The organism is Enterobacter sp. JH25, from assembly GCF_021725435.1.
Lineage (GTDB): Bacteria > Pseudomonadota > Gammaproteobacteria > Enterobacterales > Enterobacteriaceae > Enterobacter > Enterobacter intestinihominis.
In genome coordinates this window covers 56,628-287,313 of sequence record NZ_CP091319.1, presented here as the reverse complement: position 1 = coordinate 287,313, position 230,686 = coordinate 56,628, and the positions used below count along the sequence as shown (strand labels likewise).

At 55.1% G+C, this 230,686-nt stretch carries 210 protein-coding genes, 11 tRNA genes, 3 rRNA genes and 1 riboswitch (2 of these 225 only partly in view); of the genes, 92 read left to right on the top strand and 132 right to left on the bottom strand.

Translation table 11 applies throughout. The features are described from left to right. Positions 1-197, top strand: the end of a protein-coding gene (gene panS / locus L2Y28_RS01395) for a ketopantoate/pantoate/pantothenate transporter PanS (RefSeq protein WP_022646726.1). It extends 748 nt beyond the left edge of the window; the window shows 197 of its 945 coding nt (coding positions 749-945); its start codon lies off the left edge, out of view; the stop codon is at positions 195-197. A 50-nt stretch (positions 198-247) separates the two neighbouring features. Beyond that, positions 248-520, top strand: a complete 273-nt coding sequence (locus L2Y28_RS01390; protein ID WP_017382612.1) for a DUF3811 domain-containing protein — start codon at positions 248-250, stop codon at positions 518-520. On the opposite strand, the gene rluF is transcribed toward L2Y28_RS01390, so the two are convergent. The 5 genes from rluF to metH all read right to left on the bottom strand — a co-directional run bounded on the left by rluF (position 521) and on the right by metH (position 7,441). Beyond that, positions 521-1,393, bottom strand: coding sequence for a 23S rRNA pseudouridine(2604) synthase RluF (gene rluF, locus L2Y28_RS01385; RefSeq protein ID WP_022646725.1), 873 nt, complete (start codon positions 1,391-1,393; stop codon positions 521-523). 54 nt (positions 1,394-1,447) lie between these two features. After that, a complete protein-coding gene (locus tag L2Y28_RS01380) occupies positions 1,448-1,621 on the bottom strand; it encodes a CcdB family protein (RefSeq protein WP_022646724.1) in 174 nt (57 codons plus the stop codon). Continuing rightward, positions 1,621-1,914 carry a type II toxin-antitoxin system CcdA family antitoxin gene (locus L2Y28_RS01375; RefSeq protein WP_022646723.1) on the bottom strand — a complete coding sequence of 98 codons (294 nt, stop codon included), beginning with the start codon at positions 1,912-1,914 and terminating at the stop codon, positions 1,621-1,623. Before L2Y28_RS01375 ends, L2Y28_RS01380 begins: the two co-directional genes overlap by 1 nt. Positions 1,915-2,009: 95 nt before the next feature. Continuing rightward, complete coding sequence (locus L2Y28_RS01370) at positions 2,010-3,641, bottom strand: Na/Pi cotransporter family protein (protein ID WP_022646722.1); 1,632 nt, start codon at positions 3,639-3,641, stop codon at positions 2,010-2,012. 116 nt (positions 3,642-3,757) lie between these two features. After that, complete coding sequence (metH, locus tag L2Y28_RS01365) at positions 3,758-7,441, bottom strand: methionine synthase (protein ID WP_022646721.1); 3,684 nt, start codon at positions 7,439-7,441, stop codon at positions 3,758-3,760. Between the two features lie 193 nt (positions 7,442-7,634). Between metH and iclR the strand changes: the two genes are divergently transcribed. Beyond that, positions 7,635-8,462 (top strand): glyoxylate bypass operon transcriptional repressor IclR, encoded by an 828-nt coding sequence (iclR, locus tag L2Y28_RS01360; RefSeq protein ID WP_022646720.1) that lies wholly within the window; start codon positions 7,635-7,637, stop codon positions 8,460-8,462. Between the two features lie 68 nt (positions 8,463-8,530). Here the strand turns inward: iclR and aceK are convergent, their stop codons facing one another. The 8 genes from aceK to L2Y28_RS01320 all read right to left on the bottom strand — a co-directional run bounded on the left by aceK (position 8,531) and on the right by L2Y28_RS01320 (position 19,651). Further along, positions 8,531-10,270, bottom strand: a complete 1,740-nt coding sequence (gene aceK / locus L2Y28_RS01355; RefSeq protein WP_022646719.1) for a bifunctional isocitrate dehydrogenase kinase/phosphatase — start codon at positions 10,268-10,270, stop codon at positions 8,531-8,533. A 49-nt stretch (positions 10,271-10,319) separates the two neighbouring features. Next, on the bottom strand, positions 10,320-11,624 hold the full coding sequence (gene aceA, locus L2Y28_RS01350; RefSeq protein WP_022646718.1) for an isocitrate lyase: 1,305 nt from the start codon (positions 11,622-11,624) through the stop codon (positions 10,320-10,322). A 31-nt stretch (positions 11,625-11,655) separates the two neighbouring features. Beyond that, on the bottom strand, positions 11,656-13,257 hold the full coding sequence (gene aceB / locus L2Y28_RS01345; RefSeq protein WP_022646717.1) for a malate synthase A: 1,602 nt from the start codon (positions 13,255-13,257) through the stop codon (positions 11,656-11,658). Between the two features lie 270 nt (positions 13,258-13,527). Beyond that, positions 13,528-14,457, bottom strand: a complete 930-nt coding sequence (gene metA / locus L2Y28_RS01340; RefSeq protein ID WP_022646716.1) for a homoserine O-succinyltransferase — start codon at positions 14,455-14,457, stop codon at positions 13,528-13,530. 218 nt (positions 14,458-14,675) lie between these two features. Then, a 5S ribosomal RNA gene (gene rrf, locus L2Y28_RS01335) occupies positions 14,676-14,791 on the bottom strand. A gap of 69 nt (positions 14,792-14,860) precedes the next feature. Then, a 23S ribosomal RNA gene (locus tag L2Y28_RS01330) occupies positions 14,861-17,766 on the bottom strand. Between the two features lie 183 nt (positions 17,767-17,949). Beyond that, positions 17,950-18,025, bottom strand: a tRNA-Glu gene (locus L2Y28_RS01325). Between the two features lie 84 nt (positions 18,026-18,109). Next, positions 18,110-19,651, bottom strand: a 16S ribosomal RNA gene (locus L2Y28_RS01320). The 16S, 23S and 5S rRNA genes sit together here with 1 tRNA gene alongside, the layout of an rRNA operon. A 563-nt stretch (positions 19,652-20,214) precedes the next feature. Between L2Y28_RS01320 and purH the strand changes: the two genes are divergently transcribed. Then, a complete protein-coding gene (purH, locus tag L2Y28_RS01315; protein WP_022646715.1) occupies positions 20,215-21,804 on the top strand; it encodes a bifunctional phosphoribosylaminoimidazolecarboxamide formyltransferase/IMP cyclohydrolase in 1,590 nt (529 codons plus the stop codon). Between the two features lie 15 nt (positions 21,805-21,819). Then, positions 21,820-23,112 carry a phosphoribosylamine--glycine ligase gene (purD, locus tag L2Y28_RS01310; protein WP_022646714.1) on the top strand — a complete coding sequence of 431 codons (1,293 nt, stop codon included), beginning with the start codon at positions 21,820-21,822 and terminating at the stop codon, positions 23,110-23,112. Positions 23,113-23,161: 49 nt separating this feature from the next. Here the strand turns inward: purD and L2Y28_RS01305 are convergent, their stop codons facing one another. The 6 genes from L2Y28_RS01305 to nudC all read right to left on the bottom strand — a co-directional run bounded on the left by L2Y28_RS01305 (position 23,162) and on the right by nudC (position 27,514). Next, on the bottom strand, positions 23,162-23,854 hold the full coding sequence (locus L2Y28_RS01305; RefSeq protein WP_022646713.1) for a DUF1481 domain-containing protein: 693 nt from the start codon (positions 23,852-23,854) through the stop codon (positions 23,162-23,164). An 11-nt stretch (positions 23,855-23,865) separates the two neighbouring features. After that, the gene (hupA, locus tag L2Y28_RS01300; protein WP_002445246.1) at positions 23,866-24,138 is read right to left on the bottom strand and encodes a nucleoid-associated protein HU-alpha; all 273 of its coding nucleotides are present in this window, start codon (positions 24,136-24,138) and stop codon (positions 23,866-23,868) included. 186 nt (positions 24,139-24,324) lie between these two features. Next, the gene (locus L2Y28_RS01295) at positions 24,325-24,915 is read right to left on the bottom strand and encodes a YjaG family protein (RefSeq protein WP_022646712.1); all 591 of its coding nucleotides are present in this window, start codon (positions 24,913-24,915) and stop codon (positions 24,325-24,327) included. A gap of 41 nt (positions 24,916-24,956) precedes the next feature. Then, positions 24,957-25,628 carry a deoxyribonuclease V gene (gene nfi, locus L2Y28_RS01290; RefSeq protein ID WP_003862312.1) on the bottom strand — a complete coding sequence of 224 codons (672 nt, stop codon included), beginning with the start codon at positions 25,626-25,628 and terminating at the stop codon, positions 24,957-24,959. A gap of 9 nt (positions 25,629-25,637) precedes the next feature. Continuing rightward, positions 25,638-26,702 (bottom strand): uroporphyrinogen decarboxylase, encoded by a 1,065-nt coding sequence (gene hemE, locus L2Y28_RS01285; RefSeq protein WP_022646711.1) that lies wholly within the window; start codon positions 26,700-26,702, stop codon positions 25,638-25,640. A 38-nt stretch (positions 26,703-26,740) separates the two neighbouring features. Then, the gene (gene nudC, locus L2Y28_RS01280) at positions 26,741-27,514 is read right to left on the bottom strand and encodes an NAD(+) diphosphatase (RefSeq protein WP_022646710.1); all 774 of its coding nucleotides are present in this window, start codon (positions 27,512-27,514) and stop codon (positions 26,741-26,743) included. Between the two features lie 95 nt (positions 27,515-27,609). On the opposite strand from nudC, the gene L2Y28_RS01275 reads away from it, so the two are divergent. The 10 genes from L2Y28_RS01275 (at position 27,610) to L2Y28_RS01230 (ending at position 36,395) form a co-directional block, all read left to right on the top strand. Beyond that, on the top strand, positions 27,610-28,107 hold the full coding sequence (locus L2Y28_RS01275; RefSeq protein ID WP_022646709.1) for an Rsd/AlgQ family anti-sigma factor: 498 nt from the start codon (positions 27,610-27,612) through the stop codon (positions 28,105-28,107). Positions 28,108-28,161: 54 nt separating this feature from the next. Further along, positions 28,162-28,271: riboswitch (TPP riboswitch) on the top strand. Positions 28,272-28,349: 78 nt separating this feature from the next. Further along, positions 28,350-30,245, top strand: a complete 1,896-nt coding sequence (gene thiC, locus L2Y28_RS01270) for a phosphomethylpyrimidine synthase ThiC (protein ID WP_022646708.1) — start codon at positions 28,350-28,352, stop codon at positions 30,243-30,245. Beyond that, on the top strand, positions 30,245-30,886 hold the full coding sequence (gene thiE / locus L2Y28_RS01265) for a thiamine phosphate synthase (RefSeq protein WP_022646707.1): 642 nt from the start codon (positions 30,245-30,247) through the stop codon (positions 30,884-30,886). Before thiC ends, thiE begins: the two co-directional genes overlap by 1 nt. Continuing rightward, positions 30,873-31,628, top strand: a complete 756-nt coding sequence (gene thiF / locus L2Y28_RS01260) for a thiazole biosynthesis adenylyltransferase ThiF (RefSeq protein WP_022646706.1) — start codon at positions 30,873-30,875, stop codon at positions 31,626-31,628. The genes thiE and thiF overlap by 14 nt, the downstream gene beginning before the upstream one ends. After that, the gene (gene thiS, locus L2Y28_RS01255) at positions 31,612-31,812 is read left to right on the top strand and encodes a sulfur carrier protein ThiS (protein ID WP_003862324.1); all 201 of its coding nucleotides are present in this window, start codon (positions 31,612-31,614) and stop codon (positions 31,810-31,812) included. Before thiF ends, thiS begins: the two co-directional genes overlap by 17 nt. Before the next feature lies 1 nt (position 31,813). Then, positions 31,814-32,581, top strand: coding sequence for a thiazole synthase (gene thiG, locus L2Y28_RS01250; protein ID WP_022646705.1), 768 nt, complete (start codon positions 31,814-31,816; stop codon positions 32,579-32,581). Beyond that, positions 32,581-33,714: a 2-iminoacetate synthase ThiH gene (gene thiH / locus L2Y28_RS01245; protein ID WP_022646704.1), complete on the top strand. Its 1,134-nt coding sequence runs from the start codon at positions 32,581-32,583 to the stop codon at positions 33,712-33,714. The genes thiG and thiH overlap by 1 nt, the downstream gene beginning before the upstream one ends. A gap of 333 nt (positions 33,715-34,047) precedes the next feature. Then, entirely contained in the window at positions 34,048-35,589 is a 1,542-nt protein-coding gene (locus L2Y28_RS01240) for a sensor domain-containing diguanylate cyclase (RefSeq protein ID WP_022646703.1), read from the top strand. A gap of 180 nt (positions 35,590-35,769) precedes the next feature. After that, positions 35,770-36,078 (top strand): PTS sugar transporter subunit IIB, encoded by a 309-nt coding sequence (locus L2Y28_RS01235; RefSeq protein WP_010425948.1) that lies wholly within the window; start codon positions 35,770-35,772, stop codon positions 36,076-36,078. Then, positions 36,078-36,395, top strand: a complete 318-nt coding sequence (locus L2Y28_RS01230) for a PTS lactose/cellobiose transporter subunit IIA (protein ID WP_003862327.1) — start codon at positions 36,078-36,080, stop codon at positions 36,393-36,395. Before L2Y28_RS01235 ends, L2Y28_RS01230 begins: the two co-directional genes overlap by 1 nt. Before the next feature lie 115 nt (positions 36,396-36,510). Here the strand turns inward: L2Y28_RS01230 and rpoC are convergent, their stop codons facing one another. The 13 genes from rpoC to L2Y28_RS01165 form a co-directional block, all read right to left on the bottom strand. Further along, a complete protein-coding gene (gene rpoC, locus L2Y28_RS01225) occupies positions 36,511-40,734 on the bottom strand; it encodes a DNA-directed RNA polymerase subunit beta' (protein WP_022646702.1) in 4,224 nt (1,407 codons plus the stop codon). A 76-nt stretch (positions 40,735-40,810) separates the two neighbouring features. After that, positions 40,811-44,839, bottom strand: coding sequence for a DNA-directed RNA polymerase subunit beta (gene rpoB / locus L2Y28_RS01220; protein WP_022646701.1), 4,029 nt, complete (start codon positions 44,837-44,839; stop codon positions 40,811-40,813). 319 nt (positions 44,840-45,158) lie between these two features. Continuing rightward, positions 45,159-45,524 carry a 50S ribosomal protein L7/L12 gene (rplL, locus tag L2Y28_RS01215; RefSeq protein WP_002445276.1) on the bottom strand — a complete coding sequence of 122 codons (366 nt, stop codon included), beginning with the start codon at positions 45,522-45,524 and terminating at the stop codon, positions 45,159-45,161. Positions 45,525-45,590: 66 nt separating this feature from the next. Further along, entirely contained in the window at positions 45,591-46,088 is a 498-nt protein-coding gene (gene rplJ / locus L2Y28_RS01210) for a 50S ribosomal protein L10 (RefSeq protein WP_003862338.1), read from the bottom strand. Between the two features lie 289 nt (positions 46,089-46,377). Next, a complete protein-coding gene (gene rplA, locus L2Y28_RS01205) occupies positions 46,378-47,082 on the bottom strand; it encodes a 50S ribosomal protein L1 (protein ID WP_006810530.1) in 705 nt (234 codons plus the stop codon). Positions 47,083-47,085: 3 nt separating this feature from the next. Next, positions 47,086-47,514 carry a 50S ribosomal protein L11 gene (rplK, locus tag L2Y28_RS01200; protein WP_003862340.1) on the bottom strand — a complete coding sequence of 143 codons (429 nt, stop codon included), beginning with the start codon at positions 47,512-47,514 and terminating at the stop codon, positions 47,086-47,088. Between the two features lie 156 nt (positions 47,515-47,670). Continuing rightward, positions 47,671-48,216: a transcription termination/antitermination protein NusG gene (gene nusG / locus L2Y28_RS01195; protein WP_003862341.1), complete on the bottom strand. Its 546-nt coding sequence runs from the start codon at positions 48,214-48,216 to the stop codon at positions 47,671-47,673. Between the two features lies 1 nt (position 48,217). Continuing rightward, positions 48,218-48,601 (bottom strand): preprotein translocase subunit SecE, encoded by a 384-nt coding sequence (secE, locus tag L2Y28_RS01190; RefSeq protein ID WP_003862342.1) that lies wholly within the window; start codon positions 48,599-48,601, stop codon positions 48,218-48,220. Positions 48,602-48,828: 227 nt separating this feature from the next. Continuing rightward, positions 48,829-50,013 (bottom strand): elongation factor Tu, encoded by a 1,185-nt coding sequence (tuf, locus tag L2Y28_RS01185; protein ID WP_022646700.1) that lies wholly within the window; start codon positions 50,011-50,013, stop codon positions 48,829-48,831. A gap of 118 nt (positions 50,014-50,131) precedes the next feature. Further along, positions 50,132-50,207, bottom strand: a tRNA-Thr gene (locus tag L2Y28_RS01180). Positions 50,208-50,213: 6 nt separating this feature from the next. Beyond that, a tRNA-Gly gene (locus L2Y28_RS01175) sits at positions 50,214-50,288 on the bottom strand. Positions 50,289-50,404: 116 nt separating this feature from the next. Then, positions 50,405-50,489, bottom strand: a tRNA-Tyr gene (locus L2Y28_RS01170). Between the two features lie 8 nt (positions 50,490-50,497). Further along, positions 50,498-50,573, bottom strand: a tRNA-Thr gene (locus L2Y28_RS01165). 317 nt (positions 50,574-50,890) lie between these two features. On the opposite strand from L2Y28_RS01165, the gene coaA reads away from it, so the two are divergent. After that, positions 50,891-51,841 carry a type I pantothenate kinase gene (coaA, locus tag L2Y28_RS01160; protein WP_032622068.1) on the top strand — a complete coding sequence of 317 codons (951 nt, stop codon included), beginning with the start codon at positions 50,891-50,893 and terminating at the stop codon, positions 51,839-51,841. A gap of 43 nt (positions 51,842-51,884) precedes the next feature. On the opposite strand, the gene dppF is transcribed toward coaA, so the two are convergent. The 9 genes from dppF to L2Y28_RS01115 form a co-directional block, all read right to left on the bottom strand. Further along, positions 51,885-52,883, bottom strand: a complete 999-nt coding sequence (gene dppF, locus L2Y28_RS01155) for a dipeptide ABC transporter ATP-binding subunit DppF (RefSeq protein WP_022646698.1) — start codon at positions 52,881-52,883, stop codon at positions 51,885-51,887. Then, complete coding sequence (dppD, locus tag L2Y28_RS01150; protein WP_010426220.1) at positions 52,880-53,863, bottom strand: dipeptide ABC transporter ATP-binding protein; 984 nt, start codon at positions 53,861-53,863, stop codon at positions 52,880-52,882. The genes dppF and dppD overlap by 4 nt, the downstream gene beginning before the upstream one ends. Positions 53,864-53,873: 10 nt before the next feature. Beyond that, on the bottom strand, positions 53,874-54,776 hold the full coding sequence (gene dppC, locus L2Y28_RS01145; protein ID WP_022646697.1) for a dipeptide ABC transporter permease DppC: 903 nt from the start codon (positions 54,774-54,776) through the stop codon (positions 53,874-53,876). 9 nt (positions 54,777-54,785) lie between these two features. Next, entirely contained in the window at positions 54,786-55,805 is a 1,020-nt protein-coding gene (gene dppB, locus L2Y28_RS01140) for a dipeptide ABC transporter permease DppB (protein ID WP_022646696.1), read from the bottom strand. Positions 55,806-55,966: 161 nt separating this feature from the next. Then, the gene (gene dppA, locus L2Y28_RS01135; protein WP_022646695.1) at positions 55,967-57,574 is read right to left on the bottom strand and encodes a dipeptide ABC transporter periplasmic-binding protein DppA; all 1,608 of its coding nucleotides are present in this window, start codon (positions 57,572-57,574) and stop codon (positions 55,967-55,969) included. 621 nt (positions 57,575-58,195) lie between these two features. Next, positions 58,196-58,272 (bottom strand) — tRNA-Pro (locus L2Y28_RS01130). A gap of 91 nt (positions 58,273-58,363) precedes the next feature. Beyond that, positions 58,364-60,058 carry a kdo(2)-lipid A phosphoethanolamine 7''-transferase gene (gene eptB / locus L2Y28_RS01125; RefSeq protein WP_022646694.1) on the bottom strand — a complete coding sequence of 565 codons (1,695 nt, stop codon included), beginning with the start codon at positions 60,056-60,058 and terminating at the stop codon, positions 58,364-58,366. A 239-nt stretch (positions 60,059-60,297) separates the two neighbouring features. Continuing rightward, on the bottom strand, positions 60,298-61,500 hold the full coding sequence (locus L2Y28_RS01120) for an MFS transporter (protein WP_022646693.1): 1,203 nt from the start codon (positions 61,498-61,500) through the stop codon (positions 60,298-60,300). A gap of 236 nt (positions 61,501-61,736) precedes the next feature. Next, on the bottom strand, positions 61,737-62,279 hold the full coding sequence (locus L2Y28_RS01115) for a lipase (RefSeq protein WP_022646692.1): 543 nt from the start codon (positions 62,277-62,279) through the stop codon (positions 61,737-61,739). A gap of 160 nt (positions 62,280-62,439) precedes the next feature. Between L2Y28_RS01115 and tag the strand changes: the two genes are divergently transcribed. Both tag and L2Y28_RS01105 read left to right on the top strand, forming a co-directional pair. After that, positions 62,440-63,021, top strand: coding sequence for a DNA-3-methyladenine glycosylase I (gene tag, locus L2Y28_RS01110; RefSeq protein ID WP_022646691.1), 582 nt, complete (start codon positions 62,440-62,442; stop codon positions 63,019-63,021). Further along, complete coding sequence (locus L2Y28_RS01105; protein WP_022646690.1) at positions 62,999-63,439, top strand: N-acetyltransferase; 441 nt, start codon at positions 62,999-63,001, stop codon at positions 63,437-63,439. The genes tag and L2Y28_RS01105 overlap by 23 nt, the downstream gene beginning before the upstream one ends. Here L2Y28_RS01105 and L2Y28_RS01100 read toward each other — a convergent pair. Further along, the gene (locus tag L2Y28_RS01100; protein WP_045261850.1) at positions 63,408-65,777 is read right to left on the bottom strand and encodes a molybdopterin guanine dinucleotide-containing S/N-oxide reductase; all 2,370 of its coding nucleotides are present in this window, start codon (positions 65,775-65,777) and stop codon (positions 63,408-63,410) included. The genes L2Y28_RS01105 and L2Y28_RS01100 overlap by 32 nt on opposite strands. A 122-nt stretch (positions 65,778-65,899) precedes the next feature. Between L2Y28_RS01100 and L2Y28_RS01095 the strand changes: the two genes are divergently transcribed. From L2Y28_RS01095 to ghrB, 6 genes are all read left to right on the top strand, one after another. Continuing rightward, positions 65,900-66,562 carry an OmpA family lipoprotein gene (locus tag L2Y28_RS01095; protein WP_022646688.1) on the top strand — a complete coding sequence of 221 codons (663 nt, stop codon included), beginning with the start codon at positions 65,900-65,902 and terminating at the stop codon, positions 66,560-66,562. A 157-nt stretch (positions 66,563-66,719) separates the two neighbouring features. Further along, positions 66,720-67,736, top strand: a complete 1,017-nt coding sequence (locus L2Y28_RS01090) for a LacI family DNA-binding transcriptional regulator (RefSeq protein WP_022646687.1) — start codon at positions 66,720-66,722, stop codon at positions 67,734-67,736. Between the two features lie 102 nt (positions 67,737-67,838). Further along, the gene (locus L2Y28_RS01085; RefSeq protein ID WP_032622065.1) at positions 67,839-68,588 is read left to right on the top strand and encodes a sugar phosphate isomerase/epimerase; all 750 of its coding nucleotides are present in this window, start codon (positions 67,839-67,841) and stop codon (positions 68,586-68,588) included. 3 nt (positions 68,589-68,591) lie between these two features. Then, positions 68,592-69,530: a sugar kinase gene (locus L2Y28_RS01080; RefSeq protein WP_022646685.1), complete on the top strand. Its 939-nt coding sequence runs from the start codon at positions 68,592-68,594 to the stop codon at positions 69,528-69,530. A gap of 117 nt (positions 69,531-69,647) precedes the next feature. Continuing rightward, positions 69,648-70,928, top strand: coding sequence for an MFS transporter (locus L2Y28_RS01075; RefSeq protein ID WP_001089079.1), 1,281 nt, complete (start codon positions 69,648-69,650; stop codon positions 70,926-70,928). A 26-nt stretch (positions 70,929-70,954) separates the two neighbouring features. After that, positions 70,955-71,929: a glyoxylate/hydroxypyruvate reductase GhrB gene (gene ghrB, locus L2Y28_RS01070; protein WP_022646684.1), complete on the top strand. Its 975-nt coding sequence runs from the start codon at positions 70,955-70,957 to the stop codon at positions 71,927-71,929. Between the two features lie 58 nt (positions 71,930-71,987). Here ghrB and cspA read toward each other — a convergent pair whose 3' ends face one another. After that, positions 71,988-72,200 carry an RNA chaperone/antiterminator CspA gene (gene cspA, locus L2Y28_RS01065; RefSeq protein WP_003860775.1) on the bottom strand — a complete coding sequence of 71 codons (213 nt, stop codon included), beginning with the start codon at positions 72,198-72,200 and terminating at the stop codon, positions 71,988-71,990. A gap of 243 nt (positions 72,201-72,443) precedes the next feature. Beyond that, the gene (locus L2Y28_RS01060; protein WP_022646683.1) at positions 72,444-73,154 is read right to left on the bottom strand and encodes a DUF3053 domain-containing protein; all 711 of its coding nucleotides are present in this window, start codon (positions 73,152-73,154) and stop codon (positions 72,444-72,446) included. 330 nt (positions 73,155-73,484) lie between these two features. Between L2Y28_RS01060 and L2Y28_RS01055 the strand changes: the two genes are divergently transcribed. Next, complete coding sequence (locus L2Y28_RS01055) at positions 73,485-73,772, top strand: HTH-type transcriptional regulator (RefSeq protein ID WP_003860776.1); 288 nt, start codon at positions 73,485-73,487, stop codon at positions 73,770-73,772. Between the two features lie 38 nt (positions 73,773-73,810). Here the strand turns inward: L2Y28_RS01055 and L2Y28_RS01050 are convergent, their stop codons facing one another. The 3 genes from L2Y28_RS01050 to ubiD form a co-directional block, all read right to left on the bottom strand. After that, a complete protein-coding gene (locus tag L2Y28_RS01050) occupies positions 73,811-75,430 on the bottom strand; it encodes an ABC-F family ATP-binding cassette domain-containing protein (protein ID WP_022646682.1) in 1,620 nt (539 codons plus the stop codon). A gap of 217 nt (positions 75,431-75,647) precedes the next feature. Beyond that, positions 75,648-76,349: an NAD(P)H-flavin reductase gene (gene fre, locus L2Y28_RS01045; RefSeq protein WP_003860778.1), complete on the bottom strand. Its 702-nt coding sequence runs from the start codon at positions 76,347-76,349 to the stop codon at positions 75,648-75,650. A 39-nt stretch (positions 76,350-76,388) separates the two neighbouring features. Then, on the bottom strand, positions 76,389-77,882 hold the full coding sequence (ubiD, locus tag L2Y28_RS01040) for a 4-hydroxy-3-polyprenylbenzoate decarboxylase (protein ID WP_087878245.1): 1,494 nt from the start codon (positions 77,880-77,882) through the stop codon (positions 76,389-76,391). Positions 77,883-78,054: 172 nt separating this feature from the next. Here ubiD and rfaH point away from each other — a divergent pair, with 172 nt between their 5' ends. Beyond that, positions 78,055-78,546, top strand: a complete 492-nt coding sequence (gene rfaH, locus L2Y28_RS01035; RefSeq protein WP_032622063.1) for a transcription/translation regulatory transformer protein RfaH — start codon at positions 78,055-78,057, stop codon at positions 78,544-78,546. Here the strand turns inward: rfaH and tatD are convergent. The 9 genes from tatD to udp all read right to left on the bottom strand — a co-directional run bounded on the left by tatD (position 78,543) and on the right by udp (position 86,453). Continuing rightward, complete coding sequence (tatD, locus tag L2Y28_RS01030) at positions 78,543-79,325, bottom strand: 3'-5' ssDNA/RNA exonuclease TatD (RefSeq protein ID WP_022646679.1); 783 nt, start codon at positions 79,323-79,325, stop codon at positions 78,543-78,545. The two genes, rfaH and tatD, sit on opposite strands and share 4 nt — an antisense overlap. 41 nt (positions 79,326-79,366) lie before the next feature. Then, positions 79,367-80,137 (bottom strand): Sec-independent protein translocase subunit TatC, encoded by a 771-nt coding sequence (gene tatC, locus L2Y28_RS01025; RefSeq protein WP_022646678.1) that lies wholly within the window; start codon positions 80,135-80,137, stop codon positions 79,367-79,369. Between the two features lie 2 nt (positions 80,138-80,139). Further along, a complete protein-coding gene (gene tatB / locus L2Y28_RS01020) occupies positions 80,140-80,682 on the bottom strand; it encodes a Sec-independent protein translocase protein TatB (RefSeq protein WP_022646677.1) in 543 nt (180 codons plus the stop codon). Positions 80,683-80,685: 3 nt separating this feature from the next. Beyond that, the gene (tatA, locus tag L2Y28_RS01015; RefSeq protein WP_022646676.1) at positions 80,686-80,940 is read right to left on the bottom strand and encodes a Sec-independent protein translocase subunit TatA; all 255 of its coding nucleotides are present in this window, start codon (positions 80,938-80,940) and stop codon (positions 80,686-80,688) included. A 76-nt stretch (positions 80,941-81,016) separates the two neighbouring features. After that, a complete protein-coding gene (gene ubiB, locus L2Y28_RS01010; RefSeq protein ID WP_022646675.1) occupies positions 81,017-82,657 on the bottom strand; it encodes a ubiquinone biosynthesis regulatory protein kinase UbiB in 1,641 nt (546 codons plus the stop codon). After that, complete coding sequence (gene ubiJ / locus L2Y28_RS01005; RefSeq protein ID WP_022646674.1) at positions 82,654-83,259, bottom strand: ubiquinone biosynthesis protein UbiJ; 606 nt, start codon at positions 83,257-83,259, stop codon at positions 82,654-82,656. The genes ubiB and ubiJ overlap by 4 nt, the downstream gene beginning before the upstream one ends. Positions 83,260-83,272: 13 nt before the next feature. Then, positions 83,273-84,028: a bifunctional demethylmenaquinone methyltransferase/2-methoxy-6-polyprenyl-1,4-benzoquinol methylase UbiE gene (gene ubiE / locus L2Y28_RS01000; protein ID WP_022646673.1), complete on the bottom strand. Its 756-nt coding sequence runs from the start codon at positions 84,026-84,028 to the stop codon at positions 83,273-83,275. A 66-nt stretch (positions 84,029-84,094) separates the two neighbouring features. After that, on the bottom strand, positions 84,095-85,552 hold the full coding sequence (rmuC, locus tag L2Y28_RS00995) for a DNA recombination protein RmuC (protein WP_022646672.1): 1,458 nt from the start codon (positions 85,550-85,552) through the stop codon (positions 84,095-84,097). A gap of 139 nt (positions 85,553-85,691) precedes the next feature. Then, on the bottom strand, positions 85,692-86,453 hold the full coding sequence (gene udp, locus L2Y28_RS00990) for a uridine phosphorylase (RefSeq protein ID WP_003860792.1): 762 nt from the start codon (positions 86,451-86,453) through the stop codon (positions 85,692-85,694). Between the two features lie 259 nt (positions 86,454-86,712). On the opposite strand from udp, the gene L2Y28_RS00985 reads away from it, so the two are divergent. Next, a complete protein-coding gene (locus L2Y28_RS00985) occupies positions 86,713-87,519 on the top strand; it encodes a dienelactone hydrolase family protein (protein WP_022646671.1) in 807 nt (268 codons plus the stop codon). A 47-nt stretch (positions 87,520-87,566) separates the two neighbouring features. On the opposite strand, the gene metE is transcribed toward L2Y28_RS00985, so the two are convergent. After that, positions 87,567-89,828 (bottom strand): 5-methyltetrahydropteroyltriglutamate--homocysteine S-methyltransferase, encoded by a 2,262-nt coding sequence (gene metE / locus L2Y28_RS00980; protein ID WP_022646670.1) that lies wholly within the window; start codon positions 89,826-89,828, stop codon positions 87,567-87,569. A gap of 115 nt (positions 89,829-89,943) precedes the next feature. Here metE and metR point away from each other — a divergent pair, with 115 nt between their 5' ends. Beyond that, the gene (gene metR, locus L2Y28_RS00975) at positions 89,944-90,897 is read left to right on the top strand and encodes an HTH-type transcriptional regulator MetR (RefSeq protein WP_015570000.1); all 954 of its coding nucleotides are present in this window, start codon (positions 89,944-89,946) and stop codon (positions 90,895-90,897) included. Here metR and L2Y28_RS00970 read toward each other — a convergent pair. From L2Y28_RS00970 to pldB, 3 genes are all read right to left on the bottom strand, one after another. Beyond that, entirely contained in the window at positions 90,785-91,684 is a 900-nt protein-coding gene (locus L2Y28_RS00970) for a carboxylate/amino acid/amine transporter (RefSeq protein WP_003860795.1), read from the bottom strand. The two genes, metR and L2Y28_RS00970, sit on opposite strands and share 113 nt — an antisense overlap. Before the next feature lie 82 nt (positions 91,685-91,766). After that, positions 91,767-92,567 (bottom strand): sugar/pyridoxal phosphate phosphatase YigL, encoded by an 801-nt coding sequence (gene yigL / locus L2Y28_RS00965; protein ID WP_022646669.1) that lies wholly within the window; start codon positions 92,565-92,567, stop codon positions 91,767-91,769. A 31-nt stretch (positions 92,568-92,598) separates the two neighbouring features. After that, a complete protein-coding gene (gene pldB, locus L2Y28_RS00960; protein ID WP_022646668.1) occupies positions 92,599-93,591 on the bottom strand; it encodes a lysophospholipase L2 in 993 nt (330 codons plus the stop codon). A gap of 111 nt (positions 93,592-93,702) precedes the next feature. Here pldB and rhtB point away from each other — a divergent pair, with 111 nt between their 5' ends. After that, on the top strand, positions 93,703-94,323 hold the full coding sequence (gene rhtB, locus L2Y28_RS00955) for a homoserine/homoserine lactone efflux protein (RefSeq protein WP_006812363.1): 621 nt from the start codon (positions 93,703-93,705) through the stop codon (positions 94,321-94,323). Here the strand turns inward: rhtB and rhtC are convergent. From rhtC to pldA, 3 genes are all read right to left on the bottom strand, one after another. Continuing rightward, positions 94,320-94,940, bottom strand: a complete 621-nt coding sequence (gene rhtC, locus L2Y28_RS00950; protein ID WP_006179256.1) for a threonine export protein RhtC — start codon at positions 94,938-94,940, stop codon at positions 94,320-94,322. The genes rhtB and rhtC overlap by 4 nt on opposite strands. A 61-nt stretch (positions 94,941-95,001) precedes the next feature. Continuing rightward, positions 95,002-96,831: an ATP-dependent DNA helicase RecQ gene (recQ, locus tag L2Y28_RS00945; protein ID WP_032622062.1), complete on the bottom strand. Its 1,830-nt coding sequence runs from the start codon at positions 96,829-96,831 to the stop codon at positions 95,002-95,004. A gap of 90 nt (positions 96,832-96,921) precedes the next feature. After that, positions 96,922-97,791 (bottom strand): phospholipase A, encoded by an 870-nt coding sequence (gene pldA, locus L2Y28_RS00940; protein ID WP_022646666.1) that lies wholly within the window; start codon positions 97,789-97,791, stop codon positions 96,922-96,924. A gap of 160 nt (positions 97,792-97,951) precedes the next feature. Between pldA and yigI the strand changes: the two genes are divergently transcribed. Both yigI and rarD read left to right on the top strand, forming a co-directional pair. Beyond that, entirely contained in the window at positions 97,952-98,419 is a 468-nt protein-coding gene (gene yigI, locus L2Y28_RS00935; RefSeq protein WP_006812366.1) for an acyl-CoA thioesterase YigI, read from the top strand. Positions 98,420-98,470: 51 nt separating this feature from the next. Continuing rightward, positions 98,471-99,367 carry an EamA family transporter RarD gene (gene rarD / locus L2Y28_RS00930; RefSeq protein ID WP_022646665.1) on the top strand — a complete coding sequence of 299 codons (897 nt, stop codon included), beginning with the start codon at positions 98,471-98,473 and terminating at the stop codon, positions 99,365-99,367. Between the two features lie 43 nt (positions 99,368-99,410). On the opposite strand, the gene corA is transcribed toward rarD, so the two are convergent. The 8 genes from corA to L2Y28_RS00890 all read right to left on the bottom strand — a co-directional run bounded on the left by corA (position 99,411) and on the right by L2Y28_RS00890 (position 106,342). After that, positions 99,411-100,361: a magnesium/cobalt transporter CorA gene (gene corA / locus L2Y28_RS00925; protein ID WP_003860807.1), complete on the bottom strand. Its 951-nt coding sequence runs from the start codon at positions 100,359-100,361 to the stop codon at positions 99,411-99,413. Between the two features lie 150 nt (positions 100,362-100,511). Next, positions 100,512-100,568 carry a YsgD/CorL family protein gene (ysgD, locus tag L2Y28_RS00920; RefSeq protein ID WP_212743980.1) on the bottom strand — a complete coding sequence of 19 codons (57 nt, stop codon included), beginning with the start codon at positions 100,566-100,568 and terminating at the stop codon, positions 100,512-100,514. Between the two features lie 149 nt (positions 100,569-100,717). After that, positions 100,718-102,880 (bottom strand): DNA helicase II, encoded by a 2,163-nt coding sequence (gene uvrD / locus L2Y28_RS00915; RefSeq protein ID WP_017383586.1) that lies wholly within the window; start codon positions 102,878-102,880, stop codon positions 100,718-100,720. A 79-nt stretch (positions 102,881-102,959) separates the two neighbouring features. Further along, positions 102,960-103,676 (bottom strand): 5-amino-6-(5-phospho-D-ribitylamino)uracil phosphatase YigB, encoded by a 717-nt coding sequence (gene yigB, locus L2Y28_RS00910; RefSeq protein ID WP_022646664.1) that lies wholly within the window; start codon positions 103,674-103,676, stop codon positions 102,960-102,962. After that, the gene (xerC, locus tag L2Y28_RS00905) at positions 103,676-104,578 is read right to left on the bottom strand and encodes a tyrosine recombinase XerC (protein ID WP_022646663.1); all 903 of its coding nucleotides are present in this window, start codon (positions 104,576-104,578) and stop codon (positions 103,676-103,678) included. Before xerC ends, yigB begins: the two co-directional genes overlap by 1 nt. Next, complete coding sequence (locus L2Y28_RS00900) at positions 104,575-105,282, bottom strand: DUF484 domain-containing protein (RefSeq protein ID WP_022646662.1); 708 nt, start codon at positions 105,280-105,282, stop codon at positions 104,575-104,577. The genes xerC and L2Y28_RS00900 overlap by 4 nt, the downstream gene beginning before the upstream one ends. Further along, on the bottom strand, positions 105,279-106,103 hold the full coding sequence (gene dapF / locus L2Y28_RS00895) for a diaminopimelate epimerase (RefSeq protein WP_022646661.1): 825 nt from the start codon (positions 106,101-106,103) through the stop codon (positions 105,279-105,281). The genes L2Y28_RS00900 and dapF overlap by 4 nt, the downstream gene beginning before the upstream one ends. 35 nt (positions 106,104-106,138) lie before the next feature. Further along, positions 106,139-106,342 carry a lipoprotein gene (locus tag L2Y28_RS00890; RefSeq protein WP_003860815.1) on the bottom strand — a complete coding sequence of 68 codons (204 nt, stop codon included), beginning with the start codon at positions 106,340-106,342 and terminating at the stop codon, positions 106,139-106,141. 135 nt (positions 106,343-106,477) lie between these two features. Here L2Y28_RS00890 and cyaY point away from each other — a divergent pair, with 135 nt between their 5' ends. Further along, entirely contained in the window at positions 106,478-106,798 is a 321-nt protein-coding gene (cyaY, locus tag L2Y28_RS00885) for an iron donor protein CyaY (RefSeq protein WP_006812374.1), read from the top strand. A 465-nt stretch (positions 106,799-107,263) separates the two neighbouring features. On the opposite strand, the gene cyaA is transcribed toward cyaY, so the two are convergent. Beyond that, positions 107,264-109,807 carry a class I adenylate cyclase gene (gene cyaA, locus L2Y28_RS00880; RefSeq protein ID WP_022646660.1) on the bottom strand — a complete coding sequence of 848 codons (2,544 nt, stop codon included), beginning with the start codon at positions 109,805-109,807 and terminating at the stop codon, positions 107,264-107,266. A 349-nt stretch (positions 109,808-110,156) separates the two neighbouring features. On the opposite strand from cyaA, the gene hemC reads away from it, so the two are divergent. The 5 genes from hemC to L2Y28_RS00855 all read left to right on the top strand — a co-directional run bounded on the left by hemC (position 110,157) and on the right by L2Y28_RS00855 (position 115,630). Beyond that, a complete protein-coding gene (gene hemC / locus L2Y28_RS00875) occupies positions 110,157-111,098 on the top strand; it encodes a hydroxymethylbilane synthase (protein WP_032622059.1) in 942 nt (313 codons plus the stop codon). Then, positions 111,095-111,835: a uroporphyrinogen-III synthase gene (hemD, locus tag L2Y28_RS00870; RefSeq protein WP_022646658.1), complete on the top strand. Its 741-nt coding sequence runs from the start codon at positions 111,095-111,097 to the stop codon at positions 111,833-111,835. The genes hemC and hemD overlap by 4 nt, the downstream gene beginning before the upstream one ends. A gap of 20 nt (positions 111,836-111,855) precedes the next feature. Then, the gene (hemX, locus tag L2Y28_RS00865) at positions 111,856-113,049 is read left to right on the top strand and encodes a uroporphyrinogen-III C-methyltransferase (protein WP_022646657.1); all 1,194 of its coding nucleotides are present in this window, start codon (positions 111,856-111,858) and stop codon (positions 113,047-113,049) included. Positions 113,050-113,051: 2 nt separating this feature from the next. Then, positions 113,052-114,251 carry a protoheme IX biogenesis protein HemY gene (gene hemY, locus L2Y28_RS00860; RefSeq protein ID WP_032622057.1) on the top strand — a complete coding sequence of 400 codons (1,200 nt, stop codon included), beginning with the start codon at positions 113,052-113,054 and terminating at the stop codon, positions 114,249-114,251. A gap of 167 nt (positions 114,252-114,418) precedes the next feature. Then, complete coding sequence (locus L2Y28_RS00855; RefSeq protein WP_022646655.1) at positions 114,419-115,630, top strand: hypothetical protein; 1,212 nt, start codon at positions 114,419-114,421, stop codon at positions 115,628-115,630. A gap of 505 nt (positions 115,631-116,135) precedes the next feature. Here the strand turns inward: L2Y28_RS00855 and L2Y28_RS00850 are convergent. The 17 genes from L2Y28_RS00850 to trxA form a co-directional block, all read right to left on the bottom strand. Further along, positions 116,136-116,212: transfer RNA gene (locus L2Y28_RS00850), tRNA-Pro, on the bottom strand. 44 nt (positions 116,213-116,256) lie between these two features. Next, positions 116,257-116,343, bottom strand: a tRNA-Leu gene (locus tag L2Y28_RS00845). Positions 116,344-116,364: 21 nt separating this feature from the next. After that, positions 116,365-116,440: transfer RNA gene (locus L2Y28_RS00840), tRNA-His, on the bottom strand. A gap of 67 nt (positions 116,441-116,507) precedes the next feature. Continuing rightward, positions 116,508-116,584 (bottom strand) — tRNA-Arg (locus L2Y28_RS00835). Positions 116,585-116,686: 102 nt separating this feature from the next. Continuing rightward, the gene (locus L2Y28_RS00830) at positions 116,687-118,072 is read right to left on the bottom strand and encodes an amino acid permease (protein WP_022646654.1); all 1,386 of its coding nucleotides are present in this window, start codon (positions 118,070-118,072) and stop codon (positions 116,687-116,689) included. Between the two features lie 197 nt (positions 118,073-118,269). Beyond that, the gene (gene wecG, locus L2Y28_RS00825) at positions 118,270-119,010 is read right to left on the bottom strand and encodes a lipopolysaccharide N-acetylmannosaminouronosyltransferase (protein WP_022646653.1); all 741 of its coding nucleotides are present in this window, start codon (positions 119,008-119,010) and stop codon (positions 118,270-118,272) included. Between the two features lie 12 nt (positions 119,011-119,022). After that, the gene (gene wzyE / locus L2Y28_RS00820) at positions 119,023-120,375 is read right to left on the bottom strand and encodes an ECA oligosaccharide polymerase (RefSeq protein ID WP_017693948.1); all 1,353 of its coding nucleotides are present in this window, start codon (positions 120,373-120,375) and stop codon (positions 119,023-119,025) included. Further along, positions 120,372-121,451 (bottom strand): TDP-N-acetylfucosamine:lipid II N-acetylfucosaminyltransferase, encoded by a 1,080-nt coding sequence (locus L2Y28_RS00815; RefSeq protein WP_022646652.1) that lies wholly within the window; start codon positions 121,449-121,451, stop codon positions 120,372-120,374. Before L2Y28_RS00815 ends, wzyE begins: the two co-directional genes overlap by 4 nt. Further along, positions 121,448-122,698, bottom strand: a complete 1,251-nt coding sequence (gene wzxE, locus L2Y28_RS00810) for a lipid III flippase WzxE (protein ID WP_022646651.1) — start codon at positions 122,696-122,698, stop codon at positions 121,448-121,450. Before wzxE ends, L2Y28_RS00815 begins: the two co-directional genes overlap by 4 nt. Position 122,699: 1 nt before the next feature. Further along, positions 122,700-123,830, bottom strand: coding sequence for a dTDP-4-amino-4,6-dideoxygalactose transaminase (gene rffA, locus L2Y28_RS00805; RefSeq protein ID WP_022646650.1), 1,131 nt, complete (start codon positions 123,828-123,830; stop codon positions 122,700-122,702). Positions 123,831-123,834: 4 nt separating this feature from the next. Next, a complete protein-coding gene (gene rffC / locus L2Y28_RS00800; protein ID WP_022646649.1) occupies positions 123,835-124,512 on the bottom strand; it encodes a dTDP-4-amino-4,6-dideoxy-D-galactose acyltransferase in 678 nt (225 codons plus the stop codon). Continuing rightward, positions 124,509-125,771: a UDP-N-acetyl-D-mannosamine dehydrogenase gene (gene wecC / locus L2Y28_RS00795; RefSeq protein WP_022646648.1), complete on the bottom strand. Its 1,263-nt coding sequence runs from the start codon at positions 125,769-125,771 to the stop codon at positions 124,509-124,511. Before wecC ends, rffC begins: the two co-directional genes overlap by 4 nt. Further along, positions 125,768-126,898 (bottom strand): non-hydrolyzing UDP-N-acetylglucosamine 2-epimerase, encoded by a 1,131-nt coding sequence (gene wecB / locus L2Y28_RS00790; protein ID WP_032622055.1) that lies wholly within the window; start codon positions 126,896-126,898, stop codon positions 125,768-125,770. Before wecB ends, wecC begins: the two co-directional genes overlap by 4 nt. Before the next feature lie 56 nt (positions 126,899-126,954). Continuing rightward, a complete protein-coding gene (gene wzzE / locus L2Y28_RS00785; RefSeq protein ID WP_022646646.1) occupies positions 126,955-128,001 on the bottom strand; it encodes an ECA polysaccharide chain length modulation protein in 1,047 nt (348 codons plus the stop codon). Between the two features lie 13 nt (positions 128,002-128,014). Beyond that, positions 128,015-129,136, bottom strand: coding sequence for a UDP-N-acetylglucosamine--undecaprenyl-phosphate N-acetylglucosaminephosphotransferase (gene wecA / locus L2Y28_RS00780; RefSeq protein WP_047359830.1), 1,122 nt, complete (start codon positions 129,134-129,136; stop codon positions 128,015-128,017). Positions 129,137-129,358: 222 nt separating this feature from the next. Further along, entirely contained in the window at positions 129,359-130,618 is a 1,260-nt protein-coding gene (gene rho, locus L2Y28_RS00775; protein WP_001054528.1) for a transcription termination factor Rho, read from the bottom strand. Between the two features lie 341 nt (positions 130,619-130,959). Continuing rightward, on the bottom strand, positions 130,960-131,289 hold the full coding sequence (gene trxA / locus L2Y28_RS00770; RefSeq protein ID WP_006812392.1) for a thioredoxin TrxA: 330 nt from the start codon (positions 131,287-131,289) through the stop codon (positions 130,960-130,962). A 144-nt stretch (positions 131,290-131,433) separates the two neighbouring features. Here trxA and rhlB point away from each other — a divergent pair, with 144 nt between their 5' ends. Together rhlB and gppA are read left to right on the top strand one after the other, a co-directional pair. Next, complete coding sequence (gene rhlB / locus L2Y28_RS00765; protein WP_022646644.1) at positions 131,434-132,702, top strand: ATP-dependent RNA helicase RhlB; 1,269 nt, start codon at positions 131,434-131,436, stop codon at positions 132,700-132,702. A 6-nt stretch (positions 132,703-132,708) separates the two neighbouring features. Further along, entirely contained in the window at positions 132,709-134,193 is a 1,485-nt protein-coding gene (gene gppA / locus L2Y28_RS00760; protein ID WP_032622109.1) for a guanosine-5'-triphosphate,3'-diphosphate diphosphatase, read from the top strand. Positions 134,194-134,245: 52 nt separating this feature from the next. Here gppA and rep read toward each other — a convergent pair whose 3' ends face one another. Further along, positions 134,246-136,270: a DNA helicase Rep gene (gene rep / locus L2Y28_RS00755; RefSeq protein ID WP_022646642.1), complete on the bottom strand. Its 2,025-nt coding sequence runs from the start codon at positions 136,268-136,270 to the stop codon at positions 134,246-134,248. Between the two features lie 85 nt (positions 136,271-136,355). On the opposite strand from rep, the gene ppiC reads away from it, so the two are divergent. Beyond that, on the top strand, positions 136,356-136,637 hold the full coding sequence (gene ppiC, locus L2Y28_RS00750) for a peptidylprolyl isomerase PpiC (RefSeq protein ID WP_006812396.1): 282 nt from the start codon (positions 136,356-136,358) through the stop codon (positions 136,635-136,637). A 54-nt stretch (positions 136,638-136,691) separates the two neighbouring features. On the opposite strand, the gene cysE is transcribed toward ppiC, so the two are convergent. The 5 genes from cysE to L2Y28_RS00725 form a co-directional block, all read right to left on the bottom strand. Then, complete coding sequence (gene cysE, locus L2Y28_RS00745; RefSeq protein ID WP_022646641.1) at positions 136,692-137,513, bottom strand: serine O-acetyltransferase; 822 nt, start codon at positions 137,511-137,513, stop codon at positions 136,692-136,694. A gap of 75 nt (positions 137,514-137,588) precedes the next feature. After that, entirely contained in the window at positions 137,589-138,608 is a 1,020-nt protein-coding gene (gene gpsA, locus L2Y28_RS00740) for an NAD(P)H-dependent glycerol-3-phosphate dehydrogenase (protein ID WP_006812398.1), read from the bottom strand. Then, positions 138,608-139,075 (bottom strand): protein-export chaperone SecB, encoded by a 468-nt coding sequence (gene secB / locus L2Y28_RS00735; RefSeq protein WP_003860835.1) that lies wholly within the window; start codon positions 139,073-139,075, stop codon positions 138,608-138,610. Before secB ends, gpsA begins: the two co-directional genes overlap by 1 nt. Positions 139,076-139,106: 31 nt before the next feature. Continuing rightward, positions 139,107-139,358: a glutaredoxin 3 gene (grxC, locus tag L2Y28_RS00730; protein ID WP_003860837.1), complete on the bottom strand. Its 252-nt coding sequence runs from the start codon at positions 139,356-139,358 to the stop codon at positions 139,107-139,109. Positions 139,359-139,369: 11 nt separating this feature from the next. After that, the gene (locus L2Y28_RS00725) at positions 139,370-139,801 is read right to left on the bottom strand and encodes a rhodanese-like domain-containing protein (protein WP_003860840.1); all 432 of its coding nucleotides are present in this window, start codon (positions 139,799-139,801) and stop codon (positions 139,370-139,372) included. A gap of 248 nt (positions 139,802-140,049) precedes the next feature. On the opposite strand from L2Y28_RS00725, the gene gpmM reads away from it, so the two are divergent. Genes gpmM through L2Y28_RS00710 form a run of 3 tightly spaced genes read left to right on the top strand, consistent with a single transcriptional unit; the run spans position 140,050 to position 143,823 of the window. After that, on the top strand, positions 140,050-141,594 hold the full coding sequence (gene gpmM, locus L2Y28_RS00720) for a 2,3-bisphosphoglycerate-independent phosphoglycerate mutase (RefSeq protein ID WP_022646640.1): 1,545 nt from the start codon (positions 140,050-140,052) through the stop codon (positions 141,592-141,594). 33 nt (positions 141,595-141,627) lie between these two features. Further along, on the top strand, positions 141,628-142,887 hold the full coding sequence (gene envC, locus L2Y28_RS00715) for a murein hydrolase activator EnvC (protein WP_230259580.1): 1,260 nt from the start codon (positions 141,628-141,630) through the stop codon (positions 142,885-142,887). Positions 142,888-142,890: 3 nt separating this feature from the next. Then, positions 142,891-143,823 carry a divergent polysaccharide deacetylase family protein gene (locus tag L2Y28_RS00710; RefSeq protein ID WP_032622054.1) on the top strand — a complete coding sequence of 311 codons (933 nt, stop codon included), beginning with the start codon at positions 142,891-142,893 and terminating at the stop codon, positions 143,821-143,823. A gap of 11 nt (positions 143,824-143,834) precedes the next feature. Here L2Y28_RS00710 and L2Y28_RS00705 read toward each other — a convergent pair whose 3' ends face one another. Continuing rightward, positions 143,835-144,635 carry a glycosyltransferase family 2 protein gene (locus L2Y28_RS00705; protein ID WP_022646637.1) on the bottom strand — a complete coding sequence of 267 codons (801 nt, stop codon included), beginning with the start codon at positions 144,633-144,635 and terminating at the stop codon, positions 143,835-143,837. A 206-nt stretch (positions 144,636-144,841) separates the two neighbouring features. Between L2Y28_RS00705 and L2Y28_RS00700 the strand changes: the two genes are divergently transcribed. Beyond that, the gene (locus L2Y28_RS00700) at positions 144,842-146,047 is read left to right on the top strand and encodes a glycosyltransferase (RefSeq protein WP_022646636.1); all 1,206 of its coding nucleotides are present in this window, start codon (positions 144,842-144,844) and stop codon (positions 146,045-146,047) included. Positions 146,048-146,062: 15 nt separating this feature from the next. Further along, positions 146,063-146,977, top strand: coding sequence for a hypothetical protein (locus tag L2Y28_RS00695; protein WP_022646635.1), 915 nt, complete (start codon positions 146,063-146,065; stop codon positions 146,975-146,977). A 26-nt stretch (positions 146,978-147,003) separates the two neighbouring features. Here L2Y28_RS00695 and tdh read toward each other — a convergent pair whose 3' ends face one another. Further along, the gene (tdh, locus tag L2Y28_RS00690) at positions 147,004-148,032 is read right to left on the bottom strand and encodes an L-threonine 3-dehydrogenase (protein ID WP_017383610.1); all 1,029 of its coding nucleotides are present in this window, start codon (positions 148,030-148,032) and stop codon (positions 147,004-147,006) included. A gap of 9 nt (positions 148,033-148,041) precedes the next feature. After that, a complete protein-coding gene (gene kbl / locus L2Y28_RS00685; RefSeq protein WP_015570030.1) occupies positions 148,042-149,238 on the bottom strand; it encodes a glycine C-acetyltransferase in 1,197 nt (398 codons plus the stop codon). A gap of 215 nt (positions 149,239-149,453) precedes the next feature. On the opposite strand from kbl, the gene rfaD reads away from it, so the two are divergent. From rfaD to L2Y28_RS00655, 6 genes are all read left to right on the top strand, one after another. Continuing rightward, positions 149,454-150,434, top strand: coding sequence for an ADP-glyceromanno-heptose 6-epimerase (rfaD, locus tag L2Y28_RS00680; protein WP_022646634.1), 981 nt, complete (start codon positions 149,454-149,456; stop codon positions 150,432-150,434). A 79-nt stretch (positions 150,435-150,513) separates the two neighbouring features. Further along, on the top strand, positions 150,514-151,560 hold the full coding sequence (rfaF, locus tag L2Y28_RS00675; protein ID WP_022646633.1) for an ADP-heptose--LPS heptosyltransferase RfaF: 1,047 nt from the start codon (positions 150,514-150,516) through the stop codon (positions 151,558-151,560). Positions 151,561-151,563: 3 nt separating this feature from the next. Next, positions 151,564-152,547 (top strand): lipopolysaccharide heptosyltransferase RfaC, encoded by a 984-nt coding sequence (gene rfaC, locus L2Y28_RS00670; RefSeq protein ID WP_022646632.1) that lies wholly within the window; start codon positions 151,564-151,566, stop codon positions 152,545-152,547. A 3-nt stretch (positions 152,548-152,550) separates the two neighbouring features. Next, complete coding sequence (locus tag L2Y28_RS00665) at positions 152,551-153,660, top strand: glycosyltransferase family 9 protein (protein WP_022646631.1); 1,110 nt, start codon at positions 152,551-152,553, stop codon at positions 153,658-153,660. Between the two features lie 5 nt (positions 153,661-153,665). Next, the gene (locus tag L2Y28_RS00660; protein ID WP_022646630.1) at positions 153,666-154,565 is read left to right on the top strand and encodes a glycosyltransferase family 2 protein; all 900 of its coding nucleotides are present in this window, start codon (positions 153,666-153,668) and stop codon (positions 154,563-154,565) included. Next, positions 154,553-155,764: an O-antigen ligase gene (locus tag L2Y28_RS00655; protein ID WP_022646629.1), complete on the top strand. Its 1,212-nt coding sequence runs from the start codon at positions 154,553-154,555 to the stop codon at positions 155,762-155,764. The genes L2Y28_RS00660 and L2Y28_RS00655 overlap by 13 nt, the downstream gene beginning before the upstream one ends. Before the next feature lie 26 nt (positions 155,765-155,790). Here L2Y28_RS00655 and L2Y28_RS00650 read toward each other — a convergent pair whose 3' ends face one another. Further along, entirely contained in the window at positions 155,791-156,744 is a 954-nt protein-coding gene (locus L2Y28_RS00650; protein WP_022646628.1) for a polysaccharide deacetylase family protein, read from the bottom strand. A 150-nt stretch (positions 156,745-156,894) separates the two neighbouring features. Here L2Y28_RS00650 and rfaQ point away from each other — a divergent pair, with 150 nt between their 5' ends. The 7 genes from rfaQ (at position 156,895) to coaD (ending at position 163,787) form a co-directional block, all read left to right on the top strand. Then, complete coding sequence (gene rfaQ / locus L2Y28_RS00645) at positions 156,895-157,965, top strand: putative lipopolysaccharide heptosyltransferase III (protein ID WP_022646627.1); 1,071 nt, start codon at positions 156,895-156,897, stop codon at positions 157,963-157,965. Beyond that, a complete protein-coding gene (locus tag L2Y28_RS00640) occupies positions 157,962-159,089 on the top strand; it encodes a glycosyltransferase family 4 protein (RefSeq protein WP_022646626.1) in 1,128 nt (375 codons plus the stop codon). Before rfaQ ends, L2Y28_RS00640 begins: the two co-directional genes overlap by 4 nt. 2 nt (positions 159,090-159,091) lie before the next feature. After that, positions 159,092-160,192 (top strand): glycosyltransferase, encoded by a 1,101-nt coding sequence (locus tag L2Y28_RS00635; protein ID WP_022646625.1) that lies wholly within the window; start codon positions 159,092-159,094, stop codon positions 160,190-160,192. Between the two features lie 11 nt (positions 160,193-160,203). After that, complete coding sequence (locus tag L2Y28_RS00630) at positions 160,204-161,193, top strand: glycosyltransferase (protein ID WP_022646624.1); 990 nt, start codon at positions 160,204-160,206, stop codon at positions 161,191-161,193. 66 nt (positions 161,194-161,259) lie between these two features. Beyond that, positions 161,260-162,534 (top strand): lipid IV(A) 3-deoxy-D-manno-octulosonic acid transferase, encoded by a 1,275-nt coding sequence (gene waaA, locus L2Y28_RS00625; RefSeq protein WP_003860874.1) that lies wholly within the window; start codon positions 161,260-161,262, stop codon positions 162,532-162,534. Beyond that, positions 162,534-163,304, top strand: a complete 771-nt coding sequence (locus L2Y28_RS00620) for a glycosyltransferase family 2 protein (protein ID WP_022646623.1) — start codon at positions 162,534-162,536, stop codon at positions 163,302-163,304. Before waaA ends, L2Y28_RS00620 begins: the two co-directional genes overlap by 1 nt. Positions 163,305-163,307: 3 nt before the next feature. Next, complete coding sequence (gene coaD / locus L2Y28_RS00615; protein ID WP_022646622.1) at positions 163,308-163,787, top strand: pantetheine-phosphate adenylyltransferase; 480 nt, start codon at positions 163,308-163,310, stop codon at positions 163,785-163,787. A 2-nt stretch (positions 163,788-163,789) separates the two neighbouring features. Here coaD and mutM read toward each other — a convergent pair whose 3' ends face one another. From mutM to radC, 4 genes are all read right to left on the bottom strand, one after another. Beyond that, positions 163,790-164,599 (bottom strand): bifunctional DNA-formamidopyrimidine glycosylase/DNA-(apurinic or apyrimidinic site) lyase, encoded by an 810-nt coding sequence (mutM, locus tag L2Y28_RS00610; protein ID WP_003860879.1) that lies wholly within the window; start codon positions 164,597-164,599, stop codon positions 163,790-163,792. Between the two features lie 72 nt (positions 164,600-164,671). Further along, positions 164,672-164,839, bottom strand: a complete 168-nt coding sequence (rpmG, locus tag L2Y28_RS00605) for a 50S ribosomal protein L33 (RefSeq protein ID WP_003024094.1) — start codon at positions 164,837-164,839, stop codon at positions 164,672-164,674. 22 nt (positions 164,840-164,861) lie between these two features. Further along, on the bottom strand, positions 164,862-165,098 hold the full coding sequence (rpmB, locus tag L2Y28_RS00600) for a 50S ribosomal protein L28 (RefSeq protein WP_002436699.1): 237 nt from the start codon (positions 165,096-165,098) through the stop codon (positions 164,862-164,864). A gap of 217 nt (positions 165,099-165,315) precedes the next feature. Next, entirely contained in the window at positions 165,316-165,981 is a 666-nt protein-coding gene (radC, locus tag L2Y28_RS00595; RefSeq protein WP_022646621.1) for a DNA repair protein RadC, read from the bottom strand. A gap of 173 nt (positions 165,982-166,154) precedes the next feature. Between radC and coaBC the strand changes: the two genes are divergently transcribed. The 3 genes from coaBC (at position 166,155) to slmA (ending at position 168,520) form a co-directional block, all read left to right on the top strand. Continuing rightward, positions 166,155-167,366, top strand: coding sequence for a bifunctional phosphopantothenoylcysteine decarboxylase/phosphopantothenate--cysteine ligase CoaBC (gene coaBC, locus L2Y28_RS00590; RefSeq protein ID WP_087878399.1), 1,212 nt, complete (start codon positions 166,155-166,157; stop codon positions 167,364-167,366). Continuing rightward, on the top strand, positions 167,344-167,802 hold the full coding sequence (gene dut, locus L2Y28_RS00585) for a dUTP diphosphatase (protein WP_015570042.1): 459 nt from the start codon (positions 167,344-167,346) through the stop codon (positions 167,800-167,802). The genes coaBC and dut overlap by 23 nt, the downstream gene beginning before the upstream one ends. 121 nt (positions 167,803-167,923) lie before the next feature. Further along, positions 167,924-168,520: a nucleoid occlusion factor SlmA gene (gene slmA / locus L2Y28_RS00580; RefSeq protein ID WP_003860901.1), complete on the top strand. Its 597-nt coding sequence runs from the start codon at positions 167,924-167,926 to the stop codon at positions 168,518-168,520. Between the two features lie 82 nt (positions 168,521-168,602). On the opposite strand, the gene pyrE is transcribed toward slmA, so the two are convergent. Both pyrE and rph read right to left on the bottom strand, forming a co-directional pair. Continuing rightward, entirely contained in the window at positions 168,603-169,244 is a 642-nt protein-coding gene (gene pyrE / locus L2Y28_RS00575; RefSeq protein WP_022646619.1) for an orotate phosphoribosyltransferase, read from the bottom strand. 66 nt (positions 169,245-169,310) lie between these two features. Next, the gene (gene rph, locus L2Y28_RS00570; protein ID WP_015570044.1) at positions 169,311-170,027 is read right to left on the bottom strand and encodes a ribonuclease PH; all 717 of its coding nucleotides are present in this window, start codon (positions 170,025-170,027) and stop codon (positions 169,311-169,313) included. A gap of 125 nt (positions 170,028-170,152) precedes the next feature. On the opposite strand from rph, the gene L2Y28_RS00565 reads away from it, so the two are divergent. Both L2Y28_RS00565 and L2Y28_RS00560 read left to right on the top strand, forming a co-directional pair. Beyond that, complete coding sequence (locus L2Y28_RS00565; protein ID WP_003860907.1) at positions 170,153-171,016, top strand: YicC/YloC family endoribonuclease; 864 nt, start codon at positions 170,153-170,155, stop codon at positions 171,014-171,016. Between the two features lie 205 nt (positions 171,017-171,221). Then, a complete protein-coding gene (locus L2Y28_RS00560; protein WP_022646618.1) occupies positions 171,222-171,839 on the top strand; it encodes a trimeric intracellular cation channel family protein in 618 nt (205 codons plus the stop codon). A 2-nt stretch (positions 171,840-171,841) separates the two neighbouring features. On the opposite strand, the gene ligB is transcribed toward L2Y28_RS00560, so the two are convergent. Then, the gene (gene ligB / locus L2Y28_RS00555; protein WP_022646617.1) at positions 171,842-173,512 is read right to left on the bottom strand and encodes an NAD-dependent DNA ligase LigB; all 1,671 of its coding nucleotides are present in this window, start codon (positions 173,510-173,512) and stop codon (positions 171,842-171,844) included. 251 nt (positions 173,513-173,763) lie between these two features. On the opposite strand from ligB, the gene gmk reads away from it, so the two are divergent. The 5 genes from gmk to recG are packed head-to-tail and all read left to right on the top strand — an operon-like array spanning position 173,764 to position 179,630. Then, positions 173,764-174,387, top strand: a complete 624-nt coding sequence (gene gmk / locus L2Y28_RS00550; protein WP_006177710.1) for a guanylate kinase — start codon at positions 173,764-173,766, stop codon at positions 174,385-174,387. 54 nt (positions 174,388-174,441) lie between these two features. Further along, positions 174,442-174,717 (top strand): DNA-directed RNA polymerase subunit omega, encoded by a 276-nt coding sequence (gene rpoZ / locus L2Y28_RS00545; protein WP_000135058.1) that lies wholly within the window; start codon positions 174,442-174,444, stop codon positions 174,715-174,717. Between the two features lie 19 nt (positions 174,718-174,736). Further along, positions 174,737-176,851: a bifunctional GTP diphosphokinase/guanosine-3',5'-bis pyrophosphate 3'-pyrophosphohydrolase gene (gene spoT / locus L2Y28_RS00540; RefSeq protein WP_022646616.1), complete on the top strand. Its 2,115-nt coding sequence runs from the start codon at positions 174,737-174,739 to the stop codon at positions 176,849-176,851. Positions 176,852-176,855: 4 nt separating this feature from the next. Continuing rightward, entirely contained in the window at positions 176,856-177,545 is a 690-nt protein-coding gene (gene trmH / locus L2Y28_RS00535) for a tRNA (guanosine(18)-2'-O)-methyltransferase TrmH (protein ID WP_032622047.1), read from the top strand. 3 nt (positions 177,546-177,548) lie between these two features. Further along, positions 177,549-179,630 (top strand): ATP-dependent DNA helicase RecG, encoded by a 2,082-nt coding sequence (recG, locus tag L2Y28_RS00530; RefSeq protein ID WP_022646614.1) that lies wholly within the window; start codon positions 177,549-177,551, stop codon positions 179,628-179,630. Between the two features lie 3 nt (positions 179,631-179,633). Here recG and gltS read toward each other — a convergent pair whose 3' ends face one another. Continuing rightward, complete coding sequence (gene gltS, locus L2Y28_RS00525) at positions 179,634-180,836, bottom strand: sodium/glutamate symporter (RefSeq protein ID WP_022646613.1); 1,203 nt, start codon at positions 180,834-180,836, stop codon at positions 179,634-179,636. A 225-nt stretch (positions 180,837-181,061) separates the two neighbouring features. Here gltS and xanP point away from each other — a divergent pair, with 225 nt between their 5' ends. Then, positions 181,062-182,453, top strand: a complete 1,392-nt coding sequence (gene xanP / locus L2Y28_RS00520) for a xanthine/proton symporter XanP (RefSeq protein ID WP_015570053.1) — start codon at positions 181,062-181,064, stop codon at positions 182,451-182,453. Positions 182,454-182,571: 118 nt separating this feature from the next. Further along, a complete protein-coding gene (locus L2Y28_RS00515; RefSeq protein WP_022646612.1) occupies positions 182,572-184,266 on the top strand; it encodes an AsmA family protein in 1,695 nt (564 codons plus the stop codon). Between the two features lie 129 nt (positions 184,267-184,395). Here the strand turns inward: L2Y28_RS00515 and yicI are convergent, their stop codons facing one another. Further along, the gene (yicI, locus tag L2Y28_RS00510; protein ID WP_023330106.1) at positions 184,396-186,714 is read right to left on the bottom strand and encodes an alpha-xylosidase; all 2,319 of its coding nucleotides are present in this window, start codon (positions 186,712-186,714) and stop codon (positions 184,396-184,398) included. A gap of 12 nt (positions 186,715-186,726) precedes the next feature. After that, positions 186,727-188,118 carry a glycoside-pentoside-hexuronide family transporter gene (locus L2Y28_RS00505; RefSeq protein ID WP_015570055.1) on the bottom strand — a complete coding sequence of 464 codons (1,392 nt, stop codon included), beginning with the start codon at positions 188,116-188,118 and terminating at the stop codon, positions 186,727-186,729. A 288-nt stretch (positions 188,119-188,406) separates the two neighbouring features. Between L2Y28_RS00505 and L2Y28_RS00500 the strand changes: the two genes are divergently transcribed. Both L2Y28_RS00500 and L2Y28_RS00495 read left to right on the top strand, forming a co-directional pair. After that, positions 188,407-188,501, top strand: a tRNA-Sec gene (locus L2Y28_RS00500). 35 nt (positions 188,502-188,536) lie between these two features. After that, positions 188,537-189,376 carry a DUF2971 domain-containing protein gene (locus L2Y28_RS00495; RefSeq protein WP_022646610.1) on the top strand — a complete coding sequence of 280 codons (840 nt, stop codon included), beginning with the start codon at positions 188,537-188,539 and terminating at the stop codon, positions 189,374-189,376. Here the strand turns inward: L2Y28_RS00495 and L2Y28_RS00490 are convergent, their stop codons facing one another. Then, positions 189,377-189,556: a toxin-antitoxin system HicB family antitoxin gene (locus tag L2Y28_RS00490; protein ID WP_071785192.1), complete on the bottom strand. Its 180-nt coding sequence runs from the start codon at positions 189,554-189,556 to the stop codon at positions 189,377-189,379. It lies immediately after the preceding gene. A gap of 136 nt (positions 189,557-189,692) precedes the next feature. Here L2Y28_RS00490 and L2Y28_RS00485 point away from each other — a divergent pair, with 136 nt between their 5' ends. Both L2Y28_RS00485 and L2Y28_RS00480 read left to right on the top strand, forming a co-directional pair. After that, positions 189,693-190,034, top strand: coding sequence for a SymE family type I addiction module toxin (locus tag L2Y28_RS00485; protein WP_022646609.1), 342 nt, complete (start codon positions 189,693-189,695; stop codon positions 190,032-190,034). 123 nt (positions 190,035-190,157) lie between these two features. Further along, positions 190,158-190,457 carry a helix-turn-helix domain-containing protein gene (locus tag L2Y28_RS00480; RefSeq protein ID WP_022646608.1) on the top strand — a complete coding sequence of 100 codons (300 nt, stop codon included), beginning with the start codon at positions 190,158-190,160 and terminating at the stop codon, positions 190,455-190,457. Between the two features lie 64 nt (positions 190,458-190,521). Here the strand turns inward: L2Y28_RS00480 and L2Y28_RS00475 are convergent, their stop codons facing one another. From L2Y28_RS00475 to L2Y28_RS00465, 3 genes are all read right to left on the bottom strand, one after another. After that, positions 190,522-191,403 carry a GlxA family transcriptional regulator gene (locus tag L2Y28_RS00475; RefSeq protein ID WP_032622044.1) on the bottom strand — a complete coding sequence of 294 codons (882 nt, stop codon included), beginning with the start codon at positions 191,401-191,403 and terminating at the stop codon, positions 190,522-190,524. A 242-nt stretch (positions 191,404-191,645) separates the two neighbouring features. Next, complete coding sequence (locus L2Y28_RS00470; protein ID WP_022646606.1) at positions 191,646-192,125, bottom strand: hypothetical protein; 480 nt, start codon at positions 192,123-192,125, stop codon at positions 191,646-191,648. Between the two features lies 1 nt (position 192,126). Then, positions 192,127-192,915, bottom strand: coding sequence for a winged helix-turn-helix domain-containing protein (locus tag L2Y28_RS00465; protein WP_022646605.1), 789 nt, complete (start codon positions 192,913-192,915; stop codon positions 192,127-192,129). 834 nt (positions 192,916-193,749) lie between these two features. Here L2Y28_RS00465 and L2Y28_RS00460 point away from each other — a divergent pair. Genes L2Y28_RS00460 through L2Y28_RS00435 form a run of 6 tightly spaced genes read left to right on the top strand, consistent with a single transcriptional unit; the run spans position 193,750 to position 199,785 of the window. Then, positions 193,750-194,352: a helix-turn-helix transcriptional regulator gene (locus tag L2Y28_RS00460; protein ID WP_022646604.1), complete on the top strand. Its 603-nt coding sequence runs from the start codon at positions 193,750-193,752 to the stop codon at positions 194,350-194,352. Between the two features lie 52 nt (positions 194,353-194,404). After that, positions 194,405-194,989 carry a fimbrial protein gene (locus L2Y28_RS00455; RefSeq protein WP_022646603.1) on the top strand — a complete coding sequence of 195 codons (585 nt, stop codon included), beginning with the start codon at positions 194,405-194,407 and terminating at the stop codon, positions 194,987-194,989. Positions 194,990-195,042: 53 nt separating this feature from the next. Then, the gene (locus L2Y28_RS00450; protein ID WP_022646602.1) at positions 195,043-195,720 is read left to right on the top strand and encodes a molecular chaperone; all 678 of its coding nucleotides are present in this window, start codon (positions 195,043-195,045) and stop codon (positions 195,718-195,720) included. 23 nt (positions 195,721-195,743) lie between these two features. Further along, positions 195,744-198,269, top strand: a complete 2,526-nt coding sequence (locus tag L2Y28_RS00445; RefSeq protein ID WP_022646601.1) for a fimbria/pilus outer membrane usher protein — start codon at positions 195,744-195,746, stop codon at positions 198,267-198,269. Then, a complete protein-coding gene (locus tag L2Y28_RS00440) occupies positions 198,260-198,778 on the top strand; it encodes a fimbrial protein (protein ID WP_022646600.1) in 519 nt (172 codons plus the stop codon). Before L2Y28_RS00445 ends, L2Y28_RS00440 begins: the two co-directional genes overlap by 10 nt. Next, positions 198,778-199,785 (top strand): fimbrial protein, encoded by a 1,008-nt coding sequence (locus L2Y28_RS00435; RefSeq protein ID WP_022646599.1) that lies wholly within the window; start codon positions 198,778-198,780, stop codon positions 199,783-199,785. Before L2Y28_RS00440 ends, L2Y28_RS00435 begins: the two co-directional genes overlap by 1 nt. 1 nt (position 199,786) lies before the next feature. Here the strand turns inward: L2Y28_RS00435 and L2Y28_RS00430 are convergent, their stop codons facing one another. Next, on the bottom strand, positions 199,787-200,311 hold the full coding sequence (locus L2Y28_RS00430) for a lipocalin family protein (RefSeq protein WP_022646598.1): 525 nt from the start codon (positions 200,309-200,311) through the stop codon (positions 199,787-199,789). Between the two features lie 117 nt (positions 200,312-200,428). Between L2Y28_RS00430 and L2Y28_RS00425 the strand changes: the two genes are divergently transcribed. The 5 genes from L2Y28_RS00425 (at position 200,429) to L2Y28_RS00405 (ending at position 204,939) form a co-directional block, all read left to right on the top strand. Beyond that, positions 200,429-201,154 carry a MerR family transcriptional regulator gene (locus L2Y28_RS00425; protein ID WP_022646597.1) on the top strand — a complete coding sequence of 242 codons (726 nt, stop codon included), beginning with the start codon at positions 200,429-200,431 and terminating at the stop codon, positions 201,152-201,154. Between the two features lie 99 nt (positions 201,155-201,253). Further along, positions 201,254-201,664 carry a hydroxyisourate hydrolase gene (gene uraH, locus L2Y28_RS00420; protein ID WP_017383647.1) on the top strand — a complete coding sequence of 137 codons (411 nt, stop codon included), beginning with the start codon at positions 201,254-201,256 and terminating at the stop codon, positions 201,662-201,664. A gap of 102 nt (positions 201,665-201,766) precedes the next feature. Further along, positions 201,767-202,726, top strand: coding sequence for a DUF523 and DUF1722 domain-containing protein (locus L2Y28_RS00415; protein ID WP_022646596.1), 960 nt, complete (start codon positions 201,767-201,769; stop codon positions 202,724-202,726). 145 nt (positions 202,727-202,871) lie between these two features. Continuing rightward, positions 202,872-203,960: an AAA family ATPase gene (locus tag L2Y28_RS00410; RefSeq protein ID WP_022646595.1), complete on the top strand. Its 1,089-nt coding sequence runs from the start codon at positions 202,872-202,874 to the stop codon at positions 203,958-203,960. Positions 203,961-204,135: 175 nt separating this feature from the next. Then, positions 204,136-204,939, top strand: a complete 804-nt coding sequence (locus L2Y28_RS00405) for a DUF4225 domain-containing protein (RefSeq protein WP_022646593.1) — start codon at positions 204,136-204,138, stop codon at positions 204,937-204,939. Here the strand turns inward: L2Y28_RS00405 and L2Y28_RS00400 are convergent. From L2Y28_RS00400 to L2Y28_RS00330, 15 genes are all read right to left on the bottom strand, one after another. Beyond that, positions 204,917-205,246, bottom strand: a complete 330-nt coding sequence (locus tag L2Y28_RS00400; protein ID WP_022646592.1) for a hypothetical protein — start codon at positions 205,244-205,246, stop codon at positions 204,917-204,919. The two genes, L2Y28_RS00405 and L2Y28_RS00400, sit on opposite strands and share 23 nt — an antisense overlap. A 123-nt stretch (positions 205,247-205,369) precedes the next feature. Next, positions 205,370-206,356: a GlxA family transcriptional regulator gene (locus tag L2Y28_RS00395; RefSeq protein WP_022646591.1), complete on the bottom strand. Its 987-nt coding sequence runs from the start codon at positions 206,354-206,356 to the stop codon at positions 205,370-205,372. A gap of 25 nt (positions 206,357-206,381) precedes the next feature. Beyond that, positions 206,382-207,161 (bottom strand): MBL fold metallo-hydrolase, encoded by a 780-nt coding sequence (locus tag L2Y28_RS00390; RefSeq protein ID WP_022646590.1) that lies wholly within the window; start codon positions 207,159-207,161, stop codon positions 206,382-206,384. Between the two features lie 89 nt (positions 207,162-207,250). Next, positions 207,251-208,501: an HlyD family secretion protein gene (locus L2Y28_RS00385; protein WP_022646589.1), complete on the bottom strand. Its 1,251-nt coding sequence runs from the start codon at positions 208,499-208,501 to the stop codon at positions 207,251-207,253. A gap of 6 nt (positions 208,502-208,507) precedes the next feature. Beyond that, a complete protein-coding gene (locus L2Y28_RS00380) occupies positions 208,508-209,257 on the bottom strand; it encodes a hypothetical protein (RefSeq protein WP_022646588.1) in 750 nt (249 codons plus the stop codon). Beyond that, positions 209,254-211,350 (bottom strand): peptidase domain-containing ABC transporter, encoded by a 2,097-nt coding sequence (locus L2Y28_RS00375; protein WP_022646587.1) that lies wholly within the window; start codon positions 211,348-211,350, stop codon positions 209,254-209,256. Before L2Y28_RS00375 ends, L2Y28_RS00380 begins: the two co-directional genes overlap by 4 nt. A 67-nt stretch (positions 211,351-211,417) precedes the next feature. Beyond that, positions 211,418-211,603, bottom strand: a complete 186-nt coding sequence (locus tag L2Y28_RS00370; protein WP_001196016.1) for a hypothetical protein — start codon at positions 211,601-211,603, stop codon at positions 211,418-211,420. Positions 211,604-211,626: 23 nt separating this feature from the next. Then, on the bottom strand, positions 211,627-211,821 hold the full coding sequence (locus tag L2Y28_RS00365; RefSeq protein WP_022646586.1) for a hypothetical protein: 195 nt from the start codon (positions 211,819-211,821) through the stop codon (positions 211,627-211,629). Between the two features lie 73 nt (positions 211,822-211,894). Beyond that, positions 211,895-212,548, bottom strand: a complete 654-nt coding sequence (locus tag L2Y28_RS00360) for a hypothetical protein (protein WP_022646585.1) — start codon at positions 212,546-212,548, stop codon at positions 211,895-211,897. A gap of 6 nt (positions 212,549-212,554) precedes the next feature. Next, positions 212,555-214,153 carry a hypothetical protein gene (locus L2Y28_RS00355; protein ID WP_022646584.1) on the bottom strand — a complete coding sequence of 533 codons (1,599 nt, stop codon included), beginning with the start codon at positions 214,151-214,153 and terminating at the stop codon, positions 212,555-212,557. Then, entirely contained in the window at positions 214,131-216,725 is a 2,595-nt protein-coding gene (locus tag L2Y28_RS00350) for a CS1-pili formation C-terminal domain-containing protein (RefSeq protein ID WP_032622041.1), read from the bottom strand. Before L2Y28_RS00350 ends, L2Y28_RS00355 begins: the two co-directional genes overlap by 23 nt. 6 nt (positions 216,726-216,731) lie before the next feature. Next, complete coding sequence (locus L2Y28_RS00345; RefSeq protein ID WP_022646582.1) at positions 216,732-217,409, bottom strand: fimbria/pilus periplasmic chaperone; 678 nt, start codon at positions 217,407-217,409, stop codon at positions 216,732-216,734. Positions 217,410-217,454: 45 nt separating this feature from the next. Further along, the gene (locus L2Y28_RS00340) at positions 217,455-218,078 is read right to left on the bottom strand and encodes a common pilus major fimbrillin subunit EcpA (RefSeq protein WP_003860995.1); all 624 of its coding nucleotides are present in this window, start codon (positions 218,076-218,078) and stop codon (positions 217,455-217,457) included. 227 nt (positions 218,079-218,305) lie between these two features. Next, the gene (locus L2Y28_RS00335; protein ID WP_022646581.1) at positions 218,306-218,776 is read right to left on the bottom strand and encodes a hypothetical protein; all 471 of its coding nucleotides are present in this window, start codon (positions 218,774-218,776) and stop codon (positions 218,306-218,308) included. A gap of 18 nt (positions 218,777-218,794) precedes the next feature. Next, on the bottom strand, positions 218,795-219,607 hold the full coding sequence (locus tag L2Y28_RS00330; RefSeq protein ID WP_022646580.1) for a winged helix-turn-helix domain-containing protein: 813 nt from the start codon (positions 219,605-219,607) through the stop codon (positions 218,795-218,797). A 374-nt stretch (positions 219,608-219,981) separates the two neighbouring features. On the opposite strand from L2Y28_RS00330, the gene L2Y28_RS00325 reads away from it, so the two are divergent. Genes L2Y28_RS00325 through L2Y28_RS00310 form a run of 4 tightly spaced genes read left to right on the top strand, consistent with a single transcriptional unit; the run spans position 219,982 to position 224,899 of the window. Further along, the gene (locus L2Y28_RS00325) at positions 219,982-220,566 is read left to right on the top strand and encodes a fimbrial protein (RefSeq protein WP_022646579.1); all 585 of its coding nucleotides are present in this window, start codon (positions 219,982-219,984) and stop codon (positions 220,564-220,566) included. 52 nt (positions 220,567-220,618) lie between these two features. After that, the gene (locus tag L2Y28_RS00320; RefSeq protein ID WP_001223973.1) at positions 220,619-221,311 is read left to right on the top strand and encodes a molecular chaperone; all 693 of its coding nucleotides are present in this window, start codon (positions 220,619-220,621) and stop codon (positions 221,309-221,311) included. 15 nt (positions 221,312-221,326) lie between these two features. Further along, positions 221,327-223,819: a fimbria/pilus outer membrane usher protein gene (locus L2Y28_RS00315; RefSeq protein WP_022646578.1), complete on the top strand. Its 2,493-nt coding sequence runs from the start codon at positions 221,327-221,329 to the stop codon at positions 223,817-223,819. 15 nt (positions 223,820-223,834) lie between these two features. After that, positions 223,835-224,899 (top strand): fimbrial protein, encoded by a 1,065-nt coding sequence (locus L2Y28_RS00310; RefSeq protein WP_236919569.1) that lies wholly within the window; start codon positions 223,835-223,837, stop codon positions 224,897-224,899. A 6-nt stretch (positions 224,900-224,905) separates the two neighbouring features. Here L2Y28_RS00310 and L2Y28_RS00305 read toward each other — a convergent pair whose 3' ends face one another. Then, entirely contained in the window at positions 224,906-225,541 is a 636-nt protein-coding gene (locus L2Y28_RS00305; protein WP_032622107.1) for a LuxR C-terminal-related transcriptional regulator, read from the bottom strand. Between the two features lie 569 nt (positions 225,542-226,110). Here L2Y28_RS00305 and L2Y28_RS00300 point away from each other — a divergent pair. Together L2Y28_RS00300 and L2Y28_RS00295 are read left to right on the top strand one after the other, a co-directional pair. Continuing rightward, positions 226,111-226,731 (top strand): LuxR C-terminal-related transcriptional regulator, encoded by a 621-nt coding sequence (locus L2Y28_RS00300; protein WP_015570093.1) that lies wholly within the window; start codon positions 226,111-226,113, stop codon positions 226,729-226,731. Positions 226,732-226,807: 76 nt separating this feature from the next. Next, complete coding sequence (locus tag L2Y28_RS00295) at positions 226,808-227,488, top strand: EAL domain-containing protein (protein WP_022646575.1); 681 nt, start codon at positions 226,808-226,810, stop codon at positions 227,486-227,488. A gap of 18 nt (positions 227,489-227,506) precedes the next feature. Here L2Y28_RS00295 and nlpA read toward each other — a convergent pair whose 3' ends face one another. Together nlpA and L2Y28_RS00285 are read right to left on the bottom strand one after the other, a co-directional pair. Next, complete coding sequence (nlpA, locus tag L2Y28_RS00290) at positions 227,507-228,307, bottom strand: lipoprotein NlpA (RefSeq protein WP_022646574.1); 801 nt, start codon at positions 228,305-228,307, stop codon at positions 227,507-227,509. A gap of 229 nt (positions 228,308-228,536) precedes the next feature. After that, the gene (locus L2Y28_RS00285) at positions 228,537-230,036 is read right to left on the bottom strand and encodes an MDR family MFS transporter (RefSeq protein WP_032622040.1); all 1,500 of its coding nucleotides are present in this window, start codon (positions 230,034-230,036) and stop codon (positions 228,537-228,539) included. A gap of 78 nt (positions 230,037-230,114) precedes the next feature. Here L2Y28_RS00285 and L2Y28_RS00280 point away from each other — a divergent pair, with 78 nt between their 5' ends. Continuing rightward, positions 230,115-230,686: the 5' portion of a TetR/AcrR family transcriptional regulator gene (locus L2Y28_RS00280; protein WP_032622106.1), read on the top strand. It continues 76 nt past the right edge of the window; only the first 572 of its 648 coding nucleotides appear in the window; its start codon is at positions 230,115-230,117; the stop codon falls past the right edge of the window.

The window sequence follows — 230,686 nt, the reverse complement described above, 5'->3', positions numbered from 1 at the left end:
CGCTGGCGATCGAAGTGGGGATGCAGAACTCTGGCCTGGCGGCGGCGCTGGGTAAAATTTACTTCTCACCGCTGGCGGCGCTACCGGGAGCGCTGTTCTCCGTCTGGCACAACCTGTCCGGTTCGCTGTTAGCAGGATACTGGTCCGGTAAGCCGATTGATGACCAACCGAAAAAAGATGCGGTGAAACAGGGTTAATTGACCCGGCTTGCTTTACACTGAAGCCTCCCCATCAGGAGGCTTCAGCAATGGCTACACCACGTTTGACCCAGAAAGACATGACCGAAGCCGAGCAGCGCGAACTGAAAACGCTTCTCGACCGCGCCCGCATCGCGCATGGCCGCACGCTGACGAACGCCGAAACCAATCAGGTTAAAAAAGAGTACATCGATAAACTGATGGCGCAACGTGATGCCGCGGCGAAAAAAGCCCGCAAGCTGAAAAAAGAGCAGGCTTATAAACCCGATGCAGAGGCGACTTTTTCCTGGTCCGCCAGCACATCAACCCGTGGAAGGCGCTAATCAGCGCCCTTTCTTTTTGCGCCCCGGCTGGGTAAAGCGTTTTCCGTTGCCCGGCTTGCCTCGCCCTTTCTCTTCCGCCTGCGGTGCCTTCACCACCGGACGCTTAATCGCCTGCGTTTTCGGTTTGGCTTTAGCTTTCGGCTTCGCTTCGGACGAGGAGTTCTCGATAAGTTTGAACAGCTCGATCAGCTCGTCATCCGTTAAGTCACGCCACTCGCCCAGCGGGATGCCAGACAGGCTGACGTTCATGATGCGCGTGCGTTCCAGCTTCGTCACTTCATAACCGAAGTACTCGCACATGCGGCGGATCTGGCGGTTCAGGCCCTGAACCAGCGTGATGCGGAACGCGAACGGTGCTTCTTTTTTGACTTTACACTTCTTCGTCACGGTGCCCAGAATCGGCACGCCAGCGCCCATTCCGCGGATAAACTCGTCCGTCACCGGCTTGTTCACCGTCACGATGTACTCTTTCTCGTGGTCGTTACCGGCACGCAGAATTTTGTTGACCAGATCGCCGTGGTTGGTGAGGAAAATCAGCCCCTGAGAGTCTTTATCCAGACGGCCAATCGGGAAAATGCGGCTGCTGTGGTTCACGAAATCAACAATGTTGTCCCGCTCGCCATCTTCCGTGGTGCTGACAATCCCAACCGGTTTGTTCAACGCGATAAACACCAGGTCTTCGGCATCACGCGGTTCGATGACCTGACCATTCACTTTCACCACATCGCCAGGTACCACCTGATCGCCAATGGTGGCGCGTTTGCCGTTAAGAAACACGTTACCCTGTTCAATGTAACGGTCAGCCTCGCGACGTGAGCAGATCCCGCTCTCGCTAATGTATTTGTTTAATCGGGTTGATTGAGTTGGCAGCATAGTTTCTCCTGTGAAGGGCGAAATATACCTTACCTTGCGCCTGACAAAAAAGTCCTAGTAACCGCTGATCAGAAAATCGAGTGCATCCCGCAATGAAGCACTGCTGTTAGTAAGATCGGCAACGCGTTCACCTAACTCTTTTAGCGATATGCCTGCCATCATATGCATCATCACCACGCAGGGTTTTCCCGCGACCTCAACGGCGGGAGCGACCAGTACATGCTTCATCAGAACGACCTCTGAAAGTCACTAAAGGAGCCGTTTTCATCAACCCACTGGTTAATGGCGTCAATAGAAGCTTTATTTTCTTCAAGCCACTCTGCGTGCCGATGTTCACGAAATTGCTCCTGCAAAGCCGCCGTTAGCACGGCAGAAAGGTTAAGTTTAAGCCTTCGCGCCTCTTCAAGAATGACCGGCGACAGGGAAACATTCACTGATTTTTTAATGCTATTAGCACCGCGCATGAGAACCCCCATTGGAATGCGCATGAACTGGCGAAGTGTAGCGTAATAATTGAGCACCTCCTATTCCCTTAAAAATGTAAGGGTTGAAGAATAAATTGCTCTTTATGGGGAGTCACGCCTCACAAAACCGTTTTGCGAGGCGCTTTCAGAGATTAATACTCATCCCGCTCATCGTCTTCATCCGGCTGCTCCATCACGCTGTATGCCACCGCACAGAACAACGAGTTAAGACGCTTCATATCGCCCAGCAGCCCCAGGTGGAGCGAGCTGGTTTCGATACTCTGCACGTTCTGCTGGTGCAGACGCTCAACGTGGGCGTGCGAGTAGCGCCGGTTGAGGATGCGGAAACGGTGCTTGTTGCGGCGCAGGCGGCGCGCGCTCGGCACGTCGCTGGAGAAGAAGACCGACATCGCCAGCTTCAGGTTGCTGACCAGCTGTTCGTGCAGCGCTTCCAGCTCCTTCAGCCCTTCGACAGAAAACGCCCGACGTGCGGCCAGGGATTTGTCTGCGATTTCACTGCCCATACGCTCGACAATATCCGAAGCCTGCTCCAGGTTAAGCGACATCTCAATGATTTCCGCCCAGCGGCGCGACTCCTCTTCCGCCAGCTCGTCCTGGGGGATCCGTGCCAGATAGAGCTTGATGGCGGTATACAGCACGTTGATATCGTCCGCCAGCCTGCGCAGCTCTTTTTCTTCGCGCGGCTCGCCGTGCATCACCTTTTGCAACCCTTCCAGCATGGTTTCCATCGCGTCACCCATGCGCAGCGTTTCGCGGGCGGCATTGGCGATAGCCAGCGCGGGCGTGTCCAGCACCGAGGTGTCCAGATGCTTCGGTTTAAGGCGCGCGTCCAGCTCCGGTTCATCACGAATTAGCCGCTCGCAGAAGCGGGCCATCGGCGCGGCAAACGGCACCATCGCCAGACAGCGTACCAGGTTGTAGAAGACGTGGAAGTAGATCACCAGCTCCGCTTTCGGCAGAGAGAGGTTGTCCATCAGGTTCGCCAGCGGGTGCACAAACGGCAGAATGATCAGGCTACCCACCAGCTTGAAGAGCAAACTCCCCAGCGCCACCCGTCGGGCGGCAGCATTGGCTGCACTGTTGTTAAGCATCGCCAGCAGGCCAGAGCCAAGATTCGCACCGATGACCAGGCATAGCGCCACCGGGAAAGAGATCGCGCCCGCAGCGGTTAGCGTGGCCGTCAGTAACACGGCCGCCAGGCTGGAGTAGCTGACAATGGCAAACACCGCGCCGATCAGCGCATCCAGCATAATATCGCCGGTTAACGAGGCGAAAATGACCTGCACACCGTTGGCCTGGGTAATCGGCGTAACTGCCTGCACAATCAGCTCCAGCGCCAGCAGGATCAGCCCGAGGCCAATACCGACGCGGCCAAGCTGCCCGGCACGGCTTTGCTTACGGCCGAGGAAGAAAATGACGCCGATAAAAATCAGCAGCGGCGACAGCCAGGAGAGATCGAAGGTCAGGATACGTGCCATCAGCGCGGTACCGACGTCGGCGCCAAGGACAATCACCAGCGCCGGGGCGAGCGCCACCAGATCCTGCGCCACGAACGAGGTGACGAGCATAGTGGTGGCGTTGCTGCTTTGCACCAGCGCCGTGACGCCAATACCCGCACAGAAGGCGAGCGGCTTCTTCTCAACACTGCCGCTGAGAACGGTACGTAAACGTGCGCCAAACACGCGCATCACGCCGGTACGAACGATATGGGTGCCCCATACCAGCAGTGCGACTGCGGAGAGCAGGTGTAACAACGTCAACACAGTGGGTTTTCCTCCTTATCGTTATTCATTTTCCTTAGGTTCAGTATAAGGGTTTAAACGTAAGAAAGAGACAAGGCACCATAGCGGTGCCCTGTTTGTTGTAAGGAAAAGTGACGTTAGTCTGCGTCGTAGCCTAAATTCGGCGCCAGCCAGCGTTCCACCTCAGACACGCTCATGCCTTTTCGCAGGGCGTAGTCTTCAATCTGATCCCGCTGAAGCTGTGCCACGGCGAAATACTTGCTGTCCGGGTGGCTGAAATACCAGCCGGAAACGGACGCGCCCGGCCACATGGCGAACGACTCGGTAAGTTTCATGCCGGTATGCGCTTCCACGTCGAGCAGTTTCCAGATAGTGCCCTTCTCGGTGTGTTCCGGGCAGGCCGGATAGCCGGGTGCCGGACGAATGCCCTGGTAGTTTTCGCGGATCAGCTCCTCGTTGCTGAGATTCTCATTCGCGGCGTAGCCCCAGTGCACCTTACGTACGCGCTCGTGCAGATACTCGGCAAAGGCTTCCGCCAGGCGATCGGCGATCGCTTTCACCATGATTTTGTTGTAATCATCGTGCTGTGCGTCGTACGCGTCCGCCAGCGCGTCTTCTTCCAGACCGCCGGTCACCGCAAAGGCGCCGATATAGTCGGCTTTACCGGAGAGTTTCGGTGCGACGAAATCCGCCAGGCAGTAGTTGGCAAAGCCCACTTTCTCGGTTTGCTGGCGCAGATGGTGGCTCACGGCCAGCACATGGGTGCGGGTTTCATCGCGGTAGATTTCTATGTCGTCGCCCACGCGGTTCGCCGGGAACAGCCCCACCACGCCGCGCGGGTTGAGGGCTTTCTCTGCGCTCAGTCTGTCGAGCATATCGTTGGCATCTTTAAACAGGCGTTTCGCCTCTTCGCCTACTACCTCATCTTCAAGAATGCGCGGATATTTGCCCGCCAGCGACCAGGTCATGAAGAATGGCGTCCAGTCGATGTAGTTACGCAGCGTTTCGATGCTGGCCGTCACGTCCTGCACGCCCAGACGGTGCGCGACCGGCGGCGTATAGCTGGACCAGTCGAACGCCAGATCGTTATCGCGCGCCGCCTGAAGCGAAACCGGCGGCGTGCGCGGTTTCTTACGTCCATGCTGAATGCGGACGGTTTCATACTCTTTGCGGGTGCGGGCGACAAAGTCATCGCGCTGGGTGTCAGACAGCAGCGCGGAGACCACGCCCACGGTGCGCGAGGCGTTTTGGACATACACCGTCGGCCCACTGTAGTTCTGCTCGATTTTCACTGCGGTGTGGGCTTTCGAGGTGGTTGCCCCGCCAATCAGCAGCGGAATAGTGAAGCCCTGGCGCTCCATCTCTTTTGCCACGTTGACCATTTCGTCCAGCGACGGCGTAATCAGCCCGGAAAGACCAATCAGATCCGCATTCACTTCGCGAGCGGTCCTGAGGATTTTATCCGCCGGGACCATCACGCCAAGATCGATAATTTCGTAGTTATTGCATTGCAGTACCACGCCGACAATGTTTTTGCCGATGTCGTGTACGTCGCCCTTCACGGTGGCAATGACCATCTTACCGTTACTGGAGCCCTTCTCTTTGCTGGCTTCGATAAACGGCTCAAGATAAGCCACGGCCTGCTTCATGACGCGGGCGGATTTCACCACCTGCGGCAGGAACATTTTGCCCTCGCCGAACAGATCGCCGACCACGTTCATGCCGTCCATCAGCGGCCCTTCGATCACTTCAATCGGACGGGCTGCCTGCTGACGCGCTTCCTCGGTATCCTGCTCAATGAACTCAGTAATGCCTTTTACCAGCGAGTATTCCAGACGCTTTCTCACATCCCAGGAACGCCATTCGGCCTGCTGAACGTTGGCTGATTCGTCAGCTTTACTGCCGCGGTATTTTTCCGCCAGATCCAGCATGCGTTCAGTGGCGTCGTCACGACGGTTGAGGATCACATCTTCTACTGCGTCGCGTAGTTCTGCGGGCAGGTCGTCGTAAATCGCCAGCTGTCCGGCGTTAACGATCCCCATGTCCATCCCGTTGCGGATGGCATAGTAGAGGAACACGGCGTGGATGGCCTCACGCACCGGGTCGTTGCCGCGGAACGAGAACGAGACGTTCGACACGCCGCCGGAAATTAGCGCATGCGGTAGCTCGCGTTTGATGTCTTCACACGCGCCGATAAAGTCCTGGGCGTAGTTGTTGTGCTCTTCAATGCCGGTTGCGACAGCAAAGATGTTCGGGTCGAAAATAATGTCTTCCGGCGGGAAGCCCACCTCTTCGGTCAAAATTTTGTACGCCCGGCGGCAAATCTCAATTTTGCGCTCGCGGGTATCGGCCTGGCCCACTTCATCGAAGGCCATCACCACCACGGCGGCCCCGTAGCGACGCACCAGCTTCGCGTGGTGGATAAAGGTATCGACGCCCTCTTTCATTGAGATGGAGTTAACGATGCCTTTGCCCTGAATGCACTTCAGCCCCTTTTCGATGACGTCCCATTTGGAGGAGTCAATCATGATCGGCACGCGGGCGATATCCGGCTCACCGGCAATCAGGTTGAGGAAACGCACCATCGCCGCTTCGGCGTCGAGCATCCCCTCGTCCATGTTGATATCGATGATCTGCGCCCCGCTTTCTACCTGCTGGCGAGCTACATCCAGCGCTTCGCTGTACTTCTCTTCTTTGATCAGGCGCTTGAACTTCGCAGAACCGGTAACGTTAGTACGTTCACCCACGTTCACAAACAGGCTGTCGTCGCCGATGGTCAACGGCTCAAGGCCGGACAGACGGCAGGCTACCGGAAGCTCGGGTAACTTGCGCGGTGCAAGCCCGGCGACGGCGCGGCTCATGGCGGCGATATGCTCCGGCGTGGTGCCGCAGCAGCCGCCGACGATGTTGAGGAAGCCAGATTCGGCCCACTCGCGGATTTGCGCCGCCATGGTGTCGGCATCCAGATCGTACTCACCGAATGCATTCGGCAGACCGGCGTTCGGGTGGGCGGTGACGTAGCACTCTGCGATGCGCGAAAGCTCCTGCACGTACTGGCGCAGCTCGTCCGGCCCCAGCGCGCAGTTCAGGCCGAAGGAGAGCGCTTCGGCATGGCGCAGAGAGTTATAAAACGCTTCGGTTGTCTGGCCGGAAAGCGTGCGCCCCGAGGCATCGGTGATGGTGCCGGAAATCATGATCGGCAGGTCAACACCCAGCGCCTCAAATTCCTCTTTCACCGCGTAAATTGCAGCTTTGGCGTTGAGGGTGTCGAATACGGTTTCAATCAGGATCAGGTCGGAACCGCCTTCCACCAGCGCTTTAGTGGACTCACGATACGCGGCCACCAGTTGGTCAAAGGTGATATTGCGGAAGGCTGGATCGTTCACGTCCGGAGAAATCGACGCGGTGCGGTTGGTCGGGCCCAGCACCCCGGCAACATAGCGCGGTTTGTCCGGCGTGCGGGCCGTCCACTCGTCGGCGCAGGCGCGCGCCAGTTTCGCCGCTTCAAAGTTGATCTCCGCCGACAGGGATTCCATCTGGTAATCCGCCATGGCGATGGTTGTCGAGTTGAAGGTGTTGGTTTCTACAATATCCGCACCCGCTTCGAAGTAGGCGTTGTGGATATCCCTGATGACAGAGGGTTTGCTCAACACCAGCAGGTCATTGTTTCCTTTCAGGTCACAAGGCCAGTCGGCAAAGCGCTCTCCACGGAAATCGTCTTCACTCAGACGATAGCCCTGGATCATGGTGCCCATGCCGCCGTCCAGCACCAGAATTCGTTCATTTAACTGCGCACGCAGTTGCTCTACTTTGCTGCTCACACTTGCTCCCGACAACGTTCAACATGGCCAAAAGGCTGCGTTCCATACTGGCATAATCTCTAAGGGTCGAAAAGTCACACAGCGGTAACATGAGACATGTTCACTATCACTCCTCCGATCAGTCAGGAAAGCGGTTGCAAAACCACCAAATAAAACGAAAATGATTTCCACGATACAGAAAAAGGAGTTCGTCATGGTTACGACCGTTCCCGCTAAACGCGGCAGAAAACCTGCTGCAACCACCGCTGCACAACCTGGCGGACAGGTTCAATCCCTGACGCGCGGCCTGAAGCTGCTGGAATGGATAGCCGAATCGCATGGTAGCGTGGCCCTGACAGAGCTGGCGCAGCAGGCTGGCCTGCCGAACTCCACCACGCACCGTCTGCTGACCACCATGCAGCAGCTGGGCTTCGTGCGTCAGGTGGGCGAGCTGGGACACTGGGCGGTGGGCGCACATGCGTTTATTGTCGGCAGCAGCTTCCTGCAAAGCCGCAACCTGCTGGCGATTGTCCACCCGATTCTGCGCAAGCTGATGGAGGAGTCCGGCGAGACGGTAAATCTCGCGGTGCTGGACCAGAGCGACCATCAGGCGATTATCATCGACCAGGTGCAGTGTACGCAGCTGATGCGCATGTCCGCACCGATTGGCGGCAAGCTGCCGATGCATGCCTCTGGCGCAGGGAAAGCGTTTCTCTCGCAACTTAGCGAAGAGCAGGTGACGGGTCTGCTGCACCGTAAAGGTCTGCACGCCTACACCCACGCCACCCTGGTGTCGCCGGTGCATCTGAAAGAAGATCTGGCTCTGACCCGCAAGCGCGGCTATTCGTTTGATGACGAAGAACATGCCCTCGGGCTGCGCTGCCTCGCGTCCTGTATTTTCGACGAACACCGCGAGCCGTTTGCCGCCATCTCCATCTCCGGGCCGATTTCACGTATGACCGACGACCGCGTCACCGAGCTGGGTGCGCTGGTGATTAAGGCCGCAAAAGAGGTGACGCTGGCGTATGGTGGGATTCGTTAGGATTGAGGGCGGTCTGGTGCCCTCACCCCGGCCCTCTCCCACAGGGAGAGGGAGAAAAGCGGATGCCCTTACCCTGCGGGAGAGGGAGAAAAGCGGATGCAAAACCGCTGCTTGCGGCGGTAAGCGTAGACATCTTCCACGTGCCCGTTTTTGATCCGCGCTTGCAGCCCGCGCCAGTAGCTGGCGCGGAACAGATCGGCATGCATCTCTTCAAATAACGGCCCGATGCGTGGGTCCGCACACAGCCAGTGGCGAAACTCCTCCGGAAACACATCGCCCGGCGAGACGCTGTACCACGGCTCGCTGGACAGTTCATCTTCCGGGTAGCGCGGCGGCGGGATATCGCGGAAGTTCACCTCGGTCATGTAGCAAATTTCATCGTAATCGTAGAACACCACCCGCCCGTGACGGGTGACGCCGAAGTTTTTAAACAGCATATCGCCGGGGAAAATATTGGCAGCGGCGAGCTGGCGGATGGCGTTGCCGTACTCTTCGATGGCATCACGTAAAGCCTGGCCCTCTGACTGTTCCAGCCAGATATTTAGCGGCACCATACGGCGCTCAATGTAGAGATGACTGATCGCAATCTTATCGCCAAGATCGGTAATTTTTGTCGGCGCTTCCTGCATGAGCAGCGTCATTAGCGCCGGATCGATCTGCTGCTTATCCAGCACAAAGTTTTCAAACTCCTGGGTATCGGCCATTCGCCCGACGCGATCGTGCTCTTTTACCAGCTGATAGCAGGCACGGACGTGGGCTGCGGTCATCTCTTTCTGCGGGGCGAATTTATCCTTAATCACCTTAAACACCCGATCAAAGCCCGGCAGCGTGAAGACCAGCATCACCATGCCGCGGATACCCGGCGCTTCGATAAACTGCTCATCAGCCGTGGTGACATAACGCAGGTATTCCCGATAACTCTCCGTTTTGGCATGCTTCTGACAGCCAATCGCCATATACAGCTCGGCGGTGGTTTTGCCCGGCAGGATCTCGCGCAGCCACTCCACCAGGGCGGCGGGCAGCGGGGCGTAGACCATGAAATAGGAGCGGGCGAAGCCAAATACGATACTCGCCTCAGCGCTGGTAGTCAGGCAGGTATCGACAAACAGTTCGCCGTCGTCGGTACGGTGAATGGGCAGCAGAAACGGCACGATGGCTGTCGGCGTAACCAGTTTGCCCACCAGCCAGGCGGCCTTATTGCGGTAGAAAAGCTCGTTGGCAACCTGCAAATGGCTGCGGCTGAGCACCGCCTCACCGAAGGTTTCACTGAGATACGCGTGGATATAGCCGATATCCCGGGGTTTATTCTGCCACGGCAGGCGCAGCGGCAAATCTGTTAAGACGCGGTGCAGGAGCTTTTCCCAGCCGCGATCGGGAAAGAAATCTTTCGCCAGCGGACGCGGAATGGTACGGAAGCGTCGCTCGGGCTGGGAGCTGAAGATAAATAACCGCTCAGGAGATAATGAGCGGTGGTCAAATAACCGGCAATAGACGGAGTTGAAAAAGCTCTCCGCAATCTCGAAGCGCGGGTAGTCGGGTAACAGATGGGTGTAATGCTCTTTCACGCGCAGTAAAAATTCCGCATCCGGGCTTTTACCGTCGGTGATACAGCGCAGTTGTTCTACCACCAGACCTACGTGGTGATCATAGAGATGGATACGCTGCTTCATGGCCTGCTGAACCGCGTGCCAGTCGGCGTGCTCAAAACGCTGTTGCGCGCCGGATGTGACTTCCAGAAAGCGGCCATACTGGGCATCGAAGCCCTGCAAAATAGTTTGGGCTATCAGTAATTCCAGACCACGCGACATATATTCCCCTCACCCCAACCCTCTCCCCGAGGGGGGAGAGGGGGAAAGATCAGAACTGTGCTTCTTCCGTTGAACCCGTTAATGCCGTGACGGAGGAAGTCCCGCCCTGAATAATTGTGGTCACATTATCGAAGTAGCCGGTTCCCACCTCCTGCTGGTGCGAAACGAAGGTATATCCCTCTTTACCCGCCGCAAATTCTGGCTGCTGTACCTTCTCAACATAGTGCTTCATGCCTTCGCCCTGTGCGTAGGCATGCGCCAGGTCGAACATGTTGAACCACATGCTGTGGATACCCGCCAGGGTGATGAACTGGTACTTGTAGCCCATATCCGACAGCTGCTGCTGGAAGCTGGCGATGGTCGTGTCGTCCAGATTTTTTTGCCAGTTGAAGGACGGCGAACAGTTATAGGCCAGCAGCTTGCCCGGATATTTCGCATGAATCGCATCGGCAAAGCGCTTCGCCAGCGCCAGATCCGGCGTGGAGGTTTCACACCAGACCAGGTCGGCGTAAGGGGCATACGCCAGGCCGCGGCTGATCGCCTGTTCAATACCGGCATGCGTGCGATAGAACCCTTCGCTGGTGCGTTCGCCGGTGATGAATTCTCTGTCGTACGGGTCGCAGTCAGAGGTGATCAGGTCCGCTGCGTCCGCATCGGTACGGGCAATGACCAGCGTCGGCACGCCGAGCACGTCAGCAGCCAGACGCGCGGCAACCAGCTTCTGGATCGCTTCCTGAGTTGGCACCAGCACTTTCCCGCCCATATGCCCACACTTCTTCACCGACGCCAGCTGATCTTCAAAGTGTACGGCCGCTGCACCGGCCTCAATCATGGATTTCATCAGCTCAAAGGCGTTCAGCACGCCGCCGAAACCGGCTTCCGCATCGGCGACGATCGGCAGGAAATAATCAGTAAAGCGCGGATCGTGGGGCTCGATGCCCGCCGCCCACTGGATCTGATCCGCACGGCGGAAGGTATTGTTGATCCGATCTACCACTGACGGCACCGAGTTCGCCGGATAAAGAGATTGATCCGGATACATGCTGGAGGCCAGGTTAGCATCCGCCGCGACCTGCCAGCCGGAAAGATAGATAGCTTCAATGCCGGCCTTCGCCTGCTGCAATGCCTGACCGCCAGTCAGTGCGCCGAGGCTGTTGATATAACCTTTTTTAGACCCCCCGTGCAGCAGATCCCACATTTTCGCCGCGCCGTTCTGCGCCAGCGTACACTCCGGGTTAACCGAGCCGCGTAACTTCACCACTTCCTCTGCGCTGTACGGACGGCGAATGCCTTCCCAGCGCGGTTGGGTCCACTCTTTTTGTAACTCTTCGATCTGTTGGGTACGGGTTTTCATGTGCAGATGCTCCATATTGTTATGTGGTGAATTACGCCAGGAAGCGGTAGCCCGGCAGGGTCAGGAAGTCGATTAAGTCATCAGAGGTGGTGATTTGCTCCATCAGGCGCGCAGCGTCATTAAAACGCCCGCTGCTGAAGCGGTGCTCGCCCAGTTCGTCCTGGATGACCCGCATCTCTTCGGCCAGCATCTGACGGAACAGGGCTTTGGTGACCGGTTTGCCGTTGCTGAGCGTTTTTTGATGATGGATCCACTGCCAGATGGAGGTACGTGAAATTTCCGCCGTGGCGGCATCTTCCATCAGGCCGTAGATCGGCACGCAGCCGTTGCCGGAGATCCATGCCTCGATGTACTGCACGGCGACGCGAATATTGGCGCGCATGCCCTCTTCCGTACGCTCGCCCGCACACGGCGCAAGCAACTGTTCTTCTGCGATTGGCGCATCGTCTTCACGGGTGACAAACAGCTGGTTTTTGTTGTCGCCGAGTACGCGGTTGAAGACCTCCATCGCCGTGTCGGCCAGACCGGGGTGGGCAATCCACGTCCCGTCGTGGCCGTTACGGGCTTCCAGCTCTTTATCGGCTTTCACCTTGTTGAGCACCTGATTGTTACGCTCTGCGTCTTTGCTCGGGATAAACGCCGCCATGCCGCCCATCGCAAAGGCGCCGCGTTTGTGGCAGGTCTTAATCAGCAGGCGCGAGTAGGCGCTGAGGAACGGTTTATCCATGGTCACAACCTGACGATCCGGCAATACCCGGTCGGCATGGTTTTTCAGGGTTTTGATGTAGCTGAAGATGTAATCCCAGCGGCCGCAGTTCAGGCCCACAATATGGTCACGCAGCGCATGGAGGATCTCATGCATCTGGAATACGGCTGGCAGGGTTTCAATCAGCAGCGTAGCCTTAATGGTGCCGCGCGGCAGGCTGAAACGGTCTTCTGCGTAGCTGAAGACTTCACTCCACCACGCCGCTTCCTGCCAGGACTGGGTTTTCGGCAGATAGAAATAGGGGCCGCTGCCTTTCGCCAGCAGGTTCTTATGGTTGTGGAAGAAGTACAGCGCAAAGTCGAACAGGCTGCCCGGAATGGCTTCTCCGCGCCAGGTGACGTGTTTTTCAGGCAAATGCAGACCGCGTACGCGGCAGATCAGCACCGCCGGATTCGGTTTGAGCTGGTAAATTTTACCGGCTTCGTTGGTATAGCTGATGGTGCCGTTGACGGCGTCGCGCAGGTTGATTTGCCCGTCGATAACTTTCTGCCAGTCCGGCGCGAGGGAATCTTCGAAGTCCGCCATAAATACTTTGACGTTGGCATTCATGGCGTTAATCACCATTTTGCGCTCTACCGGGCCGGTGATCTCTACGCGACGATCCTGTAAATCTTCAGGGATTCCGCTAATTTTCCATTCACCATGACGAATGGAAGCGGTTTCCGAAATAAACCCTGGCAACTTGCCGTTATCGATCTCCTGCTGTTGATGAATGCGTGCCGCCAGCAGTTTATTACGCTGTGGCGTAAAGCGAGTCACCAGTTCAGTCAGAAACTCTACCGCTTCTGCCGTCAAAACTTGCTGTTCTTGCTCGCCATTCGGCTGGGTAAAGGTCAGTCCATCGACCGTTGTTGCCTGTTGAGTCATCGTTCTGCTCCTCATCAAAGATCCAAAATCACGCCCCCGATGCGAGCGAAAGATCGTTGTTTAGTTTTCGCTCAGCAGAATTAAGACTATCTATAATTTTTCCAAAATCAAAAACAATTTCCATTTTAATTCATATCCAATCACAACTGTATGATTAATATGGGATTAAAGTTTTTCACGATGTTGAGTTGGTTTTCGGAAATAAAAAAGGCACCCTAAGGTGCCTGATCTGAATAGCTGAAACGCTTTAGGATCGTTTAATGCAGACGATTACTCCAGCGTCGGATTCATGTGGCGCAGATCGTACGGCGTAATCTGGTAGACGTAATAGTTGAGCCAGTTAGTGAACAGCAGATTTCCGTGACTACGCCAGGTTGCCCGAGGCGTGTTTTGCGGATCGTTTTTCGGGAAATAATTGTACGGGACATCCGGATTCAGACCCGCTTCAACGTCACGAAAATACTCTGACGCGAGGGTATGCGGATCGTACTCAGGATGGCCGGTAACGAACGCGATGCGTTTGTCTTTACTGGCGAACAGGTAGGCATCGCCGTCTTCCGTTTCGGCCAGGATTTCCAGGTCGGTATAATCGCGGATCAGCTGTGCCGGAAAATCGGCGTAGCGAGAATGCGGAGCCAGGAAAGTGTCATCGAAACCACGCGTCAGCAGCGCATGCGGGTGAAGAATGTGGTGTTCGTATACGCCAGAAAGTTTGTCGCTGCGGGTTTGCTTGGGAATGCCATAGAGGATATTCAGCGCGGCCTGTACCGCCCAACAGACAAATAAGGTGGACGTGACGTGATCTTTTGCCCACTCCAGCACCTGCCTGATTTGTGGCCAGTAGGCAACGTCATTAAATTCCACCAGACCCAGCGGTGCGCCGGTGACGATCAGTCCATCGAAATTCTCATCGCGAATATCTTCAAAATTACAGTAGAAGTTATTCAGATGCTCAGCAGGCGTGTTGCGTGACTCACGGGCGTCAATGCGCAGCAGCTGGATATCAACCTGAAGCGGAGAGTTGGAGAGCAAACGCAGGAACTGGTTCTCCGTTTCGATCTTTTTTGGCATCAGATTGAGAATAAGCACCTTCAGCGGGCGAATTTCCTGACCTGTCGCACGCGAAGCCGTCATGACGAAGACATTCTCTTCACGCAAGAAATTGACGGCTGGTAGCTCGTCCTGCACCCGAATCGGCATAACCTTAAATCCTCACAGCATACGTATAAACGTTTAGACATCCAGACAGCTAACGATACCCAGAAACGGGCTTAATGTCGAGTCTGCAAGCGAAAGGTGAGAAAGTTTCAAGGAGGGAAAGCATGTAGGGCGGGTAAGGTGGGGCCACCACCCGACTTTTCAGAACGCACAAAGCAAAAAACCCCGCACCTTCCGGTACGGGGTTCTTTCTGTTTGATGCCTGGCAGTTCCCTACTCTCACATGGGGAGACCCCACACTACCATCGGCGCTACGGCGTTTCACTTCTGAGTTCGGCATGGGGTCAGGTGGGACCACCGCGCTAAAGCCGCCAGGCAAATTCTGTTAATCTGTATCAGGCTGAAAATCGTGTCTGTCTCTTCGCCGAAACAGCTTCGGCGTTGTAAGGTTAAGCCTCACGGTTCATTAGTATCGGTTAGCTCAACGCATCGCTGCGCTTACACACCCGACCTATCAACGTCGTCGTCTTCAACGTTCCTTCAGGAGACTTAAAGTCTCAGGGAGAACTCATCTCGGGGCAAGTTTCGTGCTTAGATGCTTTCAGCACTTATCTCTTCCGCATTTAGCTACCGGGCAGTGCCATTGGCATGACAACCCGAACACCAGTGATGCGTCCACTCCGGTCCTCTCGTACTAGGAGCAGCCCCCCTCAATTCTCCAGCGCCCACGGCAGATAGGGACCGAACTGTCTCACGACGTTCTAAACCCAGCTCGCGTACCACTTTAAATGGCGAACAGCCATACCCTTGGGACCTACTTCAGCCCCAGGATGTGATGAGCCGACATCGAGGTGCCAAACACCGCCGTCGATATGAACTCTTGGGCGGTATCAGCCTGTTATCCCCGGAGTACCTTTTATCCGTTGAGCGATGGCCCTTCCATTCAGAACCACCGGATCACTATGACCTGCTTTCGCACCTGCTCGCGCCGTCACGCTCGCAGTCAAGCTGGCTTATGCCATTGCACTAACCTCCTGATGTCCGACCAGGATTAGCCAACCTTCGTGCTCCTCCGTTACTCTTTGGGAGGAGACCGCCCCAGTCAAACTACCCACCAGACACTGTCCGCAACCCGGATTACGGGTCTACGTTAGAACACCAGCCATTAAAGGGTGGTATTTCAAGGTTGGCTCCACGCAGACTGGCGTCCACGCTTCAAAGCCTCCCACCTATCCTACACATCAAGGACCAGTGTTCAGTGTCAAGCTATAGTAAAGGTTCACGGGGTCTTTCCGTCTTGCCGCGGGTACACTGCATCTTCACAGCGAGTTCAATTTCACTGAGTCTCGGGTGGAGACAGCCTGGCCATCATTACGCCATTCGTGCAGGTCGGAACTTACCCGACAAGGAATTTCGCTACCTTAGGACCGTTATAGTTACGGCCGCCGTTTACCGGGGCTTCGATCAAGAGCTTCGCGTTGCCGCTAACCCCATCAATTAACCTTCCGGCACCGGGCAGGCGTCACACCGTATACGTCCACTTTCGTGTTTGCACAGTGCTGTGTTTTTAATAAACAGTTGCAGCCAGCTGGTATCTTCGACTGATTTCAGCTCCGTCCGCAGGGACTTCACCTACATATCAGCGTGCCTTCTCCCGAAGTTACGGCACCATTTTGCCTAGTTCCTTCACCCGAGTTCTCTCAAGCGCCTTGGTATTCTCTACCTGACCACCTGTGTCGGTTTGGGGTACGATTTCGTGTTACCTGATGCTTAGAGGCTTTTCCTGGAAGCAGGGCATTTATCACTTCAGCACCGTAGTGCCTCGTCATCACACCTCAGCGTTAATAAGGTACCGGATTTACCTGGAACCTCCGCCTACATGCTTAAACCGGGACAACCGTCGCCCGGCTGACATAGCCTTCTCCGTCCCCCCTTCGCAGTAACACCAAGTACAGGAATATTAACCTGTTTCCCATCGACTACGCCTTTCGGCCTCGCCTTAGGGGTCGACTCACCCTGCCCCGATTAACGTTGGACAGGAACCCTTGGTCTTCCGGCGAGCGGGCTTTTCACCCGCTTTATCGTTACTTATGTCAGCATTCGCACTTCTGATACCTCCAGCATGCCTCACAGCACACCTTCAACGGCTTACAGAACGCTCCCCTACCCAACAACGCCTAAGCGTCGCTGCCGCAGCTTCGGTGCATGGTTTAGCCCCGTTACATCTTCCGCGCAGGCCGACTCGACCAGTGAGCTATTACGCTTTCTTTAAATGATGGCTGCTTCTAAGCCAACATCCTGGCTGTCTGTGCCTTCCCACATCGTTTCCCACTTAACCATGACTTTGGGACCTTAGCTGGCGGTCTGGGTTGTTTCCCTCTTCACGACGGACGTTAGCACCCGCCGTGTGTCTCCCGTGATAACATTCTTCGGTATTCGTAGTTTGCATCGGGTTGGTAAGCCGGGATGGCCCCCTAGCCGAAACAGTGCTCTACCCCCGAAGATGAGTTCACGAGGCGCTACCTAAATAGCTTTCGGGGAGAACCAGCTATCTCCCGGTTTGATTGGCCTTTCACCCCCAGCCACAGGTCATCCGCTAATTTTTCAACATTAGTCGGTTCGGTCCTCCAGTTAGTGTTACCCAACCTTCAACCTGCCCATGGCTAGATCACCGGGTTTCGGGTCTATACCCTGCAACTTAACGCCCAGTTAAGACTCGGTTTCCCTTCGGCTCCCCTATACGGTTAACCTTGCTACAGAATATAAGTCGCTGACCCATTATACAAAAGGTACGCAGTCACCCCATAAAGAGGCTCCCACTGCTTGTACGTACACGGTTTCAGGTTCTTTTTCACTCCCCTCGCCGGGGTTCTTTTCGCCTTTCCCTCACGGTACTGGTTCACTATCGGTCAGTCAGGAGTATTTAGCCTTGGAGGATGGTCCCCCCATATTCAGACAGGATACCACGTGTCCCGCCCTACTCTTCGAGTTCACAGCAAGTGTGCTTTCGTGTACGGGACTATCACCCTGTACCGTCGGACTTTCCAGACCGTTCCACTAACACACAAGCTGATTCAGACTCCGGGCTGCTCCCCGTTCGCTCGCCGCTACTGGGGGAATCTCGGTTGATTTCTTTTCCTCGGGGTACTTAGATGTTTCAGTTCCCCCGGTTCGCCTCGTTAACCTATGTATTCAGTTAACGATAGTGCAACGGATTGCACTGGGTTTCCCCATTCGGACATCGCCGGGTCAAAGGTTCATATCACCTCGCCGGCGCTTTTCGCAGATTAGCACGTCCTTCATCGCCTCTGACTGCCAGGGCATCCACCGTGTACGCTTAGTCGCTTAACCTCACAACCCGAAGATGTTTCACTTCCGATTGCGAAAATTTGAGAGACTCGAACACACCATTAAAGATGTGTCGTTTCAATTTTCAGCTTGATCCAGATTTTTAAAGAGCAAATATCTCAAACATGACTCGCAAGTCAGTTTTGAGATATGACGGCAGGTGACTTTCACTCACGAACCAGCAAGTGGCGTCCCCTAGGGGATTCGAACCCCTGTTACCGCCGTGAAAGGGCGGTGTCCTGGGCCTCTAGACGAAGGGGACGTACAGTCTCAATCGCAAGACGCCTTGCTATTTACTTTTCATCAGACAATCTGTGTGAGCACTGCAAAGGCAGGTTCTTTAAGGTAAGGAGGTGATCCAACCGCAGGTTCCCCTACGGTTACCTTGTTACGACTTCACCCCAGTCATGAATCACAAAGTGGTAAGCGCCCTCCCGAAGGTTAAGCTACCTACTTCTTTTGCAACCCACTCCCATGGTGTGACGGGCGGTGTGTACAAGGCCCGGGAACGTATTCACCGTGGCATTCTGATCCACGATTACTAGCGATTCCGACTTCATGGAGTCGAGTTGCAGACTCCAATCCGGACTACGACGCACTTTATGAGGTCCGCTTGCTCTCGCGAGGTCGCTTCTCTTTGTATGCGCCATTGTAGCACGTGTGTAGCCCTACTCGTAAGGGCCATGATGACTTGACGTCATCCCCACCTTCCTCCAGTTTATCACTGGCAGTCTCCTTTGAGTTCCCGGCCTAACCGCTGGCAACAAAGGATAAGGGTTGCGCTCGTTGCGGGACTTAACCCAACATTTCACAACACGAGCTGACGACAGCCATGCAGCACCTGTCTCAGAGTTCCCGAAGGCACCAAAGCATCTCTGCTAAGTTCTCTGGATGTCAAGAGTAGGTAAGGTTCTTCGCGTTGCATCGAATTAAACCACATGCTCCACCGCTTGTGCGGGCCCCCGTCAATTCATTTGAGTTTTAACCTTGCGGCCGTACTCCCCAGGCGGTCGACTTAACGCGTTAGCTCCGGAAGCCACGCCTCAAGGGCACAACCTCCAAGTCGACATCGTTTACGGCGTGGACTACCAGGGTATCTAATCCTGTTTGCTCCCCACGCTTTCGCACCTGAGCGTCAGTCTTTGTCCAGGGGGCCGCCTTCGCCACCGGTATTCCTCCAGATCTCTACGCATTTCACCGCTACACCTGGAATTCTACCCCCCTCTACAAGACTCTAGCCTGCCAGTTTCGAATGCAGTTCCCAGGTTGAGCCCGGGGATTTCACATCCGACTTGACAGACCGCCTGCGTGCGCTTTACGCCCAGTAATTCCGATTAACGCTTGCACCCTCCGTATTACCGCGGCTGCTGGCACGGAGTTAGCCGGTGCTTCTTCTGCGGGTAACGTCAATCGACAGGGTTATTAACCCTGTCGCCTTCCTCCCCGCTGAAAGTACTTTACAACCCGAAGGCCTTCTTCATACACGCGGCATGGCTGCATCAGGCTTGCGCCCATTGTGCAATATTCCCCACTGCTGCCTCCCGTAGGAGTCTGGACCGTGTCTCAGTTCCAGTGTGGCTGGTCATCCTCTCAGACCAGCTAGGGATCGTCGCCTAGGTGAGCCGTTACCCCACCTACTAGCTAATCCCATCTGGGCACATCCGATGGCAAGAGGCCCGAAGGTCCCCCTCTTTGGTCTTGCGACGTTATGCGGTATTAGCTACCGTTTCCAGTAGTTATCCCCCTCCATCAGGCAGTTTCCCAGACATTACTCACCCGTCCGCCACTCGTCAGCAAAGCAGCAAGCTGCTTCCTGTTACCGTTCGACTTGCATGTGTTAGGCCTGCCGCCAGCGTTCAATCTGAGCCATGATCAAACTCTTCAATTTAAAAGTTTGATGCTCAATGAATTAAACTTCGTAATGAATTACGTGTTCACTCGTTGAGACTTGGTATTCATTTAGTGTCCGAAGACATTAAGAATCCATGTCACTTTGAGTGCCCACACAGATTGTCTGATAAATTGTTAAAGAGCAGTTGCGACGCGCTTCAGCGCTCTGTCGCGAGGTGGCGTATATTACGCTTTCCTCTTTCAGAGTCAACCCGTTATTTCAGGATTTTTTCTCTTCAACCGACCGGGTTGTCTGTGAAGTGATTCACATCCGCCGTGTCGATGGAGGCGCATTATAGGGAGTTCTCCGCAGGCCGCAACCGCTAAATGACAGAAAAATGACTGACTGCTGCATTCCCCAGCAAAACCCCGCCTTATACCCTTTTACGCACAGAGTTATCCACAGCGCTTCGAAAAAGTGAAAATATGCGAGCGTTGCGCAAACGTTTTCGTTAAAATGCTCGCGCTTAACAAGGAGGCCTCGTCAGGTGTGTTAGATGAGTTTTTCGCTGGAAAATTCATCTAACGCTCTCTGTAATCGTGAAATCCAGGGGATTTACCATGCAACAACGTCGTCCAGTCCGCCGCGCTCTGCTCAGTGTTTCTGATAAAGCCGGTATCATCGAATTCGCTCAGGCACTTTCCGCACGCGGTGTGGAGCTGCTTTCTACAGGCGGTACCGCTCGCCTGTTAGCAGAGAAAGGTCTGCCGGTAACCGAAGTGTCCGACTACACCGGTTTCCCGGAAATGATGGATGGACGCGTCAAAACCCTGCACCCGAAAGTGCACGGCGGCATTCTGGGTCGTCGCGGTCAGGACGACGGCATTATGGAGCAGCACAATATTGCCCCCATCGACATGGTTGTCGTTAACCTCTATCCCTTCGCCCAGACCGTCGCCCGCGAAGGCTGTTCTCTGGAAGATGCCGTAGAGAACATTGATATTGGCGGCCCCACCATGGTGCGCTCCGCAGCCAAGAACCATAAAGATGTGGCCATCGTGGTGAAGAGCAGCGACTACAGCGCCATTATTAATGAGATGGACGCCAACGAAGGGTCCCTGACGCTTGATACGCGTTTCGACCTCGCCATCAAAGCCTTCGAACACACCGCCGCGTACGACAGCATGATCGCCAACTACTTCGGTAGCCTGGTTCCTGCCTACCACGGTGAAAGCAAAGATCCATCTGGTCGCTTCCCGCGCACCCTGAACCTGAACTTCATTAAGAAGCAGGATATGCGCTACGGCGAGAACAGCCACCAGCAGGCAGCCTTCTATATAGAAGAAGAGGTGAAAGAAGCCTCTGTTGCGACTGCTCAGCAGGTACAGGGCAAAGCCCTCTCTTATAACAACATTGCTGATACCGACGCCGCGCTGGAATGCGTGAAAGAGTTCAGCGAGCCGGCCTGCGTTATCGTCAAGCACGCCAACCCATGCGGCGTCGCAGTAAGCACCTCCATTATGGATGCCTACGATCGCGCCTACAAAACCGACCCGACCTCCGCGTTCGGCGGCATTATCGCCTTCAACCGCGAGCTGGATGCGGAAACCGCGCAGGCCATCATCTCCCGTCAGTTTGTCGAAGTGATCATCGCGCCATCCGCATCCGAAGAAGCGCTGAAAATCACCGCGGCGAAACAGAACGTGCGCGTGCTGGTTTGCGGTCAGTGGGCGGAACGCGTGCCGGGCCTGGACTTCAAGCGCGTGAACGGCGGTCTGCTGGTTCAGGATCGCGATTTGGGTATGGTGACAGAAGCCGACCTGCGCGTGGTGACCAAACGTCAGCCGACCGAACAGGAGCTGCGCGACGCGCTGTTCTGCTGGAAAGTGGCGAAGTTCGTGAAGTCTAACGCCATTGTTTACGCCAAAGAGAACATGACCATCGGGATAGGCGCAGGCCAGATGAGCCGCGTTTACTCTGCGAAAATCGCGGGTATTAAAGCAGGTGACGAAGGTCTGGAAGTCAAAGGTTCCGCCATGGCCTCTGACGCCTTCTTCCCGTTCCGCGACGGTATCGATGCGGCCGCTGCTGTGGGCATCACCTGTGTGATCCAGCCTGGCGGTTCAATCCGTGATGACGAAGTGATTGCCGCTGCCGACGAACACGGCATCGCAATGATCTTTACCGACATGCGCCACTTCCGCCATTAATTTCCGGAGCAGAAAATGAAAGTATTAGTGATTGGTAATGGCGGGCGCGAGCACGCTTTGGCGTGGAAAGCAGCGCAGTCTCCGCAGGTTGAAACCGTCTTTGTGGCACCGGGTAACGCCGGTACCGCACTGGAGCCCGCGCTACAGAACGTCGCCATCGGCGTAACCGATATCCCGGCGCTGCTGAGCTTTGCCCGGAACGAGAATATCGATCTGACGATTGTGGGCCCGGAAGCGCCGCTGGTGATCGGCGTTGTAGATGCCTTCCGCGCCGCGGGCCTGAAAATTTTCGGCCCAACGGAAGGTGCCGCACAGCTGGAAGGTTCAAAAGCCTTCACCAAAGATTTCCTCGCGCGTCATAACATCCCGACGGCGGAATATCAGAACTTCACCGAGGTAGAGCCTGCTCTGGCTTACCTGCGTGAAAAAGGCGCGCCGATTGTGATTAAAGCCGACGGTCTGGCTGCCGGGAAAGGCGTTATCGTGGCGATGACCCTTGAAGAAGCGGAAGCCGCTGTGCAGGATATGCTGGCGGGTAACGCCTTTGGCGATGCGGGCCACCGCATCGTGATTGAAGAGTTCCTCGACGGCGAAGAAGCGAGCTTTATCGTGATGGTTGACGGCGAGCACGTCCTGCCGATGGCCACCAGCCAGGATCACAAGCGCGTAGGCAATGCCGACACGGGTCCAAACACCGGCGGGATGGGTGCTTACTCCCCTGCTCCAGTGGTCACTGACGAAGTACACCAGCGCACCATGGACCGCATCATCTGGCCAACCGTAAAAGGGATGGCGGCGGAAGGCAATACCTACACCGGTTTCCTCTACGCAGGCCTGATGATCGACAAGCAGGGTAACCCGAAGGTGATTGAATTCAACTGCCGCTTCGGCGATCCGGAAACTCAGCCGATCATGCTGCGCATGAAGTCCGATCTGGTTGATCTGTGTCTGGCGGCGTGCGAAGGCAAGCTGAATGAGAAAACTTCCGAGTGGGACGAGCGTGCCTCTTTAGGTGTGGTGATTGCTGCGGGTGGCTATCCGGGTAGCTACAATACCGGGGATGAGATCCACGGCCTGCCGCTGGAAGAGATTGACGGTGCGAAGGTGTTCCACGCCGGTACAAAGCTCTCTGACGATGACCGCGTGCTCACTAATGGTGGACGCGTGCTGTGTGCGACCGCGCTGGGTCATACCGTGGCAGAGGCGCAGAAGCGCGCCTATGCGTTGATGGCGGATATTCACTGGAACGGCAGCTTCAGCCGCCAGGATATCGGCTATCGTGCCATTGCGCGGGAGCAGGGAGAGTAATTTCACACCCTCACCCTAACCCTCTCCCTCAAGGGAGAGGGGACTTAAATCAAAAACTCTTTTCTGTCGGCTGCCAGGTGCAGAAATCTTCGTTCGCCACCAGCAACAGCTGAGAGCCTTCCGGCGCTTCCAGCCATGCCACACTCACCTCCACAGATGAATGCCGCTGACGACGCTGAATGTGTTCGGTTGCCCAGGATTCAAGCTCAGGCTTCACTGTCTGCCCTTCGCAGGTGGTCACCGTGCCGTCGGCATGCCAGCGCCCCTGGCGCAGCACCACGCGGCCCTGACGCAGCGCATCGCTGGTCTGGCGAAGTTGTTCAGCACGGTAGCGGTAGAGGGCGACCTGATCGCTGGAAAGCTGCTGTTTCAGTCCACTGACCTCATGCTGCATAAAGCTCAGCTCGCCGTGGTCGTCAAAACGCACCTTCACGTGTTCGGGAGTCTTACTGTAGATATTCAGTTCAATGAGCGACAGCGCATCGCCCTGCCAGCGGTATTCTGCGGTCGAGGTATTGCCGTTATGCCACGGACTGAACGCGGTAAGCATATGCACTTCATCGCTGGAATCTTTGCGCCAGATCCTGACCGCACCCTGGTTGTCAGCGTAGCCGCTGGCGGTAAACGGGGGGAGTGAGGAATCATGACTACAGGCAGACAGCAACAGTACGCCTGCCAGCGCGAGCGGTCCACGCCAGAATGACAAAAGGGGCGTTGCCGCCCCTTCGTTAAAACTGTTCACTGCCACGCGTCTTACTTAACTGCGTCTTTCAGTGCTTTACCAGAAACAAATGCCGGCACGTTAGCTGCGGCGATTTTGATTTCTTTACCGGTCTGCGGGTTGCGGCCAGTACGCTCAGCGCGGTGGTTCACTTTGAAGGTACCGAAACCAACCAGTTGTACAGCATCGCCTTCTTTCAGAGACTCAGTAATAGCAGCCAGGGTAGATTCCAGAGCAGCTTTAGCCTGCACTTTAGACAGATCAGCCTTGTCCGCAATTACATCAATCAGTTGAGTCTTGTTCATAAGTTATCCTTTCAATGTGTTTATCGCTTGCTAAGCATCGAGTGCGACGAAAATGCCAAAAAAGCACTCTCCTGCATACACGCACCGATAGCCACTTTTTTTCGCCCCCCAAATGTAGACCAGACGGGGGGCGAAAGGGAAGAGTCGAGGAGTGACAAAACAGGCGTTAAATCACGTTTTGTTGTCTCATTGGTTAAAAATTATACCAATATTGCTCTCGCCGGCCTCGCGCAGGTCCGCGCGAAGCCCTTTGATCAGCTCAATATCACGTTCTTCACACTCCGCCAGCAGACGGAAAATTTCCCACTGAATATCCCATTCCTGTTCAACCGCCGGGTTAGCACGCAGCTCTTCGTCGGTCATTTCACGGCCTTCCTGGGTCATTTCCAGCATCGCGACGGTGGTGATGGATGCCTTACTGACTTCAATGGCGTGCTCCAGGGTTTCACCGCTCAGACGGGAGTGGATCAGCTCGCTCAACGCCACACAGGCATCGATAGCCGGGTAGACGCCATACAGGTCGTAATCGTCCGCCGCAGGAATTGCCTCTTCCAGCTTTTCAAGCTGAGAGTCGAAGTTTACCTTTGCGTCTTTGACCGTCAGCGTCTCCCAGATCAAATCCAGGATACGTCGATAAATCTGGCCTTCGCCAAACTCCGTTTGCTTACAGAACGCGGCATAGTTGGGGTACATGCGCTCGCACAGGCAAGCCATAAACGTCACGTGCTGCCAGCTTTCCAGCTTCTCAAGGCGCAGATGAATCGGGTTTTGTAACATGATGATGTCTCGAATCGAAAATTAGCCGCAGTTTACCTGAATCACGGCTGAATTTCCTGCCAACGAATGAATGCCGGACGTGAAGAGGCAACGGCGTCAGCCCAGCGGGTAGGCTCAGGTAAGCGGTAGCCCTTCATACAGCGTTGCACCCACGCCAGGGCGCTGTCCATGCTGACCCGATGCCCGGTTGCGATAAACAGCGGATTGCAGCGCGCTTTACTGCGCCAGACCCACGCCAGCTGCTCGCCTTTATGGATAAGCGGCGCCAGCGCGCCCGGTTCGGCAGAGAGCGGCTCAAACGCGCCGCACAGGCGTTTTTTCGCCACGCCGATGGTCGGCACGTCTACCAGCAGACCAAAGTGGCTGGCAACGCCCAGGCGACGCGGATGGGAGATGCCGTGCCCATCCACAAACAGCAGATCGGGTTTTTGCGAGAGTTGCTCCCACGCGGCCAGCAGCGCGGGATATTCGCGGAAGGAGAGAAAGCCGGGGATATAGGGCATGGTGGTGGCGATACGCGCCACCTTGTACTCCACCAGCTCCAGCGACGGGTATTTCAGCACCACCATCGCCGCTCGCGTTACTTCACCGCCTTGCTCAAACCCGACATCCGCCCCGCCAATGTATCGCGGAGGGTCCGTATCCAGACGATCCTCGCGGATCACCGATGAAGCCAGTTCGATTTGCTGAGCGCGTAGCGACGCGAGATCCATAACCACTCCTTACTTGTGATACTGGGCAGAAAGCCGATGCACCGCCTCCACAAATACGCCAGCGTGTTCTGGCGGTACATCCTGATGAATACCGTGACCGAGGTTGAAGACGTGGCCTTCGCCCTGGCCGAAACCAGACAGTATAGTCGACACTTCTTCTTCGATACGGGCAGGCTGCGCATAGAGCATGGAAGGGTCCATGTTGCCCTGGAGCGCCACTTTATCCCCCACGCGACGACGCGCATCGGCAATATCAGTGGTCCAGTCGAGGCCCAGCGCATCACAGCCGGTGGCCGCCATCGCTTCAAGCCACTGACCGCCGCCTTTCGTAAACAGCGTTACCGGCACGCGACGGCCTTCGTTTTCACGCAGCAGACCATCGACAATTTTGTGCATGTAGTACAGGGAGAACTGCTGATAATCACGCCCGGTCAGCACGCCGCCCCAGGTGTCGAAAATCATCACCGACTGCGCGCCCGCTTTAATCTGCGCGTTGAGATAGAGCGTGACGCTCTTCGCCAGCTTGTCGAGCAGGGCATGCAGGGCCTGCGGCTCTGCGTACATCATCTTTTTGATGACGGTAAAGGCTTTGCTGCTGCCACCTTCCACCATGTAGGTTGCCAGCGTCCACGGACTACCGGAGAAGCCAATCAGCGGCACGTCGCCTTTGAGCTCGCGGCGGATGGTGCGCACGGCGTTCATCACATAGCCCAGCTCGCCTTCCGGATCGGGGATCGGCAGCTTATCAACGTCGGCTTTGTTTTTGATCGGTGAGGTAAAACGCGGCCCCTCGCCGGTTTCGAAATAGAGCCCAAGGCCCATCGCGTCCGGAATGGTAAGAATGTCCGAAAAAAGAATGGCGGCATCGAGCGGGAAGCGGCGCAGCGGCTGGAGCGTCACCTCACAGGCCAGCTCGGCGTTTTTGCACAGCGACATAAAATCGCCCGCCTGCGCACGCGTGGCTTTGTACTCAGGCAGATAGCGTCCCGCCTGGCGCATCATCCACACCGGGGTGACATCAACGGGCTGGCGCAGCAGCGCACGCAGATAACGATCGTTCTTCAGTTCGGTCATTTTGCAGTTCCTTATTGCGTCAGTCCGTCAGTGTAACACTACTCATACTCGGCCCGACACATTGCCACGGTATCTTCTATCAGGCGACGCGCCACCGTTCCCGGCGGGGGCAGCAGCGGTAAATCGTCGTAGCGATACCAGTTCGCCTCCAGCAGCTCTTTCTGATCGATAACAATCTCGCCGCTGTCGTATTCCGCCATAAACGCGGTCATCAGGGACATCGGGAACGGCCACGGCTGCGACGTCACATAGCGCAGGTTTTTCACCTTAATGCCGCTCTCCTCCATCACCTCGCGCGCCACCGCCTGTTCCAGCGTTTCGCCGACTTCCACGAACCCGGCGAGGACGGTGTGAATGCCGTTGCGATGGCGGGTATGCTGCGCCAGCAGGATGGAATCATCACGGCGGATGGCGACAATGATGCACGGTGCGATTTGCGGGTAGTAACGTTCACGGCAGTGGCCGCAGAGCAGCGCCCATTCGGTTTTGCTCGGGTGCATGGTGTGGCCGCAGTAACCGCAGTATTTGTGCGAGCGGTAAAACTCCGCCAGCTGTACGCCGCGCCCCGCCAGCTGGAACAGGCCGACGTCCAGATCCAGCACCTGACGTACGGATCCCATATCCTGACGGCGCGCCTGTTGGATCAACCACACGGGATCGCCCTGCCACTCGCCGATCTTCAGCGCGGACTGGCCCACCAGATCGAACGTTTCCGCGGCACCGTAGGGCAACTCTCCTGAGGGTAGCCATAATTTTTGTTCGTGGCTGACGATCCACCAACCCAGATCTGATTTTTCAATAATACGATCCATATCTATTGCACTACCTTCGCTTCACTGACATGTTGTTAGCATTGTGGTTACATTTTGGATAAGCAGATCCCATTTTAAACCTTATGGAGTCGACCATGTTAAACCAGCTGGAAAGCCTGACTGAGCGCGTTGGAGGAAGTAACACCCTGGTGGATCGCTGGCTACATGTGCGCAAGCATCTCCTTGTGGCGTATTACAATCTGGTTGGTCTTAAGCCTGGCAAAGAATCCTTTATGCGACTCAATGAAAAAGCGCTGGACGACTTTTGTCAGAGCCTGGTCGACTACCTCTCCGACGGCCATTTCAACCTTTATGAACGCATTATCCGCGAAATGGAAGGGACAACGCCGTATTTAGCGGCCAGTAAACTCTGTCCGTTGCTTGAAGCCAACACCCAGCAGATCATGGACTACTACGATTCCACGCTGGAGAACGCTATCGATCACGATAACTATCTTGAGTTTCAGCAGGCGCTTTCCGACCTTGGCGAAGCACTGGAAGAGCGATTCACGCTGGAAGACAAGCTCATCGCCCTCGTGCTGGACAACAACCTGACTATCAGCTCCAGCGATAACGTTGCGCGCCCTGCTTGAGTTCTTAATCGTTAACGAGTAATTTACAACCATTCGCCCCTCTGCGGAGGGGGATTTTTCTTGTCGGAGTGCCCAGTGTGAAAGCACGGGCTGAGACCGTTAATTCGGGATCCGCGGAACCTGATCAGGTTAATACCTGCGAAGGGAACAAGAGTCACACTGCTGTTGTATCGCCTTCGGGCGATCTTCTCTTGCTTCATCCGTCGTCTGACAAGCCATGTCCTTCACATCTGGAATGAGCTATGTCTACAACAAAACTGACCCGCCGCGAACAGCGCGAACACGCACAACGCTTCATCGACACCCTGGAAGGCACCGCTTTCCCGAACTCAACGCGCATCTACATCACCGGTTCACAGGCCGATATCCGCGTGCCGATGCGCGAAATCCAGCTCAGCCCGACGCATATCGGCGGCAGCAAAGAGCACCCGCAGTTTGAAGACAACGAAGCCGTGCCGGTGTATGACACCTCCGGCCCGTACGGCGATCCTGATGTTGCTATCAACGTGCAGCAGGGTCTGGCAAAGCTTCGCCAGCCGTGGATTGATGCCCGTAACGACTGCGAAGAACTGAGCGTGCGCAGCTCGGCGTACACCAACGCGCGCCTGGCCGACGACGGTCTGGATGAGCTGCGCTTTACTGGCCTGCTGACGCCAAAACGCGCTAAAGCGGGCAAATGCGTAACCCAGTTGCACTACGCGCGACAGGGTATCGTCACGCCGGAGATGGAGTTCATCGCCATCCGCGAAAACATGGGCCGCGAGCGCATTCGCAGCGAAGTGCTGCGCCACCAGCATCCGGGTGAAGGGTTTGGCGCTCGCCTGCCGGAGAACATCACGCCGGAATTCGTGCGTGATGAAGTAGCCGCCGGGCGCGCGATTATTCCCGCCAACATCAACCACCCGGAATCCGAGCCGATGATTATCGGCCGCAACTTCCTGGTGAAGGTCAACGCCAACATCGGCAACTCTGCCGTCACCTCTTCCATCGAAGAAGAGGTGGAAAAGCTGGTCTGGTCAACGCGCTGGGGCGCGGACACGGTGATGGACCTCTCCACCGGCCGTTACATTCACGAAACCCGCGAATGGATCCTGCGTAACAGCCCGGTGCCGATTGGCACCGTCCCGATTTATCAGGCGCTGGAGAAGGTAAACGGTATCGCCGAAAACCTCACCTGGGAAGCGTTCCGCGACACGCTGCTGGAGCAGGCGGAACAGGGCGTGGACTACTTCACCATTCACGCGGGCGTGCTGCTGCGCTACGTGCCGATGACGGCGAAACGTCTGACCGGTATCGTCTCACGCGGCGGTTCGATTATGGCGAAATGGTGCCTTTCCCATCATCAGGAAAACTTCCTCTACGAGCACTTCCGCGAAATCTGCGAGATCTGCGCCGCTTATGACGTTTCTCTGTCGCTGGGCGACGGCCTGCGTCCTGGCTCCATCCGTGACGCGAACGACGAGGCGCAGTTTGCCGAGCTGCACACGCTGGGCGAGCTGACCAAAATCGCCTGGGAGTACGATGTGCAGGTGATGATTGAAGGCCCGGGCCATGTACCGATGCAGATGATCCGCCGCAACATGACCGAGGAGCTGGAGCACTGCCACGAAGCACCGTTCTACACCCTGGGGCCGTTGACCACCGATATTGCGCCGGGCTATGACCACTTCACTTCCGGGATCGGCGCGGCGATGATCGGCTGGTTCGGCTGCGCCATGCTCTGCTACGTGACGCCGAAAGAGCACCTCGGGCTGCCAAACAAAGAGGACGTGAAGCAGGGGCTGATCACCTACAAGATTGCCGCCCACGCGGCGGATCTGGCGAAAGGCCATCCGGGCGCGCAAATTCGCGACAACGCCATGTCCAAAGCGCGCTTTGAATTCCGCTGGGAAGACCAGTTCAACCTGGCGCTGGATCCGTTCACCGCCCGCGCCTACCACGACGAAACCCTGCCGCAGGAATCGGGCAAAGTCGCGCACTTCTGCTCCATGTGTGGGCCGAAGTTCTGCTCGATGAAAATCAGCCAGGAGGTGCGCGACTACGCCGCCGCGCAGACCATTGAAGTCGGCATGGCAGACATGTCCGAAACCTTCCGCGCCAAAGGCGGCGAAATCTACCTCAAAAAGGAGGAGGCGTAATGTACCAGCCCGATTTCCCACCTGTCCCCTTCCGCTTAGGGCTTTACCCGGTGGTGGACAGCGTGGCGTGGATAGAGCGCTTGCTGGAGGCAGGCGTTCGCACCCTCCAGCTGCGCATCAAGGATAAACGCGACGAAGAGGTGGAGGCCGACGTGGCCGCCGCTATCGCGCTGGGACGTCGCTACCACGCCCGCCTGTTTATCAACGACTACTGGCGGCTGGCGGTTAAACACCAGGCGTACGGCGTGCATCTGGGACAGGAAGATCTGGAAACGACCGATCTCAACGCAATCCGTGACGCCGGTCTGCGGCTGGGCGTTTCCACCCACGATGATATGGAGATCGACGTGGCGCTGGCGGCCCGCCCCTCCTACATCGCCCTCGGCCACGTTTTCCCGACGCAAACCAAACAGATGCCGTCTGCCCCACAGGGTTTGGCTCAGCTGGCAGCCCACGTTAAGCGCCTTGCCGATTACCCCACCGTCGCCATCGGCGGGATCAGCCTTGAACGTGCGCCCGCCGTGCTGGAAACCGGCGTCGGCAGTATCGCCGTCGTCAGCGCTATCACCCAGGCCGCAGACTGGCAGGCCGCCACCGCACGGCTTTTACAACTGGCAGGAGCAGGCGATGAAAGATCGTGATTTTATGCGCTACAGCCGCCAGATCCTGCTGGAGGATATCGCCATTGACGGGCAGCAAAAGCTGCTCGCCAGCCGGGTACTGATTGTCGGTTTGGGTGGCTTGGGCGCGCCCGCCGCGCTGTATCTGGCCGGCGCGGGAGTGGGAACGCTGGTACTGGCCGATGACGATGAGGTACACCTCAGCAACCTGCAACGGCAAATCCTCTTCACGACAGAAGATGTTAACCAGCCTAAAGCACAGGTTACGCGCAAGCGGCTGAACCAGCTTAACCCCGATATTGAACTGGTGGCGCTCCAGACGCGGCTGAGCGGAGAAGATCTGCAACGCGAAGTTGCCCTTGCCGACGTGGTGCTGGACTGCACGGACAATATGGCGACGCGTCAGGCCATTAATGCGGCCTGTGTTGCACAGAACACGCCGCTGATCACCGCCAGCGCGGTCGGTTTCGGCGGGCAGATAATGGTGCTTACGCCGCCGTGGGCGCAGGGCTGCTACCGCTGCCTGTGGCCGGACGAGGCTGAACCGGAGCGTAACTGCCGCACGGCTGGCATTCTTGGGCCGGTAGTGGGCGTGATGGGTACCCTTCAGGCGCTGGAAGCCATCAAGTTGCTCAGCGGCATGGAAACAGAGCACAACACGCTCCGGCTGTTCGACGCCCGTTCCAGCGGCTGGCGCCATCTGGCGTTAAACCGCGCCAACCGCTGCCCGGTATGCGGAGGCCGCGATGCGCATTCTGTTTAACGATGAGCCGATGACGTGCGACGACGATCTCACCGTTGCCGCCCTGCTCGACACGCTGCGCCAGCTGAAGCCGGGAACGGCGCTGGCGCTCAATCAACAAATCCTGCCGCGCGAGCGGTGGGAACATCAGCAGGTCAATGAAGGCGACCAGATCCTGCTGTTTCAGGTTATCGCAGGGGGCTGAGATGTTACGTATTGCCGACAAAGTCTTTGATTCACATCTGTTTACCGGAACCGGAAAATTCGCCTCCCCGCAGCTAATGGTGGATGCTATTCGTGAAAGCGGCAGCCAGCTGGTGACGCTGGCGATGAAGCGCGTGGATCTGCGTCAGCACAACGATGCCATACTTGCGCCGTTACTGGAGGCAGGCGTGACGCTCTTACCCAATACCTCCGGTGCGAAAACGGCCGAGGAAGCAATTTTCGCTGCGCATCTGGCCCGGGAAGCGCTCGGCACCTGCTGGCTGAAGCTGGAAATTCATCCGGACGCCCGCTGGCTGTTGCCCGATCCGATCGAAACCCTGAAAGCGGCAGAGACGCTGGTGCAGCAGGGATTCACCGTTCTACCCTACTGTGGTGCCGATCCCGTGCTGTGTAAGCGTCTGGAAGAGGCCGGCTGCGCGGCCGTGATGCCGTTAGGGGCGCCCATTGGCTCCAACCAGGGACTGGAGACCCGCGCGATGCTGGAGATCATCATCGAGCAGGCGACCGTGCCCGTGGTGGTGGATGCGGGCATCGGCGTACCCAGTCATGCCGCGCAGGCGCTGGAGATGGGGGCCGATGCGGTGCTGGTCAATACCGCGATTGCGGTGGCCGACGACCCGGTGATGATGGCGCGTGCGTTCCGCCTTGCCGTGGAGTCCGGTCTGCTGGCACGACAGTCCGGCCCCGGCTCGCGCAGCTTTCAGGCGCAGGCCACCAGCCCGCTGACCGGTTTTCTGGAGGCACTCTGATGGCTACCTTTACCGATCGCTGGCGTCAGCTTAACTGGGACGATATTGCCTTACGCATCAACAGTAAAACCTCTGCGGACGTAGAGCGGGCATTAACAGCCCGGCATGTGACCCGCGAGGATTTGATGGCCCTGCTTTCTCCGGCAGCCAGCGCATACCTTGAACCGATGGCGCAGCGCGCGCAACGCCTTACCCGCCAGCGCTTTGGCAACACGGTGAGCTTTTACGTGCCGCTTTATCTCTCTAATCTGTGCGCCAACGACTGCACCTACTGTGGCTTCTCAATGAGCAACCGCATTAAGCGTAAAACGCTGGATGAGCATGAGATCGCCCGCGAGTGTGCGGCTATTCGTGAGATGGGTTTTGAACATCTCTTACTGGTGACGGGTGAACATCAGGGCAAAGTGGGGATGGACTATTTTCGCCAGCATCTTCCGGCCATCCGCCGCGAATTTGCCTCATTGCAAATGGAAGTGCAGCCTCTGTCGCAAGAGGAATATGCGGAACTGAAAACCCTTGGGCTGGACGGCGTCATGGTCTATCAGGAAACCTACCACGAGGCGACCTATGCCCGGCATCACCTGAAAGGGAAGAAGCAGGATTTCATCTTCCGGCTGGAAACGCCGGACAGGCTGGGGCGCGCCGGTATCGATAAAATTGGGCTGGGCGCGCTTATCGGTCTGTCCGACAGCTGGCGGGTTGACTGCTATATGGTGGCAGAGCATCTGCTGTGGCTACAGCAGTACTACTGGCAAAGCCGCTATTCCATCTCATTCCCACGGCTGCGTCCGTGTACGGGAGGCATTGAACCCGCCTCGCTGATGGATGAGCGCCAGCTGGTGCAAACCCTGTGCGCATTTCGCCTGTTCGCGCCGGAAGTGGAATTGTCGCTCTCCACGCGTGAATCCCCCGCGTTTCGCGACCGCGCGATCCCTCTGGCGATCAACAACGTCAGCGCCTTTTCCAAAACGCAGCCGGGCGGTTACGCGGACGATCGCCCGGAACTGGAACAGTTTGCACCGCACGACGGACGACGGCCCGACGCGGTGGCGGAAGCCCTGACTGCACAGGGGCTACAGCCCGTGTGGAAAGACTGGGACAGCTGGCTGGGAAGAGCTTCGCATTTGCGCTGAAACCGCCTGCAACAATGCGGAAAGGTTACGAGACGGCTCGTAAGATCAACGCCGGGCGATTGAGGAGATCTGCCCGGTTTTATTAGGATTAACCACGTCAGCAACGGACGCTGACCAGGGTGAAAATGCTTCTTCCTCGTTTCGCCCTGCCCTCCGCCCCTTAAACAAAATTTCAATTGATAAAATAAATACGTCGTTTCTTATCTACTCTTAAGATAAATCAACCCGTCGGAAATCGCTTTCTGTATAATTTACTACCAGCAATCTGACAGCGACTATGCTGAGGATATCGACAGACGCAACGCGTCTACCATCTGGATTGATGCACAACTCATGGCACTCCACAGTAAAAAGCTCTCTTTCACCCGACCAATTATGGTCAGCTTCGCGGGGATTCTGTTCAGTTTCGCGATAATCGCGATTCTGGTCATCCTTTCACAACGGAAGGATTTTATTGAGGATTATCATAAAATTAATGGTAACTTCACCCATAATCTGGCGGTGAACTATACCGAATCCATTCTGCGAGAAAACGACTATATTCTTGGTCGCGCTGCGATGTACTACGCCCGTGACGACAGAGTGAATCAGACGATAAATATCGATCCAGCACAGGGTTTGCAGATGTTAATGCATTTGCAGAACCTGATGCCGACGGTGTCGTCTATCTCTCTGGCGGACACCGAAGGGCACCATCTGCGCGCGCCGGAAGTACTGCCAACGGAGAAGAGTAGGTCGTTCGACGCACGAACACGCCCATGGTTTATCGGGCAAGCGGAAGCCAGCAACTTTCCTCACTACACCCGCCCCTATCTGGACTATTTCACCCAACATCCTACGGTCACCCTCTATAAACCGGTCATTTCACCGGAAGGCCGTCTGAAGGGCACGCTCGCTTTCCATCTTGATTTAACCTCCATGGGGTATACCCTGCGCCAGATGGTGGCACCGGTTCAGGGTGAGTTTTTTGTCGTGGAACGTGACGGCGCCGTTGTGCTGCATCCGGACACGGGGGCGCTCTTTAAGCAGTACGTAAGCGAAGCGCTGATGGACAAAATGACCAGCGGCGAAGGGCATCTTTTCGACCCCAAAAGTAAAACCTGGTATTACTACTACTCTTTCACCAATCCGGACTGGTTTGTGATTTATCGGGTCTCCGATGCCACGCTTTCCGTCATCACCCGGCATGAAACCACCGTCGTCGGCTGGGGATTTGCGCTGGCGGCAATCATCATCATTCTGTTTGGGCTCTACCTGCGCCATGCCTCGCGTTCTGTGCTGATGAACATTATCAACGCCATCAAAACCGGAGACGTCAATCAGGCGCCACGTCTTGAGGCGATGCTCAGCCATACCATTCGAACCAATAAGGAACGTGAGATGGCCTATGTCCGTCAGGCCACCCATGATGCGCTGACAGGCTGCAAGAACCGCCGTGCTTTCGACAACGATGTGGATGAGCTGCTGACCGCTCATCAACCCTTCGTTCTGGCGCTGGTCGATATCGATAACTTCAAATCTATTAACGACACCTGGGGCCACCTGAGCGGGGATATTGTTCTGCGCAGCGTGGCGCGCGAAGGTATTCAGATCATGCAGCCGCACCACGTTTCCGTTTACCGCTACGGTGGGGAAGAGTTCGGGGTGATCTTCCCGGCCGAGCTGATGAACTCCGCGCACGCGCTACTGGAAGCCTGGCGCACCGCCGTGGAAAAACGGACCTGGCGGGAAGAGAACCTGCGAGTAACCTTCAGCGCGGGGGTGGGAGAGTGGCACTTCGAACCGCTGGAACAATTTATCGGCAGCGTAGATGAAGCGCTGTATACCGCTAAACAACAGGGTAAAAACCGCATCGTAAGCACGGCCAGCCGATAATACCCTTCCTGAAATTCCGCCCGTTAAGACGGGCAGAATGCTTTCATGTATAAAATTGTAACCGGTTTCAGAAAAATGCCGATTTCTTTGTGATGCCTGACACACAATCGCGGTAAAGCGGTTGTTGAAGCGGTCTGCGCGGGATAATTATCAATAAACACATGTAGATCGAGGCTGACTATGAAGAACATCGTTTTATGCTGTGCAGCGGGAATGTCAACCAGCATGCTGGTTCAACGTATGAAAGATGCCGCGCAGAAAAAAGGAGTCGAAGTAACCATTAAAGCCGTTCCGGTCGCGGAGTTTAAAGATAACATCGCGACGGCTGATATCGTATTACTGGGGCCACAGGTTAAATACGAACAGGCAAAACTCCAGGCGCAGGCCGATCCGCTCGGAAAAAAGGTCGCGGTTATCGACATGATGGATTACGGCATGATGAAAGGTGATGCCGTACTGGAAAAAGCGCTCAAGCTGCTGGAGTCATAATGGAAGACTTAGAAACCACAATCATGGAGCTACTGGTCAATGCAGGTGCGGCGCGCAGTGCGGCCCTGACAGCGTTGCAGATGGCGCGAAAAGGTGACTTTGACGAAGCCGAGAAAGCGATGGAAGAGTCGCGTGAATATGTGAAACATGCGCATACGATCCAGACGCAGCTCATCGGTCTTGATGAAGGGACAGGTAAACTTCCGGTTAACCTGATCACCGTTCACTCACAGGATCACCTGATGAACGCGATGGTCATTCAGGATCTGGCGGGCGATATGATTGAGCTTTATCGACGCATCCCGTTAGTGAATTGAAGACATACAGACGTAAAAAAACCCGCCGAGGCGGGTTTTTTATTGTCGGGTGGCGCTGCGCTTACCCGACCTGTGATTCATATGCCCGGTAATTTTACCTACCGGGCATCAACGATTACTCGTTGTCGGAACCGCCCAGACCTGCGTTCAGCAGTTCTGCAAGGCTCGCGGATGCATCTTCGGCAGTCACCTGCGGTGCAGCTGGCAGTTCACCCGCTGCACGACGACGCATACGATCCTGGTGGTACGCATAACCGGTACCGGCCGGGATCAGACGACCCACGATAACGTTCTCTTTCAGACCGCGCAGTTCATCACGTTTACCTGCAACAGCCGCTTCGGTCAGGACACGAGTGGTTTCCTGGAACGATGCAGCAGAGATGAAGGACTCGGTTGCCAGAGACGCTTTGGTGATACCCAGCAGATCGCGTGCAAAGGTCGCACCGATTTTGCCGTTCGCTTCCAGATCGCGGTTAGCGATCTTAACGCGTGAGTATTCAACCTGCTCGCCTTCCAGGAAGTCGGAGCTGCCCGCGTTTTCGATGGTTGCTTTACGCAGCATCTGACGAACGATAACTTCGATGTGCTTATCGTTAATCTTAACGCCCTGCAGACGGTATACGTCCTGTACTTCGTTAACAATGTAACGAGTAACAGCATGCACACCACGCAGACGCAGGATGTCGTGCGGCGCTTCTGGACCATCGGAGACCACGTCACCACGTTCCACGCGTTCACCTTCGAACACGTTGAGCTGACGCCACTTAGGAATCATCTCTTCGTACGGCTCGCTGCCATCTACTGGCGTGATAACCAGACGGCGCTTACCTTTGGTCTCTTTACCGAAGGAGATGATACCGCTGATTTCAGCCAGGATAGCAGGCTCTTTCGGACGACGTGCTTCGAACAGGTCCGCAACGCGTGGCAGACCACCGGTGATGTCCTTGGTACCGCCGGATTCCTGAGGAATACGCGCCAGGGTGTCACCAGAGCTGATCTGTACGCCATCTTCCAGCTGTACAATCGCTTTACCCGGCAGGAAGTACTGCGCAGGCATATCGGTGCCAGGTATCAGAACGTCGTTACCCTGAGCATCAACGATTTTCAGTGCAGGACGCAGATCTTTACCACCGGTAGTACGTTCAGCAGAATCCAGAACCACCAGAGAAGACAGACCGGTCAGCTCGTCGGTCTGACGAGTAATGGTCTGGCCGTCGATCATGTCAGTGAAGCGGATGAAACCACTTACTTCGGTGATAACCGGCATGGTGTGTGGATCCCAGTTTGCTACGGTTTCGCCGCCGGCAACCTGCTCGCCATCACCTTTCGCCATAACCGCACCGTAAGGCACTTTATAGCTCTCTTTGGTACGACCGAATTCGTCGATCAGCTTCAGCTCGGTGTTACGAGAAGTCACAACCAGCTTGCCTGCGGAGTTAACAACAGACTTCGCGTTGCTGAGCTTGATGCTACCTTTGTTTTTCACCTGGATGCTGGATTCAGCAGCCGCACGAGATGCCGCACCACCGATGTGGAACGTACGCATCGTCAGCTGTGTACCCGGCTCACCGATGGACTGTGCTGCGATAACGCCGATAGCCTCACCTTTGTTGATGATGTGGCCACGCGCCAGGTCACGACCGTAGCAGTGCGCACACACACCAAAGTCGGTGTCACAGGATACAACGGAACGCACTTTCACAGAGTCAACAGAGTTCGCTTCCAGCAGGTCACACCACTGTTCGTGCAGCAGAGTGTTGCGTGGAACCAGAATGTCTGCGGTGCCCGGCTTCAGGATGTCTTCCGCGGTCACACGACCCAGTACGCGATCGCGCAGCGGCTCTTTAACATCACCACCCTCGATAACCGGGGTCATGGTGATACCTTCGAGGGTGCCACAATCGTCTTCGGTGACGACCAGATCCTGCGCAACGTCAACCAGACGACGCGTCAGATAACCGGAGTTCGCCGTTTTCAGTGCGGTATCCGCCAGACCTTTACGCGCACCGTGCGTGGAGATGAAGTACTGGAGTACGTTCAGACCTTCACGGAAGTTCGCGGTGATTGGCGTTTCGATGATGGAGCCATCTGGCTTCGCCATCAGACCACGCATACCTGCCAGCTGACGAATCTGTGCCGCAGAACCACGCGCACCGGAGTCGGCCATCATGTAGATGCTGTTGAAGGAGACCTGCTGCTCTTCTACGCCGTCACGGTTAATCACGGTTTCGGTTTGCAGGTTATCCATCATCGCTTTGGATACACGATCGTTCGCCGCAGCCCAGATATCGATAACTTTGTTGTAACGTTCGCCTGCGGTTACCAGACCAGACTGGAACTGCTCCTGGATCTCAGCAACTTCAGCTTCCGCTTCAGAGATGATCTCGTGTTTCTTCTCTGGGATGACCATGTCATCGATACCAACAGATGCACCTGAACGCGCTGCATAAGCAAAGCCGGTATACATTGTCTGGTCAGCGAAGATAACGGTCGGCTTCAGGCCCAGAATGCGGTAACAGGTGTTCAGCATTTTGGAGATCGCTTTCTTGCCCAGCGCCTGGTTGACGATGGAGAAAGGCAGACCTTTCGGTACGATCATCCACAGAATCGCACGGCCAACGGTCGTGTCTTTCAGGCTGGTTTTCGCCACGAATTCGCCGTTTTCATCTTTTTCGTATTCGGTGATACGCACTTTAACGCGCGCATGCAGAGAGGCCAGGCCAGCGCGATAAATACGCTCAGCTTCTTTCGGGCCAGTCAGCACCATGCCTTCGCCTTTGGCGTTAACACAGTCACGGGTCATATAGTACAGACCCAATACAACGTCCTGAGAAGGAACGATGATAGGTTCACCGTTCGCTGGAGACAGGATGTTGTTGGTAGACATCATCAGCGCACGCGCTTCGAGCTGGGCTTCCAGCGTCAGCGGTACGTGAACAGCCATCTGGTCACCATCGAAGTCGGCGTTATAGGCCGCACAAACCAGCGGGTGCAGCTGGATCGCTTTACCTTCGATCAGGACTGGCTCAAATGCCTGGATACCCAAACGGTGCAGAGTTGGTGCACGGTTCAGCAGTACCGGGTGTTCGCGGATCACTTCGTCCAGGATATCCCAAACGACAGCTTCTTCACGCTCAACCATTTTCTTAGCGGCTTTGATGGTGGTGGCCAGGCCACGCAGTTCCAGCTTGCCGTAGATGAACGGTTTGAACAGCTCCAGAGCCATTTTCTTCGGCAGACCGCACTGATGCAGACGCAGGTATGGACCTACGGTGATTACAGAACGACCGGAGTAGTCAACACGCTTACCGAGCAGGTTCTGACGGAAACGACCCTGCTTACCTTTGATCATGTCGGCCAAAGATTTCAGAGGACGTTTGTTAGAACCGGTGATCGCACGACCGCGACGACCGTTATCCAGCAGGGCATCTACCGCTTCCTGCAGCATACGTTTTTCGTTGCGTACGATGATGTCCGGCGCAGCCAGATCCAGCAGACGTTTCAGACGGTTGTTACGGTTGATCACGCGACGGTACAGATCGTTCAGATCCGACGTTGCGAAACGACCACCATCCAGCGGAACCAGCGGACGCAGATCTGGCGGCAGAACCGGCAGAACGGTCAGGATCATCCACTCTGGTTTGTTACCAGACTGAACGAACGCTTCCAGCAGTTTGATACGCTTGGTCAGCTTTTTACGCTTGGTTTCGGAGTTGGTTTCGTTCAGCTCTTCGCGCAGAGTTTCACACTCTTGCTCCAGATCCATGCTCTTCAGCAGGGCCTGGATAGCTTCCGCACCCATCTTCGCGTCGAATTCGTCACCAAACTCTTCCAGCGCGTCCAGATACTGTTCTTCGGTCAGAATCTGGTTACGTTCCAGATTCGTCATCCCGCCTTCGATAACCACATAAGATTCGAAGTACAGAACACGTTCGATATCGCGCAGCGGCATATCCAGCAGCAGGCCGATACGGGACGGCAGAGATTTCAGGAACCAGATGTGAGCAGTTGGAGACGCCAGCTCAATGTGGCCCATACGCTCACGGCGTACTTTGGTCTGGGTCACTTCAACGCCGCACTTCTCACAGATCACACCACGGTGTTTCAGGCGCTTGTACTTACCGCACAGGCACTCGTAGTCTTTTACTGGCCCGAAAATACGCGCACAGAAAAGGCCGTCACGCTCAGGTTTGAACGTACGGTAGTTGATGGTTTCCGGCTTTTTAACTTCACCAAAAGACCATGAACGGATCATGTCTGGCGAAGCCAGAGCAATTTTGATCGCATCAAACTCTTCGGTTTTAGTCTGCGCTTTCAGAAACTTTAATAAATCTTTCACGGATTTGCTCCCGTCGGAGTTAGCACAATCTGGTATCGGGGGTTAACCCGACACCAGTGACCTGTTTGAGCGAGAATTACTCGTCTTCCAGTTCGATGTTGATACCCAGCGAACGAATCTCTTTCAACAGTACGTTGAAGGATTCTGGCATGCCCGGTTCCATCTGATGGTTGCCGTCTACGATGTTCTTATACATCTTAGTACGACCATTCACGTCATCAGACTTAACGGTGAGCATTTCCTGCAGGGTGTATGCTGCGCCGTATGCTTCCAGCGCCCACACTTCCATCTCCCCGAAGCGCTGACCACCGAACTGAGCCTTACCACCCAGCGGCTGCTGAGTAACCAGGCTGTAAGAACCGGTAGAACGAGCGTGCATCTTGTCGTCGACCAGGTGGTTCAGTTTCAGCATGTACATGTAACCTACGGTTACCGGACGCTCGAACTGTTCACCGGTACGGCCGTCAAACAGCGTAATCTGACCAGACGTTGGCAGACCACCCAGTTGCAGCAGCTCTTTAATTTCAGCTTCTTTTGCACCGTCGAATACCGGCGTTGCAATTGGCATACCCTTACGCAGGTTTTCCGCCAGACGCAGAACTTCATCATCGCTGAAGGTGTTCAGGTCGACTTTCTGACGCACGTCGGTACCCAGATCGTAGGCACGCTGGATGAACTCGCGCAGTTTCGCGACTTCTTCCTGCTGCTTCAGCATGGCGTTAATCTTGTCGCCGATACCTTTCGCAGCCATACCCAGGTGGGTTTCCAGGATCTGACCGATGTTCATACGAGACGGTACACCCAGTGGGTTCAGTACGATATCTACCGGCGTACCGTTAGCATCGTGCGGCATATCTTCGATCGGGTTGATCTTAGAGATAACACCCTTGTTACCGTGACGACCTGCCATCTTGTCACCAGGCTGGATCTGACGTTTAACAGCCAAATACACCTTAACAATCTTCAGCACGCCTGGTGCCAGATCGTCGCCCTGAGTGATTTTGCGGCGTTTCGCTTCGAGTTTCTTCTCGAACTCGTGTTTCAGTTCGTCATACTGCTCAGCCAGCTGTTCCAGCTGATTCTGTTTCTCTTCGTCGGTCAGGCCCAGCTCCAGCCAGCGATCGCGTGGCAGTTTGTCGAGCTTCTCAGCTTCAACGCCACCGGCAACCAGCACCGCATAGATACGGCTGAACAGACCTGCTTCGAGGATCTGCAGTTCTTCAGACAGGTCTTTCTTAGCCTGTTTGAGCTGCATCTCTTCGATTTCCAGCGCACGCTTATCTTTCTCAACGCCGTCACGAGTGAAGACCTGAACGTCGATAACCGTACCGGAAACACCGTTTGGTACGCGCAGAGAAGAGTCTTTAACGTCAGACGCTTTCTCACCGAAGATAGCACGCAGCAGTTTCTCTTCTGGCGTCAGCTGGGTTTCGCCTTTCGGTGTAACCTTACCAACCAGAATGTCGCCGCCGGTCACTTCCGCACCGATGTAAACAATACCGGATTCATCCAGTTTGGAGAGCGCAGCTTCACCCACGTTAGGGATGTCGGCAGTGATCTCTTCTGGCCCCAGCTTGGTGTCACGGGACACACAGGCCAGTTCCTGAATGTGGATGGTGGTGAAACGATCTTCCTGAACCACACGCTCGGAGACGAGGATGGAGTCTTCGAAGTTGTAACCGTTCCACGGCATGAACGCTACGCGCATGTTCTGACCGAGCGCCAGTTCACCGAGGTCGGTGGACGGACCGTCTGCCAGCACGTCGCCGCGCTCAACTGGCTCACCCAGAGATACGCAAGGCATCTGGTTGATACAGGTGTTCTGGTTAGAACGGGTGTATTTGGTCAGGTTGTAGATGTCGATACCCGCTTCGCCCGGATACATCTCGTCTTCGTTAACTTTGATAACGATACGGGATGCGTCAACGTACTGAACGGTACCGCCACGCTTAGCAACTGCTGTAACACCGGAGTCAACGGCAACAGCACGTTCCATACCGGTACCAACCAGCGGCTTATCAGCACGCAGAGTTGGAACGGCCTGACGTTGCATGTTCGCACCCATCAATGCACGGTTGGCGTCATCGTGTTCCAGGAACGGGATCAGGGACGCACCGACGGATACCACCTGTTGGGTGGATACGTCCATGTAGTCAACCTGGTCGCGGCTGAACAGGCTGGATTCGCCTTTGCTACGGCAGGTAACCAGATCTTCTACAAAGTGGCCTTCGTCATCCAGGTTGGAGTTCGCCTGAGCGATAACGTAGTTGCCTTCTTCGATAGCAGACAGGTAATGAATTTCGTCGGTAACCACACCGTCGGTCACTTTACGATACGGGGTCTCAAGGAAACCGTATTCGTTTGTCTGTGCGTACACGGACAGGGAGTTGATCAGACCGATGTTTGGACCTTCAGGCGTTTCGATTGGACATACGCGACCGTAGTGAGTCGGGTGTACGTCTCGAACTTCAAAGCCTGCACGTTCACGGGTCAGACCGCCTGGGCCGAGTGCAGAGATACGGCGTTTGTGCGTGATCTCAGACAGCGGGTTGTTCTGGTCCATGAACTGAGACAGCTGGCTGGAACCGAAGAACTCTTTCACTGCCGCAGAAATCGGCTTGGCGTTGATCATATCCTGAGGCATCAGGGTATCCAGATCGCCCAGAGACAGACGCTCTTTCACCGCACGCTCTACACGAACCAGGCCCACGCGGAACTGGTTTTCCGCCATTTCGCCTACGGAACGGATACGACGGTTGCCGAGGTGGTCGATATCGTCCACTTCGCCTTTACCGTTACGGATATCGATGAGCTTCTTCATCACTTCAATGATGTCGTCTTTGCTCAGGATACCGGAACCTTCGATTTCGTCGCGCAGCAGAGAACGGTTGAACTTCATACGACCTACCGCGGACAGATCGTAGCGGTCTTCGGAGAAGAACAGGTTCTCGAACAGGCTTTCAGCCGCTTCGCGAGTTGGTGGCTCACCAGGACGCATCATGCGGTAGATTTCAACCAGCGCGCTCAGACGATCGTTGGTTGGGTCGACGCGTACAGTCTCAGAGATGTACGGACCGTGGTCCAGATCGTTGGTGAACAGCGTTTCGATACGTTTGTGGCCAGACTGGCTCAGCTTAGCCAGCAGATCCAGGCTCAGCTCCATGTTCGCCGGGCAGATCAGCTCGCCAGTTGATTCATCAACGTAATCTTTCGCGGCTACTTTTCCTGCAATGTATTCAACCGGAACTTCGATGTGTTTGATATCATCTTTTTCCAGCTGGCGGATGTGGCGCGCGGTGATACGGCGACCTTTTTCCACATACACTTTGCCGTCGGCTTCGATGTCGAACGACGCGGTCTCACCACGCAGACGTTCCGGCACCAACTCCATCTGCAACTTGTTGTCGCGGATTTCAAAGATCACTTTCTCAAAGAACAGGTCCAGGATCTGCTCAGTGGTATAGCTCAGTGCACGCAGAATGATGGTTGCAGGCAGCTTACGACGACGGTCGATACGGACAAACAGGTTGTCTTTTGGATCGAATTCGAAGTCCAGCCATGAACCACGGTAAGGAATGATGCGTGCGTTATACAGTACTTTACCGGAAGAGTGCGTTTTACCTTTATCGCTGTCGAAGAAGACGCCCGGGCTACGGTGCAGCTGGGAAACGATAACACGCTCAGTACCGTTGATAACGAAAGTACCGTTGTCCGTCATGAGTGGAATTTCACCCATGTAGACTTCTTGTTCTTTAATGTCTTTTACGGTGCCTTCCGGCGCTTCGCGCTCGTAGATCACCAGACGCAGTTTTACGCGCAGCGGTGCGGAATAGGTCACGCCACGGATCTGACATTCCTGAACGTCAAACACCGGTTCGCCAAGGCGGTAGCTGACGTACTGCAGCTCGGAATTACCGCTGTAGCTCTGAATCGGGAACACGGAACGGAAGGCTGCTTCCAGGCCGTACTGCCCTTCAGGATCTTGCTCGATAAACTTCTGGAACGAGTCAAGCTGGATAGAAAGGAGATATGGAATGTCCAGAACTTGTGGACGTTTACCAAAATCCTTACGAATACGTTTTTTCTCGGTATAGGAGTAAACCATAGGGTTCCTCAGCTCGCTGACAAGTCGACCCATCTGTCCGACGAAGGGACAGTTTGTGCAACACCATTTTGTGGACCGGAAAATTGAATACTTTCCGCAATACCTGTTGCTATCACGCTTAAACCATTTCATTGCGATTTACACAGAGCGAGCACCCTGTCGCAGTATATTAAGTCGTCGATAGAAACAAGCATTGTCAGGACAACCAGCAGTCAAACAGTGTGAAATGCTGCTGATGCCTTACAGCGCAAAAAGGCTGGTGACTAAAAAGTCACCAGCCATCAGCCTAATTACTTAGGCTGCAACCAGAAAAGTTGGCTTATTTAACTTCAACTTCAGCGCCAGCTTCTTCCAGAGATTTTTTCAGTGCTTCTGCGTCGTCTTTGCTCACGCCTTCTTTCAGCGCAGCTGGAGCAGATTCTACCAGGTCTTTAGCTTCTTTCAGACCCAGGCCAGTTGCGCCACGTACTGCTTTGATTACAGCAACTTTGTTCGCGCCAGCAGCTTTCAGAATTACGTCGAATTCAGTTTTTTCTTCAGCAGCTTCAGCCGGGCCCGCAGCTACAGCTACAGCAGCAGCAGCAGAAACACCGAATTTTTCTTCCATTGCAGAAACCAGCTCTACAACGTCCATTACGGACATAGCTGCTACTGCTTCAATGATTTGATCTTTAGTGATAGACATTTAAATTGTTCCTGAAAATCAGAATAAGTTTATACGTAAGCAAATGCTTTATAAAGATAACTGCGATTAAGCAGCTTCTTTCGCATCGCGTACAGCAGCCAGAGTGCGAACCAGTTTGCCAGCCGCAGCTTCTTTCATGGTTGCCATCAGGCGTGCAATTGCTTCTTCGTAGGTCGGCAGGGTGGCCAGGCGATCGATTTGCGATGCCGGGATCAACTCACCTTCAAAGGCTGCAGCTTTGACCTCAAATTTTGCATTCGCTTTCGCGAACTCTTTGAACAGACGAGCAGCAGCGCCCGGGTGTTCCATAGAGTATGCAATCAGGGTCGGACCAACAAACGTGTCTTTCAGGCACTCGAACTGAGTACCTTCAACTACGCGACGCAGCAGGGTGTTACGAACAACACGCATGTATACGCCAGCTTCACGACCTGCTTTACGCAGTTCAGTCATTTTGTCTACAGTAACGCCACGGGAATCCGCAACTACTGCAGACAGCGCGCCTTTGGCTACTTCGCTGACTTCAGCAACAATCGCTTGTTTGTCTTGAAGATTTAAAGCCATTAGCTTTGCTCCTGGATGTTTGCCGGAACTCATGTTCCGGAACTCACTTCACTCGACCCAACGGGAAGAGCGTCTTAATACGGTGAGCAGAAACAAGCCAGAGTATTTAAAATAATCTTAGCGTTCTGTCACCGTCTACGCAGGGGATTAAGTTTCTTGCGAAACACCTGCGGTCTTCGACGGAGGCCTGGATAGGCCAGGCTCCAACGAACAATTCTTTTAGCCGCTAACTTTTGTTAGCAAACGTGGGGGTAAGATTGTAGACAAAATCACCGCCCACGTAAAGGCATTAGTTTGCAGCAGCGCTCAGGCCAGCCTGGTCAACTGCAACACCTGCACCCATGGTGGTGGAGATGCTAACTTTCTTGATGTACACGCCTTTCGCCTGAGTTGGTTTAGCTTTTTTCAGCGCAACCAGCAGAGCTTCCAGGTTTTCTTTCAGTTTGTCAGCGTCAAAGTCCACTTTACCGATGGTGGTGTGGATGATGCCGTTTTTGTCGTTACGGTAACGAACCTGACCTGCTTTAGCGTTCTTAACCGCTTCAGCAACGTTAGGAGTTACAGTACCCACTTTCGGGTTTGGCATCAGGCCGCGTGGACCCAGAACCTGGCCCAGCTGGCCAACAACGCGCATTGCATCTGGAGAAGCAATAACAACGTCAAAGTTCATTTCGCCTTTCTTGATCTGATCAGCCAGATCTTCCATACCTACCAGTTCAGCGCCGGCAGCTTTAGCCGCTTCAGCGTTTGCACCCTGAGCAAATACAGCTACGCGTACGGAACGGCCAGTACCGTGTGGCAGTACAGTTGCGCCACGAACGTTCTGATCGGATTTACGAGCGTCGATGCCCAGGTTAACGGCAACGTCAACGCTTTCAACGAACTTAGCAGTTGCCAGTTCTTTCAGCAGAGCGATAGCTTCGTTGATGTCGTACTGTTTGGTCGCATCAACTTTGTCACGGATCACGGACATGCGCTTGGTCAGTTTAGCCATTTCTTAGTCCTCCACTACCAGGCCCATGGAACGTGCAGTACCTTCAATGGAGCGAGTCATCGCTTCAATGTCGGAACCAGTCATGTCGGCAGCTTTGGTCTGCGCGATTTCCTGCAGCTGAGCGCGGGAAATTTTACCCACTTTGTCTTTGTTCGGCTTACCGGAACCAGACTTGATGCCCGCTGCTTTCTTCAGCAGAACTGCTGCTGGAGGGGTTTTGGTAACGAAAGTGAAAGAACGGTCAGCGTAAACAGTGATTACAACTGGGATTGGCAGACCTTTTTCCATGGATTCAGTTTTGGCGTTGAACGCTTTACAGAATTCCATGATGTTCACACCCTGCTGACCCAGAGCTGGACCAACTGGTGGACTTGGGTTCGCCATACCTGCTGCAACCTGCAGCTTGACGTAGGCTTGTACTTTCTTAGCCATTCTAAAATCCTCTGATTGGGTAATAACGCCTCGGAGAGGCTCCCCGTGAATAAAATTCGTTTTACGGGTCGGAACCCATAAAAACAAAAGGCGCGAAATTGTATTCCAATCTCGCGCCCTGTGCAACGATTAAATCGTCGCTTTTTTGATCGCTGCTTAGGCTTTTTCTACCTGAGCAAAGTCCAGCTCTACCGGGGTCGCACGACCAAAGATAGAAACGGAAACTTTCAGGCGGGACTTCTCGTAGTCCACTTCTTCGACGACGCCATTAAAGTCAGCAAACGGACCGTCGTTAACACGAACCATCTCACCCGGTTCAAACAGCGTTTTCGGACGCGGTTTATCACCCACCTGCTGGAGGCGGTTCATAATCGCATCAACTTCTTTGTCGCTGATTGGCGCCGGACGGTCAGATGTGCCGCCGATAAAGCCCATCACGCGTGGTACGCTGCGCACCAGGTGCCAGCTCGCGTCGTTCATCACCATCTGAACCAGCACGTAACCCGGGAAGAATTTACGCTCGCTTTTGCGACGTTGGCCACCACGGATCTCAACCACTTCTTCGGTCGGAACCATAACTTCGCCAAATAACTCTTCCATATTGTGTAATTTGATATGCTCACGCAGCGACGTAGCTACGCGGCCTTCAAAACCGGAAAACGCCTGAACGACGTACCAGCGCTTTTTAGGGGCTTCAGACATCTCAGAACCTCAGGCCAGTGATAAAGGATACCAGGCGAACCAGAATACCATCCAGTCCCCACAGGATCAGTGACATTACAGCGGTTACCGCCGCTACAATCAGCGTGGTGTGCAATGTTTCCTGGCGAGTCGGCCAAATGACCTTGCGGACTTCGGTACGCGCTTCGCGGGCAAACGCAACGGTCGCTTTGCCTTTCGTCGTCAACAGCGCGACACCACCCGCCGCAGCAATCAGAATTACCACTGCAAGCGCGCGTAGCGGCAGCATCATGTCACGATAAAGATAGTTGCCGACAATCGCCACAATCAGCAGCACGGCTACAACTACCCATTTCATCGCTTCCAGGCCGCGCCCGCTCCCTTGAGCTTCGGTATTCGCACTCATAAACCAACCTGTCAGAAGTATTCTACAAACATTTTCACCCCGCGAGTGCGAGGCAAACCAATCGAAATGCTATTCGCTTTTCGTATTATACGCTCTCCGCAGAGCCTGTCTCAGCAATGATTATGACAAAATTAATCACTGATGAGCCAGGTTCTGATGTGAAAGCGTGCAAAAAGGGCATCAAATGATGCCCTTTTATTGCGCATTGCGTCAAATGTTATCAGCGATTAGCCGAGAACTTTAGCAACAACGCCCGCGCCAACGGTACGGCCACCTTCACGGATTGCGAAACGCAGACCGTCGTCCATCGCGATTGGGTGGATCAGAGTCACAACCATCTTGATGTTGTCGCCTGGCATTACCATCTCTACGCCTTCTGGCAGTTCGATGGTACCGGTCACGTCAGTTGTACGGAAGTAGAACTGTGGACGGTAGCCTTTGAAGAACGGAGTATGACGGCCGCCTTCGTCTTTGGACAGAATGTACACTTCAGATTCGAACTTGGTGTGTGGCTTGATTGAGCCTGGCTTCGCCAGAACCTGACCACGTTCGATTTCTTCACGCTTGATACCACGCAGCAGAACACCAACGTTCTCACCAGCACGGCCTTCGTCCAGCAGTTTGCGGAACATTTCAACGCCAGTACAGGTAGACTTCGCAGTCTCTTTGATACCAACGATTTCAACTTCTTCACCAACTTTGATGATACCGCGCTCTACACGACCGGTAACAACGGTACCACGACCGGAGATGGAGAATACGTCTTCGATTGGCAGCAGGAATGGCTTGTCAATCGCACGCTCTGGTTCTGGGATGTAAGAATCCAGGAAGCCAGCCAGTTCGATGATTTTCGCTTCCCACTCTGCGTCGCCTTCCAGCGCTTTCAGCGCGGAACCACGAACGATTGGAGTGTCGTCGCCTGGGAAATCGTACTGAGACAGCAGTTCACGAACTTCCATCTCTACCAGTTCCAGCAGCTCTTCGTCATCAACCATGTCGCATTTGTTCAGGAACACGATGATGAAAGGAACGCCTACCTGACGACCCAGCAGGATGTGCTCACGAGTCTGAGGCATAGGGCCGTCAGTCGCAGCAACAACCAGGATCGCGCCGTCCATCTGCGCAGCACCGGTGATCATGTTTTTAACATAGTCGGCGTGGCCTGGGCAGTCTACGTGTGCGTAGTGGCGAGTCGGGGTGTCATACTCAACGTGAGAGGTGTTGATGGTGATACCACGAGCTTTTTCTTCTGGTGCGTTATCGATCTGATCGAAAGCACGAGCAGCACCGCCGTAGGTTTTAGCCAGTACGGTAGTGATTGCAGCGGTCAGCGTTGTTTTACCATGGTCAACGTGGCCGATAGTACCGACGTTAACGTGCGGTTTTGTACGTTCAAACTTTTCTTTAGACATCGATTGTCCCTCTAAGACACGGATAAATCGGTGATATCACCACATCAACCAGGCGAAAATGCCTGAACTGTTGAATACATTTACATTGAAACAGAGAGAAAGGGAGGGAGAAGTGAAGTGGTGCTGATACCCAGAGTCGAACTGGGGACCTCACCCTTACCAAGGGTGCGCTCTACCAACTGAGCCATATCAGCACGTATTGGAGCGGGCAGCGGGAATCGAACCCGCATCATCAGCTTGGAAGGCTGAGGTAATAGCCATTATACGATGCCCGCATCCTGAAACTCGGCTACCCAGTTCTTTCTGTAACAAAAAAAGAGATTTCTCTCTTTTCTGTTCGAGCTGGTCAATTTTTCCAACCAGCTCCGGCGGCGTTGACGCTGCCAGAAAGTGGTGGTGGGGGAAGGATTCGAACCTTCGAAGTCTGTGACGGCAGATTTACAGTCTGCTCCCTTTGGCCGCTCGGGAACCCCACCGGACTTGATGGTGCCGACTACCGGAATCGAACTGGTGACCTACTGATTACAAGTCAGTTGCTCTACCTACTGAGCTAAGTCGGCATCAAGTAGCGCGCATTCTATGGAGACCTGCGCAGTCATGCAACTAAAAAATTGCATAAAACGTTCTTTCGCTCACATTTTATTCGAAACCAGGGCTAACCGCTGTAAATTCATCCGCTCGCGATTAAAAATCCAACATGAACGCCTGATTTCGGCACGCTATAGCCCCGGGTGATGCCTGCCCGGTTAAGCATCGCTTTCCCATATTTTTTCTTATTATTCCTCTCATCTGGTGTTAACCTCCTGCCCATTGTCCAAAATTAACTATGTGATGAGCCCGCACCCGCCGTTTCGTGATGGTTCACAGAAGCATGCTTATGAGCAAAAAAGAGCAAACGTTAATGACGCCCTATCTTCAGTTTAACCGTAGCCAGTGGGCAGCCCTGCGTGACTCCGTCCCTATGACACTGACGGAAGGTGAAATCGCACGGCTAAAAGGGATAAACGAAGATCTCTCCCTGGAAGAGGTGGCAGAAATCTATCTCCCCCTCTCTCGCTTGCTTAACTTTTACATCAGCTCCAACTTGCGTCGTCAGGCCGTACTGGAACAGTTCCTCGGCACGAACGGTCAACGTATTCCTTATATCATCAGTATTGCGGGCAGCGTGGCAGTGGGTAAAAGTACCACCGCGCGCGTGCTACAGGCGCTGCTTAGCCGCTGGCCGGAACACCGCAGCGTGGAGCTGATCACCACCGACGGCTTCCTGCATCCCAATGAGGTGTTGAAAGAACGCGGCCTGATGAAGAAGAAGGGCTTCCCGCTCTCTTATGATATGCACCGCCTGGTAAAGTTTGTCTCTGATTTAAAATCGGGCGTGCCGAACGTTACCGCACCGGTCTACTCGCATCTGATCTACGACCGCATCCCGGATGGTGACAAAACGGTGGTGCAGCCCGACATCCTGATTCTGGAGGGCTTAAACGTACTGCAAAGCGGGATGGATTACCCTCACGATCCGCATCACGTGTTTGTCTCTGACTTCGTCGATTTCTCAATTTATGTGGATGCGCCTGAAGATCTGTTGCAACGCTGGTATATCAACCGCTTCCTGAAGTTCCGTGAAGGGGCGTTCACCGACCCGGATTCTTACTTCCACAACTACGCTCAGCTCTCTGAAGAAGAGGCTATCAACGTGGCGACCGGGCTGTGGAATGAGATCAACTACGTCAACCTCAAAGAGAACATCCTGCCGACGCGCGAACGTGCAAGCCTGATCCTCACCAAGAGTGAGAAACACGCCGTTGACCAGATTCGTTTACGGAAGTAGATCTCAGACGTAAAAAAAACCGGCTAATCGCCGGTTTTTTCCTTTATGCATGCGGCTTTTCGCCGTTTTCATCCTGATCGACCGCGAAGCAGGCCACCAGCTGTCCACCATAATCTTTCAGTTGTGGCTGCAACTGCGTACACGGACCGAAGCGCCGACGGCAGCGGGCGTTGAACGCACATCCCGGCGGCGGGTTAAGCGGGCTTGGTAACTCGCCGGTCAGCTTAATGCGCTCACGACGGTCATCCGGGTTCAGTCGCGGCGTCGCAGACAGTAGTGCCTGAGTATATGGATGACGCGGGTTATTAAAGATCTGATCTTTCGTCCCCTTCTCTACGCAGCGTCCCAGATACATCACCATCACCTCATCGGCAATGTGCTCAACCACAGACAGGTCATGGGAGATGAAAACGTACGACAGCCCAAGATCCTGCTGTAAATCCATCATCAGATTCAGCACCTGCGCACGCACGGATACGTCGAGCGCCGAAACCGGTTCATCGGCAATCACCACGTCCGGGTCGAGCATCAGACCACGGGCGATGGCGATACGCTGACGTTGACCGCCAGAGAACATATGCGGATAGCGATCGTAATGCTCGGTTTTCAGGCCCACCTTCGCCATCATCGCCAGCGCTTTTTCACGACGCTGCTCTTTGCTCAGGTTGCTGTTGATCAGCAGCGGCTCTTCCAGAATCTGCCCCACTTTTTTTCGCGGGTTCAGCGAACCATACGGATTCTGGAACACAATCTGGATTTTCTGACGTCGCAGTTTCTGCGCCTGCGGATCGTGCTTGAGCAGATCCTGGCCCTGATAGTAAAGCTCGCCGCCAGTCGGAACTTCAATCATCGTTAACAGACGGCCCAGCGTGGACTTCCCACAGCCAGATTCCCCTACCACCGCCAGCGTTTTTCCGCGTTCGAGAGTAAAGGAGACACCATCCAGCGCTTTTACCAGGCGCTCAGGAGCAAAGAGGCCCTTCTTCACCGGGTAATGTTTTTTCAGGTCGATGGCCTGCAACAGCATTTGTTGCGTACTCATAGTGTTGGCCTCCCGGCATCATCGAGTGGGTAGTGGCATTTCGACTGACGTCCGTCAGCTAACAGGTTCAGCTCCGGCTCGTCGACGCGGCATTTATCCGTCGCATACGGGCAGCGCGGGTTAAGCAGACAGCCCTGAGGACGGTCATATTTACCCGGTACCACCCCCGGCAGCGAGGCCAGACGCGCTTTATCCTGCGCGAACTCCGGCAGCGCGCGCAGCAGCGCCTGCGTATAGGGATGACGCGGGGCCCGGAAGATATCGTGTGAACTCCCGGTCTCCACCACCTGGCCTGCATACATCACAATGATTTTGTGTGCCGCTTCAGCCACCAGCGCCAGATCGTGCGTAATCAGCACCAGCGCCATATTCTCTTTCTGCTGCAACTCCAGCAGTAGCTCAATAATTTGCGCCTGAATGGTCACGTCCAGCGCGGTTGTCGGTTCATCGGCAATCAGCAGTTTTGGTCGACAGGCAATGGCCATCGCGATCATTACACGCTGACTCATCCCACCGGACAACTGGTGCGGATAAACGTCCAGACGCGATGCCGGATCGGGTATACCCACCTGCGTCAGCAGGTCAATAGCGCGCTGGCGACGGGTTTGCTTGTTACCGCCCTGGTGCACCTTAATGGCTTCCATAATCTGGAAACCCACGGTGTAACACGGGTTCAGACTTGTCATCGGGTCCTGGAAGATCATCGCCACTTCCGCTCCCACCAGTTGGCGGCGCTGTTTTTCGGAAATGCGCTGCAGATCCTGACCATTGAACTCCAGGCTTTCCGCCATTACGCGGCCGGGATAATCAATCAGCCCCATGATTGCCAGTGAACTCACTGACTTACCGGAACCGGACTCCCCAACGATACCAACCACTTCGCCCTGATTTACGCTATAGCTGATGCGGTCCACAGCACGAAACGGTGTGCCTTCATCGCCGAAGTGCACCGATAATTTATCTACATTTAATAACGCCATCTCGTGCCTCTTACTGCTTCAGTTTGGGATCAAGTGCATCACGCAGACCATCACCCATCAGGTTAAATGCCAGCACCGTCAGCAGAATCGCCAGACCCGGGAAGGTGACGACCCACCAGGCGCTTTGCGCGAACTGCAACACGTCGGAGAGCATGGTGCCCCATTCCGGTGTTGGCGGCTGCGCACCCATGCCAAGGAAGCCAAGAGCGGCCATATCGAGAATGGCGTTAGAAAAACCGAGCGACGCCTGAACAATCAGCGGTGCAAGGCAGTTAGGAAGAATATTGACGAACATCTGGCGCATCGCCCCCGCACCCGCCACTCGAGATGCTGTCACATAATCGCGGTTCACCTCGACCAGCACGGCCGCACGGGTTAATCGGACATAGTGAGGAAGCGCAACGAACGTTAGCGCGAGCGCGGCATTGCCTATCGAAGGACCAAAGACCGCGACCAGCACCAGGGCCAGCAGAAGGCTTGGCAATGCCAGCATGATATCGACGATACGCATGATGACGTTATCAACGATGCCGCCGAAGTAGCCCGCCACCAGACCAAGCACAACGCCCATGATCAGCGACAACACCACCACGAGACAGCCAACCAGCAGAGAGAGGCGCGCACCGTACATCAGACGAGACAGCACATCACGGCCAACGTCATCGGTACCGAGCAGGTGCGTCAGGCTACCACCTTCCTGCCAGGCCGGTGGCGCGAGCAGCGCATCACGGAACTGGTCCGCGGGGTTATACGGCGCAAGGAAGTTCGCAAACACCGCAATCAGGATCATGATGGAAACATACACCAGCCCGACGACCGCGCCTTTGTTGCGCTTGAAGTAGTGCCAGAATTCCTGCATCGGCGTCATTGGCACCGGTGCGGTAACCGCTTTATTTTGAGTAACTTGTGACATGATGGCCCCTTACTTCTTATGACGAATACGCGGGTTCACCACGCCGTACAGCAAATCGACCAGCAGGTTGACGAGGATAATCATCGTCGCGACCAGCAATACACCGCCCTGCACAACCGGATAATCACGGCGTTGCAGCGCATCAATCAACCAGCGTCCAAGGCCTGGCCAGGAGAAGATGGTTTCGGTCAGGATCGCCCCGGCCAGCAGCGTACCGACCTGCAAACCGATAACGGTCACCACCGGCAGCATGGCGTTACGCAGGGCATGAATGATGATGACGCGCATACGGGTCAGACCTTTAGCGCGGGCAGTACGAATATAATCTTCGCCCAGCACTTCCAGCATGGAGGAACGAGTCATACGCACGATCACCGCAAGTGGGATGGTGCCCAGCACCATTGCAGGCAGGATCATGTGCGCAACCGCATCAATGAAGTTGCCCTCTTCGCCCCAGATCGCCGTATCAATCAGCATAAAGCCGGTTAACGGGTTGGTGTCGTCAAGGAAAACCATATCGCTGACACGTCCGGAGACCGGCGTCAGGTTCCACTGCACCGAGACCAGCATGATCAGCATCATGCCCCACCAGAAGATAGGCATGGAGTAGCCGGTCAGTGCCAGGCCAACGGCGGTGTGGTCGAAAATAGAGCCACGCTTAACGGCAGCCAGCACGCCGACGGGAATCCCCACCGCGGTCGCGAAGATCATGGCGCAGATGCCGAGTTCCAGCGTCGCCTGGAAACGCGGCACGAACTCGTCCCACACCGGAAGACGGCTTTTCAGTGAAATCCCTAAATCGCCGTGTAATACGCCCCAGATGTAGTGGAGGTACTGCTGCCACATCGGCTTATCAAGGCCGAGTTCAGCCAGCAGTTGCGCATGACGTTCAGGGGAGATACCACGCTCGCCCGCCATAATCATCACCGGATCACCCGGGATCATATGGACGAAGGCAAAAGTGAGAAGGGTGATACCGATAAACGTCGGGATAACCAGTCCCAGACGTCGGAGGATGAACTGCAACATAACCCGGATTCTCTCTGATGACGCACGCTCAGTAGCGTGACGTCTGTATTGCTCACAAATGTAAATTCCCTCTCCCTTCGGGAGAGGGTTAGGGTGAGGGGATGCATGCACGCCCCTCACCCCTGCCCTCTCCCACAGGGAGAGGGAGAACACCCTACTTATTATTCAACAGACACGTTTTCGAAGTGGTGTTTGCCCAGTGGATCGACCACGTAGCCCTTCACTTCTTTACGCACTGGCTCGTACACGGTGGAGTGAGCAACAATCAGCGCCGGAGCCTGATCGTGCATGACAACCTGCGCTTGCTTGTACAGTTCGATACGTTTGTTGTGATCATCGGTCGCACGCGCCGGCTGGATCAGGTCTTCAAACGGCTTGTAGCACCAGCGAGAGTAGTTGGAACCGTCTTTCGCTGCCGCACAGCTGAACAGGGTCGCGAAGAAGTTGTCCGGATCCCCGTTGTCGCCGGTCCAGCCCATCATGACCGCCTGGTGTTCGCCCGCTTTGGCGCGTTTCAGGTACTCGCCCCACTCGTAGGTCACAATTTTGGCCTGTACGCCAATCTTCGCCCAGTCAGCCTGAACCATTTCCGCCATACGACGTGCGTTCGGGTTGTAAGGACGCTGTACCGGCATCGCCCACAGCTCAACGGTGAAACCTTTATCCTGGCCCGCTTCTTTCAGCAGCGCTTTCGCTTTCTCAGGATCGTAGGTGTAGTCCTTAATGTCGTCGTTATAGCCCCACATGGTTGGTGGGATCAGGTTCTTGGCCGCAACGCCAGCGCCCTGGTAAACGGCTTTGATGATCGCTTCTTTGTTCACCGCGTAGGTCAGCGCCTGACGCACTTTCACGTCATCGAACGGTTTCTTCTCGGTGTTGAAGGAGAGATACCCCACGTTCAGGCCCGCCTGCTCCATCAGGTTGATATTTTTGTCCTGCTTCATGCGCGCGATGTCAGCCGGGTTTGGATACGGCATCACCTGACATTCGTTTTTCTGCAATTTTGCGTAACGCACGGATGCGTCAGGCGTGATGGAGAAGACCAGACGGTCGATCTGCGGCTTGGTGCCCCAGTAGCCCGGGAAGGCTTTATACAGAATACGGGAATCTTTCTGGTACTGAAGCAGCTGGAACGGGCCGGTACCGATTGGGTTCAGGTCCACTTTTTCCGGCGTGCCGGCTTTCAGCATGTTGTCCGCGTACTCTTTAGAGAGAATAGAGGCGAAGTCCATCGCCAGGTCAGCGAGGAATGGCGCTTCCGGACGCGTCAGCACAAACTGAACGGTTTTATCGTCCACTTTTTTCACTTCAGCAATCAGGTCTGGCAGACCCATCCCTTCGAAGTATTCATAGCTGCCGCCAGACACTTTATGGTACGGGTTCTGGGCATTTTTTTGACGGTCGAAGGAGAACACTACGTCGTCGGCGTTAAAGTCGCGCGTAGGTTTGAATTCTTTGCTGTCCTGCCACTTCACGCCCTGACGCAGGTGGAAGGTATAGGTTTTACCGTCTTCGCTGATATCCCACTTTTCAGCCAGGCCAGGAATCACTTCCGTGGTGCCGGTTTTAAATTCAACCAGACGGTTATAGATCGGTACAGAGCTTGCGTCGTAAGTCGTACCAGAGGTAAAGAGCTGTGGGTTAAAGCCTTCCGGAGAGCCTTCAGAACAGTAAACCAGGGTTTTTGCCTGTACGCTTGCTGCGACGGTCATGGCCACCAGGCTCAGACCAAGCTTCAGCATCCCTGACTTCTTCAAGGAAATACTCATTATTGTGCTCCAATGTGATGTTTTGCTTTGTTGTGTTACGCCGCCTGACCTTTATTTATTTTTTACCCGGTCCGGTCGGTGATGCCCGAGGGCGTTAAAAGGGATAGAGAATCCTTTCAGAAGAGCGTTTGAGTTGCAGCGCAGATCCTCCCTGAAATGCCCCTCGTGCCCTACAATCTGTCAACAGAATGTGAAAACGTCAATACAGGTGGCGGGGATTTACGTGGAGTGTGAGAAACCGCAAACAAAGATTAAAAAAACTCTGAATGCCAGTTTTCAGCAGAGAAATTTATGCTACTCGCCATGTTGCAGCACAAACCCCTCCCTATTTCGCAACACCCAGTGATTAAGTTTTATTCAGAATGGGTAAATTTTCTTACAGAATGGTGATTATCTGAGCACTAAATACCGCGAACGTTAAAACGCACAGCGAAAAATGCTGAGGTTATCCATAAGCAACGCGAAAAAAGATCAAACTATATATAAAAAAATACAATGGATTATGTCACAAAACCGCAAGCAGGCAGGGGGAAGCAGGGCTAAGGGGTTTTTTGAGGACTCGTGTGGGGTAACGCGTTAATGCAAAAAGGGCTAACCTTGCGGTTAGCCCTTTTTAGAATGTGGTCGGCGAGAGAGGATTCGAACCTCCGACCCACTGGTCCCAAACCAGTTGCGCTACCAAGCTGCGCTACTCGCCGAATGCGGAGCGCATCTTACTGCTGAGGTGCGCCCTCGTCAATCCCTTATTTTCAAAAAGCCATTCAACTGGCGATATTCTCGCCAGACCAGCTACTGCGCGGCTTTTGTGGTGTTATCAGGGAGTTTACACCAGTTGTTGTTTTCGTTAATCCCACCGTTCGGTGAGGTATAGCCGAGACAGCCCATAATAGTGTCGTACAGCTCAACGTGACGGCGCGGTACCTTAATCTCTGCCTGCTGTTTCAGGTGGGCAAACATTTTGGCTTTGTCCGGGTTTTCCAGATACTTGTCCGACATCCACATGATCATCGGCACGCGGAACTGCTCTGGTGGCGCCAGCTTACGCGGCGTACCGTGTAAATGCTCTTTCTCGTTGATGGACTCGCCGTGGTCGGCCGCGTAGATCACAATCGCTTTCTTATCGCGAAGCTGGTCAATCACCCGGCTGAGGAAGGTATCCACATACAGAATCGAGTTATCATAGGCATTGATCAACTCCTGCTTGCTACAGTTCTTGTTAATGCCGACGCACTCAGGCGTCCATTTGGCGAAATCGCGCGTGTAACGCTGATAGTAGCTGTAGTGTGACCCTTTGGTATGCAGAACAATAAGGTGCTTACCCTGCGGATGGTTTTTCAGCGACTGTTCCATCTCAGAGAGCAGCAGCATGTCATCAACGTTCTTTCCGCGGTTACGCGGCTCGGCGCCAATCTGCTCGCGGTAGGCGATGTTATCCGCCATGGTGTTGGTGTAGAACCACATCTCACTTTGCATGGCGAACAGATCGGAGCTAAATCCAAGCTGCTTCAGAACAGCAAATACGTTTTGCTCTTTGAGAGTGCGCTGAGGGTTATCACTCGCACCGCCCTCGCGAACAAACATACAGCGCAACGAGAGCTTCGTGGCGGTATCGCAGGAGTAGCCGCGGTATGCCACCAGATTCTTTTCCTGCGCCAGTTTCGGGGTGGTATCGCGGTCATAACCGAGAATACCCATATGATCCCAGCGCGTCGTTTCGCCGATAACGAAGACCACGTAAGTATCATCCAGCCCGTCAGCCGGAGCCTGGTAGGTGAACTTTTTGGTCGGGTTAATCAGCGATTTCACATCGCTGGATTCGTCCGCCTGAGCCCAGGCATAAAGACCTAACGCCGACAGCCAGTTAGACGGCAGGTACGAGTTAGCCACCACGCCGCCGTAGCTTGGCATATCCACGCCTGTCGCTTTTTCGATCCGTTTTTGCTGCTTTTCCATCAGGCGAATAGGCGCCCATACCAGCAGACCCGCCAGAAGAACGACGGCGACGTTGCGGATGCGCTGTCCCCGGGTACGCAGCTGGCGTAACAGGGTGTAGCGACAGGTGTTACTCCAGATAAAGAAGAGCGGGATCAGGCAGGTCAGAATCGTCCACAGGATGAACCCTTGACCCACCACCTCTTTCGAGAGGTCGATGTCCGTGGTCATCACCGAGGCCACAATACCGTAGCCAATGACCACGTTCATGAATGTCATGTAATAGCTTGCGGCGGCTGAGATAATCACCACCAGCGAGGCCAGAATTTGCCATGTACGACGGCCAAAGAGAGAGAGCAGGCGTAACAGGAAGAAGGTCGCCAGAATTGAGCCAAACACTTCAATCGCGGCAAAAATTCCATTTCTTACAGTGAGGTGTTCGAAATAACCTTCCACTCGTCTGAACAGCACCGCGCCATTCAGAAACAAACCGATATAGACAGCCAGCATCAGACACAATCTTTGCTGGGTAAGAGACCTAATATATTTCATGCAAACAACCCTGGGGGAAGGGGTATAAAAACCCGCCGAATCTCAGTGAGAAAGCTGACAGAGTAAGTAGATGCGAGAGAAACCGTTATCAGAAACGTCTACAAGCGCGATAAGTAGACCACAGCAGGGAAGAAAAGTGGCAGCAGAGAATGTGAATCGATGAAGATTTTTACAAAATAGCAAGTCCGGAAGCGATTTAGAAATAAATAAAAGAGGCCCTGCGGCCTCTTTTCATCGCATCATACATGCGCTTCTTTATACAGTTCGCGCTGCGGCTGACGGATCGTGGTGGACAGCGCCAGCGAAATAATCAGCAAAGCGAATATCACGCAGAAGGTCACGTAGAAGCCGCCAAAAAGCGAGGCAATCAGTGAACCGCAAATACTGCCGATACCGAAGCCGAGATAAATGACGCCGTAGTTTTTCGCCAGGTTGTTCAGGCCGAAGAACTCGCTCACCAGTGACGGGAAGACGGTAATAGTGCCGCCAAAGTTAAAGGCTACGCAGGCAATTGCTGCAAAGAATGTCGCCTCGTTCAGCGGAGCGAACAGCAGTGCTGCCATACCCACCAGGGAGATGACCTGCCCCAGCGTAATCACACGGATACGGGCGATTTTGTCAGACAGGATACCCAGTACCAGACGACCCGAGAGGTTAGCGATGGAGATGACCGTTACCGCGTTCGCCGCCGTCGCCGCGTCCAGTTTTACCATCCCCTGCGCGATATCTTTCGCCACACCGATGACATACAGACCGCTCATGCAGGCCGTCAGGAACATCACCGCCAGCATCCAGTACTGCGGCTTACGCATGGACTGAGCGAGGGTGAAATCGTTCTCCACCACGCCGTTAACGGTTTTCACTTCCTGCTGTGGCGCATCTTTCATCAGCGTGGCGCCGAAGAGGATCATTACCAGCACAATCACGCCCCAGATCATAAAGGTTTTCTCAAGCCCCACCGAGGCCAGCAGATGGGAGTCAATGAATTTGAACCCCAGGCTGCCCAGGCCATATGAACCAATGGCAAACGCGGAGATAAGCCCTTTACGCTCCGGGAACCACTTCACGCAGTTAGACAGCGTCAGCAGATAACCTGCGCCGTCCGCCAGACCCACCAGCACCCCGGCGCTTAACCACAGCATCATCAGGTTGTTTGAATATGCCGTCAGGAAGAAGCCCACGCCCAGCAGGATCCCGGAGGCCATGGTTACGCGCTTCACGCCGAAGCGCTCCTGAAGTTTGCCCGCCACGGAAGAGGAAATCGCTAATCCAAGGCTCAGCAAGCCGAAGGAGAATGCCACCTGGCTTATCGGTGCGCCGAGCTTATCGGACAGGGCGCTGTTAAACAGGCTCCAGGTATAGACCGAGCCCAGTGCGAACTGGGTAACGATGGTGCCGAAAAGCGTCAGCCAACGCGTGCGGTTATAAGTTGATGTGTTCATGGCAGTGTCCTGCAAGAGAAATTAAGGAAGTTCGCTGAGGACACGATAAACAAAACCCCAAAACGCCAGGGGTAAAACGGCATGAAATGCAGGAGATACGGAATGAAATGCCTGGAAGCGGGAATGAATGACCTTGCCGGAAAAGAAAACGCTTAAAGGTGAGTGACCACTATCACCACAGCCCGCGCCGTTATTGTATTAAATATGTTACCGCAGCGTTTAAAAAAGTAACAACCCTAAAATTTGGCGCTTAAGCCCAGGGTGTACAAATATTCTTCCTCCGACTGCTGGTTGTAGCTGATCTTCGCCCAGGGATGTAAATCACCATACTGCGTATCAACGCGCCACCCCAACGAGTTCACGCTGGCATGCCAGAGGGGATCGGTAAGCGGCTGCGTGGTAGTTGCCTCACCAAATGCATTCACCGTTGCAGGGAGAGCGCCATCAGTGCGCCACGCCATGACGGGGCCGGTGGTAAAATGTCCCGCCACGGGAAAATTCCAGCCAACGCTCAGAACGGTTTCCGCATCTGAACCGGATGGGTCGTTCAGGGCAAAGCCCGCAGCATTCTGCGAATGGTTGATACGCTCCGCGAGAATATCTTCATAACGAGGTTGGTGATCGGCGTCCCATGTATAGCGTTCCGTCGTATTACTTTGTGCATCTGAAACGATATATTCCTGTTGCCACGCAAAAGCGGTGTTACATATAAGCAGGCAGGCTGAGACACCCACCAGGCCAGAAGCAGCATGGCGACCACTGATTTTTTTTAACATCATCAAAGCGACTCCAGAAAGAGCCGAGTTCGGCGATATATGTCATTGTTCGAAGAGGTATTAGGGCGTATAGCCCTGTATTAACTATTGTCTCTTTAGCAAACACGTCAAGCCGGGCAGATTGAAATTTTTGCGTTTACCGTATCAGGAAGGGAGATGACCTATGCAACGTTGCGGCTGGGTAAGCCAGGATCAGCTTTATATCGATTATCACGACAAGGAATGGGGCGTGCCGGAAACCGACGGTAAAAAACTGTTTGAAATGATTTGCCTTGAAGGCCAGCAGGCCGGGCTGTCGTGGATCACCGTTCTGAAAAAGCGTGAGAACTATCGCAAGGCCTTCCACCATTTCGATCCGGTTGCGGTGGCCGCCATGACCGACGAAGACGTGGAAAGGCTGGTTCTGGATACCGGTATCATCCGCCATCGCGGTAAAATTCAGGCCATTATTGGTAACGCGCGTGCTTATCTGGCGATGGAGCAAAACGGCGAACCCTTCTCAGCTTTTGTCTGGTCGTTTGTGGATAACGAGCCGAAGGTGACGCAGGCCGCCACGCTTGCAGAGATCCCAACGTCTACCCCCGCCTCAGATGCCCTGTCAAAAGCGCTGAAAAAACGCGGCTTTAAGTTTGTGGGCACCACCATCTGTTACTCCTTTATGCAGGCCTGCGGGCTGGTCAATGACCACATTAAGGGCTGCTTCTGCCACCCGGAGGGCCACCATGATCCGCAAATGGCAAAGTGAGGATACCGCTCCGCTTTTGAGTCTGTGGCTGGAGAGCACCACCGAGGCGCATCCGTTTATCGACGCAAGTTACTGGCAAGCGAATGAAGCGGTAGTGCGGGATGATTACCTTCCCGCCGCCGAGACCTGGGTCTGGGAAGAAAACGGTACCCTGTGCGGTTTTATCAGCGTCATGCAGTTCCAGTTCGTGGGGGCGTTGTTTGTCGCCCCGGCGTTCATCGGAAGGGGGATCGGGCGTGCGCTGCTGAACTATGTTCAGCAGCACTACCCGTATTTAACCCTGGAGGTGTATCAGAAAAACGTGCGGGCGGTGAATTTCTATCATGCTCAGGGTTTTCGCATCGAAGACAGCGCCTGGCAGGATGATACCCAACACCCGACGTGGATCATGAGCTGGCAGGCGGATCAAATGCCGTAAGGGGAAGCGCCGGCCCCTCATATTTCTCCACCCATGCCAGCGCCGTATTCCCCGCACAGCCGTTCCCCAGCTTCGAGCTGGGGAGATCTTTGGTCAGCACGTTTACGGCGCCGTTCTTACAAATACCGCCCTCGTCCAGCGCCAGATCCGGCCATGCTCCCTGATGAATGCAGAACACGCCTGGGCGGATCCCTTCACTCACCACGGCGCCAGCCAGCACCTGCCCGCGTGCGTTCCAGACGCGAACGAGATCGCCGTCGTTAATCCCCCGCGCCTTTGCATCGTCGCTATTCAGCGCGATCGGCTCACGACCCGCCACCGCATACTGCTCGCGCAGAGCCGAATAGTTGAGCTGGCTGTGCAGACGATGGGCAGGATGGGCAGACAGCAGCTGAAGCTGCCCCGGCTGCGCATTGCCATGCCATTCGTCCGGCTCCAGCCACGCCGGGTGCGGCGGGCAGTCCGCGTAGCCAAAGCTGGCGATGCGCTCGCTGTGGATCACAATCTTCCCGCTTTCGGTTTTTAACGGGTTATTCTCCGGATCGCGACGGAAGTCAGCAAAGCGCACAAACCGCGCGTTCTGCTCGCTTTCCGGCATTTCGAAGAGTTGATTCGCCTCCCAGAATTCAGCAAATGGCGGCAGCGTCACGCCCTGCGCAGCCCCGCGCTGGCTTGCAATCTGGTAAAACGTTTCCAGCCATTGCAGATCCGTTTTGCCCTCGGTGAAACGCTCCCGTCCGCCCGCTTCCCATAATTCACTCAGGTCAGCAAAGACGTCATAATCATCCCGCGCTTCATCCCGGGGAGCCACGACGCGCTTCATCGGTACCATATGCTGGTTGCTGTAATCCCCCGTCATGGTGAGATCGTTACGCTCGAACGAGGTCGTGGCGGGCAAAACGATATCGGCATGTTTCGCTGACGCGGTCCAGAAGCACTCCGAGATCACCACCAGCTCCGGTTTCTGCCAGGCGCGGATCAGGCGGTTGGTATCCTGGTGATGGGTGAAGTTGGCCCCACCCGCCCACCAGACAAACTTAATATCCGGGAAATGGCGATCCTGACCGTTGTGCTGATAAAACCCGCCGGGGTTCTCCAGAGCTTCAACAATGCGTGCCACCGGAATTTTATCCACAGCGTCCACGCCACCCTGCACCGAGCCCTGCATGGACGCCAGCACCGCCGCTTTACGCGTCGGGTTGCCGCCGTTGGCAAAGTGATAGGAAAGGCCAAAACCGCCGCCGGGTGTGCCAATCTGCCCAAGCATCGCGGCGAGCGTCACCAGCATCCAGTGCTTCTGCTCGCCAAACTGCTGGCGCTGCATCCCCCATCCGGACATGAGCATCGTGACATTGCTATGGAATAACGCTGCCAGTTCGCGGATTTTAGCGGCATCAACGCCGCAAATCGCCGCAGCCCACTCTGCGGTTTTGGCGATACCATCGGTTTTGCCCGTCAGATAGTCGGCAAATTTATCGAAGCCCGTGGTGCAGCGCGTCAGAAATTCCGTGTCGTGCCAGCCGTTCTCCACCAGGGTGTGGGCGATACCCAGCATCATCGCCACGTCGGTGCCCATATGCGGCGCGATCCACTCGGCGCTGTCGCCGAAGAAATCAAGCGTTTCAGAACGCATCGGATCGATACAGATGATGCGCTTGCCGCTTTTGCGCAGCGCATCGAAGTAGGAAACGCCCTGCTCGTCGGACGCATTCCAGGCAATTTTAAGGGTATTGAGCGGGTTGGCGCTCCACAGCACCACCACCTCTGTATGCTCCAGCACCAGCGGCCAGCTGGTCTGCTGCTGATAAACCTCATTCCCGCCCACGACATACGGCATGATCGCCTGCGCCGCGCCGGTCGAGTAATCACCCAGATGGCCGGTATATCCTCCGGCCAGGCTCATATAGCGTTGCAGCAGGGTTGCGGCCTTATGCAGCACGCCGTTTGAGCGCCAGCCATAGGAGCCGGCAAAAATGGACGACGGGCCATAGCTGTCGCGGATGCGTTTATGCTGCGTATGGATCAGCGCCAGGGCATCGTCCCAGCTCACGCGCACGAACTCATCCTGCCCGCGAATACCTTGCGGTTTATCCGGTGACGCCAGAAAGCCTTTACGCACCATCGGCCAGCGTACGCGAGTTTTGCTATGTACCTGATCGCGAACGACGGTCTGTAAAGAGTTGAGATGGCGCGAAGGCAAAGCCCCGCGAGACGACAGCACGGTGTCGCCATCGGTTTCGACCAGCATCGGCCCCCAGTGGGCGGCGGTCAGAATGGTTTTTGTTGAGGTGCTCAAAGCGTGCGCTCCTGGTTGCGTGCAGGTATGACGGCCTTTCATTGAGGCAGTTTATCGTTTGTGACAAATTTCAGAGTTATACACTGAATTTTCTCCGTATTCGGACGTCATAATCCACTGCCACGTCCGTCGTGGCAAAGAATAAAAAGGATTAAGGAAATAAGATGAAAAAACGCGTACTCGTTATTGCCGCTCTGGTGAGCGGTGCTCTGGCTGTTTCAGGCTGCACAACCAACCCTTACACCGGCGAACGCGAAGCGGGTAAATCCGGCATTGGCGCGGGTATTGGTTCCCTGGTGGGCGCTGGCGTTGGCGCACTCTCCTCCTCCAAGAAAGATCGCGGTAAAGGTGCACTGATTGGCGCAGCGGCAGGCGCAGCCCTGGGCGGCGGCGTGGGTTATTACATGGATGTGCAGGAAGCAAAACTCCGTGACAAAATGAAAGGTACAGGCGTGAGCGTGACGCGCAGCGGTGACAACATCATCCTGAACATGCCAAACAACGTGACCTTTGACAGCAGCAGCGCGACGCTGAAACCCGCAGGCGCGAACACCCTGACCGGCGTGGCCGCGGTGCTGAAAGAGTACAACAAAACTGCCGTGAACGTGATTGGCTACACCGACAGTACCGGCAGCCAGGATCTGAACATGCGTCTGTCGCAGCAGCGTGCCGATTCCGTGGCCAGCTCGCTGATCACCCAGGGCGTAGAAGCGAACCGCATCCGCACCAGCGGCATGGGTCCGGCTAACCCGATCGCCAGCAACAGCACGGCGGAAGGCAAAGCGCAGAACCGCCGCGTTGAGATTACGTTGAGCCCTGTGCAGTAGGTAAAAGCAAAACGGCAACCCTGTTGCCGTTTTAGTGTTTGCGCCCTCTCCCGTGGGAGAGGGTTGGGGTGAGGGCATCAGACCGCCACCCGGCAAATTGCTTGATTCGTCAGATTTTCCCGCTAAGGTATTCTCACTAATTTCAGGGAAATCAGCGATGAGCAAACCAACCCGGGCCACCATCAGCGACGTGGCGAAAGCCGCCAAAACCGGTAAAACCAGCATTTCACGCTACCTCAACGGCGAGAAACACCTGCTTTCCGATGCACTGCTGGCGCGAATTGAACAGGCCATTGCCGATCTCAACTACCGTCCCAGCCTGATGGCGCGCGGCCTCAAGCGGGGTCGTACCCGTCTGATTGGCCTCATCATCGCCGATATCACCAACCCTTACTCCGTTAACGTCCTCAGCGGCATTGAGGCGGCGTGCCGTGAGAAAGGCTTTACCCCGCTGGTCTGTAACACCAATAACGAAGTTGATCAGGAGTTGCACTACCTCGATCTGCTGCGCAGCTATCAGGTGGAAGGGATCGTGGTCAATGCCGTCGGGATGCGCGAAGAGGGACTAAATCGCCTGCAACAATCGTCGCTGCCGATGGTGCTTATTGACCGCAAAATCCCGGAATTTGCCTGCGATGTGGTCGGGCTGGATAACACCCAGGCGGCCACCACTGCCACCGAACATCTGATTGAACAGGGTTTCGAAGCCATTTTGTTCCTGAGCGAACCGCTGGGTATGGTTAACACCCGCCGCGACCGCCTGGCTGCATTTCGTGCCACGCTGGCGCGTTATCCCGGGGTGATCGCCGAAAATGCCGAAATCTCCCTCCATGAAGCCGATCAGCTGGATAATACCCTGCGCCAGTTCCATACCCGCCATCGGGGTATGCGCAAAGCGGTGATCTCCGCGAACGGGGCGCTGACGCTTCAGGTTGCCCGCTCGCTTAAACGCATTGGCCTGCACTGGGGCAGCGACATCGGCTTACTCGGCTTTGATGAACTGGAGTGGGCTGAACTTGCTGGCGTAGGCATTACCACCCTCAAACAACCCACCTGGCAGATCGGCTATGCCGCGGTTGAACAAGTGGTTCGCCGCATTGAAGGCACCCGCGACGCCGTACGCGAGCAGGTTTTTTCTGGCGAGCTGGTCGTTCGCGGCTCTACTGCCCGTTAATTTCCCCTTCGTGACAGCGATCATAAATTCAGCATCCCGATCTTTTCTTTGGAACCGGTTCCATCTAGCGTAATACTATCGATTACGCCCTGGAGTCAGGAAATGAGCAGGAAAATTATGGTGGTCACCGCCGCGTATGGCGCGGATCAGGTGCGACAAGCAGGCGGTCAACGGGCGATGCTTCCCGTTATTGCCGGCGCAGGGGCTGATGGCGTTGAAATCCGCCGCGAGCTCTTCAGCAGCGACGATTTAATGGCCCTGCCTGCGCTCGGCGAGTCCATTGAACTGCTGGGGTTACTGGCGTGCTACTCCGCCCCGGCCCCCCTGTTTATGCCCGATGGAACCCTCAACCCGGATCTTCCGCGCTACCTTAGCGAAGCCAGCACCCTGAACGCCCTGTGGCTTAAAGTCTCGCTGGGCCATTTCAGCGACAAACAACCGCTTGAAGCCCTGCGCGTACTGCTGGATGAAAGCGGCATGACGCTGGTGGTGGAAAACGACCAGACCGACTGCGGTCAGCTCGCTCCGATGCAGCGCTTCAAAGCCGCCTGCCGGGTAATGGCGCTGCCGGTCACGCTGACGTTCGATATGGGCAACTGGCTGTGGGTTGGCGACTCCCCGGAAGAGGCTGCACGTCAGTTGGCTCCCGCCGTGAGCTACATTCATGTGAAGGCCGCGGTCCCGCATAAGGCGCAATTCCGCGCCGTCGCGCCGGATCAGACCGATTCTCGCTGGCGGGATCTGCTTAATCAACTGCCTGCCGATGCGCCACGCGGTATCGAATTTCCGCTGGAAGGGACTGATCTCACCGCCGTCACCCGCCATTACGTCAACCTGCTGCGCGAGGAGTAAACCATGCACAAGACGCTGGATGTCATCACCATCGGCGAGGCCATGGCGATGTTTGTCGCCACCGAAACAGGCGAGCTGAACGCAGTGGAGCACTTTATCAAACGCGTTGCAGGTGCTGAGCTGAATGTTGCTACCGGCCTTGCGCGGCTGGGGCTGAATGTTGGCTGGGTAAGCCGCGTGGGAAATGACAGCTTTGGCCATTTCGTACTCGACTCGCTGAAAAAAGAGGGCATTGATGCCGCAGGCGTGACTCTCGACGGACGCTTCCCGACGGGCTTTCAGCTGAAATCTAAAGTTGAAAATGGAACCGATCCCATCGTGGAGTATTTCCGTAAAGGCTCAGCGGCAAGCCATCTCTCCGTGGATGATTATCACGCCGCGTATTTCTCCTCTGCGCGCCACCTGCACCTGAGCGGCGTGGCGGCGGCGCTCTCGGCCAGTTCGTACGATTTACTCGATCATGCCGCTTCGGCAATGAAAGCGCAGGGCAAAACGATCTCCTTTGATCCAAACCTGCGTCCGGTGCTGTGGAAAAGCGAAGCGGAGATGGTTGAGAAACTCAACCGACTGGCGTTTCAGGCGGACTGGGTACTGCCGGGGGTAAAAGAGGGAATGATCCTCACTGGCGAGAGCACGCCGGAAGGCATTGCTGATTTTTACCTCAACAAAGGAGTAAAAGCCGTGGTGCTGAAAACCGGTGCTGACGGTGCATGGTTCAAAACTGCCGACGGCGAGCAAGGCGCCGTCGCTGCGGTAAAAGTCGATAACGTGGTCGATACCGTGGGTGCGGGCGATGGGTTTGCCGTCGGGGTCATCAGCGCCCTGCTGGAGGGCAAACCGCTGTCGCAGGCCGTGGCGCGAGGCAACAAAATTGGTTCGCTGGCGATTCAGGTGCAGGGCGACAGCGAAGGATTACCAACACGAGCAGAGCTCGGAGTCTGAATTCTCTCTCCCACAGGGAGAGGGACAGGGTGAGGGCAGCAATCCGCACCAGATAATTAAGCCACCGTGTACCCTACAGACAACGGCGGCAACAACCTCAACAACAGAGGCAAGCCTATGAACAGTTCGACCAATGCAGTAAAACGCTGGTGGTACATCATGCCAATCGTATTTATCACGTACAGCCTGGCGTACCTGGATCGTGCCAACTTCAGTTTTGCATCCGCCGCCGGGATCAACGAAGACCTCGGGATCACCAAAGGGGTCTCCTCCCTGCTGGGCGCCCTCTTCTTCCTGGGTTATTTCTTCTTCCAGATCCCCGGCGCGATTTACGCTGAACGCCGCAGCGTGCGAAAGCTCATTTTCATCTGCCTGATCTTATGGGGTGCCTGTGCATCGCTGACTGGCGTGGTGAATAACATTCCTGCTCTGGCGGCTATTCGCTTTATTCTTGGCGTGGTTGAGGCGGCCGTCATGCCAGCAATGCTGATTTACATCAGCAACTGGTTCACAAAATCTGAGCGTTCACGTGCCAATACGTTCCTGATACTCGGTAACCCGGTCACCGTGCTGTGGATGTCGGTGGTTTCCGGCTATCTGATCCAGTCCTTCGGCTGGCGCGAGATGTTCATTATCGAAGGGGTTCCCGCGATTATCTGGGCCTTCTGCTGGTGGGTGCTGGTGAAAGATAAGCCAGCCCAGGCAAAATGGCTTTCTGAAGACGAAAAAGCCGCACTCCAGGCGCAGCTGGATAAAGAGCAGCAGGGGCTGAAAGCGGTGCGTAACTACGGCGAAGCCTTCCGCTCCCGGAACGTTATTCTGCTATGCGCACAGTATTTTACCTGGAGTATTGGCGTGTACGGCTTTGTTCTGTGGCTGCCGTCGATTATCCGCAGCGGCGGTGAAAACCTTGGCATGGTGGAAGTGGGCTGGCTGTCATCAGTGCCTTACCTGGCTGCAACCATCGCGATGATTATCGTCTCCTGGGCATCGGACAAGCTGCAAAACCGTAAGCTGTTCGTCTGGCCACTCCTGCTGATCGCTGCTTTTGCCTTCATTGGTTCCTGGGCCGTAGGCGCGAACCACTTCTGGGCCTCGTATACGCTGCTGGTGATTGCGGGTGCGGCCATGTATGCCCCGTATGGTCCGTTCTTTGCCATCATCCCGGAAATGCTGCCGCGTAACGTCGCAGGGGGCGCGATGGCGCTGATCAACAGTATGGGTGCGCTGGGTTCGTTCTTTGGCTCGTGGTTTGTGGGCTATCTGAACGGCGCCACCGGCAGCCCTTCAGCTTCTTACATCTTTATGGGGGTGGCGCTTTTTGCCTCGGTATGGCTTACTCTGATCGTTAAGCCTGCTAATAATCAACAGCTACCCGTCGGCGCACGCCACGCCTGAATCCTTTTAAATCAACGGAGATTAGCATGAAGCCGTCCGTCATTTTGTACAAAGCACTGCCTGAAGATCTGCAAAAACGCCTGGAGGAACACTTTACCGTTACCCGGGTAAAGAACCTCAGCCCGCAAACCGTGGCACAGCACGCCGACGCGTTTGCCTGCGCCGAGGGCCTGCTGGGTTCAAGCGAAAAGGTGGATGCAGCGCTGCTGGAGAAAATGCCGAAGCTTCGTGCAACCTCAACCGTTTCTGTGGGCTACGACAATTTCGACGTGGATGCGCTAAACGCACGCAACATCCTGCTGATGCACACGCCGCATGCCCTGACGGAAACCGTCGCCGACACGCTGATGGCGCTGGTGCTCAGCACTGCTCGTCGCGTGGTGGAAGTTGCTGAGCGCGTGAAAGCGGGCGAATGGACAAAAAGCATTGGCCCGGACTGGTTCGGCGTGGACGTACATGGCAAAACGCTGGGGATTGTTGGGATGGGCCGTATCGGTCTGGCGCTGGCACAGCGCGCCCATTTCGGCTTCAACATGCCCATTCTGTATAATGCCCGCCGTCATCACGCTGAAGCTGAAGAACGTTTCAACGCCCGTTACTGCGAGCTTGATACGTTGTTGCAGGAAGCCGACTTTGTCTGCCTGATCCTGCCGCTGACGGATGAAACGCGTCATCTCATCGGCAGGGCGGCGTTTGAAAAGATGAAGAAATCGGCCATTTTCATCAACGCGGGTCGTGGTCCGGTGGTCGATGAGAAGGCGCTGATTGAGGCACTGCAAAACGGTGAGATCCACGCCGCCGGTCTGGACGTGTTTGAACAGGAGCCACTGCCGGTGGATTCTCCGCTACTGAACATGCCAAACGTCGTCGCCCTGCCCCACATCGGCTCTGCAACTCATGAAACACGCTACAACATGGCGGCGACCGCCGTGGATAATCTGATTGCCGCGCTCGGCGGTAAAGTGGATAAGAACTGCGTTAACCCGCAGATACAACAGTAGAAACGAAAAAACCCGCCAGAAGGCGGGTTTTTGAATTTTGTGCTACTGGGTTGGAAGCTTACAGGCTTACAACGTTACCAGCTGCTGGGCCTTTAGCGCCGCTTTCGATGGTGAAGGAAACTTTCTGACCTTCATCCAGAGATTTGTAGCCATCGTTCTGGATAGCAGAGAAGTGTACGAACACGTCTTTAGAGCCATCGTCAGGAGTGATGAAGCCGAAACCTTTATCAGCGTTGAACCATTTTACCAGACCAGTCATTTTAGCAGACATAGAAATTACCTTATTAACAAATATATTGTGCCTTCCGGCTTGATGGATTGCGTTACAGATTTTTAAGCGATGAAGGAAGGGTCACTACGAAGGGTATCTATGGATAACAATCTGGACTGCTTTACTAAACTGCTTTAGGTCTGTGTAACAAACCGACGAAGATAGTTATACCGATATGGTAGAAGAATGACAAGCGTTATTTTCATCATGCATAAAAAAACCCCGCCGAAGCGGGGGTTTTTCTTATTCCGTTGCAGCGACCGCTGCGCTCCAGGCCTGGCTAAAGGCCTGATGCTGGGACGCCAGCGGCCCAATCAGCGTATTGTACTGACTCGCCTGCTGGGAGGTCGGGAACTGGATACCGTTAGAGACGAAGCTCACCTGCGTACCCTGCTCATTAATAAAGTCACCCACCTGAACCAGCTGCTGAGTAAAGACTTGCGCCGCCGAGATCAGTGGTTGCAAGGCGTTTGACGGCTTGGTCACGACTTTCTCATACACCTGGTCATAAACCGGCTTGAGATCCTCGTCCTGCTTCAACGCGGAGCGCGACGCATCAGCCTGCATTTTGGCATTTTGCAACTGCTGGCTCAGCACCCCAAGGGCGCCGTTGGACTGGCGCAGCGGTTCGCGCTGGGTCATATAATCCTGTGGAACGCGAATGGCATTGACGCTATCCACGACCGGGCGAATACCCGAATCCATCGCCTGGCTTACCTGCTGTGAATAGCCATACAGAATGGCGTAATCCGACACGAATGGACCAAACTGTTTTTTCTGATCCGCAGTCAGCGTTGGTAAACGCTCGCCGCTACGCATCACTGTATTCTGTAAAAAATCGATAAACGCTTTGCGCTGATCGCCTTCTTTATCGAAACACCCACTCAGGCTAACAACCATCAACAACGCCGCAATAGGCGCAAACCAGCGAGAGCAGGACTTTCCTGTCGCCATTTTATTACTCCTTTCACCCAAAAAGCGCACACCGGCACACGCGTGCCCAACGCTGACAAGGATAGTCCAGGTCAGCCTTGCAAGATAGAGTTTTCATGCAAAACGGGTATTGCCGTTTTTGTACTGACTATTTACAAAAAAATACCTGTGCATCCCTACATATGATTAATCAGGTAATTAGCATAACTATCCATATAGCTGAAACGGGTAAAGCGATCGTTATCGCACAATTAATCACAACCGTGACGATCCTGTGTTTGGTTTAGGGACTATTCTTAACATGCTCTCTGATGTTCATGATCCCGATGTGTGATTTATGAGGAGTTCTCAATGGAATTAAAAGATCCTGAGTTTGAGCTGCTGAGCAGCCTGGAACAGATTATTTTTAAAGATGTACCGCCGACGGTTACCCTGAATCAAAAGTCCAATCCTTTTAGTGAATTTGAGCGTTTACGCAAAGGGTCGGGCCTGAAAACAGATGAATTCGCAAGAGCGATGGGTGTCAGCGTAGCGATGGTGCTGGAGTGGGAGTCAAAGCGTGAAAAACCTACCCCAGCCGAGCTAAAGCTGATGCGCCTGATCCAGGCAAACCCTGACCTTCGCAAGCAGTTAGCCTGATAAAGTTTGTTTGCCCCCGCCCTTGCGGGGGCTTGTGTTTAGAGGCTTTCACATCGCCATCCCGACTCTTCCCACACCAGCTCATGCGTCAGCTTTAATCCTGCTAAAAACGCTTCATCGTGCGACACCACCAGCAGCGCGCCGGGATAATCGGCCAGGGCCGCTTCAATGGCCTGAACGGAAGCCAGATCGAGGTGGTTGGTCGGCTCATCCAGAAGCAACAGCTGCGTTGCCGCTTCACGCCACAATACGCAGGCCAGCGCGGCCTTCAGGCGCTCGCCGCCGCTTAGATCGGCCAGTGGAAGTGTCACTTTCTCCGCGCCCAGCTGAAGCTGCGCTAAACGGGTACGCAGCGCCCCCTCTTCGAGCGGTGTATTGCCCAGGCTAAGGTGTGTCATCACCGACTGCGACAGATCCAGCCGGGAAAGATGCTGATCGAGATAAGCACATCTGACGGAGACCTTACAGGTTCCCGTAACAGGGGCGGTTTCGCCCAACATCACTTTCAACAGCGTGGATTTCCCACAGCCGTTCGGCCCGCGTAGCGCCACGCGCATCGGGCCATCCATTCGCCAGTTTATCGGGGAGACAGGCACGTGCGGAAGCACCAGTTCTTCCAGCACCAGCACCTGTTTTCCTTCCGGGATTTCACTGCCCGGCAGGGTAAACATCACCGCGTTATCTTCTTCAACCCGCTCGCGTGCCTGGTTAACCGCAGCGTTCAGGGCATGATTTTGATCGCTATGCTGTTTTTTCCAGGAACCAATCCGCTCTTTCGCCGCCCCTTTGTATTTGACCCGTTCAAACGAGGCGATGTTAAGGCTGTCGACCGTGCGAAGCGTTTTGGCCGAACGCCGCTGGCTGTCGTCATGCTCTTTATGCATACGGGCGCGGGTACGCTTGCGTTCGGTGGCAGCATGCTCCAGCGCGGCGCGGGCAGCCAGTTGCTCAGCATCACGCTGGGTTCGATAGTCAGCATAATTCCCGCCGTAGCTGCGCAAGCCCAACGCGCTCAGTTCAAGGATACGCGGTACCTGGGCCAGCAACTCACGGTCGTGAGAGGCCACCAGCACCCCGCCCTGATACCGGGAAAGCTGCTCGTAGAACCACACGCGGCCTTGCCTGTCGAGGTGGTTGGTCGGTTCGTCCAGCAGCAGGTAATCAGCATCCGCGGTGAATGCGCCGCACAGCAAGGCACGAATGCGCTCGCCGCCGCTTAGCTCTGCCGCGCGTTTGTTCGGCTCAAAAGAGGGAAGTTTTGCAGCGATAAAAGCCTGGCTTAGCCGTTCAGCCAGATCCCAGTAACCATCGAGCGTGTCGAGATCGTCGGGTTCATAATGACCGCCGTCGATGCGCGTGCGCGCCGCAAAGATCGCGTCGTAACCAAGCAGTCCGGCAAGAGTCGTATCCGCAGAAATATCCTGCTGCTGCGCCACATAGACGTGTGAACCAAAGCGCTCAACGTGACCGCTGGCGGGTTCATCAACCCCTGCCAGCAGACGCAGAAGGCGTGTTTTACCGCTGCCGTTGCGGCCAACCAGCGCACACACTGACGCATCCAGAGAAAGATTCAGTGGACCAAAAAGGATATCGCCCGTCGCAAACTGACAGGTGACCTGATGCAAAATAAAAGAGGGGGATTGCGCAAAATGAGCCATAAGCACTCCTGAATGAAATCAAAACATCCCCTGCCGACGCGATGCGTTGAGCAAGGATCGAAATTCATCAGTCGTGTTTGTTCATTTTTGGGGGGCGCTCCTGAGGGCGAAATTTAACGGGAACAAGAATAACGGCAATGCGCCGCCCATTTCAAGGTTAAATTTTCACCAGCGCTATTGCCCGAGCGTAAAAAACCCGCCGAAGCGGGTCTCACAATCAGATAAACGCAAACGCATCGCCAAACAGACGATCTTCCCGCGCGTCACGCTCGTTGCAGAACAGGTCGCGGGCAATTTTCGCCATTTCAAAGCGACCGGCAATGTAGATATCGTGCCCGGCCAGCGTTCCGTGATCCTGCAATACCGCAGTCAGCACCGTACCGCTGCGCCCGCGCCAGCCCTCTTCCGGCTGCTCGACAACCGGCTCAATGCGCAGGTTTGGATGATTGACGCTCAGCGCTTCCAGCTCAGACAGATCGTAAAGGTGCTTCTCTTCACGGCCGCCCCAGTAGATGGTGATATCGCGATTTGGATTACGCGCCAGCGCCGTCAACAGAATAGAGCGGACATAGGAGAAGCCTGTACCACCGGCAATCAGGATCAGCGGACGGTCTTCGTCTTCACGCAGCCAGGCCTCGCCATGAGGAATATCGACCACGATTTCACGCTCTTTCAGGATGCGATCCATCACGGCCATCGCGTACAGGTTAAGCTCAGACGCACCAATATGCAGCTCAATAAATTCCTTCTCTGCTGGCGTTGAGGCCATAGAGAAAGGACGCTTATCACGCTCGTCCATCACGACCATCAGGTACTGACCGGCACGGAATGAGAATGCCGCTTCAGGAACCAAACGGACGCGATATACGGTGTCGGTAATAGCATCTACCGACGTCACTTTACAGCTTAAGGTTGTCATTCGCTCTCTCTGTCGGGAAGTCTATAGGGCTAAACGGTCTTATTCTGCCTTACCGTTATTCATTATGGCCAGCTCGTCCCAGATCGCGTCAATTCGCGCGGTCACGGCAGGATCTTTTTCGATCGGGCGACCCCATTCACGGTCGGTTTCGCCAGGCCATTTGTTCGTGGCATCCAGTCCCATTTTTGAACCAAGGCCGGAAACCGGCGAGGCAAAGTCCAGATAATCAATCGGCGTGTTTTCCACTAACACCGTATCACGCGCCGGATCCATACGCGTGGTGATGGCCCAGATGACGTCATTCCAGTCGCGGGCATTGACGTCATCATCGCAGACAATCACAAACTTGGTATACATAAACTGGCGCAGGAAAGACCATACGCCCATCATCACGCGCTTAGCGTGACCGGCATACTGCTTCTTCATCGTCACCACCGCCAGGCGATACGAACACCCTTCCGGCGGCAGATAAAAATCAACAATTTCCGGGAACTGCTTTTGCAGGATCGGCACGAACACTTCGTTCAGCGCCACGCCAAGTACCGCCGGTTCATCCGGTGGGCGGCCAGTGTAAGTTGAATGATAAATGGCATCTTCACGCTGGGTAATGTGCGTGACGGTGAATACCGGGAAGTTATCCACTTCGTTGTAATAGCCGGTGTGGTCGCCGTACGGTCCTTCGGGTGCCAGCTCGCCCTGTTCAATGTAACCTTCCAGCACGATCTCTGCGCTGGCTGGCACTTCCAGGTCATTGGAGATGCACTTCACCACTTCGGTTTTGGTGCCGCGCAGCAGCCCTGCAAAGGCATATTCAGACAGCGTATCAGGAACAGGCGTCACCGCGCCCAGAATGGTTGCCGGATCGGCACCCAGCGCGACGGAAACCGGGAAGCGTTCGCCCGGATGGGCCGCGCACCACTCCTGGAAATCCAGCGCGCCACCGCGGTGGGACAACCAGCGCATGATGAGCTTGTTCTTGCCAATCAGCTGCTGGCGATAAATGCCGAGGTTTTGACGCTCTTTATGCGGCCCACGCGTCACGGTGAGGCCCCAGGTAATCAGCGGTGCGGCATCTTCAGGCCAGCACTGCATAATGGGAATTTTGGTCAGATCAACTGCATCGCCTTCCAGCACTTTTTGCTGGCATGGCGCGCCGCGCAGGCGTTTGGTGGGCATATTCAACACCTGCTTAAACTGCGGCAGCTTGTCGAACAGGTCGCGGAACCCTTTTGGCGGCTCCGGCTCTTTCAGAAAGGCCAGCAGTTTGCCCACTTCACGCAGCGCCGTAACATCTTCCTGCCCCATGCCCATCGCCACGCGGCGAGGTGTGCCAAACAGGTTGCACAGTACCGGCATAGCGTAGTCTTTTGGGTTTTCAAACAGCAACGCCGGGCCGCCCGCGCGCAGGGTGCGGTCAGCGATTTCTGTCATTTCCAGATACGGATCAACAGGAAGCGTAATGCGTTTGAGTTCGCCCTGCTTTTCCAGCAGCGCCAGGAAGTCGCGTAGATCGTGGTATTTCATGCAGTTAATCATGGCCTCTCTGTAAGCGCTTCATTATACGGCGTAAGACCGCGTGATGCTGTAATTTTGTTAAATTAGCGTGAACTTCCACGACTTACTCTCTTTTTCGCCATTATAATCACCTTAGCGATCCCGCCAGGGTTTTGGTATGCTTGCGCCCCGAACAATGGGAAGAGTGATTATGCAGGCCTGGTATTTACTGTATTGCAAACGCGGGCAACTTCAGCGCGCACAGGAACATCTTGAACGTCAGTCTGTTAACTGCCTGACGCCCGTGATCACGCTTGAAAAAATGCAGCGTGGAAAACGCATGACCGTCAGTGAGCCTCTGTTCCCGAACTATCTGTTCGTTGAGTTCGACCCCGAAGTGATCCACACCACGACGATCAGCGCCACGCGCGGCGTCAGCCATTTTGTGCGTTTTGGCGCCCATCCGGCAAGAGTACCGTCATCGGTTATTCATCAGCTCTCTGTCTACCAGCAGCCTGAAGATATTACCGATCCGGAAACCCCTTATGCCGGGGACAGCGTGGTGATCACCGAAGGCGCTTTTGAAGGGTTACAGGCCATCTTCGCTGAACCAGACGGTGAAGCGCGTTCTATGCTGCTGCTCAACCTGCTGAACAAAGAGGTGTTGCAGAGCGTTAAAAACACCGATTTCCGCAAAGTTTAGAACTGCACGCCGAACAGACGACGCACGTTGTCATCGGTTTGGGCTGCCAGCCACTGCGCATCTTCCCCGCGCCAGTACGCCACTCGCTCAGCAATGTGTCCCAGATAAGCCGGTTCGTTACGTCGTGATGCCGGTTTGGGCTGCATATCCCGGGGCAACAGATACGGCGCATCCGTTTCCAGCAACAAACGCTCGGCCGGGATTACGGATAACAGCTCGCGCAGCTCCAGCCCACGACGCTCATCGCACACCCAGCCCGTGATACCCAAATAAAGCCCTCGGTTCAGGCAATCCAGCGCTTCCTGACGGGAGCCCGTAAAGCAGTGCAACACCGCGCCTGGCAGTTTCTCCAGCCAGGGGTCCAGTAGCGCCAGAAAACGTTCATGCGCATCGCGACAGTGCATAAACACCGGCATCCCCAGCTCTGCAGCCAGCGCGAGCTGGGCGGTAAATGCCTTCTCCTGCTCTTCAGGCGTCGAGAAATTACGGTTGAAATCAAGCCCGCATTCGCCAATGGCAACCACTTCTGGCGTAGCCGCCAGACGATGAAGCGCCTCAGCGCTTTCCTGCGTCCACTGGCTGCTGTCATGAGGATGCACGCCTGCGGTGGACCAGCAGTGTTGATAGCGTTGCGCCAGCTGCCGTGCCTGCTCACTCTCATGCAGATTTGTTCCCGTCAGTAACAGCCCGTTCACGCCGGCGGCAAAGGCGCGCGCCACCACCTCATCGCGGTCTTTCGCAAACTGGGCGCTGGTCAGGTTAAGCCCGATATCAAACATACGTATCCCCATATGACAACCGCCCTGACGGGCGGTTGGTTTTATTCTTTAGTGGTCTCTTCAGACGGCTCGTCTTCTTCGTCCCGGGTACGCCCCTTTCCGACGTAGAAACGAGCGAAGAATACGCCGACTTCAAACAGGCAGTACATGGGTATGGCCAGTAAGGTTTGCGAGAAGACGTCCGGTGGCGTTAACAGCATACCTACGACAAATGCCCCTACCAGGATGTACGGGCGCTTCTTACGCAGATCGTCAGGCGTGGTCACCCCCACCCAGCAGAGCAGGACTATCGCGACGGGCACCTCGAAGGCGACACCAAAGGCCATAAACAGCGCCATAACGAAGCTGAGGTAGCTGGCGATGTCCGTCGACACCTGTACCCCTTCCGGCGCGGTATGCGTCAGGAAGCCGAAGGCCAGCGGGAAGACAACGAAGTAGGCGAACGCCATACCGATATAAAACAGCAGCGAACTGGACACCAGCAGCGGAATAACTAGCTTGCGTTCATGCCTGTACAGCGCGGGTGCCACAAATGCCCAGACCTGATACAAAATGACCGGCGCAGAGGCAATCAACGACACCCAGAAGGTCAGCTTGATCGGGGTAAAGAACGGCGAAGCAACGTCCGTTGCAATCATCGTTGCGCCCAGCGGCATCTGCTTAATCAGCGGTGCGGAAACCACCTGATAGATATCGTTGGCAAAATAGACCAGACATAAAAAAATGAGGAAAACCGCAATAATGCAGTTTAACAGACGCTTACGCAGCTCAATGAGGTGCGTAATCAGCGGTTGAGTATCATCTACTGCCATGTTTACGCTTTATCACTCGACGAGGGGGATGATTCGGAAACGGGCGCGGCGGGTTTTACCTCAGCCGTTTTGACCACGGGCTCTTCCGGCGGCACCTGCTTTTTCACTTCGGGCTCCTGCGGCGATTGCTCTGGCGAAGCAGCCTGATGTTCCGCGCTGGAAGGCGTCACACCCTCGCGCTGCTCTTCGCTGCCCTTCACCACCGGATTATGGATGGTGTTTGCTTCATCACTCGCCTTCTCAGGATCGTTAACGCTGTATGAGCGCTTCATGGATTCAGCCGCTTCGCGCAACTCATCCATGGATGCTTTCAGCTCCGGCGTCAGGTTGTCCATGCTCGCCTTTTCAACCTTTTTCAGGCTGTCCTGAAATTCCTGAAGCTTCAGCTCCTGCGCCAGCTCGTTCTGCACGGTCGTTGCCAGCGAACGGAGCGCACGCACCCAGCCCACGACAGTTTTTACCGCAACGGGTAAACGCTGCGGCCCCAGCACAATCAAACCAATCACAAAGACCAGCAGTAACTCACCAAAACCAATGTCGAACACGAATTACACCTGCTCTTTATCGTGACGTTTGGCCTCTTCCTTTTTGGCTTCGTCCTGCTTATCGGCGATAGATTTAGCGGTAAAATCAGCGTCCTGACCGCTTTTTTCCTGCTTATTCTCATCATCGCTCATGGCTTTCTTGAAGCCTTTGATTGACGCGCCCAGGTCGGAACCAATTGATCCGAGTTTTTTCGTGCCGAACAGCAGCACAACGATGACGGCAATGATCACTAACTGCCAGATACTGATACCACCCATGCGTGTTCCCCAGTGATAGATGATTAATTAGTCAGATCGCATTATACGTATGCAATCCCTCGATAGCGACGCTAATTCAGCGTGTTTTTTGCCAGCCAGCAAGCCAGACAACCACACCGGCAGCCATAATCCAGGCTGGCATCATTTCCCAGTCCGGACGATTGATCAACAGCAACGTGCCGCTTATCAGCAGCGTCGCGCCAATTCCGAAGAGATAGCGGGACTGCCCCTGACGTACGCGACTGGATTGAAGCTCGTGCGCGATTTTATCCATGCTGTGCTGAAGGTTCTTGCTCTGACGCAAACTGTCGTAAACCAGTTCAGGAATTTCTGGCATTTTTTCAATCCAGAACGGGCCTTTCTCTTTAAGCGAGCGAACCAGGGCTGGAATACCGACCTGATCCTTAATCCAGGATTCGAGGAACGGTTTCGCGGTTTTCCACAAGTCTAACTGAGGATAGAGCTGGCGGCCTACGCCCTCAACGTAAAGTAATGTTTTCTGAAGTAAAACTAATTGTGGCTGCACTTCCATATTAAAACGGCGGGCGGTGTTGAACAGGTTGAGCAGAACATGCCCGAAAGAGATCTCTGAGAGCGGCTTTTCAAAAATTGGCTCACAGACGGTACGGATCGCAAATTCAAACTCTTCCACGTTGGTATCTGGCGGAACCCAGCCTGAATCCACGTGCAGTTCGGCCACCTTACGGTAGTCGCGATTGAAGAAAGCGATAAAGTTCTCGGCGAGATAACGCTTATCCTCTTTATTCAGCGAGCCGACAATACCGCAGTCGATGCCTATGTACTTCGGGTCTTCCGGGTGCTCATAGCTGACGAAAATGTTGCCCGGATGCATGTCAGCATGGAAGAAGCTGTCGCGGAAAACCTGAGTAAAGAAGACCTGCACGCCGCGCTCGGCTAGCAGCTTCATGTTGGTGCCCTGTTTTTCCAGCGCTACCACGTCCGAGACCGGGATGCCGTAGATACGTTCCATCACCATCATGTTCTGACTGCAATAGTCAGAATAGACTTCCGGAACATACAGCATCGGACTGTCTTCAAAGTTTCGACGCAGCTGAATGGCGTTCGCCGATTCACGCAGCAGGTTAAGTTCATCGATGAGCGTTTTTTCGTATTCCCGTACCACTTCCAGCGGACGCAGACGGCGGCCATCCGGCAACAGACGCGGCACCCAGCGAGCCAGGCGATAGATCAGCTTCATGTCCGCTCTGATAACCGGCAGGATATCCGGGCGAATCACCTTAATGACCACCTCTTTGCCATTCTCCTTCAGGCGCGCGGTGTGAACCTGCGCAATAGAGGCAGAGGCCAGAGGCTGAATGTCGAAATCATCAAACCAGGTCTCGATGGGGATATTGCCCATCGCTTCTTCGATTTGTTTCTTCGCTCTCTCTCCGTCAAACGGAGCGACGCGGTCCTGCAATAGCGCGAGCTGATCGGCAATCTGCGGCGGGAAAAGGTCGCGACGCGTTGAGAGCATCTGCCCAAACTTGATCCAGACCGGTCCCAGCTCCTGCAACGCAAGACGCAGGCGTGCGCCCAGCTCCTGATCCTTATGGCGATTCGGCATCCAGAACAGCGTGCGACGCCAAAGCCGAAGCGGCAGGGTGATACGCATTCTGGGGATAAGCTCGTCGAGCCCGTAGCTCAAAAAGGTGCGAACGATAAAATAGAGGCGCCGAATTTCACCAGGCGTCATTTGCCCTCCAGTTTTTCCAGCCGTTTGGTTAACGCATCAACTGCGCGCTCAACTGCCGCGGTCTCTTCTGCAAACCAGGCGACTTCTAAAGGCCCAGGCGCCATACGCCACTCTTCGGTCAGCACCTCGGCAGCATAGCGCTGTTGACGGAGCAGGCCTTTACGCAGGAAAGTGGAACCCGTGCGCAGCGTTTTGCTTATCCCTTCAGCCGCGATGTCGCCGATATAGGGCGCCAGCAGTTCCGCGGGGTCAAATTCAGCCTGATCGCTGAGTGCAACGAAGTTCTGTACCACCTGAATATCGCCCTCGACCTCCAGCTCACCGCTGCGAATAAGCGCCGTCATCTGCTGACGGTCACGCAGTTTTGGCAATACGCTCATGTGCGTAATCACCGAGCAGTCAGCCTCGCCTTCCCACTCCCCCAGAACGTCAAGCTGGCGTTCGCTGAAGACCAGCACAAGCGGCGTCGAGAACTCTTTTAAAACGATACGCAGCACCTTTCCGTTAAGCCGCTGACGTGCGGTTTTCAGCGCCGGGGCGCGATACAGAAAGGCATTCAGTACATTCTCGATGCCTGCGGTGACTAAGGGTTTAATGGGCACGGGAAACCTCCACTCAGAACTTGTAACCACGATGCAGCGCGACGACACCCGCCGTCATATTGAAGTATTCCACGTTTTCAAACTCCGCATCCTGCATCATCGCTTTCAGCGTGTCCTGATCCGGGTGCATTCGGATGGATTCGGCCAGATAACGGTAACTTTCTGCATCGTTTGCCACCAGCTCGCCGATGCGCGGCAGAACGTGGAAGGAATAGGCATCGTAAGCTTTGCTCAGCGGGTCGATAATTGGTTTAGAAAACTCGAGTACCAGCAGTCGGCCGCCCGGCTTCAGCACGCGGTACATAGAGCGCAGCGCTTTATCTTTATCGGTCACGTTACGCAGGCCGAAGGAGATGGTGATGCAGTCGAACGTATTGTCCGGGAACGGCAGCGCTTCGGCGTTGGCCTGAACATATTCAACGTTGCCTACCACGCCGATGTTACGCAGCTTTTCGCGTCCCATTTTCAGCATGGAGTCGTTGATATCTGCCAGCACCACGCGACCGGTTTCGCCAACCAGACGGGAGAATTTAGCGGTCAGATCCCCTGTGCCGCCGGCTAAATCCAGCACCTTTTGTCCACGGCGCACGCCGCTGCAATCAATAGTGAAGCGCTTCCACAAGCGATGAATGCCAAACGACATCAAATCATTCATCACATCGTACTTCGCCGCCACGGAATGAAATACGTGGGCCACCATGTCAGCTTTCTGCGCTTTGGCGACAGTCTGAAAGCCAAAGTGCGTTGTGTCTTGTGAATCGTCAACCATCTCAGAGCCTGCTAATCAGTCAAATGTTCGTGAAGTGTAACAGATTGGGCGCATTTGCCCTACGTTTCAACCACCGCGAAAGAAACGCGCCGACTGCGCTTCGGGGGATAAACTCGCCGCTAACCCATTGTCTTCATTGCGGCTATTTTGCTCACCATCGCCTTCACGCAAACGAAACTCCTCGTCCTGAGCCGTAGCCTGCTCCACCAGTTCCGGATTAATCTCGCGTTTAACTTCCACCCCCAGGCTGCGAAACGCCTCCGCCTGCGCCAGCAAATTGCCGCGCCCGGAGGAGAGTTTTTTCATCGCCTGGCGGTAGTTATCCTGCGCGCGATCCAGGCTTTGCCCCACCGAGGACATATCATCCACAAACAGCCGCATTTTGTCGTACAGCTTGCTGGCGCGATCGGCAATCTGCTGCGCGTTACGGCTTTGGTGCTCATAACGCCACAGGTTGGCAATGGTACGTAACGCCACCAGCAGCGTGGTGGGGCTGACCAGCATAATGTTATTTTTCAGCGCTTCGGTGATCAGTTCGGGCTGTCTGTCGAGCGCCAGCAGGAAGGCTGGCTCAACCGGAATGAACATCAGCACATAATCCAGCGATCGCAGCCCCGGCAACTGTTGATAATCTTTTCTGCCCAGCAGACGGATATGGTTACGCACGGAGGCGATATGCTCCTGCAACGCTGTCTCGCGGGTATAGTCATCTTCCGCGTTGAAGTAGCGCTCATAGGCCACCAGCGTCATTTTGGCGTCGATAACCACATCTTTGCCCTGCGGCAGACGAACAATGACATCCGGCTGCATCCGCGAGCGCGCATCGTTTTCAATGCTGACCTGCGTTTCGTATTCGTATCCTTCACGCAGGCCAGAGGCCTCCAGCACGCGCGTCATGACCACTTCGCCCCAGTTTCCCTGCGCTTTGTTATCACCTTTCAGTGCGCGCGTCAGGTTAACCGCCTCCTGAGCCATCTGCGCATTCAGCTGCTGGAGATTACGGATCTCATGCGCCAGCGTGTGGCGCTCGCGAGCCTCCTGACCAAAGCTGTCCTGCACCTGACGGCGAAAGCCGTCCAGCTGTTCACGCAGCGGCGTCAGCAGGCTGTTCAGGCTCTGGCGGTTCTGCTCATCCACGCGGCGATTGCTGTGCTCAAAAATGCGGTTCGCAAGGTTCTCAAACTGCTCGCTAAGACGCTGCTCGCTGTTGATCATCTGACGGATTTTGTCTTCGGCGTGCAGTTGGGTGGATTCAAGGCGGGTGGTCACTTCCCGGAGATCGGCCTCCAGCGAGGTGTTAATGTCGCGAAGATTGCGCAGTTCGTTATTGAGCAGTTCACACTCATCGCGCCAGTGGTCACTCAGCGCAAGCTGTTGTTTCGTCGCGCTGAGTTCGGCGACGATCTCTTCGCGCTCTGCCAGCTGATCGGCTTTCTGCTGAGCATGTTGGTAGCCGCAAATGAGCCAGCCAATCCCCACGCTCACCAGCGCAACTACCGCATAAACCAGGATTGAGATATCCACAATGCCCCCTGCATCCACGTGTAACCCGCACAAAATAGAATTGTGCTGTATGAACGTCCAGTTTGAAAGGGTTTTCCTGCGAGGAGTTACGCAAAAAAGAAAGGCCGAGCATGTCGGCCTTTTAGCACTGAAGAGAGAATTAGATCAGACGGCGCGCCGCTTCAACCACGATTTTCACCGCATGGCTTTCAGTCTGCTTCATGGTTTCAGCGTTCGGGATCTCCTGCTGGGTACGGTTGACGATAACGCCCGCCACCATACCGGCACGCAGACCCTGGCTTGCGCACATGGTCAGCAGCGTCGCAGATTCCATTTCGTAGTTCATGACGCCCATCGACTGCCACTCTTCCATGGAGCCTTTGAAACGGCTCACCACGCGACCAGAGAAGGTGTCGTAACGCTCCTGGCCCGGGTAGAAGGTATCGGATGATGCCGTGACGCCCACATGGGTGGTGGCGCCCACGGACTTCGCGGCTTCAACCAGTGCGGTGGTGCATTCGAAATCAGCCACTGCCGGGAATTCCATCGGTGCAAAGTGCAGGCTTGCCCCGTCCAGACGCACGGATGCGGTGGTAACCAGCACGTCGCCCACGTTGATGTGCGGCTGAATGGCGCCTGTGGTGCCAATGCGCAGGAAAGTACGAATGCCCAGCTGTGCCAGCTCTTCAACGGCGATAGAGGTAGACGGGCCACCGATACCGGTAGAGCACACGATCACCGCTTTACCGTCCAGCTCTGCGCGCCAGGTGGTGAATTCGCGATGCGCTGCCAGCTTAACCGGCTTATCCATCAGCGCGGCGATCTTTTCCACACGCTCAGGATCGCCAGGGACGATAGCAAGCGTAGCCCCTTGTAAATCGTTTTTAGTGAGGCCGAGATGAAAAACATCAGACTTAGACATAGGTGACTCCTCTGTGGGTCGGTTTGTCAGAAGAAGTAAAACGGTACTTTACAGAAGCAATGTGCATTATTTCGTGACACACCTCACCATGAATGAAAATGATTGCAGTTAATTTCCATAAAATGGTGATTCACATCACATTAACAAGTTATATCGCCGGGTGCTGCACAAAAGATAGACGCTATAAGGCACTGTGGGTTGTTAACCTGGTGTCTATATTTATCTTTGCGCTAATCCATTCATTGGTACGGAGAATGCCATGACTGAAAAAACCGGTTTTGCACCTGCTGCGGCCCCGCATGCTTCAACCATCGTCTCAACCCCTGAAGAGGCCATTACCGCAGGCGAGACCTCCATTCCCTCCCAGGGAGAGAACATGCCAGCGTACCACGCGCGGCCAAAATCTGCCGATGGCCCGCTGCCCATCGTGATCGTGGTGCAGGAAATATTTGGCGTTCATGAACATATTCGCGACCTCTGCCGCCGTCTGGCGCTGGAAGGTTACCTGGCCGTTGCGCCGGAACTCTATTTCCGTCAGGGCGATCCGAATGATTACAGCGACATCCCGACGCTGTTCAGCAACCTGGTCAGCAAAGTGCCGGACGCGCAGGTGCTGGCCGATCTCGACCACGTTGCCAGCTGGGCAGCGCGCAACGGTGGCGACCCGCACCGTCTGATGGTGACTGGCTTCTGTTGGGGCGGACGCATTAGCTGGTTGTACGCCGCGCATAACCCGCAGCTAAAAGCGGCTGTGGCCTGGTACGGCAAGCTGGTGGGTGAAAAAACGCTGAATTCACCGAAGCAACCTGTTGATATTGCCACGGATTTAAATGCGCCTGTGTTGGGGCTCTATGGCGGTCAGGATACCGGGATCCCGCTTGATACGGTCGAGACCATGCGCCATGCGTTGCGCGCAGCAAACGCGAAGGCGGAAATTGTGGTGTATCCGGAAGCCGGGCACGCCTTTAATGCCGATTATCGTCCGAGCTATCATGCGGAATCGGCGAAAGATGGCTGGCAGCGGATGCTGACATGGTTTAGCCAGTACGGCGGGAAAAAAGCGTAAAAGCAAAAAGCCCGGTGGCGGCTACGCCTGACCGGGCCTACATTTCATCAAGCCTGACGCAAATTCTGCGCCGCCTGCACCATGTTCGCCAGCGCCGCGCGGGTTTCAGGCCAGCCACGGGTTTTCAGGCCGCAGTCCGGGTTTACCCAAAGACGTTCCGCCGGGATGCGCTGGGCCGCTTTTTGCAGCAGCGATTCAATCCACTCCACGCTTGGCACATTCGGGGAGTGAATGTCGTACACGCCCGGCCCGATTTCGTTCGGGTAGTCGAACTCTTCGAACGACTCCAGCAGTTCCATGTCTGAACGCGAGGTCTCGATGGTGATCACATCGGCGTCGAGCGCGGCAATGGAGTCCATGATGTCGTTAAATTCGCAGTAACACATGTGGGTGTGGATCTGCGTATCGTCCTTCGCGACAGCCGCGTTGAGGCGGAACGCCTCCACGCCCCACTGTAAGTAAGCATCCCAGTCGCTGCGACGCAGCGGCAAACCTTCACGCAGCGCAGGTTCGTCGATCTGAATGATGCCAATCCCGGCCGCTTCCAGATCCGCAACTTCATCGCGCAGCGCCAGGGCGATCTGTTTGGCGATGGTTTCCCGGGTTACGTCTTCACGCGGGAACGACCAGCAGAGAATGGTCACCGGACCCGTCAGCATGCCTTTTACCGGTTTGTCGGTCAGAGACTGGGCATACTTCGCCCACTCCACGGTAATCGCTTCCGGGCGGCTGACGTCGCCGATTACCACCGGCGGCTTCACGCAGCGGGAGCCGTAGCTCTGCACCCAACCGTTCTGGGTAAAGACAAACCCGTCCAGGTGCTCACCGAAGTATTCCACCATGTCGTTACGCTCGGCTTCACCGTGCACCAGCACGTCCAGACCTAAACGTTCCTGCTCGATAATCGCCTGTTTGATGTGTTCCGCAATACCGGTGCGGTAGTGATTCGCATCCAGATTGCCCTTTTTGAAGTCCAGGCGCAGGCTGCGGATCTCGGTAGTCTGCGGGAAGGAGCCGATTGTCGTGGTCGGCCACGCGGGCAGGTTAAAGCGCGCACGCTGGGCTTCGGCGCGCACTTCATACGGGCTCTGGCGCTGGCTGTCCCGGGCGGTGATGGCCGCCAGACGTTTTTCCACTGCCGGGTTATGCACGCGCGTCGAGTGACGGCGCGCCTGGATCGGAGCGCTCCAGTCGCTAATCGCTGCCGTGTCGCCGCTGTTCAACGCGTCGCGCAGCAGAGCCAGTTCCTCACACTTTTGCAGGGCGAAGGCAAACCAGCTTTTCACCTCAGGGTCGAGTCGGGTCTCCACGCTCAGGTCAATCGGGCTATGCAGCAGGGAACAGGAAGAGGCCACCCACAATTCACGTTTACCGACTATGTCTTTAATTTGTGCATATTTCTCGGTGAGATCGGCACGCCAGACGTTACGACCATTCACCAGACCGGCAGAGAGCAGCCAGCCCACTGGCAGACGCTTGTGCAACTCTGCTACATCGTCTTTGCCGTGAACGAGGTCAACGTGCAGACCCTGAATCGGCAGCGCGGTAATGGTTTTCAGGTTCGGCGTTACGCCTTCGAAGTAGGTGGTCAGCAGCAGCTTCACCTGCCCGGTGAGCGCGTTATACGCCGGTTTGAAGGCGTCCAGCCACGCCTGCGGCAGCTCAAGCACCAGCGCCGGTTCATCGATTTGCACCCACTGAATGCCGCGTTTGCCCAGCTCAATCAGCACCTGCTTATAAACCGGCAGAATGTCGTTCAGCAGGCTGAGGCGGTCGAACTGTTCGCCTTTCACTTTGCCCAGCCACAGGTAGGTTATCGGCCCCAGCAGCACGGGTTTCACCTGGTGACCCAGCGCCAGCGCTTCGTCCACTTCATCCAGAAGCTGGGTCCAGGTCAGTTTGAACTGCTGGCCTTTAACGAACTCCGGCACCATATAGTGATAGTTGGTGTTGAACCACTTGGTCATTTCCGCCGCCGCCGCTGGCTCACCCGTTGGCGCGCGGCCACGGCCGATGCGGAACAGGGTATCGATATCCACCGATCCATCGTTGTTCTGATGACGAGCCGGCACGTTGCCAAGCAGCAGGCTGGTGGTCAGAACATGGTCGTACCAGGCGAAATCGCCCACCGGCAGCAGGTCAATGCCCGCCTGTTTTTGCTGATCCCAGTGACGCGCGCGCAGCTCACGTCCCACCGCCAGCAGTTCTTCACGGGTGGCGTTACCTGCCCAGTAGCTTTCTTGCGCTTTTTTTAGCTCGCGACGCAGGCCAACGCGAGGGAAACCGAGAGTGTGAATGCGGATTGTCATGGTATGCCCCTTGTGAAATTCGTTATTTAGACGTCCAGATGTTTACACATCTATAATTGGCAGGTACTGTATATTCCTCAAGCGCAAAATGTTCATGGCGAAGTGAAGGACTTTCATGATCGAGATAAAACACCTGAAAACGCTACAAGCGTTGCGGAACTGCGGTTCTCTTGCGGCGGCAGCGGCCACGCTGCACCAGACTCAGTCTGCCCTTTCTCACCAGTTCAGCGATCTGGAACAACGCCTCGGCTTTCGTCTTTTTGTGCGTAAGAGCCAGCCTTTGCGCTTTACGCCGCAGGGCGAAATTTTGCTTCAGCTGGCGAACCAGGTGCTGCCGCAGATTGCCAGCGCGTTGCAGTCCTGCAACGAGCCGCAGCAGACCACCCTGCGCATCGCCATTGAGTGTCACAGCTGTATTCAGTGGCTGACCCCCGCGCTTGAGAACTTCCGCCAGAAGTGGCCGCAGGTGGAGATGGACTTCAAGTCCGGCGTCACGTTTGATCCGCAGCCGTCGCTTCAGCAGGGTGAGCTGGATCTGGTGATGACCTCAGATATTCTGCCGCGCAGCGGTCTGCACTATTCGCCAATGTTTGATTTTGAGGTGCGTCTGGTGCTGGCCCCGGACCATCCGCTGGCCGCCAAAACGCGTATCACGCCGGAAGATCTGGCAACGGAGACGCTGCTGATTTACCCGGTACAGCGCAGTCGTCTGGATATCTGGCGCCATTTCCTGCAACCCGCGGGCATCAGCCCACAGCTGAAAAGCGTGGATAACACGCTGCTGTTAATTCAGATGGTGGCGGCCAGAATGGGAATTGCGGCGCTGCCGCACTGGGTGGTCGAGACGGTTGAACGCCAGGGTCTGGTGGTTACCAAAACCCTGGGTGAAGGACTGTGGAGCCGGCTGTACGCCGCCGTGCGCGACGGCGAGCAGCGTCAGCCGATTACGGAAGCGTTTATTCGCTCAGCGCGGAACCACGCGTGCGACCATCTTCCGTTTGTGCGGAGCGCGGAGCGACCCAGCGGCGATGTACCCACAGCGAAGCCAGGATCACCGTTCCCCCAATAAGGAAACTCGGCCAGTGCGGCTGTTCCTGCCAGATGGCGAGGTTCACCAGTAGCCCCGCCGGCACGTGCACGTTGTTCATGATCCCCAGCGTTCCGGCGTCTACCTGCGTCGCGCCGTAGTTCCACATAAAGTAGCCCAGCCCCGAGGCCACCACGCCCAGCCAGACCAGAACGCTCCACTGCACGGGGGTGGTCGGCAGCTTTTGCGGGTTGCCGAGCATAAACCATGCCGCAATCGCGACAATCGCTGCGCCCATATAGAACCACGCAAACGCGTTATGCTGCGGCATCGGGCGGGTCTCCATGAGGCGTTTGTAGCCCACCATCCCGATGGCGAAGCTGATATTGGCGAGCTGGACGAACATCAGCCCGGTCCAGAAGTGATCGCTCACCTTGTCATAGCGAATTATCGCCGCGCCAATGACTGCCAGCGCCGCGCTCAGCAGATATCCCCAGCGCAGGCGGCGCCTGCTGAGCAGGTCGTAAATCAGCGTGATATAGAGCGGCGTGAGCACGGTAAAGAGCAGAAATTCCGATACGGAGAGGTAGACGTAAGCCCGGAAGCTGAACAGGTACATGATGCCGAGCTGCATTGCGCCTACCAGCATGTACAGCAGAATGGTTTTCAGCGATTGCCCGCGGGTACGCAGGAACGGCAGGAACACCAGCGCCGCCAGCCCCACACGCATCAGCACCGAAAAGTAGCTGTCGACCGATCCGGCAAGGTATTCGCCAATCAGGCTAAAGGAGAAGGCCCACAGGATAGTGGTGATAATGAGTAGCGCCACAATGCTTGTCTCTCAGAAAGAAGGAGAGGCATTGTAGCGAACTCTTTAGTTGACATCTGAACAATAAATAATCAAATGAAGATTATTCAAGGAACAGTTTGCGCAAATACTTAGGTACCGCGTTGTCTGCGTTGGTGCCAATCACTTCCAGCTCCGGGTGCAGATCTTTCAGGCGCTGGTGCGCGTTCTGCATGATGCAGCCTTTGCCCGCCATGGAGAGCATCTCGGCATCGTTCATGCCATCGCCGAACGCGATGCAGTCTTTCAGATCAAAGCCCAGACGCTTCGCGACCGCTTCCAGCGCGTGACCTTTGGACACCCCGCCCGCCATCACTTCCAGACAAGTCAGCGTGGAGAAGCTCACGTTCACGCGGTCTCCCCAGCGGGCGTTGATCGCCTGCTCCAGCGGAAGCAGCGCTTCGTGACTTTCGCAGGTAAAGAACACCTTGCTGATCCCTTCAGGATCCAGCAAACCCGGTTCATACAGGGAGTAGTTGAAGACGGCTTCCTTGAAGAAACGCATTTCGTCCGGGCGATGACGGTTCATAAACCACTCGTCGTCGCGGTAAACGTTAGTGACGATATCCGGGTTGTTATGCACAATGCCGAACAAATCAGTGGCGATGTCGCGATCGAGATTGTGGGTAAAAATCAGGTTGCCGTCCGTGTCGTGTACGCGCGCACCGTTGGAGGTGATCATGTACGACTTGATCTCCAGGTTATCGCGGATCTGCCCCACGTCCACGTGGTGGCGGCCGGTGGCGAACACAAAGTTCACGCCACGGGCAGTCAGGAGTTTTAAGGTCTCTTTCGCATAAGGCGACAGTGTGTGGTCGGGGGAAAGCAGCGTGCCATCTAAATCAGATACAACAACCTGGTACATAGGGATTTCAACCTCTGGTGGAAAACAATAATCAGTTATGCCTGTTGAAAAATTCAACAATGGCGTTGAGCGCGACTGAGCGCATAGCGTCCTTTTCAAAAAGGATCTCATGGTACGCACCGTTGATGACCAGCGGTTTACCCCCTTCACAGGGATGGCCCGCCGCGGCGCGAAGTTCACAATAGCGGTCATGCATGCGGTTATCCACCACACGCTCTTCTTCCGCCTGGATCAGGAGCGTCGGCGTGTCATCATCGCCTACGCCCGCCAGCACCTGCTCACCGGCATGAATACCTTCCCGCACCCAGTGCCAGGTGGGGCCGCCGACCCGCAGACGCGGTTCATCGGCATAAAAACGCAGGTTGCGGCGATAACGCTGCCGACTGTGGGTTAACACGTTGATGGCAAACGGCAACGCCCGCCAGCGTCCTGTTCCGATAGCATAGCCTTCACGAATGCGCTGATGGCCCTCAGCCCAGTCGAGAAGATGGCGCACCATCCAGTCAGGAAAACGTATCACAATGCCGTACATCGGCGCGGTCAGCGCAATGGCGTCGCACTGGTGCTTATGGCGCTGCAAAAACAACGTCGAGATCGCGCCCCCCATGGAGTGGGCAAGAATATAACGCTTGCGCCACGGTCCGGGCTGCACTTCCTGCTGCCAGAACGCGGCCAGATCGTCGACGTAATCGCTGAAGTTATCCACGTGGCCGCGATGGGTATCCGGCAGCATCCGGCCGGAAAGCCCCTGCCCGCGATGGTCGATAATTAACACATCAAAGCCCAGATGGAACAGGTCATACGCCAGCTCGGCATATTTGATATAGCTTTCGATGCGCCCGGGGCAAACCACAATCACCCGGTCATTTTTTTCATCATGGAAACGAACGAAGCGTACCGGGATATCCCCGACGCCCATAAACTCATCTTCCTCACGCTGGCGCCAGAAATCGGTCAGCGGCCCCATGGAGAAAGCAGCAAATGCGTTTTCTCGTGTTTCCCAGTCCTTTTTCTGCTGAAACATTGGGTTTCCACCCCCCGTAATTCAGGGAATATCGTTTTTTTCGTCACCGGTCACAAAATGACTCAACAATAGCGTATTGTGGCATAAAAACAGACGATCCGGGAGTTTCAAATGACCTTCGAGTGGTGGTTCGCTTACCTGCTGACATCCATCATCCTCAGCCTTTCACCTGGCTCGGGCGCAATCAACACCATGACCACCTCCATTAATCACGGCTATCGCGGCGCGGCGGCGTCAATTGCCGGTTTACAGACAGGGCTTGGCATTCACATTGTGCTGGTGGGGATTGGTCTGGGCACGCTGTTCTCCCGTTCGGTGCTGGCCTTCGAAGTGCTGAAATGGGCTGGCGCAGCGTATCTTATCTGGCTGGGCATTCAGCAGTGGCGCGCCGCAGGCTCGATTGATCTGCATACGCTCTCCCGGACGCAAACACGCGGCCACCTGTTTAAGCGCGCGGTATTCGTTAACCTGACCAACCCGAAAAGCATTGTGTTCCTCGCCGCCCTGTTCCCGCAGTTTATCGTGCCGCATCAGCCCCAGGTGATGCAGTACGTGGTGCTGGGCGCGACCACCATTATTGTCGATATCATTGTGATGATTGGTTACGCGACGCTGGCGCAGCGAATTGCGGCGTGGATCAAAGGGCCTAAGCAGATGAAGGCCCTGAACAAAGTCTTTGGTTCGCTGTTTATGCTGGTTGGCGCGCTGCTTGCGTCAGCGCGTCATGCTTAGCGAGAAATGATGAGATGAATGCCGAAGCCGGCGAACAGTGCGCCGGCAAAGCCGTCGATCCACTTCGCGATGCGCTGGTAGCCGCGACGCATCGCCGGTAAAGCAAACAGGCTTGCCACAACGGTAAACCAGGCGAACGTCTCAACAACGATTAGCAGGAAGATCCCCCAGCGCGCGCCCGCACCGACGTTATCCCCCACAAACAGCGAGAACACAGAGCCGAAGTAAATAATCGCTTTCGGGTTCGCCAGGTTAGTCAGCAGCCCTTTCACAAAGCTACGGCCGCCCGTTGCCAGCTCAACCTTTGGCTCTTCCGGCTTTTTCTCTTCTTTCTTCAGCGCCCCGCGCAGCATCTGGTAGCCCATCCAGCACAGGTACAGACCGCCGCCAACCATGATGATGTTATGCAGCCACGCCATTTTCGCCAGGATCAGGTTCAGACCAAGCAGCGCAACCGCCGCCCAGACCATAACGCCCATGGTGATACCGAGCACACCCATCATCGCCTCTTTGCGGGAGCGGCTGACGGCCGTTTGTGACACGAAGAAGAAGTCAGGGCCAGGGCTCATCAGCGCAACGATGTGCACTAACGCCACGGTGAGAAATAGCATTAACATAATTAGCTCGCGGGGAAATAATGTAGTGAGTCATCATCCTGGCACTTTTTCGCCCGGCTGACTACTCCTCATCCTCACCATCAGCGTGGGAACGGATAAGCGCCATAAACTCTTTACCAAAGCGCTCCAGTTTGCGCGTGCCGACGCCGTTGACGCTGAGCATCTCGCTGGCGCTGAGTGGCATTTGCTCGGCCATCTCGATCAGCGTCGCGTCATTGAACACCACGTATGGCGGGATGTTCTCTTCATCGGCAATGGCTTTACGCAGCTTGCGCAGCTTGGCGAACAGCTTGCGATCGTAGTTGCCGCCGTAGGATTTCTGCATCACGCGCGGCTTCAGGGCGACGACGCGCGGAACGGCGAGCTTCAGTTCAACCTCACCGCGCAGGACCGGTCGCGCCGCTTCGGTAAGCTGAAGCGCAGAGTGCTGGGCAATATTTTGCGTGGCAAAGCCGAGATGGATCAGCTGGCGGATGATGCTTACCCAGTGCTCGTGGCTCTGGTCTTTCCCGATGCCGTAAACCGGCAGCTTGTCGTGACCCATATCGCGGATACGCTGGTTGTTAGCCCCGCGCAGCACTTCAACGACGTAGCCCATCCCAAAGCGCTGGTTAACGCGTCCGATAGTCGAGAGCGCTTTGCGCGCGTCCATCAGACCGTCGTACTGCTTCGGCGGGTCGAGGCAGATATCGCAGTTGCCGCACGGCGCCTGTCGCCCTTCACCAAAGTAGTTGAGCAGTACCAGACGGCGGCAGGTTTGCGCTTCGGCGAAGGCACCCATCGCGTTAAGCTTGTGGCGTTCGATATCCTGCAACTGCCCCTGCGGTTTCTCCTCGAGACAGCGGCGCAGCCACGCCATATCCGCCGGATCGTAAAACAGCATCGCTTCCGCAGGCAGGCCATCACGCCCGGCGCGGCCGGTTTCCTGATAATAGGATTCGATATTGCGCGGGATATCAAAGTGCACCACAAAGCGCACGTTGGGCTTGTTGATCCCCATCCCGAACGCCACCGTTGCGACCACGATTTGCAGGTCGTCGCGCTGGAATTTTTCCTGTACGTCGGCGCGGATGTGGTTTTCTAACCCGGCATGGTATGCCGCCGCGCTAAAGCCGCGATTTTGCAGACGCGCAGCGGTGTCTTCCACCTTCGCGCGGCTGTTGCAGTAGATGATGCCGGACTTGCCGCGCTGCTCCTGCACGTAGCGCAGGAGCTGATCCAGCGGCTTGAATTTTTCCATCAGCATATAGCGGATGTTCGGCCGGTCGAAGCTGCTGACCTGAATATAGGGGTCTTTCAGCCCCAGCAGGCGAACGATATCCAGACGCGTGGTGTCATCCGCCGTGGCGGTAAGCGCCATAAACGGCAGCTCAGGGAAGCGCTGACGCAGCTGGCCGAGGGCGGCATATTCCGGGCGGAAATCGTGCCCCCACTGGGAGATACAGTGCGCTTCATCCACCGCCAGCAGCACCGGGTTCCAGTGCGCCAGGTGATCGAGGAAGTTGTCCAGCATCAGACGCTCTGGCGCGATATACAGCAGGCGGATCTGCCCGGTGCGGCACCCGGCCATCACCTCTTGCTGCTGCTCGCGGGTTTGCGTCGAGTTAAGACAGGCCGCCGCCACGCCGTTGGCAAGCAGCTGGTCGACCTGGTCTTTCATCAGGGAAATAAGGGGGGAGACCACAACCGTCAGGCCATTAAGTACCAGCGCGGGCACCTGATAGCAGAGCGATTTTCCGCCGCCGGTCGGCATGACCACCAGGCAATCGCGGCCTTCCAGCACGGTTTCAATGATGGTTTCCTGGCCAGGACGGAACTGCTGGTAGCCAAAGGTTTCATGCAAAACCTGTTTAGCCAGCGATTCCTGATTCAATACTTCCGCCTGCGCCACGTTAACCCCATATGCCAGAAATGAAACAGGCGCTATTTTCAGCGCCTGAGAGAGAAACTTCAACGTTTAACGCAAAAACATTCGAGCAGCTTAGAAAATATCGTTCAGCATGACGCCCACACCAACGCGGGTCTGGTTGAAGTTATAGTCAATCAGCGATTCGCCATAACCGCTATACACCTGGGTATAGAGACGAACGTGCTTCGTCACCGGATAGCTCAGGCCCAGCTCTGCGCCGCCGTAGCCGGTATTCCAGTTGTACTGCCCTTTGGCGCTCAGCACCGCGTCACCCAGCTGATAGCCCACTTTAAGCTGATAATAGCCCATGTATTTGGTGATATCCGGGTTGTCATCGGTGCTGCCCACCACGTACCACGGCTTCACTTCCACCATGAAATTGCCGTTCTGCGCCATCAGACGCGTATAGACGCGATTCCAGCTGCGTGAGGTTGGGTCGGAACGACCGTTGGAATCGTGGTTATAGCCCACCTCCACGTCGCGCAGCGTCCAGCCTGCAAACTCATAATCAGTGGCGAAACCGAGGAACAGCTGCGGTTCATAGTTGGTTTCGCGGAACGGTGAAGATTCCCCGCTGTTGGAGAGCTGCCACCATGACTTCTGCGTGTAAGATGCACCAAGCACCGAGTTCGGCCCCAGGATGCCGCGCCATAACGGGAAGGCCAGGCTGAGCTGGAACTTCACCTCATCTTTACGCGCATTGTCAGACCAGTTATAGGAGCTTATCGCCTCTTTGTTGAGATCGCTGGTCTGGGTATAGATCACGTAGTTTGTGTCATAGGGGTAGAGCGTGAACGGATTGTCATGCTCCTGAAGCATATTGGCGATGATGCTGCCCTGAACGGCAGGTTTATCATGCACTTCTTTGATCGTCGCTTCCTGCGCATATGCTGTGAGGGGCAGCGCAACCGCCGCCAGTAACCAACCCAGATACGTCCGCATCGGTGGTGTTCTCCTGAAATTGTGACATTTAATGAATAGTTTTGTCCGGGCATTCTACAGACTTCTGCGATAACTTCCGCTTCCTCGTTTCTTAAAGTGGCATTCCTTTATCCTGAAGCATAAAATCAACATTTTGTTAACAACAAGGATGCCACGTCAGATGTCAGCCACACTCACCGCCGAAGAAACCTTAAAGCTCGTGGGCGAGATTTTTGTGTATCACATGCCATTCAACCGTGCACTGGGTCTTGAGCTGGAGCGATACGAAAAAGACTTCGCTCAGCTGAGTTTCAATAATCAGCCAATGATGGTCGGTAACTGGGCGCAAAGCATTTTGCACGGCGGGGTGATTGCCTCTGCGCTGGACGTGGCGGCCGGTCTGGTGTGCGTGGGCAGCACGCTGACGCGCCATGACACCATCAACGAAGATGAATTACGCCAGCGCCTGTCGCGCATGGGCACCATCGATTTACGCGTCGACTATCTGCGACCGGGACGCGGAAACCGCTTCACCTGCACCAGCAGCCTGCTGCGCGCCGGGAATAAAGTTGCCGTCGCCCGCGTTGAGCTGCATAACGAGGAGCAGGTTTATATCGCCAGCGCAACCGCCACTTATATGGTGGGTTGAGGCGGCAAATTCGGGTAAAATTACTTCACTTTTTTGTAACGGATTTTCCCGATGGATGCTAAACAGACGCGGCAGGGCGTTTTACTCGCCCTTGCCGCTTATTCTATTTGGGGTATCGCGCCGGCGTACTTCAAGCTTATCGCCTATGTCCCGGCGGACGAGATCCTCACTCACCGCGTCATCTGGTCGTTTTTCTTTATGATCGCGCTGATGAGCATCAGCCGTCAGTGGTCAGGCGTCAAAACGCTACTGAAAACCCCGAAGAAGGTCTTCCTGCTTGCCCTCTCTGCGGTGCTGATTGGCGGAAACTGGCTGCTGTTTATCTGGGCGGTGAATAACCATCACATGCTCGAAGCGAGCCTGGGGTACTTCATTAACCCGCTGGTGAACATCGTGCTGGGGATGATTTTCCTCGGCGAACGTTTCCGCCGGATGCAGTGGGTGGCAGTGATTCTGGCCTTCTGCGGCGTGCTGGTACAGCTGTGGACCTTCGGCTCACTGCCGGTTATCGCCCTGGGGCTGGCGTTCAGCTTTGCCTTCTACGGCCTGGTGCGTAAAAAAATCGCCGTGGAAGCGCAGACGGGAATGCTGTTTGAAACCCTGTGGCTGCTGCCTGTCGCCGCGATCTACCTGTTCGGTATTGCCGACAGCGCCACCAGCCACATGGGCAGCAACCCATGGTCGCTGAACCTGATGCTGATGGCGGCAGGCGTGGTCACGACGATTCCCCTGCTGTGCTTCACCGGCGCGGCAACGCGTCTGCGTCTCTCGACGCTTGGCTTCTTCCAGTACATCGGCCCGACGCTGATGTTCCTGCTGGCGGTGGTGTTTTACGGCGAGGTGCCGGGTGCGGATAAGATGGTGACGTTTGCCTTTATCTGGGTGGCGCTGGCGATTTTCGTTGCGGATGCAATTTATACCCAGCGCAGGACTCGCAGAGGAATTTAGGTGCTTTGTAGGGCGGGTAAGCGCACCGCCACCCGCCTGATTTTTACAACCAGTTCTTCCGCTTGAAGTACAGGTACGGCGCCAGCCCGGCGAGGATCATAAAGATAATCGCCCCCGGGTAGCCAAAGCTCCACTTCAGCTCCGGCATAAACTCAAAGTTCATCCCGTAGCTGGATGCCACCAGCGTCGGCGGCAGGAACACCACGGAAACCACCGAGAAGATCTTGATGATGCGGTTCTGCTCGATGTTGATAAAGCCCATTGCCGCCTGCATCAGGAAGTTGACCTTCTGGAACAGGGATTCGTTGTGCGGTAGCAGGGATTCAATATCGCGTAAGATCTCACGCGCCTGCTCCAGCTGACCGCCCGGCAGACGCGCCTTGCGCACCAGGAAGTTCAGCGCGCGCTGGGTATCCATCAGACACAAACGCACCTTCCAGCCGATATCTTCCAGCTCTGCCAGCGTGGACAACGCTTCGTCGTACTCATCGCCCTGATGGCCTTCCATGATCACGCGGCTCAGCTTTTCCAGGTCGCTGTAGATGTTTTCGATTTCATCCGCCAGCTGTTCGATTTTGGTTTCGAACAGATCCAGCAGCAGCTCATAGGCGTTACCGTCCATCATCGCCTGGCTGCGGGCGCGCATGCGGTAGAGACGAAACGCAGGCAGTTCGCGCTCGCGCAGGGTGAACAGGCGGCCATCGCGGATGGTAAACGCCACGGTGGAGTTCCCCGCGTGGTCTTCGGCATCTTCGAAGAAGAAGAAGGAGTGAATGTGCAGGCCGTCTTCGTCTTCAAAAAAACGGGCGGATGCTTCGATGTCTTCCAGTTCCGGGCGTGTCGCCAGGCTTTGCCCCAGTTCAGATTGTACGCGAAGGCGCTCATCGTCGTCCGGCTCGACCAGATCCACCCATACGGCATCAATGAGGGGCTGTGACTCTTCGGCTTCAAGCCGAGTCAGTCGGTTATTTTCGAGTTGAAATGCGCTCAACATGACCGGGACTCCCAATGCAAAAAATATCGGACAGTTCGGTGGGCACACAGAAACAAATTGGGTTTCAGACCATTAAACAGCCTGACTCAGCGCGACGGGAATGATGCAGTCGCTGACAACCACTAAGGCCATCAGCAAGAGGAGATAGCCTTAGGAGTTGTTCCTGGATGACAGGGAATTGAGCCAGTATCTACTGGGTGTGTCCAAGGCGAATGTCCTCTTAGCGTAATCGTGCGCGCATGTTACGCCAGCAATAACTGTGGCGTCAACACGCAACGGAACGCTGAAGGGCATTAATTGACCTTCAACGTATAAGGCTAGCAGATTATTACAAAATAGTGATATTTTTCTGAAAGTTACACACTTTCCAGCTTGGCATAGGCTGCCACCAGCCATTTGATCCCCTGCCCCTGGAACGCTACCTGCAAACGGCTGTGCTCGCCGCTGCCTTCCAGATTGACGATGGTGCCTTCGCCAAACTTCGAGTGGCGCACGCGCTGGCCCAGCTTGTATCCGGTATCGGTTTCCGAGATTGGCGAGCCCATACGCTGATGACTGACCGGACGGCTGATGCTTGCGCGCAGGCGCACCTCTTCCACACACTCTTCCGGCAGTTCGCCGATAAAGCGCGACGGACGGTGATACACCTCTTTCCCGTACAGGCGGCGGGTTTCCGCGTAGGTCAGGGTCAGTTTCTGCATCGCACGGGTCACGCCCACGTAGGCCAGACGACGCTCCTCTTCCAGACGCCCGCCTTCATCCAGCGACATCTGGCTCGGGAACATCCCCTCTTCCATCCCGACGATGAACACCTGCGGGAACTCCAGACCTTTCGCGGAGTGCAGGGTCATCAGCTGAACCGCATCCTGCCAGGTATCGGCCTGCCCTTCACCCGCCTCCAGCGCGGCGTGAGAGAGGAATGCCTGCAACGGCATCAGGTCTTCGTCTTCTTCGTTGTAGCTGAACTGGCGCGTTGCCGTCACCAGCTCCTCTAAGTTCTCAATACGAGTCTGGCCCTTCTCGCCTTTTTCCTGCTCGTACATGGTGCGCAGGCCGGAATCTTTGATTACCCGGTCGGTCTGGACGTGCAGCGGCATGTCGGCCGTTTCCTGCGCCAGCGCGTCGATTAACTCCAGGAAGCGCTGCAATGCGCTGGCGGCGCGCCCGGCGAGTGCTTTTTCCTGTAACAGCTCGCGGCATGCCTGCCATAGCGTGAGCTGACGATCGCGCGAGGCCTGACGCACCACGTCCAGCGTACGATCGCCGATGCCACGCGTCGGCGTGTTCACCACGCGCTCAAACGCCGCATCGTCGTTACGGTTGGCAATCAGACGCAAATACGAGAGCGCATCTTTGATCTCCTGACGTTCGAAGAAGCGCATACCGCCATAAATGCGGTACGGCATGCTCACCTGTAACAGCGCCTCTTCCAGCACGCGCGACTGGGCGTTGCTGCGATAGAGAATGGCACACTGCTCCAGCGCACCGCCGTTCTCCTGCCAGGTTTTAATGCGGTTCACCACGAAGCGGGCTTCGTCGAGCTCGTTGAAGGCGCAGTAAATCGAAATCGGTTCGCCGTCGACGCCATCGGTCCACAGCTTTTTACCCAGGCGCCCGTTGTTGTTCTCAATCAGGGCGTTGGCCGCGCTCAGTATGTTGCTGGTAGAACGGTAGTTCTGCTCCAGACGGATGGTTTGCGCGCCGGGGAAATCGTTGAGAAAGCGCTGGATGTTCTCCACCTGCGCGCCGCGCCAGCCGTAGATAGACTGGTCGTCATCGCCCACGATCATCACCTTGCCGGTATCCCCGGCCAGCAGGCGGATCCACGCGTACTGAATGTTGTTGGTATCCTGGAATTCGTCCACCAGAATGTTGGTGAAGCGTTCACGGTAGTGTTGCAGGATATGTGGTTTGTTCAGCCACAGCTCGTGGGCGCGAAGCAGCAGTTCGGCGAAATCCACCAGACCAGCGCGATCGCACGCTTCCTGATAGGCCTTGTAGACGTTCTGCCAGGTCTGCTCAACCGGGTTACCGAAGCTTTGAATGTGGTGCGGACGCAGCCCTTCGTCTTTCTGACCGTTGATGTACCACATCGCCTGACGCGGCGGCCACTGCTTCTCGTCGAGGTTCATCGCCTTGATCAGACGTTTCAGTAAGCGCAGCTGGTCTTCGCTGTCGAGGATCTGGAAATCCTGCGGCAGGTTAGCGTCCATATGGTGCGCGCGCAGCAGACGATGCGCCAGGCCGTGGAAGGTGCCAACCCACATGCCGCCCTGGCTGGTGCCCATTAGCTGTGCGATACGGTGGCGCATCTCCGCCGCCGCCTTGTTGGTGAACGTCACGGCCATAATCGAGTACGGCGAGCAGTTCTCCACGCTCTGTAGCCAGGCGATACGGTGAACCAGTACGCGCGTCTTACCACTGCCCGCTCCAGCCAGTACCAGCAGGTTTGTACGCGAGGCGGCAACCGCGTCACGCTGTTTGTCATTAAGGCTGTCGAGCAGGTAAGAAACGTCCATTGGCACCGTCACGTCATGTCGGGCGGGCAAATGTTTCCATTCGCCAAAACCCTGTTAATTTATACAGAACAATTGATGATTATATCAGCGTCGTGAGGGATGCCAACCGTGAAATTTCCACGTGCGGCAGAAGACGACTATCCGGGGTAGTCATCAGATCGGCATTTTCCGGCTTGATCCAGCAGGCCTGCATGCCGCAGCGGATCGCCCCGGCGACGTCCGTGGTCAGGTCGTCGCCCACGTGCAGGATCTCACCGAGCGGCAAATCCAGTTTTTCCGCTGCCAGATGATACATATCGTTGAACGGCTTCGAGCGTCCGTGCGGGCCCGCGCGCAGCACGAACTGAAAATAGTTCCCCAGACCAAACAGTTCAGGCTGAGCGTTGCCGTTGGTAATGGCGACCAGCGGCCACTTTTCGGCGAGCTTCGCCAGCGTGTCGTGGGTCTCCTGCGGCACGTCGATTCGGCTGCGCCATTTGGCGAAGTTTTCCATGGCCGCTTCAGCACCCATGGCCGCGTCCTGCGCGCTCAGGCCGGCATTGAGCATCGCCTGCTCAACCGCACGGCGGCGCCATTCGGTCACGTCATGATAAATTTCCGGCTCGGTTTCCCGCAGGGACTGACGCAGCTTCTGGAACTCTTTGTTCTGGATCGCTTTCAGCGCAGGATGGTAGTTTTGCACAAACGCCAGCGACTCCTGCTCGGTACGCAGGATCACTGGGCGGTTGTCGTAAAGGGTGTCATCAAGATCAAACGTCAGGGCTGAGATCTGACCGAGTGGGCGGTAAAAACGCATTATTTCCCCCGTTTGGCGCGTGGATGCGCCGCGTCATACACCGAGGCAAGGTGTTGGAAGTCTAAGTGGGTATAGATTTGGGTGGTCGACAGATTCGCGTGACCAAGCAGCTCCTGTACGCCGCGCAGGTCGCCGCTTGATTCCAGCATGTGCGTCGCAAAAGAGTGGCGCAGCTTATGCGGGTGAACGTGGCTGTTCAGCCCCTGCTTAATGCCCCACTCCGCAAAGCGCTTCTGCACGTTACGCGCCGAGATCCGCTTGCCGAGCTTCGACAGGAACAGCGCATCCTCTTCCGCGCCAAACAGACCGCGCAGATCCAGCCAGTGCTCAATCCAGGAGACCGCATTGCGGCCGATCGGCAGGCGGCGCTCTTTGCTGCCCTTGCCCATCACCCACACTTCGCCAGATTCCAGATCGAGGTGCTTTAAGTCGAGGTTCACCAGCTCAGAGAGACGCAGGCCCGCGCCGTACATCACCTCCAGCATCGCGCGGTCGCGCACGGCCAGCGGATCGTTAAGATCGATATCCAGCAGGCGGTTTACGTCGTCGACGTCGATATTTTTCGGCAGATGACGCGGGGCCTTTGGCGTGGCGATCCCTTTTGCCGGGTTGGCTTTCAGACCGCCCTGACTGACCAGCCAGTCGAAGAAACTGCGCAGGGCAGAGAGCCGGAGCGCCAGGCTCGCCGGGCTTAAGTTTTTTTTACGGCTACGCACAACGAAGCCGCGAACCGTGGCGGCGTCACATTGTTGCCAGCTTTTAAGACCGATTTCATCGGCAATCTGCATGATGGCATCAAGCTGACGCTGATAGTTGAGCAGCGTAATAGGGCTAAGCTGGCGTTCTACGCCAAGATAGCGCAGAAAACGGGTGACGTCAGTGGCGAGCAGTCCGTCCGTCATACGCGCTCAATCCAGCGCTCCAGCAGCTCAGGCAGCATCAGGGCGATCTCCTGCAACAGTTGCGTACCCTGCCCCTGTTCATAATGATGCGCGTCGCGGCTGGTAAATAACATCACGCCCAGGTCACCATCGCGCCCCATCAGCGACATCGCCACCGAGCCGATAGCTTTGGCTTCCGGCAGCACCACCAGCAGTTCTGGCCCGTTAAGCGGCCCCAGATAGTGGTGCTCATGGCCCAGACGCTGAATGCGCAGCGGTTCAAACGCCTGACGGCTCAGCGCCAGATGGGTAAACCCGGACGGCGCGCCAATGCGCCAGCGGTCAGGGAAGAGACGGATCGTCGCGCCTGCCAGCCCCAGCTCGCGCGCCCAGCGATGGAAGCGGTTGAGGAACTCTTCGAGACTGTGCGCGGAAGCCAGACGCGCCTGAAGGTGCAGAAGACGATAGAACAGGCTTTCGTTAGTGCTGGCCTGCTCCATCAGCAGCGTCATGTTCTCTTCGAGCTGATTGATGTGGTTGCGCGAGCGCGCCATGTGCCATTCAACCAGCGACACGGTCTCGCGAACCGGATGCGGCACGCGCATCCTTTCGACGACGCGTGCATTGCGGATAAAAAACTCAGGATTGTGCAGCAGGTAATCCACAACAGCGCTGTCGTCCAGCTCCGTTACAGGTTCCCGCAGTTCTTCCCCTGGTTGCTTCATAGATGGATAAACCCGTCATAAACATGTGTCGCCGGGCCAGTCATGTACAGTGGATGACCCGCTCCTTTCCAGGCGATATCAAGACGCCCGCCCGGTAATTCCACGCGAACCTCTTCCGCCAGTAACCCCTGTGAGATACCGACGGCCACCGCCGCACAGGCACCGCTTCCGCAGGCCTGGGTTTCGCCCGCGCCGCGCTCGTAAACCCGCAGGCGAATGTGTTCACGCTTCACCACCTGCATGAAACCGATGTTCGCCCGCTCCGGGAAGCGCTCGTGGCTTTCCAGCACCGGGCCGAGCGTTTCAACCGCCGCGGTTTGCACATCATCTACCTGAATCACGCAGTGCGGGTTACCCATCGAGACGACGCCGCACAATACTGTCTGCTCGGCGGCACGCATAATATAGGTCTTTTCCGCTTTGTTGGCGCGAAACGGCACGGCAGAGGGTTCGAAGTTCGGCTCGCCCATGTTCACGCGCACCAGTTCGTCGTCGGTGACGCTGAGCACCATCCGGCCGTTGGCGGTGCTGACGCGGATATCGCGCTTGTTGGTCAGCCCTTTCAGCCGAACAAAGCGGGCAAAACAGCGCGCGCCGTTGCCGCACTGGGAAACTTCGCTGCCGTCGGCGTTAAAAATGCGATAGTGGAAGTCCAGGTCAGGATCGTAAGGCGGCTCCACCACCAGCAGCTGGTCAAACCCCACGCCCACGTGTCGATCCGCCAGGCGACGGATCAGTTCCGGGGAGAAAAAGACATTCTGCGTTACCGCGTCGACGACCATAAAGTCGTTGCCAAGGCCATGCATTTTAGAGAACTGCATCATTTGCTCCATTGCGCGGGTACAGAACGTAATCGTCAGAGATTGACCTGAGTCGGGCCGCCGTTATTGCCGCGATCGTTGGTATCCGGCGTAGATGACTCGATACCACTTTGCACTGGTTTTGTCGGCGGTGGTGCGTTTTTATCCTCTGGCGGGAAGTACAATGGTCCCTTCAGTCCACAGCCGGTCAGGCTAAACAGAGTGACAAGAACGACAAGCGTTCGGAAGACGTTTTTCATGTAGAGGTTGCCCGTAAGTTCAAATCTGTTTCTATCATCGCAGGAGAAGACACAAAAGCAAGAGTTTGCCGCTTTCCTGCAACGGGAATTATTTAGCGTTATACTGCCGCCATCACGAAAAACAGGAATAAAACCATGAACGACAGTGAATTTCATCGCCTTGCCGATACCCTGTGGATGACCATCGAAGAGCGTATCGACGACTGGGACGGCGACAGCGATATCGATTGTGAAATCAACGGCGGGATCCTGACCTTAAGCTTCGAAAACGGCAGCAAGATTATTATTAACCGTCAGGAGCCGCTTCACCAGGTGTGGCTGGCGGCGAAACAGGGCGGCTATCACTTTGATCTGAAAGGTGACGAGTGGGTCTGCGACCGCAGCGGCGAAACGTTCTGGGATCTGCTGGAGCAGGCGGCGACGGCGCAGGCGGGTGAGGCAGTGAGTTTCAGGTAGTTTTGTTGCCCGGTGGCGGCTACGCCTTACCGGGCCTACAACGGCTCGAATCGTAGGCCGGGTAAGCGTGAGCGCCAACCGGCAACAGCGGCTCGGACCGTAGGCCGGGTAAGCGTTAGCGCCACCCGGCAAAAGCAGCTCGGACCGTAGGCCGGGTAAGCGTTAGCGCCAACCGCAACAGCAGCTCGGACCGTAGGCCGGGTAAGCGTTAGCGCCACCCGGCAACAGCTTCTCGGACCGTAGGCCGGGTAAGCGTTAGCGCCACCCGGCAACAGCGGCTCGGACCGTAGGCCGGGTAAGCGTGAGCGCCAACCGCAACAGCAGCTCGGACCGTAGGCCGGGTAAGCGTTAGCGCCACCCGGCAACAGCAGCTCAGACCGTAGGCCGGGTAAGCGTTAGCGCCACCCGGCAACAGCGGCTCGGACCGTAGGCAGGGTAAGCGTTAGCGCCACCCGGCGAAAAGGTTCAGGAGAAATACTGCTGCAACAGCGGCGCAGTTTCCTGGTTAGCGGGCACCGCAGGGGTAATCGCCTGCGTACGGAACGGGATCACCTGCGCTCGTCCATCCACATTCACAATCTGGTAGAACTGCGGCAGGTTGAAGTTGATAAAGCTTGAGCCGTAGGTAAAGCGATCGTGCGAGGATGAATAGAACCGGCTGACGTCGCGCACCAGCTCCTCTTTGCTGCCTTCACAGTGGTGATACACCTCGGCACGGTTGGTTTCATCCAGAATGTAGATATTAAACCCGGCGTTATCGCCCGACTCCTCGAAGAAGAACTGAATAATCCCTTCACTCGCAAAGCCATCCACCACCTGCGGCAGCTTAACGTGGTTGGTTTCCACCTGAACCGACAGGCCATGCAGTTTGTTGTGTGAAATCGCGCCGTAGAATTCAATGGCGTTCTCCAGCTTCTGCACCGACACGTTCAGGCGCTCAAAGAACAGCCCCCAGGTCTGGCCGGAGACGCGCAGCGCTTTAAAGCGTCCGGTTTCATTCCGGGTGCTGGAAAGACGCAATTCGATGCACTCAGACACCAGCTGCTGCACGCGGGTACGAATCAGGCCGCGAAGGTGCTGGCTGTAGCAGAACACCTCCACGCTGTCCGGCGGCGCGGCGTCCTGGTGCATCTTGCCGAGGATCGTTTTCAGCGCCTCGATCATCGCCTGCTCGCCGTTAAAGTGCAGGGTACGCACTTCGTTCCACGAGTTGCGGTACAGCAGATCCACGCTGCCCACCAGGCAGTTTTGCTGCTCACCGAAGCTAAAGACGTCCAGTTTACGGAAGTCAAAGTGAACCACCTGATTGCGGAAGGCCGCCGTCGGGTCGTATTCCAGGTTGACGATGATCGCCAGATGGCGAATCTCACACGGGCTGTAGAGCGCTTTTGGCGTCGGCGCAGGCAGACGCAGTGGGAAGTGGTGCGAGACATCAGCCACCATCTCCTGCAACTTGGCTAAATCGACCACCTCGTTGCCCTTGATAAACAACCGGGTGCGTGAGGTGAGAAGGCCGTTAAACCAGGCCCAGGCCACCAGCTTGTTAAGGTAGCGGTTATACTCCAGCGGCTGATGGCTGATGATCGAATCCATGCTTGGCGCACGGTTGTACAGATACCACCCGGTGCGGTTTGCGCGGCCCGGCGGCACGTAGATAAAGGTCAGATTCGGTTCAGACAGGTCAGGCGAAATCTGTGGGTTCACCAGCGTTACCTTGCCCGGCAACGCTTCAAACGCGGCGTACAGTTTACGGGTCAGCACCCCGATATCCTGTGGGCTGGCAGAAACGCTAAGGTTGTTACGGCGGGCAAAGCGGATCAGGTTGCGGTAGCTCTGCATCATCGCATCAAGCAGCTCGTTGTGCGCCTCGCGCACCTGATCGATTTTCCAGTTGGCGCGGTTGTCAAGCATGGCGAGACGCGCTTCGTCCCATCCCCACTCTTTGACTAACTGGCTGACCACTTCACGGCGCCAGCCAACGCAGGCGCGCTCGCGGCTCAGTTTTTCACAGACTTTGAGATAGAAACATCGACGCACCAGGTCAAGACGCGTAGCGTCATCAATGGCCGTCAGGTATTCGGTGACGCGTTCCAGCATCATGCAGTAGGCATCAAGCCCGTAGGAGACGATCTCCCCGTCGTGCAGACGCTGCTTAATATCTTTCGCCAGCAGACGCGGGGTGGGGTATTCCCAGGAGTAGGCTTCCAGCAGCAGGGTTTTCAGCACCGCTTTGTACGGTGAATCAATGCTCTTATAGAGCTGCCAGAGGCTTGCACCAAAGTACTCTTCGGCGGACAGGGAGCTCAGACCGCCCAGATCCAGCCACTCGTTTGGCGTCAGTACGCCCTGCGAGTAAAGCGACATGACGTAGTCGTCATAATTCTCTTCTTCATCGCACGGCACCATATTCCACAGAATACGTTTTCCGGCCAGGCGAACCGCAGTACGGTAAAACTCATCCAGCAACAGAATGTGCTGAGTCGAGCCGCAGTCTTCACCACCCAGACTGCCGCTTTCGTTATGGCGGAAACGGTTTTCATCAATCAGGAAGAAGCTCACTTCCACGCCGAGCGACGCCGCCCAGCTCTCCAGCAGACTGCATTTACGCTGCAACAGCTGGCGCTCTTCATTGTCGAGCCAGGACTGATGGCAGACCCAGATATCCAGGTCAGAAGAACAACTTTGCCCAACCGATGACGTGCTGCCCATGGAGTAAACCCCGGTAATCGGCAGCTCGCCTTTCGGCGAAACCTGCGGCGGCATACCACGGTAAAGCTCAAGTTCAGTCAGATAGTGCTGTTGGGTTTCATCAGGCGTGAAGAGGCAAATGCCCTGGGGAACGTTACCATCGAGGTAACCCGGCATTAGCGGATGGTGATAGTGCAACAATGTCGGCAGTAGACTGTATACCTGCTGGAAAGCAGGGCCCATGGCAGCAAGCGCGCGATCCACACGCAATTGATTGATGGCATCCAGTCTCTGTTTCAGAGTCTCAATATAGAGGTACAAGACGTATCGCCTGATGTTTCCGGGTGTCGCACGCCAGTCAAAACAGAACAAGCAGCGGACCCGCAGTATTTCAAAAAATAACCGTTACCCTTTTTCGCCTTGTTCTTTTCTGGTGGTACAGACGAAAAAATGGTCTAAAACGTGATCAATTTAACACCTTGCCGGTTGACCGTAAAGAAAGATGCGCTACATACAAGTGTAGCACCGTTCTGTACGTGTAAATTCCTGAATACGGCGGTGGCTGACGCGAACGCCGCCCTGTCCCTCTCACTCTTCATCAACCGTAAAACTGCCATCCGAGTGTCAACAATGTTAGGATGGTTAGCGATTGATAATGACGGTAACAAGCATGTTAGACAATGTTTTGAGAATTGCCACACGCCAAAGTCCTCTTGCGCTCTGGCAGGCACATTATGTTAAGCAGCGCCTGGAAGCCTGCCACACCGGATTACGCGTTGAGCTGGTGCCAATGGTCACGCGTGGCGATGTCATTCTTGATACGCCGCTGGCCAAAGTGGGCGGAAAGGGTCTGTTTGTCAAAGAGCTGGAACTGGCATTGCTTGAGAACCGCGCCGATATCGCCGTGCATTCGATGAAGGATGTGCCCGTTGAGTTCCCGGAAGGGCTGGGGCTGGTGACCATCTGCGAGCGCGAGGATCCGCGCGATGCGTTTGTCTCTAATCGCTATGACTCGCTTGATGCGTTGCCGGCAGGCAGCGTGGTCGGCACGTCAAGTTTACGCCGCCAGTGTCAGCTGGCTGAACGTCGCCCGGATCTGGTGATTCGCTCGCTGCGCGGGAACGTCGGCACACGCCTTGGCAAGCTGGATAACGGCGACTACGATGCCATTATTCTTGCGGTTGCGGGCCTGAAACGCCTGGGGCTGGAAGAACGTATTCGCGTGGCGTTGCCGCCGGAGCTGTCGCTCCCCGCCGTCGGCCAGGGTGCCGTCGGCATTGAGTGTCGTCTGGATGATGCGCGTACTCAGGCACTGCTCGCGCCGCTGAATCATGACGATACCGCCGTTCGCGTAAAAGCCGAGCGCGCGATGAATACTCGCCTCGAAGGAGGCTGTCAGGTGCCAATTGGCAGCTATGCTGAATTAACTGACGGTGAGCTGTGGCTGCGTGCGCTGGTTGGCGCGCCGGACGGCTCGCAGATGGTTCGCGGTGAACGTCGCGGCAAGCCGCGGGATGCCGAGGCGCTTGGCGTATCGCTGGCGGAAGAGCTGCTGAATAACGGCGCGCGTGAAATTCTGGCTGAGGTCTATAACGGAGAGCCCCCTGCATGAGCATACTTGTCACCCGCCCTTCTCCCGCAGGAGAGCAGTTAGTGAGCCGTCTGCGCGCACTGGGGCAGGTGGCCTGGAGTTTTCCGTTGATTGAATTCTCCCCCGGTCGCGAGCTGGCTACGCTCGCTGACCAGATGCGTGCCTTGCAGGAAGGTGATCTGCTCTTTGCGCTATCGCAGCATGCCGTGGAATTTGCCCATGCGCAGCTACAACAGCAGGGCGTTAACTGGCCCCACGCACCCCGCTATTTCGCCATCGGGCGCACCACGGCGCTGGCCTTACATACCGCGAGCGGAATCGATGTTCGTTACCCGTTAGATCGGGAAATCAGCGAAGTCTTGCTACAATTACCTGAATTACAAACTATTGCCGGAAAGCGTGCGCTCATTTTGCGCGGCAACGGTGGCCGCGAACTGCTGGGCGAGACGCTGCGCGAACGCGGCGCAGACGTGACGTTTGTGGAGTGCTATCAGCGCTGTGCGAAACACTATGATGGCGCGGAAGAAGCCATGCGCTGGCACGCGCGCGGCATTAATACGCTGGTGGTTACCAGCGGTGAAATGTTACAACAGCTTTGGTCGCTGATTCCGCTTTGGTATCGCGAAAACTGGTTACTCCGCTGTCGGCTTCTGGTCGTCAGCGAGCGTCTGGCGAACCACGCCCGGGAACTGGGCTGGCAGGATATTCGGATCGCTGATAACGCCGACAACGATGCGCTGCTGCGCGCATTACAATAACTCTCAAATGGGAAGCCATAATGACGGAACACGAAAAATCCTCCGCCGTGGTTGAAGAGACCAGGGAGACTGTGGACACCACGTCACAGCCAGAGACGACAGACAAAACCGTTGAGAAGAAAAACGGCAGCAATAAAACCAGCCTCACGCTGAGCGTGATTGCCATCGCGATTGCGCTGGCCGCAGGCGTGGGTCTCTACGGACTGGTGAAGAAACAAGGCACCAACCAGACGGCCACCAGCGACGCGCTGGTTAACCAAATCACCGCCCTACAGAAAGCGCAGGAGACGCAAAAAGCTGAGCTGGAAGGCGTAATCAAACAGCAGGCTGCCGCCCTCGCCGACGCGAACAGCAAACGTGAAGAGTTGACCAAACAGCTGAGCGAAGTGCAGGAGAAAGTCGCCACGATTTCGGGAACCGATGCCAAAACCTGGCTGCTCTCACAGGCCGATTTTCTGGTGAAGCTGGCCGGGCGCAAGCTCTGGAGCGATCAGGATGTCACCACCGCCGCCGCGCTGCTGAAAAGCGCCGACGCAAGCCTGGCCGATATGAACGATCCGAGCCTCATCAACGCACGCCGCGCTATTACGGAAGATATCGCCAGCCTGTCTGCGGTTTCTCAGGTCGACTACGACGGTATCATCCTTAAGGTAAATCAGCTCTCAAACCAGATTGATAACCTTCAGCTGGCCGATAACAACGATGATGACTCCCCGATGGATTCTGACGGCACCGAGCTTTCCAGCTCCCTGAGCGAATGGCGTATCAACCTGCAAAAGAGCTGGCAGAACTTTATGGACAGCTTTATTACCATTCGCCGCCGCGATGAAACCGCCGTGCCGCTGCTGGCACCGAACCAGGATGTCTATCTGCGCGAAAACATTCGTTCCCGCCTGCTGGTGGCTGCTCAGGCCGTACCGCGTCACCAGGAAGAGACCTACAAACAGGCGCTGGATAACGTTTCAACGTGGGTACGTGCTTACTACGATACCAATGACGCAACCACGACCGCGTTCCTGGAGGATATCGACAAGCTGAGCCAGCAAAACATCACCATGAACGTGCCGGACAAGCTGGAAAGCCAGCCGATTCTGGAGAAGATCATGCAGACGCGCGTGCGTAACCTGCTGGCCCAGCCGGGCGTTCCGGCAGAGCGCCCGGCTGAAGCACCTGCCGCCGCGCCAGCGCCTGAAAGCGCGCCGCAAGGAGAGTGATGATGCTAAAAGTCTTCTTACTCTTCATCCTGCTGATCGCCGGAATTGTACTGGGACCGATGCTCGCGGGTCACCAGGGTTACGTATTGATCCAGACCGATAACTACAACGTCGAAACCAGCGTGACAGGGCTGGTGATCATCCTGATCCTGGGTGTGGTCGTCCTGCTGGCAGTGGAATGGATCCTGCGTCGGATTTTCCGTACCGGGGTTCACACGCGCGGCTGGTTCGTTGGCCGTAAGCGCCGTCGCGCCCGTAAGCAGACCGAGCAAGCGTTGCTGAAGCTGGCCGAAGGCGACTATCAGCAGGTTGAAAAGCTGATGTCGAAAAATGCCGACCATGCAGAACAGCCGGTTGTTAACTATCTGCTGGCCGCTGAGGCGGCGCAACAGCGAGGCGATGAGGCCCGCGCCAATCAGCATCTCGAACGCGCGTCTGAGCTCTCAACTAAGGATCCGATTCCGGTTGAGATCACCCGCGTTCGTCTGCAACTGGCGCGCAATGAAAACCATGCCGCACGTCACGGCGTTGACCGTCTGCTGGAAATTACCCCTCGTCATCCGGAAGTGCTGCGTCTTGCGGAGCAGGCATACATTCGGACAGGTGCCTGGGGTTCACTGCTGGACATTATCCCTTCCATGGCGAAAGCCGACGTGGGCGATGATGAACATCGTGATGAACTTCAGCGTCTGGCCTGGATTGGCCTGATGGATCAGGCGCGCGCCGATCTTGGCAGCGACGGCCTGAAAACCTGGTGGAAAAACCAGAGCCGCAAAACGCGCCAGCAGGTTCCCCTTCAGGTGGCGATGGCAGAACATCTGATTGAGTGTGACGACCATGACACCGCGCAGGAGATCCTTCTCGACGGTCTCAAGCGACAGTATGATGACCGCCTGGTGATGGTCATCCCGCGTCTGAAAACCAACAATCCGGAACAAATAGAAAAAGCATTGCGCCAGCAGATCAAAACCGTGGGCGATCGCCCGCTGCTGTGGAGTACGCTGGGCCAGTCTTTGATGAAGCACGGCGAGTGGCAGGAGGCGAGTCTCGCCTTCCGCGCAGCGCTGAAGCAACGCCCGGACGCATTTGATTACGCCTGGCTTGCTGATTCGCTGGACAAGCAGCACAAGCCGGAAGAGGCCGCAGCCATGCGGCGTGATGGGCTTCTGCTTACGCTACACAATAACGGAACGCAGCAGTAATTATCCAGGAGGCCAGATGGCCTCCTTTTTTTATCTCATTTCTCCTGCTACATTCTTTTAACGCTCACCTGCAAACGAACCCGCCAATGTAACGATGTCTTTTCCTTAACCTTTTTTGCGCACGCGCTTACCCGCGTGGACTAAACTGTTTCTGAAAGGATATCGTCATGAACTCGCTTTTATATGCGCTTTTCGAAGCGCTGCGGTGCCATCGCTGGCTCCGCCTGCTGGCCTGCGCCTTTATCTTTAGCTCCCTGGGTAATGGCTTAACTCAGGTTGTTGTTTTCGGATTATTGTTACAGTGGTCAGCCCCGTCAGCGCTGTTAACCCTCGCCTTCCTTTTTGCTACGGTGCCCGGTTTTATCGGCAGCCTGATTGGTGAAAAGCTGTGCCAGCGGTTTTCACCTCTCTATCTGCTGATGCTGACCGAATGGCTGGGCTTGCTCGCCCTGCTCTTTCCCCTTTCAGGCGCACATTACCACAGCATACCGGCGCTGCTTGCGGTGCAATCCACAGAAGCATTGCTGAGCGGGATGAGCTGGCCTGCGTTAACGCTGCTGTTTAAACGCGGACTGCACGAGACAGAACTGCCTGCGGCAACGTGTCTGGAAAATGTGATTTTTGCCTCCCAGGTTTTGTTAGGCACCGGGCTGGGTGTGGTGTTGTTCCAGCGCATCCCGGTCTTCGCCTTACTGGTCATCGACGCCGCCAGTTTTATGGGATCGCTGGTCATGCTGTTTCTCGCTGAACGCCAGTATGTAGCGCGTCCAGCACCGTTGCCTCTCGGGGATCCTCAACCTGTGGCATTGCGCTGGCAAACCCTGAACCTTCGACAAAAACGCAGTTTGCTGATTTTGCCTGCCCTTGCCGCTGTAGGCTCGCCTGCAATGGCGTTGCTGCCAGCACTGGCGCAGCAGATCAACCCCGATAATGCCGCCGGGCTTGCGCTGCCCTTGCTTTTTGCCAGAAGCCTGGGGCAGCTTTGTGGTCCCTTGCTGCTCAGAAAAGAGAGTCTGACGCGCTTTGCAGTAAGAACGCCTTTGCTACTTAGCTGTCTTGCCCTTTTTCTGGCAGCCTATGGTTTGCTTCCGTTTTTATCCGCATGGGTGGTGCTTGCGCTGGGGATGATCTTTATCGCGCATCTGGCGTCGAATATCGTTTTTGCGGCGGGTACGTTTGGGGTACTGAGTAATTTTCAGGCTATACAGATATCCGCTGCCAGCGGTAAGGCCTGGCGCTGGCAAACGTTGAGCGCTTCGCTTTTTACGGGCCTCGCCGCAATGACGGCGACGATAATGGGAGCGGCTCAGACGCTATATGCTGTCTCTGCTATCGCTCTGCTGTTAGTGGCGCTGGTACTGGCTCGTTATCGTGAATAAGACATAAAAAAACGCCTGCTATAAAAGCAGGCGTTAAAACAGGTCTGTAAGACAACATATTTGGTGCTTCACTCAACGTTATGTCCATGGTGTTTGATGAGGCCGAAGCGACATCTGTCAGTGGACGATAAGCACCGTAAACGGCTCTGCGTCATTCCTGAGTTTATGAGGCCGTAGGGCGAACATAAGAGATGGAATGAGCATCTACACGCATATTATTGCATGTAATGTGCCAGGTTTACACGCATAACTTTTACATCGCGCAACATTTTAAGATAAAAGGAAATTATGTTGTTAAGAGCCGCCTTACGCCATACAAACTCGCGCTAAGGGCAGCAATCTGTCGTCACCAGGAGACAGGTTAAGAGAGAAAATAATAAATTCTTTATTATTAAAGGCTTATATGTCGCTGAATCGCGACAAGGATATAGAGTGTTGTCGGGGAATGGCTACAGGATGAAAAAGCGCAGAAAACAAAAAACCCCGCCGAAGCGGGGTTCAAAATTGGTCGGCGAGAGAGGATTCGAACCTCCGACCCACTGGTCCCAAACCAGTTGCGCTACCAAGCTGCGCTACTCGCCGATGTACTGCTTTTTTGAATTTTTAGTTCAACTCATTAAAAGTCGTGGTGCGAGGGGGGGGACTTGAACCCCCACGTCCGTAAGAACACTAACACCTGAAGCTAGCGCGTCTACCAATTCCGCCACCTTCGCAATTCACAACTCTTTCAATAATGGGGTGGCTAATGGGATTCGAACCCACGACAACTGGAATCACAATCCAGGGCTCTACCAACTGAGCTATAGCCACCACTGTATTCTTTCACGCGGTTCTGACTACTTCTCAGACCACCGCAGCTCTAGCGCCGGGACTAAAATGGCGCGCCCGACAGGATTCGAACCTGAGACCTCTGCCTCCGGAGGGCAGCGCTCTATCCAGCTGAGCTACGGGCGCTTAGCGCCGTTGCGGGGCTGGATATTACGTACCTCCGACCCCGCTGTCTAGTGCTTTTTTGAAAAAAATGCGCGTTTGGTTATGGTTTGCACATTTTGCCGCTTATTCCTCCACTTTATGGGCGGAGCCACGGCGACCCAGGCCAAAAAGTTTATATGCAGCTGTGACGGCAGCCAGGAAGATCATCCCGACAAACAGCGACATGCGGGTATCTTCATTAAAGTACATTCCAATTAATACGCAAATCAGGAACGCCATCGTCAAATAGTTCGCATACGGGAACAGAATGGAACGGAATGGATGGCTGGCGATCGCTTCTTTGTGCGCCTGTCGGAAACGCAGCTGGCTAATCAAAATGACAAACCACGGTACCATCCCCGGCAGCACGCTGGCGCTATAAACATAAACAAACACGCGCTGCGGATTCGGGATGATGTAGTTCAGGCAAGAGCCAATCAGCAGAATCACAATCGACACCGCTACGCCCGCCACCGGTACACCGACGCGGGAGACTTTACCCATCACCGCCGGCAGCTGTTTGTTTTGCGAGAGCGCGTAAAGCATACGCCCACAGCTGTACATTCCGCTGTTACAGCCGGAGAGCGCCGCCGTCAGCACCACAAAGTTGATAATGGCGGCTGCCGCCGTGATGCCAATCTTAGCGAAGGTTAAGACAAACGGGCTGCCGGTGGTGCCGATCTCGTTCCATGGGAAAATGGTCACGATAACGAAGATCGCGCCCACATAGAAAATCAGGATACGCCACAGTACCTTGCCTACCGCGCTACGCAGCGTGACCTGCGGGTTTTTCGCCTCACCTGCGGTAATGCCGATCAGCTCAACGCCCTGATAGGAGGCGACAACGATACAGAGCGCCGTCAGAAAGCCCTTCCAGCCGCCCGCAAAGAAGCCGCCGTGCCCGGTCAGGTTATCAAAACCGATAGCGTGCCCGCCGTTACCGAAGCCAAAGAAGATGACCCCAAGGCCAACGACAATCATCACGATGATGGTGGTGACTTTGATCATCGCAAACCAGAACTCGATTTCGCCGTAAAGACGAACGGCGGCAAGGTTCGCCAGCGCCACCAGCCCTACGGCAATAAGCGCGGGTATCCACTGGGCCATCTCCGGGAACCAGAACTGCACGTAGACCCCGATGGCGGTGATCTCCGAAATCCCCACGGCCATCCACATAAACCAGTACGACCAGGCCGTGAGATAACCAAAGAACGGGCTCATATACCGGTGGGCGTAAACGGCGAAAGAGCCCGTCACCGGCTCCAGGAACAGCATTTCGCCCATTGAGCGCATGATGAAGAAGACGAACAGTCCGGCAATAATATACGCCAGCAGGACGGAAGGCCCCGCCCACTTCAGCGTGCTTGCCGAGCCCATAAACAGGCCAACGCCGATAGTCCCGCCCAGCGCGATCAGTTCAATATGTCGAGCTTCCAGCCCACGCTGAAGCTCCGGTTTTTTCTCTGCCATAATTCCTCGGTTGTGTTTGCTGTTTCCCGACTTGTTGCCGGGTATTGTTTTGAGGGGTACTGAAATACGGAGCGAATGGTTTCTTAAATTCTGGCAAATGGCAAACAATGCATTAAAAAAATGAATGCATTGCACATAAACTCAGCAGTTTTGCGGGGGGCGTTGCAGCGCGAACAGCAGATCGCGCTGCATATTGATTACATTTTCCCGGTGTAGTGCCAGGCGAGGTAGCGCAGAAGGCGAATCTGTCGTTTTATACGCGTCGGTTGGGAGAGCAGGCGGTAGAGCCACTCCAGCCCCAGATTTTGCCAGACTTTGGGCGCACGCTTAACGTGGCCGGTAAAGACGTCGTAGGTGCCGCCAACGCCCATATAAAGCGCATCCGGGCTGACCAGACGGCAATCGCGCATCAGTATTTCCTGGCGCGGCGACCCCATAGCGACAGTGACAATTTTCGCCCCGCTGTCGCGCACGCGCTCATATAACGCCTGGCGATCTTCCGGCCTGAAATAGCCATCCTGGCTGCCCACAATGTTAACATTCCACTGGTTACGCAGCTTTTGTTCGGTCTGCGCCAGCACCTCTGGCTTGCCACCGATCAAAAATACCGGCGTGCCTTCAGCGCCTGCGCGCTCCATAAGCCGCTCCCAAAGGTCAGCACCCGCCACGCGAGACACATTAGCGTCTGGAAACTTTTTACGAATTGAACGCACCACGCTAATACCGTCTGCGTATTTAAACTCCGCGGCTTCAATCAGGCTTTTCACTTCCGCATTATCTTCAACCGCCAGCATTTTTTCTGCGTTGATGGCCACCAGCGTGCCCGACTTCATCTGCCCGTCCGCGAACAGAAAATCCAGCGCATGCTGCATGTCACGCCAGCCAATCAGCTGTAGCCCGCGCAGCGCATAACGCGGGGCTGAAGTTGTATCCGTCATGATAATCCCTACTCAGACTTGCGACAGCGTTGTGCTGCCCTGTGGCTCACGTCTGTGCACAAGCCCTGCACTGTCAAACAACCAGTACAGCAGTTTTGCCAGCAGCAGACAGAGTCCGAAAACGACCATAAAGAACACCACGCGTGAGACGAATGAATCCAGCCCCTCGCGCGCCAGAACGATCATATTGAAAATGGCACCGAAACAGAAACTGTGCAAAACAGCGGCTTTGTAGCGGTTGGTCTCTTCGTTACCCAGCGTATATAGCCAGTCGAACCATTTTATTATCAGCCCTACCGCGATCGCGCCAGGCAGGATAAACCACGTTCCGCCCATCACTACCAGCGAGCCAATCAGGGTTGGGGAAATCGCCAGACCCGAATGGTTGTTCAGCACTTCCCAGGTGAAGTAGTTCGCCGTGTTCAGGACAATGCCGGGGCGATCGGGCCACAGCCACGTCGGTATAAAGACATAGAAATCGCGAACAATCGGCGCCAGCCCCTGGAATTCGATCTTGTCGTAGTTTTGCAGCAGTAATGCCAGGTTTTCCCACGGCGAGAAGGTGTCGCGCGTCAGATACAGGAAGGTGTAAAACGCTTCGTCGCCGGCCACGTTCAGCCCGTAGCGCTTCAGCGCAAGCCAGAACATCCCCACAATGCCAAAGACGCCTGCCGCCGCCAGCATCCACAGCGAGATCCAGCCGCGAATAATGCCGATAAACAGGAAAATCGCGAAGGCGATAATGATGTTGGCGCGGGTGCCGCCGACGATCATGTAGGTCAGAATGCCAAATGCGACGGTGCTGACCAGGAAGAACAGCCAGGCTTTGCTGTCCTGACGCAGGAAAAAGACCACCAGCATCGCCGGGATAAAGAAATAGAAGAAACGCTTGAGCGCGACGCCGGAGACTTCGGCGGAGAAAATCTGGCTATAGGACTGCAACTTAAACAGTAAAAAGCCGTTATGCATGAAGAAAATCGCCACGCTAACGAGGGCGATAGTCATCAGCATAACCCACGTCAGATGGGTTTCTACCCGGTTCATGGTAAACAGCGGACGACGGGGGGTGGTGTCTTTTGCCGCGCGCAGGCGCGTTTTATAAGTGACGTAGTACACCGCGTAGAAGCAGGTCGCAGAGAGCAGCGCCTGCAACAAGATTTCCGGCGGCGCGACGCCAACATCAAAGCGGAACACGAGGATGCTGGTCAGCGGGAAGCCAAAGAAAAAGGTCAGCAAAAACAGCAGCGAGAAGAATACGTTGAAGTTAAAACGTACCCGCCGGAATTCAAACCAGGTGAGCGTGGCGATAAACAGCGTGCTCAGCAGCCAGACCACCAGCAAGCCGCTAAACTGCAACTGGCTCATGCGTTGTCTCCTGAAGCAATACGCAGCGCGCGGTGCCACGGCGTGAGGTAGTTCGGGCTGAAAAAGTCGATGCTATTTTTATCCACCAGCGTGAGCTGACGCTGCGCTTCCCGTACCACCTCGACATTAAGCGTGTCAGAGGTAAATAGCACCGGAACATGCTGCTCGGCCATGTCCTGCCAGAACGGGTTTTCGCGGTTGAGCACGCAGGGTACGCCCGCCTGAATCAGCAGACACAGCGTGCCAATCCCCTGCTGACGGGCAAAGATGAAATAGCCCAGATCGCATTTTCGCAGCAGCGCGAGATAGTCATCAAATTCCAGCTTATCGCTGAGAATGTGCAGGTTTTCCGCGCTAAACAGCGCAAGCCCCTGCTGGCGAACTTCATCGATGTAGGCGTCGTTATTGGCGGGATAGCCCATCGGCACCACCACGTTCACCGTGTCGCCAAACTGCTGATGCACCGCCCTCAGCGCCGCGACATGCTCGTTACTGCGATCGCCGGAATTCCCCACCAGGATGGTCAGCTTGCCCTCTCGAACCGTGTCATTCGCCATGGTGTTCAGCGCCGGATCCATACGGGTCGGGAAATAGAGCAGCTCCCCGCGAACCTTCGGGTGCTGTTTAGCAAAATAGTTGAGATCGCCTCGGGTAGCAAAAACGCAGCCCACGCGCGCCTGCGCCAGACGACGCAGCGGATAGAAAAGTCGGAACTTCCAGCCACGGGAGACTTCGTAGAGATCCGCTCCCCAGATATGCCAGCTGAACTGAGAAGGTTTGATCCCGCCGCTTAACAGCGCCAGCCACAGTCCGGTATTGAACTGTCCATGGAAGAAGAAACGTTGGCTTCGATCCGCTTTGGCTTTAGCAACCACGGCCTTCGTCAGCGCCGCTTTGTCTGGCCAGAAGGTGATATGCAATGCCGGACACGCCGCGCTCAGGCCGCTGTCGCGTCCAACGACCATAAACTCACGCGCATCGGGCGTGCCGGATGCCAGTTCATCGTTGAAGAACCGCAGAACGGTCTGGTTATGATGCGGGATATCCGATCCCAGTATGTGTATCAGTGCAGTCATGCGCGTTTACGCCAAAGTAAAAATACGCCGCAACAGGCAGCGAAATAAACGATATAAGTTGCCATATAGGCCTGCGCCGCCCCCAGCGCACCGTGGGTGGGGATCAGCCAGTGAGAAAATGCCGTTAGCAGCGCAAACTGGCCGATCTCTGCCAGGATATACAACCGCAGCGAAGCCTTCGCAATCACCAGATAGCCGAAAACGTATGCCCCCACTTTCAGCACATCGCCGACCAGTTGCCAGGCAAACAGATCGCGCATGGCGGTAAACTTCGCTGAAAACAGCAGCCAGATGGCGAAATCACGCAGTAACCAGACGGTAAAGCTGGCGATCGCAACGGCCGGCAACACGAAACGCAGGGCGCGAAAAATCTCGCGGGTAATATCCTGCCTGGACGTCAGGCGCGATAAGGTTGGCAGCAAATAGACGCTAAAGGAAGCCGTAATAAATTGGAGGTAAGCATCTGAAATGCTGCTTACGCCCTGCCAGATCCCCACTTCATCCCAGCTGTAATGCGCTGCCAGCAGGTTTCGCATCATCACGTAAGCCACGGGAAGCGTTACCGAAGTGATGAGCGCCATCAGGGTAAACTTTCCTAGCTGCCCCGCCAGTATCTTGTCCCACTGCGGTTTCAGGTAACTCAGCGGGACATTGCCTCTGCGCATCAGCATAAACGCTGCCGGAACGACAACGAGCGCAGGCACCAGCGCCAGCCCCAGCAGCGCGCCTTCATAGCCGCCCAGCCGATAGCAGAAGTAGTAGGCGATAACGCCGATAATGCTGCCGAGGATCAGAGCCAGCGCATTCCCGGCGGCATCACGGAAGCCTTTCATCAGCGCCAGCAGCAGGTTCGCCCAGGCGATGCCCATCTGAACGAACGCCACCAGGCGCACCAGTCCCTGATAGTGCGTGTGTCCGAACAGTCCCTGACTAACAGGTGCCGCCGCCAGCAAAAAGACGATGGCCAGCAACGTAGAGAAGCCCAGCACCATAGCAGAGGAGGTGCCCACCACCGTGCGAAGCTTTTCGGCATCGTCATGATGCTGCGCGACGTATTTGGTGACGCCATTGAATATCCCGGCACCTGCCAGCACGCCAAGCACCGTGACCAGCTGGCGGAAGTTCCCTGCCAGCCCAACGCCTGACGGACCAAATGAGACGGCCAGCAGCTTGACGACCAGTAACCCGGCGCCAATTTTTACTAGCGTGGACGCTGCCGTCCACACCGACGCTTTTGCCAGAGACATATCAGGCGAAATAACTCAGAAGCGAATTGATCACCGTACGCTGGTTCACCGGCGCGAGGTTGTAGAACAGGGGCAGGCGGAGCAGACGTTCGCTCTCTTTGGTGGTGTAGCGGTCTTCACCGGCAAACATCCCGAAGGCTTCGCCAGCCGGGCTGGAGTGCAGCGGAATATAGTGGAATACCGCCATAATTTCCGCCTCCTTCAGCCAGGCAATCAGCTTGCTGCGATCGTCGTTATCGCGCAGCTTGATATAGAACATGTGGGCGTTGTGGATGCAGTCTGCCGGAATAGTCGGCAGTTCAATACGTCCGGCTTTAGCCAGCGGCTCCAGCGCGTCGTAGTAGGTTTGCCACAGGGAGAGGCGTTGCAGATTGATGCGCTCTGCCGCTTCCAGCTGCGCCCAGAGATACGCGGCCTGCAAGTCCGCCATCAGGTAGCTTGAGCCGATATCGCGCCAGGTGTATTTATCCACCTGACCGCGGAAGAACTGGCTGCGGTTGGTCCCTTTTTCACGGATCACTTCCGCACGCTCCACAAGGGCACGATCGTTAATCAGCGTCGCGCCGCCTTCGCCGCCTGCGGTGTAGTTTTTGGTTTCGTGGAAGCTAAAGCAGCCGATATGACCGATGGTTCCCAGCGCGCGACCTTTGTAGGTGGACATCACGCCCTGCGCGGCGTCTTCCACCACGAACAGGTTGTGCTTTTTGGCGATGGCCATGATGGTGTCCATTTCACAGGCCACGCCCGCGTAATGCACCGGAACAATCGCCCGCGTTTTGTCGGTGATCGCCGCTTCAATCAGCGTTTCGTTGATGTTCATGGTATCCGGACGGATATCCACAAACACGATTTTCGCCCCGCGCAGGACAAACGCGTTCGCCGTGGAGACGAAGGTGTAGCTCGGCATGATCACTTCATCGCCGGGCTGAATATCCAGCAGCAGCGCAGCCATTTCGAGCGATGCGGTACAGGACGGCGTCAGCAGCACCTTGGCACTGTGAAAACGTTGCTCCATCCACTGCTGGCAGCGACGGGTAAAACCACCGTCGCCACAGAGCTTGCCGCTGCCCATAGCCGACTGCATGTAATCAAGTTCAGTGCCCACAACGGGAGGCGCGTTAAATGGAATCATCTTGTCACCTGTATAACCAGTAGGCGGTGGCGTCGATGCTGGCACCACTCGCAATATAACGTTTAAGCGCAGCGGTGTTGCCCATCTGGGTTGCGACCCGCAGCGTCGATACCTGTTGTTGCTCCGCCCAGTGCAGCGCCGCCTGCATGAGTTTTTCGCCCATGCCGCGCCCGGCTAACAAACCGATGCGCGCCTCTTGCTCGTTGAGCCTGCGAAGCGAAACAAAACCCTGAATCTGCCCACCGGCAGTACGGAACACCAGACAGACGTGGTCAAACGTGCCTTTAACCGCATTCTCTATCCACCGGGCATAAAAGCGGCCGCTGTCATCGGGCGCATACCAGGGCGCCCGGAAACGGCTTTGAGCGAAAGCCAGCGCCGCCATCTTGCGCAGCGCGGGGATATCCTGCTCCGTTGCAATTTCCGTGCCCGGTGAGCCGTGGCGGGCCACGGTAACAGAGAGATCAACCTCGCCCTCGACCAGCCGGAATCCGTGCTGCTGGAGCGCGTCCAGCAGATCGGCGCGGTCCGCCGGGATCTTAGCCTGAACGCGCTGCCAGGCGCTGAAGTCTGCGTCCTGCAACGCAGGAGCGTTATCGCGCAGACGCACTATCGCTGAGGGGAGCGAAAAAAATACGCTTTCCCACTCAAGGGACTCCAGCACGCCGTTGAGAGTAATCAACGCCAAACGCCCTTAGTATCAACAATATACTGCTGACGCACGGCATCAGCGGAGACCGCTTTAAACGCATTGTGATCCACCAGCAGCACCAGCACATCCGCCGTCGCCAGCGCGTCATCCAGTGCGGTAAGGGTGCAGTGACCGGCAAGTTTTGCCGGCAACGCATGAATATTCGGCTCAACCACCAGCGTTTCACCGGTGTGCCAGGCTGCGATCGTTTCGGCAATTTCCATTGCCGGGCTTTCGCGCAGATCGTCAATATTCGGTTTGAATGCCAGACCAAAGCAGGCAATTTTCAGCTCACTGGCACGTTTGCCGCTGTCGGCGAGGCAATCCGCCACCGTGGCTTTCACCTGGTTGATAACCCAGTGCGGTTTGTGGTCGTTTACTTCGCGCGCGGTGCGAATCAGGCGTGCCTGTTCCGGATTCTGCGCCACGATAAACCACGGATCGACCGCGATACAGTGCCCACCCACACCCGGCCCCGGCTGAAGGATGTTCACGCGTGGGTGACGATTGGCAAGGCGAACAAGTTCCCAGACGTTAATCCCCTGATCGGCGCAAATCAACGACAGTTCATTCGCAAATGCAATGTTAACATCGCGGAAGCTGTTTTCGGTCAGTTTGCACATCTCGGCGGTGCGGGAGTTGGTCACCACGCATTCGCCTTCAAGGAAGATCTTATACAGCTCGCTGGCGCGCGCGGAGCAGACTGGGGTCATGCCGCCAATCACGCGGTCATTTTTAATCAGTTCCACCATCACCTGGCCTGGCAGTACGCGCTCAGGGCAGTAGGCGATGTTGATATCGGCCTGGTCGCCCGCCTGCTGGGGGAAGCTGAGATCGGGACGCGCCTCGGCCAGCCACTGTGCCATCTGCTCGGTTGCCCCAACAGGTGAAGTGGACTCAAGAATAACCAGTGCCCCTTTCTTCAGCACAGGCGCAATGGATTTTGCCGCCGCCTCGACGTAAACCATGTCAGGCTCGTGATCGCCTTTAAAGGGCGTAGGCACCGCAATCAGGTACGCATCGGCTTCTACCGGCGTGGTGCTGGCGCGCAGGAAGCCACCGTCCACCGCCTTTTTCACCACGCGATCGAGATCGGGCTCCACGATATGAATTTCGCCACGGTTGATGGTTTCTACCGCATGCGCGTTGATATCTACGCCAATAACCTGCTTTTGACGAGAGGCAAAGGCCGCCGCAGTAGGCAGCCCGATATAGCCGAGACCAACAACAGAGATGGTAGTAAAACTCATAGCGTTACCCGATTGTGTTTAAGTGCGTGCAAAATACGTCCACAAGCCTGCCCGTCCCCGTACGGGTTATGGGCACGGCTCATCGCCTGATACTCTTCTTCGTCATGCAGTAAGCGCGTGACCTCTTCGACAATACGACGCGGATCCGTTCCCACCAGACGCACGGTACCGGCAGTGACCGCTTCCGGACGTTCAGTGGTTTCGCGCATCACCAGTACCGGCTTACCGAGGGAAGGCGCCTCTTCCTGAATGCCGCCAGAATCGGTCAGGATCAGCCAGGCGTGGTTCATCAGCCAGACAAATGGCAGATAGTCCTGCGGCTCTATCAGGAGCACGTTTTCCACGTGGCCCAGGATACGGTTGACCGGTTCGCTGACGTTAGGGTTAAGGTGCACCGGATAGACAATCTGCACATCCTCATTCTGCGCGGCGATTTCAGCCAGCGCGTGGCAGATTTGCTCAAAGCCACGGCCAAAACTTTCGCGGCGGTGTCCCGTCACCAGAATCGTTTTCTTGCCGTTGTTCAGGAATGGATAGCGCGCAGCGAGTTCTGCCTGAAGCTCGCTGTTAGCCAGCACGCGGTCACGCACCCAAATCAGCGCATCAATGACCGTATTGCCGGTAACGAAGATTTTGCTGTCGCTGATATTTTCGCGCAGCAGGTTCTGACGTGAGTTCTCGGTTGGCGCAAAATGGTACATCGCCAGGTGACCGGTGAGCGTACGGTTGGCCTCTTCCGGCCACGGGGAATAAAGATTGCCGGTACGCAGTCCCGCTTCGACATGGCCAACAGGGATACGCTGATAGAACGCGGCCAGGCTGGTCGCCACGGTGGTGGTGGTGTCGCCGTGCACCAGCACTACATCCGGCTTGAACGACTCCAGAATAGGCTTTAATTCTTGCAGAATACGGCAGGTGATTTCCGTCAGTCCCTGTCCCGGTTTCATTATATTGAGATCGTAATCCGGGACGATAGAAAAGAGGGTTAAGACCTGATCGAGCATCTCACGGTGCTGGGCAGTCACGCACACTTTCGCTTCAATATCAGGATCTCTGGCCAGCGCATGAACCAGAGGCGCCATCTTGATGGCCTCCGGCCTGGTGCCAAATACGGTTAGTACTTTCACATCGATTCTCTTCGATTAGACGATGAAGGCCGCAGCCTTCATCGTAGACGGCGTTCTTAGTTTGTGCGGCGACGCAATAACGCTACGCCAGCGCCAGTCAGTGCGCCCACAATCCCCCACATGATCATCAGGAATGCGCGACGCGGACTATCGCGTTTTACAGGCTCTTCAGGCGTTCTTAAATAACGATAGGTCTGAAAACGCGGGTCCAGCGTTGGACCGACGTTGAGCGTATTGAGCATGGCGCGGTTTTGGTCGTAATCAAGGTCAAAGTCAGGGCCAACGGCCTGGATATTTTCCAGACGTGCCTGAAGCATTGGGCGACCAAGAAGGAACATTTCTGAATCAGGGAGTTCGTCAGCCGGAACATCCGTTTCGCTACGGGAAATATTGTGCTGTTCCGCAATCTTCAGCGCCTGCTCAATATTATGCACGCGACGGGCGAAGATGGCCTTAGCGACCTCTTCCTGACGTTTGACCTGCGCTTTCATCTGGATAGTTCGCGCAGCCCAGGCGCCTTTCAGCTCGTCATTCAGATGACTGGCCGCACGCTGGCTGGCAAAAGCAACGTACTGACGCAACAGGTTATTGGCGTCAGGCGCCGTTTCCGCAATCAGCTTCACGCTGTCGCTAACGTTACGGAGCACATCGCCAGGCATAAACTGAATGTTGTTGATTAAATCATCCAGCAGCGCGGCATCCGCTTTGCTGTTACCGACCATACGCTGCTTGTAGTAGTCTGTCTGGGACCAGAAATCGCGACGTGTATCCCACGACGCCAGCTGCATCACAAACTCTTTGTAGGACTCATCCATCACCGAGGCCTGATCCGGGGTCGCCAGATTGGCCTTGATATCAAGATTACGCAGGAATTGCTGCTGGGAGTAGTAGCCTCCAAGCATATTCACCGTTGGTCGGTCTGTGATCGCCGTGGCGCTCCACTCTTGTTTCGCAAAGAAGGTGTAGGCAAGCGCTAACAGCGCGAACCCCAGGCCAATCCCCACAATCCACAGTTTGCCCTGCCATAACACTCGAAACAAACCACGAATATCCAGCTCGTTCTCAGTGCCCACTGATTTCGCTCCCGCCAACGGTTGAGTCATCATAGTCCCGGTTTTACTTAGTTAATGTTGTGTTTTTGCCACTGTTCCGACGCATCCTGCGTTTTAAACGTTTAATAAAACGCGCGACTTTCCATGCACGCTTGATGCAGTAACCGTACATGAAAAATGCTAGCAAGAATAATACCAACATTACCCATTCAGGAATGAAATGAGCATATTCCGCGGCAACGCCAATCGCAGCCAGAATAGCAGCCGCTAGCGTAATCAGCACAAACGCCTGACGAGACGTGAAGCCGGCGCGCATAATCAGATGATGAATATGCTGCCGGTCCGCAGAAAATGGGCTCATTCCTTTACGCAGACGACGATACATAATCGCCACCATATCCATCAGCGGAATGGCAATGATCCAAAGCGCTGTAACCGGGCTGATTGGATGTGTTTTACCCTGAGTGGTTTCCAATAAGATCCAGATAATAGTGAAACCAATCAATGTGCTACCCGCATCGCCCATAAAGACTTTATAGCGACGGCCCAGCGCGCCAAGATTTAAAAGAATATAGGGCAGAATGGCCGCAATCATAGCAAAACACCACATTGCCAGGCTGTATTGACCATCAAACCATAAGATTATGCCAATGGCAGCAAATGAAACACAAGATAGTCCGCCCAATAAACCATCAATTCCATCTACCATATTAAATGCATTGATGGCGACCCATACGGCAAAGAGTGTAAGGAAGTAACCAAACGGCCCAAGTACCATCTCCCAAGAACCAAAAATGTATCCAAGACTGCTAAGGTGAAGGTTTGCCGCCACCATCATGGCAAGAGCAACTGCAGCCTGCACGAAGGCTCGAATTTTTACACTGATATCGTAGCGATCATCAAGTGCCCCCACAACAACCAGAACAGACGCACAGCACAGGTACAGCCTGGCATGTGGGATATAGTAATCCGCGATAGCAAAAGTGAAAGAAACACCTGCAAAAACGGAGATTCCGCCCACCAAGGGAATCATACCTTGGTGCCGTTTACGGAAGTTAGGTTTGTCCACTAAACCGACATATTTTGCTACCTTACGTGCTAAAAAAAGAAAGCAAGTAGTGAACAAAAAAATACTGGTGAGTTCAGCAAACGTATCGAATAGGTTCACAACGGATGTTCTCAACATATGTTAGTCAAAGAAGTATAACCATGATGGCATCAAGCCAGAAGGCATAAAGCACACCTCTTGCGACCCATTTGTTTATTATTCAAGCTATTAATATTTTCACTGTGCGAATTTTCTTATTGTCGCACCGACCGGGCAAAATTGGGAGTGTGTGGTAATAGCGTATAGCCCATAAATAAAAAACGCCACGTAAAAACGTGGCGTTTACTGGGATTATTTGCGTTACGAGCGTTTCATCATGTCGAAGAAATCGTCGTTCGTTTTAGTCATCGCCAGTTTGTTAATGAGGAATTCCATTGCGTCGATTTCGCCCATTGGATGGATGATTTTGCGCAGGATCCACATTTTCTGCAGCTCTTCCTGAGTGGTAAGCAGCTCTTCTTTACGGGTACCGGAACGGTTGTAGTCAATCGCCGGGAAGACGCGTTTTTCTGCGATTTTACGAGAAAGGTGCAGTTCCATGTTGCCTGTACCTTTAAACTCTTCGTAGATAACTTCGTCCATTTTGGAGCCGGTATCGATCAGCGCCGTCGCGATAATGGTCAGGCTACCGCCCTCTTCCACGTTACGCGCCGCACCGAAGAAACGCTTCGGACGATGCAGGGCGTTGGCATCCACACCACCGGTCAGTACTTTACCGGAAGCCGGCACCACGGTGTTGTAGGCACGCGCCAGACGGGTAATGGAATCAAGCAGGATGATCACGTCTTTCTTGTGCTCAACCAGGCGTTTCGCCTTCTCGATAACCATTTCCGCAACCTGAACGTGGCGGGAAGCAGGCTCGTCGAAGGTTGACGCAACCACTTCCCCTTTCACCAGACGCTGCATCTCGGTCACTTCTTCCGGACGTTCGTCAATCAGCAGCACCATCAGCACACAGTCTGGATGGTTGTAAGCAATGCTCTGCGCGATGTTTTGCAGCAGCATGGTTTTACCGGCTTTTGGCGGCGCCACAATCAGACCACGCTGGCCACGACCAATTGGCGATGCCAGATCCAGCACACGAGCGGTTAAGTCTTCAGTAGACCCGTTACCACGCTCCATACGCAGACGAGAGTTCGCGTGCAGCGGCGTTAAGTTCTCGAACAGGATCTTATTGCGGGAGTTTTCCGGTTTGTCGTAGTTGACTTCATTAACCTTCAACAGCGCAAAGTAGCGTTCACCCTCTTTTGGAGGACGAATCTTACCTGAAATGGTGTCACCAGTGCGGAGGTTGAAACGGCGGATTTGGCTAGGGGATACGTAGATGTCGTCAGGGCCGGCGAGGTAGGAGCTGTCTGCAGAGCGGAGGAAACCAAATCCGTCTTGCAGTATCTCCAGCACACCGTCGCCAAAGATATCTTCGCCACTCTTAGCGTGTTGCTTCAGGATGGCGAAAATGATGTCCTGCTTGCGCATACGAGCCTGGTTTTCCAGTCCCATATTTTCGCCGAGAGTGATCAGCTCAGAAACCGGCGTATTCTTTAATTCGGTAAGATTCATAATGGTGTGGGTTCTTAAACTCGGGGTGATTCTCGAACTTAATGTTGTGAATGGTATGGCAGGGTCATCCATGCCTGTTTAGCGGCCATCACCTCATGTCTGTTCGCTGTCTGGTCACAGGGAAAGAACGCAGAACTGAAACGACAAGACGGATTGAGTGACAAGCCCGGAATCTAGCAACTTCACGCACTGTTTAAGTTAACAACGGGAAGTATCGGGTAAAACAAGATTCAAACAACAAGATATGTTTAAAACGTAGTCATAGCTAACTTAGCACGACTAAAGCCGGGCGTCCAGAGCTCACCATTAATTAGGCGCTCTGGACGCTCAGCGGAGAAACCTTACGCCAGGTTAGCGTCCAGGAACTCTTTCAGTTGACCTTTGGACAGTGCGCCCACTTTGGTCGCCGCCACGTCACCGTTCTTGAACAGCAGCAGGGTCGGGATGCCACGGATACCGTATTTTGGCGCGGTGCCCGGGTTCTGGTCGATGTTCAGCTTGGCAACGGTCAGTTTGCCCTGATATTCGTCAGCGATTTCATCCAGAATCGGAGCGATCATTTTGCAAGGACCACACCATTCAGCCCAGAAATCAACGAGGATCAGCCCGTCAGCTTTAAGTACGTCCGTGTCAAAACTGTCGTCAGTCAGGTGAATAATTTTATCGCTCATATATAACTCCACAGGAATAAGCCTGGTACGTTGGTTTTGTCTCCACCAACGACGTGTTGATGTCGCATTAACCAACTAAAGGTTGACTTTATTTCACCGGATACGCTTTCGTAAAGCAATAGTAAGCTGATATTCTACCACACTATGAGCAAAACACATTTAACAGAACAGAAGTTTTCCGACTTCGCCCTGCACCCAAAGGTGATCGAAGCCCTTGAAACTAAAGGGTTTCATAACTGCACGCCCATTCAGGCTCTCGCCCTGCCGCTGACGCTGGCCGGTCGTGATGTTGCAGGGCAGGCGCAAACCGGTACTGGCAAAACGATGGCGTTTTTAACGTCAACGTTTCATTATTTACTTTCTCACCCAGCGATTGCAGACCGCAAAGTTAACCAGCCGCGCGCGCTAATTATGGCCCCGACGCGAGAACTGGCGGTACAGATCCACGCAGACGCTGAGCCCCTGGCGCAAGCCACTGGCCTGAAACTTGGCCTGGCCTATGGCGGCGACGGCTACGATAAACAGCTGAAAGTGCTGGAAAGCGGCGTGGATATCCTGATTGGGACCACAGGCCGTCTTATCGACTACGCTAAACAGAACCATATCAACCTCGGCGCAATCCAGGTCGTGGTGCTGGATGAAGCAGACCGCATGTACGATCTGGGCTTCATTAAAGACATCCGCTGGCTGTTCCGCCGTATGCCTGCGGCAAACCAGCGTCTGAACATGCTGTTCTCCGCAACCCTTTCATACCGCGTACGTGAACTCGCATTCGAGCAGATGAACAATGCGGAATATGTGGAAGTAGAACCGGAGCAGAAAACCGGGCACCGCATTAAAGAAGAGCTCTTCTATCCTTCTAATGAAGAGAAAATGCGCCTGCTACAAACCCTGATCGAAGAAGAGTGGCCGGATCGCGCGATCATCTTCGCGAACACCAAACACCGCTGTGAAGATATCTGGGGCCACCTGGCGGCAGATGGTCACCGTGTGGGCCTGCTGACCGGCGACGTGGCGCAGAAAAAACGCCTGCGCATTCTCGACGAATTTACTCGTGGCGACCTTGATATTCTGGTCGCGACCGACGTGGCGGCCCGTGGCCTGCACATTCCAGCCGTGACGCACGTCTTTAACTATGACCTGCCAGATGACTGTGAAGACTATGTACACCGTATCGGTCGTACCGGTCGTGCCGGCGCAAGCGGTCACTCCATCAGCCTTGCATGTGAAGAGTATGCGCTGAACCTTCCGGCCATTGAGACCTATATCGGTCACTCTATTCCACAGAGTAAATACAATCCGGACGCGCTGATGAGCGAACTGCCGCCACCTAAGCGCCTTACCCGTCCACGTACCGGTAATGGCCCGCGTCGTTCCGGCGGTGCGCCGCGTAATCGTCGTCGTTCAGGTTAAAAAATGATGCTCAGTTCCACCTCGCTTTATGCGGCAATTGATCTCGGTTCGAATAGTTTTCATATGCTGGTTGTACGCGAGGTGGCGGGAAGCATACAGACGCTGACGCGCATCAAGCGCAAGGTCCGCCTGGCGGCGGGCCTGAGCAGCGATAATCACCTCTCTCCCGAAGCCATGGAACGTGGCTGGCAGTGTCTGCGCCTCTTTGCAGAGCGTCTGCAGGACATACCGCATGCCCAAATCCGCGTTGTCGCGACCGCGACGCTCCGTCTGGCGGTTAATGCCGTCGATTTTATTGCCAAAGCGCAGGAAATTCTCGGCTGCCCGGTGCAAGTCATCAGCGGTGAAGAAGAAGCGCGTCTGATATATCAGGGCGTGGCGCACACTACCGGGGGCGACGATCGCCGTCTGGTGGTGGATATTGGCGGAGCGAGTACTGAACTGGTGACCGGCACGGGTGCCCAGGCGACCTCGTTGTTCAGTCTGTCGATGGGCTGCGTAACCTGGCTTGAGCGCTACTTTACTGACCGCAATCTCGCGCAAGAAAACTTCGACGAGGCTGAAAATGCCGCGCGTGAAGTGCTGCGTCCGGTCATGGACGAACTGCGCTACCACGGCTGGAAAGTGTGTGTTGGGGCGTCAGGAACTGTACAGGCGTTGCAGGAAATCATGATGGCGCAGGGGATGGATGAGCGGATCACGCTTGCTAAACTCCAGCAGCTTAAACAGCGCGCCATTCAATGTGGTCGTCTGGAAGAGCTGGAAATTGAAGGGCTGACGCTCGAACGTGCGCTGGTCTTCCCCAGCGGGCTAGCCATTCTCATCGCCATTTTTACCGAGCTAAACATCCAGTGCATGACCCTGGCAGGCGGCGCACTGCGCGAAGGTCTGGTCTATGGGATGCTGCATCTTTCGGTGGATCAGGACATTCGAAGCCGTACGCTACGTAACGTCCAGCGCCGCTTTATTGTGGATACCGATCAGGCGCAGCGAGTGGGCCAACTGGCATCGCTCTTTGCGGATCAGGTTAAACCACGTTGGGATATCGAACCGTTAAGCCGCGATTTGCTGCTAAGTGCGTGTGCGTTGCATGAAATTGGGCTTAGCGTTGAGTACAAACAAGCGCCGCTACACGCAGCCTGGCTGGTGCGTAATCTCGATTTGCCGGGCTACACTCCCGCGCAGAAAAAATTGCTCGCGACCCTGCTGCTGAATCAAACCAACGCCGTTGACCTCTCTTCACTCCATCAGCAAAATGCTGTACCGCCGCGCGTGGCCGAACATCTCTGCCGCTTACTTCGTCTGGCGATTCTGTTTGCCAGCCGGCGTCGCGACGATCTCCTCCCGGCCATTACGCTGGTGGCAGACGATGAAAAACTGACGCTGACGCTGCCGGAAAATTGGCTAGAAAATCATCCGCTTGGAGCAGAGTTGATCGAGCAGGAGTGCCAGTGGCAGAGCTATGTGCACTGGGCGCTTGATGTGAAGTGACCCTTTGAAGCGTGCCGGGTGGCGGCTTCGCCTTACCCGGCCTACAAAATTGTTATCCCTTCTCTTTGGCTTTCGCCAGCATGGCGCGTATGTTCGCCACGTTGGCTTGACCCTTGTGCATCCGCTCTTCAGCGGTAATAGCTTTACGCTCCTGCTCCCAGATAAGATCGTCCTGAGGCAACTCCAGCAGGAAACGGCTCGGCTCCGGGCGCACCAGCTCACCATACTGACGGCGCTCTTTGCACAGCGTAAACGTCAGCTCTTTCTGCGCACGGGTGATCCCCACGTAGGCCAGACGGCGCTCTTCGTCGACGTTATCTTCATCAATGCTGCTCTGGTGCGGCAGCAGGCCCTCTTCCATCCCCACCAGATAGACATACGGGAACTCCAGCCCTTTCGAGGCATGCAACGTCATCAGCTGGACCTGATCGGCTTCTTCTTCACTCTCGCCGCGCTCCATCATATCGCGCAGCGTGAACCGGGTGACCACCTGCGTCAGGGTCATCGGCTCGTCAATCTCAGATCCTTCAAGCATTTCGGTCATCCAGCTGAAGAGCTGGTTAACGTTTTTCATGCGCATTTCTGCCGCTTTCGGGCTGGCGGAGGTTTCATACAACCAGGATTCGTAATCAATGCCGTGGATCAGATCGCGTACTGCCGCCACGGGCTCGCGCTCTGCCAGACGCTGCACCTCACCCAGCCAGTGGGTAAAGCGGGTTAAGGCGTCATAGCCGCGCCCGGTCAGGGTCTGGCTCAGCCCCATATCGAAGCTGGCGGTGAACAGACTTTTGTTGCGGGTCATCGCCCATTCACCCAGCTTTTGCAGCGTCGCAGAGCCAATCTCGCGCTTCGGCGTATTTACAATGCGCAGGAAAGCGCTGTCGTCATCCGGGTTGGTCAGCACGCGCAGATAGGCCAGCAGATCCTTGATTTCCGGACGCGAAAAGAACGACGTACCGCCGGAGATTTTGTAGGGGATGCGGTTCTGCATCAGCATCTTTTCAAAGACGCGCGACTGGTGGTTTCCGCGATAGAGGATCGCGTAATCCTTGTATTCAGTTTTGTTGACGAAGTGATGGGCAATCAGCTCGCCGGTTACGCGCTCCGCTTCGTGCTCTTCGTTATTGGCGCTAAGGACTTTCAGCTCGGTCCCGTAACCCAGTTCAGAGAACAGGCGCTTCTCAAAGACGTGCGGGTTGTTGGCAATCAGGATGTTCGCCGCCTTCAGGATACGCCCGGAAGAACGGTAGTTCTGCTCCAGTTTAATCACCTGCAACGCCGGGAAGTCTTTGCTCAGCAGCACCAGGTTTTGCGGACGTGCGCCACGCCATGAGTAAATCGACTGATCGTCATCGCCTACAACGGTAAAACGCGCGCGCTGTCCTACCAGCAGCTTCACCAGCTCGTACTGGCTGGTGTTGGTATCCTGGTATTCATCCACCAGCAGGTAACGAATTTTGTTCTGCCAGCGCTCGCGCACCTCTTCATTCCGCTGAAGCAGCAGCGTCGGCAGCAGGATCAGATCGTCGAAATCCAGTACGTTGCAGGCTTTCATATGCGCGTCGTACAGGCCATAGCAGTGGGCAAAGATGCGGTCACGCTCGCCTTTGGCACTTGCCGCAGCCTGGGCCGGCGTCATCAGATCGTTTTTCCAGTTCGAGATCGTCGAGATCAGCTGTTGCAACAGCACTTTGTCATCTTCGATCAGCCCTTCCGTCAGCTCTTTGAGCAGCGCCACCTGGTCGGTGTCATCAAAGAGCGAAAAGTTGGACTTCATTCCCAGCGCCGCGTATTCGCGCTTGATGATATCCAGACCCAGCGTGTGGAAGGTGGAGATCATCAGCCCGCGCGCCTCTTTACGGCCCAGCGTCTGGCCGACGCGCTCTTTCATCTCACGCGCCGCTTTGTTGGTAAAGGTGACCGCCGCGATATGGCGCGCCTGGTATCCACAACCCCGAATTAAGTGGGCGATTTTGTTGGTGATCACGCGTGTTTTACCGGATCCCGCTCCCGCCAGCACCAGGCAGGGTCCGGTGACGAATTCGACAGCTTGTTGTTGTCCGGGGTTTAAACGCATAAATGATCACTCAATGAAAGTCGGGAGAGGAGGAAAAACGCGTGGTAGTATACCGATCGTAAACTCGTTGACTCAAGGCACGATCATGGCAAAAACAGCAGCAGCACTGCATATCCTTGTTAAAGAAGAAAAACTGGCACAGGATCTGCTCGAACAGATTAAAAACGGCGCCGACTTCGGCAAACTGGCGAAGAAACACTCGATTTGCCCGTCAGGCAAACGCGGTGGTGACTTAGGCGAGTTCCGCCAGGGCCAGATGGTTCCGGCGTTTGATAAAGTGGTCTTCTCCTGCCCGGTGCTGGAGCCAACCGGCCCACTGCATACGCAGTTCGGCTATCACATTATCAAAGTGTTATACCGCAACTAATCAAAAGCCCGGTGCATTAACTCACCGGGCTTTTTTATTTGAGTGTTCCAGCGTTCAGATACCGTCGCCGTATTCGAAGGTGTGGTGAATACCGTTAAAGTGCTGATCCATATCCATCGACGGTTTATCGCTGTCTGGCTTACCGACGATGCGCGCCGGGACGCCAGCGGCGGTGGTGTGCGGCGGTACAGGCTGGAGCACAACCGATCCCGCGCCAATTTTTGCGCCGCGTCCGACTTCAATATTGCCAAGGATTTTAGCACCCGCGCCAATCATCACCCCTTCACGAATTTTCGGATGGCGATCGCCGCTGGTTTTACCGGTACCGCCCAGCGTAACGGATTGCAGAATCGACACGTCATCTTCGATCACCGCCGTTTCACCGACAACAATGCCGGTGGCGTGATCGAGCATGATCCCGCGGCCAATTTTCGCCGCCGGGTGAATATCGACCTGGAAGGTCACGGAAACCTGGTTTTGCAGGAAGATGGCCAGCGCGCGGCGTCCCTCATTCCATAACCAGTGGCCGATGCGGTACGCCTGTAAGGCGTGGAAGCCTTTGAGATACAGCAGCGGCGTGGAGTATTTATCCACCGCCGGGTCACGCGTGCGCACGGCCTGAATATCGCAGGCGGCAGAAGCAATCATTTCCGGATCGGCAGCGTAGGCCTCTTCCACCACCTCGCGAATAGCGATAGCAGGCATGATAGGGGAAGCCAGTTTATTGGCGAGCATGTAGCTCAGGGCGCTGCCGAGATTTTCGTGCTTGAGTAGCGTCGCGTGATAAAAACTGGCCAGCATGGGCTCACAGTCGGCCAACGCTCGGGCTTCGGCTTTAATATTATTCCAGACGATATCCAGTTCTTCACACGGCATTGCTTGCTCCAGACGATAGTTAATGACCAGCCAGTTCTGCGCTGGCTGGGTCATTCAGGTGACGATACTTCCCGGCTAATTGCTGCTGCGCTCGTCCTTGCGCGCACGACCTAATAAGGTCAATGCTGCCTCGCGCGCATTTTTTCCGCAATACAATACCTGATAAATTTCCTCGGTTATTGGCATTTCGACACCGAAACGATGCGCCAATTCGCGAACTTCTTTGGTATTGCGATAGCCTTCAACCACCTGACCAATCTTCTCCTGCGCGCTTTTGACATCGCTGCCCTGTCCGAGCATCATGCCAAAGCGGCGGTTACGCGACTGGTTGTCGGTGCAGGTCAGCACCAGGTCGCCCAGCCCAGCCATCCCCATAAAGGTGGCCGGATCGGCGCCCAGCGCTTCGCCCAGGCGTGACATTTCGGTCAGGCCACGGGTGATCAGCGCCGTACGCGCATTCGCGCCGAAGCCGATGCCGTCAGACATCCCGGCCCCAATGGCAATGACGTTCTTCACCGCACCGCCCAGCTGTACGCCGATAAAATCAGGGTTGCTGTACACGCGGAAGCTTTTGCCGCAGTGCAGCAGTTGCTGAAGATCGTCGGAAAATGCCTGGTCGGTGGACGCCAGCGAGATCGCCGTCGGCAAGCCCGCAGCCAGCTCTTTGGCGAATGTCGGCCCGGAGATCACCGCCAGCGGGATCGCTGTTCCCAGCGCTTCGCGGGCAACGTCCTGCAACAGACGTCCGGTTTCCGCTTCCAGCCCCTTCGTCGCCCACACAATACGCGCATCCGCACGCATCAGCGGCTTAATCTGACGCAGGACTTCGCCAAACACATGGCTTGGCACCACAATCAAAATATTGCGGCTGGCCGCCAGCGCGGTTGCGAGGTCGCTTTCCAGATACAGAGAGTCAGGGAACGGAACGTCCGGGAGAAACGCCACGTTGCAGCGGTCGTGTTGCAACGTCGCGATATGTTTTGGATCGTGGCCCCACAGGACCACGTCGTGACCATTTCTTGCCAGTGTGATGGCAAGAGCGGTGCCGTAAGAGCCGGCACCGATCACAGTCATTGACGCATTAACAGTGCTCATCAGGCATCCTGATGTTGTTCGGCACCTTCGCCAGCCTGCTGCTGTAGATAGTTCATAAACAGCGCATCAAAGTTGACTGGCGCAAGGTTCAGTTGCGGGAATGTACCGCGAGAAACCAGGCTGGTGATGCATTCACGCGCATACGGGAACAGGATGTTCGGGCAGTATGCACCCAGGCAATGCGCCATCTGGTTACCTTCGATGCCGCCGATAGAGAAGATACCGCCCTGCTGGACTTCGCACAGGAATGCAGTTTCTTCGCCCAGGGAGGCGGTCACGGTGACACGCAGTACGACTTCATACACGTCATCCGCCAGCTGGGTGGATGCGGTATCCAGATCAAGTTTAACCTCTGGCTGCCAGTCTTTCTGGAAAACGTGCGGCGCATTTGGCGCTTCGAAAGAGACATCCTTGGTGTAGATGCGCTGGATCTGGAAAGTCATCTCGGTGTTGTTTTGTTCTGACATGGAAAAACCCTTTTTAATTGTCCTAAAGTCTCTAGCTCAGCAGCGGATCGAGTCCACCGCGGGCGTCGAGCGCATACAAGTCATCACAGCCGCCAATGTGCTGCGCATCAATAAAAATCTGTGGAACCGTTGTGCGACCACTGCGTTGGATCATCTCTTCGCGTTTAATCGCGTCACCATCAATCGGCAGTTCCTTAAACGTTACGCCTTTGCTGGACAGCAGCGCTTTCGCTCGGTGGCAGAACGGGCACGTTGCTTTGGTGTAGATCTCAATATTGGCCATCACTTAACTCCTTATTTACCGCGCACTAAAGGAAGATTCTCCCCGCTCCAGCCGGAGATGCCTTCTTTCAGCACCGTTACGTTTTCAAAGCCTGCTTTATGCAGTGCGTTGGCAGATTCCTGCGCCTGCATGCCAGTGCCGTCAACAACAATAATCGGCTGGGCTTTATGCTTCTCCAGCTCACCAATGTTGTTCGCTTTAATTTCCGCTGGCAGCAGGTTGATAGCACCTGCAATATGGCCCTTGCGGAAATCGTCGCGCTGACGCAGATCGACAACCACGGCGTCCTCTTTGTTGATCAGACGTGTCGCTTCACCGCGGGTGATCACCTTAATTTTAGACGTCAGTCCCTTAAATGTGGTGAACAGTACAGCGACCAGCAGGCCAATCCACGCGATGCTCAGAACCGGGTGGCGGCTAACGAATTGCATAATTTCTTGCATGGGGGGTAACAACTCCCGACTAAGTGATTAAAAAAACCAGGACAGGAGTATACCTGTGCGCTGTGGCAAATACAGCCAGCGACATAAAGCTAATCTATTTTCTGCGGCATGCCACGTAAAAAAAGCCTCAAAATGGCCTGAGAACAGCCTTGCCCCCGCGCTTTCTTTGATCTTCTGCGGCTATTTTATCGATTCAGCTGTAGTAAAATTACGCAAATTTTTTGTCTCTTGAGCATGAGGTTGTCGCAATGTCGGTTTCTAAAAAACCTATGGTACTGGTGATTCTGGATGGCTATGGCTACCGTGAAGATCAACAGGATAACGCCATTTTCAACGCCAAAACCCCGGTTATGGATGCGCTATGGGCAAAACGTCCCCACACCCTGATTGATGCGTCTGGTCTGGAAGTCGGCCTGCCGGATCGTCAGATGGGCAACTCTGAAGTGGGTCACGTTAACCTGGGCGCAGGCCGTATCGTTTATCAGGACCTGACGCGCCTGGACGTTGAAATCAAAGAACGTACATTCTTTGCCAACCCAACGCTCACCGGAGCAGTTGATAAAGCCGTTGCCGCAGGCAAGGCCGTTCATATTATGGGCCTGCTCTCTGCGGGCGGCGTTCACAGCCACGAAGATCACATCATGGCGATGGTAGAGCTGGCCGCTGAGCGCGGTGCGGAAAAAATCTATCTGCACGCCTTCCTGGATGGTCGCGATACGCCGCCACGCAGCGCAAAAGGTTCTCTGAAAGCCTTTGAAGATAAATTTGCCGCACTGGGCCAAGGCCGCGTGGCATCCATCGTTGGCCGTTACTATGCCATGGACCGCGACAACCGCTGGGACCGCGTTGAGCAAGCCTATGATCTGCTGACCCTGGCAAAAGGCGAGTTCCAGTTCCCGACCGCCGTTGAAGGCCTGGAAGCGGCTTACGCGCGTGATGAAAACGACGAATTTGTGAAGGCAACCGTGATCCGCGCTGAAGGCCAGGCCGATGCCGCTATGGAAGATGGCGATGCGCTGATCTTCATGAACTTCCGTGCTGACCGCGCGCGCGAAATCACCCGCGCCTTCGTCAACAGCGATTTCGACGGTTTCGCCCGTAAGAAAGTGGCGAAGATCGATTTCATCCAGTTGACCGAGTATGCAGCGGATATCAAAGCCCCATGCGCGTATCCACCCGCTTCCCTGGAAAATACCTTCGGCGAGTGGATGGCGAAAAACGATAAAACGCAGCTGCGCATCTCCGAAACTGAGAAGTATGCGCACGTGACCTTCTTCTTTAACGGCGGCGTAGAAGAGCCGTTTAAAGGCGAAGACCGCATCCTGATTAACTCGCCGAAAGTCGCCACTTACGATCTCCAGCCAGAAATGAGCTCTGCGGAGCTGACCGAAAAACTGGTGACCGCGATCGAAAGCGGTAAATACGACACCATCATCTGTAACTATCCGAATGGCGACATGGTGGGCCACACCGGCGTGATGGAAGCTGCCGTTAAAGCGGTTGAAGCGCTGGACCACTGCGTTGAGCAGGTCGCGAAAGCGGTTGAATCCGTGGGCGGCCAGTTGCTGATCACCGCTGACCACGGTAACGCAGAACAGATGCGTGACCCGGCAACCGGTCAGGCGCATACTGCCCATACCAACCTGCCTGTTCCACTGATTTATGTAGGTGATAAGTCAGTGAAAGCAGTGGAAGGCGGCAAGCTTTCCGACATCGCGCCAACCATGTTGTCGCTGATGGGTATGGAAATCCCTGAAGAGATGACTGGCAAGCCGCTGTTCATCGTGGAATAATCGCTCCCCATGAGGGGAAAGGCGATTTTTTCAATCACATGGGTCGTGAAGCCGTTTCGGTTATCAGTCAGACCTCTGCTTTGCGCCAGCGCACTCAGCGCTGGCGTATTGCTGTGCGCCGCATCTGCCCACGCGGATGACCGCGACCAGCTCAAATCCATTCAGGCCGATATCGCCGCCAAAGAGCGTGTGGTACGCCAGCAGCAGCAGCAGCGCTCTGCCCTGCTTGCCCAGCTTAAAAAGCAGGAAGAGGCTATTTCCGCCGCCGCGCGTAAGCTGCGTGAAACACAAAACACCCTTGCCCAGCTTAATAAGCAAATCGATGAAATGAACGCGTCGATTGCGAAACTGGAGCGTCAGCGCGATGCCCAGGAGCGCAACCTTGCTGCACAGCTTGACGCCGCTTTCCGCCAGGGTGAGCACACAGGCCTTCAGTTGATCCTCAGCGGTGAAGAGAGCCAGCGCGGTCAGCGTTTACAGGCCTATTTCGGCTATCTCAACCAGGCTCGTCAGGAGACCATTGCGCAGTTGAAACAGACGCGCGAAGAAGTCACCACGCAAAAAGCCGAGCTGGAAGAGAAGCAGAGCCAGCAGCAAACGCTGCTCTACGATCAGCAGGCGCAGCAGGAGAAGCTTGAGCAGGCGCGCAATGAGCGTAAGAAGACGCTCGCCGGGCTGGAGTCCTCTATCCAGGCAGGACAAAGCCAGCTGAGCGAAATGCGCGCCAACGAATCCAGACTGCGTAACAGCATTGCCCGGGCAGAGGCCGCGGCCAAAGCGCGTGCCGAAAAAGAAGCGCGCGAAGCGCAGGCGGTGCGTAATAAGCAGCAGGAAGCCTCCCGGAAAGGCACCACCTACAAACCGACTGAAAATGAACGTTCCCTGATGTCGCGTACCGGCGGCCTCGGCTCCCCGCGTGGTCAGGCTTACTGGCCCGTTCGCGGTACGATCCTGCATCGCTATGGCGAACAGTTGCAGGGTGAGCTACGTTGGAAGGGGATCGTTATCGGTGCGTCTGAAGGTAGCGAAGTGAAAGCCATCGCCGATGGCCGCGTGATCCTGGCCGACTGGCTACAGGGTTACGGGCTTGTGGTGGTGGTCGAGCACGGTAAAGGCGACATGAGTCTTTACGGCTACAACCAGAGCGCGCTGGTCAGCGTTGGCACTCAGGTGCGCGCGGGTCAACCCATTGCCCTTGTGGGCAGCAGTGGCGGTCAGGGCCGCCCGTCACTCTATTTCGAAATTCGTCGTCAGGGTCAGGCGGTCAATCCACAGCCGTGGTTGGGAAGATAAGTTTTGCTTCAATTTCGTCGAATTGTTTTTTCCGTCGTCAGCGCACTGGCGCTGGCTGCACCGGTTTATGCAGGCAAACTCGCGATTGTGATTGATGACTTCGGTTATCGACCACACTATGAAAATCAGGTGCTGGCGATGCCGTCAGCCATCTCTGTCGCCGTCCTGCCTAATGCGCCTCACGCGCATGAAATGGCGACCAAAGCGCACAATGGCGGCCATCAGGTCCTCATCCATCTGCCGATGGCCCCTCTCAGCAAGCAGCCGCTGGAAAAAGATACCCTGCGTCCGGACATGAGCAGCGACGAGATCGATCGCATCATCCGCGATGCGTACAATAAAGTGCCGTATGCCGTGGGTCTGAATAACCATATGGGCAGCGCGATGACCTCCAGCCTGTACGGTATGCTGAAAGTGATGCAGGCGCTGGAGCGTTACAATCTCTACTTCCTCGACAGCATGACCATCGGCAATAGCCAGGCGATGCGTGCCGCTCAGGGGACGGGTGTAAAAGTCATCAAGCGCAAAGTCTTCCTGGACGACTCCCAGAACGAAGCGGATATCCGCGTGCAGTTCAACCGCGCGGTACAGCTGGCGCGCCGTAACGGTTCGGCGATTGCCATTGGGCATCCGCATCCGTCTACCGTTCGCGTTTTGCAGCAAATGTTGCCAGGCTTACCCGCCGATATCACGCTGGTACGTCCGAGCGATCTGCTCAATGAACCTCAGGTGGATACTTCCCGTCCGGGTAGCGCGCAACCACCCGCAACGCAGCCGCGTAATCCATTCCGCGGCGTGAAGAACTGCACGCTGAAACAGCCGCCTGAACCGGTCTATGCAACCCGCTTCTTCACGGTGATTGGCGAAAGCATCAGCAGCAGTACGCTGGTTAAATACGTCCAGCAACAGTGGCAGGGTTGGGGAAAAAAAGCCTGATCGGCTAACGCCTATTCTGCCAGATAAGAGTCCGACTGCTCTTTTGCAACGGACTCTTTCTTTTCCCGATCCTGATACCAGGCCTTGAAATACTTCAAAAAACTGTACGCCGTGGCATAAAACCCTGTCACCACACCCACTTTGCCCTTACGCCACGCACCGCTAAACAGATACCATTTGAAAAATGCGCCGATAGCGCTGATCGCGCCGCGACCAAGAGAGGGACGTATCGTCTGATATTGAACCAGGCGAGTGGTATATCCGTTTAATTTATTGAAAAGTTCATGCAGTGAATAAAACGTATCATGTCTGACATAGCCAGGAATACGTTCAGAACGGAGAAAACCTTCAACCTGATCGTCTACTGGCCGGTTATTAAATCGCGACTGCGTACGGTTAAAAAGACGCACCGGATAATCCGGAGATGAGACTGGATAAATCGTTCGGACATTTTCTCCCAGAACAAACCAGTGACGACATATCCGCCACGCCATATCCGGTTCGGGTTCATCGCCCATTTTTAATTTTAAAATAGCACCAACGGTTTCTTGATCGAGTATTTCGTCACTGTCCATGCACAGCACCCAGTCGTTGTGCGCATGGGATACGGCATGATTCATCTGCTCGCCGTGCCAGCTGTATTTTTTGAATATGGGCGACAATCCATAACTCTGGCAAATATATATCGTTGCGTCTGTACTGCCGGAATCAACTACAACGAATTCATCCGCTATTTTTAAAAGAGGAGGAATAACATCGTGCAACGTTCTTTCGGAGTTAAACGTTAATAAGCAAACCGTTATTTTAAACATATTCTCACTCTCTCAAAAACAACATAAAATTTTTGCGCTAATACTATCGAATTGAGAAGAGGCGATTAAAGTCTTAAATCGCACTTTTAAAATAAGCGCGTTTAAAACCTTTCCTTATAAAAAGACAAAGAAATACAAAAAATCTATTTTATTTCAGTAAATTCTTTATAATGCGGTCAGATGAAGGGTAGCATACGGATTCAGACATGCCGCAAAAACGTAAAATCCTCCTCCTGGACACAGGCAAAGAATGGGGGGGAGGTACCAACAGTATGCTTGAGCTTCTGAAGCGAATCAACCGCGACAAATTCGACATTACCTGTTGTTTTTACAGTGATTATAGTCGTGCTGAAGGTCAAACGATAGGCCAGGTGCTCAACAGCATTGGGATCCCATTACTCGTTATCCCTCAACGTAAGCAACCGGCATGGGCAAAACTCCTGAAAGAAGCGGGACGTGGTCTGCTGTTTTTCTCGCGTTCGGCGCGCAAAGCATTTACGCGGCATATTGATACCCTGTGGCGTATCCGGCCCAACGTCAGCAAGATCGAGACCATTTTCAGGGAAGGTGGATTCGATACGCTGTATATGAACAACCAGCCAGGCTCTAATGAAGAAGGGTATCTGGCGGGCGCAAACCTGCGTGCACGGATAATCCAGCACTGCCGGATTGAACCAGTGCTGACCCCGCCGCTGGTGAAGCTGGTGAATGCCCATGCCACAAAAATCATTGCCGTTTCGCACGGCGTTGAACGCGTGCTACTTCAGCATGGCGTCCGGCCAGAGCTGTGTACCACGGTCAACAATGCCATCGACATCCATCAGCCTTTGCCGGACCGATGCGCGATGCGCCAGCGACTGAATATTGAAGACGATACTTTTGTATTCGGCAGCATTGGCTCGTTAATCCCTCGTAAGGCCAACCACCACACGCTGGAGGCGCTGGCACAGTTCAGCCAGAGACACCCGCAGGCAAAATGGAAAATGGTGCTGGTCGGTGAAGGGGCTGAACGCGGCGCGCTGGCTGCACAAGCTGATGCATCAGGTATTGCTGAGCACGTCATTTTTACCGGTTTCCAGAACACGCCTTTTGACTATCTCGCCACTTTTGACGCGTTCATTCTGGCCTCGCAGAGCGAAGGCTTGCCCCGCGTCGTGCTGGAAGCAATGCTGCTCAACATCCCCGTGATTGGTTCAAAAGTGACCGGCACGGCAGAATTGATCGACCATGAGTCGACCGGGCTGCTGTTCCCCTGGAGCGACGTGTCGCAACTTGCTCAACATCTGGATAATATCTGGCAGGATCCTGCTCTGCGCGCCCGGCTCGCCGCAGCCGCGCACCAGAATGTCTGCAACATGTATGCCATTGAAAGCTATGTTAACGGTGTCGAGGCCGTTCTTGGCGCGCAATAACCAAACGAGAAGAACATGTTTAAATTCCTGAATGCTCGCTACCGCCACATTACCGGGCGTCATAACATTCCTTACGCTTCCCTTCCGGTCACGCGCGATCTCGTTGCGGTTGATTCCATTGTGATCCCGTGTACGGGCGCGGATTTCGTCGAAGAGGCGTTATTGTCAGCGACCTTTGCAGAGCGTTATGCCTCTGACGTCAGCGAGATTGTTATCGTCAGCGATCAGCCTGAATCCGCTTTCGGCGAACTGCCGCCAAAAACCCGCGTTGTTACCCTCACGCTTCCAAAACGTGAAGAAGGTTACCGCTATAAGCAGATCTACCTCAGTCGTCTGGTGAAGCTTAACGCTCCGTTGCAGGCGCGCGGTGAAGGTGTGCTGATGATTGACTCCGATCTCAACCTGCTTAAAATGCCAGAGATCAACATGGCGGATATGCACATCTACTCCAGCTTCCGTCAGGGCAAAATGATTGCCAAGCTGGACGGCGCGCCAGCGGAGAAAGTGCCGGCGTATTACAAAGAAACGGTGCGCCCGTATCTGGTCGATCATGTTAACGGCGCGTTTCTTGCCGCCACCAAAAAGACCTGGCGCCGTATCTGCCCGCTGTGGCTGACGCTGTTCCAGGATACCTGGGAGCTGATGGACGATACGCAGCCGCCGACCGATCAGCTGCCGCTCGCTGCGCTGCTGGACATTCTGGATGTCAAAACGGTTAACCTGGGCGACTGGATGAACTGGCCGGTCTCCAAGAAGATCGGCGGACAGGAAGCCGTTGTGCCGAAAGAGGTGATTGGCGCGCACGGCGGTTTCCCGCTTTCCGAATGGCAGAAGTATCTGGAATCACCGGATAATAAGCTGCTGTTCAAAGGTCAGGATTACACCCGCAAGGTGCGTTACCTGACGGACGAAGAGAAAAAGAATCAGTAAAAAAGGGGCCTCAGGCCCCTTTTTGATTACTTATCCCAGCTCAGGATCACTTTCCCTGACTGGCCGGAACGCATTGCGTCGAAGCCCTGCTGGAACTCATCGATGGAGAAACGGTGAGTGATAATCGGGGACAGATCCAGACCGGACTGGATCAGCGCAGCCATCTTGTACCAGGTTTCGAACATCTCGCGGCCATAAATGCCCTTAATGAACAGCCCTTTGAAGATGACTTTGTTCCAGTCGATGGACATATCTGACGGCGGAATACCCAGCATCGCGATTCGGCCACCGTGGTTCATGGTGTCGAGCATGGTGCGGAACGCCGGTGGCGCGCCGGACATCTCCAGACCCACGTCAAAGCCTTCGGTCATGCCCAGCTCTTCCATCACGTCTGTCAGGCTCTCTTTCGAGACATCCACCGCGCGGGTGACGCCCATTTTGCGCGCCAGCGACAGGCGGTATTCGTTCACGTCGGTGATCACCACGTTGCGCGCACCCACATGCTTCGCCACGGCTGCCGCCATAATGCCGATTGGGCCCGCGCCGGAGACCAGCACGTCTTCACCCACCAGGTCAAAGGAGAGCGCCGTGTGTACCGCGTTGCCGAACGGGTCGAAGATGGAGGCCAGGTCGTCAGAGATATTGTCCGGGATTTTGAACGCGTTAAACGCCGGGATCACCAGGTATTCCGCGAAGCATCCCGGACGGTTCACACCCACGCCGACGGTATTGCGGCACAGGTGCGTACGCCCACCGCGACAGTTGCGGCAGTGACCGCAGGTAATGTGGCCTTCACCGGAGACGCGGTCGCCAATGTTGAAGCCTTTCACTTCCTGGCCAATGCCGACCACTTCGCCGACATATTCGTGGCCGACAACCATTGGCACGGGAATGGTTTTTTGCGACCACTGGTCCCAGTTATAGATGTGAACGTCAGTACCGCAGATGGCGGTTTTACGAATTTTGATCAGCAGATCGTTATGACCGACTTCCGGCTCCGGCACGTCGGTCATCCAAATCCCTTCTTCCGCTTTCAGTTTGGATAACGCTTTCATCACACGTCCTCAGGCAATTACGCCCAGCTGTTTGCCGATGCGGGTAAAGGCTTCCACCGCACGTTCAATTTGTTCAGGCGAGTGCGCCGCAGACATCTGGGTGCGGATACGCGCCTGACCTTTTGGTACCACCGGGAAGAAGAACCCGGTCACGTAAATCCCTTCTTTCTGAAGCTCACGAGCAAATTTCTGCGCGACAACCGCGTCGCCCAGCATCACCGGAATGATCGCATGGTCAGCGCCGGCCAGGGTGAATCCTGCGGCACTCATTTTTTCACGGAACAGGCGGGCGTTAGCCCACAGGCGGTCGCGCAGCTCAGCCCCGGATTCCACCATCTCCAGCACTTTAATAGAGGCGGCCACAATCGCCGGCGCCAGGGAGTTGGAGAACAGGTACGGGCGGGAGCGCTGACGCAGCCACTCAACCACCTCTTTGCGCGCAGCAGTGTAGCCGCCAGACGCGCCACCAAGCGCTTTGCCCAGCGTACCGGTGATGATATCTACGCGGCCCATTACGTCGCAGTATTCGTGGGAGCCACGACCGTTTTCGCCGACAAAGCCAACCGCGTGAGAGTCATCCACCATCACCAGCGCGTCGTATTTATCCGCCAGATCGCACACGCCTTTCAGGTTGGCGATCACGCCGTCCATGGAGAACACGCCGTCGGTGGCGATCAGCACGTGGCGGGCACCGGCTTCACGGGCCTCTTTCAGGCGGGCTTCCAGCTCAACCATGTCGTTGTTGGCGTAGCGGAAACGCTTCGCTTTGCACAGACGTACACCGTCGATGATGGAGGCGTGGTTCAGGGCGTCGGAGATAATCGCGTCTTCTGCACCGAGCAGGGTCTCAAACAGACCGCCGTTGGCGTCGAAGCAGGAGGAGTACAGAATCGCGTCTTCCATTCCGAGGAAGTTCGCCAGCTTTTGCTCAAGCTGCTTGTGGCTGTCCTGGGTACCGCAGATAAAGCGAACGGAGGCCATGCCGAAGCCGTGGGTATCCATGCCGTTTTTCGCCGCGGCAATCAGCTCAGGGTGATTCGCAAGACCTAAATAGTTGTTCGCGCAAAAGTTGATCACATGGCTGCCGTCGGCAACGGTGATGTCCGCCTGCTGGGCAGACGTGATAATACGCTCTTCTTTGAACAACCCTTCCGCACGTGCGGTGTCGAGGTCGCTGTTTAACTGTTTGTAAAAATCACCACGCATTGCAATTCTCCAGACTCGGCAAATTTTGGCACATATTACCCAAACCAATAGTTCATGACGAGATGACGCCGTATCTCTTCTCGTTTTTGCAGCATAAATCACGTGTACCCCTGCTGCATATCGGTGAATGGCTGAAGACCGGGCATTGTGATGATATGATAAAGAGATTAGCGTTCGGGATGTTCCCCGGACTCCACACTTCAAAGGTTACAGTTATGATCATCGTTACCGGCGGCGCGGGCTTTATCGGCAGCAATATTGTTAAGGCCCTCAATGACAAAGGCATCACCGACATCCTGGTGGTGGACAACCTGAAAGACGGCACCAAGTTCGTAAACCTGGTGGATCTGAACATCGCTGACTACATGGATAAAGAAGACTTTCTTATCCAGATTATGGCGGGTGAAGAGTTCGGCGAGATCGAAGCCATCTTCCACGAAGGGGCCTGTTCCTCCACCACCGAGTGGGACGGCAAGTACATGATGGACAACAACTATCAGTACTCCAAAGAGATCCTGCACTACTGCCTGGAGCGTGAAATTCCGTTCCTGTACGCCTCTTCCGCGGCAACCTACGGTGGACGCACTTCAGATTTCATCGAATCCCGCGAGTATGAGCAGCCGCTGAACGTTTACGGTTACTCCAAATTCCTGTTTGATGAGTACGTGCGTCAGATCCTCCCAGAAGCAAACTCTCAGATTGTCGGCTTCCGCTACTTCAACGTCTACGGACCGCGCGAAGGCCACAAAGGCAGCATGGCGAGTGTGGCGTTCCACCTGAACACCCAGTTAAATAACGGCGAAAGTCCGAAACTGTTCGAAGGCAGCGACGGCTTTAAGCGTGACTTCGTCTACGTAGGCGACGTGGCGGCAGTGAACCTGTGGTTCCTGGAAAACGGCGTGTCCGGCATTTTCAACCTGGGCACAGGCCGCGCGGAATCCTTCCAGGCGGTGGCAGACGCGACGCTGGCTTACCATAAGAAAGGCAGCATCGAGTACATTCCGTTCCCGGATAAGCTGAAAGGCCGCTACCAGGCATTCACCCAGGCGGACCTGACTAACCTGCGCGCCGCAGGCTACGACAAGCCGTTCAAGACCGTTGCCGAAGGCGTAACGGAATATATGGCTTGGCTGAACCGTGACCGCGATATAAATTCACAAAATCATTCGAGCGGTATCAAGGCGGCAACGAAGTGAATCTCCGGGAGCTTACAAAAGTAAGTGACTGGAGTGAACGCAGGCAGCCAACGCAGAGACAGCTTGAAGGATGAAGTGAATGAAAATACTGGTGATCGGCCCGTCCTGGGTGGGCGACATGATGATGTCGCAAAGTCTCTATCGCACGCTCAAGGCGCGTTATCCCCAGGCGATAATCGACGTGATGGCACCCGCATGGTGCCGTCCGCTGTTATCGCGTATGCCGGAAGTGAACGAGGCGATCCCGATGCCGCTCGGCCACGGGGCGCTGGAAATCGGTGAACGCCGCAAACTCGGCCATAGCCTGCGCGAGAAACGCTATGACCGCGCATATGTCCTGCCAAACTCCTTCAAATCCGCTCTTGTGCCCTTCTTTGCGGGCATCCCGCACCGTACCGGGTGGCGCGGTGAAATGCGCTACGGCCTGCTGAACGATGCCCGTGTGCTGGATAAAGAGGCCTGGCCGCTGATGGTAGAACGCTACGTGGCGCTGGCCTACGACAAAGGCGTGATGCGCAGCGCGAAAGATCTGCCGCAGCCGCTACTGTGGCCGCAGCTCCAGGTAAGCGACGGGGAGAAATCCCACACCTGCAACGCGTTTGGCATTTCGTCCGAACGCCCGATGATTGGCTTCTGCCCCGGCGCGGAGTTTGGTCCGGCAAAACGCTGGCCGCACTATCACTACGCAGAGCTGGCGAAACAGCTGATCGACGAAGGCCATCAAATTGTGCTGTTTGGCTCAGCGAAAGATCACGAGGCGGGCAATGAAATTCTCGCCACGCTCAGCACCGAGCAACAGGCCTGGTGCCGAAACTTGGCCGGGGAAACGCAGCTCGAGCAGGCGGTTATTTTGATTGCCGCCTGTAAAGCCGTTGTCAGCAACGACTCTGGCCTGATGCACGTCGCCGCCGCGCTGGATCGTCCGCTGGTGGCGCTGTATGGCCCGAGCAGCCCGGACTTCACGCCGCCGCTGTCGCACAAAGCGCGCGTAATTCGCCTGATCACCGGCTACCACAAGGTACGTAAAGGTGATGCCGCAGAAGGCTACCATCAGAGCCTGATCGACATTACGCCGCAGCGCGTTCTCGAAGAGCTCAACGAACTTCTGTTGAGCGAAGAAGGATAACGAATGCGGGTATTGATCGTTAAAACCTCTTCGATGGGCGATGTGCTGCATACGCTGCCGTCACTGACGGACGCGATGCGGGCCATTCCCGGCATTCGTTTTGACTGGGTGGTGGAAGAAGGCTTCGCGCAGATCCCCACCTGGCACGAAGCGGTTGACCGCGTGATCCCGGTGGCCATTCGCCGCTGGCGCAAAGCATGGTTCTCCGCACCGATTAAAGCCGAACGTAAAGCCTTCCGCGAAGCGGTGCAGGCCCGGCGTTACGACGCGATCGTTGACGCTCAGGGCCTGGTGAAAAGCGCCGCGCTGGTCACGCGTCTGGCGCACGGCGTAAAGCACGGCATGGACTGGCAAACCGCCCGCGAACCGCTGGCGAGCCTGTTCTATAATCGTCGCCACCATATTGCGAAGCAGCAGCACGCCGTGGAACGTACCCGCGAGCTGTTCGCGAAAAGCCTGGGCTATGCAAAACCTGAAGCCCAGGGTGACTACGCTATTGCACAGCATTTTTTGCGCGAGACGGAGGAGCATGCTGAACCGTATCTGGTGTTCCTGCATGCCACAACGCGCGACGATAAGCACTGGCCGGAAACGCACTGGAGAAGGCTGATTGAACTAATGCAACCTTGCGGTATCCATATTAAACTCCCGTGGGGTGCAGAACATGAGCGGCAGCGTGCGGAACGTCTGGCAGCAGGCTTTTCCCACGTTGAGGTGTTACCCAAACTCACGCTGGCGCAAGTTGCCGCACAGCTGGCGGGCGCTAACGCCGTCGTTTCTGTGGATACAGGGTTAAGCCATTTAACCGCCGCACTGGATCGTCCTAATATCACGATTTTCGGCCCGACCGATCCGGGGTTGATCGGGGGTTACGGTAAAAACCAGCATCAGATGGTCAGCCCTACGCAACAAACGAAGGATATTAGCGCAGATGCTATTTTTTCATTTTTACAGGGCAGCCATCGGCTTTCCAACAGGGATATTTAACCCATGAGTTATGTATTTCTGCTGATTTTACTCTTTCCGGTGAAACTCCTCCGGAAGCTGTTTCGAAAAGACACGGGCAAAAACCTTGTCATTCAGACAGCCAAAATCGGTGACTTTATTAATGCGACACCTCTTCTGGCATATCTGCAAAAAAGCGATGTGTTGGTCAGTCGCAGCGTTGGTGCGCTGGCGAAGCATGATGAGACTATCGAGCAGATCTATTTTATTGAGCAGCATAAGCGCAACCTGTGGCGTAAACTGTGCTTCGCGTGCAGGATCATGAACCGCTACGACAACGTCTACCTGCTACAACCCAACAGCGTGAACCTCTTTTTTGCCGCCGTCTGCAATGCTAAAAACAAACAATTTTTAACCATTTACACGCGCAGGTGGTATCACGGGATTTTCTATCTTGCGGCTGACGGTACCGTTGAGCATGGCAAAAAAACGCTTTCGGTGTCGAACTACCTGAAACTGGCCGACCGCGCACTCACATGGCAAGACTCTCCCAAGCACGCCACAAAGCCGCTCTTTAAACCGACGACCTGGCCGGCCATTCTTGATAAACCTGACGTTATCCGCATCGGCATCAGTATTGCGGCGGGCAATAAAGCCAAAACCGTTCCTCCGGTTATCTGGAAACGGATTGTTGATCAACTCGCTGATTTACCCTGCGAGTTTTATGTCTTCGGCGCGCCAAATGAACAGTCGTGGATGGACGATATCACCCGCCTTTACGGTGAAATCCCTAATTTTATCAATCTTATTGGCAAAATTTCGCTGGAAGAGCTTCCCTGGGCCATTTCTAAGATGGACTGTTATATCGCGTCTGACTCGGGGAATGTGTATATCGCAGACGCCGTTGGCGTTCCGGTAGTCCTGCTGTTTGGTCCGTGTTGTCACTATGAACAACGTCCGCTTGGCAATGTGTTGCTGATCGGGAATGACGACAACATTTGTTCTTATGTGTTTGAAACGCGCTATTACTTCCCGCAAGAACGGGAAGCACTATTCTCTGTCACTGACTCCGCGTTACACGATCTTCAGCAGTTTATCCGTACATTACCCAAAGCCCGCTCACTGGCTAGCGCTACCGACGCTCAAGGAAACTAATTTTTATGGCTTTTTTAAGCGTCATTATTGCTGCGCATAACGCTGAAGCTACGCTGCATGCCACGCTTTCAAGCCTGCTGGCAGCCACCGTTCAAGACACTGAAATTATTATTTTTAATGACAGTTCTGAGGATACCACGCAGGCAATAATTGAAGAGTGGTCACCTAAATTTCCTCAGATCATAACGCGCACCGTGAACTTTCGTAACGTTGGCCGGGTACGAAACAGTGCTGTCGCACTGGCATCCGGTGAATATATTACGATGCTCGACAGTGACGATTGCTTAAAGCCGGGCAGCCTCAGGGACGCAATTACCTTTCTGAAAGCGCAACGTCCGGATATGTTACTGACACGTTTGCTTGAGATTCGCGATCCCCGGAAAATGACTTCAGACTGGCAGGGATTCAACCCTGTGCCATTGTCACAACATGAAGCAATCGCTCGTTTCTTACGCCATAAAGACTTTCAGGCGCATCTCATTGGCCAGTTTATTCATCGTAGCCTGTACGAGAGCAACCCTATTCCTCCAATGTTATGTTATGAGGATTTCGCTGTCTTCCCCGGAATGTTGATGCAGTCGAGCAAAATAGTCTATCAACGCCAGGGGCATTATTATTACGTCAAGCGTCGCGACAGTTTGTCGAGCAGTCTGGACGCCAGCAAAATTTCAACGCTTGTCGAATGCACGTTACAGATGGAAAGAACATTTCCGTCAAGCTACAGGCATCTTGTCAATTGCCACTGGTTTGATATTTACAGCAACCATCGGTCCTGTCTTACAGACCAACAATTACAACTCGTGAAACAACGCGTAAAGGCCATGTACACATTGTCTTTTTTCCTGTCCACCGATGTTCGTTTTAGCTACAAAAAAAGGGTTATTGAGGCGTTATGGAAAAAATAAAACCACGGCTATATCAACTGACGATTGCTTTGAGCCTCATCTCTTTGATGCTGGCACTAGTCAGTTCAGGGAAGCAAAGAGAGTTTTTCTATATTGCTATTTACGTCAGTATTATTGGCCTGGCTTTCGAATATAAAAAAATCACTCTTCGACCTTTTACTATAGCGCTGCCCATTTTGCTGATTGGGTTACTTAACCTCGGCTGGTACTTAATCTATGAGTATCATAACGAGGGACTCAACCTTTACAGCGACTATCTAGGCGCCAGCAAAAAGTTAATTTTAGCGAGTATCCTGATTTTCTATATTGACCGCTTTAAGTTTTACATTGATAAAGACAACTTCAGGAAATTTTTCTTCTACGCAGCGGCCTTAGGGTTTGTGCTCGCCACAGGATATGGCTTGTGGCAGGCCTCGCAAGGTATGACTCGCGTTGAGATGGCAATTAACCGTGCCACCGTTTCAGCCTATGTTTATTCTGTCCTGTCACTGGCTTTCGTATACAGTCTTTACCTTCAGCAGAACGTGAAGCTGTATGTTGTCGCGGGTTTCACTATATTAATCTCTTACTTCGTCATACTGTTGACGGGTACCCGTGCTGCGATGGGTTTATATCTGCTTCTGGCGATAGTGCTCACGCTATATCATTTCAGAAAAATTCATCTCAAATCCACTCTCATCTTTTTATGCATTGTGGCCGGCATTGTCGTCGTAAGCTACAAACCGTTGATTGCACCGAAAATAACGCAAACCCAAATTGAAGTTGAGAAATATCAGCAAGGCTATGACCGCACGTCACTGGGCGCACGTTTTTCGATGTGGACTGTCGGGATCGAGAATGGTCTTGCACATCCGTTGGGGCAATCACTTGAAGAGCGTGAAACGTGGACACGGCAGTATATAAAAGACGGTCATCCACATCTTGCTACCGCGCTCGTGTACATCAAAGTCCACCTGCATAATGAATTTATAGAGAAATATTCATTGCAGGGGATCCCCGGCGTGGCGGTAATGCTCTTTTTCTTCGTTTCGATGATTGTGTATGCCCTACGAAACAGAAACGCACTGCTGCTAACCTCGATGCTACTTTTGCTTTTGTATGGTCTGACGGATGTCATACTGCTCAGTTCAGAAGCCTTAATCTTCTTTATGGTTTTGTTTGCATTAAGTACACCTTTCACCCAAACAAAGCAGCAATAGCAAATATGCCCGCCTGGCGGGCATAACTATTTTTTGTACTGGTAAAACTCCGCCAGCGTCATCCCCACCGTTTTATCTGATAGCCAGGTAAACAGCTGTTCCAAATCCTGATATAAACCTTCAATCGCCGCCTCATCTTTAAACGTCGGGCTGCCGCCAGGCATAAATTCCGACGAATGCAGCATGAACTCTACGTAGTCATTTCCCTGAGACAGGCACTGCTGCGCCACCTTAATCATCTCCTGCGCGTTACCGCCGGACGGGCGTAACCAGTTAACTGACGGAGAACGGTATTTACCGCGCAGACGATCGTAACCCTGCTTCAGGGAATTCAGCCATGCCGGGTGTTTATACTGGATGCTCATTGGCACTTCGAGGAGAAGGCTGTTTCCCGGCCGGGAAATGTCGTCTACGTCCAAAAAGTAGGCGCGATCGGGAAAATGCTGGTAATTCGTTCCGCCATTACCCTGCGGGGCACCTTTCGCGTTGCGCCAGTTCACGCGCGGCGTAACGGAACAATCTACCTGATACCCCAGCTCAATCAGTAACCGGGCGTAACGGCTGTCGAATGCCCAGCGCCCGGCGCGATGGCTGAGCATTTTTGTCTGGAAGGTCTCTTCCAGTAGGCGGGTCATGAACAGCACTTTCTCACGCATGACCTCGTCTGAAAACTCAATCAGATAAGGCTGCCAGCGCCAGTCATCACCGGTCAGATCGTGCTCCGGAGGGCTGTTCCAGGCATGGAGATGCATTCCTACCTCGCCCTGCCCCCGGGCTATGACCTCTTTCGCGAACTCAATGAACACCGGTTCGACGGCCATCTCGTAATTGGTGAGCCAGACAGGCTTAAAGCCGAAACGCTCGCAAAGCGTCTGAAACCGCGCCAGGTAGCGCGCGTTTTCCGTTTTGATGACCCGGTGGTTCTGCCAGAGATTATCCCCTTCGGTATCGATCGTGATGATAAACGCTGGTTTTTTCATAATGAGTCCGCAAGACAAAATAGTTAGCGCTATGTTACGCACGCCCGAAAGCAGGAGTAAACCCTTCCAGGGAAATTCCTGACATTATGGAGAAAGAGTGCAAGTCGTTACCAGGTCTATTAGAATTGCCAACAGTACAACGCCGATAAGATGATGATGAATAACTTACCTGACACGCCTGATTTGCGCATTTTACTGATTAAACTTCGCCATCATGGTGACATGTTACTCACCACCCCCGTCATCAATTCATTGCGCCAGAAATGGCCTGAAGCCCAAATCGACGTGCTTCTCTATGAAGAGACGCGAGACATGCTCGCCGCGCATCCGGCAATCGGTACGATCTATGGTATCGATCGTAAATGGAAGCAGTTGGGGACGCTGAAGCACCTGCAAAAAGAGTGGCAGTTGCTTCGTGCTTTACGCGCTCAGCATTATCATCTGGTGATCAATCTTGCCGATCAGTGGCGCAGCGCGCTGGTTACCCGCTTCACCGGCGCACCGGTTCGGCTCGGGTTCGCTTTTAACAAGCGCAATAATGCCTTCTGGCGTTTTTGTCACAGTGAACTGGTCTCGGTCGCCAGCCATCAGAACCTGCACACCGTTGAACAAAACCTGTCCATACTGAAACCATTACCCGTTGCCGCCAGACCCGCCGTCACCATGGCTTACAGCGCGGATGACTGGCACCATGCTCATCACAAGCTGACACAAAAGGGCGTGGGGGAACGCTATATCGTTATTCAACCCACTTCACGCTGGTTCTTTAAGTGCTGGGACGAAGGCAAAATGGCGCAAACTATCGCCGCATTGCAGCAGGACGGCCACACTATCGTCCTTACGGCGGGACCGGATAAGAAAGAGCTGGCGATGATTGACCGCATTCTTGCCGCCTCCCCGCAGACGGGTGTTGTATCGCTGGCAGGGCAGTTAACCCTGCGCCAGCTGGCCTCGCTTATCGATCACGCAGCCCTGTTCATTGGCGTTGACTCCGTCCCCATGCACATGGCCGCCGCCCTTCAGACGCCCTGCGTGGCGCTGTTTGGCCCATCAAAGTTGACGTTCTGGTCGCCATGGCAGGTTAACGGCGAGGTCATCTGGGCTGGTAACTACGGCCTGCTTCCCAACCCTGACGCCATTGATACAAAAACGACGGAACGTTATCTCGACGCCATCCCCGTTGATGCTGTCGTCTCCGCCGCAAGGAGATACCTGCAATGAAGCTTCATCGTCTGGCCATTGTGCGCCAAAAATATCGGCCGGATGGGGGAGCAGAACGTTTTGTCTCCAGGGCACTCACCGCGCTGAGCAATCAAAATCTTGAGCTCAACGTCATCACCCGCGAGTGGCAGGGCGAAAAGCAGGACGACTGGCATATTCATATCTGCGATCCACGAAAGTGGGGCCGCATCAGCCGTGAACGCGGCTTTGCACACGCCGCGCGCGCGCTGTGGCAGCAACAGCAGTTTGATATTGTACAGAGCCACGAACGTATTCCGGGCTGCGATATTTACCGCGCCGGAGATGGTGTACATCGACGCTGGCTGCTACAGCGTACGCGTATTCTTCCCGCCTGGCGCGCGAAGCTGCTCATGCACGATCGCTATCACCGCTACGTGATGAACGCCGAACGTGAAATGTACCAGGCTCCCGAGTTGAAAGCCGTTATCTGTAATGCGGAGATGATCAAGCGCGAAATCGTCGAAGACTTTGATATTGACGCAAAAAAGATACATGTGATTTATAATTCAATAGATTCCCGCCGCTTCGTTCCGGCAGCAGAGAGGCAGCGCGCTGTACTGCGTAAGCAATTTGGCTTACCCGCTGATGCCGTCATTTTCTGCTTCGTGGGTTCAGGGTTTGAACGCAAGGGGCTGGCAAGCGCTATTCAGGCTATAGCAGGAACATCGGCGTGGCTGGTTGTGGTCGGTCAGGATAAAGCGGAAAGCCGCTATCGCGACCTCGCCCGTTCATTAGGCTGTGAGGGGCAAATCCGTTTCCTGGGGATGCAAAAAGAGACGCTGCCATTTTATCAGCTTTCTGATGGTTTACTGCTGCCGACGCTGTATGATCCTTTCCCTAACGTCATACTTGAAGCAATGGCCTGTGGATTGCCCGTCATTACGTCAGAGAGTTGCGGTGGTTCAGAATTTATTGCGCAAGGCCAGAACGGGTTTTACTGTGATGCACTTGATATCCACACATTGAAGGAGGCCGTCATGTCCATCCCTTCACTGGAAAAAAATAACAATATGGGGCTTGCGGCGCGTGAACGCGTCAGAGAAGCAACCCCTGAAAAACTATCAAGTCAGCTTATTTCGCTTTATCAAAAATTACTGGATTAATAATGCGCATCCTAATGATTATTGATGGTTTACCCGGTGGAGGAGCCGAAAAAACGGTTCTCACCCTCTCCAGCGGACTGACAGAACTGGGGCATCAGGTCACCCTTTTCTCCTTACGGAAGGTGTGCGACTACGCCATTCCGGAAGGCATCGATTTTCAGGTCGTGCAGGATACCTGTAAAAAACCCTGGCGGAAGCTGACCGAGATCCCGCGTCGCGCCCGTTTGCTGGATCGCGCCATTGAGCAGGCAGAACGCAGCGGTAAATTTGACGTCGTCTTCTCGCATCTGCATAAAACCGACCGTATCGTGGCGCACAGCCGCGTGCTGGATCGGGATAAGGTCTGGTTCTGCATACACGGGATGTTCTCCTTTTCCTATTTGCGCCATCGCAGCGGGCTTTCTCGCTGGTTTAAGCATTATAAAATTCGTCATACCTATGAAAACCGCAACGTGGTGGCGGTATCCGGCGCCGTGCTGCACGATCTGTCTGAAGTACTCGCGATCCCCCTGCGGCGCAAAGCGGTTATCCATAACCCCTTCGATATCCCTGAAATTCAGCGTCTGGCGGAAGCGCCCTTTGAGATGCAGGGGCAGAATTATATTATCCACGTTGGTCGTTTTCATGAGCACAAACGTCACGACCGGCTGCTTCGCGCGTTCGCGATGAGCAAGATTGACGCATCGCTGGTGTTGATGGGCAAAGGCTCTGACGTGAAAATAAACCAGCTCAAACAGCTTGCCGCTAAGCTGGGAATTGAAAACAAGATCGTCTTCCGCCCGTTTGAAACCAATCCTTATCCGTGGATCAAAGGTGCACGCCTTTTAGTGTTAAGTTCCGACTGCGAAGGTTTTGGTAATGTACTGGTAGAGTCCATTATCTGTCAGACCCCACCGGTGAGTACAAACTGCCCTGGCGGCCCTGCTGAGATCCTTACTGGCCCCCTGGCGCGCGGTCTGACCGCGTTAACCGACGAATCACTGGCGAATACCCTGGCAGAACTGTATGCCTCTCCGCCGGTTGTTGATCGCGAAACGATCGCATCGTTCGGTATCAACGCCATTTGCCAGCAATACATTGCTTTGGTCGACAACCAAAAATAATCAGGTTTCATATGCAAAATTCAGCGCCTTTATTAAGCGTGGTGGTTGCCGTTTATAACGGTGAAGCTTTTCTCGATCAGTTCTTTACCTGCCTTGTAAATCAACACATCGACAGTATAGAAGTCATCATCGTGAATGACGGCTCCACTGACCGCTCGATGCAGATTGTCGAAAAATGGCGCGAACAGCTGCCACAGATGCAGGTCATTGAACAACCTAATCAGGGCGTGTCCATCGCGCGTAATACCGGCCTGGCCGTTGCGACCGGCCAATATCTCTCTTTCCCGGATATTGATGATGTCTTCAAACCCGGCATGTACCAGCGTCTGCTGGATATGGCCGTCACGCAGAACCTGGATGTCGCCACCTGCAATGGCAACTACGTCTGGGAAAATAACAAAAAACCGTCTCGCCCTATCTTCCCTGAAGATAAGCTCGCCTCAACGAGCGTCATGAATGGCGCGGCATGGTTAAAAAAGGCGCTGGATTCACGTAAGTTCCTGCATGTGACCTGGCTGAATATCTATCGTCACGATTTTATTCGTCAGCACGGCTTTCGTTTCGAGCCTGGCCTGCGCCATCAGGATATCCCGTGGACGACTGAGGTGCTGCTTGCTGCGGAACGCGTTCAGTACACCAGCGAACGCTTTTACGACTACTACATTCACTCCGCCTCGGTATCGCACACCCCGGATAATGACGACACGCTGATTCGCTCAGCGCGCCATTACATGAAGATCCTGAAGATGCTTGATGCCATTAACCAGCGCTACCCGGATAAAGTGAAAAATATCCCGGCCTGTCACTGGCAAATCGCCAAAGAGGGTCTGGGAATTATTCATACCTTCGACAACATGAAGGATGAAGCGAAGAAATCAATGATAATCAAAGAGTTCTTCGACACCGGGATCTGGAAGCTCATCTGGAAAAGTGCCAAAAGCCCGCGTTTGCGCTGGCGCCTGGGCCGACGCTACTTCCGTTTAAAACGGTATCTGGCATAAGAGATAGCTTTAGCACGCTTAAATGCTTAGAATTTCCCGGCCGAAACTAAAAAAACGGATAATCGCTTGGAATTGTTGTATACCGCCCTGCTCTACATCATTCAGCCACTGGTGTGGCTGCGACTGTTGCTTCGTAGCCGTAAAGCGCCTGCGTACCGTAAACGCTGGGCCGAACGCTATGGCTACTGCCGCAATAAAGTGGCGCCGGACGGTATTCTGCTGCATTCCGTGTCAGTCGGGGAAACGCTGGCCGCCATTCCACTGGTGCGTGCCTTACGCCACCGTTATCCGTCACTGCCCATCACCGTCACCACGATGACGCCAACAGGCTCAGAGCGCGTGATGTCTGCCTTCGGTAAAGACGTGCATCACGTCTACCTGCCGTACGATCTCCCCTGCGCCATGAACCGTTTCCTGAATACCGTTCGCCCTAAACTGGTGATCGTCATGGAAACTGAACTGTGGCCGAATATGATTTCCGCCCTGCATGCCCGTAAAATTCCTTTGGTTATCGCCAACGCGCGTCTGTCGGAACGCTCGGCGAAAGGGTACGGCAAGCTGGGTAAATTTATGCGTCGCCTGCTCAGCAAAATTACGCTGATCGCCGCGCAGAACGAAGAAGATGCCGCGCGCTTTATCGCCCTCGGCCTGAAGCGCAACCAGCTTGCGGTCACGGGTAGCCTGAAGTTCGATATTTCCGTCACCCCTGAACTCGCCGCCCGTGCGGTAACGCTGCGTCGTCAGTGGGCGCCGCGTCGCCAGGTCTGGATTGCCACCAGCACCCATGACGGCGAAGAGGCCATTATTCTTCAGGCTCACCGCCAACTGCTGGAAAAATTCCCTGATTTACTGCTGATTCTGGTTCCTCGCCATCCTGAGCGTTTTAAAGATGCCCGGGAGATGGTGCAAAAAGGCGGTTTCAGCTTCACCCTGCGCAGCAGCGGCGAAATCCCCTCTGGCAGCACGCAGGTGGTGATTGGCGATACGATGGGCGAACTGATGCTGCTGTACGGGATCGCCGATCTTGCATTCGTTGGCGGAAGCCTGGTGGAGCGCGGTGGTCATAACCCGCTGGAGCCGGCAGCCCACGCCATTCCCGTGCTGATGGGTCCACACACGTTTAACTTCAAAGATATCTGCGCGAAATTGCAGCAAGCCGATGGCTTAATCACCGTGACCGATGCGGACTCGGTGGTCAAAGAGGTCTCAACCCTTCTGACTGACGAAGATTACCGCCTGTGGTACGGTCGTCACGCCGTTGAAGTCCTGCATCAGAACCAGGGTGCACTGACCCGTCTGCTGCAACTTTTGCAACCTTACCTGCCGCAGCGGAGCCACTAATGTCAACGCGTCTGTCGGTCGTGATGATCGCCAAAAACGCCGCCGACCTGCTTCCGGATTGCCTGGCCTCTGTTGCCTGGGCTGACGAAATCGTCATTCTCGATTCCGGAAGTACGGACAATACGGCGGACGTTGCCCGTGCAGCCGGGGCAAAAGTCTTTACCGACACCGACTGGCAGGGCTACGGTATTCAGCGTCAGCGTGCGCAGAGTTACGCCACGGGCGATTACGTGTTGATGATCGATACCGATGAGCGCGTCACCCCGGAACTCCGACAGGCCATTCAAACGGTGCTTGCCGCGCCACAGCCCGGCGCGGTCTACAGTATCGCGCGTCGTAACTATTTCCTGGGCCGCTTTATGCGCCACAGCGGCTGGTACCCCGACCGCGTGATGCGCCTCTATGCCCGCGAGCGTTATCAGTACAACGACAACCTGGTCCATGAGTCTCTGGCCTGCGATAACGCTCAGGTCATCCCCCTGACGGGCGATCTGCTTCATCTGACCTGCCGCGATTTCGCCAGCTTCCAGCGGAAACAGCTGAACTATGCCACCGCCTGGGCACAGGAGCGGCATGCGCGCGGCAAGAAGGCCACGCTGACCGGCATCTTCACCCACACGCTGGGCGCGTTTCTGAAAACGCTGCTGCTACGTGGTGGCGTGCTGGACGGCAAACAGGGCTGGTTACTGGCGGTAGTGAATGCCCAGTATACTTTCAATAAATACACCGAGCTGTGGGCGCTGAACCGCGGCTACTCAGAGAAAACGTGAGCCATGAGCACAAAAGCGATTTATCCGGGTACCTTCGATCCGATCACTAACGGTCATCTTGATATCATCACCCGTGCGGCGTGTATGTTCGACAAGGTGATTCTGGCCATTGCCGCCAGCCCGAGCAAAAAGCCGATGTTCGACCTGAACGAACGCGTGCAGCTTGCCACCGATGCGATTTCGCATTTGTCGAATGTTGAGGTCGTCGGATTCAGCGATTTGATGGCAAACTTTGCCCGTGCTCAGCAGGCCAATATCCTGATCCGCGGTCTTCGCGCGGTAGCAGACTTCGAATATGAGATGCAGCTGGCGCACATGAACCGCCATCTGATGCCGGAGCTGGAGAGCGTATTCCTGATGCCCTCCAAAGAGTGGTCCTTCATCTCTTCTTCGCTGGTGAAAGAGGTGGCGCGCCATCGCGGGGACGTTACCCACTTTCTGCCGGTTAACGTCCACCAGGCGTTGATGGAAAAGTTAAAGTAACCCTACTTCTGGCACTGACGGCAGTAAAACGTGGCGCGCTGAGCGTGCTTCGTGGCAATAATCGGCGTCCCGCATGCTCTGCACGGTTCCCCCTTACGACCATAAACCTGCAACTCCTGCGCAAAATAGCCCGGCTTCCCGTCGCTTTGCAGAAAATCCTTCAGCGTCGTCCCGCCCTGCTCAATTGAGCGCAGCAGTACCGCTTTAATCACTCTGACCAGCAGCTCGCACTCCTGCGCAGACAGCGAAGAGGCCAGCCGATCGGGATGGATCCCGGCGGCAAACAACGATTCGCTGGCATAGATATTCCCCACGCCCACGACCAGCTTGTTATCCATCAGCCAGGGTTTAATCGGGGTTTTCTTTTTCGCGCACTTCTCTTTGAGATAATCTGCGTTAAACGCTTCTGAGAGCGGCTCAGGTCCAAGATGCGCCAGCACGTTGTGCCCTTCCAGCTCTTTGGTCCACAGCCATGCACCAAAGCGACGCGGGTCGGTGTAACGCAGCACCTTGCCGTTACTCATCACCAGATCAACGTGGTCGTGCTTTTCCGCAGGCAACTCTTCGGTGAGGATGCGCAGGCTTCCCGACATGCCCAGATGGATAATGATCCAGCCGTCAGGCAGCTCCAGCAGCAGGTATTTCGCGCGGCGCTGTACGCTCAGGACAGGTTTATCGCTTAACGCGTGGATCTCATCGGACACCGGCCAGCGCAGACGCCCGTTGCGAACGACAGCATGAAGAATAGTCGCGCCAACCAGATGGGGCTCAATGCCGCGGCGGCTGGTCTCTACCTCAGGTAATTCAGGCATGGTTCCTCCGTTGAGATGCAGAATGCAAAAAACCCCGCAGTTGCGGGGTTTTTCAATACAAGGAGACTAAAATTATTTGATTTTAGCTTCTTTGTACAGTACGTGCTGGCGTACAACTGGATCGAATTTTTTCAGTTCCAGTTTTTCCGGCTTAGTACGTTTGTTCTTCGTGGTGGTGTAGAAGTGACCTGTACCAGCAGAAGAAACCAGCTTGATTTTCTCGCGAATACCTTTAGCCATGATTTATTTCCTCTTTAAGTACTTAGTACTTTTCGCCACGGGCACGCAGTTCGGACAGAACTGTATCGATGCCTTTCTTATCGATTACACGCATACCTTTAGCAGATACGCGCAGGGTGACAAAACGCTTCTCGCTCTCAACCCAGAAACGGTGAGAGTGCAGGTTCGGCAGGAAACGGCGTTTAGTCGCGTTCAGTGCGTGGGAACGGTTGTTACCGGTCACCGGACGCTTGCCAGTAACTTGGCAGACTCGGGACATGTCTATTCTCCAAAAATCAAATTAGCTCGAGCTTCGTATGGGGTATCGGCGCCTCGTCAGGCTTTACAGCCCGGTCATCGCATAGTTCTATTGAACTCTCGATTGCCAGGCCCAAATGCCAAACCCGAGATTCTCAAAGGTGGCGTAGTATACGCTGACTCGGCGGTGTGCTCAAGTCCCGAACAGACAAAGATCCCGATGGATCGCGAGAAAAGGCCTAAATCCAGCCACGTTCGGCAAAAGAAATGTACTCTCCGCGGCCAATTATCAGATGGTCCAGCACACGAATGTCCATGAATTGACAGCATTTGATAATACGTTCGGTAATTGCTTTGTCAGCTCTGCTTGGTTCTGCACAGCCAGAGGGGTGATTATGCGCGAGGATCACGCCGGCTGCATTCACTTTTATCGCTTCCCGCACAATTTCACGCGGATGCACCTCAACGTGGCTCAATGTTCCCGAAAAAAGGCGGGTATGTTTCAGTACCCGGTTTTTGTTGTCGAGAAAGATCACCATAAAGATCTCCCGCTCCAGATCGGAAAGCTGGCTTTGCAGAAATTCGCGGGTCATATCGGGGGTGAGGATCGGGTCTTCTTCCTCCATACGCACGTTGTAAAATCTCCGGGCCAGCTCCGCAATGCCCCGCAACTGGGCATATTTCGCCACGCCAATACCCTCAACGTGCGTAAACGCCTCCAGCTCGGCGGTCAACAATCCATACAGTGAGCCGAAATGCTCTATCAGCTCTTTCGCCAGCGTAAATACCGTTTTCCCCGGCGTGCCTGTGCGTAAAAAGAGCGCCAGCAGCTCGTCGTCCTTTAACAACGTGACGCCATGGCGCAGCATTTTTTCACGCGGTAGCAGCAGTTCAGTCTCTTCCATGCCCGGCCTCCTTCTGTTTGCCATTATGCTGCCACAGGCAAATTCGGGGCTCGACGCTGGCGTTTCGTTCTTGCGTAGCGCCTCGCAAAGTGAATTAAGGACATCATCACCCCGTTTTAGGGATTGTGATAAAATGCCCGCTCTCTGGTGAAACCCAACAGGAAAGAATCATGATGAGCCTGGCCGGTAAAAAAATCGTTCTTGGCGTCAGCGGCGGTATTGCTGCCTATAAAACGCCAGACCTGGTGCGCCGTTTGCGCGAGCGCGGGGCCGACGTACGGGTCGCGATCACCGAAGGCGGCAAAGCCTTTATCACCCCGCTGAGCCTGCAAGCCGTCTCGGGATACCCGGTATCCGACAGTCTTCTCGACCCGGCAGCCGAAGCCGCAATGGGCCATATTGAGCTGGGGAAATGGGCCGATCTGGTTATCCTTGCCCCCGCCACGGCAGATGTAATTGCCCGCGTGGCGGCCGGGATGGCGAACGATCTGGTAACGACCATTTGCCTCGCCACGCCTGCGCCCGTCGCGGTTGTACCCGCAATGAACCAGCAGATGTATCGCAACGCCGCTACCCAGCATAATCTGGATACGCTGGCCTCGCGCGGCCTGCTAATTTGGGGACCGGAGAGCGGCAGCCAGGCCTGTGGCGACGTGGGGCCAGGGCGTATGCTCGACCCATTGACGATTGTTGATATGGCCGCCGCCCATTTCTCGCCTGTCAACGATCTGCAACATCTCAACATCATGATTACCGCGGGCCCCACGCGCGAGCCGCTGGATCCGGTGCGATACATCACCAACCACAGCTCCGGCAAAATGGGCTTTGCAATTGCTGCCGCGGCAGCCAAACGCGGCGCGAACGTGACGCTGGTGAGCGGCCCGGTGTCGCTTACCACCCCTGCGTTTGTGCGGCGTATTGATGTAACTACCGCGCTGGAAATGGAAGCCGCCGTACAGGCGCATGCTCAACAGCAGCATATTTTTATCGGCTGTGCGGCCGTCGCTGATTACCGCGCCGAAACCATTGCCGACGCCAAAATTAAAAAGCAAGGTGATGAATTAACAATAAAAATGGTGAAGAACCCGGATATCGTTGCCGGTGTCGCCGCATTGAAAACTCATCGTCCTTACGTTGTTGGGTTTGCCGCAGAAACGAATAATGTGGAAGAATATGCCCGGCAAAAACGTACCCGCAAAAACCTCGATTTGATTTGCGCGAACGACGTATCGCTGTCCACGCAAGGATTTAACAGCGACAGCAACGCATTGCACCTTTTCTGGCAGGATGGAGATAAAGTCTTACCGCTTGAGCGCAAAGAACTCCTGGGCCAACAATTACTGGACGAGATCGTTACCCGTTATGATGAAAAAAATCGACGTTAAGATTCTGGACCCGCGCGTTGGCGAGCAATTTCCGCTGCCAACGTATGCCACCTCCGGCTCTGCCGGTCTTGACCTGCGCGCCTGTCTCGATGACGCCGTAGAACTGGCGCCGGGTGCAACGACCCTGATCCCGACCGGGCTGGCGATTCACATTGCTGACCCGTCACTGGCAGCGGTGATCCTGCCGCGCTCTGGCCTGGGCCATAAGCATGGCGTCGTGCTGGGTAACCTGGTCGGCCTGATCGACTCTGACTATCAGGGTCAGCTGATGGTATCCGTCTGGAACCGTGGCCAGGACAGCTTCACCATTGAACCGGGCGAGCGTATTGCGCAGATGGTGTTTGTACCGGTGGTGCAGGCAGAATTTAACCTGGTGGCAGACTTCGACGCTACCGACCGTGGCGAAGGCGGCTTCGGCCATTCCGGGCGCAAATAACCGCCCGACAAACACGCATCTCACAGCGCCATAATGCAATAACAAACCGCAAACGTCAGTTTGCGGGTCGCTGTGTGGTTGCCAGCCTGACAAGTGCTTATTTTCAGGGGTATTTTGTAACATGGCAGAAAAACAAACCGCGAAAAGGAATCGTCGCGAAGAAATACTTCAATCTCTGGCTCTGATGCTTGAATCCAGCGACGGCAGTCAACGCATCACCACCGCCAAGCTGGCGGCCTCTGTGGGCGTGTCAGAGGCGGCGCTGTATCGTCATTTCCCGAGCAAAACCCGGATGTTCGACAGCCTGATCGAGTTTATCGAAGATAGCCTGATCACGCGCATCAACCTGATTCTGAAGGATGAAAAAGACACCAGCACGCGTCTGCGTCTGATTGTGCTGCTGATTCTGGGCTTTGGTGAACGTAACCCGGGTCTGACCCGTATTCTTACCGGCCACGCGCTGATGTTTGAACAGGATCGTCTGCAAGGCCGTATAAACCAGCTTTTTGAGCGTATCGAAGCCCAGCTTCGTCAGGTTCTGCGCGAGAAGAAAATGCGGGAAGGTGAGGGATATAATACGGATGAGACGCTGCTGGCAAGCCAGATCCTGGCATTTTGCGAAGGGATGCTCTCCCGGTTTGTGCGCAGCGAGTTTAAATATCGACCAACGGACGATTTTGACGCCCGCTGGCCGTTAGTGGCAGCACAATTACAGTAACGCCATCGCCGGATGGCGGCTTCGCCTTATCCGGCCTACGAACAGGTAGGCCCGGTAAGCGTAGCGCCACCGGGCAATTGAATTATACGCCAAACTCTTCGCGGTATTGACGTACCGCCGCCAGGTGATCCGCCATTTCAGGCTTCTCTTCCAGATATGCAATCAGGTCTGTCAGCGTGATGATAGAGATCACTTTGCAGCCATAATCGCGTTCCACTTCCTGAATAGCAGAGATGTCGCCACGCCCGCGTTCCTGACGATCAAGCGAAATCAGCACACCCGCAAGCGTTGCACCGTTAGCCTGGATAATTTCCATCGATTCACGGATCGCGGTACCTGCGGTGATCACGTCATCCACCAGCATCACGCGGCCCTGCAACGCACTGCCTACCAGATTGCCGCCTTCACCGTGGGTTTTGGCCTCTTTACGGTTAAAGCAGTACGGTACGTCGCGGTCATGGTGCTCCGCCAGCGCCACCGCCGTGGTGGTTGTAATTGGAATGCCTTTGTACGCGGGGCCAAACAGCAGATCGAAATCAATCCCGGAATCTACCAGCGCTTCGGCATAGAAGCGGCCTAACAGTGCCAAATCGCGCCCGGTATTAAACAGCCCGGCGTTGAAGAAATACGGGCTTTTACGACCGGATTTCAGCGTGAACTCGCCAAACTTAAGTACCTGCTTGTTAAGCGCAAACTCAATAAACTGGCGCTGATACGATTTCATGGATTTGCTCCTTTGTCTTTTCAGTCTTACAGGCAAAAAAAAGGCGACTCATTGGTCGCCTTAAAATCAATTTTCTAACGCCGCTTTCTGCGTCGCTACAATAGATTCAATACCCCCTCGGGCCAACGCCAGCAAGGTGAGCAGTTCTTCGTGAGTGAATGGCTCGCCTTCTGCCGTGCCCTGCACTTCAATGATGCGACCATCTTCGGTCATCACCACGTTCATGTCGGTTTCTGCGGCAGAATCTTCAACGTATTCCAGATCGCAAAGCGCTTCGCCGTTAACAATACCAACGGAGACAGCAGCAACCATCCCTTTCATTGGGTTGGTTTTCAGCTTACCGGCGGCAACCAGCTTGTTCAGCGCATCTGCCAGCGCCACACAGGCACCGGTAATGGAGGCCGTACGCGTGCCGCCATCGGCCTGGATCACGTCGCAGTCCAGCGTGATGGTGAACTCACCCAGCGTTTTTAAGTCAACCGCGGCGCGGAGCGCACGTGCGATCAGGCGCTGGATCTCCATAGTACGGCCGCCCTGCTTACCTTTTGCCGCTTCACGGGCATTACGGGTATGGGTTGCGCGCGGCAACATACCGTATTCGGCGGTGATCCACCCCTGCCCCTGACCTTTCAGGAAGCGAGGCACGCCCTCTTCGATGGACGCGGTGCAAAGCACTTTGGTGTCACCAAACTCAACCAGCACGGAGCCTTCAGCGTGTTTTGTATAGTTACGGGTCAGGGTGACGGGACGCACCTGGTTGGCGCTACGACCTGCTGGACGCATGATGGATTCTCCGGCTTGAAACGAATGTGGCTGCGCATTATACGGATAAAGGACGCTTATTCCTATCCTGAGAAGCCCCTGAAAGCTATAATCCCCCCATCTCTCCTTTAAAAACGGGAATGTCTATGATCCGCAGTATGACCGCCTACGCCCGGCGTGAAATCAAGGGTAGCTGGGGTAGCGCTACCTGGGAAATGCGCTCGGTAAACCAGCGCTATCTGGAAACATATTTCCGTATGCCGGAACAGTTCCGCAGCCTGGAGCCTGTGGTGCGTGAGCGTATCCGTACGCGTCTGACCCGCGGGAAAGTGGAATGTAACCTGCGTTTTGAGCCCGATGCCAGTGCACAGGGCGAACTGATCCTGAACGAAAAGCTGGCAAAACAGCTGGTTAATGCGGCGAACTGGGTCAAAATGCAAAGCGATGAAGGCGAGATCAACCCGGTTGATATTCTGCGCTGGCCTGGCGTGATGGCCGCCGGAGAGCAGGATCTGGACGCGATTACCGCTGAAATCCTGGCTGCACTCGACGGCACGCTGGATGACTTTATCGTTGCCCGCGAAACCGAAGGCCAGGCGCTGAAAGCGATGATTGAGCAACGCCTTGAAGGCGTGAGCGCCGAAGTGGCTAAAGTGCGCGCTCATATGCCAGAAGTGCTGCAATGGCAGCGTGAGCGTCTTGTCGCCAAACTGGAAGAGGCGGAAGTTCAGCTGGAAAACAACCGTCTGGAACAAGAGCTGGTGCTGATGGCGCAGCGTGTAGACGTGGCTGAAGAGCTGGATCGTCTGGAAGCGCACGTTAAAGAGACCTACAACATCCTGAAGAAGAAAGAAGCGGTAGGCCGCCGTCTCGACTTTATGATGCAGGAGTTCAACCGCGAGTCGAACACGCTGGCGTCTAAGTCTATCAATGCAGAGGTGACCAATTCAGCAATTGAACTGAAGGTCCTGATTGAGCAGATGCGCGAGCAGATCCAGAATATCGAGTAATACCTTTCAGGGTGGTGTCTGGCACATCACCCATTACTTTTTCTAATCCATATTTATCCTTACTTTCTTTGTCTCCCGCCTTATCACAAGCCCGCCTGGCATGCGTTGATAAATTCCTTTAGGGCAAATCCCCTCGCCTTAGAAAATCTCAATCGTGATCTTGCGCACAAATCGCTAACCTCCTCCACTTCATTCCGGAGGGTTTATGCTGCTTCACATTCTCTATCTTATTGGCATTACCGCTGAAGCCATGACCGGCGCGCTTGCCGCCGGACGTCGCCGAATGGACACCTTCGGCGTGATCATCATTGCCACGGCCACTGCGCTCGGCGGCGGGTCCGTGCGCGATATCCTGCTTGGCCATTATCCGCTCGGCTGGGTTAAAAACCCTGAGTACGTCATTATCGTGGCAACGGCAGCCGTGCTAACCACGATTGTAGCCCCGGTGATGCCTCATCTGCGCCGCTTGTTCCTGGTGCTGGATGCGCTTGGGCTGATTGTTTTTTCCATCATTGGCGCACAAATTGCTCTCGATATGGGTGAAGGCCCGGTTATCGCCACCATTGCGGCGGTGATCACGGGCGTGTTTGGCGGGGTGCTGCGCGATATGTTCTGCAAACGTATCCCGCTGGTTTTCCAGAAGGAACTGTATGCCGGCATCTCCTTTGCCGCGGCAGTGCTTTATGTCGCCTTGCAGCACTATGTCACCAACCACGATGTGGTGGTTATCTCCACGCTGCTGTTTGGTTTCATCGCGCGTATGCTGGCATTGCGCCTGAAGCTGGGCCTGCCCGTTTTTCATTACAAGCACAACGCGCATTAATGTCAGAACCCGTTAATGTGCTGCTCAGCCAGCCACCTTGCCAGCCTATCAACGGGAGGCGCATGCAGCCAGTTAACGACCTGCTTCGCCTTCTCTTCACCTGTTCCCGGCAAAGCCTGCCAGTCAGCGGCGCTCCGCTGATTCAGCGCCTGCCACGACGCCGCCCCAACCGCATTCAGCGTGGCTTTTGTCAGCGGGATCCCCATCGCTGTGACCCAGCGAATAAAAGGTTGCTTGCGCACCATATTAAAACGATGCCAGAGCGATAACCCGCGCCCGGCGGAAAAGCCAGGCGTGGACTGTAGCTGCGCCTGCGTCAGTGTTAACCACGAAAAAATATGCTCGAGATGATGCGTCTGATGAAGCGTTCGCCAGCCCGCCTCGCCTAACCCCTCGATCCCTAGCCCTTGTTTCGAGCTAAGCCACGTCAACCGGGCAAAGAACTGTTCCATACACGCTGGTGAGGCATAAAAACAGGTCAGCGAGTGGTACTGCAGGGCCGGAGGTTCTGGTTTTTCCCTGTTCGCTCCCCGCCAGACAACTCGATCGAATCGGGGGATCCCCTGCCCGGCGAGGCTTATCAGAACCTGATCGCCGGGAACAATATCCAGCCGCTGCCAGCGTGTGACCGACCCCAGGCTCACCCGCCGCACCTGTTTATCATCAAGCTTTACTGGATCCAGTTCGGCTACAACGGACACCTTGCCCGTTCGCCCGACGCCAAACTGTATCCCTCGCACTTCAGCAACCTGAGCGACAGGCGTATATTTCCATGCGACAACCCAACGGCCTTCACCGGGTAACCAACCGTCGCCCGCGGGTTCATCCGCTGAACGCACCACAATGCCGTCCGTGGCAAAGGGCAATGCTGTTGTATGCCACGCTGAACGCTGCGCTTCGACCGCATTCACAGACGCGGCGGGCAGCGTATAACGCGCCGTCAGGGTGAACCCGGCTTTTGACAACGCATCCAGAGATACCTGCATCTCTTTAGGTCCATCCGGCCAGGCCCAGATAAACACGCCGAGCTGCCTGAGAAGTGCGCTATCGTTATGACGCATCATGGCGCCCGCCACTTTTGCCCGCATGTTCATCCCCCCCATCTGACGCTGGATGTGGTTTTCATGAATCCAGAACAGTTCACCCTGTAAGACGCTATTTGCCAGGGGGCCGGACAGGTTTTGCGGAACAGAGGGGATTGATCGAACCTGCGCCGTCCAGTCTTCACCTTTCACACCGTTGCCACGGCTAATGGCCCGGACAAGCTTCCCGCCCTGGTACACCAGCGTCACAGCCACGCCATCCACTTTGGGCTGCATCCAGAGATGTTGCCGGGCTCGCATCCACTGGCTGAGCTCAGCTTTACTGGCAACCTTATGCACGCCCGTATGCGCAACCGGGTGTGTCACACTACCTGTCAGAGGTGGCGGTCTCTCTTCGGAAGAGACATGACCAAAGCAGCGCTGCCACTGGTTCAACCGCGCGTTAAGCTGATCGTAAACCCCGTCATCAACGTCACTGACTCCCTGCTTCCAGTAAGCATCGTCCCAGCGTTTGATCTGCGCGCTCAGCGCTACAATGTCCTTTTCTGCTTTTGCCTGCGACCATACCGGGCATACCGCTAACCCGGTGCTACACCACAACAGCGCAAACCCGCTTATCCATCGCCACATTATTACCCCTCCTTTGCGTTGGAGGAGGTATAACCCGGTATTGAAAACGACGCGAATGGCAACGTTACGCTTTACGAGGCGTTATCCAGCGTTTCTTTTTGTTGCTGCAAACCGCAGACAAAACCTGAAAACGGCACGCAAAATTTAATCATCCACGGGAAAAAGTGTGACAAAGGCTACGTCACACAGCGGCGACGTGTATAATAAGCCCGTATGTAGGACTTCTTCGTTAACACATACAAAAGACTCTCATGGCTCAAGGCACGCTTTATATTGTTTCTGCCCCTAGTGGCGCGGGTAAATCCAGCCTTATTCAGGCACTGTTAAAAACCCAACCGTTGTACGATACGCAGGTTTCTGTTTCTCACACCACGCGAGCACCGCGTCCGGGTGAGGTGCACGGTGAACACTATTTCTTTGTGAATCACGACGAATTCAGAGCGATGATTGGCAGAGACGCGTTTCTTGAACACGCAGAAGTATTCGGTAACTACTACGGTACTTCGCGTGAAACCATTGAGCAGGTTCTGGCGACCGGCGTGAACGTGTTCCTGGATATCGACTGGCAGGGCGCGCAGCAAATTCGTAAGAAAATGCCTGATTCGCGCAGTATTTTTATTCTACCGCCATCGAAAGATGAACTGGATCGCCGCCTGCGTGGTCGCGGCCAGGATAGCGAAGAAGTTATCGCGAAGCGTATGGCACAGGCTGTTGCAGAAATGAGCCATTACGCGGAATATGATTACCTTATTGTGAATGATGATTTTGATGCCGCGCTGAGCGATCTCAAAACTATCCTTCGCGCAGAACGTCTGCGTATGAGCCGCCAGAAGCAGCGACATGACGCATTAATCACCAAACTGTTGGCAGACTGAACCCACTTTCAGTATCATGCCCAGTCATTTCTTCACCTGTGGAGCATTTTAAGTATGGCACGCGTAACTGTTCAGGACGCTGTAGAGAAAATTGGTAACCGTTTTGACCTGGTACTGGTCGCCGCGCGTCGCGCTCGTCAGATGCAGGTAGGCGGTAAAGATCCGCTGGTACCGGAAGAAAACGATAAAACCACCGTTATTGCACTTCGCGAAATCGAAGAAGGTCTGATCAACAACCAGATCCTCGACGTGCGTGAGCGCCAGGAGCAGCAAGAGCAGGAAGCCGCAGAACTGCAGGCCGTAACCGCCATTGCTGAAGGTCGTCGTTAATTAAACCTGCGGGTCGCCCTTGTATCTGTTTGAAAGCCTGAATCAACTGATTCAAACCTACCTGCCTGAAGACCAGATTAAGCGTCTTCAGCAGGCGTATCTCGTTGCACGTGACGCTCACGAGGGCCAGACACGTTCAAGCGGTGAACCCTATATCACGCACCCGGTAGCGGTGGCCTGTATTCTGGCCGAGATGAAACTCGACTACGAAACGCTCATGGCCGCCCTGCTGCATGACGTGATTGAAGATACCCCTGCCACCTACCAGGACATGGAACAGCTGTTTGGCAAAAGCGTTGCCGAGCTGGTGGAAGGGGTCTCTAAGCTTGATAAGCTGAAATTCCGCGATAAGAAAGAGGCGCAGGCCGAAAACTTTCGCAAGATGATCATGGCGATGGTGCAGGATATCCGCGTCATTCTCATCAAACTTGCTGACCGCACCCACAATATGCGCACGCTGGGCTCACTTCGCCCGGATAAACGTCGCCGCATCGCCCGAGAAACCCTCGAAATCTACAGTCCGCTGGCGCACCGTTTAGGTATTCATCACATTAAAACCGAGCTGGAAGAGCTGGGTTTTGAAGCGTTATACCCGAACCGCTATCGCGTGATTAAAGAGGTGGTGAAAGCCGCTCGCGGTAACCGTAAAGAGATGATTCAAAAGATCCTCTCTGAAATCGAAGGGCGCTTGCAGGAAGCCGGTATTCCATGCCGCGTCAGCGGTCGCGAAAAGCATTTGTACTCTATTTACTGCAAAATGGTGCTCAAAGAGCAGCGTTTTCACTCGATCATGGATATCTACGCGTTCCGCGTCATCGTCCACGACTCGGACACCTGCTACCGCGTGCTGGGGCAGATGCATAGCCTGTACAAGCCACGTCCGGGGCGCGTCAAAGATTACATCGCCATTCCAAAAGCGAACGGATACCAGTCTTTGCACACCTCGATGATTGGCCCGCACGGCGTTCCGGTTGAGGTGCAAATTCGTACCGAAGACATGGATCAGATGGCGGAAATGGGTGTCGCGGCGCACTGGGCTTATAAAGAGCACGGCGGCGAAAGCAGCACCACCGCGCAAATCCGCGCCCAGCGCTGGATGCAGAGCCTGCTGGAGCTGCAACAGAGTGCAGGTAGCTCGTTTGAATTTATCGAGAGCGTTAAATCCGATCTCTTCCCGGATGAGATTTACGTTTTCACGCCGGAAGGGCGCATTGTCGAACTGCCTGCGGGCGCGACACCGGTCGACTTCGCTTACGCCGTGCATACCGATATCGGCCATGCCTGCGTGGGTGCCCGCGTCGACAGGCAGCCTTATCCGCTGTCGCAGCCGCTCTTCAGTGGGCAGACTGTCGAAATTATTACCGCGCCGGGCGCACGTCCTAACGCCGCCTGGCTGAACTTTGTCGTGAGCTCAAAAGCGCGCGCAAAAATCCGCCAGCTGCTGAAAAATCTCAAGCGCGACGACTCCGTTAGCCTGGGGCGTCGTCTGCTCAATCACGCGCTGGGTGGCAGCCGCAAACTGGCAGAGATCCCACCAGAAAACATTCAGCATGAGCTGGAGCGTATGAAGCTCGCCTCGCTGGATGACCTGCTGGCAGAGATTGGCCTCGGAAACGCCATGAGCGTGGTCGTGGCGAAGAACCTGCAACAGGGCGAAACGACAGCCGTTCCTGCTAACGCGCAAAATCATGGTCACCTGCCAATCAAAGGCGCTGACGGGGTGCTCATCACCTTCGCCAAATGCTGCCGCCCTATCCCGGGCGACCCGATTATTGCGCACGTCAGCCCGGGTAAAGGGCTGGTGATCCACCACGAATCTTGCCGTAACATCCGTGGCTATCAGAAAGAGCCTGAGAAGTTCATGGCGGTCGAATGGGATAAAGAGACAGCGCAGGAATTTATCACTGAAATCAAGGTGGATATGTTTAACCACCAGGGTGCACTGGCGAACCTGACGGCAGCGATCAACACGGCCTCGTCAAACATTCAGAGCCTGAATACTGAAGAAAAAGATGGCCGCGTTTACAGCGCCTTTATTCGCCTGACCGCCCGTGACCGCGTACATCTGGCCAATATTATGCGCAAGATCCGCGTGATGCCGGATGTCATTAAAGTCACCCGTAACCGAAACTAGCATTATGAATTCAACACGTTACGAGCGAATCTGCGAAATGCTCGCCAGGCGTCAGCCTGATCTGACGGTCTGCATGGAGCAGGTCCATAAACCTCATAACGTCTCTGCTATCGTTCGCACCGCAGATGCCGTCGGCGTGCATGAAGTCCACGCCGTCTGGCCAGGCGCACGTATGCGTACCATGGCCTCCACCGCCGCAGGCAGCAACAGCTGGGTATCCGTGAAAACTCACCAAACTATTGGTGAAGCGGTCTCGCACCTGAAAGGGCGTGGCATGCAGGTTCTGGCAACCAACCTCTCTGCTAAAGCCGTGGATTTCCGTGAGATCGATTACACCCGTCCGACCTGCATTTTAATGGGCCAGGAGAAAACGGGGATCACGCAGGAAGCACTGGATTTGGCTGACCGGGACATCATCATTCCGATGATCGGCATGGTCCAGTCACTCAACGTGTCGGTCGCCTCAGCGCTGATCCTGTATGAAGCGCAGCGCCAGCGTCAGAATGCCGGAATGTACGAGCGCAGCAACAGCATGCTGCCGGAAGAGGAGCAGCAGCGCCTGCTGTTTGAAGGTGGCTATCCGGTGCTGGCTCGCGTTGCGAAGCAGAAGAAATTGCCTTACCCCCACGTCAACGCGCAGGGCGAAATTGAAGCCGATGCCGAGTGGTGGTCCACCATGCAGTACGCAGGGTAAATCATGAAAGGCCGCCTGCTGGACGCCATACCGCTCAACAGCCTGACGGGCGTGGGCGCGGCACAAAGCAGTAAACTGGCGAAGATTGGCCTGCACACCGTGCAGGATCTCCTGCTCCACCTCCCCCTGCGTTACGAAGACCGTACTCAGCTTTATAAAATTGGCGATCTGCTGCCCGCTATTTACGCCACCGTTGAAGGGGAAGTGCTGAACTGCAACATCACCTTTGGCGGACGCAGGATGATGACCTGCCAGATCAGCGACGGCACCGGCATTCTCACCATGCGCTTTTTCAACTTCAATGCGGCGATGAAAAACAGCCTTGCCACTGGACGACGCGTACTTGCGTACGGTGAAGCCAAACGGGGCAAATACGGCGCGGAGATGATCCACCCGGAATACCGCGTGCAGGGCGATCTCAGCTCACCTGAGCTACAGGAGACGCTCACGCCGGTCTATCCAACCACCGAAGGCATTAAGCAGGCCACGCTGCGCAAGCTCACCGACCAGGCGCTGGAGCTGCTCGATACCTGCGCCATTAACGAGCTGCTGCCACCGGAGCTAGCGCAGGGCATGATGAGCCTGCCGGAGGCGTTGCGCACCCTGCACCGTCCGCCGCCGACGCTTCAGCTCATAGACTTAGAAAGCGGTAAACACCCCGCACAACGGCGTCTTATCCTTGAGGAGTTACTGGCTCATAACCTGAGCATGCTGGCACTGCGCGCCGGTGCGCAGCGTTTCCACGCTCAGCCTTTAGGCCCGCATGATGAGCTCAAAGATAAGCTGCTGGCCTCACTGCCGTTTAAACCCACCGGCGCACAGGCGCGGGTTACCGCCGAGATTGAACGCGATATGGCGCTGAATGTGCCGATGATGCGCCTGGTGCAGGGCGACGTGGGTTCCGGGAAAACGCTGGTTGCCGCGCTAGCCGCTTTGCGCGCCATTGCCCACGGCAAGCAGGTGGCGCTGATGGCGCCGACAGAACTGCTGGCCGAGCAGCACGCCAACAATTTCCGTAACTGGTTCGCCCCACTGGGGATCGAAGTGGGCTGGCTGGCCGGGAAGCAGAAGGGCAAAGCACGTCTTGCGCAGCAGGAAGCCATTGCCAGCGGGCAGGTGCAGATGATTGTCGGCACGCACGCCATTTTCCAGGAACAGGTGCAGTTTAACGGCCTGGCGCTGGTCATTATCGACGAACAGCACCGCTTTGGTGTTCATCAGCGTCTGGCGCTGTGGGAGAAAGGTCTGCAACAGGGCTTCCACCCGCATCAGCTGATCATGACCGCCACGCCGATTCCGCGCACCCTGGCGATGACAGCCTATGCCGATCTGGATACCTCCACCATCGACGAGTTGCCGCCGGGCCGAACGCCGGTGACCACGGTTGCCATACCGGACACGCGGCGCAGCGACATCATTGACCGCGTGCGCAACGCCTGTACGCAGGAAGGGCGTCAGGCATACTGGGTCTGCACCCTGATTGAAGAGTCTGAGCTGCTGGAAGCGCAGGCTGCCGAAGCCACATGGGAAGAGTTAAAGCTCGCCCTGCCAGAGCTGAACGTCGGTCTGGTTCACGGGCGCATGAAGCCTGCCGAGAAGCAGGCGGTGATGCAGTCGTTCAAACAGGGCGAGCTGCACTTACTCGTTGCGACCACGGTTATCGAAGTGGGCGTGGATGTGCCGAACTCCAGCCTGATGATTATTGAGAACCCGGAGCGTCTGGGCCTGGCGCAGCTCCACCAGCTACGAGGCCGCGTGGGCCGTGGCGCGATCGCCTCTCACTGCGTGCTGCTCTACAAAGCCCCGCTGTCGAAAACCGCGCAGATGCGTTTGCAGGTATTACGCGACAGCAATGACGGCTTCGTCATTGCGCAAAAAGATCTGGAGATCCGCGGCCCGGGTGAACTGCTGGGCACACGTCAGACGGGTAACGCCGAATTTAAAGTGGCGGATTTGCTGCGCGATCAGGCCATGATCCCCGAAGTACAACGCCTTGCGCGTCATATTCATGAACGCTACCCCGAACAGGCGGCAGCGTTAATTGAACGCTGGATGCCGGAAACCGAGCGGTATTCCAACGCCTGACGGTCAGCCAAACATCGGCAGCATCAGGTAGAGCTTAATGACCAGCGCGTTGACGATATCAATGAAGAATGCGCCCACCATCGGCACCACCAGAAACGCCATGTGCGACGGGCCGAACCGTTCGGTGATCGCCTGCATATTCGCGATGGCCGTTGGTGTCGCTCCCAGACCAAATCCACAGTGACCCGCAGCCAGTACCGCCGCATCATAGTTTTTGCCCATCATGCGCCAGGTAACAAAGATGGCATACAGCGCCATAAACACGGCCTGTACCACCAGGATCGCCACCATCGGCAGCGCCAGCGAGGCCAGTTCCCACAGCTTGAGGCTCATCAGCGCCATCGCCAGGAACAGCGACAGGCTGACGTTCCCCAGCACGGACACCGCGCGTTCGAAGACGCGGTAGAAGCCCATCTGCGCCAGACCGTTGCTCAGGATCACCCCGATAAACAGCACGCAGACAAAGGTTGGCAGTTCGAAAGCCGTTCCCGCCAGCCATTGCGCAACGATTTTGCCCACGGTGAGGCAGATGGCAATCATGGCGATGGTTTCAATCATCACCAGCGAGGTGATGCTGCGACCAACGTCCGGTTTTTCGAACGCGGTCGGCACCATTTCATCGTCTGGTCTGCCTTCCGGCGTAGTGGAATGTTTCACCAGATAGCGCGCCACCGGGCCGCCAATCAGCCCGCCAAGCACCAGGCCAAAGGTCGCGCAGGCCATAGCCACTTCCGTTGCGTTTTCAAAGCCATAGCGTTCGATGAACAGCTTGCTCCACGCCGCGCCCGTTCCGTGACCACCTGACAGGGTAATCGACCCCGCCAGCAGACCCATCAGCGGATCCAACCCCAGCAGCGACGCCATACCGATGCCGATGGCGTTTTGCATCAGCAGCAGGCCCACCACAACAATCAGAAACACGCCCAGCACCTTGCCGCCTGAACGCAGGCTTGCGAGGTTAGCGTTCAGGCCGATAGTGGCAAAGAAGGCCAGCATCAACGGATCTTTCAGGGACATATCAAAATCAATTTCCCAGCCCATGCTTTTTTTCAGCACCAGCAGGGCAAGCGCCACCAGCAATCCACCGGCGACAGGTTCAGGAATGGTGTACTTTTTCAGAAAGGAAACACTGTGTACCAGCTTGCGACCAAGCAGAAGAACCAGCGTTGCGGCAACAAGGGTCGACAACGTATCGAGATGAATCATAAAAGGCTCCTGTTATGCGCGTGTTCCATACACACGCGGCGTTATCCTGGGCCGGGTGATGCTCGTCATGAGCCGCCGGCGCGAAAAGTGTAATTTTTTTTTCCTGTTCGTTGTAGAAAACCTGCTCACACCGGCAGATTTTCTCTCTTTTTTTTGCCGGCAATCGTTTGCTTTTACCAGGTGGTCAGCTAAAATGCCCGCTTTTCCACCGTGGGATTGCCGCCGATGTCTGTTAACACTCTGGAGTCTGCTGATGCGCAACCGATTGCGCAGAAGCAAAACAGTGAACTGATTTACCGCCTTGAAGATCGTCCCCCGCTGCCTCAAACCCTGTTTGCCGCCTGCCAGCATCTGCTGGCGATGTTCGTTGCGGTCATCACGCCGGCTCTGCTGATTTGTCAGGCGCTGGGGTTACCGGCGCAGGATACGCAACACATCATCAGTATGTCTCTGTTCGCTTCCGGTGTAGCCTCCATCATTCAAATTAAAGCCTGGGGTCCGGTGGGTTCGGGGTTGCTGTCGATTCAGGGCACCAGCTTTAACTTTGTGGCGCCGCTGATCATGGGCGGTACGGCACTGAAAACCGGCGGCGCAGATGTCCCGACGATGATGGCGGCGCTATTCGGCACCCTGATGCTGGCAAGCTGCACAGAGATGATAATCTCCCGCGTTCTGCACCTTGCGCGCCGGGTGATCACCCCGCTGGTCTCCGGCGTGGTGGTGATGATTATCGGCCTGTCGCTGATTCAGGTGGGTCTGACCTCCATCGGGGGCGGCTACGCGGCAATGAGCGACCATACCTTCGGCGCGCCGAAAAACCTGCTGCTGGCAGGCGTGGTGCTGGCGATCATTATTCTGCTTAACCGCCAGCGTAACCCGTACCTGCGCGTGGCTTCGCTGGTGATCGCCATGGCGGCCGGTTACCTGCTGGCGTGGGCGCTGGGCATGCTGCCGGAAAACACCACCCCAACCAACAGCGCGTTGATTACCGTGCCAACGCCGCTCTACTACGGCCTGGGCATTGACTGGAGTCTGCTCCTGCCACTGATGCTGGTCTTTATGATCACCTCGCTGGAAACCATTGGCGATATCACTGCCACCTCCGACGTGTCCGAGCAGCCGGTCTCCGGCCCGCTGTACATGAAACGTCTGAAAGGCGGCGTGCTGGCGAACGGACTGAACTCGTTTGTCTCGGCGGTGTTCAACACATTCCCGAACTCCTGCTTCGGCCAGAACAATGGCGTGATCCAGTTGACCGGCGTGGCCAGCCGCTACGTGGGCTTCGTGGTGGCGCTGATGCTGGTGGTCCTCGGCCTGTTCCCGGCGGTAAGCGGGTTTGTGCAGCACATCCCTGAGCCGGTCCTGGGCGGCGCGACGCTGGTCATGTTCGGTACCATCGCGGCCTCCGGCGTGCGTATCGTCTCCCGCGAGCCGCTGAACCGCCGCGCAATCATGATTATTGCGCTGTCTCTCGCCGTAGGACTTGGCGTCTCCCAGCAGCCGATGATTTTGCAGTTTGCCCCGGACTGGGTGAAAAACCTGCTCTCTTCCGGCATCGCCGCGGGCGGTATTACCGCTATCGTGCTGAATCTCATTTTCCCGCCTGAAAAGAACTGATCCCCACACGGCAGGCTGTCAATGCCTGCCGTGACATCTCTTTACACCATTCCCGCCTTGAGCATTGCGCATAATTCGTGCATAACACCCTTATGTGCGTTTCGCGGGAAGGAAGACCATGAAATTTATTGGAAAGCTGCTTATCTATCTTCTGGTAGCCCTGCTCATTGTAGTGCTCGCCTTTTATTTTCTGCTCCAGACCCGCTGGGGCGCATCGCAGGTCAGTAGCTGGATCACGGTGAATACCGATTACGAGCTCAACTTTGACCTGATGGATCACCGCTTTTCATCCCCTTCTCACATCCTTCTGGAAAACGTTACCTTCGGACGAGATGGCAAACCGGCCACGCTGGTCGCTAAAAAAGTGGATATTGGCTTAAGCAGCCGCCAGATCACCGACCCGCTGCATATGGACGCCATCACCCTGTTCGATGGCACGCTGAATTTATCTCCACAGACGGCGCCGCTGCCGTTCCAGGCCGATCGTCTGCAACTGAATAACATGGCCTTTAACAGCCCGAATACGGAGTGGGATCTCAGTGCGCAAAAGGTGACCGGTGGCGTCAGCCCGTGGCAGCCCGAGGCGGGGAACGTACTGGGGAAAAATGCGCAAATCCAGATGAGCGCCGGGTCGCTCACGCTCAACGGCATACCGGCCAACAACGTGCTGATTCAGGGACAACTCAACGGCAAAGAGGTGGTGCTCAATACCATCGGTGCCGATATGGCGCGCGGCTCGCTTACGGGGTCGGCTCAGCGTAATGCCGACGGTGGCTGGGTTATCGACACCCTGCGTCTGAATGAGATCCGCCTGCAAAGCGACAAATCGCTGCTGGATTTCTTCGCCCCTCTCTCCACCCTGCCTTCGTTACAGATTGGGCGGCTGGAAGTGACCGATGCCCGTCTACAGGGGCCAGACTGGGCGGTAACCGACCTCGATCTCAGCCTGCGTAACCTCACCCTGAGTAAAGGGGACTGGCAAAGCCAGGAGGGACGGTTATCCATGAACGCCAGCGAATTTATCTACGGCTCGCTGCATCTTTTTGACCCTATCCTGAACGCGGAATTCTCCCCGCAGGGCATTGCGCTGCGTCAGTTCACTTCCCGCTGGGAAGGGGGCATGGTGCGCACCTCCGGCAACTGGCTGCGCGACGGGAACGCGCTGGTGCTGGACGACGTTGCCATTGCCGGGCTGGAATATACGCTTCCGGAAAACTGGAAAACGCTGTGGATGGATCCGCTCCCGGCATGGCTGAACAGCGTGACGCTGAAAAAATTCGGCCTGAGCCGCAACCTGGTGATCGACATCGATCCGGCGTTCCCATGGCAGATCACCTCCCTCGACGGTTATGGCGCTAATCTGCGTCTGGCGCAAGACCACACGTGGGGCGTGTGGGGCGGTAACGCAACCCTGAACGGGGCGGCAGCAACCTTTAACCGCGTCGACGTGCGACGCCCGTCGCTGGCGCTGAATGCCAACGCCGCAACGGTAAACATTACCGACCTGAGCGCCTTTACCGAGAAAGGGATCCTGGAAGCGACCGCCACCGTGTCACAGCTGCCACAGCGACAAACCACCGTGAGCCTGAACGGGCGCGGTGTACCACTCAACGTTTTGCAGCAGTGGGGCTGGCCAGCGCTGCCGATTGCGGGCGACGGCAATATTCAGCTCACCGCCAGCGGCAGCGTGCAGGCGAATGCGCCGCTGAAGCCGACGGTGAACGGGAAGCTGAGCGCGGTGAATATGGATAAACAGCAGGTGCAACAGACGATGACCGGCGGGATGGTGTCGGCGGTGGCTCCGGCACAGTAAAAAGCCGGGTGGCGGCTTCGCCTTACCCGGCCTACGAGGTTTTGGTTCCCTCTCCCCGTGGGTGAGGGCATCAGACCGCATAATTACCGTAGGCCCGGTAAGCGAAGCGCCACCGGGCATTTTTCCAGCTCAGAGGTGGATCACCACCTCATCCCCCTCGGCTTTCACCACCACACCCCACTCGCTGCCCGCATGTGAACCGCCTTTTACGCCGCCGACCTTCTGCACGTTGCGCAAGCACACCGACCAGTTTTGCGCATCTCCCGTGCCGGTAAAGGTCACGACGTCGCCCTGACGTGACGCCTTCAGCGTAAACAACACGGAACCGTCCGCCGCAGGCACTTCACTCACCGCCGTTGCGCCATCGCTCAGGTTGAAAAGCTGGAAGGCCGTCCCCTCGTGCCACGCATAGTCCGGCTTCTGGTTATTATTGCCGAGCGCCAGCAGCGTGTTGTCGCGCACATAGACCGGCAGGCTCTGGAAATCGTGCTGCTGCTTATGCCAGCGGCTGCCCTCGATTACATCGTTGTGCCACAGGTGCGTCCAGCGCCCTTCCGGCAGCCAGAACTGCACGTCGCCCGCCTCGGAGAACACCGGCGCCACCATCATTGAATCCCCCAGCATGTACTGGCGGTCAAGGTAATCGCACGCCGGGTCGTCCGGGAACTCCAGCATCATCGCCCGCAGCATCGGCGTGCCGAACTCGCGGGCCAGCGCAGCCTGACGATACAGGTACGGCATCAGCTGGCATTTCAGCTGGGTGAAGTGGCGCACCACGTCGCAGGACTCGTCATCGTACGCCCACGGCACGCGGTAGGATTTGCTGCCGTGCAGGCGGCTGTGGCTGGAGAACAGCCCGAAAGCGCACCAGCGCTTATAGACGTGCGCCGGAGCGGTGTTTTCAAACCCGCCGATATCGTGGCTCCAGAATCCGAAGCCGGACAGGCCAATAGACAGCCCGCCGCGCAGGCTTTCCGCCATCGATTCATAGTTGGCGTAGCAGTCGCCGCCCCAGTGCACCGGGAACTGTTGCGCTCCCACGGAGGCAGAACGGGCAAACAGCACCGCCTCTTCTTCTCCCACCGTCTCTTTCAGCACGTTCCACACCAGTTCGTTGTAGATGTAGGCGTAATGGTTGTGCATCTTCTGCGGATCGGAACCGTCAAACCACTGGACCTCCGTCGGGATACGCTCGCCGAAGTCGGTCTTGAAGCAGTCGACGCCGATCTCCACCAGGCCTTTCAGCTTGTCGGCGTACCACCGGCACGCATCCGGGTTGGTGAAGTCGTAGATCGCCAGCCCCGGCTGCCATTTGTCCCACTGCCACAGGGAGCCGTCCGGGCGCTTGAGCAGGTAGCCCTTCTCTTTCAGCTCACGGAAGATCGGCGATTTCTGGCCGATGTACGGGTTGATCCACACGCAGACCTTCAGCCCTTTCTCTTTCAGGCGGCGGATCATCCCTTCCGGGTCGGGGAAGGTCACCGGGTCCCACTCAAAATCGCACCACTGGAAGGCTTTCATCCAGAAGCAGTCGAAGTGGAACACGTGCAGCGGCAGGTCGCGCTCGGCCATGCCGTCGATAAAGCTGTTGACCGTCGCTTCGTCGTAGTTAGTGGTGAAGGAGGTGGTCAGCCACAGGCCGAACGACCACGCCGGCGGCAGCGCCGGACGCCCGGTGAACTGCGTATAGCGGTTTAATACCTCTTTTGGCGTCGGGCCGTCGATCACGAAGTACTCCAGATACTCCCCTTCCACGCTGAACTGCACTTTGGACACTTTCTCGGAGCCGACTTCAAACGAGACATTTTCCGGGTGATTCACCAGCACGCCATAACCACGGTTGGTCAGGTAGAACGGGATGTTTTTGTAGGACTGCTCGGTGCTGGTGCCCCCGTCGCGGTTCCAGGTTTCGACCGTCTGACCGTTGCGCACCAGGGCGGTAAAGCGCTCGCCCAGACCGTAGACCGTTTCCCCCACGCCCAGATCCAGACGTTCAAACACATAGTTGCGATCGGTGTTGGTATCCTGCACGTAGCCGTTGTTTTTCAGCTGGCTGCCGGTAATGCGCTGGCCGTTGCGCAGGAAATCCAGCGCCCAGAACTCGCCTTTGGTAACGCGCACGCTGACGCTGCCGCTTTTCAGCTCGGCAAATTCGGCGTTGTTTTCAATCTCAACTTTTACATCCTTCAGAACGTTCAGCGGATAGTGCGGGCCGTTGTTCAGCGCACCCTGGAAGTGCTCAATGCGCACCCCGATAATCCCTTCCTGCGGAGTAAACAGGCGCACCGTGAACATCAACGTGTCGAGCTGCCAGGTGCGTTCGCGCACGTCACGCGGCGCCACATACACCACCAGGTCATTGCCCTGCTGCTCCACGTCGAACACCTGTACCGGATACGTCACGTTAAGGCCCGGTTGGATAAGCCAGTTTCCATCACTGATTTTCATGCTTACGTCCTCTTAGTTCTGCAATTCTTTGCTGACCGGCAGGTTTTCAAACTCCTGCTGATTGCGGCGCGCGCCCTGCGCCAGCTCGCGCAGGATTTTGGTCAGGAAGGGGGTTTTCAGCGTGTAGTAGCGTTTGGCGATAATGGCGCTCAGCACGTAGCAGATCGCCGGAGCCAGCGTAAACAGACCGATAATGATGCTGATGGTCGCGCTGTTCTGGGTTTTGGCTGCCGCGTCGTAGCCGCCGCCTGCCAGCATCCAGCCGATCATCGCCCCGCCCAGCGCCAGGCCGAGTTTCAGCACGAACAGCGTGCCCGCAAAGCTGATGCCGGTCAGACGTTTGCCGTTGGTCCATTCGCCGTAGTCGACGGTATCGGACATCATTACCCACTGAATCGGTGTCACCAGCTGATGCAGCACGCCGATAACGAAGATGAAGCCGAACATCAGCACGGTGGCATGCATCGGCACGAAGAACATCGCCACGCTGACCACCGCCAGCGCGGCGTTGGTCCACCAGAAGATGCTGACCTTGCACTTCCAGTCGGTGAGCGGTTTCGCCAGCGCGGAGCCAATCAGGTTGCCGACGCAGTAGGTGGTGAGGAACGCGACGAACACTTCCGGCGAACCCATGATCCAGGTGCAGTAGTACATCATCGCGCCGCCGCGCACGCAGACGGCAAGGATGTTGAGGATGGTCAGCACGCCGACGATGCGCCACTGGTCGTTTTGCCAGATGTCGCGCAGATCTTCACGCATGGAGGTGGTGCTCGGCGGCACCTGGATGCGCTCTTTGGTGGTGAAGAAGCAGAACGCCAGCATCAGGAACGCGACCACCGACAGCACGGCGATCCCGCCCTGGAAGCCGAACGCCTTATCGTCGCCGCCGATCAGGTTCACCAGCGGCATCATCAGCACCGTGGAGAGCATGCCGCCCGCCGTCGCCAGCACAAAGCGCCAGGACTGAAGGGAGATACGCTGCGTCGGGTCGTTGGTGATCACCCCGCCCAGCGCGCAGTACGGGATGTTGACCACGGTATAAAGCAGGGTCAGCAGCGTGTAGGTGATAGCGGCGTAAACCATTTTGCCGTTGAGGCTGAGGTCCGGCGTGGTGTAGGCCAGCACGCAGACGATGCCGAACGGAATGGCGCCGAACAAAATCCACGGGCGGAACTTGCCCCAGCGGCTGCGGGTGCGGTCGGCAATCAGCCCCATGCACGGGTCGGAGATCGCATCCAGCGCGCGCGCCAGCAGGAACATGGTGCCGACAAACCCGGCGGGAATACCAAAAATATCGGTGTAGAAAAACATCATGTAAAGCATGACGTTATCAAAAATGATATGGCTGGCGGCGTCTCCCATGCCGTAGCCAATCTTCTCTTTTACTGACAATACTTCGCTCATATTTTTATCCTTCACGCTGTAGGGGGCGCTGAGACCGGTTGCATTGGTTTTAAACCATTGTTTCAGGAGCGGGTATTGCGTTTTCTGGTTAAGAGATTACGTTTCTTGTTTTTTGTGATCGGGATAAAAGTTGATGAGCACGAAATGCTAACCTGAGGATTTTCTTAAGAATTAGCTGAAACAGGGGGATTCAGGTCAAAAGAGAGGTGAAAAAAGTGGTGTGGGGTATGTGGTAAATGCCTGAAAGTAGCTATAATGCGCCCCGCCTCCATGTAGCAATGCAGGCGCGGAAGATCGTCATCTCCGGTGAGGTGGCTGGACTTCAAATCCAGTTGGGGGCGCCAGCGTTCCCGGGCAGGTTCGACTCCTGTGATCTTCCGCCAAAAATACAGCTAAATCTACTTTCAGAGTTAATAACATGTATAAATATCTTCCCTCAGAAAGAATCGATATACTTGAAAATAACTTAATATGTTTTAATAACCCTTTAAATTTTAACGACCCATTTGAATTCAATACTTCTTTTAACTTTAGTAGCTTTGAATCCAATTTATACGATTCGTTAAGCACTGTAGACCTTCTCAAAGAATTTCCAGCTGAATTATTAAATCAGATTGAAAAACTGCCTAAAGAAATTGTCAGCAATATACTTAAAGATGCAAAAAAAACAATGTTCTCGATGTATAAAAAAGAAAAAGAAAATATAATAAGAGCAGCAGATACTACAATGCAAAGTTTTAACTCAAAGTTGATAGGAATAACGAGAATTCTATCATTAACAGAAACCCCTACGAATATTTTGATGTGGGGACACTACGCACAGGCCCACAGTGGGTTTATCATTGAGTTTGATATCAATCATCCATTTTTCTCACAACGTCGCGGCCAAAAAGGTGAATTTGGTTATTTACGAAAAGTTATATATCAGAAAGAATATCCATTCTTGGATCCATTCTCAGACGATCAAATAAATCATTTCCTAATAAAAAGCAAAGACTGGGAATATGAACATGAATGGCGAATGTTGTTACCACAGGCCAATTCTAGTAAAACAATTAATGTATGTGAAAAAGAATTTGATCTCTATGAACTACCATCCGATGCTATCAAAACGATAATTTTTGGTTGCAATACCTCAGAACATTTTAAAACTAAAATGTTCAGGTTAATAAGTTCACGAACCGACTATGAACATATCAGTTTTATACAGGCTAAAAAATCAAATTCAAGATTTGAGATTGTATTAGACCCGTTATAACTACTTTTTTAATCTATTTAATTCATTTCGACCTAAATTTTTTAACCAATTCCCCAAACTCATCCCTTCAGCCTTCGCCGCAGCCTCAAACTGCGCCTTCAACTCCGGCGTAATACGAATCTGAAAAGTTGGTGCTTTTCCGGATTTTGACTGATTAGGGTCGCGTTTAGCTGTTGACATGTACGTACCTACAAGAGCAAGATATCTTCATTGAGGTACGTACCTTATCATACGAAAACCTCAAATTGAAACGCCCTCGCCAGGTACTCGCAATACCGGACGAGAGCTAACCTCACCAACTATCAAGGAGTTGATTATGGCTGATTCGCATTCTACCCCAGACACCGACCAATCCGGAACCGAGCGTTCGTTAATTGTGGGATACCGCCCAAATGTTTACGACAAATCCACGCCGAAAATCATCCTTTCCGGTAAGTGGTTGCGCGCAGCGGGGTTTGATACCGGACAGCAGGTCACGGTAAAGGTCATGAAAGGATGCATCGTTCTGGTGGCGTATAACGAGCAGGAGCAGCGGTTGCAGGATGATTATAAACGGACGAAGGCGAAGCTTATTGAGATAGAGAACGCGCTTGCAGCGATCCAAATTCCGCATGCTGGAAAGCGCCTCGCAAAATCAAATACAAACCACCTGGCTTAGCGGCTGTTTCTGGCATACTACGAGCTTACAGACATTATCCTTATGAAGCATTTCTGATAAGGGTGAACGGGTCGAAAATGCAGTTGTTCGGTTTTATCGAACAACTGCCAGCGAGGCAGCCAAGTGAAAATCTTAAATGAAGTGATTGCGTCACGCTCACCGGAAAGCCAACAGCGCATTCAGGAGATGGCAGAGGAAATGTTCCTCGAAACCGGCCTGCAACTTCTGCGTGAAGAGCTCCAGCTCTCGCAAAAACATGTCGCCGATCTTATGGGCGTAAGTCAGCCTGCGGTAACACAGCTGGAGCAGCGTGGAAACGATCTGAAGATTGCTACGCTTAAGCGTTACATCGAAGCGATGGGCGGAAAACTTAGCATTAACGTGGAACTACCCACTGGCAAGCAGGTTGCGTTTCATCGCTAGCGCGATTGTATCTGTAGTTGATGGCGCAACTATATAAGCCGCATTTTACATCCACCTCAGAAAATTAATTCTGCGACGTGCGCCACACCCCAGGCGTACAACCATACTCCGTCTGAAAATGACGAATAAAGTGCGCGCAGTCGCTGAATCCCATCCGCTGCGCAATATCCGTCACGCTTTGCTGCGAGTTCTTCAGCAGCCAGCAAGCATAGCGCAGTCTGGCGCTGCGGATAAATTCGCGGGCCGTTTTGCCGAATTCTGCGTGGAACAGACGGTTGAGCTGGCGTTCACTCAATGCCACTTCTCGCGCAAGCCCGGCGGTGGTGAGCGGCCGGGTCAGGAACTGTTCAATCAGCATGACGGCGCGGCGCAACCGCGAGTCAGGGATAAGCGCAAAATTAGCCGGACGCGGGGTGGCAATTTCATGCGGAACGAGCGACAAACGCTGACAGGTGGTGCTGGCGATATCATCCCCGGCATGGGCGCGGATAAGCTCAGTTGCCAGCGTCAGGGTGGAAATACCGCCCGGGCAGGTCAGCACATCGCCATCGTCGATGAAATCATACCCTTGCTCAGCATAAACCAGCGGGAAAGCCTGCCGAAATGCATCAAGGTGGAAAGGATGGATGGACGCTCGTCGTTCATTCAGCAATCCTTCCTGTGCGAGGACAAAACTGCCGGTGCCAATGCCAATGAGCGGAACCCCGGCATGGTGGGCATGTGCCAGATACGCTTTATCCCCCTGATATCCTAAGTCCAGATACTGCAATTCACCGCCGATAACAGCAAGGTAGTTAAAACTGTCCGGCGGCCCATGGGGAGAATCCGGCCTCATGATAATCCCCGCATTGCTGATAATCGGGATATCAGGGAATTCACTTATCAGGCTGATTTTAAATGCTAATTTATCCTGAGCTTTCGCTGCATAACGCAGCGCCTCCAGCAACCCGGAGACGGCCAGGAGTGAATAACGGGGCCATAATATCAACCCAATATGCAGACACTTTTCCGGTACTGATTTCCCCCCATCGGAGGAGTCAAATACACTTTTCATTTACTTGCCAAATTTAAAATTAATTACATTATCGCAACATGATCTGTCGCACTTTATATTTCTAAGATAATCCTGATATTTTAAATCAAGCATAAATGAGACGGGAGGAAAATATAATGCTTTTCTCGTTTACATCATTCTTTTTTTGAACCACGACACACATATGTCGGTAATGTTCCTAAGGTAAAGATATAGTTACCATTATGTTGTTCATTGATACGCATATAAATACTCTTGCCCGGATAGACAAAAAATTGCGGTTCATATTTTTCCAGCCAGCTGTCTTCGACATTATCGTCCGGGAACGTCATATTTTTTTCTGACGTCAGCAAATAGAGGCGATCTTTTCTCTCCACCCGAAAGGAAATTTTCCTGTCGATGGTTTTACCCGGATCGCTCTTTGCCCGGCCATTCATGCTCAGGGTGCCGAATTTCCCGTCGAAGGTGTAATTCAGCCAGACCGTCAGCGTCTCATCCGGATGGTGCTGTACCAGATTAGCCTGGCATGAAAAAGGCTGAACGTAAGATCGGTGCCACAGGTAATAGCCCGTCAGCACGCCTGCCGTGACGAGGCCCGTCACGATGACATACAGCATCTGCCGAAAACGAGTCATGCTAGCTATCCTTCAGGAAATAATCAGATATACAGCGGTTCGGTTCTTTCATTGGCCGGTCGCAGCGAATAACCGACGCACGAGGAAGCAGGGCGTACCAGCTGATGTAAACCCAGGGATATTGCGCGCATTCAGCCTTGAATTGTTCTACATAGGTCAGCGCGGAAGCGCGTTCAGCGTGAGTCTGAATGTCGTTCGCAAGATAAACGCGACAGGCCCCAACGGATGCCGCAAAACGGTAATCCTCAACAAAACGGTTTTCCCTGGCGCTCATATATCCCGTTACGCCTGCCCCGGCCAGGATGACCAATAGCCCCATGACGACAGCCAGCCAGCGCGTGGGCTTCCTGGCAACGGGCGCTGCTGGCGCGGAGGATGCAGAGACCTCCTCGATCGCTGGCGCCTCCACACATTGTCCCTCTGCGGGTTGAGGCGTGACAGGCGAAGACTCTCTGACGGTTATTTGCGTGTCGCTTGCCAGCGTCAGCCCAATACGGGGAATGGTAACGATAGGGTCAGTTTCAAAACCAATCTTTTTGAGCCCTTTGCGCAGAATGGAGATGTTCTGGTAATAGGTATTGGAGGAGACAAGCATGCCGCGGCTTTGCCAGACAATATCAAGGAACTCTTGCTGAGTGACAATCGACCCCGCTCTGTCGATTAATAACAACAGGCATCGGCCTGCTGGCGAATTTAACACAACCACACGGTCAGGATTGTTGATATCACGTAACGTGCTGGCCGCAGGATGAAATTCGACGATATTATTTATAATGTAATGCTTATGCATAGGGGCAGTATGAATTCTCCGGTTAACAGATGTTGAACCTGAGTCACCGCATGTATGTGATGACATTCGCGTCGGGATTAATGTGACTGATTAACCGCATGCTGTATATCTTCGCCATTGGCGAAAAATCTTAATTTATATTTCATCCCTTAAGCTTCACTGAACCTGCATAAGAACTCAACCCTTGTAGAATGCGGCTTGCAGAGCCGATTCATCCGCGATCATCCTCATTATGATGTTTTGTGAAGTGAATTTCCGCTCCACAGAAGTATCTGACTATCGACAGCATCTCTTTTATCAGAGCCTCTCCTTTTGGCGCTCTCATCGCCTCTTGACATTGACAAATATCTACATAAAAAAACATTGTACGCCACGGACATGCGTGTCTGAAATATTCAGTACTCTTAAGCCTTAAGTTTTCTCAACCTGACAAATATCAATAATTTACATGGTTTTTGTATGCTTTTCAGCCACCTCTCTATCAGTTTTTATCGATGATAACATTCGTAAATTGTTATTCCCCGTCAGCAACTTCACACCCGCACTGACACCAGACGACAAACTCCTTACAAAACATTTATCAAAGCTAAATTTTCATTAAAAATAGCGGCTATCATAATTTACAGAAAGCGAAGCGGAATAAGACCAATCAGAGGGAAGCGTCGTAACCGGTCTCGATCTTAGTAATTAATACAATTTTAGATTAATTCAGATTACCTCTTTATTGGCCGACGTATAGTAGGCCTACACTATGCAATACGTCATTGCTTCGAGAATACTGGCGATACCCTTATAAATAATTCGCCTGATTACTATTATAAATCGAGGAATAACATGACGAACAATAACCAAATAACACAGCATATTACTGTTGCATTGATGGGCGGCGATCATTATGCAAGAAACGGCATTAAAACGTTATTACGCAGCATCCGCGACGACCTTCACATCATTATCATAGAAGGAGGTTATCAGGAACTGGATAAGGCGCTGTCGTCGATTCGTATCGATATCTTATTTATATCCGGCGCAGAGAAATACCATACAGGGTATGGCTCACTGAAATATTTAAAAAAAATCAAAGCCACGCATCCAGAGGTGATTATCTGCCTGTACTCAACCTCTGCCCATTCCCTGTTATGGGCCAGGGAAGATATTGATGCCTATATCTCGCTACAGAACACGGTTTATCAGTGGCGGATAAAGCTAGCAAAAATGGTCGATAGCCATTATCGGCCCCAAAAGCAGCCAGCGGCGTTATCGCTGACGCCTGGAGAAAGGAGGGTATTAAAGGAACTCAGGAACGGACTGGATATACGTTACATCGCAGAACTGGAGAAACTTTCTTATCGCCGCGTGAGCGCTTTAAAAAGCTCAGCGATAAGAAAACTCGGGCTCAGGAATAAGACAGATTTGCTGGTCTTTTTAACCAGTTAGACCTGCCGCTTTCAGAGCAAATCTCGTAATAAAAAAACCAAGGAACCATGAAATGAAAGCACGCCTTACTTGCCAATCTCTGCTGGCATTAAGCATTGCCGCCCTGCTGCCAGCGGGCTCAGCACTGGCCGCCACCACCAGCGGCGGCACGGTTAACTTTAGCGGTAAAGTGGTGACCTCCGCCTGTGCCATCAGCGCCGGTAGCGCGAATATCGACGTCGACATGGGTGAAGTGCGTACCGCCACGCTGGCTGCCGCAGGCAGTGAAGCCAGTACCGCAAAAGCCTTCTCCATCACGCTGGAGGATTGCGAAATCGCCGATACCTCCGCGTCCACGGAAGATAACCCCATTGCCGCAACGACCGTGGCTATCACCTTCACCGGTACGCCGGACAGTACCGATGTGAATAGCCTGGCCGCGGGAGTAAACGGCGGCGCGGGCTCGGCGCAGCATGTCGCTATCCGTCTTTATGATGAACAGGGCAACGTCGTCAGGCTGGGTGAGCCGGCAGCAGCGATCCCCCTGCGTGCGGGGGCGAACACCCTGAACTTCAGCGCGAAATATTACTCCCCACTGGGCAACGCCACGGCGGGTGATGCCAGCGCGGTCGCAACCTACACCGTGACCTATTCGTAATCTTCAGGCCCGGTCTGCTGGCCGGGTCTGACTCAGCTTTCAGGAGACGCACAATGCGCGTAAACACATGGATTTGTCTGGCTGGCACGTTATGTTCATCCGCCGTGTATGCAGGCGGCGTGGGATTGGGTGCAACGCGGCTGGTCTACGCAGGCGCGACGACGCAGACGATGATGCAGGTAAGAAATACCCACCCTGATGCCACGTTCCTGATCCAGTCATGGATGGAAGACGAGAAAGGGAGCCGTACCAACGACTTCGTCATCACGCCGCCGCTGTACGTCATGAAGCCCGCCAGCGAAAGCGCGGTGAAAATCATGTTCAGCGGCAACGCACTGCCAGCCGATCGCGAAACGCTGTACTGGATGACGGTCAAAGCTATCCCACAGCAGGTTAAAAACGGTTCCGGCAATTCGCTGCAATTCGCCTCTGCCAACCGCATCAAGGTCTTTTATCGCCCTGAGTCGCTTCGGGAAGGCGCAGGAGAGGCATGGAAAAACCTTGCAGGCGCCTACCGCGCGGGCAAGGTCACGCTGACCAACCCAACGCCGTATTACCTCACCACCATTAACCTGAAAATTGATGGCAGGCCGGTGTCGCCCGTCATGGTGCCGCCGAAAGCCAGCGTGACGCTGGCAGACACCTTCAGCCATGCGAGCAGCATGAGCTACCAGACGATTAACGATTATGGGGCCTGGACGCCCGTCACCCGCACGTCATTGTCCCAATAATAAAAACAGTAAGGCGTGACCACATGAAAATTAAAATCCTGTGCGCCACGGCGATCGCCCTGGTGATTCGGCAAGCCGTGGCTGCCGAAAGCGAGCTGCACTTTAATCCTGCGTTTCTTAACGGCGAACAGGCAAACAGCGCCGACCTCGCCTGGGTCAACGCCGGGAGCGCGTTGCCGCCGGGCGAGTACAATCTTAACGTGTATATCAACACCCAGTTCGCGTTCACAGGAAACGTCACGTTTCGCGTCGCTGAAAACACCGCCGGTGAAGCCCTACCGTGCCTTACACCTGCGCAATTCGCCGCACTTGGCATCGACAGCCGTCAGGCGAAAGGGGGTGAGCTGTCGCCTGCGCAGCGCTGCATTTTTTTAACCCGGTCGTTCGCCGATACCCGGTTTGATTTTGACCAGAGGACGCTTACCCTCAACTTCACCGTACCGCAAAGCGCGATGCGCGCTCTGCCGCGCGGGTACGTCAGCCCGGAGAGCTGGGAATCCGGCATCCCTGCCGCGTGGCTGAACTATGTGGTCAATGGCGCGAATAATGACTACCGGGGCGAGACGCGCACGCGGGAACAACAGCTGTTTGTGAGCCTGAACAGCGGCGCCAACCTGGGCGCATGGCGGCTGCGTGATTTCACCACGTGGACCAAAGAGAGTAACGAGCTCACCCACGTCCAGACCTGGCTACAGCGGGATATCCGCGCCTTGCGTGCCCAGGTTTATGCCGGTGAAACGTTCACCTCATCGCAGGTGTTTGACGCCGTTGGCCTGCGTGGGATTGCCCTGAAGACCGATGACAATATGTTGCCCGCCAGCCTGAGCGGTTACGCGCCTGAAGTGCGCGGCATCGCGCGCAGCAATGCCACGGTGACGGTTCGCCAGAACGGTAACGTTATCTATCAAACCTCGGTTCCGCCGGGGGCGTTTGTGCTGAAAGATCTCTATCCAACCTCTTCCGGCGGCGATCTCGCGGTCACCATTCAGGAGAGCGACGGCAGCCAGACGCAATACACCCTGCCCTTTGCCAGCGTGCCGAATCTGGTGCGTAACGGTCAGGTCAAATATGCTCTGGGGGCCGGGAAATACCGCCCTGCGGGCAATCAGATCTCGCCCTCCTTCGCGCAGGGCGAGCTGTTCCTGGGCTGGCGATACGGTCTCACGTTTTATGGCGGGGCGCAGTTTTCCGATCGCTACAACGGCCTGGCCTTCGGTATCGGGCAGAATCTCGGCCGCTTTGGCGCCTACTCCCTCGACCTCACCCATGCCCGCAGCCAGCTGGCTGATAATCAGCACTACACCGGGGATTCGGTGCGCCTGCGGTACAGCAAGCTGCTGAACGATATCGGTACGCGGGTCAATTTCTTCTCGCTGCGTTACTCAACGGCAGGGTTTTATACCCTCAGCGATACCACTTACAAAGGCATGGCGGGCGGAGCGCCAGAACAGACCGTAGAAGACGATGGCACCGTCACCACCCGCTACGACACGGTTTACAACCTGCATATGTCGCGTAAGGCAAAAAATCAGCTGCTGTTGTCGCAGCCGATGGGCGAATACGGCGCGCTGTCGCTGTCCTGGGATCAACAAACCTACTGGAATACGTCAAAAACCACGCAAAGTTTGCAGTTCGCGTGGAACGCAACGTTTCGTAATCTGTCGCTTGGCATCAGCGCCCAGCGTAGCTCTAGCCTGTACGACAACAAGAAAGACAATATCCTTGCGTTGTCCCTGTCGGTGCCGCTGGGTAACCCGGCGCTGTCGACCCGTCTCCGTTTTACCGCTACCCATGCGGATCCCGCTGGCACCACCGCGAGTACCGGTGTCAGTGGTTATCTGCCAGGACAGGAGAATCTTTTCTATAGCGTCAACCAGCGCTACAGCGCGCAGCAGCACTACGGCGGCGATGCCGCGCTGCAATACGAGGGCGCGTGGGGAGACTATAACCTGGGCTACAGCTACGCCGGTGACTCCCGCAACCTCAGCTACGGGATGAGCGGCGGCGCGGTGCTGCATGAGGATGGCCTGACGCTGAGCCAGCCGCTCGGGAACACCAATATCCTGGTGAAAGCCCCGGGCGCCAGCCATGTCGCCGTGCTCAACCACAGGGGCATCAAAACCGACAGCCTGGGCTATGCGGTGATCCCGTACGCCACGCCGTATCGCGTTAATCAGGTTGCGCTAGATGTCACCACCGTGGGCAATGACGTGGAACTTGAGAACGCCATCGCCAATAAAATCCCCACCGACGGGGCACTGGTTCGCGCCATCCTCACCACGCGTCAGGGGGCAAAAGCGATGTTTATCGTGCATCACGCTAAAGACGTGCTCCCCTTCGGCACGCTGGTCTCGTCAGAGGATGACAACGCCAGCGGTATCGTCGGCGATGGCGGCAGCGTGTATCTGACCGGCCTGTCAGCGAAGGGAACATTGCATGCCGTATGGGGACGCGACAGCGCCCAGCGCTGCACGATCCGCTATGCGTTGAACCCGAAAAATTATCAGGCCCGCACCGGGCTGTATTCCCAGGAGGTCATATGTCAGTAACCGTCCGGTTTCTCCCCCTGATCCTGCTGATGTTCATCACCGTCCCCGTACACGGCTATGACGTGCTGGTTTCCGTGACCGGCAACGTGATCGGCAATACCTGTATTGTCTCGGAAGATTCGAAGGAGCAAAACGTGCCGCTGGGCACCCTCGGCGTAAAGCAATTTAGCGAGGCGGGGGCAGTCAGCAATATCAAAACGCCCTTCACGCTCACCCTTGAAGCGTGCGGCCCTACCTTTGCTGGCGTGAAAATCCGCTTCAGCGGTACGCCGGATGACGAAAACCCGCAGCTTCTGAAAGTCGCTGACGGCGGCGCGACCGGCGTGGCGGTGCAGATTCTGGATAAAGACAGCGTACTTATCCCGCTGGACACCCAAACCACTGCTTACGGCGCGGCGGGGGATGACAGCGTAAAAATGACCTTCTATGCGCGACTGGCCGCCACGGGTGCGCCGGTCAATGCCGGAGACGTTTCGGCAGTGGCGACCTGGACGACGGAGTATCAATAATGCGTTTACTGTTTTTAGGCCTGTTTTTCATGACCTCTCAGGCGCTTGCCCTCTCCTGGACATCGGATATCACCCTTTCGCCAACACCCATGTCATGGTCCGGCCCGGCAGACTCCATCGTGCCCGGAAATACGATCGGCTCTGAATGGAGCGCCACTGCGAGCGTCTCGGAAGTGTTCTGGTGCGGCCTGGTTTTTACCTGCTCCAAAGGGACGCTGGAGCCGAGCAGCAGCGTAACGGCCACCGGCATCACGGTTATTCTTGATGGTGCAAATTACATGGTATTTGAAACGGGCGTGCCCGGCATCGGCTTCATTCTTGGGCTTAAAGATTATAATGGCACCACCTATGTCCCGATGCAGACGGGCATTACGCAGAGTTATCCGGCCGACGGGACTAACGGTTACGCCTCCACACTGGGCTGGTCGGCAAAAGTGACGTTTATCAAGACCGGCGTTCCGCTGAAATCCGGCGTATACCAGACCCCCACCATTAACGCGGCGATCCTGACGGCCTATAACAACGAAGTGAAAACTGCGCAGGTGATCATCAACCCGACCACCATCACGGTGACGGCAAGCGGCTGCACGGTAGGCACGAAAAGCGCCAACGTCGACCTGGGCACCATTGATGTTCACACGCTACCCAGCGTAGGCAGCACCTCGCCATCGGAGGCGTTTAACGTCAGCCTGACCTGCGATGAGAACGTGGCGGTTAACGCAGTAATGACCGATCAGACCACGCCGTCAAATACCTCGTCGGTCGTGACGCTGACCGGGGACTCCACGGCCTCCGGCATTGGCGTGCAGTTTTTCTATAACGGTACCGGGCCGCTGATGATGGGGCCAGACAGCTCGGCCGCAGGCACGACGGGACAGTTTTTCATCCAGACCACCAGCGCAGCACAAACGCTATCGCTGCCGTTCCAGGCGCAGTACATCCGAACCGGAGAGCTGGTCCCCGGCTCGGCTAACGCCCTGGCGAGCATTACGTTTTCGTATCAGTAGGTCAGTGTTTAACCCACACCAGCTGATCGACCCGGAATCCCAGATCGCGTGCGGTATTCAGGTAGTCCTGTTTTACCGCCTCCGGAATGGTCGGGGTGCGCGATAAAATCCACAGGTAGTCGCGGTTCGGGCCGCTGACCAGCGCGTACTGGTACTTATCGTCCAGCTTGATCACGTTATAGCCGCCGTAGAACGGGCCGAAGAACGATACCTTCAGCGCAGCCGTAGTCGGTTCGCCGGTAAAGTACGCCTTTCCTTCGCTCTCATTCCACTTGTTCTTCACCGGATCATAGCCACGATTCAGTACGCTGATACCGCCATCGCTGCGCTTGCCGTACGTCGCGGTCACCTGTTCCAGACCGCGCTCGAAGCGATTTTCCAGTCGGGCGACTTCATACCATTTGCCAAGATAGCGGCTGGCATCAAAGCCGGTAATGGGCTGCACGCCTTTCGGCGGCGTGGGAGATTTACAGGCAACCAGCGTCAGCGCAATGGCGACACCGGTAACGACAGGCCATAGCCTCATGAGAACTCCTTTCATTTACGCGGTTGGACGTTAAGTGTAGCGCACCCGTGCGGCGCTTCATCCCGTCGGGGAATATTCGTAGTATATTGAGACTACTCCTTCTCTTCGGATGCAGACATGGCTTACTCCATCGGCGAATTCGCCAGACTCAGCGGCATCACCGCCACCACGCTTCGGGCGTGGCAGCGACGCTATGGATTACTCAAACCCGAGCGTACGGACGGCGGTCACCGCCTGTACAGCGATGAGGACGTTCAGCAGGCGCTGAAAATCCTCGACTGGGTTAAAAAAGGCGTACCCATCGGCCAGGTAAAATCACTGCTGGAACGCCCTGTGCCGCGCCGCGCCAATAACTGGCAAACCCTGCAACAGGCCATGCTGCAAAAGTTGCAGGAGGGGAAAATTGAATCCCTGCGTCAGATGATTTACGACGCCGGACGCGAATACCCAAGGCCAGAGCTGGTCACTAACGTGCTGCGTCCGTTGCGCAGCCAGATATCGGCCAACGTCGCCGCCGCCATGACGCTGCGTGAAATCCTCGACGGCATCCTCATCGCCTATACCTCGTTTTGCCTTGAGGGCGATAAAAAAGCGCCGGGCGATAACATCCTCATCAGCGGCTGGCATCTGAACGACCCGTGTGAGATCTGGCTTGAAGCCCTGACGCGCACCGGCCAGGGCCACCGCATCGACATACTGCCGGTTCCCCCTGCCGCGCTGGCCCCGGAAATTTTCCCGGATCGCAAATGGCTGCTGGTTACCAGCGGTAAACTTACCGCCGCGCGGAAAAAGCAGGTTGCGCAGTGGCAGCAGCAGGTTTCCCTTGAGGTAATTATCCTCTGATTATTTTCTGCTGTGGCAAACTTCACGAAAAGTTGAATATTTTTTCGCGCAGCGAGTGCTAACGTTTTCCTGTCACCGACAACTCAACAGGAAAACACGATGAAAAAGACACTCCCTCTGATGATGCTGGCTACAATGGCTTTCGCCCCTGCCGCGTTCAGCGCCCCGGCAGGTACCCTGAGCGTCCACGTTCTGGACCAGCAAACCGGTATGCCGCCAGCGGATGTGGCCGTCACGCTGGAAAAGCAGGAGCAGGACAAGTGGACCCCGATTGCCAGCGGTAAAACTGACCACGACGGGCGCATCAAATCGCTCTATCCGCAGGATCAGGATATGGCGCCAGGCGTGTATAAAGTGACCTTCAAAACCGCAGATTACTTCCACGGCAAAAAGCTGGACTCCTTCTTCCCGGAAGTGCCGGTGCTGTTCACCGTCACCCGCACCAATGAAAAACTGCACATCCCGCTTCTGCTCAGCCAGTACGGTTACTCAACCTACAAGGGCAGCTGATTGCCCTTGATTTTAAAGACGATTAAAAAATAATCCCGTCAATACTTGGACAAATACGCATTGTTGTGTAACTTTTAGATATGAGATCGGGAGGTGCACATCATGACAACAAAACCTGTGCTGGGTATTAGCGGATGTTTGACCGGTTCCGCCGTTCGCTTTGACGGCGGACATAAGCGTATGGGCTTTGTGATGGATGAGCTGGCGCAGTGGGTCGCTTTCCGCCCGGTATGCCCTGAAATGGCTATCGGCCTGCCCACGCCTCGTCCGGCGCTGCGCCTGGTGATGACCACTGGCGGCGAGACAGAAATGCGGTTCAGCAAAGCGCCGCACGATGACGTCACGCAGAAGATGGCCGCATTTACGGCAGATTATCTGCCGAAAATCGGCGATCTGTCAGGGTTTATCGTCTGTGCAAAATCCCCTAGCTGCGGCATGGAGCGCGTGCGGCTGTACGACGAAAACGGCAACCGGGGCCGCAAGGAGGGTGTCGGGCTGTTCACCGCCGCCCTCCTTGAAACTTTCCCCTGGCTGCCCGTCGAAGAAGACGGTCGCCTGCACGATCCGGTACTGCGGGAAAACTTTGTTGAGCGCGTTTTTGCTCTCCATGAACTGAACGTAATGCGTAAAAATGGCCTGACGCGCCGTGCCCTGCTGGACTTTCACAGCCGCTATAAGCTTCAGCTTCTGGCGCACCATCAGGCAGGCTACCGTGAAATTGGTCCGTTTGTGGCATCACTGCATGAGTGGGACGATCTGGACGCGTTTTTCGTGGCCTATCGCGACAAACTGATGAATATCCTGAAAAAACCCGCTTCGCGGAAGAATCATACTAACGTGCTGATGCACATTCAGGGCTATTTCCGTAACCAGCTGAACAGCCGCCAGCGCGGAGAACTGCGTGATGTGATCCTGCATTACCGGGACGGACTGCTGCCGATCCTCGCGCCGCTGACGTTGCTTAAGCATTATCTGGCTGAATACCCTGACCGCTATCTGATGACGCAAAACTACTTTGATCCCTATCCTGATGATTTGGGTCTGCGTCTGGCCGTTACCTGATAAGAAAGAAGCGAAGGCCCATTGACCCACAGAGGCCCAAAGCTGTACCCCGTTTAGACGACACCCTCACTGTCGTCTTTTTTTTGCGCTCAGCGTAAAATACTGTAATTCTGTACAGGTTAAGCATGCACAGCGGAGTACCCCGATGATCAAAAATCTGCATATTCAGAACTACCGCTCAATTCGCGATATGTCGCTTGAGCTGGAACAGCTCAACATCGTGTTCGGCCCCAACGGCACCGGAAAATCCAATATTTATAAAGCGATTTACCTGATGCACAGCGCGGCGCAGGGGCAATTCTCCCAGGCGCTGGCAAACGAGGGGGGGATTTTGAAAGTGTTCTGGGCGGGCAAAACCCGCAGCGACCAGCTGCGGCGCATGAACCTGGCGGTGGAAACGGAAACCTATGAATATGAGCTTCAGGTCGGGTTCGTGGAAAAGCTGCCCTATCCCTCACAGTTTCAGCTCGATCCGGTGATCAAAGAGGAATCTATCTGGCTGAGCGGCCAGCACCGTCGTCCGTCGTCACAGCTGATGAAGCGTAAGAATCAGGCGGTTTTCCTGAACAACGTGCATCACGAAAAAGTGACCCACAGCGGTACGCTGTATGAGAACGAGTCGGTGTTCGGGCAGCTCGGCGAACCGCACCTCTATCCCGAAGTGTCGCAGATGCGCGAGTCCCTGCGTAACTGGCGATTTTATCATGAGTTTTCCGTCTCATCCGGCTCGGCGATCCGTGCGCCGCAGGTGGGTTTTCGTTCCCCGGTGCTGGCCAGCGACGGCGCGAACCTGGCCGCCGCGTTTCAGACCATTGTCGAAATTGGCGACGAGCTGCTGCTGATGCGCATTCTCGACCAGGCCTTCCCCGGCTGCGTGTTTTACAGCGACAACCCCGGCGGGCGCTTCCGCATGATGATGCAGCGCGAGGGGCTAAGCAGACCGCTGGAACCGGCAGAGTTCTCCGACGGCACGCTGCGTTTTTTGTGCCTGGCGGTGGCGCTGCTAAGCCCGCGCCCTCCCGCATTTATCGCCCTCAACGAACCGGAAAACAGCCTGCATCCGCAGATGCTGCCCGCTCTGGCAAGCCTCATTGCCGAGGCCAGCCGCTACTCGCAGATCTGGCTCACCAGCCACTCGCCGGAGCTGGCGCAGTTGATTGAGAAGCACCGATCGTTTTCGCTGTATCAGCTGTCGATGGTGGAGGGGGAGACGCGGATGGAGCGGCTGGGGTAATGCATTTCTTTTATGCAGTCACCACTTTCAAGGTCGCCATCAACGACGAAGATGATTTCCATCGGTATATACCTTCGGCGAATTCTGTGCTCGCGACAGATTATCAAATTTATTGTTGCCAGTTTCTGATGCCAGGATAATCTGTAAACGTTGGTTATCAGATGAGAAAATTAAAATGGATATTGTACTTTTCCCTGGTCAGAACGCCCGCGCATGGGCTGAAACAATGATAAATCTTGAAGCCCGCAAGCTCATCAATACTGCGAATATTGTCGGAGGGCAACATCTCAGCGACGGACTCGCACGGATTAAATTTATGGATGATATTCGGCAGTTTGTGATGCAACAATTTAGTGCTACCCGGGCAGCCAGAAGTGATGAGGAGTGCATGGAATGCCTGAAAAACATCCGGGCTGAGAACGAAAGTCTTCTTGAGCAAAGCAGAATGCTTCGCTCCCGTACAGCTCAGCTTTTTGCTCAGATTGAACTGGTTAAAGAAAATAACAAAGTCGTCGGTTACGTTATCTCATCGATTAAGGTTGTGCTTTCAGGGTTACAGATTGTTGCAGGTGTTGGTGCAATGATGACAATGAATCCAGTGGGTGCGCTTGCAGGAGCGATTCTGGTTATGGATGGTGCAAATGCCATTTCAAAAGAAATTAACAGAACGCTTCAACATCAACCAAACTCCGAAGGTATGCTGGCAGATGGCGTCATGGATATCGCTCAGTTTATGGGATTTAAACGTGAATCAGCACTTGGGGTATTCAATAGCGTAAGCCTGGCAGCAAGCGTCTATACGGTATTTGGCGCCATCCGGAAACCCGAATCATGGCGTCTGTTTCGTTATCTCCCGCTGGATTTCTACCGCAAAGTCGACGGAATGAATCGCGCAGCGCTCACTATGAAAATTGTCGGCTGGGGTGTCTCTGCAAAAGTCTCGTTTGATTTAATTTCTAATGCGTCTGGCCAGAACTAATGTATTTCTTTCTGAAGCGCCAGGCTTTGTAAGCAATGATTGGGGGTTGAAAAAACCAGGCAATAATCAATACGATGAAAAGAGAAATACCGCCGGAAACAATATTGTAATGTTCAGCGAAAAAAAGAAGCGCCAGGAAAATCAGAGCCACAGCCGCAGTAATACACAGTACCATGATGAAACGCTTGCCCAACTCAAGCACCACCTCGAGCAGGGATGAACCATAACGGCTAACGTTTCGGTTCAGATACGCTAATTCCTTTACGGTGAAACCTGATTCAAGTAACTGCGTTTCAATATTGTTCATGCCACTACCTTTTCTTCTGGAAAGTAACGTGGATTATCTTAACCGGAAGAGAAGTGCTTGTAACCCGTCTGATGCATACCCATTACCGCCCGCTTTAAAGGCAAAGAAGTCGCCCACGTCTTTTTATTCCATCTCGCCAGCATTATTTTTCGCTGCAAACGGCTTAACGCGAAACGTCTTACGCCACTCCGCCGGACTGACGCCAAAGCGCGCCTTAAACTGCTGCCGATACGTCACCGCTGATAAAAACCCCACCTGCTCAGCGACGCTTTCGATTGGCAGACTGCCGGACTCCAGCAGGATCTGGCTGCGCCGCAGGCGCTCGGCGGTAAGCCAGTCGGCAACGCTCATGCCCGTCGCCTTGATAAAATGGCGGGTCAGCGTGCGTCGGCTCATCGACACCACGTCCGCCAGCGAATCCAGGTTATGCGGCTCGGAAATGTGCTGCTGAAGGTAGTCTATGAGACAGTTAATCCGCCCGTCGCGGGTATCTTTCGGCACAGGCTGCGCAATAAACTGCGCCTGCCCGCCCTCGCGGTGCGGCGGAACGATCATCCGGCGGGCAATCTGATTGGCGACGACGCTGCCAAAGCGCTGGCGGATGATATACAAACAGCAGTCGAGCGCGGCGGCGGTACCTGCCGAGGTGATCACATTGCCGTCGTCCACGTAGAGCGCGTTGATGTCCAGTCGAACGTCCGGAAACAGCGTCTGAAACTGGTGTTCAAACTCCCAGTGGGTGGCGGCCCGTTTGCCGCTGAGTATGCCGGCATAGCCCAGCACAAACGATCCCAGACACAGCCCAACAATTTCCGCCCCGTTGTCTCTGGCCTGAACCAGGCTGTCGAGCAGCGTCTGAGGCGGGCGCTCCAGTACGTGCTGCCAGTAGGGTACAACCACAATTTCAGCCGATGCGATCGCGGAAAAATCCTGCGTCGCATGCAGGGCAAAACCGTCTTTCGAGGTCAGGAATCCCGGTTTTTCAGCGCAGATCGTGACGTTAAAGCGCTTTTCCCCGGATACCGTATCGCCAAACAGAATGCAGGGGACGGAGTAGTGGAACGGGCTAAACCCGTCCACCGCGACAATAGCAACGTTAACAAGCGGCATCTGTCTCTCCTTTCCCCTTTAACACTCAGAATATAACGGTTTCGCCGTCCTGAGGAATGCTCACCGCGTCACTTATCTCGTTGGCGTCAACATACTCGCGCAGCGCGCGGCGGGTCAGCAGGCAGTGGTTGATAGCTTCCATATGGGTCGCCACGATTTTCGCCTGCGGCAGCAGGAAATGCACGTTAAGCAGATCTTCTTCTCCCATGATAATTGGCCCAAACCCGATGACGTGGGCGTAACCAGCGTTGAGCACGACAACGTCCGGCTGATGCTTTTGCAGATCGGCCGCAACCGCGTCGCGCCAGATGGTATCCCCTGCGATATAAAGCGTCTTCTCATCGGGATGACGGAAGACCACGCCGCAGGCTTCACCCAGACGCTCTGCCAGCTCCGGCACGGCGTAAGCGCGGTCAGTGCCGTGCTGGCCGCCATAAGTTTTCACAATCCGGATATCGCCGAACGTCGTTTCGTCGGTCATGACCGTCAGGTTGTGAAAGCCCTGTCCGCGCAGCAGCGCGGCATCGCTATCATTTTGCACGTAGATCGGCTTGTGTTTGGCGATCAGCTCAACGGCATACTGATCCCAGTGATCGTCATGGGTATGGGTGACGATCACCGCATCGGTATCCAGCAGCGTTTGAACGTCAACGGGAAGCTCGACCATCGGGTTGCGAATATCGGCCCGCGCGGTGCCGGGAAAACCCGGATAAGCGCCTTTTGGCGCCAGCATTGGGTCGATTAAAAAGCGTTTTCCTGCGTAAGTGATCAGCTGGGTGGCATTGCGAATTTGCGTAATGTTCATGGGCTATCCTCCGGTTGGTATGAGAAGGAGAATAGCCCCAGGGTGCCGTTAAGAATGTGGGCTAAAGGGCGATGATCGATGAAATCGGGTCAATCGATAAACCGCTTGCGCACCCTTTCCAGCGGCGCAATCAGCAGATTGATAAGCGGTTTACGATCGATAACGATATCGGCGTTCACCGTCATCCCGCCCATCAGCATGCGCTTTTTCTTGTCCGGGTCGGTAAACCAGGAGGGGACGCGCACTTTAGCCAGGTAGTAGTTCTGCCCTTCCTGGAGCGGGATCAGCGCCGAATGGGCATCAATGTTTACCTCATAGAAATCGGACAGCGTCGCCTCCACGGAACCGTATTTGTCCACGGGCCAGGAGTCGAAGCGCAGCTTGACCTTATCGCCTTTCGCCACGCGCCCCACCCCCGTTGCCGGAACATACAGGTACCCCTCCATCGTCGCCGCGGTATTTTTACGGATCACCACCACCACCTCGCTGTTTTGCGTAATGGCCCGGCCTGGCGGGAAGTTAATCGCCACCACGTAGCCATCTGAAGGGGCCAGCATCGCCATGGTGGAACTCCCCCGGCTGGACAGGTTGCGATCGATTTCGCTGATGCGGTTTTTCACGTACAGCTGCTCTTCGCTCAGCGAATCAATTTGCGACTGGGTGCTGTCGGTCAGGCTGGTTTTTCGCGCCTCAAGCTCAAGAATAGTGCTCTCCTCCAGCGTCAGGTTGAGCTGGGCGTTGAGCACATCGTTATGGCTTTTATCGAGATCCACTTTGGAGACATAGCCCTTCCCGGAGACGGATTTCCACGCCTCGTAGGTATCGGTACTGTTTTTAAGCAGCGCGCGCAGCTTCTTCACCTTATCGCGGGAAACGGCGATCTGCTTGTCAGTGAGAGCCAGCTGCTGTGCCAGATTTTTGCGATACGACGCAATCGAGTCCTCAATGGCCTGGATGCGCTGCTCGCTGCGCTTTTTCTCCGCTTCCATCTGCTGGCGGTCAAACTGCACCACCGAGCCCTGCTTGCCGCCATAGTCCTGCGACACGGTGAACAGCGGATCGTTTTCCTTCACGTACTGGCCGGGCCGGACGGCAAAATCAACAAGGGTTCCGGACTCTCTGGCGCGCACCTCCACATCGCCCTGCGCCGGGATCAGCACCCCGCGTGCCAGCGTGGTTTCCGAAAAGTTGAAAGCAATCGCAAAGACCAGCAGGCAGAGAAAAAAGGCGATGAACAGCGTCAGCACGGTTTTCAGCCGCGGCGCGTTGATTTGATAGCTTTTTGTGAAGTGGTGCGGGATTAGCGCCCGACGCTGTCGGCTTCGGTTTTTTAATTTCACGATATGTCATCCATGATAAATCACTGAAAGATCGTCCCATCCACTCCAGAGCGTGGGGGTTTTGCGCAGCGCGTTCAGCGTGTCGGCGGCGGCCAGACGGTAATCCTCTGGCGCATACGCCTGGCTCTCCAGCCCAAACTCTACCGCGTGCAGCGAACAGACCGGCAGCAGCGTTCGGACGCTGTAGCCATAACGCGATAAAAACCGCGTGGAGACGTCCGTTAACCACGCCTTGCGATCGCCTGCCTGAATTGGGAACAGTGGCGCATCCGGCAGGCGTTCATCCATCAGCAGCACCGTCACCAGGCGCTGAGGGGCGAAAAACGAGCCGACGCGCCGTCCGTCGTGTGCGGCCATCAGCTTGTGCAGCGCTGGGTGACGGGTAATAAACTGAAAGCGCACATCATCTGGCGCGGTGGCGAGCAGCGCATCCATAATCAGGCCAAAGCCCGCCCAGCGCATGCCCAGAAGCAGGGTGCGAGGCGAACTGTAAAACCCCTGATCCTGCGTCCACTGCGCCACGTACGCATGCAGATTGAAGCGAACGTTGCGCGCCCACAGCGCGGGCGGGAAAATCTGTTCCACGAAGTTAAACCCGCTCAGCTCATGGGCGTTCTGATGCAGAAAATCAGCCGGCACATCGGCCTCCGGGCAGGGCATAAACTGGCTGTAGTTTTGCGCAATCCGGTTTGCCATTAAGGTGCGTCCGGCCTGGCGCGCGCAGAGTCGGGCATAGAGACGCGGCAGAAACATCATTGCTCACTCTCCCGCAGGGTGCCGTTTTCCATGGTATAGAGACGCCCCTGACAGCCCACCACGTCCGGCGAGTGGGTAACAAATACCAGGCCAATCCCCAGGCTACGCAGGTTCGCCAGCACCTTTTGCGCGGTGGTCTTATCCAGGTTCGCCGTCACTTCGTCGCAGAGCAGTAGCTTAGGCTGGCTGTACAGGGCGCGCGCCAGGACCAGACGCTGCATCTCCCCGGCCGAGAAAAAGGTGTTCCCCGGCAGCATCTCCGTTTCGTAACCGTGCGGCAGACGGGCGACGACGTGGTCCACTTCCGCCAGCCGACACGCGGCGATGACCTGCTCTTTATCCGGCGCGCTGTCAAAGCAGGCGATGTTGTCCAGAATCGAGCCGGTGAAGAGAATATCGTCTGCATGAACAATGCGGATGTGCTGGCGCAGCGAGGAAAGATCGCACTCTTCAATGGGGATCTTATTGATCCGCAGCGTGCCAGACGATGACAGCAACATGCCGGAGATCAGACGCAGCAGCGTGGTTTTTCCCGACCCGCTCTGGCCAACGATCACCGCCTCTTCGCCCTGCTTCAGGGTCATGTTGATATGCTGTAGCGTGGCCTCCCGGCCTGGATAAGCAAATGAGACATCCTCAAATTGCAGACAGACCGGCGAGGTGACAATCCGCTTCCCAAACTGGCTGGTTTCAGAGGGGGCAAACAGCAGGTCGCCCACGCGATCCAGCGGCCCCTTAAGGGCATTTTTGTCCAGCAGCTTCTGCGCCACCTGCACCATGGCATCGGAAAAATAGCGCTTATAGCTGATATAGGCGTACAGCATCCCGATACTCATCTGCCCTTCCAGGATCAGCCACGCGCCAAAGCAGACCACCAGCAGCTGCTCGGCATTGATCACCAGCAGCGAAGCCACGTCAAAGCGGGCCAGCAGCCGCTCTTTACGCATCAGCCCGGCGATGTGTTCGCGCTGGGATTTGTCCATCACCGCGTCCCGGGCCTGCTCCATATTGTTCGCCTTGAGCGTAATGATCCCTTTCTGTGTCTCTACCAGCAGAGATTCATACTGGGCGGTACGCTCGATGGAGTCATCCACCGCGCGTTGATAGGGGCCGATCAGCGAAAAGCGGATCAGGAAAAACACGCCCATCAGCAGCATCGTCAGCAGCGCAATTTTGACGTTATACAGCAGCATAAACAGCAGGCTGGTGACGGCGATCAGGCTGGAAAAGAGAATTTGCACGTAACCATTGCTGATGAACTCCGCGCAGGCGTGGAGCGATTTTTCAATAGCCAGCACGATGCCCGGCGGGCGCGAGCGGAACCAGCTGGTCTGGGTGCGCAGCATGTAGTGGCGCACGGACTGGCTTAAATCGTCATAGGCAATGTTACGCATCAGGATCTCAAGCAGCTGCTTGAGGAATTTACCGATGACTTCAAAGATAAAGACGATAGCGAAGATCGCGGTGAGCAGGATCACCAGATCGCTGTCGCTGCGGGAAATGGCCTCATCCATAATCAGCTGCACGTAGGTGGGGCTCGCCAGCATGGTGATGAGAGTAAAAATACAGAGCACAAACAGCAGCAGCTGGCGCTGGAACAGGCTCGGAGATTTATTGGCTAACCGGCCAAGCGTGAGCTTTTCATCCGGGGATTTCTTTTCGAAACACGGCGTGGGCTTAAGCTCAAGCACATAGCCGGAAAACAGTTTTTCTGCCTCTTTCAGGCGGTAACGACGCACGCCGCTGGCCGGGTCGTGAACGGTCACGCTGCGGCTGTCGATCTTCACGATGACCACGAAATGGTTGCCGCGCCAGAAGGCGATGAGCGGCAGCTCAGACGTTTCTATTTCAGTGATTTCGCCTTTAAGCACCCGGCCAGACATATTTTTATCGCTGGCAAGGGTCAACAATTCCGCCATTGAGGTTCCCGCATCGGCGGAAACGGAAATCTCCCGGCGCAGCTGGCTGACGGAGACATGGTGGTCATAGTGCCCCAACACCATCGCCAGGCAGGCCAGTCCACATTCGGTAAATTCATGCTGGCGAATAACAGGGGTCTTTCCCTGTTTTTTATACTGAAAGAGCAAAAACATAGTGATCCGTGGCTGAAATAAAAAAATGGCCCGGCAATGCGGGCCATGCGTACAACGTGCTTCTCGCTTAGGCGCTGAAGAAACCGCCGATGAAGCCGCCCACCAGGCCGAATACGCCGCCGATGGTGCCGCCCAGCGCGCCTAACATCTGGCTGCCCGCGTTATAGCCCGCGCTTGCGCCCTGAATAGCGGCAGCAAACGGATCCCAACCACCGATGATGGCCTGTGCTTTTTTGAAATCGATAACTTGCATGATACTTTTCCTGTAAACGTGAATTAGTTGTAGCTACCAACCAGCGCGCCCAGGAAGCCCATTGCGCCACCCAGAACTCCGCCAACCACACCGCCAACCATGCCCATGATGCTGGCGCCAGTGTCGTAACCCAGCTGTGCACCTTTAACCAGACCAGCGAACGGGTTTAACGCGCCGCCAATAATGTCTTTCGCTTCTACGAATGAAATCGCTTTCATTTTTATCTCCTGTAGTGATGGATCTTTAGCATGATGCTAAAGGCTAATTTCCTTTTATGAAGGAAAGCGGTTGCTACGGGCAGGTGGTCAGCGGAATGATTTTATTGCCATAAATAATCATTCGCCTTGCAGCCTGCCCGGCATGATCTATTTCCAGCCGTTGCCCCGGAGGAATATATTTTGAATTATTGTATTGCGTACTGCACCCGACCGAGGAAACATATTTAAAATAGGTATTCCCGGTATTACTCACCACCCCGTTGCTAAACGCATAATCAAAATGTCGTGTCCATGGACGGACAATCAAAATAGCCTCAAGCGAGACCACCACATCCGACTGGATGCGCTGGCCTTTGCGCGTGATGACCTTTGCCTGGAGCGGCGTCTCGGTGAATTTTACGCGATAGTATCGCTCTTTGTTGTCATGCGGGCCGGTATAGTAAAATTTAAAACCCGCGCGCTCACCGCTCCCCAGCGTTAATTGCTTAGGCGAATACATGACTTCGCCGTCTTTTATTTCGGTTTCTTTTCCCTTCTCTTTAGGAACGTCTACCTGAATAAGCGAAACGGTATAATTCTGACGTTCGCTGGTATCGTTTTTTATCGGCTGAAAAACAACTTCTCTTTCGGGAAGAAAATCAATATTCAGACTTTCGATAATTAAAGCATTTGCCCCTGTGGAAATGAAGCAATTTATTGCAAAAATAGCCAGGAATTTTCCAGTCATGATTGATTAATTCCAGGATGCGCTAACATCTATTCTTCCCTGCGCGGTCACTTCACCAAACCAGCTATTTCCGTCATAGGTGGTTTTCGATACCGGATTATCCATAACGAACTGGAGGATCAGCGGTGTTTTCCAGAGCCACATATCGGTCACGCCGGAACTCATTTTGTCCCACTCTTCCGCATGGGTGGCTGGCGCCGGGATCGACAGTACTTCGCCTTTACAGTTATGCGCCATGCGCGTCTGGCTTTTCCCCACCAGCACGTTGCCCGGAATGGGAACCGTAAAGCCGTTGCCGCTGAAGGCGCAGTAGTCCACCCCATTCAGGCTTTGAGTAGGCCCGGTGACTTTTACCGTGACCGCAATCGCCGCATCTTTTTGCGCCCCGCTGTAGGTGATGGTGTAGGGGATCTCAATGGGCGTTTCGCCGATGGCGCCTTTCCCTGAGCCGCCCAGACCGTCAGGATCGAGGGCATAATCCGGGTTGTCGGGCGTAATCTCCAGCCCCGGCTGAATAGGGTTAATCACCAGGCCGCCCCCCGGCTGGAAGCAGAAATCCGCCGCCAGCGAGCTGTTGCCGGGCGTCAGGCACAGGCTGACGATATTGCCAATGCTGCTGCCGTCCCCCGCCTGCGCCACGCTCAGAATTAACGCTTTCGGCAAAAATATTTTAAGGTACGCTTTGCCGCCGTTTTTCTGCGGCGCCGCGAGGAAGGTGTTTGCCAGGACACGCGTATCACTCAGGATACCGCCGGAGATACTGTACCAGGTGTTTTCATCGAAGGTCAGCTCGGCGGCAAGCCCGGTGCCGCCGTTCATGTGCGATTGCAGCACGCTGTTGACGCGGGAAGAGGTGAGCGCCAGCCCCCCGTTGTAACCGGAGATATCTTCCCCAACAAACGTGTATTCAAGCAGGTCGCACAGCACGCCAGAGATCGTGTTGCGGGTGTATTTGGTGCAGGTGGCCCCCGTTGATCCATCGACTATCGTCACCTCACCGCTGATCGGGTCAATCCCCAGGTTGAGCGCCCTGGAGTTGGTCATGGTCAGCGTGCCCACCTTGTGAAGCGTATTGGTGGTGGTCACTTTGTTGATGGAGCTGATTTGCGGCGTGGAGGTGATGGTCACTTCATCCCCTGGCGCGGCGTTGAGCAGATAGTTAAAGAACGGATCGCCCAGGACCCAGCGCCCGTATGACGTGCCGGGCTCCATCACCGGCGGCTTGACCACCATCGACGTATCGGTATAGCGGGTCGTCGGGGTGTACCCCGTGTTGCCGCAGGACGAGGAACACGCCGTCCCTTTAAAGAACGGAGAGGCGCTGGAACCGGTCACCGAAAAGTCGATGGTCAGCGCGCTGCCTGCCGGACCGCTGTAGCTGTTGTCCGGGATGTAAGTGGCGATACCGTTATTCGTTTTCGCGCTCAGCGTCGGCCACTCACGCGAACCGTGTAAAAACGCGGTCGAGGTGCTGTTCAGACTAAACAGCCCCGCGCTGTTTCCCGTACCGTTATTGTCCGGATTATTAATGGCGAAATAGGGCAGCTCCTGCGCATGGGCCACCGCGCTCATCAGCAGCAAATTAAGAGCGAATATCTTTTTCATCGTCACGTTCCTGCGTTCCTTTTGCTTCCTGCCAGACGAAATCGCCTTTGTCGCAGGAGATGTCCCCGAGCCACAGCGCACCGCGGTTAGACTCAATGTCCAGGCGCACTTCGCAGACGCTGTCGTCCGGCGTGGCGATACTCAGGACAGGGTTGTTCTTATCAACGTCGATCACGAAGCGTCCGTCGTTCTCCGTCCGGGTCAGCCCAACGTGGTTTTTGATCTGCGTGGCGCCAATCGGATTGCCGTTTGCATCCACAAGGCGGCCAAACAGGGTGACGATTTTCTTCACCTGCGGCTTCATCACCACGGTATTGCCCGGATAAACCGTGATATGGCGACGCGCATTCGCGCCAATCTCATAGCTTTCCGTACCGGTTTCACTGTTCATCACTTCCAGGTCATAAGCCTGGTATGCCGGCAGCGACAGCCAGGTTTTATCCCCTTTGATGCGTTCTGCCCGGCCGTTAAGCTTCAGGGTCAGCGCTTCATCAGATTTGAGACCGGTACTGACAATCACCCCTGCGCTTTCGGTGCCTTTCCCGGCGGCGATGGCCTCTTTGGACCAGCCCACGCTGCCGTCACTGGTCAGCGTGGAGTTCCAGCCTTTACTCATGCCGCTCTGGACGCTGAGGATGTTGCTGTTCCACGGCGTGTCGAAGTTCACGCTGCCGCCGCCGCTTACGCTGCGATCCTGGCGGCTGTTAAAGGCTTTCGAGACGTTGGCTGTGGCCGATTTCAGGTAATCGCCTTCAAACTGGCGGCTGGCGCTGACGTTCAGCGCCGTGCCGGTATCGCGATTGTGGGAAACGCCAACCGACACGGTATTGCCGAGCGGTATGGCGAAATCGAGCATCACGTAACGATCTTTCTCTTCGTAATACCCGTCGTATTTGTTGCGCGACATCCCCACCCGCAGGCGCGCCGTACCGTAGCGACCGGCGTATAACCCCTGGGAGTAGTCCAGCTGATAGCGTTTATAGCGATAGAGGTCGTCCTCCTGACGCATCAGGCTCAGGTTGCCCGCTGAGGGCAGGCCGAACGACGGCAGGCTAAAGGAGGCGCCCCAGGTGTTGCCCTTGCTCTCATAGATATCGAGGAACTTGCCGCTGGAGAGCTGTTCATGGGAGTACCAGACCGAACCGATCTGCCACGGCAGGCTGAGATTCGCGCCGTAGTTGGCGCGGTACGTTCCGTCGGAGGCGGCCATGGTCTGGGTATTCACCGAGAAATAGCCCGTCAGGTTCAGGGAGGCCCACAGCTCGCTGACGATGTGTTCCCGCATCATGTAGGTGGAGGCGTTCCAGTCGACCATCCCGCTGCGCTTGCTGAACGAGGCCCCCACCAGCGACATGGTGTCTTTATGTTTGGTGTCGTAATCGTAGTAGTAGGTGTTGTCCTGCTCGTTTTTGTGTTTCGCGTATTTTTTATAATTGACGACGGATTTATCGCGGCTATACATCCCGCCCCACATCTGCCAGCGCAGCGTTTCCGACACGTTGCTGGAGAACGGCTTATTCACGGTGTACATGCTACGCGACACGGTGCGGCTTCCGCTCACCACCTCAACTTCGATGCTGTAGATCCCGTAGGGCAGGCTGCTGGTGTCAATTTCATGGTTGCCGACGTCAAAGCGCTGAATCCCGATAAGCTGCCCGTCCCGACGAATACGGGCCTCGCCCGCCGTGGGGAAATAGACCACCACCGGCGTCAGCGAGAGCGTGTTATCGCGCTTACGTGAGTTGGCCTGGTTGCCCATGGACACACCGTAGACTTCACCGCCGGAAATCCCACTGACGCTCGCCAGAGACTGCATCGCCCAGCCGTTCAGCATGCCCGCGGCGTAGCGCATCCCCTGATAGTCGCGCTCCCACATAACCGCGTTCATCTGGGTATCGCTGCTGCTCTCGTTGACGTAGCCAGAGCCGTCGATCAGCACATGATCAACGCCCATTGAGATCCAGTTTCTTGCGTTCAGATAGCCCGACGACCAGCTGTCACCGTAGCCGCTCTCGGTGTGATACGCCCCGAGGTTGTAGGAGAATGTGCCGCTCAGATCGTCAGACTCGGGCGCATCAATGTCCACCTCACGCGGGCGGATATTTACCCCGTAGTCGCTCTGCGACAGATTCAGCAACAGGCGCATTTTTTTCTGATCCAGCTCGAACGCGGACCCCGTACTTACCGGAATGCGCATCTGGTCATCAAACTGCTTGTCGTTAATGCTCTGCAATAACGTTCTCATCTCTTTTGACAGACGAATGCCGTTATCAGACTCCTGGACCTGAACGTCCCTCAGCCCCAGCTTCAGATCTTTTGCAAAGAGCGTCACGTCACCGATACGAACATATTCGCTCGCCGTGCCTTCGTGGTTCCCTTGTTGTGCTGAGTGTGGACGCGTATTCACCAGATAGACGGGAATTTTGATCCCCTGCTCCAGCAGTGCATAAAGCGAGTCGGGAAAACGGTAATTAGCGATAACCACGGAGCTTGAGGCTGCATGCGCAAGCGCGGGCAGCGTGCCGGATGCGCAAGCCATCATCACCGGCAACACTAATTTATTTTTCACCATGCATCCTTACTTAACAGGTATGAACTGTTTCAGGTCCCATATTCCGAGATGAAAATGGTTATCCGTAACGTTGATATCCTCGATAGCGCGCGAGGTATCCGGCATCAGGTAGAAGTTTTTGGTACACGGCGTAGTCGGTGATTCCGGATTCGGCTTCAGGCAGGTTCCGGTCGCATTGACGCGAAAAGCGGTGTTGCCCTTATTCGTTATTTTCCCCGCCACATAGACGAAGTCGATCTTCTTATCACGGGGCTGAACCACCAGAATGGTGCTCACCACCGCGCGCGTCATCCCGGTACCGTTTTTTGGTGAACCGCTGTCCACCTCTTCGCTCACCCCTTCATCCGTGAAGGTAATGCGGTAGTAACGCTCTTTGTTATCGGCGTTCCCGTGATAGTAAAATTTGACAATATTGCTGGTACCGGCGGGCATTACCATGCGCGTGGGCGTCAGCAACAGCTCGTCCACTTTCTCCGGATTAATGACGATCCCTTCATCCATTGGGCTGCTGATCCGCTGTGCGCGAACAGAAACAATACGCACGCTGTCTGCTTCGTTTTTTATTTCCTTGGCGGTGGAGTCAGCATCCGCAGGAATAATGGTGGTGACTTTTCCCACATTAATGGCCAGCGCGGAGGAAGAGATAAATAATAAAAATAAGAAGGCGGATTTGAGGTTAAACATGCTATTTCCCTAAACAGGGGCTTGCGCCCCTGGATCGATCAGGCCTTAGCCCCAGGTTGCGCGGAACGCAACAGATACGGTCCCTTCCCACAGGCTGTTGGTCAGGTCTTTGAACTCTTTCGCAGTACCCGCGTTGTCCTGAGCGGAGTCAACGTAGAAGACGAATTTGTCCTGGCCGGTAATTTCGGTATCTGCCGCCGCGCCTGCGCTGGTGGTCAGGTTCCACAGGCCAGAAGAGACGCCGGTGTTAGAAGAAGAATCAACCAGCGTGGTCCATGCGGTTGATTTCGCCCCCACGGTGCCACCGATAGAGCCCAGGTCGTTACCGCCCCAACGCGCACCCACTTTCAGCTTGGTCGCTTCACCGCCCACGCTGAACAGCGTGTTGTTTGAATCGTCGAGGATAGCTTCGAGTTTGAAGCTGGTCGCCGTAGAGTGATCGCCACGGATAGCCACATCAAACAGACCGGTATCGGTGTTGAAAGATTTGGTATTGGCGCTGTAAACGAAGTTCAAAGCACGCGTTGGCGTAACAACCAGGTCGGATTCGCTGTCTTTGGTCGCGGTTGCCTGCCAGGTGGCAGAAGCCGTCGTTTCTGCTGCATTAACTGCGCTCAGGGCAGAAACAGACAACAGGGAGCCCAGAACGATAGCGTTCAGTTTGTTCATTTATTTAGTCCTTCAAAAAAGAATCCACGTGTATAAAAAGGGGAGCCCCTTTTTCGAGGCGGAGTATAGACAGCCGCAAAATAACGAGGCAATACAGAAAAATTCACTCGCCGGAGAATAACAATAAAAATATAAATAAATTTCTCGTATCTTATTGTTACATATTGAGTAAATCACTCAATTTCCCGAGCAATAGATAAATATCGATTTTTCAATAAAGAGAAATATCAGGACGTCGGAACAGCCACACACATCATTACAGGCAAAACCAGCCCCTTAATTAACCAGGCGTGCGGTTTAACGCGGGTAATATAGAAGAAGTTGATATTATCAAGTAACATTTCGTTTACAACGCCATCCGGCGCCGCATCATCTTCAGACTTATTCAGCTTTTTATCCTTAATATAAAAGATATTGCTTCCGTCGACTTTTTCCACGCTGAGCGTGTAATTTCTGTCAATCAGGTAGCTTTTGCCCTCTTTCTTGAGTACGCCTTTATGAATAACCGTCACAACATCTTTGTTGTTAAACAGGAAAAGCGTGGTTAGCGACATATCGGTTAACTCACCCGTGGAATAGGTTTTCCAGGAAATGGTATCTGACTGGCAGCCAAACCCCTCATCCTGCGTTCTGGTAAAATAGATCCACAACAACGCGATGGCAGACAGCGCCAGTACGATACTGAACAGTACACTCATTTTAGTCCTTGACATATTTTAACTCCCGGTCAGGCTTCTGTAAGAAATGCAGTTCTTATAATCGTCGATACTGTCCTGCTGATAACAGATGGCCAGGAAATAATTTTCTATCTGCGACTTTTTAAACCTGGAATAGTAAGCATCTGCAACCTGGTGTTGACAGTCGATATGTTGACTGGCAATGACCTCTTTTACGTGATTAAAGTAGTGCTGTCGCGGCTGATACATATTCTTATCGATCAGGTACACCGTACACCGGTCCACTTTACCGAGCAGATGCATATCAGAATCTTTCAGGCTCTCGGCATAGGAATCCCTTTGGTGCAACAGTAAAACAGCGGTGCCGATAACGGTAATCAGTAATAACGTGCAAAGAGAAATAAAGAGTCTGTGCAGCGATATTAATTGTTTAGGCGGATCGGCATCTTTCTTATGCGCTAGCGTATCGAATGCTTCAGAGGCAGATTGCTCACTAAGCGTTGAAACGACCGGCGGCCTGACCGTGTGATGTTCAATATGCGCGGCAAGGCTAAATCCCTTGCCACGTATCGTTTTTATCAGTAAAGGATCGCATCCTAATGTACGAAATGCTTTTCTGATTTCACTTATGGCAACATTCAGACTCACCGAAGAACCAGAGAAACCATGATCCTCCCAGACCTTCTTTATCAGGTCGTCTCTGTCGAGAGTTTTACCATTATTGATGATAAGTTCATAAAGCAGACGACCCGCCTGGTTAGATAACTTAATGGATGACTCTTCCTCTCCATTAATCATGATCATACCGGTGTCGACTTCATAAAGCATTGTAAGATCAATGAGATACTTCATATTATTATTACGCCATTGTTAAAATTATGTGCATTTGCCAGGCAATAATAAGTCTAAAGTTTGTGTGGTCAAGTCGCGTGATATTAATTGAGAGATGAATTCATAAAGCTTCATTAATTAACAATTATTAAATCATTAATAAAAATATTCGAACTAACGCATTTAGGTTAAAACATTAAAAAAAACTAACTCGCAAGATTATAATCTTAAACTTTAGAAGTTGTTGGAATAATGTTTTGTTATGTACTTTTTTAGTGCAACATAATATCGTCAAAGCATTCTCCCGAGTCGCCATGCGTCTAGCCGGTACATCAGGGACATGTGTAGCCGATTAACATTCATTTTAAATAACACAAATCTTCATGGAGTTTATCATGTTCAAATCGATCATGACCGTATCACTGCTGGCCGCCGCTATTGCTTCTACCAGCGCAGTGGCCGCAGACAATTCGGCGGGTGGTATCATTAACTTTACCGGCGCTATTACCGATACAACCTGTACCATTAACGGCGGTAAAAGCGCGGACTTTACCGTTGCGCTTTCCCCTATTTCGGTAAAAGATGCAGGCACCACGGTTGGCCTGATCACTAAGAATAAAAAATCTATTGCGCTGACGTTCTCAGGTTGTTCACCAGCAGCCGGAACAACCGGTACCCCGCTGAAAGTGTATTTCTCCAGCGCGGATAATATTTCCACTGACGGTAAATACCTGCTGAATAACAGCGTGAACGAAAGCGATGCCAGTGTGGCACGTAATGTCGGTTTTGCGTTAGTGGAGCCAGGTTCGTCTACGCCAATTACCCTGAACCAGCCTTACACTACGGATATTATGGGTACAGCGACCGCGCCAGATTCCGAGACGCTGACGCTGGATGTTTATTACTATAAAACGAACGCCGCTGCCGCCACCGTGGGCGAGTTAAGCTCCAACGTAACGTATACCATTTCCTACCTGTAATAATGATTATTCAGGCTCTGTTTTCGCAGAGCCTGTATTTAAGGTTGCAATCATGCGCAAGGCAATTTTGCTGGCAGGCTTACTGCTAAGCACCGGTCACTCATGGGCCAATATTGTCATTAATGGCACCCGTGTCCTTTATCCTGAAAATAACAAAGAGGTGATCGTCCAGTTAATGAATACGGGCGATGCGCCTGCTCTGGTGCAATCCTGGATAGATGACGGTGATATTAATTCCACGCCGGAAACAGCCAATGTGCCGTTTCTGCTGTCGCCGCCGGTGATAAAAGTTAACGAACATAATGGCCAACAGCTTCGTATTAAAAAGCTGCCGTCCAGCTTGCCTGCGGATCGCGAATCCGTCTTTTTCCTGAATGTCCTCGACATTCCGCCCAGACCTGAAAATCTGCAAAATCAGAATACCGTTCAGCTGGCGATTAAATCCCGTATCAAACTTTTTTACCGGCCCGCTGCGCTGAAAGGCACGCTGGATGACGCGGTGGCGAAACTGACGCTCGCCGCCGAAGGCGATCGCTTTCGCATTACAAATAACAGTCCGTTCCATATTACGGTCGCCAATATTTCGCTGGGTAAAACGAAATTGCTCCAGGAGTCCCCGATGGTTTCCCCGTTTGGGCAGCTGACGGTCGCCGCAAAAAATACGGTTAAGCGCGGACAGACCTTCCAGCTGATGTATGTGGACGATCTTGGCGCGTATAAAACCCGGACTTTCACCAGTCAGTGATCGGAAAGACTCACCATGAAAATGAAACAAAACAGACTCTGTCTGCTGGCAGTCTGCACGCTTCTGCTTTCGCATAAATCAGGGGCCGTCTCGTTTGATCCCTCCCTGCTTGCTGGCGCATCCGGTGAGTCCGATCTGTCTCGCTTTTCCGAAAACAACGCCATGCCTGCCGGCAGTCAGGAGATGGATATCTACGTAAACGGCAGCTGGAAGGGACGTTATACCGTCATCTACGGCGAGCAGCGTGACGACATCCGCCTTGCCTGGAAAGATGCCCGGTCGCTTGGCATCAACACCACGTCCGTGCCTGCGCCCGCCATTGCGCACGGGCAGGTGCAGCTGCGCGATCTGGTTCAGGGCGGTGAAGTCAAAACCGATACCAGCACCCTGAGTCTGGCGCTTACCGTTCCGCAGGCGGCTGTGCTGCGTACTGAAGAAGGTTACATTGCCCCCCAGTTTTGGGACGAGGGGATCCCGGCGCTGATGCTCTCGTGGAACACGACCTGGTATAACACCCGTGCAAAAGGCGCTGCGAAAGACACAAATGATGATTTTTATGCCGGGCTGGATTCCGGCGCCAACCTGTTCGGCTGGCAGTTTCGCGACAGCAGCGCCTGGCGGAAAACGGCCAGCGGAGAGAGTAGCTGGCAGAATAATACCCGCTACCTGCGCCGTCCCCTGGCCTCGCTGAAATCCAACCTGACGCTGGGTGACTTTTATATTCCTGGCGATCTGTTTGATTCCCTGCGCGTGCGCGGCGTGTCGCTGGCGTCGGACATGAAGATGCGCCCAAATTCACAGCAGGGTTTTTCACCGGTGGTTCACGGCGTGGCACGGACGAACGCCCTGGTGAAAGTTATCCAGAATGGCAACGTGATCTATCAGGAGAACGTACCGCCGGGCCAGTTTACCCTCGACAGCATTCAGCCTACCGGCTCTGCGGGCGATTTGCTGGTGGTGGTGCGTGAAGCGGACGGTTCACAGCAGTCCTTCACGGTGCCGTTTTCCGCCGTGCCCGGGATGCTAAAAGAAGGGGTGAGTCAGTACAGCGTGGTGGCGGGTAAAGTGCACCAGAACACGCTCGATGCCGAACCCGCATTCATGCAGGCCACGCTGCGCTACGGGTTTAATAACCTCATCACCGGGTATACCGGGACGATTATTAGCGATAACTACCAGGCCGGGCTTGTCGGTACCGGGTGGAACCTTCCGTTTGGCGCGGTCTCGTTTGATGTCACCCACGCCAAAACCACCCTACAGGATCGCACCAGCAGCGGTCAGAGTTATCGCGTGTCGTACAGCAAATTTATCGATACCACCGCCACCAACTTCACCCTGGCGGCCTATCGCTATTCCACTAAAGGCTATTACAGCTTCAGCGACGCGCTCTATTCGCGCGAAGGGTATCAGCGCCTGAGAGCGCAGTACGACGACTATGAAGATCGGTTTGGCGTTGCGCCCGACATGTCGCTAAGCACCTGGGATGCCCTGCGCGCGGCGCAGCCCAAGAATACCTTTACGCTTAACCTTAATCAGCGCCTGCTCAATAACTGGGGCACGGTATTTGTCTCCGGCACACAGCGCGATTACTGGAACTCACAGCAAACCACGCGCGAATACCAGATGGGCTATTCCAACGCCATCGGCCGCGCCAGCTATACCCTGTCGGCCAGCCGGGTACGGAACAGGGACAGTGAAGAAGAGACGCGCCTTTACCTCTCCCTCAGCCTGCCGTTCTCGCTGTTTGATAATAATGCCTGGATCACCTCCAGCCTGACGGCCAGCGATTCGCATTACGAGCAGAGCAATATCAGCATGAGCGGGAACGCGCTGGCGTCGAACCGCCTGAGCTACACCCTCTCCGGCAGTAATGCGCGGGGGGGTAAAAATGCGGCAAGCGTTAACGCCGCGTACCGTTCGAACTTCGCGACACTCGGTGGCTCTTACAGCGAATCCTCCGACTACCGCCAGACCGGGCTCAGCGGACGGGGAAGCCTGGTGGCCTACCCGTGGCACGTTCTCGCCTCAAACGAAACCGGCACAACCATGACTATCGTCGATGCGCCAAAAGCGGAGGGACTGATGGTGAACGGCGATGAAAGCATTATGACGAACCGCGATGGCGTGGCGCTGGTGCCTTACGCCACCCCGTATCGCAAAAACGCCATTACGTTATCGCAAACGGAAAACAGCGCTGGCGCGGAGGTGATCGGCAACATGGCTAACGTGGCCCCTTACGACGGGGCGGTGAGCTACATCCGCTTCGAAACCGACAAACGCGAGTCATGGGTACTTCATGCGACGCGTGCCGACGGCAAACCGCTGCCCTTTGGTACCGAAGTGCTGGATGAACACGGTGAATCTGTCGGGTATGTCGGCCAGGCCAGCGTACTGTATATCCGCGCTGAACAGCCGCCACGCGCGCTCAACGTGCATCTCCGGGGCGGGAAGTGCGAAATCTCCGCCCCAGCCTGGGGGCTGAACAGCCCCTCATCGGTTTGCCATTAATTACGGATTATCAAAATGTTACGATCATTCATATTCCTGCTCCTCTCCAGTATTAGTGGGATGAGCTATGCCACCTGCTCCGGCAGCAGCATCGTTTATGGCACACCGATTACCATTGATTTATCGGATAAGCTGAGCCCGGCCACGCCCACATGGACCGGCAGCTTCAGCACCCAGTACAGCGGCTCATTCAACTGTACGACAAGTAACAGTGAATTTTCTTACACGCCGATCCTCTCGACCGACAGCAAATACGCGACCATCCTCGGGTTCAGCAATAACAAGTATATGGTGCGGGCGGAGATCACCAATCCCCCGGCCAATAAAACCCTGACTGCCAGCGGTAGCCATACGGCGTCTGAGCTGAACACACCGTTTACGGTTCGCTTCACCCTCGTTAACCAGAGCGGCACTACCCTGACGGGGGATACGGCGAACATGAGCGACGTTCTGTTCGTCAGCGACATGAGTGGGTTATCCTTCTGGGAAATCATCACCTGGCCAATCAATCAGGTCATCAAGATAGCGCAGTGGTTATTCAGCGGGTTCAAGTGGCCTTACGACAACCGCGATATGTTTGGTCAGCCGATGATCATCAAATACGCGCCAAAACTGACTACCTGTTCCTTTGATAATGCGGGGCTGACCGTAGCGCTGCCGACGCTCGGCATTCCCCAGCTCAGTGCATCCTCACAGCCGGGGCTGACGCCTTTTTCACTGAACATGAGCTGTCAGAACGTCGGGGTTAACGGCAATTCCGATCGGGCAATTGAGATGTTTCTGTCCAGCACGCAGTTGCTCTCAACAGACAGCTCGGTGCTGATCGACAGCAGCAGTAGCGCGGCGCAGGGCGTGGGGCTACGCCTGATAAAACGTGACGCCCCGCAAACGCCGGTGACCTTCTCTACCTCAACCACCAGCCGTGGCAACGCCACGATGATTTTCAGCGTGGCGGCTGGCGCGGCGCTGGACGAACATTTCACCCTTCCGATGGCGGCGTACTATTATGTGTGGGCGCCCGCCCAGGTGAGCCAGGGTAAGATCAATACATCGGCTACGCTGAATATTATCTATCCCTGATGTGAGCTATTTCTCCATCTTTCCAACCGCTTGCACATACTTAATCAGTTCGCTGTGGTTGGAAAGATTCAGCTTTTTCATCGCATTGTGCTTCTGCGTCGCAATGGTACTGACCGAACGGTTTCGATGACGGGCAATCTCCGTCGTTGAAAATCCTTCCACGATAAGATGGAGCACCTCCCACTCTCTGGCCGAGAGGATGGAGCGCGCCCGGGAACCGGACCGCATTACCCGCCTGAGCCACGAAGAGATCGACGGTGTTTGCCCGTCCGCCATGAGCAACGCGGGTAATTCCTTTTTCAGTTCAGTCAATTCATCCTGCTGACTGATGGTTAATTCAAATTTCATCTCCAGAACTTTTTTTAACAGCCCGTAAGGCAGCTCGGGCACCAACAGAACACGCCTGACGTGATGGGTTTTACATAAAGATGTAAAACGGCTGCTGACCTCCGCACTCCACTCTTTATGATTAAGCAGATAATTAAATTCAGTGAAGAAAACATCCACGTTATTATCCGCCACCGCCGCCAGCGCCTGTTCAGTGGAATCGACCTGAGTAATGTTCAGTACGTAATCGGGTAAAAGATCATGGAGCGCCCGGAATATTATCTCTTTAAATATATTTATTTTGTAAAACACCATTACCTTTACGATACGTTCAGTATTATTCATGTCTTTTCTAAATTCTCGTGACCGGAGGAAAATGATAATAGTTTATGTACTCATCACTCACAACCTCTTCACGCCAGGATTTTATCCTTCTCAGGCTTAAAAATCTGAACAAGGACATTAAATTTATAGAAAAAATTCTATTTTATTCTGCACGCCGTTTCCTCTTGCAGATAAAGCCTTGTCGATAACCCTGCCGCGATCACAATTTTTCTTTCAGGAATAGCAGTAAACCACTGAAAAAACGGTGGATAAACCCCATCAATCAACCTTCTGATGCTTATTAACCGCCCATTCACAGAATAAAAATCTGGCATGAATATTATTAGAAGATTAAAACAATTGCATATACCATTAAAACCATTTTTCAATTTTATCTTCCTCTAATAATTGGCATCGGCTTTACTCGACGGTTTGTATTGGCTTACATTGATGCCATCGCATCGCGTTATTTAAAAAGTGCTCGCCATTCTTTTAATAAGAGAGTGCGAACCGCCATTTTCTCTTATATGGACTGTTTACTCAGCGAAAGGAGAATGCCAATGCAAAATAAAAAAACAATTCACGTTGCCGTTGTTGACAGCTGCGAATTCACGATGATTGGCCTGCAATCGCTCGGAAAGCGTGAGCCTGATGAAAAACACGACGTTATTTTCCATGGGTTTACCCATATCGAAGAACTTGCTATGAGTGAACAACTCTTTGATATCATCATTTATGATCCGTTGAATACGCGTCATTTCCGGGTGACGACGAATGACGACATTCTCTGTATTAAACAGAAACAAGTGACGGCGAAGATCTATATCTATTCGTTATCCGCTGGCTATTTGAAATTCAAACATGTTGATGGGGTAATCAGCAAAAGAGTCTCCCTGGGGGATATCAAAGCGCTGTGGCAAATACTGATGAGCCAGACGCCGCAAGAGTCTGGTCGTTACAACGTAGGCATGACTACCCGCTTACGCACCCCGGCGAGGCTGTCCAGCGAGGAGGCCAGCGTATTGCGCGGCTATTCCTGTAATCTCAAAACCAAGCAAATCGCCCGTCAGCTGGGGTGTAACGTCAGGCTGGTTTACTTTTATAAAAACAACGCCATGAACAAGCTTAAGGCCGTGCGTGGCCCCTCGTTTTACCAGAGCATTCGCTGGATCCTGAATTAAGAATTTGACCGTGTGTCGTTTGCCTTTTGTTCCCGTGTCCGCGGGAACCTTTTTTTAATTTCCTGAAGGCTGTTCCATGTATACCGTTCTTCCCTCTCCCCTGTTGCAACGTATCTCAGGGCTGCGATTCCAGCCGCTTGTCGATCTTCATTCGGGCCAGATGTTCGCGCATGAAGTTCTCGTGGAGATCCATAACGTCAATCTGGAGATATTGTTTGCTTCTCTGCCTTCGCGCAGCGCGCTGCAAATCTTCTTCTGGCAGGCCAACACCCTGTTACAGATACCCGCCCGGGACGCTTACTGGCTAAACCTTCCGGCAGAGCACCTTCTCGACGAACGCGCTATCCGGTTGTTGCTGGCGTTACGCCATCAGCAGCGGTTAACGATTGAAATTCAGGATCCTCTCACCATCACACGGCTGAGTAAGGCTGAGCAACATCGTCTTCATGCCACGCTTGTTCGGTTAAAAGAGGCGGGATGGCAAATCTGGCTGGACGATTTAACCCGGGAGTTGGCTGAGGCGTTCGCGCGGCTTGCGCTGCCGCTGGATGGGGTAAAAATTGACCGCTCAGCGCTGCGCGAGCGCGCGCCGCTTGCCCCGTTTGTGCAGGAGGTCAGGGCAGGTATCGCGCAATCAATTCTTATCGAAGGCATCGAGAATTCGCGGGATCTGGCGCGCGCCCGCACGTCTGGCGCACAGTCTGGCCAGGGTTTTCTGTGGCCCGAAAGCCGCACCGATGCCCGCGTAACGCTGTGAGGGCCAGCTTACCGTGGCCTACCAGCCCGGCACCGCACCGCCGTTAAAAAGGGTCTCTGCCGCTTTCGCCACTTCCGGCGACTGATAGGACTGGATAAATTCCTTCACGTTTTCGGCGTCTTTGTTGTCTTCACGCGTGACCACTATATTCACGTAAGGCGAGTTTTTGTCCTCAATAAAGACGCTGTCATGTACCGGAGACAGCCCCGTTTGCTGAAGATAGGTGGTACTGATGATGGCCACATCCACTTTCGGATCGTCCAGCACGCGCGGCAGCTGCGCCCCTTCCAGCTCCATAATCTGTACGTTTTTGGGATTCGCGGTAATATCCAGCGCCGTCGGCAGCAGGCCCACATCCGGTTTAAGGGTAATCAGCTTCTCTTTTTGCAGCAGCAACAGCGCGCGACCAAGGTTGGTGGGATCGTTTGGAATCGCAATGGTTGCGCCGTCCTTCAGCTCAGACACCGATTTAATCTTTCGGGAGTAACCCGCCATCGGGAAGACGAAGGTATTGGCCACGGCGACCAGTTTGTAATTGTGCGCCTTGTTATCTTCTGCAAGGAAAGGGCGATGCTGGAAGACGTTGGCGTCCAGTTCGCCCTGGTTGGTGGCATCGTTGGGTAGCAGCGAGCCGCTAAAGCCCACCAGCTCAACATCCAGACCGTATTTCTCTTTTGCCACCTTTTTGGCGACTTCCGCCACGTCCTGCTCAGCGCCATTAATCACGCCGACTTTAATGTGTTTGGCATCATTGCCGCCTTGATCGCAACCTGCCAGCAGCAGGGCCGCGAGCACCAGAGCACTCAACTGAAATTTCACGAGACAGTTCCTTTCGACAGTGGTTTTGAAGACTATATCGACAACGAGACGGCAGGCTAAAAAACGAAAAGGAATCAGTAATACGGATAGGTTATATGCGGCCTGTTGCCGGGTGGCGCTGCGCTTACCCGGCCTACGTGACGGTAGACGTGTAGGCCCGGTAAGCGTAGCGCCACCGGGCGATGGGCATCAGGCTACGGTAGTCCAGGCGCAAGCAGAACCGCTAACCTCACGCCTGCCGACGCAGCGGCGCTTCGCGCAAAAACCACGACAGCACAAACGCCAGCACCATAATCCCCGCCGCCAGCATAAACACCGCATGGATAGCCGAGCCGAACGCATCCAGATAGTCCAGACGCAGGGCATCAGGCAGATGGTGAATGGCAACGGGATTAAGTTCGCGCGGCAGTTCCGCCCCTTCCGGCAGCCTGTCGATCAGCCCTGATTGCAGAATATGGGTGAACACCGCGCCAAACAGCGCAACGCCAATCGCCCCGCCAATGGAACGGAACAGCGTCACCCCAGAGGTCGCTACGCCGTATTGATCGGCTGACACGCTGTTCTGCACCGCCAGCACCAGCACCTGCATCACCAGTCCCAGCCCCATGCCCAGCACGCCGGTAAACAGGTACAGCTGCCAGGTTGGGGAGGTGATTGAAATGCGCGTCAGTAACGCCATCCCCACCACGCCGAGCAGCGTGCCGAGGATCGGGAACAGACGGTATTTCCCGGTGCGGCTGATGATGCGCCCGCTGATGATGGAGGTGAGCAACAGCCCGCCCATCAGGGGGATCAGCTGCAAGCCGGCCTGCGTTGGCGTGGCGTCTTTCACCACCTGTAAATAGAGCGGCAGGAACGTTACCGAGCCAAACAGGGACATGCCGATGATAAAGCCAATCAGGCTACAGAGCAGGAAGCTGCGGTCGCGGAAGAGCGACAGCGGGATAATCGGCTCCCACGCCAGCCGCTCTTCGTAAATAAACCCGGCGATCCCCGTCAGGCCGAAGGCCAGAATGCACCACAGCTGCGGGTCGTTCCATTGGCGGATCGTACCGCCCTCGGTGGTAAACAGAATGATGCACAGCAGCGCCATGCTGAGGTAAATCGCCCCCAGGTAATCAATCTCATGCTTGCTGCGCCGCGCGCTGCCGTGGAATACCGCGCCAATCACCAGCAGCGCAAACAGCCCCAGCGGCAGGTTGATGTAGAAAATCCAGCGCCAGGATGCATGCTGAACGATAAACCCGCCGATCAGCGGGCCTATCACCGTCGCCAGGCCAAACACGCCGCCAAACAGCCCCTGATAGCGACCCCGATCGGCAGGCGGGATCACGTCCGCCACGGCGGCCATGCTGATCACCATCAGGCCACCTCCCCCCAGCCCTTGCAGGGCGCGCATCAGCACCAGCTGGGTCATGTTCTGCGCCAGGCCACACAGCGCAGAGCCCCCCAGGAAAAGCACTATTGCGATTTGCAGGACGATTTTACGGCCAAACAGATCGCCGAATTTGCCATACAGCGGCACCACGATGGTCGAACTGAGGATATAGGCTGTCACCACCCAGGAGAGCTTATCCAGCCCGCCCAGCTCGCCGACGATGGTCGGCAGCGCGGTGGAGACAATGGTCTGATCCAGCGCCGAGAGCAGCATCACCAGCAGGAGTGCGCTGAACAGCAGCTTAATCGACGGTGCGTTTTTCGCAGGTTGAGTCATTACGTCAGACTCCATAAGAGATCGCTTGAAATTAATTAATCGAATAATTAATATTCAGGTAAGTTATGGATAAGATCAAGAGACAGCGTGACCGTGCCAGCACTAAAAGACAATTCTGAACCCCGCCGCCCCGGACGTCCGCGCGGCGGCAAGCGCGTTACCGCCAGCCGCGAACAGCTGCTGGACATCGCCCTGAACCTCTTCTCCCGCCAGGGGATCGCCAATACGTCGTTGAACGCTATTGCCCGCGAAGCCGGCGTGACGCCCGCCATGCTGCACTACTACTTCAACTCCAGAGAACAGTTGCTGGATGCGATGATTGAGGAGCGCTTCCTGCCGTTACGTGAGCGGATCGGGGCAATTTTCGCCGACAACCGGGATTCGCCGGTGGATGCCCTGACGGAAATGGTCAGGGTGCTGGCCGAACTGGCGGAAAAGTATCGCTGGTTTGCCCCGCTGTGGATGCAGGAGGTGATCGGCGAGATGCCGGTACTGCGTACGCATTTGCAGGAGCGCTTTGGCGATGAGAAATATCACACCACGCTGGCAACCATCAAAGGCTGGCAGCAGGAAGGAAAGCTGAATCCGGCGCTGGCCCCCGAACTGCTGTTCACGACGCTGCTGAGCCTGGTGCTGGTGCCGTTCTCTCGCATGCGCAATGACGA

What these genes read in the sequence shown, in the direction of transcription:
- L2Y28_RS01390 (WP_017382612.1), top strand. Translation starts at nt 248, where the DNA reads ATGGCTACACCACGTTTGACCCAGAAAGACATGACCGAAGCCGAGCAG.
- rluF (WP_022646725.1), bottom strand. Translation starts at nt 1,393, where the DNA reads ATGCTGCCAACTCAATCAACCCGATTAAACAAATACATTAGCGAGAGC.
- L2Y28_RS01380 (WP_022646724.1), bottom strand. Translation starts at nt 1,621, where the DNA reads ATGAAGCATGTACTGGTCGCTCCCGCCGTTGAGGTCGCGGGAAAACCC.
- iclR (WP_022646720.1), top strand. Translation starts at nt 7,635, where the DNA reads ATGGTTACGACCGTTCCCGCTAAACGCGGCAGAAAACCTGCTGCAACC.
- aceK (WP_022646719.1), bottom strand. Translation starts at nt 10,270, where the DNA reads ATGTCGCGTGGTCTGGAATTACTGATAGCCCAAACTATTTTGCAGGGC.
- aceA (WP_022646718.1), bottom strand. Translation starts at nt 11,624, where the DNA reads ATGAAAACCCGTACCCAACAGATCGAAGAGTTACAAAAAGAGTGGACC.
- aceB (WP_022646717.1), bottom strand. Translation starts at nt 13,257, where the DNA reads ATGACTCAACAGGCAACAACGGTCGATGGACTGACCTTTACCCAGCCG.
- metA (WP_022646716.1), bottom strand. Translation starts at nt 14,457, where the DNA reads ATGCCGATTCGGGTGCAGGACGAGCTACCAGCCGTCAATTTCTTGCGT.
- purH (WP_022646715.1), top strand. Translation starts at nt 20,215, where the DNA reads ATGCAACAACGTCGTCCAGTCCGCCGCGCTCTGCTCAGTGTTTCTGAT.
- purD (WP_022646714.1), top strand. Translation starts at nt 21,820, where the DNA reads ATGAAAGTATTAGTGATTGGTAATGGCGGGCGCGAGCACGCTTTGGCG.
- hupA (WP_002445246.1), bottom strand. Translation starts at nt 24,138, where the DNA reads ATGAACAAGACTCAACTGATTGATGTAATTGCGGACAAGGCTGATCTG.
- L2Y28_RS01295 (WP_022646712.1), bottom strand. Translation starts at nt 24,915, where the DNA reads ATGTTACAAAACCCGATTCATCTGCGCCTTGAGAAGCTGGAAAGCTGG.
- nfi (WP_003862312.1), bottom strand. Translation starts at nt 25,628, where the DNA reads ATGGATCTCGCGTCGCTACGCGCTCAGCAAATCGAACTGGCTTCATCG.
- hemE (WP_022646711.1), bottom strand. Translation starts at nt 26,702, where the DNA reads ATGACCGAACTGAAGAACGATCGTTATCTGCGTGCGCTGCTGCGCCAG.
- nudC (WP_022646710.1), bottom strand. Translation starts at nt 27,514, where the DNA reads ATGGATCGTATTATTGAAAAATCAGATCTGGGTTGGTGGATCGTCAGC.
- L2Y28_RS01275 (WP_022646709.1), top strand. Translation starts at nt 27,610, where the DNA reads ATGTTAAACCAGCTGGAAAGCCTGACTGAGCGCGTTGGAGGAAGTAAC.
- thiC (WP_022646708.1), top strand. Translation starts at nt 28,350, where the DNA reads ATGTCTACAACAAAACTGACCCGCCGCGAACAGCGCGAACACGCACAA.
- thiE (WP_022646707.1), top strand. Translation starts at nt 30,245, where the DNA reads ATGTACCAGCCCGATTTCCCACCTGTCCCCTTCCGCTTAGGGCTTTAC.
- thiF (WP_022646706.1), top strand. Translation starts at nt 30,873, where the DNA reads ATGAAAGATCGTGATTTTATGCGCTACAGCCGCCAGATCCTGCTGGAG.
- thiS (WP_003862324.1), top strand. Translation starts at nt 31,612, where the DNA reads ATGCGCATTCTGTTTAACGATGAGCCGATGACGTGCGACGACGATCTC.
- thiG (WP_022646705.1), top strand. Translation starts at nt 31,814, where the DNA reads ATGTTACGTATTGCCGACAAAGTCTTTGATTCACATCTGTTTACCGGA.
- thiH (WP_022646704.1), top strand. Translation starts at nt 32,581, where the DNA reads ATGGCTACCTTTACCGATCGCTGGCGTCAGCTTAACTGGGACGATATT.
- L2Y28_RS01240 (WP_022646703.1), top strand. Translation starts at nt 34,048, where the DNA reads ATGGCACTCCACAGTAAAAAGCTCTCTTTCACCCGACCAATTATGGTC.
- L2Y28_RS01235 (WP_010425948.1), top strand. Translation starts at nt 35,770, where the DNA reads ATGAAGAACATCGTTTTATGCTGTGCAGCGGGAATGTCAACCAGCATG.
- L2Y28_RS01230 (WP_003862327.1), top strand. Translation starts at nt 36,078, where the DNA reads ATGGAAGACTTAGAAACCACAATCATGGAGCTACTGGTCAATGCAGGT.
- rpoB (WP_022646701.1), bottom strand. Translation starts at nt 44,839, where the DNA reads ATGGTTTACTCCTATACCGAGAAAAAACGTATTCGTAAGGATTTTGGT.
- rplL (WP_002445276.1), bottom strand. Translation starts at nt 45,524, where the DNA reads ATGTCTATCACTAAAGATCAAATCATTGAAGCAGTAGCAGCTATGTCC.
- rplJ (WP_003862338.1), bottom strand. Translation starts at nt 46,088, where the DNA reads ATGGCTTTAAATCTTCAAGACAAACAAGCGATTGTTGCTGAAGTCAGC.
- rplA (WP_006810530.1), bottom strand. Translation starts at nt 47,082, where the DNA reads ATGGCTAAACTGACCAAGCGCATGTCCGTGATCCGTGACAAAGTTGAT.
- rplK (WP_003862340.1), bottom strand. Translation starts at nt 47,514, where the DNA reads ATGGCTAAGAAAGTACAAGCCTACGTCAAGCTGCAGGTTGCAGCAGGT.
- nusG (WP_003862341.1), bottom strand. Translation starts at nt 48,216, where the DNA reads ATGTCTGAAGCCCCTAAAAAGCGCTGGTACGTCGTTCAGGCGTTTTCC.
- secE (WP_003862342.1), bottom strand. Translation starts at nt 48,601, where the DNA reads ATGAGTGCGAATACCGAAGCTCAAGGGAGCGGGCGCGGCCTGGAAGCG.
- tuf (WP_022646700.1), bottom strand. Translation starts at nt 50,013, where the DNA reads ATGTCTAAAGAAAAGTTTGAACGTACAAAACCGCACGTTAACGTCGGT.
- coaA (WP_032622068.1), top strand. Translation starts at nt 50,891, where the DNA reads ATGAGCAAAAAAGAGCAAACGTTAATGACGCCCTATCTTCAGTTTAAC.
- dppF (WP_022646698.1), bottom strand. Translation starts at nt 52,883, where the DNA reads ATGAGTACGCAACAAATGCTGTTGCAGGCCATCGACCTGAAAAAACAT.
- dppD (WP_010426220.1), bottom strand. Translation starts at nt 53,863, where the DNA reads ATGGCGTTATTAAATGTAGATAAATTATCGGTGCACTTCGGCGATGAA.
- dppC (WP_022646697.1), bottom strand. Translation starts at nt 54,776, where the DNA reads ATGTCACAAGTTACTCAAAATAAAGCGGTTACCGCACCGGTGCCAATG.
- dppB (WP_022646696.1), bottom strand. Translation starts at nt 55,805, where the DNA reads ATGTTGCAGTTCATCCTCCGACGTCTGGGACTGGTTATCCCGACGTTT.
- dppA (WP_022646695.1), bottom strand. Translation starts at nt 57,574, where the DNA reads ATGAGTATTTCCTTGAAGAAGTCAGGGATGCTGAAGCTTGGTCTGAGC.
- eptB (WP_022646694.1), bottom strand. Translation starts at nt 60,058, where the DNA reads ATGAAATATATTAGGTCTCTTACCCAGCAAAGATTGTGTCTGATGCTG.
- L2Y28_RS01120 (WP_022646693.1), bottom strand. Translation starts at nt 61,500, where the DNA reads ATGAACACATCAACTTATAACCGCACGCGTTGGCTGACGCTTTTCGGC.
- L2Y28_RS01115 (WP_022646692.1), bottom strand. Translation starts at nt 62,279, where the DNA reads ATGATGTTAAAAAAAATCAGTGGTCGCCATGCTGCTTCTGGCCTGGTG.
- tag (WP_022646691.1), top strand. Translation starts at nt 62,440, where the DNA reads ATGCAACGTTGCGGCTGGGTAAGCCAGGATCAGCTTTATATCGATTAT.
- L2Y28_RS01105 (WP_022646690.1), top strand. Translation starts at nt 62,999, where the DNA reads ATGATCCGCAAATGGCAAAGTGAGGATACCGCTCCGCTTTTGAGTCTG.
- L2Y28_RS01100 (WP_045261850.1), bottom strand. Translation starts at nt 65,777, where the DNA reads ATGAAAGGCCGTCATACCTGCACGCAACCAGGAGCGCACGCTTTGAGC.
- L2Y28_RS01095 (WP_022646688.1), top strand. Translation starts at nt 65,900, where the DNA reads ATGAAAAAACGCGTACTCGTTATTGCCGCTCTGGTGAGCGGTGCTCTG.
- L2Y28_RS01090 (WP_022646687.1), top strand. Translation starts at nt 66,720, where the DNA reads ATGAGCAAACCAACCCGGGCCACCATCAGCGACGTGGCGAAAGCCGCC.
- L2Y28_RS01085 (WP_032622065.1), top strand. Translation starts at nt 67,839, where the DNA reads ATGAGCAGGAAAATTATGGTGGTCACCGCCGCGTATGGCGCGGATCAG.
- L2Y28_RS01080 (WP_022646685.1), top strand. Translation starts at nt 68,592, where the DNA reads ATGCACAAGACGCTGGATGTCATCACCATCGGCGAGGCCATGGCGATG.
- L2Y28_RS01075 (WP_001089079.1), top strand. Translation starts at nt 69,648, where the DNA reads ATGAACAGTTCGACCAATGCAGTAAAACGCTGGTGGTACATCATGCCA.
- ghrB (WP_022646684.1), top strand. Translation starts at nt 70,955, where the DNA reads ATGAAGCCGTCCGTCATTTTGTACAAAGCACTGCCTGAAGATCTGCAA.
- cspA (WP_003860775.1), bottom strand. Translation starts at nt 72,200, where the DNA reads ATGTCTGCTAAAATGACTGGTCTGGTAAAATGGTTCAACGCTGATAAA.
- L2Y28_RS01060 (WP_022646683.1), bottom strand. Translation starts at nt 73,154, where the DNA reads ATGGCGACAGGAAAGTCCTGCTCTCGCTGGTTTGCGCCTATTGCGGCG.
- L2Y28_RS01055 (WP_003860776.1), top strand. Translation starts at nt 73,485, where the DNA reads ATGGAATTAAAAGATCCTGAGTTTGAGCTGCTGAGCAGCCTGGAACAG.
- L2Y28_RS01050 (WP_022646682.1), bottom strand. Translation starts at nt 75,430, where the DNA reads ATGGCTCATTTTGCGCAATCCCCCTCTTTTATTTTGCATCAGGTCACC.
- fre (WP_003860778.1), bottom strand. Translation starts at nt 76,349, where the DNA reads ATGACAACCTTAAGCTGTAAAGTGACGTCGGTAGATGCTATTACCGAC.
- rfaH (WP_032622063.1), top strand. Translation starts at nt 78,055, where the DNA reads ATGCAGGCCTGGTATTTACTGTATTGCAAACGCGGGCAACTTCAGCGC.
- tatD (WP_022646679.1), bottom strand. Translation starts at nt 79,325, where the DNA reads ATGTTTGATATCGGGCTTAACCTGACCAGCGCCCAGTTTGCGAAAGAC.
- tatC (WP_022646678.1), bottom strand. Translation starts at nt 80,137, where the DNA reads ATGGCAGTAGATGATACTCAACCGCTGATTACGCACCTCATTGAGCTG.
- tatA (WP_022646676.1), bottom strand. Translation starts at nt 80,940, where the DNA reads ATGGGTGGTATCAGTATCTGGCAGTTAGTGATCATTGCCGTCATCGTT.
- ubiB (WP_022646675.1), bottom strand. Translation starts at nt 82,657, where the DNA reads ATGACGCCTGGTGAAATTCGGCGCCTCTATTTTATCGTTCGCACCTTT.
- ubiE (WP_022646673.1), bottom strand. Translation starts at nt 84,028, where the DNA reads ATGGTTGACGATTCACAAGACACAACGCACTTTGGCTTTCAGACTGTC.
- udp (WP_003860792.1), bottom strand. Translation starts at nt 86,453, where the DNA reads ATGTCTAAGTCTGATGTTTTTCATCTCGGCCTCACTAAAAACGATTTA.
- L2Y28_RS00985 (WP_022646671.1), top strand. Translation starts at nt 86,713, where the DNA reads ATGACTGAAAAAACCGGTTTTGCACCTGCTGCGGCCCCGCATGCTTCA.
- metE (WP_022646670.1), bottom strand. Translation starts at nt 89,828, where the DNA reads ATGACAATCCGCATTCACACTCTCGGTTTCCCTCGCGTTGGCCTGCGT.
- metR (WP_015570000.1), top strand. Translation starts at nt 89,944, where the DNA reads ATGATCGAGATAAAACACCTGAAAACGCTACAAGCGTTGCGGAACTGC.
- yigL (WP_022646669.1), bottom strand. Translation starts at nt 92,567, where the DNA reads ATGTACCAGGTTGTTGTATCTGATTTAGATGGCACGCTGCTTTCCCCC.
- pldB (WP_022646668.1), bottom strand. Translation starts at nt 93,591, where the DNA reads ATGTTTCAGCAGAAAAAGGACTGGGAAACACGAGAAAACGCATTTGCT.
- rhtB (WP_006812363.1), top strand. Translation starts at nt 93,703, where the DNA reads ATGACCTTCGAGTGGTGGTTCGCTTACCTGCTGACATCCATCATCCTC.
- rhtC (WP_006179256.1), bottom strand. Translation starts at nt 94,940, where the DNA reads ATGTTAATGCTATTTCTCACCGTGGCGTTAGTGCACATCGTTGCGCTG.
- pldA (WP_022646666.1), bottom strand. Translation starts at nt 97,791, where the DNA reads ATGCGGACGTATCTGGGTTGGTTACTGGCGGCGGTTGCGCTGCCCCTC.
- yigI (WP_006812366.1), top strand. Translation starts at nt 97,952, where the DNA reads ATGTCAGCCACACTCACCGCCGAAGAAACCTTAAAGCTCGTGGGCGAG.
- rarD (WP_022646665.1), top strand. Translation starts at nt 98,471, where the DNA reads ATGGATGCTAAACAGACGCGGCAGGGCGTTTTACTCGCCCTTGCCGCT.
- corA (WP_003860807.1), bottom strand. Translation starts at nt 100,361, where the DNA reads ATGTTGAGCGCATTTCAACTCGAAAATAACCGACTGACTCGGCTTGAA.
- uvrD (WP_017383586.1), bottom strand. Translation starts at nt 102,880, where the DNA reads ATGGACGTTTCTTACCTGCTCGACAGCCTTAATGACAAACAGCGTGAC.
- yigB (WP_022646664.1), bottom strand. Translation starts at nt 103,676, where the DNA reads ATGCGTTTTTACCGCCCACTCGGTCAGATCTCAGCCCTGACGTTTGAT.
- xerC (WP_022646663.1), bottom strand. Translation starts at nt 104,578, where the DNA reads ATGACGGACGGACTGCTCGCCACTGACGTCACCCGTTTTCTGCGCTAT.
- L2Y28_RS00900 (WP_022646662.1), bottom strand. Translation starts at nt 105,282, where the DNA reads ATGAAGCAACCAGGGGAAGAACTGCGGGAACCTGTAACGGAGCTGGAC.
- dapF (WP_022646661.1), bottom strand. Translation starts at nt 106,103, where the DNA reads ATGCAGTTCTCTAAAATGCATGGCCTTGGCAACGACTTTATGGTCGTC.
- L2Y28_RS00890 (WP_003860815.1), bottom strand. Translation starts at nt 106,342, where the DNA reads ATGAAAAACGTCTTCCGAACGCTTGTCGTTCTTGTCACTCTGTTTAGC.
- cyaY (WP_006812374.1), top strand. Translation starts at nt 106,478, where the DNA reads ATGAACGACAGTGAATTTCATCGCCTTGCCGATACCCTGTGGATGACC.
- hemC (WP_032622059.1), top strand. Translation starts at nt 110,157, where the DNA reads ATGTTAGACAATGTTTTGAGAATTGCCACACGCCAAAGTCCTCTTGCG.
- hemD (WP_022646658.1), top strand. Translation starts at nt 111,095, where the DNA reads ATGAGCATACTTGTCACCCGCCCTTCTCCCGCAGGAGAGCAGTTAGTG.
- hemX (WP_022646657.1), top strand. Translation starts at nt 111,856, where the DNA reads ATGACGGAACACGAAAAATCCTCCGCCGTGGTTGAAGAGACCAGGGAG.
- hemY (WP_032622057.1), top strand. Translation starts at nt 113,052, where the DNA reads ATGCTAAAAGTCTTCTTACTCTTCATCCTGCTGATCGCCGGAATTGTA.
- L2Y28_RS00855 (WP_022646655.1), top strand. Translation starts at nt 114,419, where the DNA reads ATGAACTCGCTTTTATATGCGCTTTTCGAAGCGCTGCGGTGCCATCGC.
- L2Y28_RS00830 (WP_022646654.1), bottom strand. Translation starts at nt 118,072, where the DNA reads ATGGCAGAGAAAAAACCGGAGCTTCAGCGTGGGCTGGAAGCTCGACAT.
- wecG (WP_022646653.1), bottom strand. Translation starts at nt 119,010, where the DNA reads ATGACGGATACAACTTCAGCCCCGCGTTATGCGCTGCGCGGGCTACAG.
- wzyE (WP_017693948.1), bottom strand. Translation starts at nt 120,375, where the DNA reads ATGAGCCAGTTGCAGTTTAGCGGCTTGCTGGTGGTCTGGCTGCTGAGC.
- L2Y28_RS00815 (WP_022646652.1), bottom strand. Translation starts at nt 121,451, where the DNA reads ATGACTGCACTGATACACATACTGGGATCGGATATCCCGCATCATAAC.
- wzxE (WP_022646651.1), bottom strand. Translation starts at nt 122,698, where the DNA reads ATGTCTCTGGCAAAAGCGTCGGTGTGGACGGCAGCGTCCACGCTAGTA.
- rffA (WP_022646650.1), bottom strand. Translation starts at nt 123,830, where the DNA reads ATGATTCCATTTAACGCGCCTCCCGTTGTGGGCACTGAACTTGATTAC.
- wecC (WP_022646648.1), bottom strand. Translation starts at nt 125,771, where the DNA reads ATGAGTTTTACTACCATCTCTGTTGTTGGTCTCGGCTATATCGGGCTG.
- wzzE (WP_022646646.1), bottom strand. Translation starts at nt 128,001, where the DNA reads ATGACTCAACCGTTGGCGGGAGCGAAATCAGTGGGCACTGAGAACGAG.
- wecA (WP_047359830.1), bottom strand. Translation starts at nt 129,136, where the DNA reads ATGTTGAGAACATCCGTTGTGAACCTATTCGATACGTTTGCTGAACTC.
- rho (WP_001054528.1), bottom strand. Translation starts at nt 130,618, where the DNA reads ATGAATCTTACCGAATTAAAGAATACGCCGGTTTCTGAGCTGATCACT.
- trxA (WP_006812392.1), bottom strand. Translation starts at nt 131,289, where the DNA reads ATGAGCGATAAAATTATTCACCTGACTGACGACAGTTTTGACACGGAC.
- rhlB (WP_022646644.1), top strand. Translation starts at nt 131,434, where the DNA reads ATGAGCAAAACACATTTAACAGAACAGAAGTTTTCCGACTTCGCCCTG.
- gppA (WP_032622109.1), top strand. Translation starts at nt 132,709, where the DNA reads ATGCTCAGTTCCACCTCGCTTTATGCGGCAATTGATCTCGGTTCGAAT.
- rep (WP_022646642.1), bottom strand. Translation starts at nt 136,270, where the DNA reads ATGCGTTTAAACCCCGGACAACAACAAGCTGTCGAATTCGTCACCGGA.
- ppiC (WP_006812396.1), top strand. Translation starts at nt 136,356, where the DNA reads ATGGCAAAAACAGCAGCAGCACTGCATATCCTTGTTAAAGAAGAAAAA.
- cysE (WP_022646641.1), bottom strand. Translation starts at nt 137,513, where the DNA reads ATGCCGTGTGAAGAACTGGATATCGTCTGGAATAATATTAAAGCCGAA.
- gpsA (WP_006812398.1), bottom strand. Translation starts at nt 138,608, where the DNA reads ATGAGCACTGTTAATGCGTCAATGACTGTGATCGGTGCCGGCTCTTAC.
- secB (WP_003860835.1), bottom strand. Translation starts at nt 139,075, where the DNA reads ATGTCAGAACAAAACAACACCGAGATGACTTTCCAGATCCAGCGCATC.
- grxC (WP_003860837.1), bottom strand. Translation starts at nt 139,358, where the DNA reads ATGGCCAATATTGAGATCTACACCAAAGCAACGTGCCCGTTCTGCCAC.
- L2Y28_RS00725 (WP_003860840.1), bottom strand. Translation starts at nt 139,801, where the DNA reads ATGCAAGAAATTATGCAATTCGTTAGCCGCCACCCGGTTCTGAGCATC.
- gpmM (WP_022646640.1), top strand. Translation starts at nt 140,050, where the DNA reads ATGTCGGTTTCTAAAAAACCTATGGTACTGGTGATTCTGGATGGCTAT.
- L2Y28_RS00705 (WP_022646637.1), bottom strand. Translation starts at nt 144,635, where the DNA reads ATGTTTAAAATAACGGTTTGCTTATTAACGTTTAACTCCGAAAGAACG.
- L2Y28_RS00700 (WP_022646636.1), top strand. Translation starts at nt 144,842, where the DNA reads ATGCCGCAAAAACGTAAAATCCTCCTCCTGGACACAGGCAAAGAATGG.
- L2Y28_RS00695 (WP_022646635.1), top strand. Translation starts at nt 146,063, where the DNA reads ATGTTTAAATTCCTGAATGCTCGCTACCGCCACATTACCGGGCGTCAT.
- tdh (WP_017383610.1), bottom strand. Translation starts at nt 148,032, where the DNA reads ATGAAAGCGTTATCCAAACTGAAAGCGGAAGAAGGGATTTGGATGACC.
- kbl (WP_015570030.1), bottom strand. Translation starts at nt 149,238, where the DNA reads ATGCGTGGTGATTTTTACAAACAGTTAAACAGCGACCTCGACACCGCA.
- rfaD (WP_022646634.1), top strand. Translation starts at nt 149,454, where the DNA reads ATGATCATCGTTACCGGCGGCGCGGGCTTTATCGGCAGCAATATTGTT.
- rfaF (WP_022646633.1), top strand. Translation starts at nt 150,514, where the DNA reads ATGAAAATACTGGTGATCGGCCCGTCCTGGGTGGGCGACATGATGATG.
- rfaC (WP_022646632.1), top strand. Translation starts at nt 151,564, where the DNA reads ATGCGGGTATTGATCGTTAAAACCTCTTCGATGGGCGATGTGCTGCAT.
- L2Y28_RS00665 (WP_022646631.1), top strand. Translation starts at nt 152,551, where the DNA reads ATGAGTTATGTATTTCTGCTGATTTTACTCTTTCCGGTGAAACTCCTC.
- L2Y28_RS00660 (WP_022646630.1), top strand. Translation starts at nt 153,666, where the DNA reads ATGGCTTTTTTAAGCGTCATTATTGCTGCGCATAACGCTGAAGCTACG.
- L2Y28_RS00655 (WP_022646629.1), top strand. Translation starts at nt 154,553, where the DNA reads ATGGAAAAAATAAAACCACGGCTATATCAACTGACGATTGCTTTGAGC.
- L2Y28_RS00650 (WP_022646628.1), bottom strand. Translation starts at nt 156,744, where the DNA reads ATGAAAAAACCAGCGTTTATCATCACGATCGATACCGAAGGGGATAAT.
- rfaQ (WP_022646627.1), top strand. Translation starts at nt 156,895, where the DNA reads ATGATGATGAATAACTTACCTGACACGCCTGATTTGCGCATTTTACTG.
- L2Y28_RS00640 (WP_022646626.1), top strand. Translation starts at nt 157,962, where the DNA reads ATGAAGCTTCATCGTCTGGCCATTGTGCGCCAAAAATATCGGCCGGAT.
- L2Y28_RS00635 (WP_022646625.1), top strand. Translation starts at nt 159,092, where the DNA reads ATGCGCATCCTAATGATTATTGATGGTTTACCCGGTGGAGGAGCCGAA.
- L2Y28_RS00630 (WP_022646624.1), top strand. Translation starts at nt 160,204, where the DNA reads ATGCAAAATTCAGCGCCTTTATTAAGCGTGGTGGTTGCCGTTTATAAC.
- L2Y28_RS00620 (WP_022646623.1), top strand. Translation starts at nt 162,534, where the DNA reads ATGTCAACGCGTCTGTCGGTCGTGATGATCGCCAAAAACGCCGCCGAC.
- coaD (WP_022646622.1), top strand. Translation starts at nt 163,308, where the DNA reads ATGAGCACAAAAGCGATTTATCCGGGTACCTTCGATCCGATCACTAAC.
- mutM (WP_003860879.1), bottom strand. Translation starts at nt 164,599, where the DNA reads ATGCCTGAATTACCTGAGGTAGAGACCAGCCGCCGCGGCATTGAGCCC.
- rpmG (WP_003024094.1), bottom strand. Translation starts at nt 164,839, where the DNA reads ATGGCTAAAGGTATTCGCGAGAAAATCAAGCTGGTTTCTTCTGCTGGT.
- rpmB (WP_002436699.1), bottom strand. Translation starts at nt 165,098, where the DNA reads ATGTCCCGAGTCTGCCAAGTTACTGGCAAGCGTCCGGTGACCGGTAAC.
- radC (WP_022646621.1), bottom strand. Translation starts at nt 165,981, where the DNA reads ATGGAAGAGACTGAACTGCTGCTACCGCGTGAAAAAATGCTGCGCCAT.
- coaBC (WP_087878399.1), top strand. Translation starts at nt 166,155, where the DNA reads ATGAGCCTGGCCGGTAAAAAAATCGTTCTTGGCGTCAGCGGCGGTATT.
- dut (WP_015570042.1), top strand. Translation starts at nt 167,344, where the DNA reads ATGATGAAAAAAATCGACGTTAAGATTCTGGACCCGCGCGTTGGCGAG.
- slmA (WP_003860901.1), top strand. Translation starts at nt 167,924, where the DNA reads ATGGCAGAAAAACAAACCGCGAAAAGGAATCGTCGCGAAGAAATACTT.
- pyrE (WP_022646619.1), bottom strand. Translation starts at nt 169,244, where the DNA reads ATGAAATCGTATCAGCGCCAGTTTATTGAGTTTGCGCTTAACAAGCAG.
- rph (WP_015570044.1), bottom strand. Translation starts at nt 170,027, where the DNA reads ATGCGTCCAGCAGGTCGTAGCGCCAACCAGGTGCGTCCCGTCACCCTG.
- L2Y28_RS00565 (WP_003860907.1), top strand. Translation starts at nt 170,153, where the DNA reads ATGATCCGCAGTATGACCGCCTACGCCCGGCGTGAAATCAAGGGTAGC.
- L2Y28_RS00560 (WP_022646618.1), top strand. Translation starts at nt 171,222, where the DNA reads ATGCTGCTTCACATTCTCTATCTTATTGGCATTACCGCTGAAGCCATG.
- ligB (WP_022646617.1), bottom strand. Translation starts at nt 173,512, where the DNA reads ATGTGGCGATGGATAAGCGGGTTTGCGCTGTTGTGGTGTAGCACCGGG.
- gmk (WP_006177710.1), top strand. Translation starts at nt 173,764, where the DNA reads ATGGCTCAAGGCACGCTTTATATTGTTTCTGCCCCTAGTGGCGCGGGT.
- rpoZ (WP_000135058.1), top strand. Translation starts at nt 174,442, where the DNA reads ATGGCACGCGTAACTGTTCAGGACGCTGTAGAGAAAATTGGTAACCGT.
- trmH (WP_032622047.1), top strand. Translation starts at nt 176,856, where the DNA reads ATGAATTCAACACGTTACGAGCGAATCTGCGAAATGCTCGCCAGGCGT.
- recG (WP_022646614.1), top strand. Translation starts at nt 177,549, where the DNA reads ATGAAAGGCCGCCTGCTGGACGCCATACCGCTCAACAGCCTGACGGGC.
- gltS (WP_022646613.1), bottom strand. Translation starts at nt 180,836, where the DNA reads ATGATTCATCTCGATACGTTGTCGACCCTTGTTGCCGCAACGCTGGTT.
- xanP (WP_015570053.1), top strand. Translation starts at nt 181,062, where the DNA reads ATGTCTGTTAACACTCTGGAGTCTGCTGATGCGCAACCGATTGCGCAG.
- L2Y28_RS00515 (WP_022646612.1), top strand. Translation starts at nt 182,572, where the DNA reads ATGAAATTTATTGGAAAGCTGCTTATCTATCTTCTGGTAGCCCTGCTC.
- yicI (WP_023330106.1), bottom strand. Translation starts at nt 186,714, where the DNA reads ATGAAAATCAGTGATGGAAACTGGCTTATCCAACCGGGCCTTAACGTG.
- L2Y28_RS00505 (WP_015570055.1), bottom strand. Translation starts at nt 188,118, where the DNA reads ATGAGCGAAGTATTGTCAGTAAAAGAGAAGATTGGCTACGGCATGGGA.
- L2Y28_RS00495 (WP_022646610.1), top strand. Translation starts at nt 188,537, where the DNA reads ATGTATAAATATCTTCCCTCAGAAAGAATCGATATACTTGAAAATAAC.
- L2Y28_RS00490 (WP_071785192.1), bottom strand. Translation starts at nt 189,556, where the DNA reads ATGTCAACAGCTAAACGCGACCCTAATCAGTCAAAATCCGGAAAAGCA.
- L2Y28_RS00485 (WP_022646609.1), top strand. Translation starts at nt 189,693, where the DNA reads ATGGCTGATTCGCATTCTACCCCAGACACCGACCAATCCGGAACCGAG.
- L2Y28_RS00470 (WP_022646606.1), bottom strand. Translation starts at nt 192,125, where the DNA reads ATGACTCGTTTTCGGCAGATGCTGTATGTCATCGTGACGGGCCTCGTC.
- L2Y28_RS00465 (WP_022646605.1), bottom strand. Translation starts at nt 192,915, where the DNA reads ATGCATAAGCATTACATTATAAATAATATCGTCGAATTTCATCCTGCG.
- L2Y28_RS00460 (WP_022646604.1), top strand. Translation starts at nt 193,750, where the DNA reads ATGACGAACAATAACCAAATAACACAGCATATTACTGTTGCATTGATG.
- L2Y28_RS00455 (WP_022646603.1), top strand. Translation starts at nt 194,405, where the DNA reads ATGAAAGCACGCCTTACTTGCCAATCTCTGCTGGCATTAAGCATTGCC.
- L2Y28_RS00450 (WP_022646602.1), top strand. Translation starts at nt 195,043, where the DNA reads ATGCGCGTAAACACATGGATTTGTCTGGCTGGCACGTTATGTTCATCC.
- L2Y28_RS00445 (WP_022646601.1), top strand. Translation starts at nt 195,744, where the DNA reads ATGAAAATTAAAATCCTGTGCGCCACGGCGATCGCCCTGGTGATTCGG.
- L2Y28_RS00440 (WP_022646600.1), top strand. Translation starts at nt 198,260, where the DNA reads ATGTCAGTAACCGTCCGGTTTCTCCCCCTGATCCTGCTGATGTTCATC.
- L2Y28_RS00435 (WP_022646599.1), top strand. Translation starts at nt 198,778, where the DNA reads ATGCGTTTACTGTTTTTAGGCCTGTTTTTCATGACCTCTCAGGCGCTT.
- L2Y28_RS00430 (WP_022646598.1), bottom strand. Translation starts at nt 200,311, where the DNA reads ATGAGGCTATGGCCTGTCGTTACCGGTGTCGCCATTGCGCTGACGCTG.
- L2Y28_RS00425 (WP_022646597.1), top strand. Translation starts at nt 200,429, where the DNA reads ATGGCTTACTCCATCGGCGAATTCGCCAGACTCAGCGGCATCACCGCC.
- uraH (WP_017383647.1), top strand. Translation starts at nt 201,254, where the DNA reads ATGAAAAAGACACTCCCTCTGATGATGCTGGCTACAATGGCTTTCGCC.
- L2Y28_RS00415 (WP_022646596.1), top strand. Translation starts at nt 201,767, where the DNA reads ATGACAACAAAACCTGTGCTGGGTATTAGCGGATGTTTGACCGGTTCC.
- L2Y28_RS00410 (WP_022646595.1), top strand. Translation starts at nt 202,872, where the DNA reads ATGATCAAAAATCTGCATATTCAGAACTACCGCTCAATTCGCGATATG.
- L2Y28_RS00405 (WP_022646593.1), top strand. Translation starts at nt 204,136, where the DNA reads ATGGATATTGTACTTTTCCCTGGTCAGAACGCCCGCGCATGGGCTGAA.
- L2Y28_RS00400 (WP_022646592.1), bottom strand. Translation starts at nt 205,246, where the DNA reads ATGAACAATATTGAAACGCAGTTACTTGAATCAGGTTTCACCGTAAAG.
- L2Y28_RS00395 (WP_022646591.1), bottom strand. Translation starts at nt 206,356, where the DNA reads ATGCCGCTTGTTAACGTTGCTATTGTCGCGGTGGACGGGTTTAGCCCG.
- L2Y28_RS00390 (WP_022646590.1), bottom strand. Translation starts at nt 207,161, where the DNA reads ATGAACATTACGCAAATTCGCAATGCCACCCAGCTGATCACTTACGCA.
- L2Y28_RS00380 (WP_022646588.1), bottom strand. Translation starts at nt 209,257, where the DNA reads ATGATGTTTCTGCCGCGTCTCTATGCCCGACTCTGCGCGCGCCAGGCC.
- L2Y28_RS00375 (WP_022646587.1), bottom strand. Translation starts at nt 211,350, where the DNA reads ATGTTTTTGCTCTTTCAGTATAAAAAACAGGGAAAGACCCCTGTTATT.
- L2Y28_RS00370 (WP_001196016.1), bottom strand. Translation starts at nt 211,603, where the DNA reads ATGCAAGTTATCGATTTCAAAAAAGCACAGGCCATCATCGGTGGTTGG.
- L2Y28_RS00365 (WP_022646586.1), bottom strand. Translation starts at nt 211,821, where the DNA reads ATGAAAGCGATTTCATTCGTAGAAGCGAAAGACATTATTGGCGGCGCG.
- L2Y28_RS00360 (WP_022646585.1), bottom strand. Translation starts at nt 212,548, where the DNA reads ATGACTGGAAAATTCCTGGCTATTTTTGCAATAAATTGCTTCATTTCC.
- L2Y28_RS00355 (WP_022646584.1), bottom strand. Translation starts at nt 214,153, where the DNA reads ATGAAAAAGATATTCGCTCTTAATTTGCTGCTGATGAGCGCGGTGGCC.
- L2Y28_RS00350 (WP_032622041.1), bottom strand. Translation starts at nt 216,725, where the DNA reads ATGGTGAAAAATAAATTAGTGTTGCCGGTGATGATGGCTTGCGCATCC.
- L2Y28_RS00345 (WP_022646582.1), bottom strand. Translation starts at nt 217,409, where the DNA reads ATGTTTAACCTCAAATCCGCCTTCTTATTTTTATTATTTATCTCTTCC.
- L2Y28_RS00340 (WP_003860995.1), bottom strand. Translation starts at nt 218,078, where the DNA reads ATGAACAAACTGAACGCTATCGTTCTGGGCTCCCTGTTGTCTGTTTCT.
- L2Y28_RS00335 (WP_022646581.1), bottom strand. Translation starts at nt 218,776, where the DNA reads ATGAGTGTACTGTTCAGTATCGTACTGGCGCTGTCTGCCATCGCGTTG.
- L2Y28_RS00330 (WP_022646580.1), bottom strand. Translation starts at nt 219,607, where the DNA reads ATGAAGTATCTCATTGATCTTACAATGCTTTATGAAGTCGACACCGGT.
- L2Y28_RS00325 (WP_022646579.1), top strand. Translation starts at nt 219,982, where the DNA reads ATGTTCAAATCGATCATGACCGTATCACTGCTGGCCGCCGCTATTGCT.
- L2Y28_RS00320 (WP_001223973.1), top strand. Translation starts at nt 220,619, where the DNA reads ATGCGCAAGGCAATTTTGCTGGCAGGCTTACTGCTAAGCACCGGTCAC.
- L2Y28_RS00315 (WP_022646578.1), top strand. Translation starts at nt 221,327, where the DNA reads ATGAAAATGAAACAAAACAGACTCTGTCTGCTGGCAGTCTGCACGCTT.
- L2Y28_RS00310 (WP_236919569.1), top strand. Translation starts at nt 223,835, where the DNA reads ATGTTACGATCATTCATATTCCTGCTCCTCTCCAGTATTAGTGGGATG.
- L2Y28_RS00305 (WP_032622107.1), bottom strand. Translation starts at nt 225,541, where the DNA reads ATGGTGTTTTACAAAATAAATATATTTAAAGAGATAATATTCCGGGCG.
- L2Y28_RS00300 (WP_015570093.1), top strand. Translation starts at nt 226,111, where the DNA reads ATGCAAAATAAAAAAACAATTCACGTTGCCGTTGTTGACAGCTGCGAA.
- L2Y28_RS00295 (WP_022646575.1), top strand. Translation starts at nt 226,808, where the DNA reads ATGTATACCGTTCTTCCCTCTCCCCTGTTGCAACGTATCTCAGGGCTG.
- L2Y28_RS00285 (WP_032622040.1), bottom strand. Translation starts at nt 230,036, where the DNA reads ATGGAGTCTGACGTAATGACTCAACCTGCGAAAAACGCACCGTCGATT.